General features: G+C 31.3%; 184 protein-coding genes, 1 tRNA gene, 2 other RNA genes, 3 pseudogenes, 1 riboswitch and 4 other annotated features (2 of these 195 only partly in view). Of the genes and pseudogenes, 157 read left to right on the top strand and 33 right to left on the bottom strand.

What is annotated here, in order from left to right; translation table 11 throughout:
- From HYG85_RS01240 to HYG85_RS01135, 22 genes are all read left to right on the top strand, one after another.
- A protein-coding gene (locus tag HYG85_RS01240) for an NAD(P)/FAD-dependent oxidoreductase (RefSeq protein WP_113671041.1) crosses the window boundary here: on the top strand, window positions 1–1175 show its 3' portion. Its footprint begins 91 nt before the window's first position; 1175 of the gene's 1266 nt are visible here — the last part of the coding sequence; its start codon lies beyond the left edge, outside the window; it ends in the stop codon at window positions 1173–1175.
- Between the two features lie 29 nt (window positions 1176–1204).
- A complete protein-coding gene (locus tag HYG85_RS01235; RefSeq protein ID WP_212691953.1) occupies window positions 1205–1573 on the top strand; it encodes a DUF1667 domain-containing protein in 369 nt (122 codons plus the stop codon).
- Window positions 1574–1886: 313 nt separating this feature from the next.
- A complete protein-coding gene (locus HYG85_RS01230) occupies window positions 1887–3857 on the top strand; it encodes a fructose-1,6-bisphosphatase (RefSeq protein ID WP_212691952.1) in 1971 nt (656 codons plus the stop codon).
- Window positions 3858–3875: 18 nt separating this feature from the next.
- Entirely contained in the window at window positions 3876–4343 is a 468-nt protein-coding gene (gene ispF / locus HYG85_RS01225; RefSeq protein WP_113671038.1) for a 2-C-methyl-D-erythritol 2,4-cyclodiphosphate synthase, read from the top strand.
- A gap of 565 nt (window positions 4344–4908) precedes the next feature.
- On the top strand, window positions 4909–7971 hold the full coding sequence (locus HYG85_RS01220) for an immune inhibitor A domain-containing protein (RefSeq protein WP_212691951.1): 3063 nt from the start codon (window positions 4909–4911) through the stop codon (window positions 7969–7971).
- Between the two features lie 326 nt (window positions 7972–8297).
- On the top strand, window positions 8298–8729 hold the full coding sequence (locus HYG85_RS01215) for a PH domain-containing protein (RefSeq protein ID WP_113674578.1): 432 nt from the start codon (window positions 8298–8300) through the stop codon (window positions 8727–8729).
- 308 nt (window positions 8730–9037) lie between these two features.
- A complete protein-coding gene (locus HYG85_RS01210) occupies window positions 9038–12148 on the top strand; it encodes a glycoside hydrolase family 2 TIM barrel-domain containing protein (protein WP_212691950.1) in 3111 nt (1036 codons plus the stop codon).
- 26 nt (window positions 12149–12174) lie between these two features.
- The gene (locus HYG85_RS01205; protein WP_212691949.1) at window positions 12175–12822 is read left to right on the top strand and encodes a TetR/AcrR family transcriptional regulator; all 648 of its coding nucleotides are present in this window, start codon (window positions 12175–12177) and stop codon (window positions 12820–12822) included.
- A 160-nt stretch (window positions 12823–12982) separates the two neighbouring features.
- The gene (locus HYG85_RS01200) at window positions 12983–13792 is read left to right on the top strand and encodes an Mrp/NBP35 family ATP-binding protein (protein ID WP_212691948.1); all 810 of its coding nucleotides are present in this window, start codon (window positions 12983–12985) and stop codon (window positions 13790–13792) included.
- Window positions 13793–13796: 4 nt separating this feature from the next.
- On the top strand, window positions 13797–14225 hold the full coding sequence (locus tag HYG85_RS01195; protein ID WP_113674582.1) for a DUF134 domain-containing protein: 429 nt from the start codon (window positions 13797–13799) through the stop codon (window positions 14223–14225).
- 390 nt (window positions 14226–14615) lie between these two features.
- Window positions 14616–16856: an acetate--CoA ligase family protein gene (locus tag HYG85_RS01190; RefSeq protein WP_212691947.1), complete on the top strand. Its 2241-nt coding sequence runs from the start codon at window positions 14616–14618 to the stop codon at window positions 16854–16856.
- A 143-nt stretch (window positions 16857–16999) separates the two neighbouring features.
- Entirely contained in the window at window positions 17000–18352 is a 1353-nt protein-coding gene (locus HYG85_RS01185; RefSeq protein WP_212691946.1) for a sulfatase-like hydrolase/transferase, read from the top strand.
- Window positions 18353–18415: 63 nt separating this feature from the next.
- Window positions 18416–19150: a helix-turn-helix domain-containing protein gene (locus HYG85_RS01180; protein ID WP_212691945.1), complete on the top strand. Its 735-nt coding sequence runs from the start codon at window positions 18416–18418 to the stop codon at window positions 19148–19150.
- 131 nt (window positions 19151–19281) lie between these two features.
- Window positions 19282–19501 (top strand) — a binding site (T-box leader).
- A 122-nt stretch (window positions 19502–19623) separates the two neighbouring features.
- A complete protein-coding gene (epsC, locus tag HYG85_RS01175; RefSeq protein WP_113674586.1) occupies window positions 19624–20310 on the top strand; it encodes a serine O-acetyltransferase EpsC in 687 nt (228 codons plus the stop codon).
- Window positions 20311–20341: 31 nt separating this feature from the next.
- Window positions 20342–21745: a cysteine--tRNA ligase gene (gene cysS / locus HYG85_RS01170; RefSeq protein ID WP_212691944.1), complete on the top strand. Its 1404-nt coding sequence runs from the start codon at window positions 20342–20344 to the stop codon at window positions 21743–21745.
- A gap of 30 nt (window positions 21746–21775) precedes the next feature.
- The gene (locus HYG85_RS01165) at window positions 21776–22189 is read left to right on the top strand and encodes a Mini-ribonuclease 3 (protein WP_113674588.1); all 414 of its coding nucleotides are present in this window, start codon (window positions 21776–21778) and stop codon (window positions 22187–22189) included.
- Window positions 22189–23790 carry a putative polysaccharide biosynthesis protein gene (locus tag HYG85_RS01160; RefSeq protein WP_212691943.1) on the top strand — a complete coding sequence of 534 codons (1602 nt, stop codon included), beginning with the start codon at window positions 22189–22191 and terminating at the stop codon, window positions 23788–23790. Before HYG85_RS01165 ends, HYG85_RS01160 begins: the two co-directional genes overlap by 1 nt.
- Before the next feature lie 16 nt (window positions 23791–23806).
- A complete protein-coding gene (gene rlmB / locus HYG85_RS01155; protein ID WP_212691942.1) occupies window positions 23807–24550 on the top strand; it encodes a 23S rRNA (guanosine(2251)-2'-O)-methyltransferase RlmB in 744 nt (247 codons plus the stop codon).
- Window positions 24551–24678: 128 nt separating this feature from the next.
- Window positions 24679–27882 carry a discoidin domain-containing protein gene (locus HYG85_RS01150; protein ID WP_212691941.1) on the top strand — a complete coding sequence of 1068 codons (3204 nt, stop codon included), beginning with the start codon at window positions 24679–24681 and terminating at the stop codon, window positions 27880–27882.
- A gap of 93 nt (window positions 27883–27975) precedes the next feature.
- Window positions 27976–28488 carry an NYN domain-containing protein gene (locus HYG85_RS01145; protein ID WP_113674591.1) on the top strand — a complete coding sequence of 171 codons (513 nt, stop codon included), beginning with the start codon at window positions 27976–27978 and terminating at the stop codon, window positions 28486–28488.
- A gap of 17 nt (window positions 28489–28505) precedes the next feature.
- Window positions 28506–29147, top strand: coding sequence for an RNA polymerase sporulation sigma factor SigH (sigH, locus tag HYG85_RS01140; protein ID WP_113674592.1), 642 nt, complete (start codon window positions 28506–28508; stop codon window positions 29145–29147).
- 45 nt (window positions 29148–29192) lie between these two features.
- A tRNA-Thr gene (locus tag HYG85_RS01135) sits at window positions 29193–29265 on the top strand.
- Between the two features lie 133 nt (window positions 29266–29398).
- Here the strand turns inward: HYG85_RS01135 and HYG85_RS01130 are convergent.
- The gene (locus HYG85_RS01130; protein WP_212691940.1) at window positions 29399–30631 is read right to left on the bottom strand and encodes a copper amine oxidase N-terminal domain-containing protein; all 1233 of its coding nucleotides are present in this window, start codon (window positions 30629–30631) and stop codon (window positions 29399–29401) included.
- 251 nt (window positions 30632–30882) lie between these two features.
- On the opposite strand from HYG85_RS01130, the gene HYG85_RS01125 reads away from it, so the two are divergent.
- From HYG85_RS01125 to HYG85_RS01110, 4 genes are all read left to right on the top strand, one after another.
- A complete protein-coding gene (locus tag HYG85_RS01125) occupies window positions 30883–31491 on the top strand; it encodes a DUF4358 domain-containing protein (RefSeq protein WP_212691939.1) in 609 nt (202 codons plus the stop codon).
- A 75-nt stretch (window positions 31492–31566) separates the two neighbouring features.
- Window positions 31567–32979 carry an MBOAT family O-acyltransferase gene (locus HYG85_RS01120; RefSeq protein ID WP_212691938.1) on the top strand — a complete coding sequence of 471 codons (1413 nt, stop codon included), beginning with the start codon at window positions 31567–31569 and terminating at the stop codon, window positions 32977–32979.
- Between the two features lie 24 nt (window positions 32980–33003).
- On the top strand, window positions 33004–34134 hold the full coding sequence (locus HYG85_RS01115) for a DHHW family protein (protein ID WP_212691937.1): 1131 nt from the start codon (window positions 33004–33006) through the stop codon (window positions 34132–34134).
- 369 nt (window positions 34135–34503) lie between these two features.
- A complete protein-coding gene (locus HYG85_RS01110) occupies window positions 34504–35373 on the top strand; it encodes a DUF2225 domain-containing protein (protein WP_212691936.1) in 870 nt (289 codons plus the stop codon).
- 107 nt (window positions 35374–35480) lie between these two features.
- On the opposite strand, the gene HYG85_RS01105 is transcribed toward HYG85_RS01110, so the two are convergent.
- Window positions 35481–36206, bottom strand: a complete 726-nt coding sequence (locus HYG85_RS01105; RefSeq protein ID WP_113674598.1) for a DUF6062 family protein — start codon at window positions 36204–36206, stop codon at window positions 35481–35483.
- Window positions 36207–36421: 215 nt separating this feature from the next.
- On the opposite strand from HYG85_RS01105, the gene HYG85_RS01100 reads away from it, so the two are divergent.
- From HYG85_RS01100 to HYG85_RS01040, 13 genes are all read left to right on the top strand, one after another.
- The gene (locus HYG85_RS01100) at window positions 36422–37300 is read left to right on the top strand and encodes a DNA-3-methyladenine glycosylase family protein (protein ID WP_212691935.1); all 879 of its coding nucleotides are present in this window, start codon (window positions 36422–36424) and stop codon (window positions 37298–37300) included.
- Between the two features lie 347 nt (window positions 37301–37647).
- Window positions 37648–37932: a co-chaperone GroES gene (groES, locus tag HYG85_RS01095; RefSeq protein WP_113674600.1), complete on the top strand. Its 285-nt coding sequence runs from the start codon at window positions 37648–37650 to the stop codon at window positions 37930–37932.
- A gap of 50 nt (window positions 37933–37982) precedes the next feature.
- Window positions 37983–39611: a chaperonin GroEL gene (groL, locus tag HYG85_RS01090; protein WP_212691934.1), complete on the top strand. Its 1629-nt coding sequence runs from the start codon at window positions 37983–37985 to the stop codon at window positions 39609–39611.
- 231 nt (window positions 39612–39842) lie between these two features.
- Window positions 39843–40352, top strand: coding sequence for a DUF6106 family protein (locus HYG85_RS01085; RefSeq protein ID WP_113674602.1), 510 nt, complete (start codon window positions 39843–39845; stop codon window positions 40350–40352).
- 255 nt (window positions 40353–40607) lie between these two features.
- Window positions 40608–42059 carry an IMP dehydrogenase gene (gene guaB, locus HYG85_RS01080; RefSeq protein ID WP_212691933.1) on the top strand — a complete coding sequence of 484 codons (1452 nt, stop codon included), beginning with the start codon at window positions 40608–40610 and terminating at the stop codon, window positions 42057–42059.
- Between the two features lie 258 nt (window positions 42060–42317).
- A complete protein-coding gene (locus HYG85_RS01075) occupies window positions 42318–43253 on the top strand; it encodes a phosphate ABC transporter substrate-binding protein (protein WP_212691932.1) in 936 nt (311 codons plus the stop codon).
- A gap of 108 nt (window positions 43254–43361) precedes the next feature.
- On the top strand, window positions 43362–44330 hold the full coding sequence (gene pstC, locus HYG85_RS01070) for a phosphate ABC transporter permease subunit PstC (RefSeq protein ID WP_330619203.1): 969 nt from the start codon (window positions 43362–43364) through the stop codon (window positions 44328–44330).
- A complete protein-coding gene (pstA, locus tag HYG85_RS24560) occupies window positions 44330–45445 on the top strand; it encodes a phosphate ABC transporter permease PstA (protein ID WP_212691931.1) in 1116 nt (371 codons plus the stop codon). Before pstC ends, pstA begins: the two co-directional genes overlap by 1 nt.
- Window positions 45446–45460: 15 nt before the next feature.
- Window positions 45461–46219, top strand: a complete 759-nt coding sequence (gene pstB / locus HYG85_RS01060; RefSeq protein WP_212691930.1) for a phosphate ABC transporter ATP-binding protein PstB — start codon at window positions 45461–45463, stop codon at window positions 46217–46219.
- A 28-nt stretch (window positions 46220–46247) separates the two neighbouring features.
- A complete protein-coding gene (gene phoU / locus HYG85_RS01055; RefSeq protein ID WP_212691929.1) occupies window positions 46248–46895 on the top strand; it encodes a phosphate signaling complex protein PhoU in 648 nt (215 codons plus the stop codon).
- A 68-nt stretch (window positions 46896–46963) separates the two neighbouring features.
- Window positions 46964–47662 carry a response regulator gene (locus tag HYG85_RS01050; protein WP_113674608.1) on the top strand — a complete coding sequence of 233 codons (699 nt, stop codon included), beginning with the start codon at window positions 46964–46966 and terminating at the stop codon, window positions 47660–47662.
- Between the two features lie 24 nt (window positions 47663–47686).
- Window positions 47687–49435, top strand: coding sequence for a two-component system histidine kinase PnpS (pnpS, locus tag HYG85_RS01045; protein ID WP_212691928.1), 1749 nt, complete (start codon window positions 47687–47689; stop codon window positions 49433–49435).
- Window positions 49436–49610: 175 nt separating this feature from the next.
- Window positions 49611–51914 carry a family 65 glycosyl hydrolase domain-containing protein gene (locus HYG85_RS01040; protein WP_212691927.1) on the top strand — a complete coding sequence of 768 codons (2304 nt, stop codon included), beginning with the start codon at window positions 49611–49613 and terminating at the stop codon, window positions 51912–51914.
- A gap of 116 nt (window positions 51915–52030) precedes the next feature.
- Here HYG85_RS01040 and HYG85_RS01035 read toward each other — a convergent pair whose 3' ends face one another.
- Window positions 52031–53029: a LacI family DNA-binding transcriptional regulator gene (locus tag HYG85_RS01035; protein ID WP_212691926.1), complete on the bottom strand. Its 999-nt coding sequence runs from the start codon at window positions 53027–53029 to the stop codon at window positions 52031–52033.
- A gap of 351 nt (window positions 53030–53380) precedes the next feature.
- On the opposite strand from HYG85_RS01035, the gene HYG85_RS01030 reads away from it, so the two are divergent.
- The 4 genes from HYG85_RS01030 (at window position 53381) to guaA (ending at window position 58439) form a co-directional block, all read left to right on the top strand.
- A complete protein-coding gene (locus HYG85_RS01030; RefSeq protein ID WP_212691925.1) occupies window positions 53381–54682 on the top strand; it encodes an ABC transporter substrate-binding protein in 1302 nt (433 codons plus the stop codon).
- Window positions 54683–54839: 157 nt separating this feature from the next.
- A complete protein-coding gene (locus HYG85_RS01025) occupies window positions 54840–55703 on the top strand; it encodes a carbohydrate ABC transporter permease (RefSeq protein WP_113674613.1) in 864 nt (287 codons plus the stop codon).
- The gene (locus tag HYG85_RS01020) at window positions 55703–56518 is read left to right on the top strand and encodes a carbohydrate ABC transporter permease (RefSeq protein ID WP_212691924.1); all 816 of its coding nucleotides are present in this window, start codon (window positions 55703–55705) and stop codon (window positions 56516–56518) included. Before HYG85_RS01025 ends, HYG85_RS01020 begins: the two co-directional genes overlap by 1 nt.
- A 385-nt stretch (window positions 56519–56903) precedes the next feature.
- Entirely contained in the window at window positions 56904–58439 is a 1536-nt protein-coding gene (gene guaA / locus HYG85_RS01015; RefSeq protein WP_212691923.1) for a glutamine-hydrolyzing GMP synthase, read from the top strand.
- A gap of 212 nt (window positions 58440–58651) precedes the next feature.
- Here guaA and HYG85_RS01010 read toward each other — a convergent pair whose 3' ends face one another.
- The 3 genes from HYG85_RS01010 to HYG85_RS01000 all read right to left on the bottom strand — a co-directional run bounded on the left by HYG85_RS01010 (window position 58652) and on the right by HYG85_RS01000 (window position 61472).
- Window positions 58652–59656, bottom strand: coding sequence for a hypothetical protein (locus HYG85_RS01010; RefSeq protein WP_212691922.1), 1005 nt, complete (start codon window positions 59654–59656; stop codon window positions 58652–58654).
- Window positions 59657–59787: 131 nt separating this feature from the next.
- Window positions 59788–60438 (bottom strand): hypothetical protein, encoded by a 651-nt coding sequence (locus HYG85_RS01005; RefSeq protein ID WP_212691921.1) that lies wholly within the window; start codon window positions 60436–60438, stop codon window positions 59788–59790.
- 512 nt (window positions 60439–60950) lie between these two features.
- A complete protein-coding gene (locus tag HYG85_RS01000) occupies window positions 60951–61472 on the bottom strand; it encodes a helix-turn-helix domain-containing protein (RefSeq protein ID WP_212691920.1) in 522 nt (173 codons plus the stop codon).
- 201 nt (window positions 61473–61673) lie between these two features.
- Between HYG85_RS01000 and HYG85_RS00995 the strand changes: the two genes are divergently transcribed.
- From HYG85_RS00995 to HYG85_RS00915, 17 genes and pseudogenes are all read left to right on the top strand, one after another.
- The gene (locus HYG85_RS00995) at window positions 61674–61859 is read left to right on the top strand and encodes a helix-turn-helix domain-containing protein (protein WP_212691919.1); all 186 of its coding nucleotides are present in this window, start codon (window positions 61674–61676) and stop codon (window positions 61857–61859) included.
- A 9-nt stretch (window positions 61860–61868) separates the two neighbouring features.
- Window positions 61869–62769 (top strand): annotated as a pseudogene (locus HYG85_RS00990) (tyrosine-type recombinase/integrase).
- A gap of 3 nt (window positions 62770–62772) precedes the next feature.
- Window positions 62773–63108, top strand: coding sequence for a plasmid mobilization protein (locus HYG85_RS00985; protein ID WP_212691917.1), 336 nt, complete (start codon window positions 62773–62775; stop codon window positions 63106–63108).
- 101 nt (window positions 63109–63209) lie between these two features.
- Window positions 63210–64187 (top strand): AAA family ATPase, encoded by a 978-nt coding sequence (locus HYG85_RS00980; RefSeq protein WP_330619202.1) that lies wholly within the window; start codon window positions 63210–63212, stop codon window positions 64185–64187.
- 207 nt (window positions 64188–64394) lie between these two features.
- Complete coding sequence (locus HYG85_RS00975) at window positions 64395–65534, top strand: plasmid recombination protein (protein ID WP_244971261.1); 1140 nt, start codon at window positions 64395–64397, stop codon at window positions 65532–65534.
- Between the two features lie 28 nt (window positions 65535–65562).
- On the top strand, window positions 65563–65901 hold the full coding sequence (locus HYG85_RS00970; RefSeq protein WP_212691916.1) for a TnpV protein: 339 nt from the start codon (window positions 65563–65565) through the stop codon (window positions 65899–65901).
- Between the two features lie 573 nt (window positions 65902–66474).
- The gene (locus HYG85_RS00965; RefSeq protein WP_212691915.1) at window positions 66475–66849 is read left to right on the top strand and encodes a Fic/DOC family N-terminal domain-containing protein; all 375 of its coding nucleotides are present in this window, start codon (window positions 66475–66477) and stop codon (window positions 66847–66849) included.
- Window positions 66850–66942: 93 nt separating this feature from the next.
- A pseudogene (locus HYG85_RS24650) lies at window positions 66943–67083 on the top strand (YkvA family protein); the annotation flags it as partial.
- A 61-nt stretch (window positions 67084–67144) separates the two neighbouring features.
- Window positions 67145–69139: an alpha-L-arabinofuranosidase C-terminal domain-containing protein gene (locus HYG85_RS00955; RefSeq protein WP_212691913.1), complete on the top strand. Its 1995-nt coding sequence runs from the start codon at window positions 67145–67147 to the stop codon at window positions 69137–69139.
- Window positions 69140–69850: 711 nt separating this feature from the next.
- Window positions 69851–70471, top strand: a complete 621-nt coding sequence (locus tag HYG85_RS00950) for a P-loop NTPase family protein (RefSeq protein WP_212691912.1) — start codon at window positions 69851–69853, stop codon at window positions 70469–70471.
- Between the two features lie 917 nt (window positions 70472–71388).
- Entirely contained in the window at window positions 71389–72279 is an 891-nt protein-coding gene (locus HYG85_RS00945) for a DUF3307 domain-containing protein (RefSeq protein ID WP_212691911.1), read from the top strand.
- Window positions 72280–72646: 367 nt separating this feature from the next.
- Window positions 72647–73979 (top strand): annotated as a pseudogene (locus HYG85_RS24645) (NCS2 family permease).
- Window positions 73980–73988: 9 nt separating this feature from the next.
- Window positions 73989–74070: riboswitch (ZMP/ZTP riboswitch) on the top strand.
- 96 nt (window positions 74071–74166) lie between these two features.
- Window positions 74167–76389 (top strand): formate C-acetyltransferase, encoded by a 2223-nt coding sequence (gene pflB / locus HYG85_RS00935; protein ID WP_212691910.1) that lies wholly within the window; start codon window positions 74167–74169, stop codon window positions 76387–76389.
- A gap of 45 nt (window positions 76390–76434) precedes the next feature.
- Complete coding sequence (gene purH / locus HYG85_RS00930) at window positions 76435–77988, top strand: bifunctional phosphoribosylaminoimidazolecarboxamide formyltransferase/IMP cyclohydrolase (protein ID WP_212691909.1); 1554 nt, start codon at window positions 76435–76437, stop codon at window positions 77986–77988.
- Window positions 77989–78346: 358 nt separating this feature from the next.
- A complete protein-coding gene (locus HYG85_RS00925) occupies window positions 78347–78514 on the top strand; it encodes a hypothetical protein (protein WP_212693831.1) in 168 nt (55 codons plus the stop codon).
- 102 nt (window positions 78515–78616) lie between these two features.
- Complete coding sequence (locus HYG85_RS00920; RefSeq protein ID WP_212691908.1) at window positions 78617–78784, top strand: hypothetical protein; 168 nt, start codon at window positions 78617–78619, stop codon at window positions 78782–78784.
- A 221-nt stretch (window positions 78785–79005) separates the two neighbouring features.
- Entirely contained in the window at window positions 79006–79206 is a 201-nt protein-coding gene (locus tag HYG85_RS00915; protein ID WP_212691907.1) for a cold-shock protein, read from the top strand.
- A 345-nt stretch (window positions 79207–79551) separates the two neighbouring features.
- On the opposite strand, the gene HYG85_RS00910 is transcribed toward HYG85_RS00915, so the two are convergent.
- Genes HYG85_RS00910 through HYG85_RS00900 form a run of 3 tightly spaced genes read right to left on the bottom strand, consistent with a single transcriptional unit; the run spans window position 79552 to window position 82126 of the window.
- On the bottom strand, window positions 79552–80334 hold the full coding sequence (locus tag HYG85_RS00910; RefSeq protein ID WP_212691906.1) for an ABC transporter permease: 783 nt from the start codon (window positions 80332–80334) through the stop codon (window positions 79552–79554).
- 14 nt (window positions 80335–80348) lie between these two features.
- Window positions 80349–81152: an ABC transporter permease gene (locus HYG85_RS00905; RefSeq protein ID WP_212691905.1), complete on the bottom strand. Its 804-nt coding sequence runs from the start codon at window positions 81150–81152 to the stop codon at window positions 80349–80351.
- On the bottom strand, window positions 81149–82126 hold the full coding sequence (locus tag HYG85_RS00900; RefSeq protein ID WP_212691904.1) for an ABC transporter ATP-binding protein: 978 nt from the start codon (window positions 82124–82126) through the stop codon (window positions 81149–81151). The genes HYG85_RS00905 and HYG85_RS00900 overlap by 4 nt, the downstream gene beginning before the upstream one ends.
- A gap of 300 nt (window positions 82127–82426) precedes the next feature.
- Here HYG85_RS00900 and HYG85_RS00895 point away from each other — a divergent pair, with 300 nt between their 5' ends.
- The 10 genes from HYG85_RS00895 (at window position 82427) to HYG85_RS00850 (ending at window position 94438) form a co-directional block, all read left to right on the top strand.
- Window positions 82427–82921, top strand: a complete 495-nt coding sequence (locus tag HYG85_RS00895) for a GAF domain-containing protein (RefSeq protein WP_212691903.1) — start codon at window positions 82427–82429, stop codon at window positions 82919–82921.
- A 43-nt stretch (window positions 82922–82964) separates the two neighbouring features.
- Window positions 82965–85892, top strand: a complete 2928-nt coding sequence (locus HYG85_RS00890; protein ID WP_212691902.1) for an insulinase family protein — start codon at window positions 82965–82967, stop codon at window positions 85890–85892.
- A gap of 71 nt (window positions 85893–85963) precedes the next feature.
- Entirely contained in the window at window positions 85964–86872 is a 909-nt protein-coding gene (gene era, locus HYG85_RS00885; protein WP_113675661.1) for a GTPase Era, read from the top strand.
- Window positions 86873–87084: 212 nt separating this feature from the next.
- Window positions 87085–87243 (top strand): YqzL family protein, encoded by a 159-nt coding sequence (locus HYG85_RS00880; protein WP_113674629.1) that lies wholly within the window; start codon window positions 87085–87087, stop codon window positions 87241–87243.
- A 199-nt stretch (window positions 87244–87442) separates the two neighbouring features.
- Window positions 87443–88456 carry a LacI family DNA-binding transcriptional regulator gene (locus tag HYG85_RS00875; RefSeq protein ID WP_212691901.1) on the top strand — a complete coding sequence of 338 codons (1014 nt, stop codon included), beginning with the start codon at window positions 87443–87445 and terminating at the stop codon, window positions 88454–88456.
- Window positions 88457–88515: 59 nt separating this feature from the next.
- Entirely contained in the window at window positions 88516–89922 is a 1407-nt protein-coding gene (gene uxaC, locus HYG85_RS00870) for a glucuronate isomerase (protein WP_113674631.1), read from the top strand.
- Window positions 89923–89991: 69 nt separating this feature from the next.
- Window positions 89992–90645 carry a bifunctional 4-hydroxy-2-oxoglutarate aldolase/2-dehydro-3-deoxy-phosphogluconate aldolase gene (locus tag HYG85_RS00865; protein WP_212691900.1) on the top strand — a complete coding sequence of 218 codons (654 nt, stop codon included), beginning with the start codon at window positions 89992–89994 and terminating at the stop codon, window positions 90643–90645.
- Window positions 90646–90674: 29 nt separating this feature from the next.
- Window positions 90675–91703, top strand: a complete 1029-nt coding sequence (locus HYG85_RS00860) for a sugar kinase (protein WP_113674633.1) — start codon at window positions 90675–90677, stop codon at window positions 91701–91703.
- 198 nt (window positions 91704–91901) lie between these two features.
- Window positions 91902–93908: a DUF5050 domain-containing protein gene (locus tag HYG85_RS00855; RefSeq protein ID WP_212691899.1), complete on the top strand. Its 2007-nt coding sequence runs from the start codon at window positions 91902–91904 to the stop codon at window positions 93906–93908.
- A gap of 38 nt (window positions 93909–93946) precedes the next feature.
- Window positions 93947–94438 carry a cupin domain-containing protein gene (locus tag HYG85_RS00850; protein WP_212691898.1) on the top strand — a complete coding sequence of 164 codons (492 nt, stop codon included), beginning with the start codon at window positions 93947–93949 and terminating at the stop codon, window positions 94436–94438.
- 7 nt (window positions 94439–94445) lie between these two features.
- Here the strand turns inward: HYG85_RS00850 and HYG85_RS00845 are convergent, their stop codons facing one another.
- A complete protein-coding gene (locus HYG85_RS00845; protein ID WP_212691897.1) occupies window positions 94446–95057 on the bottom strand; it encodes a flavin reductase family protein in 612 nt (203 codons plus the stop codon).
- Window positions 95058–95292: 235 nt separating this feature from the next.
- Here HYG85_RS00845 and HYG85_RS00840 point away from each other — a divergent pair, with 235 nt between their 5' ends.
- The 5 genes from HYG85_RS00840 (at window position 95293) to HYG85_RS00820 (ending at window position 102328) form a co-directional block, all read left to right on the top strand.
- Window positions 95293–97293: a methyl-accepting chemotaxis protein gene (locus HYG85_RS00840; RefSeq protein WP_212691896.1), complete on the top strand. Its 2001-nt coding sequence runs from the start codon at window positions 95293–95295 to the stop codon at window positions 97291–97293.
- Window positions 97294–97588: 295 nt separating this feature from the next.
- Window positions 97589–99574, top strand: coding sequence for a methyl-accepting chemotaxis protein (locus tag HYG85_RS00835; protein ID WP_212691895.1), 1986 nt, complete (start codon window positions 97589–97591; stop codon window positions 99572–99574).
- A 43-nt stretch (window positions 99575–99617) separates the two neighbouring features.
- Complete coding sequence (locus tag HYG85_RS00830; protein ID WP_212691894.1) at window positions 99618–100118, top strand: gamma carbonic anhydrase family protein; 501 nt, start codon at window positions 99618–99620, stop codon at window positions 100116–100118.
- Window positions 100119–100311: 193 nt separating this feature from the next.
- Window positions 100312–101004, top strand: a complete 693-nt coding sequence (locus HYG85_RS00825) for a response regulator transcription factor (RefSeq protein ID WP_212691893.1) — start codon at window positions 100312–100314, stop codon at window positions 101002–101004.
- Window positions 100994–102328: a sensor histidine kinase gene (locus HYG85_RS00820; RefSeq protein ID WP_212691892.1), complete on the top strand. Its 1335-nt coding sequence runs from the start codon at window positions 100994–100996 to the stop codon at window positions 102326–102328. The genes HYG85_RS00825 and HYG85_RS00820 overlap by 11 nt, the downstream gene beginning before the upstream one ends.
- Before the next feature lie 321 nt (window positions 102329–102649).
- Here the strand turns inward: HYG85_RS00820 and HYG85_RS00815 are convergent, their stop codons facing one another.
- A complete protein-coding gene (locus HYG85_RS00815; protein ID WP_113671495.1) occupies window positions 102650–103822 on the bottom strand; it encodes an IS110 family RNA-guided transposase in 1173 nt (390 codons plus the stop codon).
- A gap of 272 nt (window positions 103823–104094) precedes the next feature.
- On the opposite strand from HYG85_RS00815, the gene HYG85_RS00810 reads away from it, so the two are divergent.
- From HYG85_RS00810 to HYG85_RS00735, 16 genes are all read left to right on the top strand, one after another.
- Window positions 104095–104823: an ABC transporter ATP-binding protein gene (locus HYG85_RS00810; protein ID WP_212691891.1), complete on the top strand. Its 729-nt coding sequence runs from the start codon at window positions 104095–104097 to the stop codon at window positions 104821–104823.
- Window positions 104824–104825: 2 nt separating this feature from the next.
- Window positions 104826–107264, top strand: a complete 2439-nt coding sequence (locus HYG85_RS00805; protein ID WP_212691890.1) for a COG1361 S-layer family protein — start codon at window positions 104826–104828, stop codon at window positions 107262–107264.
- The gene (locus HYG85_RS00800) at window positions 107254–108627 is read left to right on the top strand and encodes an ABC transporter permease (RefSeq protein WP_212691889.1); all 1374 of its coding nucleotides are present in this window, start codon (window positions 107254–107256) and stop codon (window positions 108625–108627) included. The genes HYG85_RS00805 and HYG85_RS00800 overlap by 11 nt, the downstream gene beginning before the upstream one ends.
- A 236-nt stretch (window positions 108628–108863) precedes the next feature.
- The gene (recO, locus tag HYG85_RS00795) at window positions 108864–109604 is read left to right on the top strand and encodes a DNA repair protein RecO (protein WP_212691888.1); all 741 of its coding nucleotides are present in this window, start codon (window positions 108864–108866) and stop codon (window positions 109602–109604) included.
- Window positions 109605–109636: 32 nt separating this feature from the next.
- Complete coding sequence (locus HYG85_RS00790) at window positions 109637–110440, top strand: hypothetical protein (protein ID WP_212691887.1); 804 nt, start codon at window positions 109637–109639, stop codon at window positions 110438–110440.
- A 122-nt stretch (window positions 110441–110562) separates the two neighbouring features.
- Window positions 110563–110740 (top strand) — a binding site (T-box leader).
- Between the two features lie 69 nt (window positions 110741–110809).
- Window positions 110810–112198 (top strand): glycine--tRNA ligase, encoded by a 1389-nt coding sequence (locus tag HYG85_RS00785; RefSeq protein ID WP_113674647.1) that lies wholly within the window; start codon window positions 110810–110812, stop codon window positions 112196–112198.
- Window positions 112199–112549: 351 nt separating this feature from the next.
- Complete coding sequence (ppdK, locus tag HYG85_RS00780) at window positions 112550–115171, top strand: pyruvate, phosphate dikinase (RefSeq protein ID WP_212691886.1); 2622 nt, start codon at window positions 112550–112552, stop codon at window positions 115169–115171.
- 90 nt (window positions 115172–115261) lie between these two features.
- Entirely contained in the window at window positions 115262–116689 is a 1428-nt protein-coding gene (locus HYG85_RS00775) for a DUF445 family protein (RefSeq protein ID WP_212691885.1), read from the top strand.
- A 102-nt stretch (window positions 116690–116791) separates the two neighbouring features.
- Window positions 116792–117055 (top strand): FeoA family protein, encoded by a 264-nt coding sequence (locus HYG85_RS00770; RefSeq protein WP_113674650.1) that lies wholly within the window; start codon window positions 116792–116794, stop codon window positions 117053–117055.
- Window positions 117056–117149: 94 nt separating this feature from the next.
- Window positions 117150–119153 carry a ferrous iron transport protein B gene (gene feoB / locus HYG85_RS00765; RefSeq protein ID WP_244971260.1) on the top strand — a complete coding sequence of 668 codons (2004 nt, stop codon included), beginning with the start codon at window positions 117150–117152 and terminating at the stop codon, window positions 119151–119153.
- Between the two features lie 243 nt (window positions 119154–119396).
- A complete protein-coding gene (locus HYG85_RS00760) occupies window positions 119397–120410 on the top strand; it encodes a deoxyguanosinetriphosphate triphosphohydrolase (protein ID WP_212693672.1) in 1014 nt (337 codons plus the stop codon).
- 175 nt (window positions 120411–120585) lie between these two features.
- On the top strand, window positions 120586–122358 hold the full coding sequence (gene dnaG / locus HYG85_RS00755; RefSeq protein ID WP_212691884.1) for a DNA primase: 1773 nt from the start codon (window positions 120586–120588) through the stop codon (window positions 122356–122358).
- A gap of 35 nt (window positions 122359–122393) precedes the next feature.
- Window positions 122394–123470: an RNA polymerase sigma factor RpoD gene (rpoD, locus tag HYG85_RS00750; RefSeq protein WP_212691883.1), complete on the top strand. Its 1077-nt coding sequence runs from the start codon at window positions 122394–122396 to the stop codon at window positions 123468–123470.
- A gap of 248 nt (window positions 123471–123718) precedes the next feature.
- A complete protein-coding gene (locus HYG85_RS00745) occupies window positions 123719–124408 on the top strand; it encodes a tRNA (adenine(22)-N(1))-methyltransferase (RefSeq protein WP_212691882.1) in 690 nt (229 codons plus the stop codon).
- Complete coding sequence (locus tag HYG85_RS00740) at window positions 124399–125199, top strand: Nif3-like dinuclear metal center hexameric protein (protein ID WP_212691881.1); 801 nt, start codon at window positions 124399–124401, stop codon at window positions 125197–125199. Before HYG85_RS00745 ends, HYG85_RS00740 begins: the two co-directional genes overlap by 10 nt.
- 49 nt (window positions 125200–125248) lie before the next feature.
- Window positions 125249–126913, top strand: a complete 1665-nt coding sequence (locus HYG85_RS00735; protein WP_212691880.1) for a nucleoside kinase — start codon at window positions 125249–125251, stop codon at window positions 126911–126913.
- 55 nt (window positions 126914–126968) lie between these two features.
- Here the strand turns inward: HYG85_RS00735 and HYG85_RS00730 are convergent, their stop codons facing one another.
- The 3 genes from HYG85_RS00730 to HYG85_RS00720 all read right to left on the bottom strand — a co-directional run bounded on the left by HYG85_RS00730 (window position 126969) and on the right by HYG85_RS00720 (window position 129606).
- Window positions 126969–128213: a sensor histidine kinase gene (locus tag HYG85_RS00730; protein ID WP_212691879.1), complete on the bottom strand. Its 1245-nt coding sequence runs from the start codon at window positions 128211–128213 to the stop codon at window positions 126969–126971.
- 202 nt (window positions 128214–128415) lie between these two features.
- Window positions 128416–129102: a response regulator transcription factor gene (locus HYG85_RS00725; RefSeq protein ID WP_113674658.1), complete on the bottom strand. Its 687-nt coding sequence runs from the start codon at window positions 129100–129102 to the stop codon at window positions 128416–128418.
- Between the two features lie 12 nt (window positions 129103–129114).
- Window positions 129115–129606 (bottom strand): hypothetical protein, encoded by a 492-nt coding sequence (locus HYG85_RS00720; protein WP_212691878.1) that lies wholly within the window; start codon window positions 129604–129606, stop codon window positions 129115–129117.
- A gap of 380 nt (window positions 129607–129986) precedes the next feature.
- Between HYG85_RS00720 and rnpB the strand changes: the two genes are divergently transcribed.
- The 10 genes from rnpB (at window position 129987) to HYG85_RS00670 (ending at window position 143465) form a co-directional block, all read left to right on the top strand.
- Window positions 129987–130340: RNase P RNA component class A (rnpB, locus tag HYG85_RS00715), an RNA gene on the top strand.
- Window positions 130341–130477: 137 nt separating this feature from the next.
- Window positions 130478–131971 (top strand): polysaccharide deacetylase family protein, encoded by a 1494-nt coding sequence (locus HYG85_RS00710; protein ID WP_212691877.1) that lies wholly within the window; start codon window positions 130478–130480, stop codon window positions 131969–131971.
- A gap of 121 nt (window positions 131972–132092) precedes the next feature.
- Window positions 132093–133700 carry a spore germination protein gene (locus HYG85_RS00705; protein ID WP_212691876.1) on the top strand — a complete coding sequence of 536 codons (1608 nt, stop codon included), beginning with the start codon at window positions 132093–132095 and terminating at the stop codon, window positions 133698–133700.
- Window positions 133701–133724: 24 nt separating this feature from the next.
- Entirely contained in the window at window positions 133725–134822 is a 1098-nt protein-coding gene (locus HYG85_RS00700) for a GerAB/ArcD/ProY family transporter (protein WP_113674662.1), read from the top strand.
- Window positions 134812–135990 carry a Ger(x)C family spore germination protein gene (locus HYG85_RS00695; protein ID WP_212691875.1) on the top strand — a complete coding sequence of 393 codons (1179 nt, stop codon included), beginning with the start codon at window positions 134812–134814 and terminating at the stop codon, window positions 135988–135990. The genes HYG85_RS00700 and HYG85_RS00695 overlap by 11 nt, the downstream gene beginning before the upstream one ends.
- Window positions 135991–135994: 4 nt before the next feature.
- Window positions 135995–137104, top strand: coding sequence for a GerAB/ArcD/ProY family transporter (locus HYG85_RS00690; protein ID WP_212691874.1), 1110 nt, complete (start codon window positions 135995–135997; stop codon window positions 137102–137104).
- A gap of 632 nt (window positions 137105–137736) precedes the next feature.
- Window positions 137737–138042: a hypothetical protein gene (locus HYG85_RS00685; RefSeq protein WP_212691873.1), complete on the top strand. Its 306-nt coding sequence runs from the start codon at window positions 137737–137739 to the stop codon at window positions 138040–138042.
- A gap of 40 nt (window positions 138043–138082) precedes the next feature.
- Window positions 138083–138577, top strand: a complete 495-nt coding sequence (locus HYG85_RS00680) for an NADH-quinone oxidoreductase subunit NuoE family protein (protein WP_113674666.1) — start codon at window positions 138083–138085, stop codon at window positions 138575–138577.
- A gap of 17 nt (window positions 138578–138594) precedes the next feature.
- Window positions 138595–141681 carry an NADH-quinone oxidoreductase subunit NuoF gene (gene nuoF, locus HYG85_RS00675; protein WP_276515017.1) on the top strand — a complete coding sequence of 1029 codons (3087 nt, stop codon included), beginning with the start codon at window positions 138595–138597 and terminating at the stop codon, window positions 141679–141681.
- A gap of 11 nt (window positions 141682–141692) precedes the next feature.
- Window positions 141693–143465, top strand: a complete 1773-nt coding sequence (locus HYG85_RS00670; protein ID WP_212691872.1) for an NADH-dependent [FeFe] hydrogenase, group A6 — start codon at window positions 141693–141695, stop codon at window positions 143463–143465.
- Window positions 143466–143563: 98 nt separating this feature from the next.
- Here the strand turns inward: HYG85_RS00670 and HYG85_RS00665 are convergent, their stop codons facing one another.
- Both HYG85_RS00665 and HYG85_RS00660 read right to left on the bottom strand, forming a co-directional pair.
- A complete protein-coding gene (locus HYG85_RS00665) occupies window positions 143564–144937 on the bottom strand; it encodes a permease prefix domain 1-containing protein (protein ID WP_212691871.1) in 1374 nt (457 codons plus the stop codon).
- On the bottom strand, window positions 144921–145265 hold the full coding sequence (locus tag HYG85_RS00660; RefSeq protein ID WP_113674670.1) for a PadR family transcriptional regulator: 345 nt from the start codon (window positions 145263–145265) through the stop codon (window positions 144921–144923). The genes HYG85_RS00665 and HYG85_RS00660 overlap by 17 nt, the downstream gene beginning before the upstream one ends.
- Before the next feature lie 188 nt (window positions 145266–145453).
- Here HYG85_RS00660 and HYG85_RS00655 point away from each other — a divergent pair, with 188 nt between their 5' ends.
- Window positions 145454–146413, top strand: a complete 960-nt coding sequence (locus tag HYG85_RS00655) for a D-2-hydroxyacid dehydrogenase (protein ID WP_330619199.1) — start codon at window positions 145454–145456, stop codon at window positions 146411–146413.
- Window positions 146414–146489: 76 nt separating this feature from the next.
- Here HYG85_RS00655 and HYG85_RS00650 read toward each other — a convergent pair whose 3' ends face one another.
- Window positions 146490–147284, bottom strand: coding sequence for a hypothetical protein (locus tag HYG85_RS00650; protein ID WP_212691870.1), 795 nt, complete (start codon window positions 147282–147284; stop codon window positions 146490–146492).
- 564 nt (window positions 147285–147848) lie between these two features.
- Here HYG85_RS00650 and HYG85_RS00645 point away from each other — a divergent pair.
- The 8 genes from HYG85_RS00645 (at window position 147849) to HYG85_RS00610 (ending at window position 159303) form a co-directional block, all read left to right on the top strand.
- A complete protein-coding gene (locus HYG85_RS00645) occupies window positions 147849–148670 on the top strand; it encodes a cell wall hydrolase (RefSeq protein ID WP_193774675.1) in 822 nt (273 codons plus the stop codon).
- Between the two features lie 154 nt (window positions 148671–148824).
- On the top strand, window positions 148825–150315 hold the full coding sequence (gene thrC / locus HYG85_RS00640; RefSeq protein WP_212691869.1) for a threonine synthase: 1491 nt from the start codon (window positions 148825–148827) through the stop codon (window positions 150313–150315).
- 610 nt (window positions 150316–150925) lie between these two features.
- Window positions 150926–151600 carry a hypothetical protein gene (locus tag HYG85_RS00635; RefSeq protein ID WP_113674675.1) on the top strand — a complete coding sequence of 225 codons (675 nt, stop codon included), beginning with the start codon at window positions 150926–150928 and terminating at the stop codon, window positions 151598–151600.
- Window positions 151601–151630: 30 nt separating this feature from the next.
- Entirely contained in the window at window positions 151631–152578 is a 948-nt protein-coding gene (locus tag HYG85_RS24460) for a DnaJ C-terminal domain-containing protein (RefSeq protein WP_212691868.1), read from the top strand.
- Between the two features lie 122 nt (window positions 152579–152700).
- Window positions 152701–155301, top strand: a complete 2601-nt coding sequence (clpB, locus tag HYG85_RS00625; protein WP_212691867.1) for an ATP-dependent chaperone ClpB — start codon at window positions 152701–152703, stop codon at window positions 155299–155301.
- A 177-nt stretch (window positions 155302–155478) separates the two neighbouring features.
- Window positions 155479–156633, top strand: coding sequence for an extracellular solute-binding protein (locus HYG85_RS00620; protein ID WP_212691866.1), 1155 nt, complete (start codon window positions 155479–155481; stop codon window positions 156631–156633).
- Complete coding sequence (locus HYG85_RS00615; protein ID WP_212691865.1) at window positions 156581–158278, top strand: ABC transporter permease; 1698 nt, start codon at window positions 156581–156583, stop codon at window positions 158276–158278. The genes HYG85_RS00620 and HYG85_RS00615 overlap by 53 nt, the downstream gene beginning before the upstream one ends.
- Window positions 158275–159303, top strand: a complete 1029-nt coding sequence (locus tag HYG85_RS00610) for an ABC transporter ATP-binding protein (protein ID WP_212691864.1) — start codon at window positions 158275–158277, stop codon at window positions 159301–159303. The genes HYG85_RS00615 and HYG85_RS00610 overlap by 4 nt, the downstream gene beginning before the upstream one ends.
- A 6-nt stretch (window positions 159304–159309) precedes the next feature.
- Here the strand turns inward: HYG85_RS00610 and HYG85_RS00605 are convergent, their stop codons facing one another.
- A complete protein-coding gene (locus tag HYG85_RS00605) occupies window positions 159310–160188 on the bottom strand; it encodes a cation diffusion facilitator family transporter (protein WP_242986507.1) in 879 nt (292 codons plus the stop codon).
- Between the two features lie 464 nt (window positions 160189–160652).
- On the opposite strand from HYG85_RS00605, the gene HYG85_RS00600 reads away from it, so the two are divergent.
- Entirely contained in the window at window positions 160653–161765 is a 1113-nt protein-coding gene (locus HYG85_RS00600) for an HD-GYP domain-containing protein (protein WP_212691863.1), read from the top strand.
- Window positions 161766–161842: 77 nt separating this feature from the next.
- Here HYG85_RS00600 and HYG85_RS00595 read toward each other — a convergent pair whose 3' ends face one another.
- Window positions 161843–163159, bottom strand: coding sequence for a uracil-xanthine permease family protein (locus tag HYG85_RS00595; protein WP_212691862.1), 1317 nt, complete (start codon window positions 163157–163159; stop codon window positions 161843–161845).
- Window positions 163160–163585: 426 nt separating this feature from the next.
- On the opposite strand from HYG85_RS00595, the gene HYG85_RS00590 reads away from it, so the two are divergent.
- The 6 genes from HYG85_RS00590 (at window position 163586) to HYG85_RS00565 (ending at window position 170651) form a co-directional block, all read left to right on the top strand.
- Window positions 163586–164413, top strand: coding sequence for an ABC transporter permease (locus tag HYG85_RS00590; protein ID WP_113674683.1), 828 nt, complete (start codon window positions 163586–163588; stop codon window positions 164411–164413).
- Window position 164414: 1 nt separating this feature from the next.
- Window positions 164415–165197 carry an ABC transporter permease gene (locus tag HYG85_RS00585; protein ID WP_113674684.1) on the top strand — a complete coding sequence of 261 codons (783 nt, stop codon included), beginning with the start codon at window positions 164415–164417 and terminating at the stop codon, window positions 165195–165197.
- A 15-nt stretch (window positions 165198–165212) separates the two neighbouring features.
- The gene (locus HYG85_RS00580) at window positions 165213–166265 is read left to right on the top strand and encodes an ABC transporter ATP-binding protein (protein ID WP_212691861.1); all 1053 of its coding nucleotides are present in this window, start codon (window positions 165213–165215) and stop codon (window positions 166263–166265) included.
- Window positions 166266–166368: 103 nt separating this feature from the next.
- Window positions 166369–167442, top strand: a complete 1074-nt coding sequence (locus tag HYG85_RS00575; RefSeq protein WP_212691860.1) for an ABC transporter substrate-binding protein — start codon at window positions 166369–166371, stop codon at window positions 167440–167442.
- 137 nt (window positions 167443–167579) lie between these two features.
- Window positions 167580–169292, top strand: a complete 1713-nt coding sequence (locus HYG85_RS00570; RefSeq protein WP_212691859.1) for an adenine deaminase — start codon at window positions 167580–167582, stop codon at window positions 169290–169292.
- A 42-nt stretch (window positions 169293–169334) separates the two neighbouring features.
- Window positions 169335–170651 carry an amidohydrolase gene (locus HYG85_RS00565; RefSeq protein ID WP_212691858.1) on the top strand — a complete coding sequence of 439 codons (1317 nt, stop codon included), beginning with the start codon at window positions 169335–169337 and terminating at the stop codon, window positions 170649–170651.
- Between the two features lie 142 nt (window positions 170652–170793).
- On the opposite strand, the gene HYG85_RS00560 is transcribed toward HYG85_RS00565, so the two are convergent.
- A complete protein-coding gene (locus HYG85_RS00560; protein WP_113674689.1) occupies window positions 170794–172032 on the bottom strand; it encodes a 6-phosphofructokinase in 1239 nt (412 codons plus the stop codon).
- Window positions 172033–172407: 375 nt separating this feature from the next.
- Between HYG85_RS00560 and ssrS the strand changes: the two genes are divergently transcribed.
- Window positions 172408–172588, top strand: a non-coding RNA gene (ssrS, locus tag HYG85_RS00555) — 6S RNA.
- A 47-nt stretch (window positions 172589–172635) separates the two neighbouring features.
- On the opposite strand, the gene HYG85_RS00550 is transcribed toward ssrS, so the two are convergent.
- From HYG85_RS00550 to hisC, 5 genes are all read right to left on the bottom strand, one after another.
- Window positions 172636–173298: an SGNH/GDSL hydrolase family protein gene (locus HYG85_RS00550; RefSeq protein ID WP_212691857.1), complete on the bottom strand. Its 663-nt coding sequence runs from the start codon at window positions 173296–173298 to the stop codon at window positions 172636–172638.
- Between the two features lie 91 nt (window positions 173299–173389).
- Complete coding sequence (gene aroA, locus HYG85_RS00545; protein WP_212691856.1) at window positions 173390–174670, bottom strand: 3-phosphoshikimate 1-carboxyvinyltransferase; 1281 nt, start codon at window positions 174668–174670, stop codon at window positions 173390–173392.
- Between the two features lie 25 nt (window positions 174671–174695).
- A complete protein-coding gene (locus tag HYG85_RS00540) occupies window positions 174696–175790 on the bottom strand; it encodes a prephenate dehydrogenase (protein ID WP_212691855.1) in 1095 nt (364 codons plus the stop codon).
- Entirely contained in the window at window positions 175790–176803 is a 1014-nt protein-coding gene (aroF, locus tag HYG85_RS00535; protein WP_212691854.1) for a 3-deoxy-7-phosphoheptulonate synthase, read from the bottom strand. Before aroF ends, HYG85_RS00540 begins: the two co-directional genes overlap by 1 nt.
- Before the next feature lie 228 nt (window positions 176804–177031).
- Window positions 177032–178114, bottom strand: coding sequence for a histidinol-phosphate transaminase (hisC, locus tag HYG85_RS00530; protein ID WP_212691853.1), 1083 nt, complete (start codon window positions 178112–178114; stop codon window positions 177032–177034).
- A 757-nt stretch (window positions 178115–178871) separates the two neighbouring features.
- Here hisC and fusA point away from each other — a divergent pair.
- The 8 genes from fusA (at window position 178872) to leuS (ending at window position 188309) form a co-directional block, all read left to right on the top strand.
- Window positions 178872–180947 (top strand): elongation factor G, encoded by a 2076-nt coding sequence (fusA, locus tag HYG85_RS00525; protein ID WP_212691852.1) that lies wholly within the window; start codon window positions 178872–178874, stop codon window positions 180945–180947.
- Window positions 180922–181842: a histidinol-phosphatase gene (locus HYG85_RS00520; RefSeq protein ID WP_212691851.1), complete on the top strand. Its 921-nt coding sequence runs from the start codon at window positions 180922–180924 to the stop codon at window positions 181840–181842. Before fusA ends, HYG85_RS00520 begins: the two co-directional genes overlap by 26 nt.
- Before the next feature lie 54 nt (window positions 181843–181896).
- On the top strand, window positions 181897–182349 hold the full coding sequence (locus HYG85_RS00515) for a hypothetical protein (RefSeq protein ID WP_212691850.1): 453 nt from the start codon (window positions 181897–181899) through the stop codon (window positions 182347–182349).
- Window positions 182350–182374: 25 nt separating this feature from the next.
- Entirely contained in the window at window positions 182375–182932 is a 558-nt protein-coding gene (locus tag HYG85_RS00510; RefSeq protein WP_212691849.1) for a hypothetical protein, read from the top strand.
- A gap of 185 nt (window positions 182933–183117) precedes the next feature.
- Window positions 183118–183642 (top strand): hypothetical protein, encoded by a 525-nt coding sequence (locus tag HYG85_RS00505; RefSeq protein WP_212691848.1) that lies wholly within the window; start codon window positions 183118–183120, stop codon window positions 183640–183642.
- 34 nt (window positions 183643–183676) lie between these two features.
- Complete coding sequence (locus tag HYG85_RS00500) at window positions 183677–184462, top strand: GNAT family N-acetyltransferase (protein ID WP_212691847.1); 786 nt, start codon at window positions 183677–183679, stop codon at window positions 184460–184462.
- Window positions 184463–184529: 67 nt separating this feature from the next.
- Window positions 184530–185498 carry a hypothetical protein gene (locus tag HYG85_RS00495; RefSeq protein ID WP_212691846.1) on the top strand — a complete coding sequence of 323 codons (969 nt, stop codon included), beginning with the start codon at window positions 184530–184532 and terminating at the stop codon, window positions 185496–185498.
- A 99-nt stretch (window positions 185499–185597) separates the two neighbouring features.
- Window positions 185598–185822, top strand: a binding site (T-box leader).
- A gap of 75 nt (window positions 185823–185897) precedes the next feature.
- Window positions 185898–188309, top strand: a complete 2412-nt coding sequence (leuS, locus tag HYG85_RS00490; RefSeq protein ID WP_212691845.1) for a leucine--tRNA ligase — start codon at window positions 185898–185900, stop codon at window positions 188307–188309.
- Window positions 188310–188682: 373 nt separating this feature from the next.
- On the opposite strand, the gene HYG85_RS00485 is transcribed toward leuS, so the two are convergent.
- The 3 genes from HYG85_RS00485 to HYG85_RS00475 form a co-directional block, all read right to left on the bottom strand.
- Window positions 188683–189906, bottom strand: coding sequence for an IS256 family transposase (locus HYG85_RS00485; RefSeq protein ID WP_212691844.1), 1224 nt, complete (start codon window positions 189904–189906; stop codon window positions 188683–188685).
- A 95-nt stretch (window positions 189907–190001) separates the two neighbouring features.
- Window positions 190002–190277: a hypothetical protein gene (locus HYG85_RS00480; protein ID WP_113674700.1), complete on the bottom strand. Its 276-nt coding sequence runs from the start codon at window positions 190275–190277 to the stop codon at window positions 190002–190004.
- A 78-nt stretch (window positions 190278–190355) separates the two neighbouring features.
- Window positions 190356–190796 carry a hypothetical protein gene (locus tag HYG85_RS00475; protein ID WP_212691843.1) on the bottom strand — a complete coding sequence of 147 codons (441 nt, stop codon included), beginning with the start codon at window positions 190794–190796 and terminating at the stop codon, window positions 190356–190358.
- Window positions 190797–191003: 207 nt separating this feature from the next.
- On the opposite strand from HYG85_RS00475, the gene HYG85_RS00470 reads away from it, so the two are divergent.
- Complete coding sequence (locus HYG85_RS00470; RefSeq protein WP_212691842.1) at window positions 191004–191504, top strand: hypothetical protein; 501 nt, start codon at window positions 191004–191006, stop codon at window positions 191502–191504.
- Window positions 191505–191586: 82 nt separating this feature from the next.
- Here HYG85_RS00470 and HYG85_RS00465 read toward each other — a convergent pair whose 3' ends face one another.
- The gene (locus HYG85_RS00465) at window positions 191587–191775 is read right to left on the bottom strand and encodes a hypothetical protein (protein WP_113674703.1); all 189 of its coding nucleotides are present in this window, start codon (window positions 191773–191775) and stop codon (window positions 191587–191589) included.
- A gap of 478 nt (window positions 191776–192253) precedes the next feature.
- Between HYG85_RS00465 and HYG85_RS00460 the strand changes: the two genes are divergently transcribed.
- On the top strand, window positions 192254–193186 hold the full coding sequence (locus tag HYG85_RS00460) for a S8 family peptidase (RefSeq protein WP_212693669.1): 933 nt from the start codon (window positions 192254–192256) through the stop codon (window positions 193184–193186).
- Between the two features lie 100 nt (window positions 193187–193286).
- Here HYG85_RS00460 and HYG85_RS00455 read toward each other — a convergent pair whose 3' ends face one another.
- Together HYG85_RS00455 and HYG85_RS00450 are read right to left on the bottom strand one after the other, a co-directional pair.
- Window positions 193287–193430 (bottom strand): hypothetical protein, encoded by a 144-nt coding sequence (locus HYG85_RS00455; RefSeq protein WP_193774677.1) that lies wholly within the window; start codon window positions 193428–193430, stop codon window positions 193287–193289.
- A 118-nt stretch (window positions 193431–193548) separates the two neighbouring features.
- On the bottom strand, window positions 193549–193746 hold the full coding sequence (locus tag HYG85_RS00450) for a hypothetical protein (RefSeq protein ID WP_113674704.1): 198 nt from the start codon (window positions 193744–193746) through the stop codon (window positions 193549–193551).
- A gap of 335 nt (window positions 193747–194081) precedes the next feature.
- Here HYG85_RS00450 and HYG85_RS00445 point away from each other — a divergent pair, with 335 nt between their 5' ends.
- The 3 genes from HYG85_RS00445 to HYG85_RS00435 all read left to right on the top strand — a co-directional run bounded on the left by HYG85_RS00445 (window position 194082) and on the right by HYG85_RS00435 (window position 198041).
- The gene (locus tag HYG85_RS00445) at window positions 194082–196001 is read left to right on the top strand and encodes an aconitate hydratase (RefSeq protein ID WP_212691841.1); all 1920 of its coding nucleotides are present in this window, start codon (window positions 194082–194084) and stop codon (window positions 195999–196001) included.
- A 38-nt stretch (window positions 196002–196039) separates the two neighbouring features.
- Window positions 196040–197182 (top strand): isocitrate/isopropylmalate family dehydrogenase, encoded by a 1143-nt coding sequence (locus HYG85_RS00440; protein ID WP_212691840.1) that lies wholly within the window; start codon window positions 196040–196042, stop codon window positions 197180–197182.
- Between the two features lie 172 nt (window positions 197183–197354).
- Window positions 197355–198041: a GntR family transcriptional regulator gene (locus tag HYG85_RS00435; protein WP_113674707.1), complete on the top strand. Its 687-nt coding sequence runs from the start codon at window positions 197355–197357 to the stop codon at window positions 198039–198041.
- Window positions 198042–198060: 19 nt separating this feature from the next.
- On the opposite strand, the gene HYG85_RS00430 is transcribed toward HYG85_RS00435, so the two are convergent.
- Window positions 198061–199995, bottom strand: a complete 1935-nt coding sequence (locus HYG85_RS00430) for an ABC-F family ATP-binding cassette domain-containing protein (RefSeq protein ID WP_212691839.1) — start codon at window positions 199993–199995, stop codon at window positions 198061–198063.
- A gap of 224 nt (window positions 199996–200219) precedes the next feature.
- Here HYG85_RS00430 and HYG85_RS00425 point away from each other — a divergent pair, with 224 nt between their 5' ends.
- From HYG85_RS00425 to HYG85_RS00330, 20 genes are all read left to right on the top strand, one after another.
- Window positions 200220–200615: a helix-turn-helix domain-containing protein gene (locus HYG85_RS00425; protein WP_212691838.1), complete on the top strand. Its 396-nt coding sequence runs from the start codon at window positions 200220–200222 to the stop codon at window positions 200613–200615.
- A gap of 440 nt (window positions 200616–201055) precedes the next feature.
- Window positions 201056–201688, top strand: a complete 633-nt coding sequence (locus HYG85_RS00420; protein WP_113674710.1) for a redox-sensing transcriptional repressor Rex — start codon at window positions 201056–201058, stop codon at window positions 201686–201688.
- Between the two features lie 199 nt (window positions 201689–201887).
- Window positions 201888–202502 (top strand): coiled-coil domain-containing protein, encoded by a 615-nt coding sequence (locus HYG85_RS00415; RefSeq protein WP_212691837.1) that lies wholly within the window; start codon window positions 201888–201890, stop codon window positions 202500–202502.
- Complete coding sequence (gene acpS, locus HYG85_RS00410) at window positions 202499–202864, top strand: holo-ACP synthase (protein ID WP_212691836.1); 366 nt, start codon at window positions 202499–202501, stop codon at window positions 202862–202864. Before HYG85_RS00415 ends, acpS begins: the two co-directional genes overlap by 4 nt.
- 22 nt (window positions 202865–202886) lie before the next feature.
- Window positions 202887–204431, top strand: coding sequence for an NAD(P)H-hydrate dehydratase (locus HYG85_RS00405; protein ID WP_212691835.1), 1545 nt, complete (start codon window positions 202887–202889; stop codon window positions 204429–204431).
- Between the two features lie 290 nt (window positions 204432–204721).
- Complete coding sequence (gene alr, locus HYG85_RS00400) at window positions 204722–205885, top strand: alanine racemase (RefSeq protein WP_212691834.1); 1164 nt, start codon at window positions 204722–204724, stop codon at window positions 205883–205885.
- Window positions 205886–206150: 265 nt separating this feature from the next.
- Window positions 206151–206498: a type II toxin-antitoxin system PemK/MazF family toxin gene (locus HYG85_RS00395; protein WP_113674715.1), complete on the top strand. Its 348-nt coding sequence runs from the start codon at window positions 206151–206153 to the stop codon at window positions 206496–206498.
- An 81-nt stretch (window positions 206499–206579) separates the two neighbouring features.
- On the top strand, window positions 206580–207551 hold the full coding sequence (locus HYG85_RS00390; protein WP_212691833.1) for an AEC family transporter: 972 nt from the start codon (window positions 206580–206582) through the stop codon (window positions 207549–207551).
- A gap of 33 nt (window positions 207552–207584) precedes the next feature.
- Window positions 207585–208943, top strand: a complete 1359-nt coding sequence (locus HYG85_RS00385) for an MATE family efflux transporter (protein ID WP_212691832.1) — start codon at window positions 207585–207587, stop codon at window positions 208941–208943.
- 77 nt (window positions 208944–209020) lie between these two features.
- Entirely contained in the window at window positions 209021–209749 is a 729-nt protein-coding gene (locus HYG85_RS00380) for a YebC/PmpR family DNA-binding transcriptional regulator (RefSeq protein WP_212691831.1), read from the top strand.
- Window positions 209750–209922: 173 nt separating this feature from the next.
- Entirely contained in the window at window positions 209923–210969 is a 1047-nt protein-coding gene (locus HYG85_RS00375; RefSeq protein ID WP_212691830.1) for a hypothetical protein, read from the top strand.
- Complete coding sequence (locus HYG85_RS00370; RefSeq protein WP_113674720.1) at window positions 210962–211150, top strand: hypothetical protein; 189 nt, start codon at window positions 210962–210964, stop codon at window positions 211148–211150. The genes HYG85_RS00375 and HYG85_RS00370 overlap by 8 nt, the downstream gene beginning before the upstream one ends.
- A gap of 221 nt (window positions 211151–211371) precedes the next feature.
- Window positions 211372–211551: a hypothetical protein gene (locus HYG85_RS00365; RefSeq protein WP_113674721.1), complete on the top strand. Its 180-nt coding sequence runs from the start codon at window positions 211372–211374 to the stop codon at window positions 211549–211551.
- Between the two features lie 142 nt (window positions 211552–211693).
- Window positions 211694–213658 carry an NAD-dependent DNA ligase LigA gene (gene ligA, locus HYG85_RS00360; RefSeq protein ID WP_212691829.1) on the top strand — a complete coding sequence of 655 codons (1965 nt, stop codon included), beginning with the start codon at window positions 211694–211696 and terminating at the stop codon, window positions 213656–213658.
- Between the two features lie 78 nt (window positions 213659–213736).
- Window positions 213737–214024: an Asp-tRNA(Asn)/Glu-tRNA(Gln) amidotransferase subunit GatC gene (gene gatC / locus HYG85_RS00355; RefSeq protein WP_113674723.1), complete on the top strand. Its 288-nt coding sequence runs from the start codon at window positions 213737–213739 to the stop codon at window positions 214022–214024.
- A 24-nt stretch (window positions 214025–214048) separates the two neighbouring features.
- On the top strand, window positions 214049–215509 hold the full coding sequence (gatA, locus tag HYG85_RS00350) for an Asp-tRNA(Asn)/Glu-tRNA(Gln) amidotransferase subunit GatA (protein ID WP_212691828.1): 1461 nt from the start codon (window positions 214049–214051) through the stop codon (window positions 215507–215509).
- Between the two features lie 48 nt (window positions 215510–215557).
- On the top strand, window positions 215558–217003 hold the full coding sequence (gatB, locus tag HYG85_RS00345) for an Asp-tRNA(Asn)/Glu-tRNA(Gln) amidotransferase subunit GatB (protein ID WP_212691827.1): 1446 nt from the start codon (window positions 215558–215560) through the stop codon (window positions 217001–217003).
- A gap of 333 nt (window positions 217004–217336) precedes the next feature.
- On the top strand, window positions 217337–218515 hold the full coding sequence (locus HYG85_RS00340) for an AAC(3) family N-acetyltransferase (protein ID WP_212691826.1): 1179 nt from the start codon (window positions 217337–217339) through the stop codon (window positions 218513–218515).
- Between the two features lie 20 nt (window positions 218516–218535).
- The gene (locus tag HYG85_RS00335) at window positions 218536–219195 is read left to right on the top strand and encodes a DUF4652 domain-containing protein (RefSeq protein ID WP_212691825.1); all 660 of its coding nucleotides are present in this window, start codon (window positions 218536–218538) and stop codon (window positions 219193–219195) included.
- A gap of 103 nt (window positions 219196–219298) precedes the next feature.
- Window positions 219299–219436, top strand: a complete 138-nt coding sequence (locus tag HYG85_RS00330) for a hypothetical protein (protein WP_193774681.1) — start codon at window positions 219299–219301, stop codon at window positions 219434–219436.
- A gap of 84 nt (window positions 219437–219520) precedes the next feature.
- Here HYG85_RS00330 and HYG85_RS00325 read toward each other — a convergent pair whose 3' ends face one another.
- A complete protein-coding gene (locus tag HYG85_RS00325) occupies window positions 219521–221266 on the bottom strand; it encodes an Rqc2 family fibronectin-binding protein (RefSeq protein WP_212691824.1) in 1746 nt (581 codons plus the stop codon).
- 473 nt (window positions 221267–221739) lie between these two features.
- On the opposite strand from HYG85_RS00325, the gene HYG85_RS00320 reads away from it, so the two are divergent.
- The 6 genes from HYG85_RS00320 to HYG85_RS00295 form a co-directional block, all read left to right on the top strand.
- The gene (locus HYG85_RS00320) at window positions 221740–223098 is read left to right on the top strand and encodes a citrate/2-methylcitrate synthase (protein WP_242986508.1); all 1359 of its coding nucleotides are present in this window, start codon (window positions 221740–221742) and stop codon (window positions 223096–223098) included.
- Between the two features lie 169 nt (window positions 223099–223267).
- Window positions 223268–223519, top strand: a binding site (T-box leader).
- Between the two features lie 109 nt (window positions 223520–223628).
- The gene (locus tag HYG85_RS00315) at window positions 223629–225626 is read left to right on the top strand and encodes a methionine--tRNA ligase (RefSeq protein WP_212691823.1); all 1998 of its coding nucleotides are present in this window, start codon (window positions 223629–223631) and stop codon (window positions 225624–225626) included.
- A gap of 351 nt (window positions 225627–225977) precedes the next feature.
- Window positions 225978–227249: an ABC transporter substrate-binding protein gene (locus tag HYG85_RS00310; RefSeq protein ID WP_212691822.1), complete on the top strand. Its 1272-nt coding sequence runs from the start codon at window positions 225978–225980 to the stop codon at window positions 227247–227249.
- A 189-nt stretch (window positions 227250–227438) separates the two neighbouring features.
- Window positions 227439–228323, top strand: coding sequence for a carbohydrate ABC transporter permease (locus HYG85_RS00305; protein ID WP_212691821.1), 885 nt, complete (start codon window positions 227439–227441; stop codon window positions 228321–228323).
- Window positions 228323–229180, top strand: coding sequence for a carbohydrate ABC transporter permease (locus HYG85_RS00300; RefSeq protein ID WP_202975247.1), 858 nt, complete (start codon window positions 228323–228325; stop codon window positions 229178–229180). Before HYG85_RS00305 ends, HYG85_RS00300 begins: the two co-directional genes overlap by 1 nt.
- Window positions 229177–230686, top strand: the 5' portion of a protein-coding gene (locus HYG85_RS00295) for a phosphodiester glycosidase family protein (protein WP_212691820.1). It continues 1007 nt past the right edge of the window; only the first 1510 of its 2517 coding nucleotides appear in the window; its start codon is at window positions 229177–229179; the stop codon falls past the right edge of the window. The genes HYG85_RS00300 and HYG85_RS00295 overlap by 4 nt, the downstream gene beginning before the upstream one ends.

Below are 230686 nucleotides of genomic sequence, written 5' to 3'. Positions count from 1 at the left end.
TAATTATTGAAAGAGATAATGAGTTAGGTGGTATTTTACAACAATGTATTCATAATGGGTTTGGTCTTCATATATTTGGAGAAGAGCTAACTGGACCAGAATATGCAGATAGATTTGCAAAAGAAGTAGGAAAGTTAGGAATTCATTTTAAGCTAAAAACCATGGTATTAAATATTAGTGAAGATAAAGTAGTTACAGTAGTAAATTCTACAGACGGACTTCTTAATATAAAGGCCAAAGCTATTGTACTTGCTATGGGATGTAGAGAAAGAACAAGAGGAGCGCTTAATATACCTGGTTTAAGACCAGCTGGTATATATACAGCAGGAGCTGCACAACGTTTCGTTAATATGGAAGGATACCTTCCTGGAAAAGAAGTAGTAATATTAGGTTCAGGAGATATTGGACTTATTATGGCTAGAAGAATGACTTTAGAGGGTGCCAAAGTCAAGATGGTATGTGAGTTGCTTCCTTATTCAGGAGGTTTGACAAGAAATATTGTACAATGTCTTGATGATTATGACATTCCTCTAAAATTAAGTCATACAGTTGTTAACATTCATGGAAAAGAACGCTTAGAGGGTATAACCATAGCCAAGGTTGATGAAAATAGAAAGCCGATAAAAGAAACATACGAGTACGTATCCTGTGATACTCTATTGTTATCAGTTGGACTAATTCCTGAAAATGAGCTTTCACATGAATTAGGTATAAAAATGGATAGAGTCACATCAGGTCCTGTAGTTACAGAATCCATGGAAACTTCTGTAGAAGGTGTATTTGCTTGTGGCAATGTAGTTCATGTTCATGACTTAGTGGATTTTGTTACAGCTGAAAGTAGATTAGCAGGAAGATGTGCCGCTAGATATATTAGCGATAATAAAAAAGTAAAACAAGAAGATGCAATCAAGACAATTGCTGGTGAGGGTATTAGATATGTAGTTCCACATTTAATTAATAAAGAATTGGTTCAAGATGAGAATAAGCTCTATTTTAGAGTAGTAGATGTTAAGAAGAAAGTAAATATAGTATTAAAATCAAAAGGTAAAGTTATCTATTCTAAGAAAAGACCTAAGGTAGCTCCTGGAGAAATGGAAAGTATAAAATTAACTAATAAAATATTAGACGCCATGGCAGAAGGCGAAGATTTAGTAGTTATGTTGGAAAAACAGTAATTCTTTATTATTGAAATGGAGGTATTAGCATGAGTGAAGAGAGAAAGTTGGTATGTATTGCCTGTCCAATCGGTTGTAATATGACAGTTACATTGGAAGAAGGTAAAGTTATAAATGTTGAAGGGAACACTTGTAAAAGAGGAGAAGCATATGCTATAGCAGAATGTACTCATCCTACTAGAATATTGACAACTACTATGAGAGTACGTAATGGCAAGAATCCTCTTGTGTCAGTAAAGTCTGATAAGCCATTACCAAAAGAATCACTTTTTGATTGTATGAAAGCAATAAATAAAGTTGTTTTAGAGGCTCCTATGAAAGTAGGGGATATAGCTATTAAAGACATAGTAGAAGGAGTCAACATAGTACTGACTAGAGATGCAGATAAAACAAACTAAATAGTTTCAGCTAATAAAAGTGGTAAAACATATTTTATACTTAACTAACGTATAGGATATGTTTTATTTTTTTATTTTAATAAATTGATTCCTATTTTTTGTTCTTTTTTCAATACTTTTACTATATTTATAGATTGAATAATAATTTTATTGTATAATCAGTATGTAACTTGACTTTTCCAACTTCTATTTGATTCGGATGACTGCATGGATTTTATGTAATTTGGAAAGTTCTATATGTAAATTAAATGGACAGAAATATAAAATGGATTATATACATAAAAAATATATTAATTATAAAGAAGGGTGTATTATGAATAACTATTGGGATCAAGAAATCAACAACAACATACAGTACATTAAACAGTTGTCTAAACAGTACCCCACTATTAATTCAGCATGTACGGAAGTTATTAATCTTGAGGCTATACTTAACTTACCAAAAGGAACAGAACATTATCTTTCTGATATACATGGAGAATACGAAGCTTTTATACACGTACTTAACAATGCATCAGGCGTTATAAGAAGAAAAATCGATTATATATTCGACAATACCATTAGAGAGCATGAAAAAAGACGACTGGCAATGTTGATATATTATCCAGAACAGATACTAGAAAAAGTAAAAAACGAAGAAGAGAACTTGTTGGAATGGTATGAGATAACACTTCATAGGCTTGTTCTAGTTTGTAGAGAAATATCTTCAAAATATACTAGGTCTAAGGTAAGAAAAGCTCTTCCAAAAGATTTTGAGTATATCATTGAGGAATTGCTCCATGAACAACAAAGAGAAGTCAATAAACAGGAGTATTATGATGGAATTATCAATACAATAATTGAAATCAACCGGGCAGATAATTTCATGATAGCTATTTGCAGAGTAATACAAAGGTTAGCTATTGATAGACTTCATATAATTGGTGATATATATGATAGAGGACCTGGAGCACATATTATACTTGATAAACTGATGCAGCATCATTCCATAGATATTCAATGGGGTAACCATGATATTCTATGGATGGGAGCGGCAGCAGGGTCATTAGCTTGTATTGCAAGTACAATAAGGATATCTGCTAGATATGGTAACTTGAATACTATTGAAGAAGGGTACGGTATTAATCTATTACCACTAGCTACCTTTGCAATGGAATACTATAAGGATGATAATTGCAACAATTTTGATTTGGTGGTATCTGATAAAAGTGCATACACCTGTAAGGAAATCAATATTATTAAAAAAATCCATAAAGCAATATCTATAATACAATTCAAACTAGAGGGCAAGATAATACAAAGAAATCCTAATTTTATAATGAATGACAGGCTGTTACTTAATATGATAGATTATGAAAAAGGCATAATAAAAATAGCTGAAAAGACTTATAAACTCTCAGATAACTATTTTCCTACTATTAATCCCAAAAATCCATATGAACTGACTATCGAAGAAAAAGATGTTATGGAAAAATTAAGACTATCCTATAAAAATAATGAAAAATTGCAGAAGCATACAAGATTCTTGTTTTCAAAGGGCAGTATGTACCTGACATATAACTCTAATCTACTATTCCATGGTTGTATTCCTATGGATAAAAAAGGAGTATTCAATAAAGTTACCATAGATGGTGAAAGCTATGGTGGCAAAGAACTTATAGATAAGATAGAAATGTTGATCAGAGAGTATTATTTTAATAATAACAATGAACTTAACAATATTGATTATTTCTGGTATCTATGGACTGGACCTGATTCACCATTGTTTGGTAAAAACAAAATGGCTACTTTTGAAAGATATTTCCTTAATGACAAAGCTATCAAAAAAGAGGATAAGAATAGTTATTATAGATATAGGGATAGTGAGGATAAATGTAGAGAGATATTACAGGAATTTGGTATAAGTGAAGATAATTCTCATATCATTAATGGTCATGTTCCTGTGGAAGTAAAAAAAGGTGAAAGTCCAATAAAAGCTAAGGGTAAATTATTAGTTATAGACGGAGGTTTATCAGAAGCTTATCAACATATAACAGGTATAGCAGGATACACACTCATATATAATTCATATGGTCTTCTTATGGTTGCTCATGAGAAATTTGAATCTAAGAAAAAAGCAATTGATAATGAAAAAGATATTGTATCTTCATATCAGATATTAGAGAAGAACAATAAAAGGTTAAGAGTAAAGAATACGGATATAGGTAAAGAATTGAAGAAGGAGATTATAGGATTGAAGATGCTTCTTCAAGCATATCATAAAGGTATAATAAAAGAAAAATAGACAAAAGGAGTGTTACTAATGAAAATTGGCATGGGTTATGATGTACATAGATTAGTCGAAGATAGAAAATTGATTCTCGGAGGTGTTGAAATTCCATACGAGAAAGGTTTACTTGGACATTCTGATGCAGATGTTCTGGTTCATGCGATTATGGACGCTTTGCTGGGAGCAATGGGTAAGGGCGATATAGGTAAGCATTTCCCTGATACAGATAATAAATACAAATCAATATCCAGTCTGAAACTAATGGCACAAGTAAAAGAGTTACTTACTAGTGAAGGGTATAGTATAATAAACATAGATTCAACCATTATTGCTCAACGTCCTAAGATGGCTGGTTATATAGAAGAAATGAGGACCAATATAGCAGATGTTCTAAATATTGAAATAGAAAATATAAATATAAAAGCAACTACAGAAGAAGGCTTAGGATTTACTGGAGAGGGGCTAGGGATAGCTTCACAGGCTATTTGTCTGCTGAAATAAATTTAATGATAAAAGTTTATTGTAGATTAGCTGGTATAAATATTATATCAGCTTTTTTGTGCAAAAAATTAAATTGATACTATATCAAATAATAAAAAAGAATGCTTAATATACCAACGTTTATAAAATAAAATAGAAATATGTACCATAAGTGTATAAATAGGTCATATAAAAATATATAATTTCCTGTTATGATATAATTCAGAAATATATATTGTTTAGATAAATTTGCATATATAACTTCATTAGAACAAATGATTATTTATTGTGAGATAAAACTTAATAATATTAAAAAGAAGATAAGAATTAGATTGATAGTGAATATATTAGTGTATTGATTATTTTGATATTGATAAATTACTCTGTTTGAGGGAACTGCTCTACTATAGATATTGTCTCAAATAGTTTATATATCCTTACACAGATTTTTTATATTAGAGTAGTGCAAGTAATTTATTACTTTTTTGGGAAAGGAGGAATTCATTTAACAGGCTTGATATATGCTGAACAGTTTAGACTTTTTTAATCTACAAAAATTTATAATAATAATTAAAGGAGAAATTTAATGATTAAAAAATTGTTATGTTCTATGTTTACAACTGTTTTATTAGTAGGATTATTTGCATCTCATGTTAATGCTGCACTTTTGGATCAAGGACCAGTCGAGGCAAAACCATTGGTAATTCTTATGGACTTTCCTGATTACAGATATTCAGACTTTCTAGACAGAGAAGTAGAAGGGGACATTTTATCTTACAGTGATAATTATGAGGCAGCATATTATCAGGACATGTTATTTGGACCAGAAACATATGAGGGTAAGGATAATAAATATTTTATGACAATGAATAAGTATTTTAAGCTTGAGTCAAGAGAGCAGTATTCTGTTAATGGAGGTGTAGCTGGATGGTATACAGCTAAAAACAATGCACTTCACTATGGAAACACCCAAAAAGAAGCAAGCTGGTTAGTGGAAGAGGGAGCAGATGCCGTTTCTCAGGATACTAGCATTAAGTTAGCAGATTATGACGTTATTGACAAATCTGATTATGATAATGACGGAAATTATTATGAGCCAGACGGATTAATTGATACAGTTATTCTTGTTCATGCAGGAAAAGGAGAAGAGTGGTACAGTGGTGGATCAATTGGTGCAGAAGCTGCAATATGGCCTTTTCAGTCCAGTTTATCTGGTTATAGAGAAGATAAATCACCATACGAAGTAGTTGATACCAACGGGAACACATATAAATTTGAAGATTTTGTCATGGTTGAGCAGGATGCTCCAGTTGGACTTATAAGTCATGAATATGGGCATTCATTAGGACTTCCAGATTTATATGGTAATTCAGAACCTGTCCAAAACTGGACTACTATGGCTGGAGGGTCATATGCAGGATATCCAATAGGTTCTATGACAGTGGGTTATGGTGCATATTGTAGAGAACAGCTTCAAAAAGATCATGGAGGAGATTGGCAAAGGCAAAATAGAATTCACCTGGAGGATATTGGTTCTGAAGGTATGGATGTAACATTGATAGCAGCCAGTTCACAGAACTCAGGTACAGATGCTGTAAGAATAGACTTACCAGATAAGGTTACCACTATAGTAGAGCCATATAGTGGGGATAATACTTATTATGGTGGAAAAGAAGATGCTGCTTACCATTACATGACAACTAATCTAGACTTTACTGTAGACGCCAATAAGAATATACAATTGAAATTCAAGACCCAATATGATATTGAAGAAGATTGGGATTATGGCTATGTACAGGTTAGAGAAGAAGGTACCGAAGAATGGACAGCAATTGAGGGTAATATAACAACTACTGAGAATCCAAACATAGACGAGGGCGACTTCTTAAGAAATCCTGGTCATGGTATAACAGGAAACTCTGGTGGTAATTGGGTAGATGGAATATTTGATATTAGTGATTATGCAGGAAAGAAAATAGATCTAAGAATAGGCTATGGTACAGACGGAAATACTCAAGGAACTGGATTCTTTGTGGATGATATTAGAATCACAGTGAATGATGAAGAAGTATTCTTTGATGATGCTGAGGGCGAGTTAAGATTTGTACTTGATGGATTTGAAGAGAGTAATGGTGTTTTCATAGCGGAAAATTATTACTTGATTGAATGGCGTAATCAAGATGGGTCAGATGAAGGATTAAAACAATCTTATTATTATTCTGATACAACTCCATACGATCCAGGACTTCTCATATGGTATATTGATAGAACTTACGGTACATTAGACAGACTTTCTCAAGATGGAGAAGCTAACCCAGGGCATGTTTCAGTGGGTATAGTTGATGCTGATCAAGAACCTGTCATATGGAAATATCCAAATAAGCCAGAAATGAATGTTGACAAAGTAGAATATCAGATGCATGATGCAGCATTTAGTTTGAGAAATGGAGCAGAGTATTTTATTCAATGGAATGAAGTTCAAACCATAGATGTAAATACTAATACCATATATCCTATATTTAATGATAGCAGAGATTATTCTAGTCCAGATAATCCTGCAGGTGGTTTGATTCTACCACAACATGGCATTAAAATTCTAGTGACAGAAGAAAATGCTGATAGAAGTGAAGCAAAAATCCATATCATGAATGTTCATAATGTAGTGCCACAAAGAGCTGAACCTAAAGACATAAAAATACAAAATGTACGTATTGCATTAGAACAAGTAACAGATGTGGAGATATTAAATGATTTGGTTATTGTGGAAGCCAGTGGAGATTTAGGTACTAAAGGATATATAGGATACATTGATGAAAATGAAGATGAAAAAGTTGTTCAGTTGGAGCTTCAAGATGGTAAGTATGTAGGAACACTTAGCGATCAAATATTCCCTAATGACCTTGATTGGAGAGTTAACTTTATTGCTCTTGAAGATTCCCAAGGTGGTATGAAGGCAATCTATAATTCAGAAGTACATGACTATGGAGTAGATTTAAGTTCTGGAAACATATCAGGTTCAACATCATATGTTAAAAGCTTAGAAATGATAGCTGTAATTAAAGAAAATACTAGTCTAGGTTTTGGATTGATAGGGACTCTTGATAATGGAAATAATGCTTCAGAAAGTGATTTGAGCAAAGTGGAATGGTCAAGTTCTGATGAGTCTGTTGCAAACGTAGACAGCCAAGGTATAGTAACTGGAATGACAGAAGGCAACGCAACAATTACAGCAAAATTAGGAGGAGTAACTACCAGTTATAAAGTAATGGTAGTATCAAATAGTAGTACTGTCCATATAACTAATGAAACTGAACCCAATAATACTTTTTCTGATGCAAATGGACCAATTGGGAATAATCAAATGGTATCAGCATCATATATTGACGGAGACAATGCAGATTACTACAATTTTGACGTCCTATCTCATGACACAATCAAAATAACTGTAACAGGGGATGGTAATATGGGATTTAATTGGCTTCTTTTTAAAGAATCTGATCAAAGTAATTACGTAGACTATCCTGATACTGGAGGAAATATACTGGAAGGCTCTTACGAAGCCGTGCCTGGTAAATATTATTTGAAAGTATATAAACATACTGGTAACAGTGGAACATATACAGTAAATATAGATGGAGCGTTAAAATAATATAAATCAAAAACACTATAACTGGCAAATGCTGGTTATGGTGTTTTTTCATATAAACCTTATTAATTAAGATATGTATTGTTTGTATAATGCTTTATTTAATAAATGATATTAAATTAAATGAAAAACATAATATAAAATAAAAAAAAATAACAATGATAATATGTATAGTGAAATTACAGTTTATTTTGTGTAAACCAAAGTAAAAATATAGTATAAAATGTAAAATAAAATAATAATATTGTATATAAGGTAATAATACCTTTTAATATCTTTAAATTCATGATATAATATCATAAGCACAATAAAAGCGAGAGGAGAATTTTATGGGACTACTACAAGGTTTAGCAGGTAATCTTACTGAAATGCCAAAAGAAGAATTAGAAAAAAAGTATGGTTTGTATCTAATAGAAGGTGAAGAAATCGAGATTGGTTATAAACTAGTTCGTGATGTAATTATATTTACCAATATTAGAATTTTGGATTTTGATAGCCAAGGTGCTACTGGTAAAAAAACTCGAGCTGAGTCAATACACCTTAATACAATATTTCATGTTACTGCTGAAACAGCGGGATTTGGAATAGACGATAGTGAAATTACAGTTTCTTACATAACATCACCATATTTCAGAGCTAATTCTATAACAACCAACAGCAAAAAATTTGAGTTTCCCAAAAAATATGATATCAGTCCACTTTATAGAAAATTAGAAATGATATCCATCGAAAATATGGATAGAATTAATGGTATAGGTTAACGATTATAATACCTTAAGAATATTAGGGTTATGAATTAATGAAAACATCTTTGTGTAGTAAAACTGCTACTTAAAGATGTTTTTTTTATGTGCAATATATTATATACAATTATAAAAGGTTTTAAAACAATAGCTAGAAATTTACTGATTTCCCTTGACTAGTTTCCTAAATAGTTATACATTTATTATATAAAGGTAACACGTGTTACCCTATCCTAATGATGGTCTTATAGAATAATTGAAATCTAAGCCTTCTTTTTATGGGGAGGTTATAATATCATAGATTATTTCAAAATTAGGAGGTATTTATGAAAGGGAAAATGGAGGTTGAATGGAACAATGTAGAAGTTATTGGGGTTAACAAAGAGCTACCACATATTGTCGCTTTGCCTTACGACAATATTGAGGAAATTATTAATGATAAGGAATCCAGATGGAAACGGTGTTTAAATGGAAGATGGTATTTTAAATGGGTTGCCAAACCGTCTGACCGTGAGGCTGATTTTTACCAAAGAGACTACGATGTACATAAATGGGAACAGATTGAAGTGCCTTCCAATTGGCAATTAAAAGGGTACGGAAAGCCCATGTATCTCAATACAAGATATCCTACTAGTATTAAACTAAAAAATATACCAAATATAAGTACTGAATATAACCCAGTAGGAGCATATAAAAGAAAGTTTAATATTGATGAAGAATGGTTGGAAAGAAATGTTTTCATCAACTTTTCAGGTGTTAACTCAGCTTTTTATCTTTGGGTCAATGGACAGAAGGTAGGTTATTCCCAAGGGTCTTTCACTCCTGCTGAATTTAATATTACCTCATATGTAGAACTTGGGGAAAATGATATAGCTGTAGAGGTTTATAGATGGTGTGATGGGAGCTATCTAGAAGACCAAGACATGTGGCGGTTATCAGGTATATTTAGAGATGTAAATTTGATAAGCAGACCTAAAGAAGAAATAAAAGATTTTTACGTTTATTGTGATTTGGATAATGATTATAAAGATGCAACTTTGACTATTGATGCTAAGGTAGAATGTGAGTATTATAGTCAGCAACGACTGGTTGAAGTTAAAGTTCTTGATAATGAACATAATGAAATATATGGTGATACAAAATATGTCCATGGGGACTTGATTAGATTTACAAGTAAGTTGAGCAATCCTTATAAATGGACGGCAGAAACACCATATCTATATAAGGTTATTGTGGGCTTATTGGATAATGAGAATAACAGAATTGATCTTCGCTATTGCCAATTTGGATTTCGTAAGATTGAAATAAAAAATAATGGGCTATATATAAATGGAAAGTCTGTGCTTATTAAAGGTGTAAACCGCCATGAATTTCATCCGGATCATGGGCACGCAGTACCATATGCTAGGACAGAAGAAGATATTCGACTATTGAAAGCTAATAATGTCAATGCCATTCGTACCTCTCATTACCCTAATAATCAATGGTTCTATGAGTTATGTGATATCTATGGCATGTATGTTATGGACGAATGCAACTTAGAAACTCATGGTATTCGAAATAAAATTCCAGCTAGCAAAAGAGAATGGATTAAGCCCTGTGTTGATAGAATGAAAAGGATGGTTGAACGAGATAAGAATCATCCCTGCATAATTTTTTGGTCTCTTGGAAATGAAGCTGGGACAGGAAGCATCTTCAAAAAGATGAGAGAGGCTGCTTTGAAAATTGATTCTACAAGACCAATACACTATGAAGGAGATCATAAATTAGAATATACTGATGTATTTAGTATGATGTATGCCACCACACAGCAGGTGAATAAAATTGGACAGAATAAGTCTGTACGAGTTGGAATAGGTGAAAACACAGGTCTCCTAGGTCATAAAGTAACACCAGAAAAGTATAAGAGCAAACCATTCTTACTTTGTGAATATGCCCATTGTATGGGTAACAGTCTTGGAAATTTCAAAGATTATATGGAAGCTTTTGAGAAATATGAAAGGTGTATAGGAGGTTTCATTTGGGATTTTTCTGACCAAAGTATACGTAAAAAATCTATAGACGGTAAAGATATATGGACATATGGAGGAGATTTCAGAGACTATCCCAATGATTATAATTTTTGCGGTAATGGTATTGTAGCAGCAGATAGGACTCCTCATCCTGCTCTCTATGAAGTAAAGAAAGTTTACCAAAATATTGATGTAGAAGATGTAGATGTACAAAAAGGTGTAATTAATATAAGAAACAAATATAATTTCATTGATTTATCATTTGTAAAATTAGTCTGGGAAATAATAGAGGATGGTTTTGTAATATTAAAAGGTGAGCTTAATGTAGATGATATTCTACCTAATGAAGTTAAACAAATACAACTAAATTACAATAACTATGAATTCAAAAAACATAAGGAATACTACCTGAATGCTAGATTCCAATTAAAAGATAAAGCTCCTTGGATGGATGCTGAAGAGGTAATTTCATGGTCTCAAATAAGATTCAACAACGTAACCCTTATTAAAAACCATAAAGTCAATAATAGCAGTGATAATATAATCACTAAAAATAATAGCAATGAAATAATTTTATACAATGATAAATTCCATGCAATCATAAATAAGAAAAGTGGTGGAATAAATTCACTTAAGTATAATAATAAAGAATTATTATGTGAAGAATTAAAACCTAATTTTTGGAGAGCACCAATAGATAATGACATGTTCTATACATTAAAAGATATATTTACAATCCTAAAAAGAATGAATATAGGGCAGAGGTGGAAAAAGGCTACTGATAATAGAAAGGTAGAAAATATTGTTATTAATGAGGAAGATGATAATGTAAGAGTTATTGTCAAGTCAAGAGTATTCAGTACTGAAGATGGATTAACAACTACGTATACCTTTTATACTGATGGAGCAGTTAAAGTGGAAAATCATCTTGTTCCAATTAAAAATATGGTAAGATTCGGAATGCAAATGGCTGTCAAAAAAGATTATAATATCATGACTTGGTATGGCAGAGGCTTTCACGAATCATATGTAGATAGGAAAGAAAGTGCAATGGTAGGTGTCTATAGTGCACCTTGCGAGGATTTGGTTCATGACTATTTGGTACCACAAGAAAATGGAAATCGTACTGACATAAGATGGGCTAAGATAACTAACAAAAAACAAGAGGGCATTAAGATTATGGATATAACAGGAGAGTTTATAAATATGAGTATGTGGCCTTATACCATGAAGGATTTGGAGGAAACAACACATAGCTATAAACTACCTAGAAGAGATTTCAATACTATAAATATTGATTATGGTCAAAGAGGGGTTGGAGGAGATCTACCTGCTATGGCATATCTAAAAGAGCCTTATAAATTATTACCATATAAAAAATATTATTATGGTTTTATTATCATTCCAATTAAGCTGATTGAATAGGTTTATAGGGCAGAAAGGATATTTTAATGAGAGTTGATGAGTTATACACCGATGAAAAATTAGATAAAAGAGATATGACAAGAAATAGAATAGTAAATGCATCACTAGAATTATTTTTAAGTGATGGTTTTAGAGATACAACTATGGCTAGGATAGCTAAGGAATCAGGCATAAGCAGAAAAACCTTATATGAGTATTTTAAAAGTAAAGAAGAGATTACAACTATAATTGATATGTGTCTAATTAGAGAGTATAATAGGATAATGGAAGAAGCAATGCCGAAATTATGTGGTAATGGTTATAATAAGTTGAAACAATATTTTAGTATCATAGATAATAACATTGATAATTTTAAAGATACAATTATGTTTACAGGTATATATGACTACAATGTAAAAACTAATGAAATTAATTCATCCCTAAGAGATGAGTTCTATGACACTATTAAACAAGCAACAGGGTATTTAACTGAAATATTGAAACAAGGTATTGAAGACGGGTCAATAAAAGATTATATAGACCCTCATTTGACAGCTAACACCATAGGAGATTCTTGGTTAAGCCTAGCCCAAAGAGTATTCAGAAGACATAAAAGCCTGGACATGTCCGAAGAAGAATGCAGAAAAATGATTACTCTCCAATTATCCTTGTTTTTAGAAGGGTTGAAGGCATAAAATATTTGATTGACAATAGACAAAAAAAGGTGTATATTTTTATTGGCATATGCTATAAAAAGACAGATATTTATAGTTATATAATGCCAAAAAGAGTTCATAAGCAGAACATTTGTAATTTTTAATATAAAAGTAAATAAAATGATAGGAGTGATTTAAAGTGGCATCATGTGATACATGTGCATCAAATGGTAATTGCAGTGATAGCAAGAAAGAAAATTGTATGGTAGAAAATAATCCTATTAATAATGTTAAAAATATTATAGGAGTCATGAGTGGAAAAGGTGGAGTAGGTAAATCTACAGTATCTGTAATGCTTGCTAACGACTTGGTTAGAAAAGGATATAAAGTAGGATTGTTAGATGCAGATATAACTGGACCAAGTATCCCAAGATTATTAGGTCTACAAGATAAAAGAGCAGCAGTACTTGAGACAGGTATTTTACCAGTTATTGCTGAAAATGGATTAAAAGTTATGTCACTCAACTTCTTGATTGATGAAGAAAATACACCTGTTATCTGGAGAGGTCCAATCATCTCTGGAACAGTAAAACAATTTTGGACAGACGTACTATGGGAAGACTTGGATTATCTAGTAGTTGACTTGCCACCAGGAACTGGTGATGTAGCACTTACAGTTATGCAGGTAATGCCTATCACTGGAGTAGTAATGGTTTCTGTACCTCATGATATGGTATCTATGATTGTAGAAAAAGCTATCAACATGACTAAGAAAATGGACGTAGATGTTATTGGCGTCATTGAAAACATGAGCTATATCAAATGTCCAGATTGTGGCAAAACTATTAAAATGTTTGAAGGTAATACAGAGGAATTCTTAGATAAAATGGGTATTAAATTATTAGGTGAACTACCAATGACTAAGGAAATTGCAAGAGATGGTATTAATAAGTCAGATGAAATAGCTAAGATGTTCGAAAAAATAACTGATGGAATAATTAAAGAATAATCGTATGCCAAGACCAAAAAAGTGTAGAAAAGTGGACTTTTTTCCTGAGTATACCTATTTTAAGCCTAGAGGCAGATCTGACCAGCAGTTGGAAGAAGTTATTCTGAATATAGAAGAATTAGAGGCCATGAGACTGAAGGATATCGAGAAATTAAATCAAGAGAAATGTGCAGAAAAAATGCATGTCTCAAGACAAACTTTCCAAAATATTATTGATAGTGCTAGGCAAAAAGTTACTAAAGCTTTGACTAGCGGTATGGCAATAAATATTACAGGAGGCATTTACTGCACTAAAAAATGTAAAGTGATCTGTAAAGATTGTAATCATGAATATGAGTTTGACTTTACAAAATCAGCTCAATGCCCTAAATGTAAATCAACCAACATATATTGTAAAAAGAAGCAACAAATATGTAACAGAATAAACAAATAGTATGCTAGCAATAATTCAACCACCCAAAATATATATTAAGGAGCCGTAATAAGGCTTCTTTTTTTCGCACCAATAATACTGTAATAACTCTAATTTCCGCTTTAACCACTTTAAAAAGTTTATTAATCGCAAAATAATCTTTATAAAATAAAATTAATTTCCCTTTCGCTTTTATTATAAATTGCTTTTTGTTATAATAGCAATGTAATATTTTACCTTACTATGAACATAAATAGAACTTGATATATATGATGGATGATTTTAATAAATCTGTCTTATATAATGGATGCTTACTAAATTATAGTAAAAAACGAATATGGTGCTGTCTTAAAATATATTATAATATCTGTGTTTTAAGACAACCCCATAAATACTATGCGGGGTGGTTAAATGAATATTTCAGTAGAATCAATGAGCATAATCAACAATATATTTGATAATGCTTATGAAAATGGAAGAAAGACTCTATACGAACATGAAGTTTATATGATTTTAAAGAGCATAGGACTTGATGTTCCAAAATTCGTATTCGTAAAGAATTCAGATGAATTGACTGAAAAGATGTTAGAAAAATTCGGTCGTGATATTGTAGTTAAAATTGTTTCATCAGATATTTCCCATAAACAAAAATTAGGTGGGGTAAAAGTAGTAAAGAATCATGAAACATTATATGTAGGTTATGTATTGGATAAAATGCGCAAAGAAGTTCTTTCGCATTTTGAACAAGAACCAAATATCGAAGGCTTCCTAATTGTAGAATTCATTCCTCATACACAAAGTATAGGATATGAAGTACTTATTGGTTCAAAAGACGATTCATCATTCGGTCCAGTAATAACATTTACAAAAGGTGGAGATGATGCAGAATTTTTTGCTAAATATTATGATCCTGCTAATCTATTCCTTCCTCCTTTCAGGTATAATAAAGCCTTAGAACTTGTTAATGATTTGAACATTTGTCATAAATTCAAGGATATCGGTCATGAAGAATATCTTGAGCTAATGGCAAAAGCAGCAAGTTTGATAAGTTCATTCGCTTTTCACTATTCAAATGCTAGCAAAGAGAAGACTAAGTATATTGTGAAAGCTCTTGACATTAATCCATTTGTAATAACAAAAGACAACAGATTCATTGCTGTAGATGGATTTGCACAATTTGAAAAAGTGGAAGACAATAAAGAAGTAATGAAAGAAGCTAATGTGAGAAATATAGAACCATTCTTTAATCCAAAGGGAATAGCTGTTATTGGTGTTTCCGCAAATCCGGATAAACATAGTATGGGAAGAGAGATAGCAAAACTCTTGCATGACCTTGGTAGAGAAGATATATATTTCGTTAATATAAAAGGTGGAAAAACCGTTATTGGTGATAAAGAATATCAGCTATATAAAAGTATAGATGAAATACCAGTTGAAACTGAATTAGCTGTTTATGTAGCTAAAGCAAAATATGTGTTCTCATTCTTTGAAGAAATGAAAACCAATATACCAAAATCAGTAGTACTCATTCCAGGTATTCCTTCTGATATGAAGTATGAGCAGTTCAAGGAAAATTTGTCAAAAGTAATGCCGGAAGATGTGAGGGTCATTGGACCAAACTGTATGGGTGTTTTCTATGGAGATGATGAAAATAATCCAGGAGTGAATACATTATTCATTGATGAAGAAAGATTGGAATTGAATACATGTGAAGATAGTAATACTGTATTCTTGACTCAAAGCGGTGGTATGGCTCTTACCCTTATTGATAAATTCAGTCATTTGAAAATATTCAAATCAGTAGTCAGTTTCGGTAATAAATATGATGTCAAGATTGTTGATCTAATTAAGTATTTTGCTCCAAAAGAAGATATCAGTAATATAGCCCTTTATGTTGAAGGTTTTGACCAAGGGGAAGGTAGAAAATTCTATGAATTAGCAAAAGACATAGATAAACCAATTATCATATATAAATCTGGTAAAACAGATGCAGGAGCTAAGGCAGCAGCTTCCCACACTGCAGCTATGACAGGTGATTATGACGTGTTTAAGGCTGTATGTGAGCAAGCAGGAGTCATTCTCATTGATGATATTAAAACATATTATGATTGTATAAAAGCCTTTTCTCTACTTGCTGACAAAAAGGTAAAAGGAAGAAAAGTAGCAGGTGTGGTTAACGCAGGTTTTGAAGCTACTATAGCAGCTGATGAATTAGGTAACTTGGAGTTAGCAACTCTCAGTGAAGAAACTAATGAAAAATTAAAGCAGCTTAACTATCATGGACTTATAGATACATCTTCTTCAATAATCGATGTAACTCCAATGACTGAAGATGTTCTATATGCTAAATATATAGAGGCTATAATTCAGGATGATGCTGTAGATGCTATGTTCGTAAGTATTGTACCACATGCAAATGATCTGAGAGCTTTACCTAACGCATGTTATGATGATGACAGTTTAGCTAATACGCTTGTAAGGTTAGTTAAAAAATATAATAAACCTATTACAGTCTCTGTTAATGCTGGTAAGTTTTATCGTGAATTCGTATCAATCATGGAAGAAGGTAAAGTAGCTGTATACGATGATATAAGATCATCAGTAAAAGCTTTGGATACTTTTGTATCTTATAATACAGGAATCAAAAAATAATTATGTGTTTAATCTATAAAATTAAGAGGTAGATGTTATACCTCTTTTTTTTATGCTCTTATTGACATTAATCAATAGTATAGTATAATAAAGTTACAAATAAATTATTAATAGTTACATATATGATACTAAGGAGTGATATTATGAAGAGAAAACCAAATATTTTATTCATATTTTCAGATCAACAGAGATGGGATACAGTTGGGTGTTATGGACAGCCGTTAGATATAACCCCTAATCTGGATGATTTAGCTAAGGATGGAGTAAGAATAGAAAATGCCTTTACCTGTCAACCTGTTTGTGGTCCTGCAAGAGCATGTTTGCAAACTGGTAAATATGCTACAGAGACTGGTTGCTATCGTAACGCAATTGCTTTACCATTAGATGCAAATACAGTTCCTAGATACTTATCACAAGCTGGTTATGAAGTGGGATATGTAGGTAAGTGGCATTTGGCTTCCACAGGATATGATTCCAATGAAGACATTGGTGAGGTGTGTAATTATGAAACAACAGCTATCCCTCCAGAAAGAAGAGGGGGATATAAAGACTATTGGGTAGCAGCAGATGTACTAGAATATACTTCCCACGGTTATGACGGCTATATGTTCAAAGATATGGAAAAAGTAGAGTTCAAAGGCTATAGAGTAGATGCTACAACAGATTTTGTACTTGACTATTTGGATGGTTATACTGGAGAAAAACCATTTTTCTTATTTACATCATACATTGAACCACATCATCAGAATGATCGTAACCGATATGAAGGTCCTGATGGGTCAAAAGAAAGATTTAAAGATTATGTACCACCAAAAGACTTGGTTTGTAATACTGAAAAAGGTGATTGGGAAGAAAATTATCCAGATTATCTAGGGTGCTGTGCAAGTCTTGATGAGAATGTAGGAAGAATAAGAAAGAAATTAAGAGAATTAGGATTGGAAGAAGATACTCTTATTATTTATACCAGTGACCATGGTTCACATTTTAGAACAAGAAACAAGGAATATAAACGAAGTTGTCATGAAAGTGCAATAAGGGTTCCAATGATTCTTAATGGACCAGGGTTCAGAGGTGGAAAAGTCGTTAAAGAACTGGTTAGCTTAATTGACCTGCCAGCTACAATCCTTAATAGTGCAGGAGTTGAGCAACCTGAGGATATGCAAGGATACCCAATTCAAGAAGTAGTTGATGGGAAAGAGGTCAAGTGGCAGCAAGAAGTGTTTTTACAGATTAGCGAGAGTCAATTGGGCAGAGCAATAAGGACAGACAAATGGAAATATTGTGTTACTGCACCAGATAAATCAGGAGGAATGGATTCCCATAGTGATACATACGTTGAAACTTTTTTATATGATTTGGAAAAAGACCCATGTGAATTAACCAATCTTGTTAAAGACCCTGCTTATGTTAAAGTCAGAGAAGAATTGGCTAGTAGATTGATTAAGAGGATGAAAGAGGCTAAGGAAGAAGAACCAGTAATTTTATCTGCAAAATAATAAAAATTGTTATATAATAATCCTATATGTACTATTGAAAAAATAATCAGAGGTGACTATATAATGGAACAAAAGAGTGTAGCTCCAGCATTGACAAGAGGTTTAACCATACTTGAAATAGTAGCAAGAGAAGGAGCCATAGGATTTAATGAGCTAAAGGAAAAGATGGATTTACATGCTACTACAGTCAATCGGCTTATAAAAGTCTTGATGGACAAGGAATATCTTGCTAAAGACCAAAATAATAAATATACCCTTGGTATAAAGTTTTTAAATCTATCCAACCAAGAAACTTTTTGGAATAAAATAATACAAAAATTGCATAATAGTATGAAAGAGATAAATGAAAAGTATGGTATAACTGTATTGTTGACATCATTGGACAAAGATAAAGCCACCGTAATCTATAAGATAATTGAGTCCTCCAATCTAGGTATGCTTGAAGTTGGAAATACCCATTATGACTTGATGAATTTTCCATGGGGAATTTTATATATAGCTGAGCAGGATAAAGAAAAACAAGAAGAATTAATTAAAAAGTCATATGCTGATCCATCTCGTAATATGAATGTAGTTGATAGAAAAGATATTGACAAATTAATTGTTGAGGCTGATATAGAAAAACATGTGGATGATAAAGGCTGGTTTTTTAATGGCAGGAGATTTGCTGTCCCTATTTTCTTGTCAAACGGCAAATTGATAGGCGCACTATGCTCTGGTTCAAATAAAGAAAATCTTAAGGATATCTCTATTGAAGATGTAATCAATGATATGAAAAAAGCGGTAGAAGGTTTATAAATTTATTCTTGACTAATTAATAAAGGTAATATATTATTAAGTTAACAAAAATTAAAACACAACATATAATAATAGTAATTAATAGACAACCTAGGTTAATTAATCATAAAAAAGAATATGGAACATATAATTTAGAAGCTTTGATAGGAAGAGTAGTTAAATGAATCTTAAAAGAGATGGAGTGTCACCGGCTGAGAGCATTCCTTAAGTGAAGTTGAATGAAGTGCATCCTTGAGCTTGTCCAGTGAAATAGTAGTAGCTGGGTACGGTGCTGACCGTTATACAGCCTGAAGTTGGAATAAATATATTTATTCAAGAAGAGTGGAACCGCGGAATAACTTCGTCTCTTATTTAATTAGGAGATGGAGTTTTTTTATTACAAATTATTGGAAAACTTTACTTAAGAAGTTTCTTTGATTTCGTTACGTTACTGAGTCATTTGACTTAATATGTACAACAAGGAGTGTGATAATATGGGATTGATAAAATATATCAAAGAAGAGATAAATGTAATTAAAGATAGAGACCCGGCTATAAAATCTACATCAGAAGTATTCCTTTATGGTAGTTTCAAAGCGATAATGAGTTACAGATTAGCTAATTCACTATTTAGAAAAAAACACTATTTCTTAGCTAGATGGGTTTCTCAAAGAGCGGCAAGAAAAACGGGAATAGAAATTCACCCGGGAGCCACAATTGGAAAAAATCTATTCATAGACCATGGACATGGAGTGGTCATAGGTGAAACTTGTGAGATTGGTGATAATGTGACAATATATCAAGGAGTTACACTAGGTGGAACAGGAAAAGAACATGGAAAGAGACATCCAACCATTGGGAACAATGTTATGATAAGTGCTGGGGCTAAGGTATTAGGTTCATTCACAATTGGTGACAACTGTAGAATAGGAGCAGGGTCAGTTGTACTTAATGAAGTGCCGCCTAACTGTACAGTTGTTGGTATACCTGCAAGGGTTGTTCGCAGAAACAATGAAAAAGTATCTCCATGTGATACTCTGGACCAAACACATCTGCCAGACCCTGTTAGAATGGAAATGTGCAAATTGTTAACAAGAATAGAACGATTAGAACAAAAGGTAGCATCAATACCACCTGAAGATTACTTCAAATTATTTAACCGTGAAAAATTTAGCAGATAAAACATATTAAATAGAGAAGGGAAAGGATAAAATGAAATTATATAATACTTTAACTAACAAAAAAGAGACATTTGAATCAATCGAGAAAGGCAAGGTAAGAATGTATGTTTGTGGTCCAACAGTATATAACTATATTCATATAGGAAATGCTAGACCATTGATAGTGTTTGATACGGTCAGAAAATATTTTGAGTATAAAAATTATGATGTTATCTACGTTTCCAATTTTACTGATATAGATGATAAAATAATCAAGAAAGCCAATGAAGAAGGGGTAGATTATAGCGAGATATCAAGTAAGTATATGAAAGAATTCTTAATTGATTCTGAGGGATTGAATGTTAAACCAGCTACTATTTATCCAAAAGCAACTGAAGAAATAGATGACATGGTCAAGATGATTGAGCAGCTAATTGAAAAAGGTTATGCTTACGAGGTTAATGGCAGTGTCTATTTTGAAACAAAAAAATTCAAACCATATGGTAAGCTATCCAATAAGAATCAAGAGGACTTGGAAGCAGGAGCTAGGATTGCTGTTGATACAGAAAAGAGAAATCCAATGGACTTTGTTTTATGGAAGCCAAAGAAAGAAGGAGAGCCTGCATGGAAATCACCTTGGGGTGAAGGTAGACCTGGATGGCACATAGAGTGTTCAGTAATGGCTAAAAAATATCTTGGAGACAGTATAGATATTCATGCTGGTGGAGAAGACCTTGTTTTCCCACACCATGAAAATGAAATAGCACAAAGTGAAGCTGTTAATGATAAGCAATTCTCTAAATACTGGATGCACAACAGATTTGTCAATGTAGATAATAAGAAGATGTCAAAATCTCTAGGTAATTTCTTCACAGTTAGAGAAATAGTTGATGATTTTTCATATGATGTGGTAAGATTCTTTATGCTGAACGTCCATTATAGAAGTCCTATCAATTTCAGTAGGGATCTAATGCAAGCTGCAGCTAACGGACTTGAAAGAATTCAAACAAGTAGAGATAATCTAGAGCATTTATTAAAGAATGCCCAAGCAGACGATTATAATGAAAAAGAATTAATATTTAATGAACAAAAAGAATTGGAAAAATATAAAATAAAATTTGAAACTGCTATGGAGGATGACTTCAATACTGCAGATGCTATATCAGCTATATTCGAATTAGTCAAATTCGCTAATAAGAATACTGATTCAGATTCTTCTAGAAAATTTATTCAAGATATTATTATACTAATTGATGAACTATGTGGTATACTAGGAATAGTAAGTAAGAAAAAGGAAATTTTACTAGATGAGGAAATAAATGATCTAATTGAAAAGAGACAACAAGCACGTAAAGATAGAGATTTCGCATTAGCGGATAAAATAAGAGATGATTTAAAAGACAAAGGTATTATCCTTGAAGACACACGTGAAGGTGTACGTTGGCATAGAGGATAATAGGTTACTTATGAGAAAGGAATGGAATTGATGCAAGATTTTATTGACTACTTTAAAGATAGTCTTGATATAAAAGACGTAAATCCTAAGCAATATTCACCTTTAGTTCTTGCATATATTGGAGATAGTGTATATGATTTGATAATCAAATCAAAAGTTATAGCAGAGGGTAATTCACCTGTTAATAGACTCCATAAAAAAACAAGTAATTATGTAAAAGCGTCAGCTCAAGCAAAAATGTTTAGAGAAATCGAAGACATATTGACTGAGGAAGAATTTAACATATATAAAAGAGGAAGAAATGCTAAGTCGGGTACAGTACCCAAGAATGCTGATTTGATTGACTACAGAGTTGCAACTGGTTTTGAAGCATTGATTGGTTTTCTATATTTAGATAATAGATTCAAAAGAATCATTGAATTGATTGTTAGAGGAGTAAAATAATGACTACACAAACGAAAACATTTGTAAAAGGGGCAATGATTCTTTCACTTGCAGGTTTGATCGCAAAGATATTCAGTGCTCTATATAGAATTCCTTTAGCTTACTTGGTTGGAACAGAAGGGATTGGCTATTATACTACTGTGTATCCATTATATTCATTATTGGTTTCGGCATCTTTAGTAGGAATACCCAATGCCCTATCAAAACTTACGTCAGAGAAAATAGCTAAGGAAGATTATTATAATGCACATTATATTTACAAATATTCAATGATAATAATTAGCATATTCGGTGCATTTATATCATTGTTCATGGTACTTGGTGTAGATCAGATTATTAATATGGGCGATTGGCCAAGTGAATCTAGATACGTAATATTTGGACTAGCTGTATCGCCAATATTTATATCTATCACAGGAGCTTTCAAAGGATATTTTCAAGGTATGCAGATAATGGTACCTACTGCTATGACTCAGATAATAGAAAATATAACAAAAGTGGTATTAGGTATAGGTATTACTTATATGTTAATACAAATGAATCATAGTGTACCATATTCGGTTGGCGGAGCTGCACTTGGAACATCCCTTGGATTTTTAGTATCCACATTATTTATTATCTTGTATTATATTAGGAAAAGAAAAGATATAAATAAACAAGTGATGGCAACAGCAAGGAAGAAGCATATAAGATTTGGTGAAGTTGCCAAAAAGCTCATTGTGATTGCTATACCTATTACAATTGTTTCGGCTGCGTATTCTATAATGAATTTAATAGATTCAAGCACCATATATAAAAGGTTGGGTGCAATATTTATTGACAAGCAACAAGCTGTTGATATGTATGGACAGATGGGTAATGCTTTTACCATAGTCAATGTACCTTTGACAATAAGTTTAGCTCTAATGATTAGTATTGTTCCTGCTGTATCAGTTGCTGTAGCTAAGAATAATACTGCTGATTTAGTAGCTAAGATAAAATTGGCAATCAGATTTGCTCTTTTACTTGCTTTACCAGCAGCAGTGGGTCTTTTTTTACTAGCTGAACCCATTATGGAATTATTATATCCAACTTCTGCAGGATATGAATATCTTATGTTGTATGCTGTCTGCTTAATATTTATAATCTTAGGACAGGCATTAGCAGGTATACTACAAGGAATGGGTAAATATTTTTTCCCATTAGCATCCCTTGCAATAAGTGTAGTTATAAAAATTATTATAAACTATTCTCTAGTAGCAAGTGATCTACAATTAAAAGGAGCAATCATAGGCTCAATATGCTATTATGTGGTATATGTCATATTGAATTATTTGATGATAAAGAGAGAAACTAAACTTAAACTTAATGTTATCAAGATAGTTATTAAACCCATACTATCAGCAGGAATTATGGGATTAGGTGTTTATGTAATTTATCATGGTATGTATAAGCTCATTAACAGTAATACAATATCAACTCTTCTAGCAATTATATCTGGAATGATAATATATGTAATTATGCTTATATTGACTAGAACTTTGCAGGAAGAAGATTTTGCATTTATCCCTAACAATGAAAAAATAATACAAAAACTAAAAAGTATGAAACTTATTAAATGACAAGAGAGGAATAGTAATGGATAATACGGAATTGATTCTAGAAGGAAGAAATGCTGTAACAGAAGCATTAAAAGCTGATAGAAGTATAGATAAGATTTTTATTATAGATGGTAAGCATGATGGACCAATCAAAAAGATTGTCTCTGAGGCTAGAAAAAAGAACATAATCGTAAATTTTGTAAGTAAAGATAAATTAAATGATATTTCGGTAACTAAAAAGCACCAAGGAGTCATAGCTTATGCCGCAGCATATGATTATGTAGATGTAAAAGATATGATAAAATATGCTAACGACAAAGGTGAAGCACCTTTTATATTGATTCTTGATAGCATTGAAGATCCCCATAATCTAGGAGCTATACTAAGAACTGCTAATATTGCGGGAGTTCATGGGGTGATAATACCTAAGAGAAGAGCGGTAGGATTGACAGCTACTGTTGCTAAAACATCAGCTGGTGCTATTGAGCATACGAGGGTAGCTAGAGTAACCAATGTAGCTAGAACCATTGATGATCTAAAGAAAGAGGGTTTCTGGATAGCTTGTGCTGATATGGATGGAGAACTTATGTATAATGTTGATTTGAAGGGTTCTCTTGCCATAGTAATTGGTAACGAAGGCGAAGGAGTATCTAGGAATGTAAAAGAAAAATGTGATTTTATAGTTAAGGTACCAATGAAAGGTGAGATAACTTCTCTTAATGCTTCAGTGGCAGCAGGAATACTAACTTATGAAGCCCTAAGGCAAAGAGATTATAACTAGAATTGACTAAACTATAACCCCTGGGATACTATTACTAACTCTAATAATACTAACTTTCTAATTATTATAGACTAGAATTGACTAAGTGTATAACTAGATTCTATAAAAATAAGAGAGGAAGAATAGGTATGGATAAGTTGAAGAAGCTTTATAAACTTAATGGAGTAGTCTTAGTATCTATAATCTTTTTGACAGTTATTTTCATGTCAAATAACGCATTTGCAGTTGAGAACAATGATGTAGCTCAAGGTAAAACAGCTACAGCAGATAGCTGGCAGCCCATATCAGGAAGAACAGCAGACAAAGGCAATGACGGTGACGAGTCCACTCGCTGGAGTGCCAGTGATGGGAAATGGGGACACTGGTGGAAGGTAGACTTGGGTGCAAGTCATACCCTTGATGGATGCAGTGTCAAATGGGAATTCAATAAAGTCTATAAATACAAGATAGAAGTATCACCTGATGATATTAATTGGTTGATGGTAGCAGATGAAACCAACAATACTATTTCTAAGCAAATTCAAACTAATGATTTTAATATTGATAATATAAGATATGTACGAATAACTATTACTGAAACTGAAAATGGTTGTTGGGCAAGTTTTTATGACTTCAAGGTTTTTGGTACTAAAAAGTTCTCAGAGCCTATAGAACCAACACCATATTCTAATGTAAATTCTAATCGCTCTATTCTCAATTTCAATACAAATTGGTTATATTCCAATCAAGATAATGAAAACTATAAATCCATTACTTGCGATGAATTAAGATTTACCGATGTTTGTCTACCTCATTGTAATAAATTGCTTAATAAACACTTTGATCTAGACATATCACAGGTCCAATTTATTTCTTGGTACAGAAGACATTTTAATGTACCAGAAGAATATAGGGGACGAAGGGTTCTAATAGAATTCCAAGGAGTATCAACAGTAGCTGAAGTCTATGTTAACGGAAGCTTTGTGGGTGAACACAAAGGTGCTTATACTTCTTTTACATATGATATAACAGATTATATTGATTATGGTAATGTGGATAATGTAATTGCTGTAAGAGTAGATTCTACAGAGAGAAAGGATATACCACCAGAAGGACTTATTGATGTGGATTTTTTCTTGTTCGGTGGGATTTATCGTGATGTCAATATGATTATTACAGATCCAGTATATGTTGATTGGACATTTCTTCGAACAGTACCTTTAGAAGATGACAGTATTATGGTTGCAGCAACCACCAAGGTCAATAATAAAAGTATGGTTCCAAAACAATGTAAAGTCATTTCCGATATAGTAGATGCAGATAATAATATAGTAGCTATAGGGGAAAGCAGTCACACAATAGAGGCTGGTTCAACCCATGAATTCAATAATTTTACTACAAGAATCCTAGAACCTGATTTATGGCATCCTGATGACCCTAATCTATATAAGGTATATACTAGGGTTTTGATTAATGATACGGATTATGTAGATAAATATATAACTGATACAGGACTTAGGTGGATAAATTTCAACAAGAATGATGGAAAGTTTTATATTAATGGAGAATATATGAAACTAAGAGGTACTAATAGACACGAGACTTTTCCATATATAGGAAGAGCTGCAGCTAATAGACTTCAAGCTAGAGATGCGGATATCATAAAATATGAAATGGGATGTAATATCGTTAGATGTTCTCATTATCCACAGGACCCTGAATTTTTGGAAAGATGTGATGAAATAGGTCTATTAGTTTTGGAGGAGACTCCAGGCTGGTTCAATATAGGATTATCCAGTTGGAAAGATATTGTTCTTGACAATATTGAAGAGATGATAATAAGGGATAGAAATCATCCAAGTATTATTGCTTGGGCAGTGAGGATTAATGAATCTATTGATGACAATAGTTTTTACAAGAATACTAATGCAAAAGCTCGATCACTAGATCCTACAAGACCAACAACTGGCTCTCGATTCGTTGCTAATTATCTTAGTGCTTTTTATGAAGATTTATTTGGGTATAATGATTTTACAGAAGGGATAAAAGAACCTAGAGTATTACCTTGGCTGGTTACCGAATATGAAGGACACAAGTTTCCAGTTAAGTCTTTTGATAACGAAGACAGATTGTTAGAGAATCTATTAAGACATGCTAAGGTACAGAATGAAGCTCAAATTAGAGAAAATGTATCAGGTGCTTTGGGATGGTGTGCATTTGATTATAATACACCTCTTGCAGATTCCTATAGCAATAATAATATTAGATATCATGGTGCCTTTGACATGTTTAGGATGCCTAAGCATGTAGCCTATTTTTATCTATCTCAGCAGAGTAGAGAACATTATGGTCCTGTAGTATATATAGCTAACTATTGGAAAGAAAATTCACCATCAACAGTAACTGTAGCCAGTAATTGTGATAAAGTAGAATTGTTTGTCAATGGTATTTCCCAGGGAATTAAGCAACCAAATCTATATACCAGCTTGAACCATCCCCTTTTTGAATTTAAGGATATAGACTACGTTGGAGGTGAAATAAGAGCAGAGGGACGAATCAATGGAGAAGTAGTTGCTAGTCATGTTAGACATACTCCAGGTCAACCTGTAAAATTATTATTGAAGGCTGATGATTATACCTTGACAGCAGATGGCAGTGATATGACAAGGATTACAGTTACTGCACTGGATGAATATAATCAAATAGTACCTTTATCTAATAATTCAGTAGAGTTTCAGGTGACAGGAGCAGGAACTTTTCTCGGTGAATCACCTTTTATATTGGAAGATGGCAAAGGGGGATTCTTCGTTAAGACTATTTTAAATGAAACTGGTACAATAACCTGTAAAGCAACTTCTGATGGACTGATAGAATCAAATATAAGTATTTCCGTTGTAGATATGACAGAGCCTGTAGTACCAATAACAGAGAATGGTAATGGGGTTATACCTGAAGAAGGGGAAAATATAGCCTTTAATAGATTTGTCTCTTCTGATAGCGAGCAGTCAGGTAATAGAGTTTATTATATAAATGATGATAGCTTTGACACAAGATGGTGTGCTAATGATTGGGATGCTAATCATTGGTGTACAATTGATTTAGGAGATACCTATAGTATTCAGGGAACAGAGGTAACTTGGGAAAAAAGTGATACTGTTTATAAATATAAGGTTGAAGTATCATCAGATAAGAATAATTGGATTACTGTAGTTGATAAAACAGATAATAACATTAGTGATCAAATACAGAAAGATGATTTTGTAAGTAACGATGTACGTTATGTGAGAATTACTATAACTGGTCTAGAAAAAAATGCTTGGGCCAGTATAAGGGATTTTAAAGTTTTCAAATGATTGCCATTAAATAATATTGTAATTACATTTACAAACTAGAAATTATATAGTATACTTAAATATGCTTTCAAATTAAAGGAAGGCGGATATGTTTTGACACGAGAATTTCTATTAGTAGATGGTTACAATATTATTTATGCTTGGGACAAGCTAAAAAAAGCAGTAGAAGAAGAAAGCTTAGAAATTGCCAGAAAAAAATTACTGGATATAATGTCCAATTATCAGGGATATAAAAAAATTGAAGTCATAGTTGTATTTGACGCACATAGAGTAAAAGGAACTAGGAATATAGAGAAATATAATAATATAGATGTAGTATTTACAAAGGAAGTTGAGACAGCGGATCATTATATTGAAAAAGTTGCTCATTCAATAGGCAGAGATTATCGAGTAAGAGTTGCTACATCAGATGGTCTCGAACAAACTATAATACTAGGAAAAGGTGCAAGTCGTATATCAGCTAGGGAATTACATAATGAAGTTAATATGATAGAAAGTGATATTCGTAAGAATTTCATTGAAAAAGTTCAAATTGATAATAATCGTTTAGAAGGTCACCTAGACCCTAAAGTTTTAGAGTGGATGGAAAAGATGCGTAGAAAATGATAGAGGGGTTGATGTAGTTGGATTATGCTACTTGGTACGACGATTCATATGTTACGTATTCAGATGAACAACTTGTGGAATTAGTGAGAGATGGGGATAATGAAGCACTTGATTATTTAATGAACAAGTACAAGATATTAGTTGAAAAAAAAGCTAAATCATATTTTTTGATAGGTGCTAGTAGAGATGATATTATTCAAGAAGGCATGATTGGACTCTTTAAAGCAATTCGTGATTTTAAAGAAGAAAAAACTGCGTCCTTTTATTCTTTTGCAGATTTATGCGTAACAAGACAGATTATATCAGCTGTAAAAGCATCAACAAGACAGAAACATCTTCCATTGAATTCATATATATCATTGAATAAACCTTCTTATGAAGAAGAGAATGATAAAACGACTTTAATAGATAAGATGCCTTCTAGAAAAATAATCAATCCAGAAGATTTATTGATAGGTCAAGAGAATCTAAGCATTATTGAGCATGAACTCAATGAGAGACTTAGTAAGCTGGAAAAAGAAGTTTTACAAAGTTATATATATGGAAAAAGTTATGTTGAGATTGCTGGGAATCTAAAAAGACCAGTAAAATCAATAGATAATGCATTGCAGAGAATCAAGAAAAAAGTTGAACTTATTTTAGTTGAAAAGGGAGTATAAAAATACTTGACAAAATTTATGACATGTTATAAAATTAGTCAGTATGCTGGAGTAACTCAGTAGGTAGAGTACTTGCATGGTAAGCAAGAAGTCGGCAGTTCAAGTCTGCTCTTCAGCTTTTTTTGCCCTGAATTAGGGCTTTATATTTAGACGTAAGTATAATAAAATAGACTCTGTTCAGTAATTGTACTATCTGAACTGAGTCTATTTTTTATATTGATATGAAAAGCCCCTTTTACCTTATATATCTATTATTTAGTATTATCTGATGAACATATTTCAATTTCAAAAGCAGTTGTTTGAGGAGGTAATGATGCTGTCATGATATGACTATGTTTTACAAGCAATTTATCTCCTTTAGATATATCTTTAATACTTGCTTTTTTTCCAGATGCTTGATCAGTTATTTTTGTTTCTTCGTTTATATGGAAGATGATAGTTTGATCTTTTCCATATCCTACAGTAATCATATGACCATTTTTAGTTTCTTTTATTTCTGATACTTCTCCTTCAACTTTATTCGCCCTTAAAACGCTTATAGTATAAGCATATGTTTGAGGAGGTATAGACATAGTCATTTTAGAGTCATGGATAACAACTAATGCGTCACCTTCTTCAATATCCTTAACAGTCAATTCTTTTTTAGTTAATTGATCTGTAATCTTTGTATCTTTGTCAACATTAAATATTATATTGCCTTTATCATAATCCACAGTAATCATATGACCATTTTTGGTCTCTTTGATTCCAGATACTTTTCCATTGACTTTATTTTCTTCTGCTTGATCAGTTTTCATTACATTGATTTTAAAAGCATATGTTTGAGGAGGTAAGGACCTAGTCATTTTTGAATCATGTAAAACAACTAATCTGTCTCCTTCTTTTATATCTTCAACTTTTACTTCTTCTTCAGTTGATGGGTCAACGATTTTTGTATCTTTGTTAACAAGGAATATTATACTGTTTTCTCCATATTTAACTGTAATCATATGACCATTTTTTGTTTCTAGAATGTTGCTCACATTACCATCTACTTTATTTCTTTCAAAAATATCAAAAGCGTCTTGGTTGAATATTTCTTCAAAGAATTCCACAGGTACATAAGTTGAATCATTTACTATTTCAGGAGCCATGCCTAGTGGAAACGGAGCTACTTTGCCTTTGAAATATGAATCTTTACCTATTGATATAGATGTCCATATATTACCTTTTGAGATATCTATAGAACGTGTCTTTCCATTCCATTTTAATTCATAGCCTAATCTTTCACATGTTAGTCTAAGTGGTAACATTAGAAATCCATCTTTTTGATAGGATAAACCTTCTACTCCTATATTAGTATTAATTAGAACAGGTTTTTCAAGTGTCACCTCATTATTATAGCAAATTATTTTTTGGTCTGTCATAGCTTGTGCAGTCAACCCTGTTCCTAGTGTCAATACTCCTGCCAAAGCCAATGCAACATAATTTTTTTTGTATTTCATATTATAATCTTCCTTTCTTTTCATTTTTAGTTTTAATTGTTTGTACGTTTATTAGACGAACCAAATTCTAAAAAGTTCCATATTTGTAATAAAATATTTAATAAAAATTATTTTAATTTTCTTGGAACATTTTATTTGGTTATTTCGTTTAATAAAGGAATAATAAATAAGGGAGGAATTGATGAAACAAAAAATTATTACTTATTAACTATATAAAAAATGACACAAACAATTAAACGGAGGTAAATAAAATGAAGAAGATAATAGCGATAATAACAATAATAATGGCAATGTCAGTAGTATTTGTAGGATGTAGTAAGGATGAGGGCAAAGATAACGGAAGCAATATTGAAAATCCTGATTCAGGAGATAACAATGGTGATGGTGATAAAGAGGAAGAAGAAGTTAATGTTTCTATAGATGATATTGCTGCTGCAATAAAAGAACAGATAAAGAATGATATGATTGAACAAGGTATGTCAGAAGAAGATTTCACTGAAGAAGGTGTAATACCTGGATATGTTGATGGAGATCTTAAGGCAGAAGAAGAAAATCCTATGGTAGCTCTTGATATTAATAAAGATGATATAGAAGAAGGTAGATTAATTGCACCAATGATTAATCTTAATTCTAATCATATAATTATTTTAAAGGCAGCAGATGATTCAAAAGTAAGTGATTTACAAGCAGTACTAGAATCAGTAAAAGAATCTCAAGTAGGTGTATGGGAACAATACTTACCTGATCAATATGAAAAAGTTAAAAATAATATTATCAAAACTAATGGCAAATACTTATTATATGTAACATATGATAATCCAGAAAAAATAGAAGAAATTTTTGATAACTTATTAAAATAATAGTAAAATAGAAGGGACTGCTTTCAGTTAGGGGTAGTCCCTTAATTTTAATAATAGGCTAACAGGAGAGAGCATATGGTATTCAGCAGTTTAGTATTTTTATTTATATTTTTACCAATAACTTTATTATTGTATTTTTTGGCTCCTAGAAAAATCAGAAATATTATTTTACTAGTAGTGAGTCTTGTATTCTATGCTTGGGGTGAACCTATCTACATTTTACTGATGATATTTTCATCCATAGTGGATTATACTCATGGCATGTTGATTGAGAAGTATAGAGAACAGGATAAGAAAGCAAAATTAGTAGTTCTATCCTCTGTAATTATCAATTTGAGTTTACTAGGGTTTTTTAAATATGCTGATTTTATGATACTGAATATAAATAATATATTTGGTACTACTCTTAGTGAATTGAATCTCCCTCTTCCTATAGGCATTTCTTTTTATACATTCCAGACAATGTCATATACTATAGATGTTTATCGTAGACAAGCTCCTGTGCAGAAGAATCCTATAGCACTTGCAACTTATGTTACATTATTTCCACAGCTTATAGCAGGACCTATTGTAAGGTATCAAACAATTGCGGATCAGATTAATAATCGTAAAGAAACTGTAGATAAGTTTGCAATAGGGTTGGAACGTTTTATATTAGGTCTAGGAAAAAAAGTTCTATTAGCCAATAACATCGGCTTATTGTGGAGCCAAATCCAGAATACTGGTTTTGATAATTTGACTATCTTGACTGCTTGGCTTGGCATAATTGCTTTTGGATTCCAGATATATTTTGATTTCAGTGGGTACTCAGATATGGCAATTGGACTAGGTAAGATGTTTGGTTTTGATTTCCTGGAGAACTTTAATTATCCATATATATCAACTAGTATCACTGAATTCTGGAGAAGGTGGCATATATCTCTAGGCAGTTGGTTCAGGGATTATGTATATATACCTATTGGTGGCAATAGGGTAAGTAAATTGAAAGTATACAGGAATCTATTTGTTGTTTGGTTTTTGACAGGTCTATGGCATGGAGCCAGTTGGAATTTTGTACTATGGGGATTATATTTTGGTCTGATAATTGCTGTAGAAAAAGCATTCCTATTAAAGTTTATCAATAGATTATGGAAGCCTATAAGACATGTATATGCCTTGCTGTTAATATTAATCGGATGGGTTCTATTTTCCTTTGATAATTTGACTGACGGTATAGAATATTTGAAGATAATGTTTGGTTTTAGTAGTGTTCCTATAATGAATAATCAATTTGTATATTATTTGTATACTAATCTGATATTAATTATTATACTAATTATTTTATCTACACCTATCATTAAAAAGAAATATGAAATGCAAGTCAAAGGGCATGTTAATTCAAAATTGCAGACTATAGTAGTACCAAGTATATTATTTTTAATACTTTTCATATCAACTGCTTACTTAGTGGATTCAACATACAATCCATTTTTATACTTTAGATTTTGATGGACTTACAGGAGGTGGACAGTAGTGAATAGAAAATCAAGTATAACTATTATAGCAATGTTTATTGTATTTGTAGTGACAATCAATGTATTGAATCTTGTTACAGAAGATAAACATTTCTCAGAAGCTGAAAACAGAATACTTGCTAAAAAGCCTTCTTTAACATGGAAATCAATTAAAAATGGTCGATTTACTCAAAGATTTGAAGACTATGTTACTGACCAATTCATATTCAGGGATTTCTGGGTGGGATTGAAATCAGATAGTGAAAGGCTGCTTTTGAAGCAAGACAATAATGATGTTTTCTTTGGTAAGGATGATTATCTGTTAGAGAATTTTAATAAACCCAAAGAAGAGATTATAGATAGAAATATCGCTAATATTAATTATTATACAAGTAAATTGAAAGACATGAAAACATATGTATTATTTCCACCAACCTCTATTAAAGTAAATGAAAGTAGATTACCGCCATTTGCTACACCATATGATGAACTATTGACTATCAATAAAATGAAGAACAATCTGTTGAATGTAGATTTTGTAGATGTATATCAAGCACTAAAATATAAAAATGACCAGTATCTATATTTTAGGACTGATCATCATTGGACTATGAGAGGTGCTTATTATGCTTATGAAGTATTAGGGAAAGAGATGGGCATAACACCTATTCCTATGAATGAATTTGATACTAAGATTGTAACGGAAGAATTCTATGGAACATTATATTCTAAGGCTAACAACTATCATATTAAGCCTGATTATATAGAAGTTTTTACACCTGCCAATAAAACGGATGTTCAAGTTGATTATGTAAGTGAGAATAAATCTTCTAATTCTTTATATGAAGAGAAACATTTGGATACTAAAGATAAATATTCATATTTTCTGGATGGTAACCATCCTATAGTTACTATAAAATCAGATGTATCCAATGGTAGAAAGCTTATGATATTCAAGAATTCCTATGCACATTGTTTAATACCTTTCTTGGTAAATCATTATGAAGAGATTCATATTTTGGATCTAAGATTTTATAAAATGAATGTATATGATTACATCAGTGAAAACAATATAACTGAAACACTATTTCTGTACGATATATTGAATTTTTCTAAAGACACCAGTCTAAATATCTTAAACATAAAATAACTTATAAATATACAATTGTAGAACCTCTTATAAAGTGATAATATATTTTTAATCACATTTATAGGAGGTTTTTCACAAGAAGCTAGTATCAGATTGATTGATAGTCCCTATAAATAGACAATATTTTATTTATTTATATTTTTTTTCTAAAATACTATTAAATTATCATGTCTAGGTCTATGAAATTTTTACATATTATGATATTATATACTAATAATAGGAAAAAATAGGTAGAACAATAAATATAATATTACATTTCAAAATGTATTTTTTCTTATGCTTATAATAAAAACATATCTTAATGAAAGATGATAACATAAGAAATACTCAATTGATTCTAATATACCACAATAGAAAAGGTGTAATTTTATGAGTGATATATTTTCTGGACTAGAGAAATTAGGATTTAACAATATTAAAGCAATGGATATATTCGAAGATGAAAAGAAGAAGAGAGCGAAAATGAAAATAAAAAAAACGTCTAAAATTTCAGCAAAAGATTCACTTTATGATAGGAAAGTATTATGTCCGGTTTGTGGTGAAAAATTCATTACTAGAACGGTAAGAGCAGGTAAAGCTAAATTATTGTCTATTGATACTGATCTAAGACCTAAATATGATATTATTACTCCTTATGTGTATGATGTCATTCTTTGTAATTGCTGTGGATATGCAGCTCTAAGTAAATTTTTTAAAAAGATAACGGTCACACAAGCAGATTGGATCAGAAAACAGATATCCAATACCTATAGAGGAAGAGAATATCCAGCTGAATATACGTATGAAGTAGCTATCGAAAGGTACAAATTAGCTTTACTGAACGCCGTAGTGAAAAAAGTGAAAGCAAGTGAAAAAGCTTATATATGTCTTAAGATTGCTTGGCTGTATAGATGTTATTCTGAGGAGTTATTACAAAATGAGAATCCTTCAGATGAATTGATAGAAGAAAATCATAAGTATGAAATGATCTTTATAGAAAAAGCTTATGAAGGGTTTATTAATACATATGAAAATGAAGACTTTCCAGTATGTGGTATGCAGGAAATGACAGTGATGTATTTAATGGGTGATTTAGCTAGAAAATTAGGGAAATTGGATGAATCAACAAAATGGGTTTCAAAAGTGATAGTATCAAGAACAGCTAATGAAAGATTGAAAGATAAAGCTAGAAATATTAAAAATCTTGTTAAACAACAGAAAAGGATAAATGCTAGAAATAATATTGAAGTTGATGATTAGATAGAAAAGGTTAAAAGCTATGAATGGCTAAACCTTGTTCTATCTTCCTAAATTTTATAACCATAATACAAAATGTACTATGGAAAAACATTTTAAACATAGTTGAATCAATTAACATTGAGACTGTTTATTTTTAATATAGTCCTTATTAGAGCGTCTTTAGAATTTTTCCAAGGTTCATCTGCAAATCTATAATCATTTTTTTGAATAAACCAATCCAAGTCTTCTTTTAAACGGTTAAGATTATCTATTTCAACAGATACAATGATATCAATAAATGATTCAAGCTGAGAATCATTTAGATATTTTGGTGCTTCATTATAAAGTAATGCAAAATGGTTTAAGCAGAATCCTTTACTTGATTTGACTAAATCAATAAAAGATTTATCTTTTTTTAATAGATAGAAAAACGTATCAGTATATTTTTGAAAGGTAGATTCAATTCTATCGCATATATAACAACTAGATTCCTTCTCTTTTAGATAGGTAAAAAGTTTTGTGTCATTTTTATCATTTTTTGAGAAAAGCTTTTTCTTTGATTTTGGATTGCCGGATGAAATAAGATTTTCAATTTCATTTTGTAAATTATCGAGATGACTGTTAAGCATAAGAGCAAGACCTAATCTGTTTTTGTTAGTGTACATTTTAGTTAAATGCTCTTTACAGAATCCAAGATTATTAGTTTTTTCCCTTACATCTGTTTCCATATAAGATGGACCTAGTACAAATTGGATTGTATTTTCCTCTAGAGTCTTGTACATATTGCAGAAAGGACATTCACCTTCTTCTTTAAATGAATCGATTACAGGAATTGTATATATTTTTTCTTTCATTTTTACACCCACTTGTTTTATAATATATTCTATGATACAGAAGCATGAAGCTTCTTTATAAGCATATGGAATATATTGAGTATAGCATAGATAAGGGATAAGTGATAGAGTTTATTAGATAGATAAGTTTAATTAAGGAAAAAATATTGAACTTATTGAAAGAGATGTATTGATGTTTAGGTTAAACTATATAGATTATCTTAGGAGGGTAAATAATGGAATATATTGTAGAAAATAATAATATACTATTTAATGATTATCTTGATTTTGATATTGAACATATCTTAGAATGTGGTCAATGTTTTAGATTCTATAAAAAATCTGATAAAGATTATCTATTAATTGCGTATGACAAGATATTAAGAGTAACTCAAGGAGATAATAAAATCATTTTTCATAATACAAACACAAATGATTTTGATACAATATGGACGAATTATTTTGATTTGGGAAGAGATTATGGAGATATCAAGAAAGTACTTAGTGATATAGATGAACATTTACATAAGGCAGTTTCAGAAAAAGGCGGTATAAGAATTTTGCAGCAGGATACATGGGAAACCCTTATATCATTTATCATATCCCAAAATAAAAACATTACCCATATTAAAATATTGATAGAAGAGCTATCAAAAAAATACGGTACTTATATCGGGGAAGAAGATAATGTTAAATACTATTCTTTTCCTACGATAGAACAATTATCAGCTGCAAGTGAACAAGACCTAAGAGACCTGAAAGTTGGTTTTAGAGCACCATATATTGTTGATGCGTGCAGAAAAGTTTTCAACAATGAAGTAGACTTGGTTGGCTTGACTTCCATGGAAATTGAAGAAGCGAAGAATGAATTGATGAAAATTAAAGGGGTGGGACCAAAAGTAGCAGATTGCGTATTGCTCTTTGGAGCTAAGAGATATGAAGTATTTCCTACTGATGTTTGGGTCAAAAGAATAATGGAGCATTATTATTTTAATAAAGATACTAAAATAAAAGCTATACATGAATTTGCGGTAGAACATTATGGAACCTTAGCAGGATTTGCACAGCAATTCCTATTCTATTATGCTAGGGATTTCAAGATTGGCAAAAAATGATAATCAAGTTGTATAAACCTTAGTTTTTATGGCGAAAATATATATTAGCTGTGACATAAATGTAGACTATAATACAGAAAAAATTAAATATATCCTATGCTATTATAATTAAGGGAATATGTATCTTAACTAGAAAAGAATGAAAATAGGAGCAAATTGAAGAAAACACGAGCAAATGGAAGGTAAATTGAGCTAATATTGTATAATAGCTGAAAATGGCTAAAATAAACATTTGCAATTAATTGCCTATTTTAATAATATATACCTTGAGATTAGCACTCGATTGAAGAGAGTGCTAACAACAGAAAAAGAAAATATGAAAGATAATTATAAGGAGGTAAATAAACATGAAATTAGTACCTTTAGGAGACAGAGTAGTTATTAAACAATTAGAGGCAGAACAAGTAACTAAATCAGGTATCGTATTACCTACTGGAGCAAAAGAGAAGCCACAAGAAGCAGAAGTAGTTGCTGTAGGACCAGGTGGAATGGTTGAAGGAAAAGAAGTTAAGATGGAAGTTAAAGTAGGAGATAAGATTATCTATTCAAAATATGCTGGTACAGAAGTTAAACTAGAAGATAATGAGTATATCATCGTTAAGCAAAGTGATATATTAGCAATAGTTGAATAATCATTGAATTGAAATAAAATTAAAACAAAGAAAACAAGGAGGGCTACATAATGGCTAAAGAAATTAAATTTGGTGCAAATGCAAGAACTGCTTTAGAAGCAGGAGTTAACCAATTAGCAGATACAGTAAAAGTAACACTAGGACCAAAAGGAAGAAATGTTGTTTTAGATAAAAAATTCGGTACACCACTTATCACTAATGATGGTGTTACAATAGCAAAAGAAATTGAATTAGAAGATGCTTTTGAAAACATGGGTGCACAACTCGTTAAAGAAGTTGCAACTAAGACTAATGATGTTGCAGGTGACGGAACTACTACTGCTACAGTATTAGCACAATCAATGATTCAAGAAGGAATCAAGAACATAGCAGCAGGAGCTAATCCAATCATTCTTAGAAGAGGTATGAAAGAAGCTACTAAGAAAACAGTAGAAGCTATCCAAGAAATGAGCAGTGCATTAACTGGTAAAGACCAAATTGCAAAAGTTGCTGCAATTTCAGCTGGTGATGAAGAAGTAGGACAATTAATCGCTGATGCAATGGAAAAAGTTTCTAATGATGGAGTTATCACTATTGAAGAATCAAAAACAATGGAAACTGAACTTGAATTAGTTGAAGGTATGCAATTCGATAGAGGTTACTTATCACCATATATGGCAACAGATATGGATAAGATGGTTGCTGATCTAGATAATCCATACATCTTAATTACAGATAAGAAAATCAGTAATATCCAAGAGATATTACCTATTCTTGAGCAAATTATCCAATCAGGATCTAAGTTATTAATTATCGCTGAAGATGTAGAAGGCGAAGCTTTAGCTACATTAGTTCTTAACCGTTTAAGAGGAACATTCAGTGTTGTAGCTGTTAAGGCTCCTGGTTTTGGTGATAGAAGAAAAGCAATGCTTCAAGATATAGCAATCTTAACAGGTGGTACTGTTATTTCAGAAGAAGTAGGTCTTGATCTTAAAGAAACTACTATAGAGATGCTTGGTAAAGCAAAATCTGTTAAAGTTCAAAAAGAAAACACTATAATCGTAGATGGTGCTGGCTCTAAAGAAGATATTGATGCTAGAGTTAGCCAAATCAGAGCTCAAATAGAAGAAACAACTTCTGAATTTGATAAAGAGAAATTACAAGAAAGATTAGCTAAGATGGCTGGTGGAGTTGCTGTAATCAAAGTTGGAGCAGCAACAGAAACAGAAATGCAAGAAAAGAAATTACGTATGGAAGATGCTTTAGCAGCTACAAGAGCAGCAGTAGAAGAAGGTATCGTTTCAGGTGGTGGAACTTCTTATATCCACGCATCAAAAGAAGTTGCTAAATTATTAGATAATGCTGAAGGTGATGAAAAGACAGGTATCAAAATTATCCTTAAAGCATTAGAATCTCCACTTCGCCAAATTGTTACTAATGCAGGACTTGAAGGATCTGTAGTTGTAAATAAACTAAAAGAAGCGGATAATAACATTGGATTCAATGCTTTAACTGAAGAATATGTTGATATGGTTGCAACAGGTATCATTGACCCAACAAAAGTAACTAGAAGTGCTCTTCAAAATGCTACTTCAGTAGCTTCAACTCTACTTACAACAGAATCAGTTGTTGCAGATATAAAAGAAGATGAACCAGCAATGCCTATGGGCGGCGGAGCTCCAGGAATGGGCATGATGTAATTAAATAAATAATTATTTTACGAATGCCATCAGTTAACGCTGATGGCTTTTGTGATTTTATACAATATATGTTTTATATTTAATGAAAAATTCTATATTAGGAATTAAAGGTATTCAGTTTTTATGGTTGTATAGTGAAGAGTATTGTTATATAATGGATGTAATTGTACAATGTATTCATTAATTATTATTTTACAGCGCAGATAGCAATTTAAACATAGGAGGAAAAGTATGGGTGATATATTTAATGAACAATTAGTTGAAAAAAGCAATTCTCTAAAAGATAATCTTATTAGAGTAGCGATAATTATAGGTGCTATAGTATTGATTATGGTCTGTTCAATGGTACCTGTTTTAGTAGGTTTTCTTATACCTATAGCGTTAGTTATCATATTTGGTGCGGTTTTCTTGATGAGAAGACTTAACGTAGAATTCGAGTATATTTTTACAAGTGGTGATTTGGATATCGATAAAATCTTCAACAAGAATAAAAGAAAAAAATTTATATCTATTGATGTAAGGAAAATAGAGATTATGGCACCAGTTAATAGCAAGGACCATGCTAGTGAATTGTCAAATTACGAAAAGGTTATTGATTGCAGTAGTGGTACTAACAACAATAATACTTACGCAGCAATGATAGTCAGAAATGGTAAAAGAGAAAAGCTTATCCTTGAACCTAATGAAAAAATGTTAAAAGCAATAAAAAAATATATTCCAAGAAAAATAATGCAGTACTAAAAAATATTTAACAAAATTAATAATTAATGTTGACAAATAAGAGGATTTTTGTTAAACTCACAAAATATATATTATTAAGTAGTGGGAGTTACTTATAGTTATCATATTATTTCCTGCTATAAAATAAAGAGGTTAGGGATAATGTATTCCTAATCTTTAATAATAAATAATTATATTTCTATTATTACAATATAAAGATTGTCTATAACTAATACTATCAAAAATAAGAGTAAAGAAAAGAAAGAGAGGATTACAATGCATAAGATTGTGAGCGAAGGAATAACTTTTGATGACGTATTATTAATACCAGCACATTCTAAGGTGCTTCCTAATCAGGTAGATGTTTCTACAAATTTGACTAAAAAAATTAAATTGAATATTCCATTTATGAGTGCGGGTATGGATACTGTAACCGAATCAAGAATGGCCATAGCTATGGCTAGACAAGGTGGAATAGGAATAATTCATAAAAACATGTCTATAAGTCAGCAAGCAGAAGAAGTAGATAAAGTAAAAAGATCTGAAAACGGTGTAATAACAGACCCTTTCTTTTTATCCCCAGAACATTATGTATATGAAGCAAACGCATTAATGGCTAAATATAGAATATCAGGAGTTCCTATTACTGAGGGCAAAAAACTTGTAGGAATACTTACAAATAGAGATTTAAGGTTCGAAACTGACTTTAATAAGAAGATCAAAGAAGTTATGACAAGTGAAAACTTGATTACAGCTTCTGTTGGTACAACTCTTAATGAAGCCAAAGAAATAATGGGACGTCATAGAATTGAAAAACTTCCATTAACAGATTCTGAAGGTAATCTATCAGGACTTATTACAATAAAAGATATAGAAAAAGCTATCAAATACCCACAATCAGCAAAAGATAGTCAAGGAAGATTATTAGTAGGTGCAGCAGTGGGTGTTACAAAAGATTATATGGATAGAATAGATGCATTAGTTAAAGCTAGTGTAGACGTAATAGTTGTTGATACAGCTCATGGTCATTCAGAAGGTGTAATCAATACAGTTAAAGGAATAAAAGAAAGATATCCAGAACTTCAACTCATAGCTGGTAATGTTGCTACAGCAGAAGCAACAAAAGCTTTGATTGCAGTTGGTGTAGATGCAGTAAAAGTTGGTATCGGTCCTGGTTCAATATGTACAACACGTGTAGTATCAGGAGTAGGGGTGCCACAGATTACAGCTATCTATGATTGTGCAGAAGCTGCAAAAGAATCAGGAATACCTATTATTGCTGATGGTGGTATAAAATATTCTGGTGACGTAGTTAAAGCTATTGCAGCAGGTGGTAATGTATGTATGATGGGTAGTCTATTCGCTGGTTGTGAAGAAAGCCCTGGAGAAACTGAACTATATCAAGGAAGAAAATATAAGGTATATAGAGGTATGGGATCACTTGGAGCAATGGAAAAAGGTAGCAAGGATAGATATTTCCAAGAAGATGCCAAGAAATTAGTTCCTGAAGGAGTAGAAGGAAGAGTAGCCTATAAAGGTCCTGTAGAAGATACAATCTATCAAATGCTTGGTGGATTAAGAGCTGGAATGGGATACTGTGGTACTGCAACCATTAATGATCTTAGAGAAGATGGTAGATTCACAAAAATAACAAGCGCTTCCTTAAAAGAAAGTCATCCTCATGATATTCAAATAACTAAAGAAGCTCCAAACTATAGTGTTAGCTAATAGAATGTAAATATAAAATAATAACTGCCTTGAATAATTTATATTAAATTATTCAGGGCTTTTTTTTATCTTTTTTTAGTTAATTACTAATTCTAATATGTTGATTACCTGTTTTTATATGGATTCACATGACTTTACATAGATTTAACATAAGCATTATATTGCTTTAACAGATAGGTGTTACATTATATATGTATTAAATAACAAAAAAATAAAACGTGAATTATTATATTAATAATAATTGGGAGGACAAAGTAAATGAAAAAATTTAGAAATGTATTAATGGTAGCACTTATAGTTGTATCTATGTTAGCTTTTGCAGGATGTAAAAGTGATACAGACAGCAAAACAACAGCTGATGACAATAAACCAAGTAGCAGCGTAGATAACAATAAAGACAATAACACGGACTCTAATACTGATACAGACAATAATAAAGATACAGAGCAAGATGATAAATTAAGTGGTTTAGTTTCAGTTTCAGGTTCAACATCTGTTGAAAAAATTGGAATTGCAACAGCTGAAGAATTTATGGCACTTAACCCAGATGTAGAAATTACTTATGAAGGAATTGGTTCATCAAACGGAGTTAAAAATGCAAAAGACGGTGTAACTATTCTTGGTACAGCTTCAAGAAACCTTAAGACAGAAGAAAAGACTTGGGGATTAACAGAAGTTGCTATCGCATATGATGGTGTTGCTGTTATAACTCATCCAAGTAATGGAGTCAGCGAATTGACTAAGGAACAAGTGCAAGCAATCTACAAAGGCGAAATCACTAATTGGAAAGATGTTGGCGGAAAAGATGAAGAAATAGTGGTTGTTTCAAGAGAAGATGGTTCTGGAACAAGAGGAGCTTTTGAAGAAATAGTTGATTTTGAAGATGCATTAACAGAAAAAGCTATAATTGCTAAAGGAAACGGAAATGTTCAGACTACTGTTGCTAAAAATGATAAAGCTATAGGATATGTATCTTTCACTTATATAAACGATACAGTAAAACCTTTCAAAATTGATGGAGTCGAGCCTACTTCAGAAAATGTTGTTAGTGGAGATTACAGTATATCAAGACCATTCTTACTAATATATAAAGAAGAGAATATGACAAAAGAAAGTAAAGCTTTTGTAGATTTCATACTAAGTCCTGAAGGTCAGAATATCGTAGAAGAAAAAGGCGGTATCAAAGTAAATTAATAAATCATATAAGGGGTTGTCCAGTATATGAGACAGCTCCTTTGCTTGATTTAAAATTATTGATTTGTTCTTTCGTTTTATATATCGTTTAGGTTAGGAGAAAGATGTATGGATATAAATTTAAATATGATAGAAGAAAAAAATAAAACAACGGATAATAAAACATTTGATATGAAAATAGATAAAAGACGTGAATTGCTTGAGTCAGTAGCTAGAAAAATGTTTTTACTTAATGCATGTATAGCAGTTATTTGTGTAGCGGCTATAACTTTTTTTGTGTTCTACAAAGGATTACAACCATTTTTCTCTGGTAATGCTGAAGGAACATATAGCTTAGTTGATTTTTTGACAGGTACCCAGTGGAGACCTAATGATGATATTAATAGTGCTTTATATGGCATCTTGTATATGATATGCGGTTCACTTATGGCTACTGTAGGAGCCATAATCATAGGTGTGCCAATAGGAATATTATCAGCTGTTTTCATATCACAGATAGCACCAAAAAATATCAAAAGGATAATAAAACCAGCAGTAGAATTATTAGCTGGTATACCATCAGTTATCTATGGTGTCTTTGGACTTGGGATTATCGTACCTAAGATTATGGAGATCTCTCCGAGAGCTCAAGGACAATCATTATTAGCTGTTATAATGGTATTGACAATCATGATATTACCAACTGTCATAACCATATCAGAAAGTGCAATAAATGCTGTACCACAGGCATATATAGAAGGATCTTATGGTTTGGGAGCGTCCAAGATACAAACTATATTCAAAGTCATACTGCCAGCTGCTAAATCAGGTATTCTAGCAGGGGTAGTACTTGGTATAGGTAGAGCCATAGGAGAAACAATGGCAGTAATGCTTGTAGCTGGTAATCCAATAGCTGGAATTCCAACTAGTATATGGGACCCTATAAGACCGCTTACGACTAATATTGCTATGGAGATGGGTTATGCGTTCGGATTGCATCAAGAGATACTATTTTCCACAGGAGTAGTATTATTCATATTTATTATTATACTTAATCTCATTTTAAATAGAATAACAGCAAAGGCAGGAGAGAAATAATGAACAGAAGTATAAAAGACAAAATAATGTACGGATTCATTGGTCTGGCAACAGCTTTTACTGTGGGAATTTTATTATGGATAATAGGATTTGTTTTTGTCAACGGATTAAAATATGTAAATCTGGATTTCATAACGTCTGATTATGATTCAAAAACTACTTATGTAACTATACCGGTTTCTGAAAATAGTACAAATAATAAGTTAGGGATTGATTTGGAAATAAAAGAATATGAGGATACTAATTATCCTGTTATAACATCTATTGACAAGTCTTCAAAGGCTAAGGAAGCAGTGGATAAAAAAGGTGAACCATTCAAGCTGAGAAAGGGAGATATAATCAAAAAAGTTGGTGGGAAATCAGTAGAGAACTTAACAGCCTTAGAACTGAATGAGGTTATAAATAATGTTGACACAGATACTATCTTAGTCAAAGTAACCAATAAAGGTGAAGGAATATTTCCTATGCTTATAACTACTTTGTTGACAATATTATTATCATTGATAGTTGCATGTCCCATTGGTATCTTTGCTGCTATATATTTAACTGAGTATGCGAAACCTGGTAGATTAGTAAGATTAATACGATTCGCTACAGAAAGTTTGGCAGGTATTCCATCAATCATATTTGGACTATTTGGAATGATTTTCTTTGTGATATTCTTAAAATTCAACTATTCTATCTTGGCTGGTTCGTTAACACTTAGTATTATATTATTGCCAGTCATCATCAGACAGACTGAGGAATCACTTAAGGCTATACCCAATTCCTATAGAGAAGGTTCATTAGGTCTAGGAGCAACTAAGTTACAAACTATCAGAAAGGTAATATTACCAAATGCTGTATCAGGAATAGTTGTGGCAATTATACTTAGTATAGGAAGAATTGTAGGAGAATCAGCAGCATTGTTACTTACTGCAGGTACGGTAGCTAGAGTACCTAATAACCTATTTTCATCTGGAGCGACATTAACAGTTAAAGCTTATGCTGTAGCAGAGGAACAAGGGGACATAGGTATGGCATGTGCCATTGGATCAATCGTAGTAATTCTTATCTTAATACTTAATACACTATCAAAATTAATATCAAGAAAACTTAATAAGTCAAACGCATAATATAGAGGTGAAAAAATGGATAATAATGTTAAATTTATAGTGGAAAATCTTGATTTGTTTTATGGAGATTTCAAGGCATTGAAAAATATAAATATGAACATCAACACAAATGAGATAACTGCTTTGATCGGACCATCAGGTTGTGGTAAATCAACATTTCTTAGAACACTAAATAGAATGAATGATCTAATTGAAGGAGTAAAAGTTGATGGTTCCATAAGAATAGATGGAGAGGATATCTATGGAGATATTGATGTAATAAAATTAAGAACAAGAGTAGGAATGGTATTTCAAAAACCTAATCCATTCCCTATGAGTATTTATGATAATATTGCATATGGACCAAGAGCTCATGGCATCAAGAAGAAGAGTGAGCTTAATGAAATTGTTGAAAAAAGTTTACGCAGAGCTGCAATATGGGATGAAGTAAAAGATAGATTGAAGAGAAATGCAATAAGTCTATCAGGAGGACAACAACAAAGAATATGTATCGCAAGAGCATTAGCCATAGAACCAGAAGTATTATTAATGGATGAGCCAACTTCTGCACTTGATCCAATCTCAACTATGAAGATTGAGGATTTGGCAACTGAACTTAAGAAAGATTATTCAATCATAATGGTTACACATAATATGCAGCAAGCCGCTAGAATTTCTGATAAGACAGCATTCTTTTTGCTAGGAGAATTAATAGAATATGATAAAACTGAAAAAATATTCAGTAATCCTGAGGATAGTAAAACAGAAGAATATATAACAGGAAGATTCGGTTGATAATTATAATATTGAGAGGATTGAAATTATGCCAATTAGATATAATTTTGAAAAGAAAATAAATGAGCTTCATAAAGATTTAATTAAGATGGGTACACTTATAGAGCAGTCACTAGATGATGCTATTACAGCACTTAAGAAACAGGATGTATCTTTAGCTAAAAAAGTCATCAGTAAAGACGATGAGATTGATTATATGGAATTAAGGATTGAGAAAGAATGTCTATTATTGATTGCAACCCAACAGCCTATAGCAGCTGACTTGAGAGATATAGCATCTGTACTCAAAATCATCACTGATCTTGAAAGAATAGGAGACCATTGTACTGATATATCAGAATATACGATTAGACTAGCAGATGAAAAGTACATCAAACCACTTATTCATATACCTCAAATGGCAGAAGAAGTCAAAAAAATGATTAAAGATACTATAGACAGTTGTATCAACAAAGATTTGGAACTTGCCAAAAGTGTATGTAAGAGAGACGATATAATAGATAATTATTTTGATAAAATAGTTAACGAGCTGATGTTTCTCATGATTGACAATAGTAGTGTAGTCAAACAATGTACAGATTTCCTTTTCATAGTTAAATATCTTGAAAGAATGGGAGACCATGCTACTAATATTGCAGAATGGATAATATTTACTGTTACAGGAGAACATATATAAAAGATAGTGCTTTTTTGTGATATAATATATAATAATAACTACTTTTATATATTATAGGAGGTGTAATAGTGGCTACAAATGTTCTTATAGTAGATGACGAAACCCATATACTGGAATTGTTGCGTTATAATCTAGAAAGCAATGGTTATAAGGTCATTCAATCAGAAACTGGTGAAGAAGCACTAGGGAAACTAAGAAATAACCATGTAGATATAATTTTACTTGATCTAATGTTACCAGGGATAGATGGACTGGAAGTATTAAGAAAAATAAGAGGTACAGAAGCTTACAAAGAAATCCCTGTAATAATGTTAACGGCTAAAAATGAGGAATTTGATACTGTTCTCGGATTAGAAATGGGAGCAGATGATTATATAGGGAAGCCATTTGGTATTCACGAATTACTAGCAAGGATGAAAGCTGTTTTTAGGAGAACAAAAGATAATAAGAATAACCGTGAGGAAAAAGAAGAAATATTATATATTGGAGAACTTACCATTAATAAGCTTACCCATGAGGTTACTATCAGAGACAAACAATTGGAATTGCCTTTAAAAGAGTTTGAATTATTATATATACTAGCTAAAAATAGAGGTCGTGTCTTCGATAGACAATATTTATTGGATAAAATATGGGGATACGATTATTATGGTGAAACTAGAACAGTGGATGTCCATATCAGAAGTCTAAGAAAAAAGATTGAAAGAGATGATAAGAATCCAGAACACATAAAGACTGTTAGGGGAGTAGGGTATAAATATAAATAGTGACTATTGTAAAGGTGTGATAGGATGCAAAAAAAATTAATGGCAACTTATATACTAATAATTTCATTGACAATTATCATAGCTGTTTTATTTTCATGGAATAAAGGTAATCAATATTTTAGAGATACTGTTAGAAAAGATACAGAAACCAAAGGACAGTTATTGATAGATATATTAACTAATGAAGCAGAAAATGACAGCTTGGATTTTCAAGCTTTTGCTGATAGATATTCTAGCAAATCGGAAGTTAGAATTACCCTTATTGATATGGAAGGTATAGTTGTAGCTGATTCAGATGAAGATTACCGTATAATGGATAATCATGCCTTTAGAAATGAAGTTTCTCGTGCCATTAAAGGAGAGATTGCATCCAAAATCAGATATAGTGATACATTGGGGACTTATTATTTATATACTGCTTTGCCTATAAGTATAAAAGGATTTCAAGGTGTTCTAAGATTATCTATGCCTTTGATTGAGATACAGAATATAGCAATAGATATGATTAAATATGTTGTGTATGGTATTTTAATCGGTGCTGTAATTGCTGTGATTATTGCTTATATAGTAACTAAGAGGTTTATGGAGCCCCTTGGACAATTGACCCAGGCAGCAATTAAAATATCAGAGGGTAACTATAATGATAAGATATATATAAGAAGTAAAGATGAAACAGGAAAGTTGGCTGAAGCGTTCAATGATATGTCAGTTAAACTTAGCCTCAACATGTGGAAATTGGAAAAAAGGAATCGGGAATTTGAGTCGGTTCTAAGTAGTATGATTAATGGTGTGGTTGCAGTTGATGAAGATTATAAAGTGTTTTTATATAACAGTAAGTTGAACCAGATACTGAACATACAAGAAGATATAGTAGGTAAATCCATCTATGAAGTAATACGTAACACAACTATTTTCAATGTACTAGAAAAATCAATAGAACAGAATGAGTATATTGTGGATGAAACAATTATAAAAAGTAATAAAAAAGATAAAACTGTTAGAGTATATGCGAATCCCATATTTGCACCAAAACGTGCTAGTATAAAAACCATGGGAACTCTACTTGTAATCAGGGATATAACACAAATGAAGAAGTTAGAGACCATGAGAAGCGATTTTGTATCTAATGTAACCCATGAATTGAACACTCCACTGACATCAATCAGGGGTTTTGTTGATACCCTTAAAAATGGAGCTATAAAAGATGAAAAAGTTGCGGCTAGATTCTTGGATATAATTGATATTGAAACAGAAAGACTATCATTATTGATTCAAGATATACTATCACTTTCTGCAATAGAAAATATGGAAGATGAAAAAAACAGCAGTGATAATAATATAGGAGAAATCATAAATGAAGTTACAGAAATACTAAACCCAAAATTAGAAAATAAAGATATTAATATAGATATTAGAGTCAAGAAAAACGTAACTTATAACTGCAACAGAAATAGAATTAAGCAGTTGATAATTAATCTTATGGATAATGCAATAAAATATACTGAAAAAGGTAGTGTCATAATTTCATGTGATGAATCAGAAGAAGATATAATTATAGAAGTGACTGATACAGGCATTGGAATTGAAGAACAGCATATACCTAGATTATTTGAGAGATTCTATAGAGTGGATAAGGGACGCTCAAGAAACATGGGAGGAACAGGTCTTGGTCTTTCTATTGTTAAACATATTGTAGGGCTTTATAAAGGAAAAATAGAAGTTGAGAGTAATATTGGAGTAGGAACAACTTTTACAATCAGGCTTCCAAAATAAGGCTTAATAAATTAATTATAGTTGACATTTTCATAATTATTATAATAATGAATTAATTAATTGCAAAAAATAATTCATTTTATACTTGATTTATTTGTTAAACTATAATATAATTTTAATCATCAACGCAACCGTTTGCACATAAAATAATCTGAAAAGGTAGGTGTAAATATTCGTGAGAGAATATTTTAATAGTGATGATTGGCTTATTATAGAAGAGGGTTTTGAACCTGAATATAATAGGGTATCTGAAAGCGCTATGAGTCTTGGGAATGGCCATATGGGCATACGTGGTAATTTCGAAGAAAAATACTCAGGCGACAGTCTTTCAGGTACTTATTATGCAGGTATCTATTACCCTGACAAAACCAAAGTAGGATGGTGGAAAAACGGTTATCCAGAGTGGTTTGCAAAAGTACTTAATGGTATTAATTTTATTGGAATTGATGTTAAAATTAATGGATTGGAACTAGATATTGCAAAGTGTACTGTAATCGATTTTCAACGTATACTAAATATGAAACATGGTTATTTAGAAAGAAGTTTTGTTGCTGTTGATAAAAACAATAACAAAACTAAAATAATCAGCAAAAGATTTTTAAGTATGGCTGAATCTGAGATAGCTGCTATAAAATATACTGTTATCCCATTGAATTATGATGGTGAAATAACATTGAATCCATATCTTGATGGAAAAGTAGTCAATGAAGATTCTAATTATGATGAATACTTCTGGGAAGAAGTAGATAAAAAGGCAGAAGATAATTTATGTTATCTTAATATGAGAACCAAAAAACTGGACTTCCGTGTTTCATGTGCCATGAAATATGAATTATCAAATAAAAATGATAAGATCCAGCCAAAAGAAATGACTTTAATTTCTGAAGAAGATTATGTAGCTAATCTATTAAGTGTATCTGCTAAAACTGGAGATGAAATTACTCTAACAAAATACATTTCAGCAGTTACTAATAGAGACTATGATAATGAAGACTTAGTTAATAAATCTGTCAGTGCAGTAAATAAAGCTTATGAATCAGGATTTGACAATTTGTTTGAGGCTCACAAAGAAACATGGGACAGCAAATGGGAAGAGAATGATATTACAATAGTAGGGGATAAAAAAGCACAGCAAGGAATCAGATTTAATATATTCCATCTTAATCAGACATATACAGGTGAAGATCAAAGATTGAATATTGGACCAAAAGGATTCACTGGTGAAAAATACGGAGGTAGCACATATTGGGATACAGAGGCATATTGTATACCTTTCTATCTAAGTACTTCACCAAGTAAAATTGCTAAGAATCTATTGATATATCGTTATAATCATCTTGAAAAAGCAAAAGAAAATGCTAGAAAGCTAGGCTTCAAGGGTGCATTATATCCTATGGTTACTATGAATGGTGAAGAGTGCCATAATGAATGGGAAATAACATTCGAAGAAATTCATAGAAATGGTGCCATAGCATACGCTATATACAATTATGTTAATTACACTGGAGACAAGAAACACCTAGCTGATTATGGAATTGAAGTTTTAGTTGAGATAAGCCGTTTCTGGGCTGATAGAGTTAACTATAATAAAGCTAAAGATAAATATATGATTCTAGGGGTTACAGGTCCTAATGAGTATGAAAACAATGTAAACAATAACTGGTATACTAATACAATAGCCAGCTGGACATTAGGATATGCAATGGAAGCTCTTGACTATGTAAAGAGCGAATATAGTGATATCTATGACAGGCTATTGAACAAATTAGAATTAAAAGAACAAGAAGTAGATAAGTGGAAAGATATAATTGATAAAATGTACTATCCATATATTGAAGACGAAAAAGTTTTCTCTCAACAAGATGGATATATGGATAAAGAACAGATATTAGTGAAAGAATTACCTGAAGGTAATCTGCCAATTAATCAAAATTGGTCTTGGGATAGAATATTACGTTCTTGTTTCATAAAACAAGCAGACGTTATGCAAGGTATCTATTTCTTCAATGAGAGATATGATATGGATACTATCAAGCGTAACTTTGATTTCTATGAACCTAGAACAGTTCATGAATCTTCATTATCACCTTGTATCTACTCAATTATCGCTAGTCAGTTAGGTTATGAGAAAAAAGCTTACGAGCTATATCTTAGAACTGCTAGACTGGATCTTGATAATTACAACTGTGATAGTGATGATGGACTTCATATTACAAGTATGGCAGGTACATGGATGTCTGTAGTACATGGTTTTGGAGGTTTGAAAGTTAAAGATAATGAATTATACCTTTCACCATTTTTACCAAAGTCATGGCAAGAATATTCATTCAGGATTCTATTCAGAGACAGTCTTCTTAATGTAAAAGTGGGTAACTCTGTAGTAATAGAATTAATATCAGGCGATGATGTTACTATCAATGTATTTAAACAAAAATACACTGCAACTAAGAATAATAAAATAGAAATAAAGAATAATTAGAATTAGAACTTTGCTATAGCTATATAAATAAAAAGGATGTACTATATTATTGGAGATATTAATACCTAGAACTTATAAATCAAGGTAAATATGCTTTTAATAATATAGTATATCCTTTATTTTGTAGAATCTCTCTCTATTAGTTTTGTATCAATAATATAATTATTGGTTTCCATTGGAATATTTTCTATTTGATTAATAAGAAGTTTAGCAGCAAACATGCCTAATTTTTCGGCGTTGATATCAACGGATGAAATACTTGGCTTTTTATACTGAGATATGACAGTATTATTGAAACCCACTAAAGATACATCTTCGATTCCTTGCTCCAATAGGGCTCTTTGCACTCCAAAAGCAATTAGATCATCTGTTGTAACTATGGCATCAGGTGTTTGGTAATCTATCATTTCCTTGGTAGCTTCGTAGGCTGCTTCTTCAGTATAATCTTTTTCATATATAAGATTAAGGTCTGCTTTTATATTATTGACTTTTAAAGCTTTCAAATAACCAAGCAATCTATATTTGGTTACTTTGAATTCGTGTGAGCCACCAATGAATCCGATGTTCTTATTACCTTTCTTGATTAACAAGTCTACAACATCATACATTGCTTTTATGTTATCATTATCTACCCAATAAGTATTCTTTTCATCATCAGGCTTTCCGATAACTACAAAAGGGTGTTTCCTATATTGGAGAAAAGCGATGCTTCTATCATTATCTTTAACAGTTGTCAAGATGATTCCATCAACCCATTGACTACCAACTAGGTTGGATAGAACCTCAACTTCGTCTTCATCATTATCAGCATGTGTAAAAAGTATATAATATCCTTTTTCTTTTGCATAAGAACTGATACCACGCATTGCTTGAACAAAGAATGGATTTAATAACAAATCAGCTTTGGAACCAGGTAATAGAAGTCCTAAGGTCTTGGTGGATTTGTTGGTAAGACTTCTTGCTATCAAGTTCGGTTGATAATTTAATTCTGCCATTGCAGCTCTCACACGTTCTTTCGTTGCATCACTGATCCTGGAGTTATTGGAGATAACTCTTGATACAGTTGAAGGGGAAACGTTTGCACGATTAGCTACATCTTTGATTGTTACGGACATTGATACACTTCCTTTTTAAGATTTATTATAAAATCATTATATAACAATTAAAAGTTAAAATCAACTAAACAGTATATTATTAGGCAATTTGTTGAGTATTAATAAACTGCTGGTGCAGAATTTTCTTTTTTTTGTTGACAATTTATAAATCACGTGATATACTTCAATTGTAAGGCAAACGGTTGCATTATTAATAACCAAGCAAATATTGGTTATACTAACATAATAAGGAAAAAGATTTATCTAAAAATTATGTAAAAGAATTTATTTACATATTTTTGCCATTAGATAATGATTAGTACCAATAAATGCAAGCGATTGCGAGAAAATCAGAGAAAAGGGGAAATAGAAATGAAAAATAAGATTTTTAAAACTATATCTATTTTACTAGTAGTAGTATTTGCTATAGCAGGATGTAAATCAAATACTAAGACAGATGATAAGGAAAAAGCAACTGTTGATATTTTTCAATTTAAAGTAGAAGCAAAAGAGGCTCTAGAAGCTGCTGCAGATGAATATATGAAGCAAAATGAAAATATAACTATCAATATTGAAACAGTAGGTGGCGGAGACGATTATGGTGCGGCTTTGAAATCAAGATTTGCATCGGGAAAAGAACCTGCAATATTTAATGTTGGTGGTTTACAAGATGTTTATGATTGGAAAGACAACTTAGCAGATTTATCACAAGAACCATGGGTTAAAGCAGCATTTGCTGGAACTTTGGATTCAGTTACAGTTGATGGTAAAGTATACGGATTACCATTCAACCAAGAAGGTTATGGATTAATCTACAACAAAGCAATCTTTGAAAAAGCTGATATTGATCCAGCAACAATTACTTCATTCAAAGCTCTTGAAGAAGCAGTTAAAAAATTAGATTCTATGAAAGATGAATTAGAATTAAAAGCAGTATTTGCATTCCCAGCAAAAGAGACTTGGGTAACAGGATTACATCTTGCAAATATCCAATTCGCTAACGAGTTCAAATCTGTAAATGAAGCTTATGAAGCTAAGACAATTGAAATGCCATATGCTGATGCATGGAAGAAATTACTTGATCTTCAAGCAGATTATGCATATCAACCAGATGGAACAAGAGGTTCATTAAACAGCGTAGACTACTCTACACAAGTTGAAGAAATGTTCTCAATCGGTAGAGTTGCACTTATTCAACAAGGTAACTGGGCATATGGAAGTATAGCTGGTATTGATGAAGAACTTGCTTCAAATATTGGATTATTACCATTACCACTTGAAGGTGTTAATGAAGATTCTATTCCAGTTGGAATTCCTAACTACTGGGCAGTAAACAGCGCTAAGAGCGAAGCTGAAGTAGCTGCTGCAAAAGATTTCTTGAACTGGTTATATACTTCTGAAGAAGGTAAGAAAAGAATCATTAATGATTTCAAATTCATTCCTGCTTTTTCAGGTTATGAATCAGATGAACTTCAACCAAGTGATCCACTTGCTAAAGATATCTTAAGATACAGCAACGAAGGTAAAACAATGCCATGGGTATTCATGGGATATCCAACAGGTTGGGGTATGGACGTATTAGGAGCTGATATACAAGGATATTTATTAGGTGACTTATCATGGGAAGACTTATTAAAAGATGCCAAAGATAAATGGGCTGAAGGAAGAAAATAATAAATTAGCAATATGAAATATAATATAAAGCAGTGAACGGTTAGCAAGTAATAGACTGTTTTCTGCTTTATATATGGATATAAAGTATTAACAGCATAAAAGGCTATGATAAATAGCATAATAATCAAAACAAAAAAACAGTTAAGGAGGTTTGCATATGAGACGAAGTAAAGTAGCTTTTTATGGATTTATTGCACCATGTTTTATAGCATTTACTATTACAGTAATTATTCCATTCATATTTGGAATATACTATTCCTTCACTGACTGGAATGGTATTAAAAGTGATGTAAGCTTTATAGGATTTAGTAATTATGCTGAAATTTTCAGTGATAAGGGCTTTGGCAGTTCCTTTTTATTTACGATCTTATTTGCTGTAGCATCAGTATTATTAATTAATATTATAGGATTTACTTTAGCAATAATAGTAACCAGAAAATTAAAAATCCAGAATGTACTTAGAACTGTATTCTTTATGCCTAATCTTATTGGAGGATTAATTCTAGGATTTATATGGCAATTTATATTTGTTAAAGTATTTGCTATGATTGGTGACGCAACAGGCGCAAAATGGATGCTTGGATGGTTATCCACTACAGAAACAGGATTTTGGGGATTAGTAATCCTTATGTGTTGGCAGATGTCAGGATACATCATGATCATATATATTGCAGCATTGCAAAATATACCTACTGAACTTATAGAGGCATCTAAGATTGACGGAGCTAACTTCAAGGCTAGAATGAAACATATTATATTCCCATTAATAAGACCTGGATTTACAGTATGTCTATTCTTAACTTTATCAAATGCTTTTAAGCTATATGACCAAAACTTGTCATTAACTGGTGGAGCACCAAGAAACTCTACACAGATGCTTGCTCTTAACATTTACAATACAGCATTCAAGTTCAATAAGATGGGTCAGGCACAAGCAAAGGCAATCATTTTCTTTGTAGTTATAGCTTTGATTTCCCTTATTCAAGTGTATTTTTCTAAGAAAGGGGAGGTGGAGATGTAATGAAAGCCAATAAAGTTATTACAGGAATTATAGGTAGTGTACTAGGACTATTGTTTTTAGCACCATTTTATATCATACTTACTAACTCATTCAAGACGAAAAAAGAATTGTTCATGAATACTCTAAGCTTACCAAAAGGTTTGAATTTTGATAACTATATAAAAGCTTGGAAAGAACTGGATTTCATAAAAGTATTCTTTAATTCGTTTTTAATAACACTTATAAGTATTGTAGTAATAATTGTATTCGCTTCTATGGCTGCATGGATGATTCAGAGAACGAATAATAAGATAGCTAATCTTATTCTATATATGTTCATAGCGGCTATGTTGATACCTTTTCAATCTGTTATGCTTCCATTAGTTCGTTTAATGGGTAATTTGCACATGTTGAATATACCAGGGATAATATTTATGTATTTGGGATTTGGTTCCAGTTTGTCCATATTCCTGTACCATGGTTTTATTAAAAGTATACCTCGTAGTTTGGATGAGGCTGCTACTATAGATGGATGTAATAGTTTGCAAACTTATATATATGTTATATTTCCAATATTGAAACCTATATCCATAACAGTTGCACTGTTAAATATGGTTTGGATATGGAATGACTACCTATTACCATCATTGACTATTAATAATGAAGAAACTCATACAATACCTCTTAGGATATTCTATTTCTTCGGTCAATATACTAAACAGTGGCACCTAGCACTTGCAGGTTTAACACTTAGTATAATACCAGTTATTATCTTCTACTTCTTTGCACAGAAGCAGATTATAGAGAGTGTAACAGCAGGTAGTGTAAAAAGTTAATTATTGTATCATAGAAATATATGGGAACTATCTCACAGATACATTAAATATGGTGTATCAGGAGGTAGTCCTTATTTTATTATAAAAAGTCTTAAGAACCGTATACTAGTATCTATTATTTGGATTCTATATAATATAGGAAACAACTGTTTTTTATAAGTTAATTTTACTTTTATACATATAGAATGTAAAATTATTTTATAAAAGTTGAAGAAATAAGTAAAATGAGTTGACAGTATATATATGTCTAAGGTATTATTTTAATATTAATTGATAGATTATAATAGTTAATTTGTGACTGTAACAATAAGTATAATCATTTATTAACTCATTACATTACTATAAATAACATAAATAAATAACAATCTTTAGGAGGATATAATCTATGAAGCATGAATTAGTCATTGTTTTGGATTTTGGTGGACAGTACAAACAATTGATTGCTAGACGTGTTAGAGAAGCTAGCGTTTATTGTGAAGTTATGCCTTTTGATACTCCACTTAGTAAAATAAAGGAGAAAAACCCTGTTGGTATTATATTCACAGGTGGACCAAGCGTTGTCTATGAAGAAAACGCACCTATGTTGGAAAAAGAACTATTCGAACTTGGTATTCCTGTTCTTGGAATCTGTTATGGTTCTCAATTAATGGGATATGTTCTTGGTGGTGAAGTTGAAAAAGCACAGCATAGAGAATATGGTAAAACAGATTTAACAGTCAATACTAATAATCTTATGTTTAAAGATGTAGAAGAAAATACAACATGCTGGATGAGTCATACTTATTATATAAGCAAACCACCAGTAGGTTTTGAAGTTATTGCGACTACAAAAACATGTCCAGTTGCAGCTATGGCAGATGTAGAAAAAAAATTATATGCTGTTCAATTTCATCCAGAAGTAGTTCATACACCAGAAGGAACTAAGATGTTAAGAAACTTCCTATATAATGTATGTGGCTGCAAAGGCGATTGGGTAATGACTGATTTCGCTAAAGAGCAAATTAGATTATTAAAAGAAAAAATAGGCGATAAAAAAGTATTGTGTGCTCTTTCAGGTGGTGTTGATTCATCTGTAGCTGCATTACTTATCCATAAAGCAGTAGGAAAACAATTGACTTGTATATTTGTTGACCACGGTCTTCTTCGTAAAAATGAGGGTGACGATGTAGAACGAATATTCAAGAAAGAATTTGACATGAACATTATTCGTGTTAATGCGGGAGAGCAATTCATATCAGCATTAGAAGGTGTAAGTGATCCAGAGAGAAAACGTAAGATTATCGGTGAAGAATTCATCAGAGTTTTTGAAGCTGAAGCTAAAAAAATAGGAACTGTTGATTTCTTGGTTCAAGGAACTATCTATCCAGATGTTATTGAAAGCGGAACTAAGAACGCAGCAGTTATCAAGAGTCACCATAATGTTGGAGGACTTCCTGACTATGTTGATTTCAAAGAGATTATTGAACCTCTAAGAGATCTATTCAAAGATGAAGTTAGAGATGTAGGACGTGCAATAGGTATTCCTGAATTCTTAGTAAGCCGTCAACCATTCCCAGGTCCAGGACTTGCTATAAGAATCATAGGAGATATCACTAAAGACAAAATTGCAATATTACAAGATGCAGATTATATCTTTAGAGAAGAAGTAAGAAACGCTGGTCTTGATAAAGAGATATGGCAGTATTTCGCAGTTCTTACTAATTCAAAAAGTGTTGGAGTAATGGGTGATGAAAGAACATATCATTATACTATAGCTCTAAGAGGTGTAACTAGTATAGACGGAATGACAGCTGATTGGGCTAGAATACCTTATGATGTACTAGAAAAAATGTCTGTTCGTATTGTTAATGAAGTAGATAATGTTAATAGAATTGTTTATGATATTACTAGTAAGCCACCGGCTACTATTGAGTGGGAGTAGTACCTGCTGGTTCGTGAATAAGCGATTACACACCATATATAGTGTGTAATATGATACATTTATACTATATATGGTGCTTATTCTATCTAAGAATTACTGTGATACTATTTTTGATAACAGATTGATAACAAAAAATGAGTAGAAGATAGTTTGCTCTATTTGAGGAATTCAGATCTTAATGTTTTTATGATGGTTTGTTTCAAGAAAGGAAATCATATGCCATAAAAATCTGTAGGGTCTGAACTTCTATAAATCCTAAATTTCCCATCATCAGTTTTAAGGTATGAGCTGACTAAATCTCCTCCATGATATAATTCATCATATGGTATAGCCCATTTCCTTAAATGATGGTGTAGAAAATGAGCATAAGTTTCTTGGCTCCAACCTTCAAAAGTATTGCCATAAGATTCTGTAGTAATAAAATCCATAGTCTGTAAATTTTCATTTGGCATTCTAATTGTATAATATGGTTCTTTAATTTTAGTATGCTGTTTATAATGTATTTTTGCACATATTTCTCTAAATTGTACTTCATGAATTATTTGATTTGAAAAAATGCCATACACATCATTGAACATATCTATGTTAATCCCACAATCAAGCAGAACTAGTATTAAGCCTATGTTACCTAATTGGAAATATATTAAGTCGCTTTCTAAATAATCACCCATATAATAGGTATTATCATTGTCATGTATATCATAAATAAATAGTGACCATGGTTTAGGTCCTATAAAGTTTGTTGGAAATCTGATTGTTTGTAACAGTGTATGAGTTATATCAAAGGATTTTATAACTTCATCATTTACTATTGTCTTACTGTTGGGATCGGTTCTATCGATTTTTAAAACCAAATTTTTAAATAATAATGCAAATTTAATTTTTACAATCCATTGTACAATCAACAATTCATTTAATTGCCTAATGGCATCAATCCCTGTTTCTACTGCTGATATAAATTGATTCTCAATTTGGCTTAAAATAATATTATTGCAATTTTTACAGCATGGAACAGTCAAATTTTTATACTTAATTGTAGTTTGATTTGGCAATACCATTGTCTGATTCCAAAGACTAAACTTGTTTTGCACCCATTTAGGTATAATATGCTCTTTGGAAACATTTTTATCATTTAGATTTTCTCCGCAAAGAAAGCATTGGAAATGACTGGTTGCCATATCCTCGAACGTATTATAAAAATTATGTTTTTCATCCATATATTGAATCGTATTTAACCTTTCATGTTTTAAAGAGGATAGCTATATATAGTTCCGCATCATTCAGTTTTTAATTATGTATTTTGAAATATATTAGTTCACTCAATATAATCAAAAATAATTGTAAGGTCTTATATATAAGACACTCTCGATAATTGTCTTAGCTCCTTATGTAGTTTATAATTTTGGCTTTTTGAAGTCCCATTTATTGTAGTTATTTCATCGCAAAATTCAGATAGCTTTTTAATGTTATCGTTGTAATTAAAGTAATATTTATATGGAAAACCTCTTTCGCAAACATATTCAATAAGATTAATGTTTCCATGTGTCAATATTTTTGAAAATTCATTAGCAGACAGTATATCCTGTTGACTTGGCTTTGTGCAATCATAATAGTTAGGATTACTATTTGGATGATTGTGAAATTGCAAAACTGTTGTAACATTATTTTTCTTGCAAAATTCTACTATTTCATCATAACCCCAGAATAAGGAAACGGATGAATTGTCATATCCTTTATTGACATAAAGATAAGGGAGCTTTTTATTTGATTCGAGTGCGATAATAACCCACTCGTGTTTCTTGTATTTTAATAAAGCTGCTGCTATAGTTGGAATATCATATAGAGATTCATTGATTGTGTATATTTTTCCTGTTGGCTTTAAGCTAGATTTAAATTTCCTATCTACAGAACACTCTTGTTTATTGTAATCATAGTAACTATTATGAAAGACAACTTGTCGCCCTTTGGCTAATATCTTAACTTCACTGTCGTTTAACATATTACGATGAGTAATCCAAAAGAAAAATTCATATATAATATAGAGCAGAATAATAAATAATAATAAATAAAGTATAATCACAGTTCTATCCTCGTCTTAGAAATACTTGAAAATTAAATTACATTTATGCCAAATTTAGTATATCATATGGCAACACATAAAACCAACATAGATTATTCTTTTTAGCCCAGTACACCCCTAACAAAAATCCACATATTAGGGGTAATATATGAGGAGTTTAACTCTGTAATCAATTTAAAATAATTATGGTTAGACATAGGTACGACCTGCGGACAAATAGCTTAGAAGTTCTCATATGTCTATGTTCACTCTAATTTCATGTATGATGCTGGGTTGATTATTAGTTTTTTTTTTGCTTTGTAATCAATTAATATCTTACCAACAAGTATTATCATCAATACACCTTGCATATAATTTGGCTTAGAGAGCGTTTATATGAATATTACCTGCTGGAAAAGAAAGCAAGACACCATATAGAATAATGTCTGTAATTAATCCTTGCTTAGCTTTTCTTCATTCATCTTTTTCTTCATGACAGCTAGCTTATTTAATTCTTTCTGAGTTTCATCATTACGTTGTTTAGGAAATGTATATCGCCACTCATCATAGTCATAAACGGTTATATCTTCATCTTTATAACTTTTGAAAACATTATACCAATCGCTAAGCTCACTATTCATTTCAATTCCATTTAGGGTAGCAGTAGCAAATCGCAAATAATATTTCCCATCAATCTCCGTAACCCTTAAACCATATTTATCTTCAAGTTCAAAGAAAGTATGCATCAATCCATGATAACTACTTGTATCAGCAGTTAATGCTAAAGGGCTGATATTAAGTGCATAAGCAAGTGCAGGAATAACTTCACCTTTAGGAGTACGTTTTCCACTTTCGTATTGAGCAATTCTAACATCTGCAGAATTTTCTGCAAAACCAGCTTTGATGCCCAGTTCTTTTTGAGTCCATCCCCTGAACTTTCTAAAAAATTTAATTTTTTCGCCTATGTAAGACATATTATCACCTCTGTAAATCATACTAACTGTTAATAAATATACCATGAAATAGTCGATACCGCAAGAAATATTATATAAAACTAACGAAAATGAATATATAATGCTTGACTTGTCTATATTGTTAGTGTATTATATACATACTAACGGAAAGGTTAATATTCGTAAGGCGAAATTAACTATATTGAACTACAAGGAGGTTAGATGAAGAACACATTTATTACAGCAGGTGAAGTAGCAAAGGAACTGGGGGTATCAAAGCCGTATGCTTATAAAGTCGTAAAAAGATTGAATGAGCAATTAAAGCAGGAGGGTTACCTAATAATCGCAGGACGAGTAAGTCGTAAATATTTTGAAGAAAAATTTTATGGCTTAGGAAAGGTGCAGTAGGAGGAGAGTATGTCAGTATATAAGGACAATAAAAAGAATACATGGTATGCAATCACTAGATATACTGATTGGACGGGCAAAGGAGATTATAATCCAGAAAAAGCTATTACCTTATTTCGGCGGAAAAAAAGTAAATCAGATTTTGCCAAAGGATGTAATACACTGGCAAAATGAAATGATTGCATACCGCAATGACAAAGGTGAGCCATATTCGCCCACATATCTGAAAACATTGCACAATCAATTGAGTGCAATATTTAACCATGCAGTTAGATTCTATGAGTTGAAATCTAATCCTGCAGCAAAGGCTGGAAATATGGGCAAAGAAAAGAGCAAAGAGATGCTATTCTGGACAAAGGAGGAATATCTAAAATTTGCAGATTCAATGATGGATAAGCCACTGTCATTCTATGCATTTGAGGTGCTGTATTGGTGTGGTATACGTTCAGGTGAATTACTGGCATTGACAGCTGCAGATTTTGATTTCAGCAAGAAAACAGTGCGCATAAATAAGTCCTTTCAACGCATCAAAGGTGAGGATATTATTACTGAGCCTAAAACTCCAAAGAGCAATCGTACGATTGTTATGCCGGATTTTTTAACAGAAGAAATACAAGAGTATATCAACATGATGTATGGAATCAAACCTGATGACAGGATGTTTCCTATTACAAAAAGCTATCTTCATCATGAGATGACAAGGGGTGCAAAAGAGCAAGGTATCAAGAGGATACGTGTACATGATATCCGTCATTCTCATGTTTCACTGTTAATTGAAATGGGTTTTTCTGCAGTTGCAATAGCTGACAGATTAGGTCATGAAAGTATTGATATTACATACCGTTATGCGCACCTATTTCCATCAAAACAGATGGAGATGGCAAATAGACTGGATATGGAAAGGGGGTAAACCATGCAAAAAAGGAATGACGGTAAAGGCAGATGGAGAAACAAGATTGTTTCATTCAGAATGTCAGAGCAGGAGTGGGATGAACTGAATACAAGGGTTAAATTGTCAGGCTTAAGCAAGCAGGACTATTTAATCATGCGATGTTTCGAAAAGGACATAGTGGTTGTTGGTAATCCTAGAGTGTACAAAGCACTGCGGGATGAAATGAACAGCGTATTAGTGGAACTAAAACGAGTTTCAGATGAAGCTTTATTAAGCGATGAATTGCTAGACCGATTAGAGCTGATAACTGTAACAATGGAAGGGCTGGCAATAAAAAATTCCTATCCGGCAAGATAAGAATTTTTAGCGACATAACAACTCATGGAGCTGTGTATATCTAACATTAAATAACATTATACCACAGCTCCAAATGAAAACTCAATGAAAAGGAGCAAAATTTGAACATAGAAGAACAAAAAAAACCGGAACTAAAAATCATAAACATGAGCGAAATAGAGTCCAAAGAAGTGGATTGGTTATGGTACCCATTTATACCGTATGGGAAAATTACTATAGTGCAGGGAGACCCGGGAGAAGGGAAAACAACCTTTGTCCTGCAGCTTGCAGCATTGCTGAGCAATGGTGCTGCATTACCGTGTACAGAAAATGAAACAGAAGCTATAAATATAGTATATCAAACTGCTGAAGACGGATATGAGGATACTATAAAACCTAGACTTGAAGCAGCAGGAGCAGATTGCTCAAAAATAATGTTTATAGATGAATCAGTTGGTCCGCTGTCCATGTCAGATGAAAGACTGGAGAAGGCTTTAGCTGAAACTGGAGCAAGATTAATTATCCTTGATCCAATACAAGCATACTTGGGCAGCGATGTTGATATGCACAGGGCAAATGAAATACGCCCAGTGCTGAACAGGCTTTCATCTAAAGCTGAAAGCTACAACTGTGCCATTGTTCTTATAGGACATATGAACAAGGCTAAAGGTTCAAAATCCACATACCGTGGGCTTGGGTCTATCGACTTCCAAGCTACAGCCAGAAGTGTACTTATAATTGGACGAGTTAAAGACAACCCACAGATTAGAGTGATAGCCCATGATAAGAGCTCTTTAGCTCCAGAGGGTACATCGGTAGCATTTGAACTGTGTAAGGATAACGGCTTTAAATGGCTGGGGCATTATGACATATCCGTTGATGCCCTGTTATCCGGTGGAACATCCGAGAGCAAGCAGCAGATGGCAGAAGATTTGATTGAGGATATGCTCAAGGATGGCGAAGTCAGACAAAAAGAGATTTGGGATAAGGCATCTGCAATGGGGATATCCAAGCGAGTGCTTGACCAAGCTAAGAAAAATCTGGAGGTGGAATCCAAACGCAGCGGTAATGCATGGTACTGGAAATTACCTGATTTATGATAGAGTGTTTAAGGTTGCAACATTGTAAGTTTTTAAGAACCTGCAACCTTGCAACCTTGATTTTTTTCCCAGCAGGTAAGGAGCGATAGCGACGATTAGGGTTTTGTTACTTTTTGTCAAAAGTAACGCAAAAGTACTTTCGGCATAAATTCCAAAAGTGCTTCGCGGTCGCTGAGGCGACAGGACAAATCGCAATAGGAGGTAACATTGCAAAGAAGTATAAGTGCCATGGTAGGTAAAGGTTCAATATCGCATAACCGCAGAACATTTACTGCGGAAAATGTTGATGCGGTTAGGACGAAAAACAACGTAGTTTTTCGTAGCGATAACATCAAACAAGTTTATAGCGATTTGTTTGGTGCTGCGTTGCAGCAGTATAACGACAAGCAGACACGCAAAGATAGAAGGATACCGGATTATTATGAAAAGATAAGAACAAGCAAACAGGAAAAGCTGTTTCATGAAGTTATATTTCAAATCGGCAATAAAGATGATATGAATATAAGAGATGAAAATGGCACACTGGCAAAAGCAATCTTGACTGAGTTCATGGATAGTTTTCAGGAGCGTAATCCGCAGCTTAGAGTATTCTCAACACATCTCCATATGGACGAGGAAACGCCACATTTGCATATAGATTTTGTACCGTTTACTACAGGTAGTAAGCGTGGTTTGGAGACGAGAGTTTCACTAAAAAAGGCACTAGCACAGCAAGGCTTTGTAGGTGGCTCCAGAAGTGAAACGGAATGGAATAAATGGATACAGGCTGAGAAAAAAGAATTATCGGCTGTCATGGAACGGCATGGAGTTGAGTGGAAACAGCTCGGTACTAATAATCCGCACCTTAGTGTACTGGAGTATAAAAAACAGGAGCGTACAAAAGAGGTTGAAGCTCTTGAAGCTGAGGTAAATCGTATTGAGTCTAAGCTCAAGGATTTACATGATAGTGAGGATTATGTCAGCCTGAATGTAGATAAATACTACACAAGTGCAGAATGGCAGGTACCAACTGTCCTACCGATGATGGGAGCAAAGGGCTATAGGGAACGGCTGGTCATTCCACTTGTAAATAACCTCAAGGCTGTAATTAAAACGGTTGTATCACAATACCTGCATCTCAAAAACAGCTACAAAGAACTGATGCAAAATGTCAGCAATATGAAAAAAGAGATTAAATCACTTAATAGTCATATTAAAAGGGCTATGTTTGAGCGTGGACAATTTGAAGAAAAAGCCGAAGACCTAGACAGGCTGGTTGATGTGATCGGTAAGGACAAAGCTGAAAGCATCTTGAACAAGCCTGTACCGGAAAGAACAAAAACGACCAGAGGGTGGATGGAGCGATAAGCTTTTTCACAAATAAAAGGAGAAAATCATGAAAACAAAAGAATTACCATTATACAATTATTCAGACGAAAACGATCTAATCTATGAACTAGATGATGAGGATATTTATTATCCGATTATCCTTGCCATCAGTGCTGAGAAGAACTGTAGCAGCTCAGTTAAAGCTAGGACAAAGCTGGAGCACATGAAAGAGCATGATCTAGCATATTATGTTGAATTAGTTAAGCAAGATAAACTGAACGATCATATCCTGAAATATTTATCACAGCTTAAAGAACTGACCAATCAAATATTCTCTGGGATGGAAATACAAGATGAGATGGGTAGAATGATGGCAGAGGAAATAGCACGGGATCGCTTGCTGTAAACTAATAACTTTGCCGCTGATGTTGTTTATTAACGGCAAAGTCACTAATTTATGTATATGAATATTATACATTTTCAAAATTTATGATGAGAAATGTGATTTGTACAGCGACAGTGTACAGCAAAATCATGTGACGCTGTACATAGTTGATGTACAGAAATGGATGGATTTTAAGTGGATTTATAGCTGTGATGTACATAATTTTTATGGTGTTATAGAATGAAAGGTGCATATTATTCGGCGCTATAAATTATTATTCTGTTTTTTGAAGGCAATTTAACATTTTAAATGTACATTCAGCATGAATAATGTTAGCTTAAAAAAGATGACACCCACTATGTCAGACATGTAGCTTGGTTGTCACACATAGTGGGTGACAAATATAATGGCAAATATACAATTTTAGGGAATGGCGTCATACACAGTGGGTGTAAAAATAGAGAGCTAATCATGAACATGAGCAAATTTTTCCTATAAAAAATAAACGTGCGCAAAAAATAATGATATTTTCCTACGTTGCTTGCGTATTGGGAAAATATGTTGTATAATAAATTAAATTGACTGGAGACTTATATGAAAGATTTTATTTTAACTCCGTTACCTCCAAGTAAAAACCTTGAATCAAATAGAGTATTAAAGCAATTAGCTTCTTCTCATCGTGCTTTAGCTGAACTTAATGGCTATGCTAATATTATTCCAAACAAGAATATATTAATCAATGCTGTTACTATTAATGAAGCAAAGGATAGTTCAGAAATCGAGAATATTGTAACTACTCATGATGAACTATATAAAGCTATGGCACAAAAAACACTTAATAATAGTGCTGGCAAAGAGGTAGTAAACTATAGGTCAGCATTATGGTATGATAAGAGTAGAACGTATAGTAAAGTAAGTAGTTTATGTATTGTCCAATTTGGGTATAAACATGTTAAATTACAAGGTTAAAAAAATGAGATAAAAATTTGAAAGGTTAAGATGAAACTACAAGAAAATGCGAAAAAACTAAAACAGGAGATCGGGACTCTATTTTATTCTTATAGAGATGTAAGGACCCCGCTATTTGCTAAAGTGTTATCAGTTATCATGGTTGGGTATGCTTTAAGTCCCATTGATTTTATACCAGATTTTATACCAATAATTGGTTACTTAGATGACATTATCTTGTTACCTATTGGAATATAGGAATCATGATAACAAAATATAATTCAAAATAAATTAAAAAAATTATTGGAGGAAGAAAATGGTGGATTTTAATTTGAAAATTGATGCAAACAATACAGTGAGAAAGGTAAGTGATACACTTTTTGGATTATTTCTTGAAGATATCAACTATGCTTGTGATGGTGGATTGAATGCGAATATGGTCAATAACCATAGCTTTGATGCGGTCTATATGGAAAATGAAGGCGTCAGTTCAGTTAGAATGGCCATAGGTTTAGTCAGAAAAGTAAATGCAAAGGTGGATAGACTTCGATATTGGAAATGTATAGGTGGTTCTCTGGAGAGTCTGCATGAAAATCCTGTGTCTAATGATAGTTGGAGTGCCAGAATCAGGAGCCAAGGAAAATGTAGACTGGAAAACAAAGGCTATAATGGAAGTAGAATACATGCAAATAGCAACGCGATGTCAATTGTGGATAGAAAAGAATATGAATTTACATGTTGGATTCGGAAAAAGGATTTTAATGGCAACGTAAAGGTATTTTTAGAAGATGAGCGTGGACAGGTCATAACACAGATTAAAACAATCAAAATTACTGAACAATGGGTATTTGTTAAAGAAATCTTAAAAGGTACCAAAACCGAGTATGGAAAGCTCGTAATTGCATTAGATGGTGAGGGTGTTTTAGATATCGATTGCATAAGCTTAATGGATTGCGACATTTGGGGAAAAGAAAATCCAAAATGGAGTCAAGGTAAGCTTCGAAAAGATTTGGTAGAAGTGCTTAGGGACTTAAATCCAAAGTTCTTGAGATTTCCAGGGGGGTGTATTGTAGAAGGCGCTGAGCTAGGTAACGAGTATCAGTGGAAACACAGTGTTGGCCCAATTTTAGACAGAAAACCAAACTATAATTTATGGGCTGCTGATACACCCGATGGAGGATATAGTCAATCACTCCAAGTTGGATTTTATGAGTACTTTCTTTTATGTGAGGATTTAAATATAGAGCCACTACCCGTTGTATGGGCAGGTTTAAATTGTCAGATACGAAAAAGAGGTAAATTAGAACTTGATGCCCCAGATTTTTATGAGCGGGTTATACAGAATGCCCTTGATTTAATTGATTATGCAACTGGAGATCCTACGACGAATAAATGGGCTAAATTACGTGCAGAAGCAGGACATCCAGAGCCATTTCAATTAAATTATATCGGATTAGGAAATGAAAATTTAGGTGAAGATTACATTCATCGTTTTGGGATGATAAAAAAAGAAATTGATGCGAAATATCCTGGCATCACGTGTATCATGTCTTCAGGCGCATTACCGGATGGAAAAGCTTTCGAGTTGTCATGGAATAAGGCTAAGGAGAAATTCCCTGATATTTACATCGATGAGCATTTTTATAAAAAGCCAGAGTGGGTAGAAAGTAGATATCAGCGCTATGATAATTATGAGCGAGGTACAGCAAAAGTATTTCTTGGAGAGTATGCAGCAAAAGATTTACTTAAGGATGGCATTTTATCAAAAAAATTTATTCCGAATCGCTATAAAACAGCTTTAGCTGAAGCAGCTTTTATTACTGGATTAGAACGTAATTCAGACGTAGTTGCAATGAGTTGTTATGCACCATTGTTCTGTTTAGTTGAAGGGAACCAATGGCGACATAACCTCATTGATTTTAATCCTGCGCATACTTTGAAAACTGCCAATTACTTTGTTCAGCAAATGTTTGCGACAACAGTGGGTAATAAAGTAATCGGTATCGATTCAGATTTACCAAAAGGTATTTATTGCAGTGCTACCAAGAAAGCGAATAAGGTCATCATTAAGCTGGTCAATACAAATAGAAATTCAGTTATAGCTAAAATTGATTTGATAAATGTAAAAGCTACAATAGCCCAAATTACATATTTGAATGCCAATAGTCTGCGTTCTATGAATCAATTAAGCTTTAAGGGTGAACCTGTTTATGAGATAGAGCCTCACTGTAAGGATGTTAATATAAAACTGGATACATTTGCATTAAGTATTGAGAAGTGGGCTTTTTATGTCATTGAGATCGAACAATAATTATGTGTGGAGTAGGCTTATAATCTGCGTAGTTTGTACGGTTTTGGAAACTAATCCTGAATTATTCATGAACCTATGAAATCACCGAAAATCGAGCATATTATGATTTGAATTATGGTTTATTGCCTTAACAGATAAGATTTATTGATTCCTCTTCCAAAAAAAGCGCAGACTTATCCTGTTAGCTCAATTCATACTCGATTTTCAGTTTTCAAGGTTCAACAGTTGCTGTCATTCCAGCTGCGGAAGTTGCCTGATATTCTCTAGGACTTCATAGAATTCATCCTTGTGTGGGCAGCTGCTGCAGAGTCCAGGTCCAGCAGAACTTGTTCTGGCAGATGAAGTCCATAGGCAACGGATATTTGATATATGCAATAATAAACGAGTTATAACAATCAACTCAAAAGAGACATTGCATATATGCTTGAGTAAAATGAAAGAAACTGATTACTGAACTCGATTTCCTGCAAGGTGATCTTTTAGATAAAATAAGCAACTTGAGAAAAGAGCGTATAATAGTATCTAAAGAAATATTCTCAAAAAAACTTGAGATTAAGAAAATTTATGATGATATAAAAGTTCAGATAGATGACACATTAAAAGAGCTTAATGATCAATCAATAGAAATCATTAGTTGTTTTAAATTTGAAGATAGTTTTGAGGCCATATTTTTGAATTTTATATAAAAAGAAAATTGGATCATTTTATGGAATGGAAAATAGTAAAAAAATGCTTTGGGAGAATGTTGTAGAGGACCGAAACTTTGAAAGTAAAGAGGACGTTGAAGAATTCCTAAAACGTGTAGTAGAATATTTAGAAACAGATATGCGGACTGATCAAATGGCTAGTACATATATTGGTGATATTGTGAGTAATAGAAATGAATTTTACTCATATGTTTTCTCAATGGATTTTCTTTCTCCTAAATATGAAATGATGCAAAATGGAAAGAGTCTTGATGAACTATCACCGGGTGAAAAAGGTGCATTGTTGTTGGTGTTTTATCTTGCACTAGATAAAACAGAAATGCCAATTATGATTGATCAACCAGAAGATAACTTAGATAATCATTCTGTAGCAAAGATTCTTGTTCCATATATAAAGTCAGCCAAAGAACACAGACAAATCATCATGGTTACTCACAACCCTAATTTAGCAATTGTTGCAGATGCTGAACAGATAATATATGTTAATATTGACAAATCGAATGGAAACAAATTTGAATGTAGTACTGGTAGTATAGAGAACTCAGAGATTAATGAAAAGATTGTTGATGTTTTGGAAGGAACTATGCCTGCATTTAAAACAAGAAGTAATAAGTACCATGAATAATACGATATAATGGTCTTATAGTAATGTATCTAAAAAAGTTTTAACTAGTAAGATAGGTCTTTATTATGCTAGCCTGTGTTTAATGCATAAAGTATTTTACCAATTTGCTGATATAGGTACTTTTAATTATAATGGATATTAACAAATAATTGATATATGGGTTGCTATAATAATGAAAATTAAAATGGGAAAAAACAGTAAAATCAATTAATATGGTTAAGAAGATATTGGACTAATAATAGTAAACATAGTTTCATATAAAGTTTGATTCTTAGTTATTTATTAAAAATAATTAAAAAGTATTGCATTAAAATTTATACTGATGTATACTATAAGACATATTATTATTTTTTTTGTATACCTATATTGTTGATAGGCAGTTATTATTAAAGATCCTTGTGGGCATATTAGTATTAAGTAGTGTTTAGTGTGCATTTTTTGCATTTTTATAGAATTGAAAATTGAATATATTAGATTATAAAGCACTTAGAGAAGTTTTAACTTTTTTAAGTGCTTTTTTATATTTAATTTTTGCAGAGTAGAAGTACTCTAACTTTGATAGCTTCCAAATATTATACCATGAAAGATGGGTGAGAGGATTTTGTTTATCTTACCAACTATTGTAATACTAGTAATAAATACATGTGATACTCAAATATGAATGATAATAACAGCAAGAATTAATTCTAAGGGTTAATACTTAAAAAAATGTTTAGTGATATGACAAGAGGTTATAAAGATTTAATATCTAATAAATACTTGCTTACCGTTATACGATACTACATTAAGCAAATATAACTGTAAACCTTATGATGAGTGTGTGGAGGCAAAAGAACTGTTAGTACTCATGGGCAGTTACAAAAATATTAGTATAGATAAAATTGTACATAATTGTTATTAGGGGGAAAAGAATAGAAATGAAATTACTGTTATATTTAATATTAGCTCATTTAGTAGCTGACTTTGTTTTACAAAGTGACCAATTAGTCAAATCTAAAAATGATTATTACAAAGAATTTAATAAATATATATCTATTAAGAATCCATTATTAAAACATGGAATTTTAGTATTATTATCAATGCAAATATTACATTTGTTTTATGATAATTCGTTATTAATTATATTAATGACAATAATAATTACAACAGGCCATCTTTTGATTGATCATAAAAAGCTAATAATAACTCAACAATCCTGTAAAAATGGTCTTCTGTATTTTAGTTTAGAGCAATTTTTACATTTATTATGGATATACTTTGCAAGTATATTTTTTAAAGTATCATATACACAGAAGTATATATGGTTGTTTGGTAGTTATAAATCAAAATATAATAATGGCGAAATAGAGATACCAGATATTGATACATATATTCTAGGTAGCATTATAATACTAATACTTTTTTCAATAGTAGCAGGATCTGTAATTTCATTTATACTTGAGAAGCTTAAAATTGTTAATAATGAGGTAGATGTACATGTAATAGAAATATCAAATGTAATGATTGAAGAAGGTGGGGTGAGTGATGTACAAGAAGAAATAGCTGTTAGCAATGAGCCATCATTAGCGATGAGTAAAACCAATCAAAAAATAGGAATTAAAATAGGTATTATTGAACGATTACTTGTAATTATTTTTGTTGCTATGGGACAATATAGTGCTATGGGATTAATACTTGCAGTAAAATCTATAACAAGATTCGAAGAATTAAAAAATAAAAAAAAATCTGAGTACTATTTATTAGGAACTTTGCTAAGTTTTTTATTTGGAATATTAGGGGGCTTATTGATAAAAAGGTTGATAGATTAGGAAAAAGACGTATTTGATTAATAAAAATAATAGGTGATATATATAATTGGACAGTCTATTATTGAATAAATAACAAAGTGATTGAGTAATATATCAGTGGTTATGACCTAGCCCAAACGACGGGTAGTCTAACCACTTTCTCAACCAATGTCTTGCAATTTATTCAATTATCCCTCACATAACCTCACCCACTAATTATCCCTCTAATCTACTAAAATAGACATATAGTAAGAAAATAACTTTCCAACCTACAAAAAACCCGAATATTTATCCTGAAATAACAAAAAATATTCGGATTTATATTGACATGGAAAATTTTCTCTGATAAAATAAAGTTTGTAATAGAATATCGGATGGAGGGTTAAAGATGGAAAGATTCTTTAAACTTAAACAAAACAATACCAATGTAAAGACTGAAATATTTGCTGGTATTACTACTTTCATGACAATGGCATACATATTAATTGTTAATCCAAGTATATTATCTGGATTACAAACAGCTGATGGATTCATACCTACTGGTATGGATAAAGGTGCAATATTTACTGCAACAGCATTAGCGGCAGTTATCGGTACATTGATAATGGCTTTAGTAGCTAATTATCCATTTGCACTTGCTCCAGGTATGGGACTTAACGCATTCTTTGCTTTTACTGTAGTTCTTAAGATGGGATACAGTTGGCAAGTAGCTCTAACAGCAGTATTTGTAGAAGGTATCATTTTCATAGTTTTAACATTTGTTAATGTCAGAGAGGCATTATTCAATGCTATACCAATGAACCTTAAATATGCAGTTAGTGCAGGTATCGGTTTATTCATTGCTTTTATTGGTTTACAAAATGCAGGTATAGTAGTTGCTGACCCTGCAACATTGGTTACACTTGGTGATATGACTTCAGGAGCAGTTATACTTGCTGTTATTGGTGTTTTAGTCACTGCAATATTAGTTGTATTAAAAGTTAAAGGATCAATATTATTAGGTATCTTGATTACTTGGAATGATATCTGAAGGAATTGGAATATTCCATCCACAGTTCAGTGTAATTCCAACAAGTATTTTCTCAGCACCTCCTAGCATAGCTCCAATAGCATTCCAATTTGATTTTAGTGCATTGGCTTTAGCTAACTTCTGGGTTGTTGTTTTCTCATTCCTATTTGTTGACTTATTTGATACATTAGGAACTTTGATAGGTGTTTCTAGTAAAGCTGGATACCTTGACAAAGATGGTAAACTACCAAAGATCAAACATGCATTATTTGCAGACTCAGTTGCTACAGTAGCTGGAGCATGTTTAGGTACTTCAACAACAACAACATATGTTGAGAGTGCATCAGGAGTAGCTGATGGTGGTAGAACTGGATTAACATCTTTAACAACAGCAGTATTTTTTGTACTTGCATTATTCTTCTCACCAATATTACTTTCAGTTCCAGCATTTGCAACTGCACCAGCATTAATAATTGTTGGATTCTATATGATAGAATCTATTGCTAAAGTAGATTTCAGTGATTTCACAGAAGCTATACCAGCATTCTTAACAATTTTAGTTATGCCTTTATCATATAGTATTTCAGAAGGTATTGTGTTTGGAGTAGTTTCATATGTAGTTATTAACTTATGTGTGAAGAAGGGTAAAAAAGTTCACCCAATAATGTATATACTTTCAATACTATTTGTGTTAAAATACATATTATTATAAAATTAAATATTTCTTCTGTATGACTGGCGGAAGTGGGAGTACCCACAGGGAGTACAGAATTATAATTATGCCGACCGCCTGGGCAATAGACCGTTATGGAGTCTATGTGCTCAGGCGGTCTTTTATTATCTTAGTGATAAGCATTCTGCTTTTCATGTCTTATTAATTAATAGAGAGGATAGATAAAATGAAACAATGGCATAATTTTAAAGATGGAATATGGAAACAAGAAATCAATGTAAGAGATTTTATTCAAAAGAATTATAACCCTTATGAAGGGGATAACAGTTTTTTGCAAGGACCTACTAAGAGGACAAATGAACTTAATGAATACTTCAAGAAATTGAAAAAAGAAGAACTTGATAGAGGAGTTCTTGATATTGATACAAGAACGGTATCCTCCTTATTGACTTTTGAACCAGGCTATATTGACAAAGATAAAGAGATCATAAAAGGCTTACAGACTGACAAACCATTGAAAAGATCAATCAATCCTTTTGGTGGAATTCGTATGACTAGAAATGCTTGTCAGGCATATGGATATGAAGTTGATGAAAAAGTCGAGGAAGAATTCAAATATAGAACAACACATAATGACGGTGTTTATCGAGTTTACTCTGATGAAATGAAATTGGTAAGAAAGACAGGCGTTATTACAGGATTACCTGATGCATATGGCAGAGGTAGAATAATAGGAGACTATCGTAGAGTTGCTCTCTATGGTATAGATCATTTAATACAGGAAAAAGAATTAGATAAGAAAAAATATAGCAATGAGATGATGTCAGATGAAAATATTAAGTTGCTTGAAGAGTTATATAGACAAATAGATTTCTTGAATAAGCTGAAAGAAATGGCAAGATTATATGGAGATGATATCTCACTTCCAGCTGAAAATGCAAGAGAAGCAATACAATGGATATATTATGCATATCTTGGAGCTATAAAAGAACAAAATGGTGCAGCTATGTCGCTAGGTCGTATCAGCACATTTATAGATATTTATATTGAAAGAGATATAGCAAGTGGATTAATCACAGAAGCCAGAGCACAAGAATTAATTGATGATCTAGTATTAAAATTACGTATGGCAAGACAACTAAGGACTCCTGAATATAATGAACTTTTTGCAGGAGATCCAATGTGGATTACAGAAGCAATAGGTGGTATGGGTGAAGATGGAAGAACATTAGTTACTAAGAGCTCCTATAGATTCATTAACACCTTATATACTTTAGGTTCAGCACCAGAACCTAATATAACAATTTTATGGTCAAAAGAATTACCAGCTGATTTTAAGAAATTCTGTGCAAAAGTATCAATTGACACAGATTCCATACAATATGAAAATGACGATTTGATGCGTTCATTATATGGAGATGATTATGGTATAGCATGTTGTGTATCAGCTATGAAAATAGGAAAACAAATGCAGTTCTTTGGAGCAAGATGTAATATGCCAAAAGTTTTATTGATGGCATTGAATGGCGGTAAGGATGAAATAAAAGGGATTCAGGTAGGACCAGAAATGAAACCATTGGAAGGAGAAGTTCTTGTTTATGAAGAAGTACTTGAACGCTTCAAAAAGTATCAGCAATGGTTATGTAAGTTGTATGTAAATACCATGAATGTAATACATTATATGCATGATAAATACGCTTATGAAAAGCTTCAAATGGCTCTTCACGATACTGAGGTTGAACGTACTATGGCTTTTGGTATGGCAGGACTTTCAGTAATGGCAGATTCCTTTAGTGCTATAAAATATGCAAAAGTTATTCCAATACGTAATGAAGTTGGATTGATTATAGATTTTAACATCATAGGCGACTATCCCAAATACGGTAATGATGATGACAGGGTGGATATAATAGCTAGTGATTTAACAACTGGTTTTATTGATGAATTAAAGAAGCATAAGACTTACAGAAATTCGACTCCATCATTATCTATACTAACAATAACATCTAATGTTGTCTATGGTAAGAAAACAGGTTCTACACCTGATGGCAGGAAACAGGGACACCCTTTTGCGCCAGGAGCCAATCCTATGCACAATCGTGACCACAAAGGAGCATTGGCATCACTTAACTCTGTGGCAAAGATTCCTTATGATAGCTGTTTAGACGGAATATCATGTACTTTTTCTATTCAGCCTAAGACTTTAGGGAAGAGTGATGATGAACAAGTAAAAAATCTTGTCAGCATTTTAGATGGTTATTTCTATCAAACTGGACATCATATAAATGTCAACGTATTAGATAGAGAAAAGTTGATAGATGCTATGGAACATCCAGAAAAATATCCTAACTTGACTATAAGGGTATCAGGGTATGCAGTTAATTTCAATAGATTAAGTAGAGAACAACAGGAAGAAGTTATTAATAGAACTTTTCATGGTAAATATTAAGACTTGCCTTCCATAAAATATAAAAATAAAAAGGAGATCACAAATATGAAAAGAGCGTTAATCAGTGTTTCAGATAAAGCTGGTATAGTAGAATTTGCTAAGAAGTTAGTAGAGCTTGGAGTTGAGATCATATCAACTGGTGGAACTGCTAAGAAACTTATTGAGAATGGTGTAAAAGTAATTGGTATTTCAGATGTTACAGGATTTCCAGAGTGCCTAGATGGAAGAGTTAAGACACTTCATCCGAATATCCATGCTGGATTGCTTGCAATGAGAAGCAGCGAAGAACATATGAAACAATTAGAAGAATTAAACGTTACCCCAATAGATTTAGTAGTAGTTAATCTTTATCCTTTTAAACAAACTATCTTAAAAGATGGAGTAACCAGAGAAGAAGCTATTGAAAACATTGATATAGGTGGTCCAACAATGCTTCGTTCAGCAGCTAAGAATTTCCAGGATGTTGCTGTAGTGGTAGACCCAGAAGATTATGATACAGTATTAAAAGAAGTTGAAGATAAAGGCGAAGTATCCTATGAAACAAAATTTTATTTGTGTTCTAAGGTGTTTGAGCATACATCACACTATGATACTTTAATAGCTAATTATATGAGAAAGCAAAGAAATGCTAATGATTTCCCAGAAACAATTAGTATGACATTCGAAAAAGTGCAAGATATGAGATATGGTGAGAACCCACATCAAAAAGCTGCTTTCTATAGAGAAGTAGGCAATACAAAAGGATGCCTTACTAACGCTAAACAGTTACATGGTAAAGCATTATCTTTTAACAATATAAATGATACAAATGGAGCTCTTGAACTCTTGAAAGAATATGATGAGCCTACAGTTGTTGCTTGTAAACATGCTAATCCTTGTGGAGTAGGTAGTGCAGACAATATCTGTGATGCATATGTAAAAGCTTACAAAGCTGACCCTGTTTCAATATTTGGTGGTATTATTGTAGCCAATAGAGAAATTGATAAAAATACAGCAGAGGAAATTAATAAGATATTTGTTGAGATTGTAGTTGCTCCAAGTTATAGTGAAGAAGCAATTGAAGTTCTTACTCAGAAAAAGAATATTAGAGTACTTACATTAGAAAATATATTACAGAAACAACCTGATACAGCATACGACCTTAAAAAAGTAAGTGGTGGATTACTTATTCAAACAATAGATAATGAGTTATTACCTAATGATCTTGAAGTTGTAACAAAAACTAAGCCATCAAAAGAACAAATGGAAGACTTGAAATTCGCTTGGAAAGTTGTTAAGTTCGCAAAATCTAATGGTATAGCTATAGGAAAAGATAAGATGTCTCTTGGTGTTGGACCTGGACAGGTTAATCGTATATGGGCATGTAAGCAGGCTATAAGACACGCTGTAGAGCATCTAGGAGCTGATTCATTAAAAGGGGCAAGCCTTGCATCAGATGCTTTCTTCCCATTCCCAGACTGTGTTGAAGAAGCTGCAAAAGCGGGAATTACTTGTATTATACAACCAGGTGGTTCAATAAGGGATAAGTTATCTATAGAAGCTTGTGATAAATATGGTATTGCTATGGTGTTTACTGGAATGAGACATTTTAGACATTAATATTAATAATTAAATTAAAGCATTTAAGAGGGGCGTATATCTTAAATGCTTTTTTAACATAATAAAATATTGGTTAGTACAAGTAAGTCAGAAAAAGTATTTTGTTCAGCCTTGGTTATTGCAAAATAGTATATGTATATGTTTCGCCAGCTACTTGCTCGTCCTGAGCAAAAAGCTGGGTTCGGCGTCCTGCCTCACTACTTCACATATACATATACTATTTTGCTTTTAAGGTAGAGGTTGTTAATCACAAAAAACTTTTTCTTCTTTGTAAAATATTTATGGCTACAGTGGTTTTAAAACATAAAGTAAGTAAATGAATTTTGTAACCGAAAGTATAATAAAAGGAGAATGAATAATGGCTAAGAAAAAAATTGGGAGACCTACTGATGATCCAAAAACTATTAAAATTACAGCTCGTATAAATGAGCAGACATTAGAGATTCTAAAAGATTATTGTGAAAGGAATAACATAAACAAAGCGCAAGGTATTAGAGATGGACTGAACTACCTCAAAAATAAATAAAAGTAGAGAAGTTTTAATTATAAGGAATATTAACTATACCTTCACTTGACTTTTGTAACCAAAAGTCATATAATAATATTGGACACAAAAAGGAGGTGTGGAATGTCTAAGAAAAAAATGGGCAGACCTACTACAGACCCAAAACCTCATAGCTTACATGTGAGAGTTAACGACAAAGAGCTTAAGACTCTAGATAATTATTGCGAAAAAAATAATAAGACAAGGGCTCAAGGGGTTAGAGATGGTATTAATGCCCTAGAAAATAAATAATAGAACGATATTGGTGGCATTTTGAGATTACACAACAAGTATATGAAGTATCTTGTGCAAATGATTGTTTATATCTGCAGGGATATAAGGATTGTGTTAAATTACTTGATAAATTAGGGGTGATTTGATTAAATTCAACCTATAAATATTTATAAGTTGACAATTTTCAGTGTTTGTGCTAGTGTAAAAATGTAATTTTATATATTTAGGAGGATTTAAAAATGAATCAAGGTACAGTTAAATGGTTTGATGCAAAAAAAGGTTTTGGGTTTATTTCAGTTGAAGATGGCGACGATATATTTGTACATTTTTCAGCTATTCAAGATGAAGGTTTTAAAAACTTAGAAGAGGGCGACGCTGTTCAATTTGAAGTTGTTGATGGTGCAAAAGGACCTCAAGCAGCTAACGTGAGCAAATTATAATATGATATTATAGATTAACGTAAGTAAGCTGTTTAATTATGGTATACAAAAAGAGGGTTATCTTATCCAACAAGATAACCCTTTTAGATTGTCTTAAAATCTATTAATAGATTTTTACCATATAGCAGGCTAAAGTCACATCTTTTAACTGGCTCAAGAGTGGTAAGTACAGAGAAAATCATATATAGTGATAATAACGAACTTTTACGGCTTGTTGCCATACCTTATAAACAGATAGAAGCAACAAACGTAACGAGAGTATTATCACTATATATGATTTCAATACACAACCGTTGTCATTTCTTCACTTCATACTTTAACGACAATCTGGTTTACCAATAATTATCATGACCCCGTTGATTTGTAATGTCCAACACCTATTCTCCACACTAATAGACAAGGTATAATAAATAAAATCCCCAATATAGGTGAAATAATGTATAATATATTATTTGAGTTATTCTTGTCTAGCAAGTACATAAGTGGATAATAATTAACACAGCCAAAAGGTACCACAAATGTAAAAAAGTTCTTTACCCATTTCTTATAGATGCCCAGAGGATATTGAAACATTTCTCTACCACCATCTGTTAGGATTTTAGCGATTTCTAGACTTTGGATAGTCCAAAAACATAAGGTAGCTGCCAAAATGAATATCCCAGAGAAAATAAAAATCCCACTAATAATCATTAATATGAGAATAATAATCTTTGGTAAATCAAAATCGATAGAAATATTGGTTAATGCCCATATCAAAACTATAATACTTTGCAACAGACGTCCTATCCTAGTAAATTCAAATCTGGAGCCTATTACTTGGACGATAGTTCCACGAGGTCTTACAAGTATTCTATCAAAATTACCAGTTCGGATAAGATTAGAGAAACTATCAAATCCTCTAGCGAAACATTCACTTAACGAAAAAGATATATGTATTATACCAAAGCACAACATGACTTCATAGAAGTTCCAACCAGCAATGTTATTAAATCTCTGGAACATAAAATACATGCCGGCAAAAACGAAAAAGGGTATAAAAAATTGACCAAGGCATAACAGTATAAATGAAGTCCGATACTGCAGTTGGGATTTCAATAATATTTTTAGGTATTTCAAGAATAATTTCATAACAACCTCCAATCTTAACCACCTTGTACTATTACTTTTTTTAATACTTTTTTCATGCTGACTTGCCCTAGTATTATAAGGATTGCCAGCCATATTATTTGTACTAGAATTCCTATGAGAGCATCATTTAGGGGTATATGTCCAGAATATATTCTAAAAGGCATATCGCAAGTTAGATGAAAGGGGAAGACATATACGATTTTCTGCACCCATACTGGCATAAATGGTATAGGAATAACCAAACCAGCAAAAAATTCTCCAAGAACTGCAAATATCAAAGTTGACCCTACAGGTGACATAGTAACGAAAACGGAAATATATATAAACATGGATATAGCGACAACAACAAACAATCCTAGTATAATGGAAATTATAAATATAAATAATGTTGTTATATCTGGTGGTAATGAAATCCTATAAGGTTTTGGAAGAATGAAAGCAATTATAATTATTGGTACGCTTCTAAGAATTGCTCCTGATACTCTTTGGGCTATAAGCTTGGAAAACCAAAAACCATACAGATTAATGGGTCTGCATAATTCATAAGCTATGTTACCACTAGTGATTAGTTCAAATAGTTCACCATCTCTATACCAAAGCATTATAAAAACTAAAAAAGATTGCTTCAGCCAAATATAAGAAACTGTTTGGCTAAAAGAGATAGGTTGAATAGTAGTACTGCTGGAGTAGAATGCTTCAAAAATCATTAGATACATGAATCCCCAGAAAAACTGTGTAGCGACACCTGCATACGCAGCAACTCTATACTGCATACTATTCATCAATCTCAATCTAAAAACAGATAGATAAGCTTTCATATTGCATACTCCTTATATAATTTTACAATGATTTCATCTACTGGCTGTGATTCTACTGTAACATCAGTAATTTCATATGAATTCACTAAAGATGATATAACTTCTGATACGGAGAATATTTTGGTATTTATAGAGAGTACAGCACGTTCTTCTATTTGGGATAGAACAGTAACACCTGGTATGTTGATTGATTTATTTGATCTAGCATATTCTATAGTAATGATTTTATCATTGGAATATTTGTTTCTTAGTGATGTAAGGTTTCCATCGTATAGAATAGTTCCTTTTCCTATTAATAAAATTCTGTCAGCCAGAGCTTCTATATCACTCATATCATGAGTTGTCAATATAATGGTTACATTTTTTTCTTTGTTTATTTCTTTAATGAATTTTCGAACTGCAATTTTGGAAATAGCATCAAGACCAATAGTAGGTTCATCTAAAAATAAGATTTTGGGTGAATGTAATAAGGATGCGGCTATCTCACATCTCATACGTTGTCCAAGACTTAGCTGTCTAACGGGAATATTGATGAAATCATCTAGTTGTAAGGTTTCTGTCAGCATGTCTAGATTGTTGGCATATTCTTTTGGGGGTATTTTATATATGTCTTTCAACAATTCAAAAGAGTCGATAACAGGAACATCCCACCACAGCTGTGACCGTTGACCAAAAACTACACCAATATTTTTTACATGATTAACTCTTTCTTGCCAAGGGGTATGACCTAAAATACTGCAAGTACCAGAATCAGGAACCAATATGCCGCTCATGATTTTGATTGTGGTAGATTTTCCTGCTCCATTAGGTCCTATGTACCCAACAATCTCACCAGTGTCTATTGTAAAAGAAACATCTTTTATAGCGTTAACTATGTCATATTCCCGATGGAAAAGTGATTTAAAAGATGCTTTTACACCTGCTGTACGTTTGGCTACTTTGAAAGATTTGCATAATCCATTTACTTCAATCATAATGAACCTCCTAACGTAATCTAATATATTCAATTTTTTTGCAAGGAAAAATAGTATACTCCTATAACTTAACTAAGTCAAGTTGTATTTAATTAAATTAATATTATATTATTGTTACAATAACCGATAATTAAAGAAAGATATATTATTCTATTGTAGAGAGATAATATATCAATACAATAGAAAATGATAATTACATGAGATGAAAGTTGTTAGCAAAATTAGGAAAAAAGCTTGTAATATAGCGTTAGAAAGTATATATTATTAGTATTAAGGCAAAATAAGGAAAGGATTAGTGAAATGTTTCAGATTGATGATTTTTCATTTAATACAAAAAAGGAATTTTACGATAATATAATTTGTAACGCAAAAGGACTTATGTATGAAGAAAGAGACAAAATTGCAAATTTGGCTAATATATCTGCATTATTATTTTATACAATGGAGAAAATAAATTGGGTAGGATTTTATTTGTATAAAAATGATGAGCTAGTTCTTGGACCTTTTCAAGGAAAACCTGCTTGTATAAGAATAAAAATTGGAAAAGGTGTTTGTGGTACTGCTGCAAAATCAAGAAAAACACAAATAGTACCTGATGTACACGAATTCCAAGGACATATTCCTTGTGACGGCGACACTAATTCAGAGATAGTAATTCCAATAGTAGTAGATAATAAGCTTATAGGTGTTCTAGATATTGATAGTCCTATTACTAATAGATTTGATGTTACTGATAGTGAATACTTAAATAAGTTGGTTTCACTTATTACTGATAGTTGTGATTGGAATGAATAATAAATAAGTTACAATAATTTTTTTGATAAGGAGATGTTACTAAGTGGTTTTTGAAGTAGGTAAGTTATACCATGGTTTCAAATTAGTTGATGAACAAAATATAGGAGAAATCGGTTCTATTGGAAGATTGTTTCAGCATGAGAAAAGCGGGGCAAGACTTGTATCCATAAATAACGATGACAACAACAAAGTATTCTCAGTGAATTTTAGAACTCCACCTGTTGATGATACAGGATTACCTCATATACTAGAACATTCGGTTCTATGTGGATCAAGGAAATTCCCTTTGAAGGATCCTTTTGTTGAATTGGTAAAAGGTTCTTTGAACACATTTCTTAATGCTATGACATTTTCAGATAAGACTATGTATCCTGTAGCAAGCCTTAATGACAAAGATTTCCTTAATCTAGTGGATGTCTATATGGATGCAGTTTTTTATCCTAATATTTATGACAGACCTGAGATTCTAAGACAAGAGGGCTGGCATTATGATCTAGCCAATGTAGAGGAAGATATCACTATAAAAGGTGTAGTATACAATGAGATGAAGGGAGCTTTTTCTTCTCCTGAGCAAGTATTGTTTAGAAAAATTCAGCAATCCCTATTACCTGATACTCCATATGCTTATGAATCTGGTGGAGACCCAGACTATATACCTGAGCTTACAAATGAACAATTCTTGGATTTCCACAAGAAATATTATCATCCATCTAACAGTTATCTATATTTATATGGAGACAGTGATGTTGATAAGATGTTAGAATGGCTGGATGACAATTATTTGAAAGAGTTTGATAGTATAGACATAGATTCTAGTATCAACTTGCAAAAACCTTTCAGTGAGTTTATTGAGAAGGTTGAGTACTATCCAATTTCTTCTAATGAGAGTGAAGAAGGTAAGACTTATCTTAGTTATAATGTTGTTGTTGGTAATGCAACTAACAAAATAGATTATAGATCATTTGAAATACTTGAATATGTACTCCTAGAAGCACCAGGGGCGCCACTTAAGAAAGCTTTAATTGATGCTGGAATAGGAAAAGATGTATTTGGTTCATATGACAATACTTTGTTACAGCCAACATTAAGTATAGTGGCTAAGAATTCAGATACAAGTAAAAAGGAAGAGTTCATTTCAATTATAAGAAATACCTTACAGGAAATAGTTGAAAAAGGTATTGATAAAAGAACAATAGAAGCAGCAATTAATTATTTTGAATTCAAAGTAAGAGAAGCTGATTATGGAAGATATCCAAAAGGAATCATCTATGCTATGATGTGTATGGACAGCTGGTTATACGATAATGATCCTTTTATGCATTTATCATATGATGAAACTTTTGAAGCCTTGAAAGAAGGAATTAAGACTGATTTCTACGAAAAATTGATTGAAGAAAATCTGTTAAACAATACTCACGGAAGTTTACTTATGGTAGAACCTAAAAAAGGTATATTAGCGAAACGTGAGAAAGAGTTAGAAGATAAACTTAAGGCTTTTAAAGACTCTTTATCAGATGATGAACTTAATAAGTTAGTAAAAGATACTATTCATCTTGAAGAATATCAAAGTGAACCAGAAGCCAAGGAAACACTGTTGAAGATACCTTTATTAAGCTTGGATGATATTAGTAAAGAACCTGAACATCTTTTATTGGAAGAAGGGGAAATAGAAAACATCAAGGTATTATTACATCCTGCATTCACTAATAATATTGCTTATATCAAGTTGTTGTTTGATACTAAAAAGATACCAGAGGATCTTATTCCTTATATTGGTCTGATAACAAAAGTATTAGGCAATATGGATACTGAGAATTATAGTTATGGTGAATTATCCAATGTCATTAATATAAATACTGGTGGTATTTCCTTCAATATTAATATATATGGACAGAATAATGAGCCAGATGTATTCTTACCAAAATTTGAAGTATACGGTAAATGTTTTTATGAAAAGATTCCACAGTTATTTGAGTTATTTGGTGAAATCATGTTTAATACTGATTTCTCAGATACAAATAGATTATTGCAAGTAATATCAGAAGCAAAATCACGTATACAAATGATGTTGACAAGTAGTGGGCACATAGCTGCTGCTACAAGAGCTGAAAGCTATTTTGCTAATACTGCATTATACAAAGAATTAACAAGTGGAATATCCTTCTATCGTTTCTTGGATAAACTAGAAAGCAACTTTGAAGAGATGTCAGAAGAAATAATAAGCGACATTAAGAAAACTCTAAGTTATATGTTTAAACCTGAGAATCTAGTTATAACTATGACTTCTGAGAAAGATGCTTATGGATTATTTAATGGGGAAGCTAAACATTTTATTGAAAAATTGGATGATTCATTATTGGAACTGGATGATGTGAAATTCGACTTAAATAAAACGAATGAAGGATTATTGACATCAGATAAAATCCAATATGTAGCAAAAGCAGGAAACTTCATTAAAAAAGGATATCATTATTCTGGTACTCTCAAGGTATTGCAGACTATAACCAGTTTAGATTATTTATGGAATAATGTAAGAGTCAAAGGTGGAGCTTATGGATGCATGAACGCATTTTCAAGAAATGGTAATGTATATTTCACATCCTACAGAGATCCTAATCTTAAAAAGACTCTAGACACTTATGATAAGATAGATGGTTTTATCTCTACCTTTGATACAGATGATAGAGAAATGACTAAGTACATCATTGGTACTATCAGTAATCTTGATAGACCATTGACACCAGCTTTAAAAGGAGACAGAGCTATTGGTTCATATATCAGTAATGTCTCTTATGAAGATATATTAAATGAAAGAAAAGAAGTTTTAAGTACTACCAAAGAAGATATTAGAGGTACGGCTGATCTAGTTAAATCAGTATTGAAACAAGATAATATCTGTGTAGTGGGTAATGAAAACAAGTTAGAGAAAAACAAAGAAATATTTAATGAATTAGTTCATTTATTCAATTAATTAAAGATTAATATTATACTAATGCTGACGGTCACTTGTTGACCGTTAAGCATTTTACTTACAGGAGGAAGATTTTGAATAATTTTAAATCAGGATTTGTTACAATTATAGGTAGACCTAATGTAGGAAAATCTACATTGATGAATCAAATAATAGGGCAAAAAATTGCTATTATGTCGGACAAACCTCAGACAACAAGAAATAAGATCAGGACATTTATTACAACTGAGGAAGGTCAAATCATTTTTATTGATACACCAGGTATTCATAAACCAAAGCATAAGTTGGGTGAATTCATGAATAAGACAGCTCTTGATACTTTTAGAGAAGTTGACGTTGTCTTATGGCTGGTTGAACCTGATATGAAAGTTGGTAAAGGTGATGAATATATAATCGAGCAACTGCAAAGGGTTAAAACACCAGTTATCCTAGTAATCAATAAAATAGATAAGATATCAAAAGATGAGATTTTACAAGTAATAGCTGCTTATAAGGATGCTTATGATTTTGCTGAAATTATCCCTATTTCCGCATTGAAAGGTGAAAATACTGAAGATATCACCAAAATATTGTTTCAATATCTAGAAGAGGGTCCTCAATTTTTTGATGGTGATATGATAACTGACCAACCAGAACGTCAGATTGTTGCTGAGTTAATCAGAGAAAAAGCACTTCATCTATTACAACAGGAAATACCTCACGGAATAGCTGTTGTCATTGACAGGATGAAAGACAGGTCCAATAAAGATATTGTGGATATTGATGCGACAATTATATGTGAAAGAGATTCTCATAAAGGTATTATAATTGGTAAACAAGGTGCAATGCTCAAGAAAATAGGAACTAGGGCAAGAATAGACATAGAAAATCTTCTAGGTTCAAAAGTTAATTTGAAAATATGGGTAAAAATCAAGAAAAATTGGAGAGATAGTGATTTCTTACTTAAAAATTATGGATTCAATAAAAAGGATATGGATTAAAACTTTTGGATTATAAAAAATATACATTGCATAGGACTATAGTCCTAGGGTTGTAGGAATTAAAATCCCGATTTTATGCTATGTTGAATGGCACACTAATTTTGTCAAGGGTAAAAAATCAGTTTATTCATGGGAATATTTGAGCAGTATATAAAATTCTTAACAGGTAAACCTATAGATATAATAAAATATATTTTTAGGGGGTAACAAAAATGTTTAAGAATATATTATGGAATTTGTTTGAAAATACTGGTAGAATTGATGTTTATTTAATCTATAAACAATATGAACCCAGAGGTAGTACTTATTCATCTAAAGAAATAAATAGAACATATGAAAACAAGAAATGTGCCAATAGTGATATAGTGTAATGATACACATTTATGTATTGCTAATCATGAAGAGCTGTTATTAAGATGTTTTTTCTATATAACTATAGAAAAATATATCTGGTAATAGCTTTTTTTAGTTTAATATGCTAACTGATAATTGAACAAAAATAAATTCTGCAAGAAAATAGTTGCACACGTGTACATAATGTGATAGAATGTTTTTGAAAGGAAGATTGTAATGAGTATTACTATTAAAGATATAGCTAAGTTAGCAGGTGTTTCTCATGCTACAGTTTCAAGAGCTCTTAATGATAGTCCCTTGATTAGTGATAAGACCAAGGACAGAATCAAGAAAATAGCTAAAGACAATAATTATATTCCTAATTATAGTGCAAAAAGTCTAAAACTTGATAAGTCATATAATATTGGAGTATTTCTATCAGCCCTTGAAGGTACCAGCCCATCTTTCTTCTATAGTTCAATCAAAGGTGTAAATAGATTGATGAAGGAAAGAAATTATAACTTGGTAGTTAAAGCAATAGATGATCTAAACGGAGATTACAGCATTGTAAATAGTAAACATTACGATGGAATTTTGGTTGTCAGTCAGAAAATACAAGATGATGAATTTATAAAATATATAGGTGCATTGAATATACCTGTAGTAGTTCTTAATAGAAAAATAAACATAGAAGGAACAACTTGTGTTTATTCCGAAGATAGAGACGGAGCATACCAAGCCGTAAAGTACTTGACTAATCAAGGTCACAAGAGAATTGGATTAATAAAAGGTAAAGAAGGATTCTTGAACAGTAGTGAAAGATTAGAGGGATACAAACTAGCTATGAATGAAGCTTCACTTACAGTTGACAAGAAATTGATAGCAAGTGGTAAGTTTGACGTAATCAGTGGTTACAAAGGAATGAACAAGATATTGGATAACAATACTGAATTACCTACAGCTATGTTTTGTTCCAATGATGAAATGGCATTTGGTGCTATAAAAGCAATAATAGAAAAAGGACTTAGAGTTCCAGAAGATATATCTGTTGTAGGATTTGATGATATTGAGATGTGTAAGTATATTACACCTGAACTTACAACAGTAAGAAGAGAAATATCAAAAATAGCATATAGTGGTACAGAAATTCTGTTCGATATGCTTGATAATAATAGTAACAAAGAGTTCTATCACACAAAAGTTGACTGTAAATTAAAGATAAGACAGTCAGTGCATAGGTTAAATCAATAAACGTAATATATTATTTTGATAATATTGCACACGTGTACATTATGTAGGAGGATGATATTTTGAAAGAGTTTTTATGCGAAGATTTTATGCTTAACAATGAAGTTGGGAAGAAATTATATCATGAATATGCGGCTGATATGCCTATTTATGATTATCATTGTCACTTAAGTCCAAAGGAAATTGCAGAAGATAAACGATATAAGAATATTACTGAACTTTGGCTAGGTGGAGACCATTATAAGTGGAGAGCTATGAGAAGTCATGGTATAGAAGAAAAATACATAACAGGTGATGCTTCAGATAAAGATAAATTCTTTAAATGGGCAGAAACCATATCTTATTGTATTGGCAATCCTCTTCATCATTGGACACATCTAGAGCTTCGTAGATATTTTGATATAACCGAACCATTGAGCCTAGATACAGCTGAAGAGATCTGGAATGCATGTAACGAAAAGTTAAAAGAAGATGGTTTCAGTGCAAAAGGCTTGATAAAAAGGTCCAATGTAAAAGTTATAGGTACTACTGATGACCCCATAGATGACTTGAATTATCATAAGATAATACAAGAGGATAAAGATTTTGATACAAAAGTATTGCCAGCATTCAGACCTGATAAGTGTGTCAATATCAATAAAGATACTTTTTTACCTTGGATGGGTGAATTGGAAGAAGTAGTTGGTTATCCAATTAATGATGTTGATAGTTTATTAAAAGCCATGGAGGAAAGAGTACTATTTTTCCAAAACTCTGGTTGTAGAATAGCCGATCATGGTCTTGAAGGAGTTAAATACATAAAAGCCGGTAAAGATGAGATTAACGATATATTACTTAAGAAATTATCAAAGACTAATATTGATGAAGAAGAAACAATAAAATATCAAGGCTTCATGCTTGTGTTTTTTGGAAGATTATATAAGAAATACAATTGGGCTATGCAGTTGCATATGGGTTGTATCAGAAATAATAATTCAAGAATGATGAAGCTGTTAGGTCCAGATACAGGATTTGATGCAGTTGGTGATTATAGTATTGCTGAGGGATTAGCAGGAATTCTTAATGCATTGGATGAAACTGATGAATTGCCAAAAACTATTTTATATAACCTTAATCCTTCTGATAATTATGTATTAGGAACTCTTATAGGATGTTTCCAAAACTCAGATGCAAGAGGTAAAATACAATTTGGTGCAGGTTGGTGGTTCAATGACCATAAAGACGGAATGGTTAAACAAATGATTGATCTGGCTAATCTGGGATTACTAAGTAATTTCGTTGGTATGTTGACGGATTCAAGAAGTTTCTTATCATATACGAGACATGAATATTTTAGAAGGATTCTATGTAACCTTATTGGTAAATGGGTTGAAGATGGTGAATTCCCATACGATATGAATCTCCTTGGTAATATAGTCAAGAATATCAGTTTTAACAATGCAAAAGAATATTTTGATATAGAATTATAGAAAATAGTTTAATACGTTATTAAAGACGATATTATAAAAATACATCATAAGAGAGGAATGAGCATTAACATGAAAAGAATGGAAACAATTAAAAAAATCGTAGATAGCGGTGTTGTTGCAGTTATCCGTGCAGAGTCAAAAGAAGATGGTATGAAAATTATTGAAGCTGTAAAAGCTGGTGGAATCAAGGCACTTGAAATTACAATGACAGTACCAGGTGCAGTTGATATTATAAAAGAATTAACTGATTTATACAAAGATGAAGATGTAATCATTGGAGCAGGAACAGTTCTTGATCCAGAAACTGCTAGAGCATGTATTCTTGCAGGAGCAGAATATATCGTAAGTTCAAGTTTTAATCCAGAAACTGTAAAATTATGTAATCGTTATAGAGTACCTGTTATGCCAGGTATCATGACACCTGCTGAGGCTCTAACTGCTCTTGAATCAGGTGTAGAAATCTTGAAAGTATTCCCAGGAAATGCATTTGGTCCTTCTATCATCAAAGCATTCAAAGGTCCTATGCCTCAAGGTAATTACATGCCAACAGGTGGTGTAAGTCTTGATAATGTTCATGAATGGATTGAAGCTGGTGCGGTAGCTGTAGGAACAGGAAGCGTTCTTACTAAAGGAGCTAAAACTGGCAATTATGAACTAGTAACTGAAACTGCTAAGAAATTTGTTGATGCTGTAAAAGAAGCTAGAAAAAACTTAAATAAATAAATCTGATTATAAGAAAGGATTGAATATAGATGAGTAAAAAAGTAGTTACTATGGGAGAAATTATGCTTAGACTCTCAACTAAAGGATATGAAAGATTTACACAAGCTGAGTCTTTTGATGTAGTATATGGTGGTGGAGAAGCTAACGTAGCTGTTTCACTTGCTAATTATGGTTTTGATGCTCATTTCGTGACTAAACTTCCAGAAAATCCAATTGGACAAAGTGCTGTTAATCACTTAAGAAGATTTGGAGTTAATACTGACTATATTGCTAGAGGTGGAGATAGAGTAGGTATATACTACTTAGAGACAGGTGCTTCAATGAGACCTTCAAAAGTAGTTTATGATCGTGCTGATTCTGCAATTGCTGAAGCTGATATTGAAGATTTTGATTTTGATGAAATATTTAAGGATGCAGAGTGGTTCCATTTCTCAGGAATTACACCTGCAATCAGTAAAAAAGCAGCAGTTCTTACTGAAAAAGCATTAATAGCTGCTAAAAAACATGGAGTGACAGTTAGTGTAGACCTTAACTATAGAAAGAAATTATGGACACCAGAAGAAGCAAAAGAAGTAATGACCAATCTAATGCAATATGTTGATGTATGTATTGGTAATGAAGAAGATGCAGAGAAGGTATTAGGATTCAAACCTGGTGAAACAGATGTTACTTCAGGAAATCTTGAACTTGATGGATATAAAACAATATTTAAACAAATGAAAGAAAAATTCGGTTTCAAATATGTTGTTACAACCTTAAGAGAAAGCTATTCAGCATCAGACAATGGATGGTCAGCTCTTATATATGATGGTAATGAATTCTACCGTTCCAAAAAATATGATATAAGAATAGTTGATAGAGTAGGTGGAGGAGACTCATTTGCTGGTGGACTCATTTATGGTTTACTATCAAGCAATGATGACTTCAAATATGCTCTAGAATTTGCTGTTGGTGCTTCTGCACTGAAACATACTATAAAAGGAGATTTTAACTTAGTTACTGTAGATGAAGTAGAAACACTTATTAATGGTGATGCTTCAGGTAGAGTACAAAGATAATTTCTTATTAAAATTGCTAAACATATAAACATTAAATATACACGTGATGGGGACAGTTCTTTAGAAGGACTGTCCCTATTGCATTTGAATTGAAGTCATAGAAATGTAATACTAATAAGACTATAAATACTTGCAATAATTGCTTATAAGGTATATTATGGAAGTGTTTAATACATAATTACGTACGGGGGATGATAAATGGATTCTAGATACATAAGATATACTATAATGATAGGTTTAATAGTCTTGTTAGTTGGTTGTAATAAAGCTCAGAGTCAGAAAAAAAGTTATAAGATATCACCTATTGAAACTATAAGTAAAAATGAAAACACCAAGATAAGAGATAATGATAATAAACAGAAACAAAAACAGTTAAATAATACGTCTATAACTAAGAAATATGCAAATCTATCAGATGATAACATGAATTATGAAGATTGGTATTTATACACTGAATATGGAAAAGAAAATAAACCTTATATATATAGGTTCAATATAAAGACTGGTAATAAAGTAAGGGTGTGTCAAGGTAAAATGGTAGAGAAAACCCTTATGAGTGATACAATACATTATATTAATGAAACAGGTATTAAGTTGCTCCATAACAATCAAAATATTAATTTGCTCAACAGAAATATAGACAAGTATGAAAAAATAGAAAATGGTTATGTCTATATATCAGCTGATTCCATCTATTATTTTAACACTACTACCAATACTGAAAGTATTCTTACTACATTTAAGGATTCCATTGCTGATGGAATAATATCAGCTGCTTCTAACAACAATTATATCATGTACTCTATAAAGACAGATGACAGGGTTCAATTAAATATCTATAATATTGGAAATAATGAAAACAAACCTATATTACAAGACCAAGTTTGTAGTAATATAATGAGTATTAAAGGTGAATTTTTTCTATACAACGATTCAAATAAAGAAATAATGGTTTATGATAATGACGAGTTGAAAGAATTAGTTACAGCTTATCCAAGTCAAAATAAAATATCATATTATAATAATAAGATATATTACGTAAGTGATAATTTATATATTCTTGATACCAATGATTACTCAATAAAAACAGTTAATACATATTCCAGTGAAAACACTTTATTGGAAATCAAAGATGATAAAGTTTACCTTTATGGTAACCAGCTAATGATTTATTACATAGAACAAGATAGAATAAAAAATAAAAATATATATCTAGAAACAAGTAATGAAATAGATATCGTAGAAGATATGATATATCAGATTAACCGTAACGAGGGTTATATAATTAAAAGTGATCTTGAAGGTAGAAGAGTCTATAATTATAGTCTAGAATATTTCATAGATTATTTTATGGGAGACAACTGTATCTATTTATTGGATGACAAGGGAATAATAAGTAAGATAGATAAAGATACTCTTGCTGGTATTGAAACTACTAGAAAATATGATAATTCCTATATATATCAAGTTAAAAGTAAAAGAGATAATAATGTATTCAGAGTAGAGAATTATAATGCATTGGTTCATCTTAATGAAAATACTTATTATCCAAGCAGTTCACATAGATTAATAAGTCTGGAGTCCAATAAGAGGGCATTAGAAGAACTTAACTTAAGTAATAGTGACTGGTATGATTATAATGATAAATTTATAGTATATGTTGATGGAAGTGGAATTCTACACTATTACAATAGGTACACAAAAGAGAAAAAGAGTCTAAAAGCTAGCAATATCAATGATTTAAGAATTATAAATAATAGTATATTCTATTACTCAATAGACGATAGAGCATTATACTGCTATAAAAATAATAGACATAAAAAAATAGTTGAAGGTAATATAAAAGAATATGAAGTAGTAGGTAATAAAATATATTACGTGGACAAGTATTTATATAGAGTTAATATTGATGGTACCGAAAAAGAGAAACTCAATGATTATTCTACTGAATTATTAATTGGTATTGATAATGAAATATTCTATATGGATAATGAAGATAGGAATGCTTTATATAGAATTAATAATAATGAAGGTACTGGTGAATTGATGGATAGAATTTTAACTGGCGATATAAAGGATTATTTTACTGATGGAGAAAAATTATATCTCTATTATAATGATAAATATAATCATGTTATACAATCACTTAATATAAATAGTCTAGAGTTCGAGAGACTATATGTTAAAGGAAGTAGAAGAAAATAGGAACGTATAATATTACTGATGGGAAGGAGTAGTAGGTTATGTATACCCCTGAGTATTTTATAGAAAAATTACAATTGGCTCCACATATAGAAGGTGGATATTACCGAGAGATATATAATGATACATCTCATAAAATAGGAATTGAGGATTATGATGGTAAAAGGTCTTTAACAACAACTATTTATTATCTCATAAAACTAGGACAAGTTTCAAAATTTCATAAATTAAAATCTGATGAGATATGGTTCTATCATTATGGTTCACCCCTAACGATACATATGATTGATACAGAAGGAAAATATAGTAAAGTTGTATTGGGATTAAATATAGAAAAAGGAGAATTACCACAGCTGATTGTACCTGCAAATACTATTTTTGGTGCTGAAGTTGTTGAAGGGGGGACTTTTACATTAGTTAGCTGTATGGTTTCTCCAGGATTCGACTTCAAAGACTTTCAAATGTATTCCAGTAATGAATTGATTAATGAATATCCAGACCATAAAGAAATAATACATAAACTCAATGGATAATTGAAACCTACTTTTTAGTAGGTTTCCTCATTTTCTTTGACTTTTTGTTTTTAGTGGATTTCTTTGCTACAGAATATCCGAAAGTACCTAATTTTTTACCTAGTCCAAAGTAAGTACCATGTGAATAGCATATGGGATTAGATTTATCTAGATGGAATTTGTTGTTATTGTCTAGATATTTTTCATCAGCATTAACTGCAACCACTTCTGCCATAAACATATCATGAGAACCAAGTTTTATTATCTCTTTGACTTTACATTCAATGTTCACAGGACTTTCTGCTATTAAAGGAGCTTCAACTTCTCTAGCTTTCTCAATGGTCAGATTCATTTCCTTAAATTTATCAATATCTCTACCTGATTTAACTCCACAATAGTCAACAGCCCTTACTAATTTTTCATTACTTAAATTAATAACGAATTCTTTTGTTTCTTCTATTATTTTATATGAATGTCTACTAGGACGAACAGAGATATATGTCATCGGTGGGTTTGTACAGATCGTTCCTGTCCATGCAATAGTAATTATATTGTAATTATCTTTACAATTTCCACATGTGACTAATACAGCTGGTAAAGGATATATCATATTACCAGGCTTCCAATTTATCTTTGACATTATTACCCTCCTTGCATTATTTTGTCGAAATGTAAGTTTTATAAATAAACTACTTAATATTATTATATATATATATTAAAAAAAATCAATTACTAATAATAATTATATATAGTAATAAGCTAAAACAACTATATTATATAATTGATATATATTAATTAATTAAATAGAAATCATTGACAATTTTTACAAAAAAGTGTAATATTAATTGTATTTACTAGAAAGGGGCTGATTTATTATGAAGAGTATCAAGTCAAAATTGATATTGATTTTGTGCGTAATAATTGTGATTTCATGTAGTGGGTTAGGGTTGATCTCTTATAATTTTAGTAAGCAGGCGTTGGTAGATTCTGTAGAACATAATCTAATAACTATTGCTGAAAAATCATCACAATTAATAGAAGAAAGAGTTAATAAGGAATTAGGAAAATTAGAGGTCATTGCTGGTAGAACTAGAATAACAGATCCAGATAATACTACTGAAGATAAGTTAGATGCTCTAAGAGAAGAAATCAGTAGAAATGGATATCAGTTGATGGATTTAATTGATACTCATGGACAGGCTGTGTCTACAGGTAATAAAAAATATGATCTAAGTCATAGAGAATATTTTAAAAGGGCAATGAATGGACAATCTACTATTTCTGATTTGTTGGTTAGTGCAGAAGATGGATCACTGATTGTTGTATATGCTACACCTATAAAATCTAATGGAGATATAACAGGAGTTCTAGTAGCAATAAAAGAAGCAATTTCATTCAGTGATGTCATAAAGGATATAACAGTTGGAGAAACTGGTTATGCATACGTAGTAAATGATGAAGGTATGATTGTTGCAGATAAAGACGTTAAAAGAGTTAACAATGTAAACCTATTGAAAGAAGTAGAAAATGACAAGAAATCTAAAAAATTGAAAGAACTACTAGACAAAATGATTGCAAAAGAACAGGGTAGTGGTTCATATACATATAATGGGTCAGAGCATATGATCGGATATTCACCAATTAATAATACAAACTGGTCAATTGGAATAACAGCTCCTTTGGATGAAGTTTTATCAGAATTAGATGGATTAAGAAGTAGTACGTTAATGATATCAGGAGTAATATTAATCATATCATTATTCTTTATATATCTAGTGGGAGCATTCATCACTAAGCCTCTTGTTGATCTATCTAAAAATATAGATATTATGGCTCAATTTGACTTAAGAGAAAACAATGACAACAAGATTCTTAAGCATAAAAAGAGAAAAGATGAGATAGGATTTATTTTCAACTCAATATCTGTTATGCAGAATAATTTTATTAGCTTGATCAAGAAAATAACTGAAACGGTAAATAGTATAACAGAATCATCAGCTAGTATGAGTTTGACAACTCAGCAATCAGCACAAGCTGCTGAGGAAGTTGCTACTACTATAAGTGAGATTGCCAAAGGAGCAACGGACCAAGCAAAAGATACCGAAAAAGGTTCTGAGACTGTTTATGAATTAGGTGATCTTATAGAAAAAGAACATGAATGTATGGAGGAAGTAAGTACTAATTCAGATAAAGTAATAAAGCTGGCTGATGAAGGACTTATTGAAATTAATGAATTAAAAGAAAAGACTGACCTTAGCAAGGAAGCAACTATAGAGATCTTTGAAGTAATCAAAAAAACCAATGAAAGTTCTAAAAAAATATCAAAGGCAAGTACTATGATTGCATCTATTGCGGAACAGACCAACCTACTAGCACTTAACGCTGCTATAGAGGCTGCAAGAGCAGGTGATGCGGGTAAGGGATTTGCAGTTGTAGCAGATGAGATTAGAACTTTGGCTGAACAATCTACTGAATCTACTAAAGAAATTGATCTAGTAGTAAATGAATTGATTACTAATGCAGGTCAGACAGTTAAACGGATGGAAGAAGTATATACTATAGTCAATCATCAAATAAATAGTGTGGATGTTACAGAAGGCAAGTATAAACAGATTGTCGAAGCTATAAGCAGCACAGATGATAGTATAGATAGATTAAATAGCATAGGTGTAGAATTACAGAAGAAAAAAGAAAATATACTTGATGTTATACAGAATCTATCAGCAATTGCTGAAGAAAATGCAGCTAGTACAGAAGAAGCAGCAGCTTCAACTGAAGAGCAATCTGCATCCTTACAGCAAATTGCAAGTACCAGTGAAAGTCTCGCAGAATTAGCAGCAGAATTAAATCAGGAAGCTTCTAAATTCCAGCTATAGATATAAAGGCTATCTTAATAATACATAAGAGATTATGTATTATGAGATAGCCTTTTTTTTATACTATTTCATTGAATATTGTATTAATAATATTAAATATTTCTACGGTATCCTTTTTTGAATTGTATTAAGTAATTTGTGTAATAATAGACTTGTTTTTGTTATGATATCACAAGTGTTTTCTTTAATTAATAAAGAAAAAGACATTACTTACAAATTATTTGAATTGTACAATTTGACATTTTTTGGTGAAAGAGTTAGAATTATCACATGATAAATGGGGGAGGATACAGCAGTGAAAAGTATAAAAACAAAGTTGATTTTAGCAATATCAGTCATTGTATTAATATCATGTGTTGGAGTATCAATAATATCTTATACATATGGAAGCAAAGTATTATTAAACAAGACAGAAGATAATCTGGTTGTTATATCTGAAAAGTCATCTCAAGTAATTTCCGAAAGAATTAATATTGAAAAAGAAGTACTCAAATCTGTTGCATCCAAAGAAAAAATAGTTGAAAATTATGTAACTAAACGAGAAAAAATGATAGCACTTAATAACGAAATAAGAAAATACGGGTATTCTAAGATGTTGATAGCTAATATTGATGGACAAGCTTATTCCAACGACAACAAAGAATATGATGTATCCCAAAGAGAATATTTCAAGAAAGCTATGGATGGAGAAACTATAATTTCAGATGTTATTGTAATTGAAGATTCTCTAGTGGTAACATATGCAACTCCAATCTGGAGAGGTGGAGGAGTATGTGGTGTATTGATTGGTGTCAGAGATATTAATACATTCATTAATATGATTTCTGATATAACTATTGGAGAAAGTGGATATGCTTTCATAGTTAATAGGGAAGGTCAATTAGTAGCAGATAAAAGTATTGAAAGAGTTGTTGATAATGTCAATCTATTAGAAGAATCCAAGAACTCTAGTAAATACAATGAAATCGTCAATAAAATGATAGAAGGGCAAAGTGGTAGCGGAAAATATAGCTTCAATAATGCTAATAACATTATGGGATATGCTCCAATATTAAATACCAATTGGTCACTAGGAGTTGTGGCACCAGTAAATGAAGTATTAAGTGAACTGGATAAGATGAAATCAACTAGTTTCAAAACTATACTCGTAACTTTAGTAATAACTTTAATAATAGTCTATATATTGGGAGCAATGATTGCTAAACCTCTAAGAAAATTAGCAAAAGTATTGAATAAATTATCTAGATATGATTTAAGTAGGAATGATGAGAATATAAGCCGATATTTTAAAAGAAGAGATGAAATTGGAATCATATCCAATTCTTTATCAAAGATGCAAGATAATTTTATAGAACTTATTAAAAAGATTTCTGATGCATCCAAAGAAGTAAGGGATTCTTCTCTTTCTATGACAGATATTACTGGACAATGTGCAAACGCTGCTAATAGTGTAGCAGTAACTGTGGGAGAAATTGCAAAAAGTGCTTCTGATCAGGCGCATAATACAGAAGTGGGTTCAGATGCAATATATCAGCTAGGTAATTTGATAGAAGACGAGAAAAATGTTATGGAAGAACTTAATGATAATTCTGATAAAGTAGGTGAACTAATAGAATCAGGTCTGATTGAGATAGATGAGTTGATTAATAAAACAGAAGAGAGTGGTAAATCAGCAAAAGATATTTTTGGTGTTGTTGCTGAGACAAACAAAAGCACACAAAAAATCAGCAAAGCAAGTACTATGATTGCGGCTATTGCAGAACAAACTAATCTATTAGCTTTAAATGCAGCGATAGAAGCGGCTAGAGCAGGAGATGCAGGAAAAGGATTTGCAGTAGTTGCAGATGAAATAAGGAAACTTGCTGAACAATCTACTCATTCAACAAAAGAAATTGATAATATAGTTAACGAATTAATTAATAATGCTCAAGAGGCTGTAGTCAAGATAAAAGAGGTTTCTGACATTGTTGAAGAGCAAGTTACAAGTGTCAAAGTAACAGAAAATAAATATAAAGATATTTCTCATGCTATAAACGATTCAAGTAGAAGTGTTGACAAACTGAATAATTTGGGGGAAGAACTCCAAATAAAAAAAGCTAGTATACTAGATGTTATAGGTAATCTATCTACCATTGCAGAAGAAAATGCAGCTAGTACCCAAGAAGTTGCTGCATCTACCCAAGAACAATCTGCATCATTGCAATTGATAGCAACCACTAGTGAGAAATTATCCAATCTAGCAAATGAATTGGATGAAACTACATCCCAATTCAAATTATAATATTGTTGATGTTAATTTAATAATAAATGAGGTGGCTAATAATATGACATATAAAGGATATAAACCAGAAATTGATGAAAGTGCATATATTGCTCCAAGTGCTGATATTATAGGACAAGTTAAGGTAAAAGAAAATGCAAGTATATGGTTTGGTGCTGTACTTAGAGGAGATATAAATAAAATAACAGTAGGTAAATGTTCTAATGTACAAGACAATAGTACAGTACATGTATCAGAGGATACTGGTACGGAGATAGGGGATTATGTTACTATTGGTCATAATTGTATTATACATGGCTGTAAAATAAATGATTACACTCTTATAGGGATGGGGAGCATAATATTAGATGGTGCAGTTATAAGTGAAAATTCTATAGTCGGAGCAGGAAGTCTAGTGACAGGTAATAAGATATTTCCCCCTGGTGTGCTTATATTAGGTTCACCAGCAAAAGTTAGAAGAAAACTCACTGAGGAAGAAATAAAAGGATTAAAAGAATCAGCAAACCATTATGTTGATACTGCAAATGAATATAAAATTCAATAATAAGCAAGAGGAACTGTTACATAGCAGCAATAGTTCCTCTTGCTTTATTCATTGATAACTTGGTATAATATTAAGAAAAAATTAAGGTATAAGTCATTATAAAATAAGGTGTTTGAAATATAATGTTTTTGATGGTAATATAACTTGTTTTACCAGTTATATTTGTTTGAGTATAGAATTGGGAGGTCGACACATGGAAAAGATTATTGTTGCTGATGATGAATTAGAGATACGAGAATTAATAAAAGTATGTTTGGAGAATGAAGGTTACGAGGTTGTAACTGTCAAGAATGGAAAAGAAGCTGTTGAAGCTGTTGATTCTAGTGTTGGACTTATTATACTGGATGTGATGATGCCTATTATGAATGGTATAATGGCGTGTAATGAAATCAGAAAGAAGAGTAGTGTACCAATTATTTTTCTTACTGCAAAGACACAGGATTCTGATATGATATTTGGTCTATCAGCAGGAGCAGATGATTACATAAAAAAACCTTTTACACCACCTATTTTAATTGCAAAAATAAAAGCTGTATTGAGGAGATATAGAATTTTAGGTGCAGATGCTTATGAAGATAAAAGCGATAAAAAGATATATGTAAAAGATTTAGTTATAGATATAGAATCTCATAATGTCATTCGTGAAAATAAAGAGATTCATTTAACAAAGACGGAATTTGATATTTTATTGCTTCTTGCAAATCATAAGGGACAAGTTTTTAGCATTGAACGTATATATGAAAGTGTATGGAATGAAGCTTACATAGATGTTTCGGCTAATACGGTTATGGTACATATTAAGAAGTTAAGAAATAAAATTAAGAATACCGAGCAAAATGAATATATCAAAACAGTATGGGGAGTGGGTTACAAAATTGAAAAATAAAAATATACCTAGGCGTTATCGGTTGAAGGTAGAATTTATTATAGCTATACTTATCAGTGTTATTATAGCGACCTTTAGTGTAGTAATTATCATGGAATTATGGGATACATATATTGATAATAGTTTTAATAGTCACTATGATAAATATAGAAATGAATTAAAAGGTGTTTTTGACAATCTTGAGGAATTAATAACTGATAATAATCTAGGGAAAAATGATTTGGATAAGCTGCAAAAGGAAGTTGAAAAATACCCAAAATACAATTTTTACCTAGATGTTTTTGATAAAGATGATATATGGGTTATATTGGATGAGGATACTAATGCTATTGGATGGCCTATCTTACTTACTGATTATGTTCAAACTCATAAAAATGTTTTTGCTTTGAGTGGAAGTGTAAAATCACTAGATGACTTTTTTGGTATTATATCTATAGTCATGCCTTTAATGTTTATTATCATTTTTATTGTGGCATTGAGTTTTTTTATAGGAAGAAAGCAAAAGTATTTAATAAATATTGCTAATAGTTTAGATATATTGGAGGGTGGGGACTTGAACCATCAAGTTGCTATAAAAGGAAATGATGAGATTACATATGTAGCAAGACATATTAATCAAATGAGTAGTACTCTCAAGACGAGAATTGAAAAAGAAAAACTCATAGAGCAATCCAAGAATGAATTAATTGCTAATATATCTCACGATTTAAGAACTCCACTAACTTCTATTACAGGGTATTTGACTTTATTGAAAGACGATTATGAAAAAAATGAATATGTAAAACAGAAATATCTGGACATCTGTTTGAATAAATCAACTTCCCTATCTAACTTGATTGAACAACTATTTGAATATGTTATGCTGTCAAATGGACAAATGAAACTTAACTTAGCCAAGATTAACATAGCTACATATATCAGACAATCTATATATGAGTGGGAAACCTTATTAGAAGAACATAACATGGAGATCTATTTCAATATTAAAGAAAGTGATAAAGAGATTGCTATAGATATTGATAAATTCAATAGAGTCATTGAGAACTTGTTCAAGAATATTTTGAAGTATGCAGATAAGGGTAAAAAAGTTGAATTAACAGCTATATGGATAGATGATAAATATCATATACAGTTAACCAATGGTATAAAAGAAGGGATGAATATATCTGAAACAGATGTATTTAATAGATTTTTCACTTCAGATAGAACTATGGAGAGTGGAGGAATAGGTTTAGCCATATGCAAAGAAATTATAACAATGCATAAAGGTGAAATTGATGCAGTTATTGAACAAGACAGATTTACAATAAAAATTATATTGTAGTATTTTTTACTGAGAGCAGTCATAGGGACTGCTTTTTTTATGTTGCAGAAAAGTTCTAGTCTCTTTTGTTTATTTGTTATATTAAGAAAAAGTTAAGAAAAAAATCATTTTATGGAAAGTTATATGGTTTAACATATTTGGTAACAATAACCTATTAAAAAATATAGTTTATCATACTAGCTATAGACATTAACATAAGAGAATGGAGCCAGCTATACAAAAGTCAAGTAAAAAATGAAATAAAAGAAGAAAATATTGAATAGATAAAAAAGAACATCATAAATAAAGGTACTGCTAAGAATACCTAAATTATATTGTGAGTTATGTAATGTATATAAAATCCTCTTTACTGTTAAGCATAGCGAAAATGGTATTTATCATGTTTTTGGACACATTACAAAGTGCAGAATTATGATGCTTGCCTTGAAGTTTTTTCTTATGATATTTCTGACGGAATTGATTGTTCTTGCCTTTTCCTACACACGCAACACGTGTAGCTGTAAAAATGGAAGTTCTGAGGTATTTAGAGCCACGTTTAGATATGCGACACCGTTTACCTTTGAACTCTCCTGATTCATAGATGGAGGGATCAAGACCGGCAAATGCTAATAGTTGAGAAGGTGAATTAAAGCGTGAGATATCACCGATTTCACCAATGATAGAAGCACCAATAACGTTACCAACACCTGGTATTGTTGTTATAAAATCAAAATCAGCCATCAGAGCATCAAGATGTTTATCGATAATAGCAATCTGTTTGTTGTAGTGATTGATGTCATCGATGATAGACTCTATAAGAAGTGAGTTGGTAATAGAAGTATCACCAATTGTTTTTTTAGCAAGATTTTTGATTAATTGAGCAGCAGAAACACGATCCCCCTTGATTTTGATAATGCTTACAAGTGTGTCAAGATGCATACGAGCAATCTTAGCAGGAGCTGGATAAGAAGAGAAAAGATTCATAGCCCACTGAGAATGCTGTTTGAAGTGTTTGATAAACTCAGGGAAAGTAATCTGGAGCAATCGAGTGAACTCCATTTTGGCCTTTGCAAGGGTATGAAGTTTATCTAGACGTAATCTAGATAATGACTTAAGTTCAGAAGTCGTGTATAGTGTAGATATATAGGGTTTGAGATGCGTGAAATTATGCATGATATATCTACAGATTGCAAGGCAGTCAAGTTTATCAGTTTTTGTGTTTCTTAGTGAATATGCCATTCTACTGTGGTGGGTTAGAACGGGGTTAATCATATACACGTTGAAACCGGCAGAGTGCAAGAAGTCACGGATGTTACTGGAGTAAATACCAGTTTCTTCAAGCCCTATATGGACGTTATCAAAAAGCTCCGTATGGGAAGAAATTTCCGTATGGAGTTTTTTAAATCCAGCAGAAGAGTTTTCGATAGTAAAAGACTCTGAAAGGATTTCACCGTACTCTGAAATAATAATTACATCATGTTTTTTTGAAGCGACATCAATGCCAATAAAAAGCATGTTAAGACCTCCTAGATATATTTAAACATTGTGCGACCACAAACTAAAATTCGGATGACCTTGTAAATGAAACGTCAAGCGTTAACCAGCTAATTTATCCTTTGAATAATAGTTGTGGGTATACCCTCCATTCAACGGTCGAGCCGTAGGTAAAACATGGAATACTCCACAACGTTTATCTAAATATTATATAGGAAAATAATATAAAGCAGAAATAAGAAAGGAGAGTATACTGATGTATCAATCTGATATATTTAGTATACAAGGAATATATGAGCGATATTATTGAGATAAAAGAATTAAAAAAAATATATAAAATGGGAAATGAACGGGTTGAAGCTTTAAAAGGTATAAGTCTTAATATTAAAAAAGGTGAGTGTTGTTGTATCCTTGGAACCTCTGGTTCTGGTAAATCTACGCTACTTAATATGATAGCAGGACTTGAAAAACCTACAAAAGGACAAATAATCATAAAAGGGCAGTCAATTGAAAAAATGAATGAAAAACAGGTTACCAAGTTTCGTCAGAAGCATGTAGGATTCGTTTTTCAATCATATAACTTATTACCCAATCTTACAGCTCTCGAAAATGTAGCAATGCCTATGATTTTTGGTGGTATATCCAAAAGAAAAAGGGAGAAAGAGGCAAAACAAATGTTACAGGCTGTTGGATTAGGGGATAGACTTCATCACAAACCTTCTCAAATGAGTGGAGGACAACAGCAGCGTGTAAGTATAGCAAGAGCTTTTGTTGGAACACCTGAGATTGTATTTGCTGATGAGGCGACAGGTAATCTTGATACGAAAACGACTATGGAAGTAATGGAACTCATTACTAATATGGCAAATGAGAACAATCAGACATTGATTATGGTAACTCATGATACAGAAACGGCAGTCTATGCTGACAGAGTAATTCATGTACGTGATGGTCTTATTGAAAGAATTGATGAAACAAAAGATGATATTTTAAAAGGAATTAATTATAAACAGGAGGCTTAATTATGAAAAAAACAAAATTACTAATTTATCTATGTGCTCTTATTATGGTTTTCAATGTAGCAGGTATAAAAGTGGCTGCAACAACAGAAACAAATGATATTATAGTGGACTTTTATTCTGTGAGTAAAAGCACCATCTATGAAGGAACAGAATTCACTTTAACAGTTAATTTGAAAAAGATAGGCTCAGGAACTATAACTGGAACTCCTACTTTAGCTATTAATCCAGGAAGCTTCATATTAAAAGATAAAGGTTCAGTTATATCTATCAATCCAGCTAATCTGAATGCTGGTGGTAAAGAAACAATAACACTTCCATTAAAATGTTCTGGCACCGATAATGTCATTGAACTGATATTCAATTATGTAGATGGCGGAGATTCAAAAAAAGCTGTCAACAAGATTACTATCGATATGGTGAAAGCCAGCAACAATTCTAATGAAAATACCACAACTAATACTAAAAAATATAATCCTGAGTTACAAGTTACTAATCAAGATATACCAACTGCTAGAGCAGGTTCTGTTTTGAATCTATCCTTGGAATTACAGAATATCAGCAGTCATACAGCTAAGGATATTACTGTAGAATTTATACCGTCCAAGGAAGATGGTTTTTTATATGAGACCAATAAAATGAGTATGGTACATAAAATTAAACAATTAAAGGCTAAAGAAAAAACAAATCTGGATTATTCCTTGACTATATTGAATGATTCAAAAGCTAAGACTTATACAGGGCAATTGAAGTATACATATTATAACTTATATGGTGACCTTAAGGAAAAGACACAGGACATATATATTAAGGTTAAAAAAGGTTTTCCAGACGTTAATCTAGAAATTGATAAAATTGAAACTCTACCTAAGATTATATATTCTGGTTCAGAAGCTCAGCTAAGTTTTCTAGTAAATAATAATGCGGGATTATCAAGTGTAAAAGATATAGAGGTTTCTTTACAAGGTTTATCAGGAGAAGGATTTACTATTGCAAATGGTGTTAATAGTAATAAGATAAGCATACTACCACCAGATAGCCCAGGTAAAAAGGTGACATTTAATCTATATGCAGCAGATAAAATGACTAAAGGAAGTTACCCAATCAAAGTAAAATTAAAATACCAAGATAATCTTAATAATGAACAAATAGTAGAAAAAGAGATTTATCTCAAAGTAGAACAGAAGAAGTCCAATATTGCAATAGAGAATATCAAAGCACCTTCAGGAACTATAACTGGAACTAATAAATTTAAAGTATCCTTTGATTTAGTTAACACCAGTGATATTGATACAAAAGACCTTACTGTGACAGTAAAGCCGGAGGAAGGTATTGTACCTGTTTCTCAAAGTGTGCAAGTACTTAAGTTGCTGAAAACAGGAACAACCAAAAAACTTGAGTTTGAATTTCAACCTACTGCAGAGGCAAAGACTAAGAACCATTTGATAAATATTGAAGTAAAAGGAAGTAATGAAGAAGCTTTAACTACTATTAATCAATATGTAGGTGTCTATGTCAAGGAAAATGACAAGGCTACTAATAGTAAACCAAATATTATCATAGACAGCTATGCAACAGAACCTACTATTGTAAAGGCAGGAGAAAATTTCAAGCTGAATATTTCTTTTAATAACACACACAAGAACAAGAAAGTGCAGAATGTAAAGGTATATTTAACAGCAGAAGAAAATACAAGTAACAATAGCAGCAATAATAGTAATGACAAATCAGGTAGTGTGTTTACACCAGTTAACAGCAGTAATACCTTTTTCATCGATGAGATATCACCTAAGCAATCAGTCAACAAACAATTGACCCTATATACTATACCATACGCAGCAGCAAAAACTCATACGATAAAGGTTAATCTTGAATATGAGGATGATAAAGCTAATCAATACAAGGCTACTGAACTAGTCAGTGTACCTGTCATTCAATCTTCAAGTTTCATAACAAGTGACATCAATATGCCAGAAGCTATGTCAGTGAATCAACCACATACTGTATCTTTGGAGATAAGTAATACTGGAAAAACAACCCTTGATAATTTTACTGTTGCCATTGAAGGCTTTGGTTCAAAAAACAGTAAAGGATACTTAGGAAATCTTCAATCAGGTAAAACAACTTATCACGATATTGAATTATGGCCTACCCAGGAGGGAGAAGTAAAAGGTAATCTTATATTTTCATATACAAAACCAGATGGAAAAACAGAAGAAGTGAAGAAAGAAATACATACTATGGCTACAGCAGATTTAATGCCTGAAGAAGGCGAATTTGTAGATGAGAACGGAAAACCAATAAATATAGAAAATGAAATCAATGCCCCTAAAAGTAATATGAATATCATAATGATAGTTGGTGTAATCAGTGTTTTACTTATTGTTCTTATAATCATATTAAGAGTGATTAAAAAGAAAAAGGATATGAAAGATGATGAATAATATAGATCTAATATCCATGGGGCTAAAAAATTTATTTCGTAGAAAACTTAGGACATTTTTAACTACATTAGGTATTATCATAGGGACTATTTCAATAGTAGTAATGATTTCTATTGGTATTGGTATGCAAAAACAAATGGATAAATCTTTTAATCAAATGGGCGATATGAATATTATTACTGTATCTCCTGCTGATAAAAGCAAAACCAATACTATTGGTGCAAAAAAGAAGAAGACTAGTGTTACAGACAAGGATATTCAATATTTAAAGAATATAGAAGGTGTTGATGCGGTTTCACCGGTTATTAATTATAGTGTTACTATGATAACATCAAAAAGATTGACAGCCCAAACATCAATCAAAGGTATGACTCTAGAATTCATGGAGAAATATGGGCTAGGAAAGATGAAAAAAGGTAGTGTCCTGACAGAGGATGATAGGGCAGGTGTGTTATTTGGAAAAATGACTCTATATGGATTTGTTAAGGCTAATGCCACTAACAATTATTATGATCCTTTTGAAGAGATGTATGATGAAGAAACAGGAAAGATGAAGGAACCAAAATTTAATCCTCTTGTTAATAGAATCTACATGTCATTTGGTTCAGAGAACACAGGTGATAACGAAAACACTATTAAACCAATATTAATTAAGCCAGTAGGTATATTAGCTACAACTAATTATCAAAAATCAGCATATATGTATATGGAATTAAGTCAACTACAAAATCTAAAAGATAAATATGATAAGATGACTGGTTATAGTGAGTATGGAGGTAAGAAGCCTAGCAAGAATGGGTATACTGAAGTTATGGTACACGTTCCTGACAGAAAGAATCTGGAAAGAATACAGAAAGAAATCCAAAAATATGGTTTTAGAGCTGATAGTGATGCAGATATGTTAAGAGAGACCAAGAAAATGACACAAATTATTAATCTGGTTTTCGGAGGTATCGGTGGAATCTCTTTATTGGTTGCTGCTATAGGTATTACCAATACTATGGTTATGGCAATCTATGAACGAAGAAAAGAGATTGGTGTCATGAAGGTCATAGGTTCTTCTATACGGGACATCAAGAGATTATTTTTATTTGAATCAGCTTCAATTGGATTATTAGGAGGTATATTAGGTGTAATACTCAGTTTTGGTATTTCATCCATAGTAAATGTTATTGCAGGTGGAGCAGGGTCATTTATGGGAGATATGAGTATGGAACAAACTAAAACATCAATTTCTATAATTCCTATATGGCTTTCGTTATTGGCTCTAGTATTTACTGCTTTTATTGGGCTGGTATCAGGGTATCTACCTGCTCGTAAAGCAATGAAATTAAGTGCTCTTGAAGCTATAAAAACAGAATAGTTTTCAATATTAGGGTTATCTCAATTAGAAGGGGATAACCCTAAATTGTTTAATGCACCTTTGGAATAAAGATATGGATATTCAAGTCTTGGAGTTGTAACATATTGGAAAATATATTATAATATAGTCATATTTTATTAAACTCTTTTATGGCATCAACTTTATAGTAATTTACTTGATACAGATGGAGTGTTATAATATCATAGAATAAATAGATGTATTATAGGAGTTATAAAATGAATGAGATAAAGACAAAAGGCATTGTTGTAAGTGAAATGCCTATAGGAGAAAATGATAAACGCATAGTTATTATTACCAAAGACAAAGGTAAGATAACAGTTTTTGCCAGAGGTGCTAGAAAAACAAATAGTATGTTTCTTGCTGGTTCTCAATTATTTTGTTATGGAGAATACATATTATATAAAGGAAAATCCTCATCCTATAATGTTAAGCAAATACAAATAATAGAATCTTTTCATGGTATACGTAAAGATATTGATTTATTAGCTTATGGGCTATATGTATTGGAGTTTGCAACATTCATTACTCAAGAGAATGTACCTAACAAACCACTTATGAAACTTATGTTGAAAACTTTGCAGATATTAGTTAGGAAAGTCATTGATTATGATCTGACAATGAGAATATTTGAATTGAAAGCCATGAGTTATATAGGTTATACCCCTAATGTAATAAACTGCGTCAACTGTGGTAAACAGTATGATAAGTATTCTTTTAGCATCAAGTTAGGAGGAATTGTTTGCAAAAATTGCTCTGATGAACAAAAATATGTGATTAGAATAAATAACAGTACTATTTATACTATGAGATATATTCTCGCTACATCCGTTGAAAAATTATTTAGTTTTCAGGTTAATGAAACCATCAAATACGAATTGACTTTAATAATGAAAAAATATATTGAATATCACCTTAACCATAAATTTAAGTCTTTAGATTTTTTATTGAAATTATAGTATGATAAAAAATTATTTTAAGGAGAATTATTATGAAAGTATTAAAATATTTTATATGCATATTTAGTATTTTTATCTGTATTTTTTTGTCTGGATGCACATCTAAGAAAATAGATTTTATTGCTGGTGAATTCCTTTATGAAATAAATGATGATAATGTAGAAGTTACATTCATCAAGAAAAATGATAAAAATTATGATAAGCAAAAATATAAAAATTTTGTAGAGAACAAATTAAAGAAACATAAAGAGATAGATGTTAAGATCAAGAACATAGAATTGTATGGAGACAATATAAGAATTACTTTTGGTTTTGATGATTTAGATGATCTGGATAGAGTTCTTGAAACAAATATTTTTCATGATTCTCTACAAGATTATCTAGATGATAATAATATCGATTATGACCAATTTGAAGATAAGGATATATTATATAATGTATTAAGTGGTGAAGAGATAACAGAAGAACAACTAGAAGATAATAAAAAATATAGTCTAATCAGACTAGACTGTAATAATTCTAAAATAAAAGTTAATGGAGATATAATATATGCTAGCAAGCAAGGTGAAATCATAAAGAAAGACACCATTTATTTTAAAGACTATGGCACTTATTATGTATTATATAAGCCTTCAACAGGAATAAGCAAATGGGTTTTATGGGCGTTGTTGCTATTAATAGTTAGTTACGCTGTCTATTTAAGTATTAAATGGCAATCTAGCAAAAAAAGTTCTGTTGACTGTTATTACTGTGGTCAGAAGAATGATTATGATGCAATATATTGTAAAATATGTGGAAATAAGATAATTTCAGATATAAAAGACGATAAAAAATAAATTATTGATATTGAAGAATTATCCTTGACATAGAATGACTGTTTTGATATACTTTTCCACAGATATATACAATTTTGTAAGATATATTTTGACTGAAATATTACTATATAGAATTACATAAGGTCTCTGTAATGATGAAGAGAAGTAATTAATTAAATAAATTCTTATAGCGAGTTCAGGAAGGTGGAAGCTGAACAGAATGTAATTAATGAATGGCGCTTTTGAACAGATAAGTAAGTGGATGTGATATTATCACATCAATTAGGGTGGAACCGCGGAAGGTATTCTTTCGTCCCTTTCTGGGATAGAAGAATGTCTTTTTTTGTGAAAAAATATAAATATAGATATATATATGAAAGGATGTTTAATATGGAAAAGACTATGGAAAAAGTAGTTGCCCTTGCAAAGGCTAGAGGTTTTATTTATCCAGGATCAGACATATATGGAGGATTAGCTAATACATGGGATTATGGTCCTCTTGGAGTTGAACTTAAGAACAATGTAAAAAAAGCTTGGTGGCAAAAATTTATTAAGGAAAGTCCTTACAACGTAGGTATTGATTGTGCTATATTGATGAATCCACAAGTATGGGTTGCTTCAGGTCATGTAGGCGGTTTCAATGATCCATTGATGGATTGTAAAAGTTGTAAAGAAAGATTTAGGGCTGACCAATTAATTGAAAACTACATGAAAGAAAATGATCTTGAAATTGAAGATGCTGTTGATTCATGGTCCAATGAAAAAATGAAAGAGTATATTGAAGAAAATGGTATTGCCTGTCCTTCTTGTGGAGAGAAGAACTTTACAGATATCAGACAGTTCAATTTGATGTTCAAAACTTTCCAAGGTGTAACAGAAGATGCAAAAAATACTGTTTATCTACGTCCAGAAACAGCACAAGGTATCTTTGTTAACTTCAAGAATGTACAACGTACTTCAAGAAAGAAAATTCCATTTGGTATTGGTCAAATAGGTAAATCTTTCAGAAATGAAATTACACCAGGAAACTTTACATTCAGAACTAGAGAATTTGAGCAAATGGAATTAGAATTTTTCTGTGAGCCAGGAACAGACCTTGAATGGTTTGAGTATTGGAAAAAATATTGTGTCAATTGGATACTATCTCTTGGTATAAAAGAAGAAAATATGAGACTTAGAGATCATAGCCAGGAAGAATTATCTCATTACAGTAATGCAACATCTGATATAGAATACCTTTTCCCATTCGGTTGGGGTGAATTATGGGGTATTGCTGATAGAACAGATTTTGACTTAAGAAAACATCAAGAAACGTCAGGTGCTGATTTAACATATTTTGATGATATGAAAAAAGAAAAATATATTCCATATTGTATTGAACCTTCACTAGGTGCAGATAGAGTAACACTTGCATTCTTATGTGAGGCATATGATGAAGAAGAGTTAGAGAATGGTGATGTAAGGAAAGTACTACGTTTCCATCCAGCGATAGCTCCAGTACAAATTGCTGTTCTTCCATTATCAAAAAAACTATCTGAAGAAGCTGAAAAGATATATGCTATGTTAGGTAAACATTATAATGTTGAATACGACGACAGAGGTAGTATTGGTAAAAGATACCGTAGACAAGACGAAATAGGAACACCTTATTGCTTAACATTTGATTTCGATTCTTTGGAAGATGGAGCTGTAACTATTAGAAATAGAGATTCAATGGAACAAGAAAGAGTTAAAATTGATGACCTGCTAAATTATTTAGGACAAAGGATAACATTTTAGCATAAAATTACACAAAAAAAAATATTAAACAGTTACTTTATTAGTCAATTGGTTAAAATCTATATATTAGTAGAAAAAAACAAAAAAAAGTCTACTTATTTTAAGTTTTTGTGTTATAATATATGTCGGACTGACATATAAGTAAAATTTTAGCAAATAGCGTCAAATAAATAATTTACAGATATATTGATGAAATGATTGTTAGAATTATACAATTTGGTCATAATTTATTATAAGGTCATTAATAACTATTTGTATTTATCAAGTACTAATGACATAAAAACTAAGAGGTTCAAGCCTTAAGTTTTTAATATAAATAATTAAAGAAAAGATTATCAGGAGGTATATTTAATGAGCAAGAAATATGTTTATATGTTTAGTGAAGCTGATGCATCAATGAAAAACCTTCTTGGTGGAAAAGGAGCTAACTTAGCAGAAATGACTAAGCTTGGTTTACCAATTCCTCAAGGATTTACTGTTTCAACTGAAGCTTGTATTAATTATTATGATAATGGTGAAAGTATTTCTGATGAAATTAAACAACAAATCGAAGAAGCTTTAGTGAAAGTTGAAGAAATTAATGATAAAAAATTTGGTGATAATAGTCAACCATTATTAGTATCTGTTCGTTCAGGTGCTAGAGTATCTATGCCTGGTATGATGGATACAGTTCTTAACTTAGGACTTAATGATGTATCTGTTGAAGGATTCGCAAAAGCTACAGAAAATGCAAGATTCGCATACGATTCTTATAGAAGATTTATTCAAATGTTCTCAGACGTTGTTAAAGGTCTTCCAAAATCAAAATTCGAAAGAGTATTAGACGATATCAAAGAAGCAAAAGGATACGCAAGTGACTTAGATTTAACAGCTGATGACTTAAAAGACGTAATCGCTGCTTTCAAAAATTTATATAAAGAACAATTAGGTGATGATTTCCCACAAAATCCAAAAGAGCAATTAATGGCAGCTGTAGAAGCAGTATTCGGTTCATGGAACAACGAACGTGCTATCATCTACAGAAGAATGAATGATATTCCAGGTAACTGGGGAACAGCTGTTAATGTTCAAACAATGGTATTTGGTAACATGGGTGAAAGTTCAGGAACAGGTGTTGCTTTCACAAGAAACCCTGCAACTGGTGAAAAAGGAATTTATGGAGAATACTTATTAAATGCACAAGGTGAAGACGTTGTTGCTGGTATTAGAACTCCAGAACCTATAACAAGACTTGAAGAGGATATGCCAGAAGTATACAAACAATTCATGGAAATCGCTTCTAACTTAGAGAACCACTACAAAGATATGCAAGATATGGAGTTTACTATTGAAAAAGGTAAATTATATTTCTTACAAACACGTAATGGTAAAAGAACAGCAGCTGCTGCATTAAAAATAGCTGTTGATCTAGTAGAAGAAGGATTATTAACTTCAAAAGAAGCTTTAATGAAAGTTGAGCCAAAACAACTTGATCAATTACTTCACCCTAACTTTGACGTTGCTGCATTAAAAGCTGGAACTGTAGTAGCTAAAGGTTTACCTGCATCTCCAGGAGCTGCTGCTGGTAAGGTATACTTTACTGCAGAAGATGCTGCTGAAGCTGCTAAGAGAAACGAAAGAGTTATATTAGTTAGATTAGAGACTTCACCAGAAGATATCGAAGGTATGTACGCTTCAGAAGGTATCTTAACAGTACGTGGAGGTATGACATCACACGCAGCCGTTGTAGCTCGTGGAATGGGTACTTGTTGTGTATCTGGTTGTGGAGACATTGCTATTGATGAAGAAAACAAAGTATTTACTGTTGCTGGACAAACTGTTAAAGAAGGAGATTATATCTCATTAGACGGTTCAACAGGAAATATTTACATTGCAGATATTAAAACAGTTGATCCTGAAATTTCAGGTGATTTCGAGAAGTTCATGTCTTGGGCTGACGAAATTAGAACATTAAAAGTAAGAACTAATGCTGATACTCCAAGAGATGCTAGGAAAGCTGTTGAGTTTGGTGCTGAAGGTATCGGACTTTGCCGTACAGAGCATATGTTCTTTGAAGAAGATAGAATTGCAAAAATGAGAAAAATGATTGTTGCTAAAGAAGTAGAAGAAAGAAAAGCTGCTCTTAGCGAATTATTACCAATTCAAAAAGGTGACTTCAAAGGTATGTACGAAGCATTAAAAGGAATGCCAATGACTGTACGTCTTCTTGACCCACCACTACATGAGTTCTTACCTCATGATGAAGAAGATATCGTTGCTTTAGCAAAAGATATGGGTATCACTTTTGAAGAATTAAAAGCTACTGTTGATTCATTACATGAATTCAACCCAATGCTTGGTCATAGAGGTTGTCGTTTAGCTGTAACATATCCAGAAATAGCTGAAATGCAAGCAACAGCTATTATTGAAGCAGCAATCGAAGTTAAGAAAGAACAAGGATACGATATCGTTCCTGAAATTATGATTCCATTAGTTGGAGAAATCAAAGAATTAGCATATGTTAAAGATGTAGTAGTTAAAGCTGTTGACGCTGCAATAGCTGAAGCTGGTGTTGAGATGGAATACAAAGTTGGTACTATGATTGAAATTCCACGTGCTGCATTAACTGCTGATGCAATTGCAAAAGAAGCTGAATTCTTCTCATTTGGTACAAATGACTTAACTCAAATGACATTTGGATTCTCTCGTGATGATGCTGGTGCTTTCTTAGAAGATTACTACAATAAGGGAGTATTTGAATCAGATCCATTTGCTAGATTAGATCAAACTGGCGTTGGTCAATTAGTTAAGATGGCAGCTGAAAAAGGTAAAGCTACAAGACCTGATATTAAATTAGGAATCTGTGGAGAACATGGTGGAGACCCTGCTTCAATTGAATTCTGTCATAAAGTAGGATTAAACTATGTATCTTGTTCACCATTTAGAGTACCTATCGCTCGTTTAGCTGCGGCTCAAGCTGCTTTAAATAATTAATAAATAGGAATCTATATTCCGTTAAAAAGCCGTCAGTTTGACTGACGGTTTTTTGTTATATTATAGAATTAAGAATGAAGGTGTGTTTCTATGGATATGAAATTAATAGTTGCCCCTATTATAGGTGCAGGAATAGGGTATTCTACTAATTGGCTTGCAATCAAGATGTTGTTTAGACCTTACACTGAAAAAAGGGTCATGGGTATCAGACTGCCCTTTACACCAGGATTAATACCAAAAGAGAGAGAAAGAGTAGCTAAATCCATTGGTGAGGTTATTCAAGATTATTTATTGACAGATAAAATTATTGTAAACGAACTACTAGAAGATTCAACAAAAAATCATGTGCTTAGTTTAGTAAACCATAACTTATATAATCAAGAAGGAAATATTGATTTAGAACAATTACTATCATCTAATGATAATAAACCAGTAATTGATAAGTTGAAGGATATCTTGGTTAGAAGATTATATGAACTTATACAAGATAAAAGCACCAAAGAACAATTGCAAAAGGCAATAAGTGAAAAAGTAAGTACAAGTCTAAAAAAAGTGAAATTGACAGATATAGTAAGTGAAGAAGAGCTTAATCATAAATATGAAGATTTCTTATACAATCAAAAGACCAGGGTAATGTTAACTGATTTCTTATCTGGCATAATCAAGGAAGAGGCCACTATCAATGAGATAATTGATGAAGAGATGATTAATAATGTAAAAAAATTCTTCATTGATTATATTGATACATTAACAAGTGACTTGAAAATATTTGAAAATGAAAAGTTGAAAGAAAGAGTAGTAGGTCTGATTGATGCAACTATAAAAGAAAAAGTTGGAGCTTTAGGTGCTATGTTTGTTAATGGAGAGAGCATTTATCAAACCATAGCGGAAAAATCAAAAGAAAAACTGCAAGAACAAGAAGTAAAAGATGAAATATATACATTTGTAATAGAAAAAATAGATGAAGTAACTAATAGACCTTTAAAAGAGATTTTATCTAATGATAAAAGAGAGAGTTTGATTGCATGGTTAGCTTATTACATACCAAAAAATCTTTCGAAATTAGATATTACCAGTGCTATTGACTTGAAAGATACTGATCTATACTCATTCATTAATAACTTGGTAAATGATAGTCTAGAAGATAAAATCAACCATATGGTTAATGACAATTATGAAGAAATGCTGAGAGACAAAGACATTATTGAAAGTATTGAAAACATTGTAGATACCATGTTTAATAGAGTTATATTGACTAATATTAAGGTTACAGATGAAGATAAGAAGGCCATAGATACTTTTATTCTTGACAAATATAATTCATTTGTTAATAAGCACATGACTAAACTGATAAAAGATGTAAAATTAAGTTCTATCATAGAAAAGCAGCTTAACATGTTTGATATCAAAATGCTGGAAGATATCATATTATCCATTGCCAGAAAAGAGCTCAATGCCATAACTTTACTAGGAGGATTATTAGGTTTTATTATTTCTTTTCTAGCAGTTTTGTTCTAGATTTTTGGTAGATATCTATTTATTATTTATATTGACTTTTGAGTATATGTAAGATATAATTGATACAAGTGATAATCATTATCACTAGATGGAGTTGATTATATGACATTAGATAAGGCTGAGAATAAACAAATGTTTATTGTAAATGATATTGTGCAAGAACAAAGAATGAAAAAACGTCTACAAGACATGGGATTGACTAAAGGAACTAGAATAAAGGTTCTATCTAATAATACAGGCGGTTCTTTTATTCTTAATATTAGAGGTTCAAGAGTTGTAATTGGTAAAACAGTTGCAGAAAAGATACATGTTCAACCTAGTGAACATGAAGCTTATGATATAAAAGCTGTTGGTAATGCCTGTTAGAATTATTGAATCATAAAGCAAAGCTTACCATAAAATGAGTTAGTGAAAGATAACTTGATAGTCTATAAAGATACTTTTATAAGTGTCTTTTTGTATGTTTACAGAAAGGGATATGACAATGAATGGTAATATAAGAGTTGCTTTTGTAGGAAATCCTAACTGTGGGAAAACTACATTGTTTAACGCATATACAGGGGCTAAGCACAAAGTAGGAAATTGGCCTGGAGTTACTGTAGAAAAAAAAGAAGGAACAATTACATATGATGACAATAAGATAACACTTGTTGATTTACCTGGGATATATAGCATATCTCCTTATACAATGGAAGAAATCCTTACAAGAGAATATATATTGGAAAATGATCCAGATGTAGTTATAAATATTGTTGATGCCTCTAATCTAGAGAGAAATCTATATTTAACTCTTCAATTGATAGAACTTGGTAAGCCAGTTATCATAGCTCTTAATATGATGGATGTTGCTAGAAACAGGGGATTTATAATTGATATCTCCAAATTATCTAAACAGCTGAATGTACCTGTTGTAGAAGTTGTAGCTACTAAAAAGACAGGTCTAGATGATTTATTGAAAATGATTATCCATACAGCTGGTAATAAAAAAGATTATGAACCAATTAAATTAGATTATGGTAATAAGATTGAAGAAGATATAGATAAAGTAGAGAAAAAACTATCAGGACAAGACATTGACCATAATACTGTAAGATGGTATGGATTGAAAGTTGTTGAGGATGACAGGGAAATATGCAATAAGCTAAATATAAAGAATGAATTTAATTATGAAGAAGAGATTGCAAAAAGGAAATATGATTATATTACTGATTTCATTAATAATATTTTGACTAACCCTTATGAAGAAGATGAGACATTTTCTGATAGAGTTGATAAAATTGTTACTAATAAATGGGCGGGACTTCCTATTTTCATTTCTATGATGTTACTTGTGTTCGCTTTCACATTTAAAGTAGGAAACTTTTTAGCTGAATTGCTTAATATAGGATTCCAAGGCTTTAGTAACGTGATTACGAGTTTATTGACATCCATAGATGCAGCAGACTGGTTAATATCACTAATAGTTGATGGTATTATAGGAGGAGTAGGGGGAATACTTATCTTCCTTCCTAACATTGCTTGTCTGTTTTTAGCCATATCCATATTAGAGGATAGTGGATATATGTCAAGAGTTGCCTTAATAATGGATAAATTCATGAGAAAATTAGGACTTAGTGGAAAGGCATTCATACCAATGATTCTTGGTTTTGGATGTTCAGTTCCTGCAATTATGACAGCTAGGACGCTAGAAGATGAAAGAGATAGATTGACAACTATACTGATAACACCTTTTATGTCTTGTAGTGCAAGATTACCCATTTATATATTATTTTCGAATATATTTTTCCCAGGAAATGAAATATTAATTGCATTTTCATTATATTTACTTGGTGTAGTAGTAGCGGTATTGATTGCTTTAATATTCAAGAAAACCCTATCAAAAGGAGAAACTGCTCCATTAATATTAGAACTGCCAGCTTATAAGAAACCTTCGCCAGGTACTATTCTCATATTTGTATGGGAAAAGGTAAAAGGATATATAATTAAGGCTGGAACAATAATATTTGTTGCGTCCATAGTAATATGGTTTTTACTAGAATTCAATTTATCAGGAAAGACGGATATAACAACAAGTATGGGAGCGTCTATTGGACAAGTTATTGCACCAGTGTTCAAACCTTTGGGATTTGGTAATTGGCAAGGGGCTTTATCATTGATTGCAGGAATAATGGGCAAAGAGATTGTTGTGAGTACTATGACGGTTATTTATGGGCTAGGAGATGTAGCCTCTGATGGTAACATGTTGCAGATGTCAACTAAGTTGATAGCAGCTGGTTTTACTAGTCTTAGTGCATATTCATTTATGGTTTTCTCATTGTTGTATACACCATGTGTTGCTACATTAGGTGTAATAAAGAAGGAAACCAATAGCTGGAAATGGACAATATTCTCGTTTGTATATCAATTGGTAGTAGCTTGGATAGTGGCAATGATTGTATATCAAATCGGAAGTATGTTTATATAAAAAGAGAACAATGTTATAAAAATAGGCTGTTTCATAATATGCATTTTATGTTTATCTTTTGGATATTGGCATAAAAGATATTATGAGACAGCCTAATTTGCTGTATGTGCTACAAAATTGTACCAAAAAGAAAAAACACATAAATAAGAGGATTTTAATAAAAAATGCAGTATATAATAATTATAATGATTTTTTAGAGACTTAATTATAATATACGTTATACAAAAGAAGGGGGCGTTTTATATAGATTGTCTAAGAATTGAACAAGAAAAGCGGGAAGACATTATTTTAGATAAATACGCAATGAAGAGTAAAAATACTCGAGGGAGAGAAATAAAAGAAGAACCATGTGATATTAGAACGGAATTTCAAAGAGATAGAGATAGAATAATACATTCAAAAGCATTCAGAAGGTTAAAACATAAAACTCAAGTTTTTATATCCCCAGAGGGAGATCATTATAGAACCAGATTGACCCATACTTTGGAAGTAGCCCAAATCTCAAGGACTATAGCAAGGGCACTTAGACTTAATGAAGATCTCACAGAAGCAATTGCATTGGGACATGATCTTGGTCATACACCTTTTGGACATGCTGGAGAATTTGCCTTGAACAAAGTGTGTATCTATGGGTTTAAACACAATGAACAGAGTATCAGAGTTGTAGAGAAATTAGAACGCAAAGGTAAAGGACTCAATCTAACATGGGAAGTAAGGGATGGAATAATTAATCATCCAACAGTAGGGAAGCCAAGTACTCTAGAAGGCAAGGTAGTAAGGTTGTCAGATAAGATAGCGTATATAAATCATGATATTGATGATGCTATAAGAGCTAGAATTCTATCTGAAAAGGATCTGCCATCAGAATATACTAAGGTTCTAGGAGCAACGTCTAGAGCTAGAATCAATAATATGATACATGATATTGTGAAAAATAGTATGAACAAAAATGATATTATTATGAGTAAAGACATGGAAAAGTCAATGAACAGTCTACGAAAATTTATGTTTGAAAATGTATACGTGGGTTCAAAAGCAAAAGAGCATGAATTGAAAGCCCATAATATGTTAAGACAGTTATATGAATATTTTATAATCAATAAGGAACTGTTACCTATGGAGTATCAAGATATGATTGATATTAATAATGAACCTATTGAAAGAGTTGTATGTGATTATATAGCTGGAATGACGGATAGATATTCTATTAACATCTTCTCAAAGTTATTTATACCTGCTTCTTGGAAAGAAATGTAGCTTTGTGTAGTTTGTCAATGATTCAATAAAAATTTGCAAATAATTAAACATTTTTAACAAAAATAAAATTAATTAAAGGAATCTTAAAAAGTATGTCGAAAAATAATAGGGTGTGCAAAATACAATACAATATTAATAAGATATTACAATTAAGGAAATGGAGTTTTAATTCTATATGTATTATCCAGAAGAATTAATTGAAGAAATAAGAATACAAAATGATATTGTAGATGTCATATCATCGTATGTACAATTAAATAAAAAGGGTAGTACCTTTTTTGGGTTATGTCCGTTTCATAATGAAAAGACTCCATCATTTTCTGTTAGCAGTGATAAACAGATGTATTATTGTTTTGGCTGCGGCGTTGGAGGCAATGTTTATACATTTGTCATGGAATATGAGAATTTTTCATTTGTAGAAGCTGTAAAATTTTTAGCTGATAGAGTTCATATTACTTTACCAACAGTGGAAGTTTCTGATGAAGTTAAGAAACGGATGGATTTTAAACATCAACTAGTAGAGGTTAATAAAACAGCTGCTAGATATTTTTACTATCAATTAAAATCCGAAAAAGGTAAACATGCTTTGGAATACCTGCAAAAAAGAGGAATCAGTGAAGAAACACTTAAAAAATTTGGATTAGGTTATTCTAATATTTATAGAAATGATTTATATAGATATCTTAGTGAAAAATATGATGAAAGAGTGCTTAATGAATCAGGTTTGGTTATTCCAGAGAAAAAATCTCCAGGAGAATATTTTGATCGTTTTTGGAATCGTGTTATGTTTCCTATATTTGATGTACATAATAGAATTATAGGGTTCGGAGGTCGTGTATTAGGTGACTTCAATCCAAAATATCTTAATTCTCCCGAAACAAAGTTGTTTGATAAAAGACGTAATCTATATGGTCTTAATTTAGCTCGTTCTTCCAGGAAAGAAAATATCATTATTGTTGAAGGATATATGGATGTTATTTCATTATATCAAGCTGGTATCACTAATGTAGTAGCTTCCTTGGGAACGGCGTTTACTATTGAACAAGCTGCATTGATTAAGAGGTATACAGATAATGTTGTAATATCCTATGATAGTGATACTGCTGGAATAAAAGCTGCACTTCGAGCTATTCCAATACTAAAATCAAAAGGGTTATCAGTAAGGGTACTGAGAATAAAAGATTATAAAGATCCTGATGAATTCATAAAAAATAAGGGAAGTGAAGCATTTATAGATTTAATTAATAATGCTACATCAGGCTTTATGTTTGAAATTGAAGAATTAGGGAATAAATTCAATTTAGAAGACCCGGATAACAGAACAAAGTTTCATAAACAAGTTGCTACAAAACTTTTAGAATTAGATAGTGAAATAGAAAGAGATAATTATCTAGAAGCAATAGCCAAAAAATATAATACCAAAAAACAACTATTAGAAAAATTAGTTGTAGAGACTGGTAAAAATACGGGGATTGTATCTTCTAGGCAAGAAATTAAAAAAATAAATAGCCAAAAAAACAAGAATTCAGAAGATGGTATAATATTGGCACAAAAGAGTATATTAACATTAGTTGCTAATAATTATGATATCTATAAAATAGTAAAAAAATATTTAAAGGTGACAGAGTTTCTTGATGAGTTTTATAGAAAGGTTGCCAAGGAAGTTTACGAAGCCTATGAAAATAGCAAAAAAGTAGAATATGCAGTTATTATTAATAAGTTTATGGAATTAGAAGAACAAAAAAAAGTGGCTGGAATCTTCAATAAGAAGATATTGTTTGAGAATAAGTTGCAATTAGAAAAAATAGTAAATGAAAATGTCAAACTAATAAAAGCTGCTAATATTGATGCTAATTCCCGTATTATCAATAACACAAGTGAATTACAAAAACTTATTTTAGCAAAAAGAGAATTACAAGGATTGCATATTTCTCTTAAGGATGGTTAGACTAGTAAACACAAGGAAAGGATGGATCCTGCGTTATGGCGAATGAAGGAAATTTAAGTAAGTTTGAGGAAAAAATGAAAGCCTTAATTGATTTGGCCAAAAAAAAGAAGAATGTTCTTGAATATAAAGAGATAGAAGCCCATTTTGGAGAATTAGTGAATGATGCTGATAAAATTGAAATAGTATATGATATCTTAGAAAAAGCAGGTATTGATGTATTAGGATTAATCGAAGAGGATGATGAACCAGTCAAAGAATTGGATTTATCTTTACCTGAGGGACTTAATATTGATGACCCTGTAAGAATGTATCTAAAAGAAATCGGTAAGGTACCATTATTATCAGCAGAAGAAGAAGTAGACTTGGCCATGAGAATGGAAAATGGAGACCAAGAAGCTAAGAAAAAATTAGCTGAAGCTAACTTAAGGCTGGTTGTAAGTATTGCTAAACGTTATGTTGGACGTGGTATGTTATTCCTTGATCTTATTCAAGAAGGTAATCTTGGACTTATAAAAGCTGTTGAGAAATTTGATTATAGAAAAGGTTATAAATTTAGTACTTATGCGACATGGTGGATCAGACAAGCTATAACAAGAGCTATAGCTGACCAGGCAAGAACAATAAGAATTCCTGTGCATATGGTAGAAACCATTAATAAGTTAATAAGAGTATCAAGACAATTATTGCAAGAATTAGGAAGAGAACCTGCTCCAGAGGAAATTGCTGAAGAATTAGATATGCCTGTAGATAAGGTAAGAGAAATACTAAAAATATCTCAAGAGCCAGTTTCCTTGGAAACACCTATCGGTGAAGAAGAAGATAGTCATCTTGGTGACTTCATTCAAGATGAAAATGTTCCAATACCAGCAGATGCAGCTGCATTTACTCTTTTAAAAGAGCAGTTAGTAGATGTACTTGATACACTAACGGATAGAGAACAAAGAGTTCTAAGACTAAGATTCGGTCTTGATGATGGAAGAGCAAGAACTCTTGAAGAAGTAGGAAAAGTATTCAACGTTACAAGAGAGAGAATAAGACAGATAGAAGCAAAAGCACTAAGAAAACTAAGACATCCAAGCAGAAGCCGAAAATTAAAAGATTATCTAGAGTAATTCCATTCACCACATAAAGTACAATATATTTGTACTCTAAGTGGTGATTTTTAGTACTAAAGGAAAAACTAGATTATTAAATTTAAAAGGTAGATGATATTAACGAGTGTAGATAGTATAGGGGGAATATGGAGTAGTGAGCCATGGACGGCGAACTCAGCCTTTTAAACAGGACGTTTAATTGGCTGACGGAATATTCCTCCTATACTATCGGAACGACCGTTAAGTACTATTATTTAGGAGGCACTATGGAAATATCAAATAGACTAAAAGCTATTAGTGATATGGTAGATAATAATTCAGTCATTGGAGATGTAGGCACAGACCATGGATACATACCAATTTATTTGGCAAAACAACACAGAATAAAGCATGCCATAGCACTAGATATCAATAAAGGACCCTTAGAAAAGGCTAAAAAGAATATTAAAGAATATAATGTAGAAAACTATGTTGAGACTAGATTATCTGATGGATTAAAAGAAATGAAAGAAAATGAAGTGGATACTATCATAATTGCAGGTATGGGTGGAACACTTATAGAAAGAATTCTAGATGATGGTTCTAATATAGTATGTAGTGTTCATAAATTAATATTGTCACCACATTCCGATACCCAGTGTATCAGAAAAAAAATACATGAACTCTGTTTCACAATAACTAAAGAAAAATTAATCAAAGATGAAGGAAAATATTATAACATAATATGCGCTGAAAGAGGAAAAGAAAAAAAATATGATACTATAGGCTATAAATATGGTAAAATATTAATAGAAGAAAAAGAACCTTTACTTAAGGAAAAGCTACAAGTAGAGAAAAATAAGTATACACAAGTGTTAGAAATTCTTGATAGACAAAATACAGAGAATGCAATAGCAAGAAAAAAAGAGATACTATCAGAATTGAACATTTTAGAAGAGGTGTTAGGATGTCTGTAAAATGTATAGAAATAATTAATAAAATGAAAGAATTAGCACCACCCAAATTAGCTGAAAGCTGGGATAATGTTGGCTTGTTAGTTGGTGACAGTAATATGAGGGTTGAAAAAATATTGATATCTCTTGATGCAACGAAAGATGTTGTCGATGAAGCAATTTCAAATGAAGTAGATATGATATTAACCCATCATCCAATTATTTTTAAAGGTGTTAAACATATAAACACTTCAACTGTCATTGGTAGAAAGCTTATCAAATTGATTAAGAATGACATCTGTGTATATTCAGCTCACACTAATCTTGATTCAGCTAGTGAGGGACTATCAGTTTTATTAGCTGACAAATTAAAATTGAATGATAGTGATATTCTAGAACCTAACAATAACTTTGATGTCCTAGATTTATGTGGTACTGGTAGAATTGGTTACCTGGAGGAAATGACTTTAGAAGAATTGAGTCATTATGTAAAAGACAAACTTAATCTGGAGAGGGTTAGAGTAATAGGCGATTTGGATAAGAGAATCAGGAAAGTGGCTGTGAGTCCTGGCAGTTCTATGGAATTTGCAGAGACTGCATATAGAAACGGTGCAGATGTTTATATAACAGGAGATATCAAGTATCATGATGCAATGGATTATCAAGAAAAAGGAATGGCTCTAATAGATGCTGGACACTTTGGTACTGAAAACATTGTGCTGCCTATGTTTGAGGAGTACATTAAGAAATGTTTTGGTGAACAACTGCAAATCATTACCAGCAAGGTTAATAAAGATCCTTTTATCATTAGATAGTAATAACTAAAATGAGGCAAATAATTAAAATTACGAAGGGGGTACTAACATGAGAAACTTAGTGGAAATCATATTACCAGACGGCAGAAAAAGACATGTAGAAAAAGGTATTTCATTACTAGAGCTCAGTAAAAAGTATCAAAAAGATTTTAAGGCACCTATTGTATTAGCATTGACAAATAACAAATTAAAAGAATTGCGTAGTCATGTAAATGAAGATTGCAAATTGGAATTCTTGGATTTAACAAGTAGAGATGGTTACAGGACATATCTTAGAAGCGTATCATTTTTGATGATAAAATCAATTTATGACATCTTAGGAAGAGGTCCATCTACAAAAGTAATAATACATCATTCCTTAAGTCGAGGATTCTATTGTGAATTAAAAGGTCATGAAGTGACAGAAGAATTTTTGAATGAAGTTAAGAATAGAATGGATGAATTGGTTAAAAAAGATGTTCCTTTCTTAAAGAGGACGGTCAGCCTTAATAAGGCAATAAAAACATTTGATGAAAATTTTATGGAGGATAAAGTAAGATTATTCAACTATAGACGAGTATCAAATGTTAATTTATATAAAATAGAAGATTTTGAAGATTATTTTTATGGATATATGGTTCCAAGTACTGGATATCTTAATAATTATGATTTATTAAAATATGAAGATGGTTTTATCCTACAATTCCAAAGTAGAAATAAGCCTACGGATATTGCACCATTCCATAATCAGCAAAAATTATTCAAAACCTTGAAAGAATCCTCTGACTGGGGAGAAATAATGGATGTAGAAACAGTTGGAGCACTCAATAATAAGATATCAGAAGGCAAGATTAATGAACTTATTCTAATAGCAGAAGCATTACAAGAGAAGAAGATAGCAGCTATTGCTGATACGATTATGAAAGATATAGACAACAAGAAAATAATATTCATAGCTGGACCATCATCATCTGGTAAAACAACATTCGCTCATAGATTATCAATTCAATTGAGAGCTAATGGATTAAAACCTCATCCAATATCAGTAGATAATTATTTTGTTAATAGAGAAGATACTCCTAGAGACAAAAATGGTAATTATGATTTTGAGTGTTTGGAAGCCTTAGACATAAAACAGTTCAATACAGATATGATGAACCTGCTTAATGGTCAACCAGTTGAAATGCCAGAATTTAATTTTAAAGTTGGTAAAAGAGAGTATAATGGGAGAGTTCTTCAATTGGAGAAGAATGATTTGCTAGTAGTTGAAGGTATTCACTGTCTTAATGATAAATTATCAGTAGGGATTCCAAGAGATAATATGTTCAAAATATATATTAGTGCTCTTACTCAACTGAATATTGATAATCATAATAGGATACCTACTACAGATGCAAGATTGTTAAGAAGGATTATTAGAGATAATACTTATAGAGGTACCAACGCAGAAAAAACCATTGCTATGTGGCCATCAGTTAGAAAAGGTGAGGAGTTATATATCTTCCCATATCAAGAAAAAGCTGATGTGATGTTTAACTCTGCTTTAGTTTATGAGCTGGCAGTATTAAAACAGTATGCGGAGCCATTGCTGTTCAGTATATCAAAAGATAAACCAGAATATATTGAAGCAAAAAGGCTAATCAAGTTCTTGGATTATTTCTTAGGTGTTAGTAGTGAAAAAATCCCTAGAAATTCTTTGATCAGGGAATTTGTTGGTGGAAGTTGTTTTAGATAGAAATCAGGGGTTGTCGAATATCTTATCCGACAACCCCTTAAATTTATTGGTTAATCTAATTTGGAATGGATGTTGGTATTGTAATAATTATTTCAGTTCCGATTCCAAGCTTGCTTCGTACTTTTATCTTACCTTTGTGTCCTAAAACAATGATTTTAGCAATGGACAATCCTAGACCATGACCACCTGTCTGTCTGGTCCTTGATTTATCTGAACGATAAAAACGGTTAAAAATATTACCTAAATCTTCACGGCTGATTCCTATACCTGTGTCTTTAATACTAACACTTATACCTGTATCTGTTTTATATGATTTTATAATGATTTTTCCGGATGGTGGAGTATATTTGATTGCATTATCCACAAAAATCCTAATAGCTTGTTTTAATCTGTTTTTATCACCGCTAATTAATACATTTGGAGTTATTGTATGTTCAATTATGTGTTTTTTGTCAATAATTCCAGTTTCTTTTATGACTTCATTCAATAACTCATCTATATAGAAATTTTCCATATTGTATTCTAGAGTCTGATTATCATGTCTTGCTAGAAACAGTAAATTTTCAACTAGGTCTTTCATGTTTTCTGCTTCGTTCTTAATAGCTTCAATTGATTCATTAAGAACTTCTTCATCTTTTTTACCCCATCTTTGCAACATGCTGGCATAACCATCAATTATTGAAATGGGAGTTCTTAATTCATGGGATACATCAGAAACGAATCTTTTTTGCTTAGTATAATCTGTTTTGAGGCTATCAAGCATCTTGTTCAACGTATAAGCCAAATCTTTTAGTTCATATTTGGCTTCGCTGATATTTAATCTGGCATCCATATTATATATAGTTATATCCTTAGCCATTGTTGTCATGGTATATATGGGTTTTAAGACTTTTTTGCTTTTATGAGAACCAAATAACCAAATGATGAATAGACCGAACAGTTCACCTGCACCTACTAGAAGGGCTAGTATTTTTGCTCTATTAGTAAATGAGCTGACATTGAAATAATAAAATATCTTATGGAACTTATTATTCAAGGAAATAATTTCTTTGTATGGTAACTTCTTATTTTCTTTTATGAATTCAAAAAACTGGATTTTTGTCTCAGGATAAGGTATACCAAATAAGTTATCATCACTTGCATAGACTATACTATCATCAAGTTCTGCAATAATAATATCTGAATCTCTATAAACAGCTATTTTCCTGATTGTATCTTTTATTTCCAGGTCAGTAGTACATTCTTTTAATAAGCTTTCGTCAACATTTATTTTCTTAGGTATAAAAAGCTCATGTTCCAAATAAAAATATCCACTAATCACAATTATTAAGGTGAAAATACAACTAATGAAATACAACATAGTATAATTGAAAGTTATTTTCCTTTTTATGGAGAACTTAACTTTTCTAATATTATTATTAAATATATTATTTATAAATTTCAATATGGTATAAGGTAGAATCAATATATTAATCAGTAGCTTTTTTAAGAAAACTAGAAATTTATTCATCATCTTTTATCAAATATCCTACCCCTCTTACCGTATGAATCATGTCCATACTATATTTTTGGTCAATCTTACCCCTAAGATATCGTATATATACGTCAATGATATTTGTATCGCCATAGTATTCAAAACCCCAAACTTTCTCTAGAATATTTTCTCGACTAAGAACTATATTACGGTTTTCTAATAGATAAACAAGTAGTTCAAATTCTTTTTTAGTGAGAATGACTTCATCATCATTTACTTTCACTTGACGTTGTCTTTTATTAAGAGTGAGATTCTTGAATATGAGAACAGAATCATCTGTCATTTTATTTATTACTTTTCTTTTAAGTGCCACACGCATTCGTGCCAAAAGTTCTTCAATAGCGAATGGTTTTGTTATATAATCATCAGCACCCATATCAAGTCCCATTACTTTATCAGAAACATCATCTTTTGCTGTAAGCATGATGATAGGGACATTAGAGGTTTGTCTTATTCTTCTGCAAACTTCTATTCCGCTTAATACTGGTAACATCAAATCTAGTATAATAAGGTCTACGTCAGATTTTAAACCTTTTTCAAGACCTTCTCTTCCGTTACATGCTATATCTACTTCATAACCTTCATATTTTAATTCAAGTTCTAGGAATCTAGCTATCTTAGCTTCATCTTCAACTATTAAGATCTTATTAGCCATTTATACCACCTCTTAATTTTCTATATTTACTTCGTTATAATCATCATCTTCAGTTACTTCCAATGTAGAAATTATATCATCTGTTTCTTTTGGAGTATTAGTTGGTTTTATTAAATTATCAGCTTGGGAGTATTCATTTTTCTTTTGAATGACAACTTTACAATCAGTTAAAATAATAATTAATAATACAAATAAAAAGTCAACTAAAGTTAGATAAATATATCTCATGCGTAAAAAGAATAAAACAAATAATACCAATGCAACAGGCAAATTAATTAAAGTTTCATTTTTTCTAGTGATAATTAATTTATATTTGAAGATATCTAGAATAATATCTTTTATCTTACTGGATGTTCTTCGGCAAAATGAGTTTTTCTTCTTATTCAAATATTTCAAAGCCTTGTTCAAATCACCCTTAGATTTTATAAGAGCTTTTTCTGCGTCAGCATAACTTATATTCATCTTTTTCAGAATATATTCAATATCATTATCTCTAATAACCATGCTATACCTCCTTTTTTATACTATAGGAAAGTTCTATTTTCAGCACAGGAATATCTTCGCTTTTCCTTGTTTCAGGAAAAATAGATTTCCTTAAAATGACATGATATTTGATTTTAATAATATTATAAAAAAACATTATTATTATTAGTTTAATATGTAATTAAAATTTAATTAATTTTAATTGGTATTAAATACTATTCATATTATAAATCAATCAAAGAGAAAATGAAACCTGTTTAACGTTTATTTTTTCGATAAAACGCTGATAATTAGTTATTAACAACATATTACGAAAAAATTAAGCAATTATGGAATATAATACATTTATAAAAAATGCCATTTGACAAACAAAATAGATAAGGATATAATAATTTACTGAGTGAGTAAGCCAAATGGTCGCGCATACTAATGCCGAAAGGCTGTATGTGAGGAAAGTCCGAGCTCCATAGGGTAGGATGCCAGATAACGTCTGGTGGAGGCGACTCCAAGGATAGTGCAACAGAAATAAACCGCCAAGTTTTACTTGGTAAGGATGGAAAGGTAAGGTAAGAGCTTACCGCCCTTTTGGCGACAAAAGGGGCATATGTAAACCCCATCTGGAGCAAAACCGCATAGAAGAGCATATAGTGGTGACCCGTCACGCTCTTGGGTAGGTTGCTAGAGCTTACTGGTGACAGTAAGTCGAGATAGATGACCATTCATGACAGAACTCGGCTCATCGGCTTGCTCATACAATTATTAAGGCTTATTGATCTAATCAAGTAAGTCTTTTATAATGAGCTTTAATAAGAAAAATGAATTAATCGGGAGTATTTAGTGTCATCAAGTAATATTTTATAAGGACTTTGATCCTTATTCTGGAGGGAAGTATATGAAGAAACAGTTTTTTTTAGTTAGTTTAGTTATTCTAATTGTGGGTATTAGTGTGTCCTGTAAGAATAATAAAGTAGAAGCAATAAACTATGATGTAGAGTACAAGTCGTTAGTTGAAGCATTCAGCAAGGGTGAATCATCCTACAAAGATTGTAATGATTTCTACCAAAATATTAAAGAAGATAAAATAACCGAAGCTATAAGTGAATTATCAGGTAGGATGAACAGTATTAATGATTCCAAGAATAATTTTGCTTTAGGTAAAGAAAAGTATCTACAAGAACAGTGGGTGGAAAGTTACAAATTCTTAAGTAATGTAATTGCAGAAGATGAGGAAAATTATAACGAAGCAGTAGAGAAGAAAAATGAGATTATGAGTACATATATTAATGAAGCCGAAGTATTAGCACTAGGGTATTATTATGATGAAGCTATTGCTAAACTAGAAGAGATTGCACCTTATTCAAAAGATGATTCATCAGTGAATGAAAAATTAAATGAATACAATACAAAAAAAGGTGAACTTGTTCTGTATGAAGGTGAAGTAAGGAATATATTCTTTCACTCACTCATAGTATTTCCTGAATTAGCATTTGATGGAGATTTTATGCAGAGAGGTTATAACTATTGGATGACTACAGTTTCTGAGTACAAGAAAATGTTAGAACAGATGTATGAAAGAGACTATATATTAATAGATATAAATATGGTATATGAAACAGAATATGTTGATGATAAACCAGTTATCAAGAAAAAAGATTTATATTTGCCAAAAGGGAAAAAACCAATTATTTTGTCATTGGATGATTTGAATTATTATAAATACATGGAAAAGGATGGGTTTGCAGATAGACTAGTATTAGATGAAGATGGTAATGTTGCAACTTTCACTAAGTTACCAGATGGTGGAGAGCTTGTAGCTAGGGATAATGACTGTGTTCCAATAACAGATGTCTTTGTTGAAGAACATCCTGATTTTTCTTTTAGAGGAGCAAAGGGTGTTATAGGATTTACTGGATATGAAGGAATCATGGGTTACAGGACAGATTTGTTTGATTCACCAACTTTTGAAGAGGATTTCAAAACTACTAAGGCTATCGCAGATAAATTGAAAGAAACAGGATGGAGATTAGGTTCCCACAGTTATGGACATATTGATTTTCAGAAAAAAGGTATTACCAGAGTCAAAAAGGATACGAAACAATGGAATGATGAAGTCATACCAATTATAGGAAAGACTAATCTGTTTATTTATCCATATGGATCATCTGTTAAAAAAGACGATGAACGTTTTAAAGAACTACAGAAATATGGATTTGAGGTATTTTGGTGTGTAGGGGGAAGAGGTGCTACTCTAAGATACTATGATGATTTTATTTTTATGGATAGATGTAATTTGGATGGTTTTAAGATGAATCGTGGACCTAAACAGTTAGAAGACCTATTTGATATAGATTATGTGTATGATAAAAGCAGACCAAAATTTGAATAATTGATATATAGGGAACCTTGGGTTTTAATTAACTCAAGGTTTTTTTAGTGCTTTGATATTTAAAGAATATTTATCATGGTTTTCCAAATAATAGATATATAAAATGATAAGGATGAAAGTCATGAATAAGTATATAAAAAAACTAATTGATAAAAGTGTAGATAAAAGTAAGAATAATAGCAATAATAATAAAAACAATGACAATAATGATAATAACAACAATAATAATAGTAATAATAGCAGTAATACTGATAAAAAGATTTCGACAGATTTGAAAATTAATCTTAACTATATCAAAAAACAGTTTGGTAATAGCCATGATATTATATTTCGTGAGATAAATGTAGGCAGCAAAATATGTATTCCAGCTGTAGTTATATCAATAAATGGTTTGGTGAATCAAAATCTGATAGACTATGACTTGCTAAAAAGGGTAATGCATATAGATATCAAATTAAAAGATGATTTTATGGAATATATAAAGAAAAGCATAATAACTATGGTGGATATCAATGATATCAATAATATGGATGAGGTTTTTGATGGAATTCTATCTGGTGAGTCAGTCATGTTAATTGATGGATATAGTAGTGGATTCAGATTAGATACCAGAGAATGGAAAGACAGAGGTGTCAGCCAACCTATAATTGGCTCTGTTGTAAGAGGTCCAAGGGAAGGTTTTTCAGAAACTCTATTAACAAATACTGCACTTCTAAGAAGGCGGATTAAAACACCACAACTTATTTTCGATAAAGTAAATTGTGGGCAGTATACAAAAACAGATATAGTTATTGCTTATATTAAGGGAATCGCTAATGACAAAATAGTTAAAGAAGTCAAGAAAAGAATCAGCAAGATAGATATAGATGGTATATTGGATTCAGGTTATATAGAGCAATTGATTGAAGATGAACCTTTTAGTTTATTTCCTACCATAGGCAATACAGAAAAACCAGATCAAGCAGCAGGTAAATTATTAGAAGGGCGTATAGCCATATTAGTAGATGGTTCTCCTATTGCGTTAACGATACCATTCTTATTCATTGAGAATATACAGACAAGTGAAGATTATTATACGAGACCTTGGTATGCAACCTTTACAAGAATCATAAGAGTTCTTTCACTTATTATTGTAATATTTCTGCCTGGTTTTTATATATCTGCTCAGACATACAATCAGGAGATGCTTCCTACCCATCTTTTTATAACGATGGCAGCATCCAAGGAAGGAGTTCCTTTTCCAGCTTTTATAGAAATATTAATTATGTCAATATTGTTTGAAGTATTAAAAGAAGCTGGAGTCAGGATGCCTAAGCATATAGGAGAAGCGTTAAGTATAGTAGGCGCTCTTGTTTTAGGAGAAGCAGCTGTTGGAGCAGGGTTTGTAAGTAATCCAGCAGTTATGATTACAGCCTTAACAGGTATTGCTACTTTTGTTATATATTCTCTTAATGATTCTATCACCATATTGAGATTTGCTTTTATGATTTTGGGTGCAGCAGGAGGATTATTTGGAATGTTGATAGGTACTATTTTCTTGTTGCTTCATCTGGTTAGTATAAGATCGTTTGGTGCTCCTTATATGTCACCTATGGGACCTAGAAACAACAAAGATATGAAAGATACTTTGATACGTGTACCATTATGGATGATGAGTTCAAGGTCAGAAGTTATTAGCAAGAATACAAAAAAATCTTCAACTAATAGATTTGTTAATAAAAGTAAGTAAAAATATTTTTGTTAGGAGTATAAAATGATTGAGCAAGGAAAGATTTCATATAAGCAACTGATTAGTATGATTGTTATGACTATATCACCTACAGCTATTTTATATCTTCCTACAATAACATACAAAGAAGCTAAACAAGATGGATGGATTAGTATTTTAATAGTAACCATATATGCTTTTTTGGTAGCTTATATTATTATTAATCTTAATAAAATGTTTGAAGGAAAAACAATTATTCAATACAGTGGAAAAATAGTTGGTAAATATTTTGGTAAGGTGATTGGCTTTTTATATTGTGTTTTATATATTCATCTTAATGCAACAGTTATTAGAGAATTTTCTGAAGTGCTTGCTGGTCCATTCATGCCAGAAACCCCGTTATTATTTTTTACAATAGGTATAATGTTGCCATCAATGTATGGAGTCTATAAAGGTATAGAAGTAATAGCTAGAACGGCTCAAATTATTTTTCCAATATTTTTAGGGGCAGTTATAATAATTATTTTATTGGGTATAAGCGACATGGATTTTAGTAGATTACAACCGATTTTAGCAGAAGGGTATGAGCCTGTTTTAAAAGGTGCTTCTAGACAAATAAGCTGGTTTAGTCAGACAATCATATTGACAATTATTACTCCCTTCACTAACCTTCCAAAGAAAATTGGTAAGATGACATATATAGCAGTAATACTTGTAAGCATAATGATTATATTAGTTAATATTAGTATTGTAGCTACTTTTGGTGGTGAAGTGGAGTTAATGAATTATCCATTTCTATCTTTTGCAAGATATATAAGTGCTATAGGGTCCTTAGAGAGATTAGATTCGATAATCATGTTTTTGTGGATAGGTGGAGTATTTATAAAGATAGTTATATTACATTATTGTGGAGTTATTGCCATAAGTCAATTATTCAGTGTCAAAGACTATCGTATTTTTTCTATTCCTGTAGGGATAATATTAATTATACTATCTAATATTTTATGGGGAAGTTTAACTGAATTAAAAGAAAGTATTAAAATGATAAATGTTCCTTATAATACTATGGTTCAAGCCGGTATTCCTACTGTTTTGATTATTATAGAAAAGATTAAGAGGAGATTCGTTCATAATGAGAAATAAAGTTATTTTGAGCTTATGTATAATATTGCAAATATCGTTATTATGTGGTTGTTGGAGTAAAAAAGAATTAGATGAAATATCTATTTTATCAGGCATTGGTATTGATAATACTGATGATGATAAATTATTGTTGACAATGCAGGTTATACTTCACAGAGAAATGAAAATTGAATCTCAATCTGGAAAAAGAGGAGAAGAAAGACCTACCCAAAATGTAGAGGTCATAGGTGATTCTCTTATTGATGCTAATAGAAATTTTATCCTTCAGACAGGCAGAAGAGGGTATTGGTCACATGTAAGTGTTATTGTAATTGGAGAAGAATTAGCAAAGAAAGGGATATCACCTATTTTAGATGTATTAGAAAGAGATAATGAGATTAGACAAAGAACTCTTGTGCTTGTTGCAAAAGGTGAGGCAAAAGAGATCCTGATGGGTGAAACAATTGATTTAGAAGTTATACAGGCATATAACATTAAAGATATGATTAAAATTGCTCATAATGACGGGAAAAGTGTAAAAGTGGATTTGCGTAATTATTATTTAATGAGCTCAAAGAAGAGTCACAGTTCTTTTATTCCAGGTATCAATATTATTCAGACAAATGGAAGTAGGAATGGCAATATAGAATTAAAGGATACAGGTATATTCAAAGAAAACAAACTTGTAGGATGGTTTAATGAGACTGAAACCAGAGGATTGCTTTGGATATTAGATGATATTCAAAGCTGTATAACTGAGGTTAATTATCCAAAAGAGAAATGTAATTCTGTTTTTATAGAAGTTTTGCGTTCTAGAACAAAAGTAGAGCCAGTTATTAAAAATAATACTTTGGAAAAAATAGTTTTGAATGTATCTGCTTCGGGTAAAATAGCACAGTCAAACGAGTACGTAGATATAACTAAAACTAAAGTAATAAGTGAAATAGGGAAAGCTACTGAAGAAGTCATTACAAAAAAAATGATAGGTACCATTAAAAAAGGTAAAAGCCTTAATGTTGATATTTTTGGATTTGGAGAGGCTATTTATAAAAAGAATCCTAAGTTATGGAAAGAGATGGAAGGATATTGGGAAGATATATTTTTATCCATACCTGTTGAAGTAAATGTAAATATGGAAATAAAAAGAACGGGACTTATATCAAAAAGTAAAAAAGATAAAGGAATGTAATCTGATGCTGGAAGACGGAAAAATACCATATAGATGTGTGATTGGAATAATAATTACTACTATTGCACCTACAGCAATATTGTATTTACCTACAATAACTTATAAAGAAGCTAGACAAGATGGTTGGATTTCAGTGTTTATAACAACATTTGTCGGTTTATTAGTTGTATATGTAATTACAGGGTTAGGTACTATGTATAAAGATAAAACAATTATTGAATATAGTGCAGATATTATTGGCAAAGTTCCTGGTAAGATATTAGGGTTTCTTTATTGCGTCCATTTTATATATATCAATGCATTCATTTTAAGAGAATTTGCTGAGTTATTAGCAGGTGCATTTATGGTAGAAACACCGATGCTGTTTTTTATCATTGGTATTATTTTGCCATCTATATATGGAGTCTATAAAGGGTTGGAAGTTATTATAAGGGTAAATCAGATGATATTTCCTATTTTTATGATATCAATTTTAGCTATATTATTATATTCCATAAAAGATATGGATTTTACTAATATATTACCTATTATGGAAAATGGTATTGAACCTATTTTATTAGGTGGATATAGAAACTTATTATGGTTTACAGAAGTTATTGTTCTTGCAATGTTCATACCGTATATTAATCGACCTGATAAGGTGAGAAAATTATCAATGATAGCCATAATAATAATTGGGTTGCTAGGTATGTTGATCAATGCAACCATTGTTGCTACTTTTGGAGTCAATACAGAATATTTGACATACCCTTATTTGTCATTAGCCAGATACGTCAGTGTAGGCTTTATTGAAAGACTGGATTCAATTATTATGTTCATGTGGATTGGAGGTGTATTCATAAAGATTGCTGTATTTCATTATTGCGCAACTTTAGCTATTGGTCAGTGGCTTGAAATTAAAAAATTCAAATTTTTATCAATCCCCATTGGGATATTATTGGTGATTTTATCATATGTTTTGTGGGATAATTTAACTATGGTGAAATATGAAATAACATATGTCGCTATTGTTCCTTTTGTTATAATGCAAGGTGTTATTCCTGTTTTACTATTTATATTAACAAAAATAAAGAAAATTTTATTTAAAAAAACTAAAAAACCAAAAAATATATAAATAATATTCACAATTGCAAAATAATTGCTTGGAAAATTATATGAATTGTATTATACTATTAGTATCACTATAATTTCATAAGGGAAAAATTGTAAATAATTTTCAATTGCATAGTTATATTACATTGGTACATCACTATGCTAAAGCTAATTAATTTAGTCCTTAATATAATTAGTTTATATGGTCGTATTATCTTAAAACTGTTAGTAGATTAATATAATATATTATATATGTAATTAATAGTTCTTATAATCTTAGATAAACTTGTATTAGCATAATTCTTTCTGAATGAACGCGCAAAATCTTCTAGTATTAACTTTAATAATGCTTAAAGTCATTTCACATAATTATTAAACAATAATATTTCTGTTAAAATCCAATTATTATAATTAATTTTTAGTCTATATATATAGATAAAGTAAAATATTTAATTCTATTATACTTAAAATCCGTAATATCTACATCTGGCAAGCCTCAAGTGATATTCATAATTATTTGATGATTAGAATACCATTAATATATGAAGCTTTTATTTATTAAGGTATTCATTCATATATAAGCAATTATTTCAAACTTTATAAATTCCATAAGGTTTATTTATGATTGCAAAAAAAAACTTAGGGGTGTGATTTATGGAGGAAGTAATTAGTTATTTAAAGAAAAAGAGTCAACTAATTTATGACATCAATTGCATCAAAAAATACATTGAAGGAGGGGATTATGATAAGAATTTGAAAGCCACTTGGGAACGTTACAAGAAAGAACTCATAGAAATTAATAAAAAGATTGAAAACTTAAAAATACCGCAGCTTCAAGAATTTGATAATGAAAAGCAGATTATCATGAGTTCAATTAAAGAGCATGAAGAAAAAATTAGACTATTAAAGAAACAGTTGAAAGATATTGATAAGTTAATAATCAAATTGCAAATAGACTAAATACGACTGTTTCAAGTAAACGATAGTAAGGAGAGTAGATATGGATAAGTTAAAAAAATGTCAATGCGAAGATATGAGCGAAGAAGAAAAAATAGCCATGATAGGAGAATTCATTGAAGAATATAAAAATAAAGAAGGATCTTTGATACAAGTCCTGCATATTGCTCAAACAATTTACGGTCATCTACCTATTAACATCCAAAAAATAATTGCAGATGGATTAGACAAGCCTCTATCAGAAGTTTCTGGTGTTGTAAGCTTCTATTCTTTTTTCTCCACTGTCCCAAGAGGAAAGTATACTATAAGAGTCTGTCTTGGAACAGCTTGTTATGTTAGAGGTGGCAAGAAAATCCTCGATAAGTTACAAGAAATATTGGGCATTGGTATAGGAGAAACTACAGAAGATAAAAAATTCACTCTTGAAGTAATGAGATGTATAGGAGCTTGTGGCTTAGCTCCAGCAATATCAATTAACGATACTGTGTATAAACAAGTAAATCCAGATAAACTCAGTGAAATACTAGAGAAATATTAGTTGAAGGAGATGAAGTCATGGCAAAGATAATGAATATTAGTGATTTAAAGCGAGTAAAAAATGAATTTGATGAAATGACAAAAAAATATCAATATAATTTACATGTATGTTTTGGCGCTGGATGTATTTCTTCGAATTGTAAAGATGTAAAGGATGCTCTTGTAGAAGCTTTGAAGAAATATAATTATGAAGATAAGGTATTGATTACTGAGACTGGATGTATAGGAGCCTGCCATCTTGGCCCATCACTTCTTGTAGAGCCTGGAAATATCTACTATATTAAATTACAACCTGAAGAAATGGAAGAAATAGTAATTAAGCATATTCTTGGAGGAGAAATCGTAGAACAAAAGTGTTATTACGATGATATCTCAGGTAAACATATACATAAATTAAATGATATACCTTTTTTCGAAAAGCAAAAAAAGATTGTACTGAATAATTGTGGGCAGATTGATTTCAGTTCCATTGATGAGTACATTGCCAATGATGGTTATTTGGCGATAGGAAGCATATTTAAAAACAAATGTCCAGAGGAAGTTGTTAGAGTTGTTAAGGATTCTGGACTAAGAGGTAGAGGTGGCGGTGGATTTCCAACTGGACTTAAATGGGAATTCGCTGCAAAGAGTGAGTCAGAACAAAAATATGTTATTTGTAATGCTGATGAAGGTGATCCAGGCGCATTTATGGATAGAAGTCTCTTAGAAGGAGATCCTCATGCTGTAATTGAAGGTATGACAATTGCTGGTTATGCAATAGGTGCTAACAAAGGGTATGTATATGTACGAGCGGAATATCCTTTAGCAGTAGAGAGACTCAATGTTGCCATTGAGAAAGCTAGAGAATATGGATTGTTATCAAATAATATCATGAATAGCGGTTTTTCTTTTGATATTGAAATTAGAATTGGAGCAGGAGCTTTTGTTTGCGGTGAAGAGACTGCACTTATGAATTCAATAGAAGGAAAAAGAGGAGAACCTAGACAAAAACCACCATTTCCTTCTGATAAAGGTTTATTTGATAAGCCATCAATCATTAATAATGTAGAGACATTCGGGAGTGTACCTTATATCATCCTATATGGTGCCGACTGGTTCAAAACATTTGGAACCGAGAAAAGCAGTGGTACAAAAGTTTTTGCATTAGCCGGTGCTATACATAATACAGGTATTGTTGAAGTTCCTATGGGAGTTACACTCGGCGATATTGTATATGATATAGGCGGTGGTATTAAAGATGGGAAAAAATTTAAGGCAGCTCAGACTGGTGGGCCATCAGGTGGTTGTTTAACTAGTAATTGCCTTAATACACCTATAGATTATGATTCATTGAAGTCAAAAGGAGCTATTATGGGTTCTGGTGGACTTATTGTCATGGATGAAGATAATTGTATGGTTGATGTAGCAAGATTTTTTATGGAATTTGTTCAGGAAGAGTCCTGTGGTAAATGTGTTCCTTGTAGACTTGGTACTAAGAGAATGCTGGAAATTCTTGAAAGAATAACTCAGGGTAAAGGTGAAGAAGGAGACATAGAGAAATTAATAGAGCTTGGAGAAACTATTAAAGAAACAGCTCTATGTGGTCTTGGACAAACTGCACCGAATCCTGTTTTAAGTACTATCAAAGAATTTAGAGAAGAATATGAAGAACATATAAGAGATAAAAAATGCCGAGCAGGTGTGTGTACTGATCTTTTTATTTCACCTTGTCAAAATGCCTGTCCTGCGGGAGTCAATGTTCCAGGTTACATAAGTCTGATAGGTGCTAATAGGTTAAGGGATGCATATAATCTAATTAGAAAAGATAATCCTTTTCCAGCTGTTTGTGGTAGAGTATGTACCCATCCTTGTGAAAGTAAATGTCGGCGTGAGCAATTAGATGAGGCTCTTGCTATTAGAGACTTGAAAAGGTATATAGCTGATACAATTCTTGAATCTGATGAACCTTTTGATGATTTGAAATTCCCGCCAAAGGGTAAATCTATTGGAATTATAGGGGCAGGTCCATCTGGTCTTACCTGTGGTTATTATCTTTCAAGACTTGGTTATGATGTAACAGTATACGAATCTCATGATACGGCTGGAGGTATTTTAAGATATGGTATTCCAGAATATCGTTTACCAAGAGATATATTACAAAAAGAGATAAAAACTATTGAACAAGCTGGTGTTAAGATAGAGCTTAATACTGAAGTTGGTATAGATGTGGACTTTGAAAGACTCAGAAAAGAGCATGAGGCTGTTTACGTGGCTACTGGTACCCAATATTCCAATAAGATTAATGTAAAAGGTGAAAACTTAAAGGGAGTATATCATGGACTTGATTTCCTAAAAGATGTCAATAAAGGTAAAGATGTCAAGGTTGGAAAAAAAGTTGCAATAATCGGAGGTGGAAACACTGCTATTGATGCAGCAAGAGTAGCCCTTAGATTAGGTGCAAAAGAAATACATATTCTATATAGAAGAAATATAGAAGATATGCCGGCAGAAAGAAGAGAAGTAGAAGAAGCTCTCGAAGAAGGAATCATCATTCATACTCTTGTATCTCCTATAGAGATTATTGGAGAAGATCATGTGGAGAAAATCAAGTTAGTTAAGCTTGAACAAGGTAATTTTGATGTTACAGGTAGAAGACGTCCTACTGTAATTGAAGGTTCAGCTTTTGAAATGGAGTTTGATATGATTATTCCTGCGGTTAGTCAACATTCAGACCTTCCATTCATAAACAAAGATGAAGTAGAGATGACTAAATGGGGTACATTTGTTGTAGATGATAAGAGTAAGATGACTAATATAGATGGTGTATTTGCCGGTGGTGACGTAGTAAGAGGACCAGATACAGTTATTTGGGCTATTACAGATGGTAAAGAGGCTGCAATTTCCATAGACAAATTCCTAGGAGGAGATGGAGTTCTTAATACTGGAAAAGATATTGAAATTCCAAAACCAGAAGCCGATGTGAGGGTATCTGAGCATATGAGATTTGAAATGGATAATGCATCACCAGAAGAGAGAAAAAATAACTTTAAAGAAATATCAAAAGGATTCCATAGGCTTAACGCTATAGCTGAATCCATGAGATGTTTAAGATGTGACAAAAGATAGGAGGAGTAGTAATGGTAAGAATAACAATAAATAATAAAGAATTTGAAGTACCTGAGGATATTACAATTTTAGAAGCTGCCAAGATGAATGGTATTCTAATTCCTAATTTTTGTTACCTTGAAGATGTTCACAAGAATGGTTCCTGTAGAATATGTTCCGTTGAAGTAGAAGGAGCAAAAACTCTTCAAGCGGCATGTATGACAAAAGTTACAGATTGTATGGTAATCCATACTAATACAAAGAAGGTTAGACAGGCAAGAAAAATAATATATGAATTAATGCTGTCAGACCATCCGAAAGACTGCCTAAGCTGTGATAGGAACAGAAATTGTGAATTCCAAGAGTTAGGTGAGTTATTAGGTATAACAGATAATAGTTATGAAGGCGAAATGTCAAGATGTTATATAGACGACAATAATCCTTGTATAGTAAGAGATTTATCAAAATGTGTTTTGTGTAGACGGTGTGTAACTATATGTAACGAAGTTCAAGGTGTAGGAATTCTCAATAACCAGAACAGAGGCTTTAGCACATTTGTTGGTCCTACTGAAGGATTGAATCTTGATGATATCAACTGTTCCTACTGTGGGCAGTGTACAACAGTCTGTCCAGTAGATGCTCTTAGTGAAAGAGATTCTATCAAAGATGTATGGAAAATGTTAAATGAAGAAGGTAAGAGAGTTATTGTTCAGACGGCACCTGCTGTTAGGGCAGCTCTTGGTGAAGAGTTCGGTTATGAACCTGGTACATTGGTAACTGGAAAAATGGCTTCTGCTCTTCGAGAACTAGGATTTGATGATATATTTGATACTAATTTTGCTGCTGACCTTACTATAATAGAAGAAGGTAATGAATTATTGCAAAGACTGGGCAAATTCGTTAACAGTGAGGAAGTAGCTCTTCCTATGATTACAAGCTGTAGTCCAGGTTGGATCAAATATATTGAAAACAGGTTCCCTGAACAATTAGCTCATCTATCATCTTGTAAATCACCTCATATGATGTTAGGAGCTCTAGCAAAGTCATATTATGCTGAAAAGATAAACGTTGATCCAGAGGATATCTATGTTGTATCAATAATGCCTTGCACAGCTAAGAAATATGAGATAACAAGAAAAGAGATGGAGAAGGATGTTGATGCTGTACTAACAACAAGGGAATGTGCAAAAATGATAAAAAGTGCAGGTATAGATTTTGTTAATCTTCCCGATGGAAAGTTTGATAATCCATTTGGTATTTCTACTGGTGCAGCTGATATATTTGGTACTACTGGTGGTGTTATGGAAGCTGCTATAAGAACAGTTTTTGAGATTCTAACAGGTAACGAATTACCATTTGACAATCTACATGTAAAAGATGTTATGGGTCTTTCATCTATAAAAGAAGGAGAATTATTTATTGAGGAAGCTACAAAAGAGTATAAAGCATTTGAAGGTCAGACAGTAAAAGTAGCTGTTGCAAGTGGATTAGCGGCTGCTAGAACTCTTCTTAAGCAGATTGAAGATGGAGTATCTCCTTACCATTTCATTGAGATCATGGCATGTCCTGGTGGATGCCTAAGTGGTGGAGGTCAGCCTAGACTAACAACTAAGGATGTTAGAGAAAAAAGGATGGAAGCAATCTATAGGGAAGATGAAGGAAAAGACCTTAGAAAGTCTCATGAGAATCCTTTCATTGTTAAGCTATATGAAGATTATCTTGGAGAACCACTTGGACATAAGTCCCATGAATTATTACATACACATTATGTTAAACGTGGTTTATATAATGAGTTAGTGAAATAAAGTTAAAAGAACAGGCACTTATGACCTTGAAGTGCCTGTTCTTTTACAAAGATTTATTATTCACTTAAAAAATAGATTACTATGTATGTAAAATCTTCTTATAGATTCTTGTAATATTTTAGATCAAAGATTAATTTACCATTTTTATAATATATATATGAACTATCATTATAGAGTTTATCATCAATTATATTACTTCTTCTATATATAGATAAAATCAGCCCAAGAAGCATCATATTGACAATAAAATTATCTGCACCATAAGATATTAATGGAAAAGGACTAATTCGACATATATTTAATCCAATATTATAAAATATAGATATAATAATCTGAAGACTTATAACTGATACACATCCTAGAGATAGTAAAGTCCCAAAGTGATTCTGTTGCTTTTTATGTATTCTAATTAATTTGTATACTAAACTTAATAATAACGTAGTTATTACTAGTGCTGGTACATAACCATACTTAGAATTAATATATATAAGAGTTTTATATCTGCTCCAATTACCAACCATAGAATCAATGGGTTGAAGACTAGAATCATAATTTATCATTGTTTCACCAAAAGGCTTAGCGTTGACTATAGATTCTTTTATGACATAAGTCTCAAAACCTTTACCATCTATTTCTTCAATTTCTTTAGTCAATGTGATTACCTTTGTAAAGAGATTACAAATAACCACTAAGAATATAATAGAAATAATAATAATGGTACTTATTTTAATAATCTTATTGCAATTAAAATACCCTTTTAAAATAGCGCATGTTAATAATGCTAGACAAGAGAATAGAACAATTATGTACGGATAATCAAAGCTAATAATTTTAGATATAATAATTGCAGGAATAAAAGCTATAATGGCTACAATAACACCTATAAATTTAGTATTTCGTAAGCTATATACAACACTTGCATAAACAGGTACAAACAATAAAAAGGGATAGATTGCTAGATATTTACCACCCATTGATTCAGAAGTTGTTACATTAATTATTGTTATTAATATTATAAAAGTCATATAACATATAATTGGGTGTTTCTTTAACCATGTATAATCAAAGTAATAAGTAGCTATGAAAAATAAAATTCCTGCTAATGAATATTTAATGAAATTCATTGAGGTAGGTAAGTGAATTTCTATTGAGTATAATGAATATGAAAATAAATACTGAATCCAGCCACCTACTGCGATAAACATCAGTATAATAATTATTGTTGAGTGACTGATAAGAGGTTTGTGTGTATTATTCAGTTGATTCCCGATTTCTAGTGGATTACCCATCTCTTTTATTGCCATTTCCGAAGCCTGCTCTTTGGTGATACCTTTTTCAATATAAGCGTCAATTTGATCATTTAAATGATCAAGAAGTTCTTTCCTTATTTTTGTATGCATACATTTACTTTTGATTTGTTTGCAAACAATATCCAAATATTTTTCTAATGTTTCATTATACTGATTCACCATGAACACCCCCTAAAACTTTATTGACTGATGAAGTGTAATGATTCCATTCATTTTGTTTTTGGCTAAAAGCTTTTTTGCCAATGTCTGTTATATGATAGTATTTTCTGGTTCTTCCATTGCTTGACTTTTGTTCATAGGAAGAGATGATATTCTGCTGTTGTAATGTATGAAGTAAGGGATAGAGTGTACCTGCTTTTAATGTAAATACATTTTCTGATCTTTTCTCTAGTTCTTCAATCATTTGATAACCATACATATCTTCAATACTTAAAAGCTTGAGAATAAGCATGGTTGTACTACCTGTAATAAGACTTTTATCGATTTTCATGTTTTTCACCTCATATATAGATTATCTACATATGATTATATATAGATAATCTATATATGTCAATGGATATTTTAAATCAATATTTGTTAGTAAAATTTATATTTAATAATTATTGATTTATAGAATTTTAAATAGTATTATGATAAGTATAATAATGTAATTAAAAAAACTATGAAAAGGAGCCTATTATGAAAATAGTTATTTTGGATGCTAATACTCTTGGTGACGATTTGGACTTGACAGTATTTAATGATTTAGGTGAAGTAGATATTTATGGATTCACTTCCAAGGATCAAGTTATAGATAGAATAAAAGATGTAAATGTCATCATAGCCAATAAAGTAGTACTTAATGAAAGTAATCTTCAATATGCTAATAATCTACAGTTGATCTGTTTGACCGCAACAGGGACAAATAATGTTGATAAGACTTATACTAATGCTCATAATATTGTAGTGTCAAATGTGGTAGGTTATTCTACTGATAGCGTGGCACAACATACATTTGCATTATTATTTTATCTATATGAAAAGTTATCTTATTATGATAAGTATGTAAAATCAGGTGCTTACGTTGGTGATAAGATTTTTACTCATTTTGATAAAAAATATAATGAACTTGTTGGAAAAACATGGGGAATCATTGGTCTAGGAACTATTGGTAAAAAAGTTGCAACTATAGCTAAGTGTTTTGGTTGTAAAATTATCTATTATTCAACATCTGGTAAAAATGATAATGGAGAATACGAAAGAGTAGAATTGGATAATTTACTAAGTTCCTCTGATATTATTTCTATACATGCGCCTCTTAATGAAAATACTGATAATCTTATTGGATATGATGAGTTTGTTAAGATGAAAGATTCAGCAGTAATTCTCAATCTGGGAAGAGGAAGAATCATCAACGAAGCAGATCTTACCAGAGCTCTTAATGAAGATTTAATTTCTGGTGCAGGTCTAGATGTGTTAGAACATGAACCTATTAATAAGGATAATCCGTTATTAAGTATACAGGACAGTATAAAATTATTGATTACTCCACATATTGCCTGGGCTAGTGTGGAAGCAAGGAAAAGGGTAGTTGTTGAAGTAAAAGAAAATATTAAATCATTTCAAAAAGGAATTACAAGAAATGTTGTAACAAAGTAATTATTGAAGTGGCTTATTTAACATTGGTGGTAGTTCCAACTATCCATAATGTATAATAGCCACTTTTTTGTTGAATTTATTTAATTAAGGAAAGAATGTTCCTAGATATTTTTATGGAATCATATAGTTTAAGGTAATTCTCCTTGGAATCTATGTCCGATATATAATTCTTGGTATAATTTCTTGAGGATATATTATTGGCAATAACAAAATCAACAGCTTTATTATAAGCAATGGCTGCTTCTATATCAGTCTTGTATGTACCTATTTTAGTATATCCGTTTATATGTATCTTGGATAGGTATACTGGAGTGTTATTTTTTGTTATCTTCTCTACGCCATAATATTTATTGGTAACTATAATGTTGTGATATCTTAGATTGTTGCTATCACCATCTTTAAAATGATAATCTTTTCCATTAACTGCGAAATTCTTAATACCATATCTGGAGAGTATGTTTACCTGCATACCATAGTCATTAACGAACATATAACCATTCTTCTTGAAAATTTTATGATTGGAATAATAGAATAAATCATCTACATCAAAAGTCAACTCTGTTGATTGGTCAAGAAAATAAGAAAAATAATACTTATGAAGATAGATAGGGTTTTTGATATAGTATTTATTATCTCTGAAATTAATTAGTACAACGAATTTATGGAATGTCAAAGTATTGGACTTAGCATAATCATATAAACTTATATCACTGCTAATGATATCTTTTGCTTCCAAATAGGCATTGTGGGCAGATATATAGGAAGAAAAACTTCCTAGACTTATATGCTTGTTTGAAAAAGTTATAGAAGCTCTATAATAAATAGTCCCGTTTTTTCTAGTTGTTTTATAAACTCCCGTTGATGATGACATATATTTTAGTCCTTTCTTATATTAAAGATATATATTTATTTGAAAATTAATGTATATAATAATAAATAATGGAAATAATACAAATAATAAGATGTTTTGCATGTAAAAATCCATATATAATTAATCAACTTATTAAAATATATATCGGATAAAGATTGTTATTATATTATATTAATAAAATACAAAATAATACAATAATGAATTAGCTAAATTAAGTAGAAAAATATGGAAGTCATAAAAATATACATATAATTAGTAACAAAATTGAATTTGATATTTTACACAAAAAAAAATTTAGTTGTGTTAAATTATACAAAAAAATAATTGGAAAAAATAGTAAATAAAGAAAAAGTGCATGAAATCAATAATTGAATATTCTGAACAAATATAAAAAGTACCAAATTATTTAGATGTTAGTTGACACATTATGTAAGTTTTACTATAATCGCTATGACAAGCAAAATGTTAAGAAATTATTACGAGCTTGTTAAAAAATTCAATTTCATATGCATGCAAGACGGTCTTAAATTTATGAAATTGTCTATAGTTAAAAGGAGAAAAATTATGTTTAAAGTAAAGAATCTTCTTAAGGACATATTTTCCTCAATAAAGCATATTCCAAAGAAAGCATACACTAATGGATTAATTATAATTACAAGTTGTATTATGATAACTGTATTATATCTAGGTGTTAATGGATTTTTTGGTTCCCATACCAATGTGGTATCTGCTTTAGAAGGAAATGTCGAAGAGACGGATGTTTCGGATGATAAGTCTATTGAAGATGAAGAAACTGTTGTTGAGCTTGACTTAGGAATTGATCAGTATACCAAAAAGCTTGGCGAACTGTTGAAAGAGCAACAAGAGAAAGCTGACAAAGAAAAACTTGAAAGTGATAAACAAAAAGTTGTACCTATGAAGGAGCCAGAGGAAAGTAGCGACAAGAAAGTGCTGCATACGGCAACCTACAAACCAAAAGAACAAGAAAGTCAATTAGTGAATATTTCTGCTAAAGATTATGAAGCTTTAACAAGGATTGTTGAAGCAGAAGCTACAGGCGAGGATCTAATTGGGCGAATACTAATAGTAAATGTTGTAATGAATCGAGTGAAAAGTTCGCAGTTCCCAAATAACATTTATGATGTTGTTCATCAAGGCAGTAATGGTAGAGCACAGTTTTCACCTATTACTGATGGTAGATACTATTCAGTGACAGTCTCTGACAAATCAAAAAAAGCTGTTGAGAGTGCTTTTAATGGTGAGGACTATTCAAAAGGGGCATTATACTTTGCTGCAAGATGTCATGCTTCTAAAAAAGCTATGAGTTGGTTTGATAATAATCTTACCAAAGTGTACCAGCATGGGGTTCACGAATTTTTTAAGTAGATAAATATTAATATATATATATTATAGGCAATCAGATGATTGCCTATTTTTTGAGTTATTGGAAAGAGAGGCATAGCCTCTTTTGTTCTAGTATTGTGTTAAAGTGAATAGTATGATATAATCTTAAAAAACATCAAAAAAAGGAATGAAACTAATGAATACATTATATAAAAGCACACGTGGTGGTGAAAGTGATATACAAGCATCATTAGCTATTATTAAAGGATTAGCATGTGACGGAGGGCTATTCGTACCTAATGAGATTCCTAAATTAGATAAACCTTTAGAAGATTTGTTAGGCCTTGAGTATAAGGATTTAGCTTATGAAATAATGAAGTTATATCTTACTGACTTTACTGAAGAAGAGTTGAGATATTGTATAAATAATGCTTATGATGATAAATTTGATACAGAAGAGATTGCTCCAGTTGTTAAAAAAAATAGAGCACATTATTTAGAGTTGTTCCATGGGTCAACCATTGCATTCAAAGATATGGCATTATCTATTTTACCTTATCTAATGAAGGTTTCTGCTAAGAAGCAAAATATAGATAAAGAAATAGTTATCCTTACAGCAACATCAGGAGATACTGGTAAAGCTGCTTTAGCTGGATTTGCTGATGTGGAAGGAATTAAAATCATTGTATTCTATCCAAAAGATGGGGTAAGTCCTATTCAAAAACAACAGATGGTTACTCAAAAAGGAGATAATACATATGTTGTTGGTATAGAAGGAAATTTTGATGATGCTCAAAATGGAGTTAAGGAAATATTTAATAATGATGAGTTTGTCCAATTGATGGATAATAATGGTTATAGGTTCTCATCAGCCAATTCAATCAATATAGGTAGATTGATACCTCAGATAGTTTATTATTTCTATGCATATACTAAGATGGTGGCAAGTGGAGACATCAAGATGGGTGAGGACATTAATGTTGTTGTTCCAACTGGTAATTTTGGGAATATATTAGCTGCATATTATGCTAAGAATATGGGATTGCCAATTCATCAATTGATATGTGCATCTAACGATAATAAAGTATTGTATGATTTTATGAATACAGGTGTATATAATAGGAAAAGAGAATTTGTATTGACTATATCACCTTCTATGGATATTTTGATATCCAGTAATTTGGAGAGATTGTTGTATAAGATATCTGATAATAAGGAAAGTGTTATCAATGATCTTATGAGTTCGTTATCAAGTAAAGGTGAATATGAGATATCTGAGGATATGAAAAAAGGATTAAAGGATTTTTATGGTAATTATGCTTCCATTGATGAAACTTATGATGCCATTAAGGAAGTTTTTGATAAGTCAGGGTACTTGATTGACTCACATACTGCTGTTGGTAGTTCCGTTTATAAAAAGTATAAGAAGGATACTGGTGATAATAGGAAGACTGTTATTGCTTCAACAGCTAGCCCATATAAATTTACTCGTAGTGTTATGAAGGCTATTGATGAGAGTTATGAGAAGTATGATGATTTTGAGTTGATAAAGAAAATGAATGAGTTGACGGGAGTAGACGTTCCGGAGGCTATTAAGGATATTATAGGTGCCGAGATAAGGCATAAGATGATATGTGATAAAGATAAGATGAAAGAGACTGTTAAAGAGATATTGAGTTTGAGCTAGCGGGTGCTAGCTTTTTTTGTTTTTTTTGGGGGATGTGGGGGTCAGGGTATAAGTGTTAATAATCACTTGCCTTACCCTGAGAAGCGGTCGGTCTGCGTGATTATTAACACTTATACCCTTCGATGGCACATGAAGGTAATAAAAGATGATAAGCTACAAAAGTAAGAACATGATAGACGTATTCATTTATTTGCTATGTTTTAGGTTTTATAGTATTGATATGAATAGGTCTATTTTAGTATACTAATCTTAATAACATAATAAAAGAAGGTAAATACGGTACAATCCATGAATAATAATACAGAGTGGAAATAGTATAGGGGAATATGGAGCAGTGAGCCATGGACGGCGAACTCAGCCTTTAACCTGACAGCCCTACTGGACTGTCAGAAATAATAATGGACTCGATGTCCATTGTTATTTATCAAACATGGACGTTTAACTGGCTGACGGAATATTCCCCTATACTATTGTAGCGACTGTTAACCAAATCAATTCTTTTTTATAAACTTGTTAGGTAATTTATATAAAGTTATTGACAAATTATTTAACATGGTATACTATAAAAACATGATAACATATTATGGTGTTATTGGAAGGGTTGATAAATATGAAGAAGAGTATTTATAGCATAGTTTTATTTGATGAGATTGTTGAAGCTATTGATAGATTGGCATATATTAAGAATACTAATAGGTCACAATTGATTAATGATATGCTGGCTGAGAAAATTGGTTTGCTGACGCCCCAGCAAAAAGTTACTAATATAATGAATAGGATATCTCAGTTGGTGGAAACGGATAGTATTCAAGTGAAGTCCAAGAATGATTATGGGAGTCTACAATTTGGGACTTTTATAAAATATAAATATAAACCTAGTATCAGATATAGTTTTGAGTTTTATGTAGGTAATAATGAGGAAAGATATGCTGTTCTAAAGATTAATTCCAGATCTAAGTCAGAAGACCTTAATGAACATTTGGAAAGGTTTTTTAATGGTATTTGCTATATTGATAAAAAGAGGTTTCCAGAGATTTATCAGAGAGAGATAATCAATAAGACTTATACTAATTCAAATAATAGATTTGTGAGAGAGTTTTTGAGAGGGATTCCTTTGGAAAAGATGGATGATGATTCTATAGCAGAGTACTTAAGTTGTTATTTATTGATGATTGATGATTCGCTTAACTATTATTTCAATCATTATAATCAAGAGGATGTATTTAATAAGATTGATAAGATATATTGTCAGCATTTGAATAATCTTAATTTATTTTTAAAATGAGTATGGTTAATAAAATAGGAGGTGCAGATTATGCCAAATAACGTTGAGGATTATTATAAAACACTGGGTGTTTCCAGAGAGGCTAATGATAAAGAGATACAGAAAGCGTATAGGAAGTTAGCTCATAAATATCATCCGGATTCAAATAAAACAAAAGAGGCAGAAGACAAATTTAAGAAGATTAATGAAGCTTATAATGTGTTGAAGGACCCTGAAAAGAGAAAAGCGTATGATCAGTTTGGAAGTCAGTGGGAAAATGGTGGAGGATATTATTCTGGTGATACAAGCTCATGGACAGGTGATGAAGATATATTAAGGTCTGTATTCGACTCTATATTCAGAGCTAACAGTTTTGGTAAGAGTGGAAGAGGAGCTTTTAAAGGATTTAGTAATTTTGGTGGTTTTTCATCAGGTATGGGTGGATTTAGACAACAACAAACTAGGTCGGTTAAGGGGCAGAATGCTGAGGCTGAACTTGATATATCTATATCAGACAGCTATAATGGTTCAACTAAAAAGATTACAATAGGGGATGATATGGGGAATAGACATCAATTAGATGTTACAATTCCAAAGGGTATAATTGAAGGACAGAAAATAAGGTTGAAAGGGCAAGGAAGTAGAGGGTATAACGGTGGTCCAAGTGGTGACTTATTGATTAAGGTTCATATAGTTGATGATGCTGATTATAAGCTTAATGGTTATGATATTTATAAAGACTTGAATATTGCTCCTTGGGAGTCTGCTTTTGGAGCAGAGATAGAAGCTAGTACTATGGACAAAAAGTTCAAGATAAAGATACCTAAGGGAACTCAATCAGGAAAGAAATTCAGATTGAAGAACAAAGGGTTGAAAAGTAAGAAAAAAACTGGAGATTTTTATTTTGTGGCTAGGATAGTTGTACCTGAAGAGCTTAGCAAGGAAGAAATCAAATTACTTAAAAAATGGAAGGAAATATCTAGTGGGAAGATTAGATAAGGGTTAGTGTAAAGTGTTATAATTACTTGCCTTACCCTGAGAAGCGGTCGGTCTGCGCGATTAGAACACTTTCATTTGGTACGTATTATAAAAAATAATAATTATAGTTAGAGGTGAAAAGTATGGATTTGAATAAATTCACTCAGAAGAGTTTGGAAGCTGTCAAGAATGCTGAAACAATTGCGGTTGGTAATGGTAATATTGAAATAGCACCTGAGCATTTGCTGTTATCGTTATTAAAACAAGAAAATGGTTTGATACCTAGGATCTTAGATAAGATGGGTAAAGATATTAATGGTATGACTATAGAACTTGATGATTATGTCAATAAGATGCCTAAAGTATCTGGTCCAGGTAGAGAAGCTGGTAAAATATATATTAGTACATCAACGGATAAGATTTTTGTTGCTGCATTAAAAGAAGCTGAGAAGCTTGGAGATCAATTTGTATCTGTTGAACATTTGTTTGTATCTTTTTTTGTGCTTAGTAAAAAGGATTATGTGGTAACTTTACTTAACAAGTATGATATAACTAAGAACGCAGTATTAAATGTACTTAAGGCAATAAGAGGTAATCAGAGAGTGGTATCTGATAATCCAGAGAATACTTATGAGGCTTTAACAAGATATGGACATGATTTGGTTGAAGAAGCAAGACAAAACAAGTTGGACCCTGTAATAGGTAGAGATGGTGAGATTCGTCATGCCATAAGGATTCTATCTAGGAAGACAAAGAATAACCCTGTTTTAATAGGGGAACCTGGTGTTGGGAAAACAGCAATTGCCGAAGGATTGGCTCATAGGATTGTAAAGGGAGATGTGCCTGAAGGAATCAAAGATAAAAAGATCATATCACTAGATTTAGGGGCATTAGTAGCAGGGGCTAAATATAGAGGTGAGTTTGAAGAAAGATTCAAGGCAGTTTTAAAGGAAGTAAAAGATAGTGATGGCAAGGTAATATTATTTATTGATGAACTTCATACAATTGTTGGTGCTGGTAAGACAGAAGGAGCAATGGATGCAGGGAATATGTTGAAACCTATGTTAGCTAGAGGTGAATTGCATTGTATAGGTGCTACCACCTTGGATGAATATAGAAAGTATATAGAAAAAGATTCTGCTCTAGAGAGAAGATTCCAGCCAGTTATGGTAGATGAACCTACTGTTGAAGATACTATATCTATCTTAAGAGGATTAAGTGAAAGGTATGAAGTATTTCATGGTGTGAAGATACAAGATACTGCTTTGGTATCTGCAGCTGTGTTATCTAATAGATATATAACAGACCGTTTTCTTCCTGATAAAGCTATTGACTTAGTTGATGAAGCATGTGCTATGATAAGAACAGAAATGGATTCAATGCCAACAGAACTCGATGAAGTATCTAGGAAAATAATACAACTGGAAATAGAAGAAGCCGCATTGATTAAAGAAAAAGACGACATGAGTAAAAGCAGATTGTCAAGGATACAAAAAGAATTGGCAGAACATAAAGACATATACAATACTATGAAAGTTCAGTGGGAAAATGAGAAACAGAATATTGAGAAAGTGCAAAACCTAAAAGAAGAGTTAGAAAAAGTAGGAAGAGAAATTGAAAAAGCTGAGAGAGAATATGATCTTAATAAAGCTGCAATGTTGAAATATGGACGTTTGCCAGAACTGAAAGCCAAGCTAGAGGAAGAACAAAGAAATATAGAAACTAATAAAAATGATAATTCTTTGTTAAGACAAAAAGTTTCCGAAGAAGAAATAGCTGAGATAATATCTCGATGGACAGGTATACCACTTAGTAAATTGGTTTCAGGTGAAAGAGAAAAATTGTTGAAGCTTAGTGATATTCTTCATAGAAGAGTTATTGGGCAGGATGAAGCCATACAAAGAGTTACAGATGCTATTATCAGATCCAGAGCAGGGATAAAAGACCCTAAGAGACCAATAGGTTCTTTTATATTCCTTGGACCAACTGGTGTAGGAAAAACAGAGCTGGCAAAAGCTGTAGCTGAGGTACTATTTGATACTGAAGATAACATTGTTAGAATAGATATGAGTGAGTATATGGAAAAATTCTCAGTATCAAGACTTATTGGAGCACCACCAGGTTATGTAGGTTATGAAGAAGGTGGACAGTTGACGGAAGCTGTTCGTAGGAAACCTTATTCTGTAGTACTATTAGATGAGATTGAGAAGGCTCATCCAGATGTATTCAACATTCTTCTTCAAATACTTGATGATGGACGAATTACTGATTCGCAAGGTAGGACAGTAGATTTTAAGAATACAATTATCATCATGACCTCCAATATAGGTTCAGAGTATTTATTGGAAGGTATCAATTCTATAGGTGAGATAAGTGAACAAGCAAGAAATAATGTTACTAGTTCACTCAATAAATATTTTAGACCTGAATTTTTGAATAGAGTAGATGAAATAGTATTATACAAACCCCTTACCAAGGAAGACTTGATAGCTATAGTCGATCTGTTGATTGATGAGATTGGAAAAAGACTTGCTGATAGAAGACTAGGGATTGAGATAACGGATAAAGCAAAGAGACATATCGTTGAAGAAGGTTATGACCCTATATATGGAGCCAGACCTTTGAAAAGATACCTGCAAAGGAATGTGGAAACAATGATTGGCAGGGCAATTATATCAGGAAATGTTTCCGAAGGCAGTAATATAGTCATTGATTACATTGATGGAAAACTACAGATTATATAATAGAATTGGCACTCGTAAGAGTGCTTTTTCTATGTGATAGAAAATCTTATTAATGACAAATCCCTCTTAAATATAGAAATAAATTCCAAGTTTGTCTTGACATATATATGTAGTTGTACTATACTTTAATCGAAATTGATAGTCATTATCAGATTAAAATTTAGGAGGGTAATTAAGGTGAAAAATAAAATTACTATTATTATGAGTTGCATTTTGATAATATCATTAATGCTTGTAGGGTGTTCAAAAGACAATGAAGAAAATGTTGTCTCACAAAATCCAGAAGCAGGAAATGCACAGGAAGATGGAACTAAGGCAAAAGATGAAAGTAAAGAAACAGAGGACAGTAATAATGAGAATGAAGAGGATAAAGGTAAATATCATGGCAAAGAAGGTAAGATAACTGTATATTTATCTGGTCCAGAACAAATGTTAAACAAGATAGAAAGTGAATTCGAGACTGTAAATGGTGACGTTTTGGATTTAGTAATATTAGGTTGTGGTCCTCTTAGACAGAAAGTATGGACTGAGAAACAGGCTGGGCAAATTCAAGCAGATGTTGTATGGGGTTCTGATCCACTGTTATACTATGCTCTTCAAGACGAAGGTAATTTAGCACAATATAGTCCTAAGGAGTATGATAATTTAAAAGAAGAATACAAAGTAGGGGATAATTACTACACAATAGTTAATGAAAGATATGCTGTTATAGCCTATAACAAAGATAATTTAAAAGGCGATAAAATACCAAAATCCTTTGAAGACCTTAAGAAGGAAGAATATGCTGGTAGCGTTGTAATGGCTAATGCCAATTATTCTTCAACTGCACTAGCAATTACTTCAGGTCTGTATCAAATGAGCGGCAATAATTGGGATTACATAAAAGCGTTGAAGGATAATAAACTATTCTTTGCAAAATCTAATGGTCAAGTTCCTTCTAAGATTCAAGAAGGGGAATTTGATACAGGAATAGCTCCACATGATTCTGTTCTAAGATTGAAGAAAAAAGCAAAGAAAGAGGAGTATAAGACTCCAATAGAGATCAGCTGGCCATCTGAAGGAGCTTTAAGAATTCAAAGACCAGTAGCAATTATTAAGGATGAATCAAGACCAAGTAAGAATCAAGAAATAGCTGAAAAATTTGTTGATTTCCTAGTATCTAAAAAAGTTCAAAACATTACTGTAGGAATGGGATTTGTAAGTGTAAGAGAAGATGTTTCATTACCACAAGGAATTCCTGCTGAGTTAGTAACTAAGGAGATTGACTGGAGGTTCGCTTATGAAAACGAAAGTACACTTAGAGATGGAGTCAAAGAAATCATGGGCAACTAATGGTATGAAGAATACATCACAGTTTTTAAAAGAAACTGTGATGTATGTAATGTTATGTATAATAATATTTATTATCATAATATATCCATTGCTGAATCTATTGATAAAGAGTTTTGACATAAGTGTTTTTATTTCTTTGTTTAAAGATAAATCAACATATATAAGTTTATTCAATACATTGATCATAGGTATTGGCGTTACTTTTTTTTCTATACTATTTGGTGGAAGCTTAGCTTGGTTAGTTGTAAGAACTGATTTTCGGCACAAGAAATTCGTTAAGTTATTTGCTCTAATAGGTTTTATGATTCCTTCATATATTCTCAGTATTTCATGGATAGAGATTTTTTCTAAGAATGGTTACTTGAGCAGATTGCTGAAATTTTTATTCGACTATGATTATAATTTTTTCCCATATTCAATTATATCTGTTATCTTTGTTTTATCAATCCATTTGTATCCTTTGGCTTTTATGTCTATTTCTAATGCTTTAGAAGCGTATTCAATGGATTATGAAGATGCAGCTTTTGTCTGTGGGGCAGATAGAAGAAGGATAATGAGAACTATAACATTTCCTATGATAATCCCTAGCATCTTATCTATAGGAATTTTAATATTCAGTCGTTCAATGGCTAACTTTGGAGTTCCGGCTGCTCTATGTTTACCTATAGGAAAAGATGTAGTCACTACTAAAATATTCAGTTACCTATCTCATCTAGAGTTAGTAAATGCTACAGTATTATCTGTAATACTAATAATAATATCAGCTTGTATATACATCATTAACTCAAAGATTATAAGTAAAAGGAAATATGCAAGCAGTACCAATAAGAAATTCAGGAATCCTAAGCTGATAAAATTAGGAAAGCGTAGTAGAATAGTTAATTTCTTTGCAATAGCATTTTGTATTTGTGTAACAGGCATACCTTTGGCAAGTATTGTTATAACATCTTTTCTCAAACGATGGGGCTTGAAAATACAATTGAAGAATTTGACTATCAACAATTATGTTACTTTGTTTACTAATCCCTATACTAATAAATCATTCATAAATAGTATGGTATATGGGATAGTAGGTGCAACAGCTGCGGTTATAATTGGATGCCTTGTATTATATTTGTTCTATATCAATAAAAACAAATTGACCAGTTCATTCATGATTATTGTTACATGGCCCATAGCTTTCCCAAATATCGTATTAGCAGTAGCAGCTACGTTAAGCTTTATAAATAAGCCATTAAAATTATATGGAACAAAATGGATTATAATTATTACATATATTGCATTATTCATACCAATTGCAGTTAAAAATATGAGCGGTATAATTGAAAACATAGATAAGAGCTTGATAAAAGCCTCTAGAATGTCTGGGGCAAGTATACTTAGTACATTAAAAAATATAATAATACCATTGATAGCACCCGGAATGACTTCAGCTTGGATATTATGTTTTTTGATAGCATTAAGAGAAATTCCAATCTCTCTATTATTATATAGTAGTGGAACTGAAACTTTGGGTGTCATGCTGTTTACATTACAATCCAATTCTTACGGACTTGAGATGACATCTACTCTAGCAGTAGTAATCATAATCATGAGTTTAATTGGAAATCTAATAATTAAAAAGGTTAGGAGACGAAGTAAATGATAACTGCAAAACTTAATGATATCAGTAAAAAATATGGTGAGATCAATGCTCTAAAAGAGGTAAGTCTAGATATTCATACAGGAGAATTATTAAGTATTCTAGGTTCTAGTGGTTGCGGAAAGAGTACATTACTGTATTCTATCGCTGGACTAGAAAAACCTGATAGCGGGGATATCAGTCTCAATGGTAGAACTATATTTTCTGCCTCTGAAAGAACATTTATACCACCTGAAAAAAGAAATATAGGTTTAGTTTTTCAGAATTATGCACTTTGGCCACATATGAATATCTATAAAAATGTGGCTTATCCTTTACAAATAAGGAAAGTAAAGAAATCTATTATAAAAAAAGAGGTATTAGAAAAACTTGAATTAGTGGGTCTGAGTGGAAAAGAAAAGAAGTATCCTCATGAATTAAGTGGGGGAGAACAGCAAAGAGCTGCTGTGGCTAGAGGATTGATTATGAAACCTGATATATTATTACTGGATGAACCATTTTCAAACTTAGATGCAAAGTTAAGAGAAAAAATGCAAGATGAATTAAAACGGATTCAGAAACTTACTAAACTCACTATGGTTCATGTAACCCATGACCAAGAAGAAGCAATGAGAATCTCGGATAGGATTGCTATAATGAATAAGGGTAGATTACTTCAAATAGGTGAGCCTAGTGAAATATATGATAGACCAAAAGATGTTTTTGTTGCAGGGTTTGTTGGTAAATCCAATTTAATTTCATATGATACAATTAAAAATTATCTACCAAGAAAAGTTAAAAATGATTTAGAGGAAAAATCACTAAATAAAACTAAAACCATTCTGGTTAGACCTGAAGATATAACCATTACAGATACAGAAAATAATACTATAAGTGGTGTTATCACTAATAAATTCAACAAAGGAAGCGTTTATATGTATAATATAAAAACGGGCTTTCATGATTTTGTTATTCAAACAGACAATAGATGTAACTATGATATTAATTCAAATGTTAATATTATGATAAAAAAAGGATGCGTCATATAGGAGATTTTATCTGTGATATTGAGCAGGATTCACGTGTACAACAACATCTTCTATATGATCAAATTCCATAAGTGATTTTTTTATCTGTGCTGATATGGAGTGTCCTTCGTATACTGTCATATTAGCATCAACAGATATTTTTACAATCAGTATAAAATTAAGACCTATTGGTTTGGAATTGATATTATCTACATGGTCAAGTCCTTCTATTGACATTATCTGTTTTTCCATTTCTTGTTTTACTTTTGAATCAATGTTAGTATCCATCAAAACGGAATATGATTGATTGAAAATAGATACTCCCGTATATGCTATCCATAAGGAAATCAATATACCTACAACTCCATCAACAAAATAAATATTGTAATGACCAAGAATAACACTAAGTAAGGTCAGAGATGATAAGAAAATATCATTTCTATGATCTTGGGCATTAGCTATAGCCAATAGACTGTTATATTTTCTACCGATGTTGATTGAGTAGATGAATAGAACTAATTTAATTACTATAGAAGCTAGAGCTATATATATGAGCCAAGGTGAATATTCAAATTCTTGTTTGTTGATTAAAGAATCAATGGACATCTTGAAGATTGAAAATGAAACAAAGAACAATGAAAAACTAATTATCATTGAAAAAATATATTCAGCTTTTCCATGACCATATGGGTGTTCATCATCTCCAGGTGTAGAAGAGATTTTATTACCTACAAATGTTATGGTAGAAGCAAAAACATCTCCTGCGCTGTTAAGTCCGTCTGCAATCATAGCTTGACTCTTAGATATAAAGCCAATTATGAGTTTGATTACCAATAGAAATATATTACCTAGAATACCAGATAAAGCAACATTTTTTATTTTTTTATATTTATTTATATCATTCACCAATATTACCCCATTTTTTATAATTATTATATTTATATAGCAGTTTGTTTCCTTAGATTACCATTATATATTATTTTAAATCATTTGCGCAAGTGAAATATATATATAATTTATAAGTCATATAATAACTATTATTAATAGATAAAAGGAATATATGAAGTGGTTGAATATAAGGTAAGAATATTATAAAATCATTCCTTTTAAACAATTCTTAAGTTATTGAATTATTAAATAAAAATGCTAGTCGTAAAAAAATTTATTACCATATATAATTAAAAAATTACTAAATTGACTATTGGATAAAACAATATTGTGTTATAATCTATATAGTCCATTTTAACTATTCAAATTATTTGAGTTTATGCAATAATAGATATTATGGATATAAATAGATATAAATAAACTAAAGTTGATACAATTTATAAGCTAAGGGTGTATACTTCAAAGTAGGGGTGACATAATAAATGAGATTTGTACCTGTTAATGGTTTAATGGAAGGTATGTATGTAGGTAAGAGTTTATTTGATAGAAATAATCAATTATTACTAAGCAAAGGCAGTGTTGTTCAGAAGTCATATATCGATAAAATATATAAAATGGGGTATCAAGGAATCTATGTTGAAGATTATATTTCTTCTGATATAGAAGTCAAAGATATAATTAGTGATGAATTAAGAAGGAATACAGTCAACACCATAAAGAATGTATTTATAGAGGCTGAAAATGACAAAAAATCCAGTAAAAAAATGAATAACATAAATGAGACAAAGTCTCTAGTTACTGATATAGTGGATCAGATACTTGAGAACCAAGACACAATAGTTAATCTTATCGACCTGAAGATGTTTGATGACTATACATTTTATCACTGCGTTAATGTTGCTGTGTTATCCATAGTGCTCGGGACTTCTATTGGACTGAACAAAGAAAAACTATATAATCTTGGACTTGGGGCTATATTACATGATATTGGAAAAATGTTTGTTGACAGTAAAATTCTTAATAAAAATGGAAAATTGACTAAAGAAGAATATAAGCATATACAAAAACATTCGGAATATGGATATAATTATTTGAAAGAGACATTTGAGATACCTCTTTCTTCATATATTGGTGTTTTACAACATCATGAAAAATATGATGGAACTGGATATCCTTCTAATAGAGCAAAAGACGATATTTCATTATTTGGTAGGATTATTGGTATAGCTGATGTATATGATGCTTTAACGTCAACTAGACCATATAGGAAAGCTTTACTGCCTTCTGAAGCTATAGAGTATATAATGGCTAATGGAGGTATTATGTTTGATGTTAATCTGATTCAGAATTTTGTTAAGAAAGTAGCACCTTTTCCAGTTGGGACTTGTGTGGAGCTTAGTAATAGATACAAAGGTATCGTAGTAGAAAATTATGAAGAAGCATGTTGTAGACCTAAAATCAAAATAGTTTTAGATGATAACAACAATGAAGTAGACTCTTTCTATTATAATCTTAAAGATCAAAAAGAGTTAAGAAATGTAACTATCACTTCCATAAGTGATTTATCAATTGGTAATTTAGAAAAGTGTAATTAATTTTATGGTTTTGCATTTTAAAAAGGCTGTTGTATCAGTAAAATCTTACTGGTACAACAGCTTTTTTAAATCTTAAGTTAACGATCTTTAGCGTTATCCTGTGGAAGTAAAAGGTTTAAAAGTATAGCAACTAGTGTAGTTACAACAACAGAGGATTTACCAAATATTGAAATAAACCATGATGGAAATAGAGCAAGTGAATTAGGAACTTGTACGATTCCCATACCTAAAGCAACAGAAAGTCCAACAACTGCAGAATTCCTCTTGTTGAGATTGCCAGCAGCTATCATTTTGATTCCTGTCATTGTTATTATAGCAAAAACTGATATAGTAGCGCCACCAAGAACACATTGAGGAATTGTCGTAAGTATAGAAGCAAATTTTGGAATAAGTCCTGTTAAAATAACAATAAAAGATGCAAAAATAAATATCCATTTATTTATAACTTTGGTTATAGTGACTATACCAACATTTTGACTATAGGTTGCAGTTGGCATACATCCAAAGAAAGCAGATATGATTCCAGTAAAACCAAAACCTATAATTCCGTGAGATAGTTCTTTATCAGTAGGAAGTCTGTCCATACCACCACCTGTTGTAGCAGATAAGTCACCGATAGCTTGAACAGAGTTCACAACATACATAATAACCATAGATACGATTGCTGTAGTATTGAAATTGATACCAAAATGCATAAACCTAGGAGCTTGAAATAGGCTTGCTTCCCGAACAGCATCAAAAGATACTATTCCCAGGAATATAGAAATTACATATCCCACAATCATACCTATTAGAATAGAGGCAAGTTTTAAAGTTCCTTTAGTGAAATGATTAAAATATATTACAACACCAAGAGTTATCATTGCAACTATCCAGTTCTGAGGAGAACCAAAATCAGGTGAACCAGCACCACCAGCTATATATTTGATAGCAACAGGGTAAAGAGATAAACCTATTGAGAGTATAACTGTACCTGTAACAATAGGCGGAAACAGATAGGATAGTTTTTTAAGAAAAATACCGAATAATATTGCAACTAAACCACCTGCTATTTGTGAACCAAATAATGTAGCTATATTAAATTCACCAGCTATAGCTGTTAATGTAGGTACATATGCAAAACTTACTCCCATAATTATAGGTAGTCTTGAGCCGATAACCCCACCTATAGGGAAAATTTGAATTAATGTAGCTATTCCAGAAAAAAATAATGAAGCTTGAACTAATAAAACTTTATCACTAGGATTAAGTTGTGCAACACTTGCGACAATAAGGGCTGGGGTAACGCAGCCTACGATCATTGCAACAACATGCTGTAGTCCTAATGGTGCAACATCTTTTAAAGATGGTTTACCATCAAAACTGAATAGCGTTGATTTTTTGTTAGTTTTCATAATAATACCCTCCCAAATTAAAAAAAGATAAATAAATAACCTCAAGAACCTTATTTGTGTATAAAATTTTGTTTGTTATAAAAATTATACAATAAATAAAATGGAATTTAAACAATTTTAAATTATTATTTTGAATTTTTATAGAAAAAATTGAGGAAAATTGAAAAAAGTATACTTGAAAAATAATGCTGATATGTAAAATTAGTAGTATTAATAATTGACTTACATAATTCTACATGATATACTGTATTTCGTCGTAGCGAACTTTAATCCTGTTTTTGGAATAAATGTTCGGAGAAGTACAAAAAACGAATATCATTTTAGAATATACTATTATTCCTATCTGAATATATAACGATATAATTAAGCATAATAAAAATATCTTTTATAGTATATTACTTTATTAAGACTAGAAAGGAAGATTTCATGAAGAAGAAGTGGTTTTATACTTTATTAATACCAGGGTTAACTTTAATAATTGTATTTCTATTTATTCCATTAATATATACAATAGGATCTACATTTATTGGCGAAGAAGGTTATAGTTTTGCAAGGTATATTGAATTTTTGAAGGATGGGTATTATATAAAGATATTTAATAGAACACTTAGAATCGCACTTATTACATCATTGGTGTGTATGATTCTAGGAATGCCTGTGGCATATTACATATCAAGAACCAAGAAAAGTGTTAGGGGTATATTTATTGCTTGTACAGTTTTCCCCCTTCTAACTAATTCGGTTGTTCGTTCTTTTGCTTGGATGACTATTTTAGGTTCAAACGGAGTTATCAATAAGCTATTGATGAATCTTAATATCATAGATAAGCCATTAAAACTTTTATATACAGAATCTGCAATCATAATTGGTACGGTTTACTTGTTTCTGCCATTGATGGTTGTATCATTAGTGGGTGTTATGGAAAATATTGAAAACGATTTATTAGAAGCTGCAGAGAGCTTAGGAGCCAATAGGATTAAAGCATTTTTCAAAGTTATTTTCCCACTTAGTGTACCTGGACTTATAGTAGGTTGTGTACTTGTATTTACTGGTGCATTCACTGCGTATACAACACCTCAACTTTTAGGAGGGAATACTAATATAGTATTATCAACCCTTGTTTATCAGAGAGCTATGACTCTTGGAGATTGGACTGGAGCATCTGTGGTAGCTACTGTTATGATTGTTACTACTTTGACCGTTATAGGAGTAATAAATAAACTGGCTAGCAGATTAAATGAAAGGGGTGTTTAATATGAAGCACAATAAAGGGCTAACATTTTTCACTGTTTGTGTATATTTATTTATATTCGCACCAGTAGTTATTATAATAATGACAGCTTTTGGACCGGATGAAGTTATTGCGTTCCCGCCAAAAGGATTTAGTTTAAAATGGTTCGTGAATATCTTTACATCAGATATGTTCATGAAGACTTTTTCCATTAGTATTCAGGTAGCAGTTATAGCAACAATAATTGCACTGATTATAGGCGTTCCTGCTGCATATGCAATGAGTAGATTTGATTTTAAAGGGAAAGGACTTATTAAAAATATATTTTTCTCTTCAATTATTGTTCCAGGAATAGTTTTTGGTTTTTCAATCTTTAATTTTATTATTATAAAATGGAAATTACCTATTTATACAAGCTTATTGATAGGTCACATCATAATAATATTACCGTACATCATTAGGGTGGTTGCTTCTAGTTTAGAAGGTTTTGATTATTCCATAGAAGAAGCTGCAGTCAGCTTGGGAGCAAGTAGACTGAAAACATTCTTTTTGGTTGTATTTCCTAATATAACATCAGGGGTTATTGCAGCTTTTATGCTGGCATTCATAAATTCATTTAATAATGTACCTATATCAATATTTTTAACAGGTCCAGGTGTAAGTACATTACCAATAAAAATGATGAGTTATGTAGAATACTATTATGATCCAACAATCTCAGCATTATCTGTTACATTGATGATTATGACCATTGGGATTATGTTTATTGTTGAGAGAACCTTAGGACTAAGCTATTTTTCTAAATAAGAATGGAGGTACAATATGTCATTTATTAATTTAAAAGATATTACTGTTTCATACGATGGTAAAGTAGATATATTAAAAAAATTGAATATTGATATTGAAGAAGGTAAATTAGTTTCATTATTAGGACCAAGTGGCTGTGGTAAAACTACTACTTTAAGAGTGGTTGCAGGTTTTATTCAACCTAAGAATGGTCAGTTTATATGTGAAAAAGAGGATTATACATATATACCTGTTCATAAAAGAAATTTTGGATTAGTATTTCAGAGCTATGCATTGTTTCCTCATCTCACAGTATTTGATAATGTGGCTTTTGGATTGAAAATGCAAAAAGTAGATAAGAAGGATATAAAAAAGGCTGTAGAAGAGATCTTGGAAGTTGTTGATTTAAAAGGGTATAATTCAAGATATCCCAAGGAATTGTCAGGTGGACAGAGACAAAGGGTGGCATTAGCTAGAGCTTTGGTGATTAAACCAAAATTATTATTATTGGATGAACCTCTTAGTAATCTGGACGCAAAATTAAGATTAAAGATGAGAGCAGAAATCAGAAAACTCCAGCAGAAGTTAGGAATCACTACAATTTTTGTAACCCATGACCAAGAAGAATGTTTCTCAATTTCAGATAAGGTTGCGGTTATGAATGGTGGACTTATAGAACAATATGATACACCTGAAGAAATATATACAAACCCATCAAGCGAATTTGTAGCAAGATTTGTAGGATTTGAAAATTTCATAGAGTTAGATAAAATTGGAGATAATATATATCAATCAAAATCTGGCGCAAAGTTCATTACCGATATTAATGATAAGGATACTAAAATAAAGGAAAAGCTGGTTGGGACAATCAGACCAGATAATATTAAGATAATAGACAATGAGAGTGAAGCAGAAAACAATATATTAGAGGGTATTGTTGATGTTAGAACATATCTTGGAAAAGAGTATCAGTATTCCATTAATACTGAAGTAGGAACTATACTGGTTAATGCCAATAATGAAAAAATATATAATCAAGGTAATGAAATCAAACTATACTTACCTGCAAATAAATTGGTATTAGTATAGAATGATTGAAAAGTGTGCAATACTGTAGATAATTAAACTCTACATATTAAATAAATACTCTTTGATTTAGAGAGTAAAAAAATAAAAATTATGGAGGTCAACAATGAAAAAGATATCAATTATTTTAGCATTAATGATATTATTAGTAAGTGTTACAGGATGTGGAGCAACTGATAAAGCAAAAGATGGAGATAGTCAACCAAAAGATGAGAGCCCAACTGAATTAGTAATCTCTACATGGGGTTATAGTGAAGATTTACTTTGGGAAAATGTATTTACTCCTTTTGAAGAAGCAAATAATGTAAAGATAGTTTTGGAAACAGGTAATAATTCAGAGAGATTAACAAAATTAAAAACTAATCCAGATAGCAACATAGATATTATATATCTTGCAGAAGCTTTCGCACAAGAAGGTATTGAAGCAGGTTTATTTGATGAACTTGATTATAGTAAAATTGACAATGCAAAAAAGATTGATGAAAAAGCAAAATATCTAGTTGAAGCAGGATATGGTCCAGCTTATACTTTAAATCGTGCAGCTATAGCATATGATCCTAATAAGGTTGGATTTGAAATAAAATCATGGAATGATTTATGGAAGAGTGAGTTAAAAGGAAAAATTTCTATTCCTGAGATAACAACTACATTCGGACCTGCAACAATGTATATAGCATCAAATAGTAAAGGTGTGGATATTACTTCTGATAATGGAGAAGAAGCATTTAAAGCATTGGAAGAATTAAAACCTAATTTAGTTAAAACTTATACTAAGTCATCTGATTTAGCCAATATGTTTGCTAACAATGAAATAGAAGTTGCAATTACTGCTGATTTTGCATATCCAAGAGTAAAAGCAGGAGCACCAGATGTAGTATTTGTTGATCCAGAAGAAGGTGCATTCATAAACTTTAATACTATCAATATTGTTAAAAGTTCTAAGAATAAAGAGTTAGCTATTAAGTTTATCAACTATGCATTAAGCACTGAAGTTCAAACTAGAACTGCAAAAGCATTAGGTGAATCACCAGTAAACACTGAAGTAGAATTAACAGATGAAGAAGCAGCAAACTTGACTTATGGAGAAATTGTAGGAAACTCCAATACAGTAGATCATAAATTTGTTAATCAAATGAAAACACAATGGATTGATAAGTGGAATAGAACATTAAATCAATAATAGATTCTAAGTTGTTGGTATAAGTTATTATGAGCGTAATATATACTTAAGTTGATAGAAGATATCAACATATGTATGTATTGCGCTATTGTATTATAGGTAACTTTACATGATTAGAAAAAGATAGGAGTATAACTATGGAAATAGATTTATTAATTAAAAACGTACAAGTATATAATGCATATATTAAAAAAATTATACATGGAGATGTAGCAGTACTTAATCAAAAGTTTTTATACATTAGTAAAACAGGAGAAGACCATAATCAGGATTTCATTCCAAAAGAAGTCATTGATGGTAATGGCAAGTATATGATTCCAGGTTTGATTGATATTCATATGCATATAGAAAGTTCTATGACTACACCTTTTCAATTTTCTCAGGCGGTTATTCCCCATGGAGTTACCACAGTAGTTGCTGACCCTCATGAGATAGCTAATGTTTTTGGTATTGAAGGAATATTAGCCATGTTAAAAAGTACAAAAAATAATGTTGTAGATATATTATATTCTATCCCAAGTTCAGTTCCTTCAACAACTAAACTATTTGAAACAACAGGAGGAAGTATAGAGGTTGAAGATGTATCAGAGCTAATTAAGATAAGAGAAATCTGCTGCTTAGGAGAAGTAATGAATTTTAAAGGTCTGATTAATGATGATGAATCATTGATTAATAGAATAATCAAAAAGATCAAAGATGAAAGACCTAATCTGAAGATAGAAGGTCACTGCCCTAAAATAACAGGTCTAGATTTAGCAAAATTCATTTATCAAGGAGTAGATGCAGACCATACCCAGCAAACGCCTTCTTCAATAAAAGAAAAAATAGAAAATGGAATGTTCTTGGAAATTCAACACAAATCAATGACACAAGAAAATATTAAGTATCTGGTAGAGAATAATCTTTATGAACATTTTTGTTTGGTTACAGATGATGTCATGGCTGATAGGCTAATGGATGGACATTTGAACTTATTAGTAAGAAAGGCAATTCAGATGGGTATGCCTATAGAAATGGCAATATATGTTAGTACTTATACTCCTGCAAGAAGAATGCTTTTACATGACAGAGGTAGTATTGCCCCAGGAAAGATAGCAGATTTTATCTTGCTCAGTGATATTAATAATTTTGAAATAGATAAGGTATATAAAAATGGGAAGCTTGAATATGATGGAGAACAACAATATAAAGAAAGTGAAATAGGATTTCCGCCAGAGTTTTATAAAAGTGTAAAATTGGACTATGTATCCCAATCAGATTTTCAGGTGTCAGCACCAATAGAGAAGGGTAGAATTGACTGTAGAACAATGAAGGTAACACCTCATACTACTTTTACAATAGAAGAAAAAAACACACTGGAAGTAAAGGATGGAAAACTGCAGTGGCAATCTTCACCATATTGCTTAATTACTGTTTTTGAAAGATATGGCAAGAATAATAATAAAGCTTATGGATTAGTTGGTGGGAGTGTAATAAAAGAAGGGGCGATAGCTACTACTTACGCACATGATCACCATAATCTAATGGTAATGGGAAAAAATCCAGAAGATATGACTATAGCAGTAAATTGGATAATCGAAAACGGAGGAGGATATTGTGTTGTCAAAGATGGAAAAGTCCTTGCAGGTGTAGAGCTTTCAGTAGGTGGTATTATATCAGAGGAAAGAATAGATATATTAGCAGGGAAAGTTAAGAGCGTAAGTGAAAAGATGGGAATTTTAGGTTATGAACATGATAATAGAATTATGTCTTTCAGTACATTATCTCTTCCAGTTAGTCCAAGCTTAAAAATATCAGATAGAGGATTGATAGATGTTGTTAAACAAGAAATAGTAGATTTATTTTATTAACTTAAATTATATGTAACAAGCAAATGAAGGGAGTATGATAATATGGCAGAATCAATTATAAAAAATGTTAATATTCTTACCATGAATGCTGATAAAGACATTATTGAGAAGGGTGTAGTAGTATTAAAAGATAATCTGATTCATGATATGGGTAATGAGGATTTGTTATCCAAATATCCATCTGATAACATTATAGACGGGAAAAATGGCATTCTAATACCAGGTATGATAAATACACATACACATGCCTCTATGGTGGTATTTAGAAGTCTTGGAGATGATGTGCCTGATAGATTGAAAAGATATATATTTCCATTGGAGAAAAAACTGGTTAATAAAGAATTGGTTTATCTGGGAGCTAAGTATGGCATAATAGAAATGCTACTAGGGGGTGTAACTACATTCACTGATATGTATTTCTTTGAGGATGAAGTTGCAAGAGCAGCTAAAGAACTTGGTGTCAGAGGGGTATTAGGAGAGACTATTATTAATTTTAGTTCGCCGGATTCAGAAGAGCCTTATGGTGGTCTTGATTATTGTGAATGGTTTATAGAGAAATGGAAAGATGATAATCTGATAATTCCAGCTGTAGCACCTCATGCGCCATATACCAATGATAAACACCACTTACAGTTGGCTAATAAATTATCAGAAAAATATGATGTTCCACTAATGATGCATGTGGCAGAGATGGGCTATGAGTATGATCAATGTTTAGAAGAATATGATATGACACCAGTACAATATTTAGACAGTATTGGTATTCTTAGTGAAAGGTTCATATCTGCACATTCAATCTTGGTATCGGACAAAGATATAGATATATTAGAAAAAAGAAAAGTAGGTATTAGTCATAATGTAGGCGCTAATTCCAAAGGAGCAAAAGGAGTCGCTCCAATCACAAAAATGTATCAAAAAGGTATGAAGCTTGGACTTGGGACAGATGGACCAATGAGTGGAAACACGTTGGATATTGTAACACAGATGTCATTAGTAGGAAAGATACATAAACTACATAATAAAGACAGAAGTTTATTTCCTGCCAGTGAGATCTTGGAAATGGCTACAATCGGTGGGGCAAGAGTCCTTAATATGGATAATGAAATAGGTTCTATTGAAATCGGTAAAAAAGCTGATTTAGTACTTTTTGAGACTGATTCCATAAATATGCAGCCATTATATGATTATTATTCTGTTTTAGTGTATTCTTCTAATCCAAGTAATGTAGATACTGTGATAGTTGATGGAAAGATTCTGGTCAAGAACAAGAAGCTGGTTGAATCTAATATCATGGATAAGGTCAAAGAACAATTAAAAATGATTAAAAACAATATATTAGAAGTATCAAAAGAGTTATAATATACTATCTATAATATTAGCAAATAGAAAAGCTGTCCCAACATATTTAAGGTTATTGGGACAGCTTTTTGTATATATTAGAAAAGTTCCTACGGAAGAAGCGTTACTTCTTTTCTTGTATTGTAGATATTAATTGTTGCTTTTAATTATTGGATATTAAATGTCTGATATCCAAATACACAGGAAGTCCGTTCTTATATTGTATATTTGGTTGACCGAATGTCAATGGTGATATATATTCTATAAGTTCATTTGTAATGTCACCATTCTCAGCATGTATCCATTCAGTAGGGATTAATTTCTCCTTGTTGGCAACTTTTTCTATATCCACACAATCAATCTGATATTTATATGGATTATGACTTGTTCTAATTATGGATACCATTTGTCCAGTATAACCATCTACAGCGTATTCAACAGCCTTATTTCCAACCTCACAAGCTTCATTGATGTCTTGTAATGATGCACTGTGCATTGCACTTCTTTGCAATACGTTAAGTTCTATTGATCTAACCTTGCAGCCCAAAGATTTACTTACTATGTGTTCCAGAGTTTTTCCTGTACCGCTTAACTTGGCATGTCCAAAAGAATCATCAAGTGCATTTTCAGATGCTGAAATATAATTTCCATCTTTATCCTTGATACCTTCTGAAACTGCAACAATTATATTCTTTTTAGTCTTTTGAATACGTTTTAGATTACTTAAGAAATCATAGATAGAAAAAGGTACTTCAGGTAGATAGATCAAATCTGGAGATGAATTATATTCATTTCTAGCAAGTGCAGCAGATGCCGTCAGCCAACCAGCATTTCGTCCCATTATTTCAACGATAGTGACACTAGGGATATCATAGATGTATGTATCATAAGATATTTCAAGCATTGTAGTAGCTACAAACTTAGCTGCTGAACCAAAGCCAGGAGTATGGTCAGTTCCAAATAAATCGTTATCTATAGTTTTTGGTATTCCAATAATCTTAACATTCTTATTTTTGATTTTAGCGTATTTTGATAATTTTAGGACAGTATCCATAGAATCATTACCGCCAATATAAAAGAAATATTCAATTTTTTTGCGTTCAAATATATCGAAGATCAATTTATATTCTGTTTCATCTTCAGTAAAATCAGGTAGCTTATATCTACATGAACCCAAAAACATTGAAGGAGTAGTCTTCAATACTTCCAATTTGCTTTTTGAGGGTGCAAATATGGATGTTAAATTGATTATATTATGATTTAAAACTCCTTGAATACCATTTATAGCGCCATATACAGTATGTATATTAGGGCTTTCTATGGCTGAATCTATAACACCGCTTAAAGAGGCGTTTATTACGGACGTTGGACCACCCGATTGAGCAATAAGACAATTAGACATATGTAAATCTCCTTTTATAATTTTAAAAAATTAAATGAAAAATTTTCCTCACAGTTTAATATAATACAATATTTAATTCTGAAAAGCAATTACAAATTGACTTGAAAAGCATAATTAATGCCCTTTTAATAAATAGGATATTAAAATATATTAATAGGTAAAATTTGATTGTATTTGTATAAGCAACAATGCATATAATAATATCGTGACAAAGAAATGGTTATTATAATGTACTTGTATTATATAAGAAACAAAAAAATAAAATTTACCCTATCATTTATAGACAAAATAAACAAAAAAAACCATAATTATTTACACTAATTATCTTGCAAAATTTCTTGATATATAGTATAATGAGTTCACAGCAAAGTTAGATATTTCCTGGGATGTACGATAATCCTGCTATTTTGAACCTACATTAGCAATTCGGGAGTTCTATATTTCAAAGTGGATGTCAAGCCCTCATTATGGCGGGGAAGACAAAAGCTCTGGTGCGGACACCCACCTAACGTGAGTTAGGGATCAAAATTCAGGAAACGGCATATCCGGGTATACATATTTAATTTAAAAAATAAGTTACTATTTTCATAGTAACTTTTTTATTTAATCTATTTTACCGATAGTTCTTTCTTTTAAAACTCCTTGAAAATTGATATATTTAGTAAATTCTGCAAAAACCGTATCAAATAATAAATCATATCCAGTTTCATTCAAATGTACTCCATCATCTGAAATGAATCTCTCATAATTATCTTGACTAAGTAATTTATTGTAAAAATCAATAAGCGGACAATTATAATCTTTGGATAAGGTTTTAATTATATGTACGTATTGATTCATACGTGAATTATTACGTAATGGTTTTGAAATTTCTTCATTAACTGGAGGGGGAGTAATCATAATAGGAATGGGCATACAATTATTTAAACCGGTCCTATTGTTATGTTCAATGATTCTATTAATTATATTAGTTAAATTATTTTCAAATTCTTCTAGTGGTCTATATTTATTGTTATTAGCACAATCATTAGTGCCGAATTGTACGAAAACCATATTTGGTTGATGAACCAATACAGAAGTTTCAATAGTTTGAGATGCTTCTCTAGTGGTAACACCGTTCTTACTAGAATTAACAATATTCCAATATATTGAAGGATAGTAGCTAGGTATATACTTTTCAAGCCTATTAATGAAACTATGGGCTTTATTGACGCCATAACCATTTGAAATACTATCACCAAATCCAACAATTGTTGTCTTAATCATAAGATTACCTCCAGTTTGAAATTAACATATTAGCTTTACATTATATAATAATACAAAATAAGAGTAATTCCAATAGTTTTTTAAAAAAAACTTATAAATCACTTATATTTTGTAATGAATTGTAAAATCCGGGGAAGGATATATCAATACATTCACTTTCATTTATATCTGTTTTTCCTTCTGCAACAAGACCTGCAATAGCTAAAGACATAGCTACCCGGTGGTCATTATAGCTTTTAACTGTTGCACCTCTAAGATTAGGGGAATGAGATATTATCATACCATCATCAGTCCCTATGATATCAGCACCCATCTTACTTAATTCAGTTACCATAGTCTCTATACGATTAGATTCTTTTACTTTCAATTCTTGAGCATCCTTTATGATTGTTTTACCTTCAGCAAAACAAGCAGCTACTGCAATTACTGGGATTTCATCAATCAGAGCAGGGATGATATCTTTATCAATCACTGTTCCAGACAGTTTACTGGATTTCACCTTGATATCAGCAACCAGCTCACCGTTAATCTCTCTTTCATTAAGTAAAGATATATCTCCATTCATTGCTTTCAGTACTGTGATAATCCCATCTCTTGTAGGATTAATCCCAACATTTTTAATCACCAGCTGAGAGTTTTTAGTAATCAAACAAGCTACCATGAAAAATGCAGCTGAAGAAATGTCTCCAGGTATATTTATATCTTTTGCATATAGTTCCTTTACAGGTGTACTTGTTATTGTAGAACCTTCAGTAGTTATATTGCCTCCAAAATAATTAAGCATTATTTCAGTATGATTTCTAGATAGAACAGGTTCTATTATTTTAGTATCATTTTCTGTATATAAACTTGCTAGAATTATACATGATTTTACTTGTGCACTAGCAACAAAGGAGTTGTGGGTTATATTATGCAATTTACTGCCAATGATTTTTAATGGCGCTTTATTATTACTTTCAATAGATACAATGTTAGCTCCCATTTTGGTTAATGGATCTATTATTCTTTTCATAGGTCTGCTTTTAATGGAATCATCTCCAGTTATGATACAATCAAAATCTTGTGGAGCAAGGATTCCAGACATCAACCTAAGTGTAGTACCACTGTTACCTACATATAATTCGTTTTCAGGCTTTTTGAGACCATGTAATCCTCGACCATTAACAGTGACTAGGGAATCATTTATTTCTATATCAATTCCCATATCCCTAAAGCAGCGAATAGTACTTAAGCAATCTTCACCCATTAAAAATCCTTTTATATTTGTAATACCTTTTGATAGAGCGCCTAACATTATTGCTCTATGGGAAATGGATTTATCCCCAGGTACATTAATTTCACCTTGTATACTTTTCACAGGATGTATTATCATATTTGCCTCCAGTAGTTATTGTATTTTAGACATAAACTCTATAATTCATGCCAACCAGTATTTCTATACTTCTGTTTTGACTGTCCAAGTCATAAAAAACTATTTCCAATACACCTTCTTGGTGCTCTCTATTATTATTAATTCCTATATTCTTGATATTTATGTTGTTATTACTTAATAAAGTTGCTATTTCTGCTATAATACCAGGTTTGTCTATTACATCCACTGTAATTTTATATGATTTCATGATAAAACCTGTATTCTTATCTGAAAATGTATTTCTAAAATCTCTGGATGAAGAGAAAAATGAGTATATATTTTCATTGTTGCATTTAGCAATACTTTCTTTTATTAGTGAAAGTTCTTGCTGGAATCTATCTATAACTTTAGTTATTTGCTTATTATTGGTTGAACATATTTGCTCCCACATATCTGGAGAGGAAGATGCTATTCTAGTTATATCTTTGAATCCTCCTGCCGCTAGTGTATGCATATGTTTATCAGGGGTATCTAGTTCAGATACCAGATTGACAAGTGTAGAAGCAATGATATGTGGTACATGGCTGATTGTAGCTGTAATAAAATCATGTTTTGAAGGTTCTATTACTATAGGTAATGCACCAATATCAGTAATAATTGTCTGTAACAGGTCTATTTTGTCCTCTGATGCAGCAGGTAGGGGAGTCAATATATAATAGGCATTTTCAAAAAGATGACTATCAGCAGCTGTTATCCCGCTTTTTTCAGATCCAGCCATAGGGTGACCACCAATAAAACGATTATCACAGTTCATGCTTATTGCAGCATCAATTATTTTTTCTTTTGTACTTCCAACATCTGTTATAATACAATCTTTATTTATTATTGGTAACAGTTTGTTCAAAGCTTCTATATTATTTTCCACAGGTGCACATAAAAAGATAATTTGACAATCCTGAAAATTATTATCTATAACAGTAGTATAATCGTCAATAATCTTTTCATTCAAAGCTGTTTCAAGTGAAGTAGTATCAATGTCAAAAGCAATTATTTTACATGTTTTATATTGAACTTTGATAGCTTTAGCTAAAGAACCACCTATTAATCCAAGTCCGATAAAGCCAATCTTATCTAGATTCATTACAAAGTCTTCCCAACAAGATTAGAGAAAGGTTTTAACTCATTGCATAATAATTCAAATTCATCAGGTGGCAATGATTGAGGACCGTCGGATAAAGCCACAGCAGGGTTAGGGTGTACTTCAACCATAATACCATCTGCACCTACAGCAACTGAGGCCTTGGATAGAGGATTAACATAAGCTCTTTTACCAGTAGCATGACAAGGGTCTACTATTATTGGTAAGTGGCTTTTATGTTTTATAATAGGTATAGCACTAATGTCTAGCGTGTTTCTTGTAGCTGTCTCAAATGTTCTGATACCTCTTTCACATAAAACGACATTTTTATTTCCTTCACTCATTATATATTCAGCAGCATTCAACCATTCATCTATAGTTGCAGATAAACCTCTTTTCAAAAGAACAGGGGTATTGGTTTTTCCGATTTCTTTCAGTAAGTAGAAATTCTGCATATTCCTTGCACCTATTTGGAACATATCAACATATTTATAAGCAGTTTCAACAGATTTTAGACTGGTGACCTCACATACAATTGGAAGCCCTGTTTCTTCACGAGCTTTTGCCATATATTTTAATCCTTCTTCTTCTAATCCTTGGAATGAGTAAGGGGATGTACGAGGTTTGTAAGCACCTCCTCTAAGAATTGATGCACCAGATTTTTTAATCGCATGAGCAGTTTCGATGATTTGTTTCTCATTTTCAATAGCACAAGGTCCAGCCATAATTACAAATTTGTTACCGCCTATTTCAACATCTCTTACCTTGATGATGGAAGAGTTCATGTTGAATTTTTTATTTGCCAGTTTATAGGATTCAGTAACAGGGACAATCTTTTCAACGCCGCCCATTAATTCAATATTACATTTGGATAATTTGGATTTATCACCAACAACACCTATTATGGTTATTTGATCTCCTGTTGATAGATGTGTTTTAAGTCCATGGTCTTCAACTAAGTTTATTACGTTTTTTATATCTTGTTCAATAACATTTGGTTTCATTACAATAATCATTGTTATACCTCCTTTAATATGTATATGATATAGTATTAAATAAAACAGACTCTGTTTAGCAGTAAGCCAAGAAGGCATAGTATAGACCCTTTTACAATATTTAAGGGTCTGCATAGCTAAACAGAGTCTATAATGATAGTCGAAAGCTAATCAATAATATACTATAAGACAGCCCTTTAATATTTATAGTATACCATAATCAGCTATAAACTAAAATAAATATTAGGGTTAAATCAATTGTTCTACTGCTTCAAAGAATGTATCCATTTCTTCTTTTGTACCTAAGGTTACACGTTGATATGTATCCATTCCAAAGAAGAAACCAGGTCTTACAATAACGCCTTTTTTCTGTAGCTCTACAAATAAATCCATACTTGGTTTTTTGAAATCAATCATTAGGAAGTTACCATGACCTTCAATATAATCGATTCCCAATTCATCAAGTTTTTTATAAGTATATTCTTTAACAGCCTTATTAGCTTCAAAAGTATTCTTAACGAATTCTTCATCAGAAAGAGCAGCCAAAGCACCTTCTTGAGCACCAGTAGTTACATTGAATGGTCCACGTACTCTATTAATATAATCTATAATTTGTGGATGAGCTATTCCATAGCCAACACGTAAAGATGCTAAACCATACATTTTAGAGAAGGTTCTTAGTATGATTAAGTTATCGTATTCTTTTAATAGAGGTAATGACTCTGGATAGTTATCATCGTAGACATATTCATAATATGCTTCATCAAGTACTATTAGAATATTACTTGGTATTTTTTTGATGAATTCTAATTGTTCCTTTTCAGTTATAATTGTACCTGTAGGGTTATTAGGATTAGCTATGAAAATAACCTTAGTACGATCTGTCACTTTATCAACGATTCCATCCAGATCATAAGTATGGTTGATTAGAGGTACTTCTATTAATTTACCCCCCATAGTTTTTACTGATGCACTATATTGAGCAAAACTAGGTGTACATGTTATAGCTTCATCTGATGGACCGATAAAAGTACGACCTATTATAGATAAAAGTTCATCTGATCCAGCACCAAAAACAAGCTGATTAGTCTCTACATTCATTTTTTCTGCTATAGCATTTCTTAATTTTGTACAGTTGCCATCAGGATATAGTGATGGTGTTTTTAATGTTTCAATGATTGCTTCTTTCGCTTTTTCTGAACAACCATATGGGTTTTCATTAGAAGCAAGTTTAGTAACTTTGTCAAGATTAAATTCTTTTTTTACATCGTCTATTGGCTTGCCTGGTACGTAAGCTCTTAGAGATTCAACTTCTTTTCTACAATTAACCATTTTAATATTCTCCTTCACAATTATATTTCAATTAATATATGTAGCCTATATACTACGTTACTAATTAGATACATACATTCTATCATATATATTATATTTGTGTTGATAAACTATATATTTTTTTGATTATACCATTAAATAAACTTAATTATTAAAGTTAATTCCTTAACATATTAATAAGATTAATCCACTGGAGGGGAATAACCGTTTATAAATATAGAAAATACTAAATGTATTTTATTTACATATTTACACATAATATACAGGACAGGTTTTAGTAATAATATAGTTTTATATATTTTACGCTTAATAGCTTTTTATGTCAACACTTTAAAGCCGCAAAGTGAAATAAAATTTATTTTAAAAATTCGGGTTTTATATAAGCTTTTTTAGATATTATATATAGTCCTTGATGTAATTAATTAAAAATTATTTTATTATAGAACTATATTCCTATATTAAGCTTAATATACTTAATAGTTAATTTAATTAAGTTTCGGATTGATGAAATATGCACATAAACTTTTATAAGGTGAACTGTAAAAAATGTTGTGCAAAATTAATAAAATAAATAAATGTTTTTTGAAATTATTGAAGGAAATCAATGATTATAGTAGAATATTAAATATATCACATATTTAGTGTTATAAGTTCAATAATTTAATAACAACTTTATTTTTTTAATAAAAGATTGAAAAAATATTACGTTGTATTTACTAATTTTGTAAAAAATATTCCAATGATTGGGGGAAAATCCATGAAAATCTACTCATCTGAACAAATTCGTAACGTTGCACTCTTAGGTCATGGTGGTAGTGGTAAGACAACTTTAGCAGAAGCTATGGCAAACGTTGCAGGAATAACTAAGAGACAAGGAAAGATTGAAGAAGGGAATACAATAAGTGATTTCGACAAAGAAGAAATTAGAAGAGGTTTTTCAATTAACACGTCCAGTATTCCTATCGAATGGCAAGATTGCAAGATTAACTTACTAGATACACCAGGATATTTTGATTTTATGGGAGAAGCAAAAGAGGCTACAAGAGTTGCTGATAGTGCAATTATTATTGTATCCGGAAAATCAGGTGTTGAAGTAGGAACTGAAAAAGCTTGGGAATATGCAGAAGAGATGGAAATACCTAAAATGGTATTTGTTACTGATATGGATGACGATCAAGCAAGTCTTAAAAATGTTCTAGACCAATTAAAAGATATTTTTGGAAAAAGTATTGCTCCTTTCCAAGTTCCAATCAAAGAAGGAGAACACTTTGTTGGTTTTGTCAATGTAGTTAAGATGCAAGGAAGAAAATTTATTAAAGACCATGTAGAACAATGTGATATACCAGAAGGAATGGCTAGCGAATTAGAACCAGTAAGAGAAATGATTCTCGAAGCAGTTGCAGAGAGTGATGAAGAGTTGATGGAGAAATACTTTGAGGGTGAGGAGTTTACACTTGAAGAGATTCAATCAGCACTTCATAATGGAGTTATAGAAGGAACTATTGTTCCTGTACTATGTGGTTCAGGTATTTTAAATACAGGAGTCCAAGTATTGCTAAATTCCATAGTTAAATATCTGCCAGCTCCAAAAGAAGAGCATACAGTAGTTAAGGGACTGAATCCTGATACAGAAGAAGAGATTGAAGTTACATGTGATAAAGATGAGCCAATGAGTGCCTTGGTATTTAAGACAATTGTAGACCCATATATTGGAAGATTATCATTATTTAGAGTTTACTCTGGAATTTTAAAAGCTGATTCCAGTTATTTGAATGTTAACAAAGAGGATAGTGAAAGAATTTCACATATCTATGTTTTAAGAGGTAAAGAACAGATTGAAGTTAAAGAGATCAGAGCTGGTGATATCGGGGCTGTTGCCAAGTTATCCAATACTAGCACAGGAGATACATTATGTGATAAGAAAAGACCTGTTAAATTAAAAGGTATAGCTTTCCCTGAATCTCTTGCATGTAGAGCTGTATTTCCAAAAACAAAAGGTGATGAGGAAAAAATCTCGTCTGGTCTTCATAAGTTAATGGAAGAAGACCCAACAATCAAAGTTGTTTTGGATTCTGAAAACCATCAAGAATTATTATATGGTATTGGTGGTCAACATTTGGATGTTATAACTAGCAAATTAGAGGCTAAGTTTAAAGTAGGTGTGGATCTTAAAAAACCTAAAGTGCCTTATAGAGAAACAATCAAGAAAAAGGTTAAAGTTCAAGGTAAACATAAGAAACAATCTGGTGGTCATGGACAATATGGTGATGTTCATATTGAATTTGAACCTTCAGGCGATAGGGAAACACCTTATATATTTGAAGAAAAAATATTTGGAGGATCAGTTCCAAAGAATTATTTCCCAGCAGTTGATAAAGGCTTACAAGAATCAGTTCATCATGGTGTGATTGCTGGCTATCCAGTTGTAGGAGTAAAAGCTACATTGGTAGATGGTTCTTATCATCCAGTAGATTCATCAGAAATGGCATTCAAGATTGCTACAACACAAGCGTTTAAAAAAGGAATGGTAGAAGCAACACCAATTTTGTTAGAGCCAATTGTAAGTGTTAAAGTAATTGTGCCAGATGCTTATATGGGAGATATTATTGGAGACCTTAATAAAAGAAGAGGTCGTGTGTTAGGTATGAACCCTGCAAAAGGTAAACAAGAAATTATCGCAGAGGTTCCACAATCAGAAATGTATGGATATTCAACAGACCTTCGTTCTATGACACAGAGTAGAGGATTATTTACTCAGAAATTCGAGCGTTATGATGAAGCTCCTATGGATGTTCAAGAGAAAGTAATTGAAGCTAAGAAAAACGAAGAATAAAAGGAAAAATGGCTGTCCATTATATGGATGGCCTTTTTTAAGTTGGTATGTTAATATTAAAAAGAGAAAATGGGGGAGTGATATGATAGATGCACATGTACATATAGAACGTGGACCTTATACAAAGGAATGGATTATGGAATTTATATCATATGCTGAAAAGCGAGATATTGATAGATTATATCTGCTAGAACACTCTCATCGTTTTAGTGATTTTGTAAATATTTACGATTCTATATTAGAGAATAAAGATTGTGGTGAATATCAACGAGAATGGTTGTCTAGAAAGTCAGAATTAAGATTATCTGATTATAAAGATTTCATTAATGAAATGAGAAAATATAAATTTCCAATAGAAATTAGTTTTGGACTTGAAATATGCTATTTCCCTGAAAAAGAAGAGGAAATAAAAGAATGTGTTTCTAATTTTGATTGGGATTTTTTAACAGGTTCAATTCATTGGATTGATGGCTGGGGGTTTGATCACCCTAAAACAAAAGATAGTTGGAATGAACGTGATATAGATAACGTCTATAAGAGATATTATGAGTTAATGATACAATTAGTACAATCTAATATATTTGATATTCTAGCACATCCTGATTCCATCAAATGTTTTGGACATTATCCGTCTTCAGATTTCACTAATATCTATGAATCATTAGCAACAGCACTAAAAGAGAGTGAAATGAAAGCGGAGTTTAGTAATGGACTATATATCAATTATGGACATAAAGAGTTAGGGCTGAATACTGATTTGTTGAAGATTTTACTTGATAATAATGTGCAGATAGTTACTGCTTCAGATGCTCATAGACCAGAAGATGTAGGAAAGTACATCATGGAAGCTAGGGAGTTAATATATAAACTAATTTTAAATAGAAGTACAACCTAATTAAGATAGTGTATTGAAATTAAAATTATATAATCGGAAATGGTAAGGTGAATTATGAAAAAGATTGTTAAAATTATAATAGTACTTAATCTGATTTTTATAATATTAGTTATAATTGGAAATATAATGATAGATAATAAAAAGGTTAAAAAGATTGGAATTATATCTGTTTGGTCAGATTTTGAGAATAAACAATATGCTAAAAAAGAAGAAATAATAGTGGATGATAAAAAAACTATTAGAAAAATACTTGATTTGATAAGGTCGGGAAATATTAATAAAAATATTTGCCTAGATAGGTTACCTGCTGAATACGAGTTGAAAATATATTATAATAAATATGTTATTGATGGTTATTATTGGTATAATGAACCCAATTATAATTTGCATTTAGATAATACTGATGGAGAAATATCAATTAATGGAGAAGAGATGGATAAACTCATACTTAGTATTACAGGAGAAAGAAACAGAGAAAAGATAGTAAGTCCCTATGGAAATCAATAATCAAAATTAATATGGAGTGAGAATAATGCATAAAAACGTTATACTAAGAAGAATAATTATAGGGTTATTAATAGCTGTATTATTTATTATAGCAAGTATTTCTGTGTATTCAATGCATAGGAACAAATGTATGCAAAAAAATGATCTATTAGTTTCTTTTGAATCTTTAACACCAATTGAAGAAGAAAACTATACTTTAGGAGATGTAGCATATAAAGATTGCGTATATAGTGAGAAAATAGGTAGAGTGATATTTAGCTTTTATAAAGATGGTAGTAAAAGAATGGTAGTAAAGGATAGCAAGAATGGATATATAAGAGAATACATAGGTAATGTACTGTTGAACGAATTTGATTACAGAAAAGAAGATTTTTTTGCTGAAATAAAATCCTATTTAAATCCTAGAGTATGGTTTGGGGGTTGTAGAAATATTGTCACAGAATTCAATCAAAAACAAGTACGTAGTGAGCAAGAATGCATAACCATTAATGAATTGATAGAAAAAGGAGAAATAGATCTTATTAAACAAAATAAAAAGAATAAAATAGTGATTAGTAATAGTGGGAAATACTATGTGAATTAATTTTGATATAATCAAGAAGCTTCAAAATAGCTATAATTGAATTAATTTGATAATAAAATATAAACTAATAGTATAAATTTATATTAATTATGATATTGATATTGCTAATTTATTAGATATAATAGTTATAAGGAACTAAAAAATAATTTTATAGTAATACTAATAAATGGAGGGAGTATCTACAAATGAGGAAATTAGGTAAATTATTAATTAGGGTTTTATCACTGTATTATTTTATTAAGGCTATTATCCTATTCAAAGAAGTCGTTATTTTCTGTGTACCTGGGATAAAAGGAGCTAATAGTGCTTTGCAGACTTTAGGAGTAAACACTTTAGCATATTTTATAATTAATTTCATTGTAATCTTAGGAATAGCTGTCTTATTATGGATTTATACAGACAAGATTGTTTCAGCTATCATAGGAAATGATAGTGATGACAGCTTAAATATCAATGTAGAGTATAGGGAGTTATTAAGTATTGTATTATTAGTTTTAGGAATTATAATTATAATAAAAACATTACCAGCTTTCTTAGCTCAAATACCATATTATTTTTCTAGTAATTTTCAAGAGTATGATTTTAATATTAGATTGATAAGGTTCTTTGAGATATTTGGTCCAGTGTTAAAATTAGCAATCGGTATTTATTTGATTGTTAAAAACAGAAGATATAAAAATAAGCAAAATAATAATAAGTTGATTGATTAGTATAATCAACACTTTTAGTAAGGAGAAATAAAATATGAAATCATTAATCAGTAAGGGAAAAACATACAAATACAATTGCTTTGAATATGTTGATGAAGAAGATTTGGAGAATTCATTAATATATAAAGAAAATAATGAGTGTTTAATAGCATATAAAGTTTTGATAGATAAAATTCAGTTGTACTGGGCATGTAATTCTAGAGATAATATTATAAAAGAACTTAACAATTTCATAACCGAAATGAAAGGAAATAAAATATATGTAGAGTTTATACCAGAAGATTTTATAGAAGTGATGAATACAATAGGATTTAATATAGAAAGTGAATTTATAGATTTATGGTATAAGGATTTAACTAAATACATATGTAATAGCAGTACTAGTGTAGAGATAAGAGAATTAAAAGAATCCGAAACACAAAAAGCTAGTTTACTCACTAAGTCTTGCAAAGGATTATCTAGAGGTTTTAATGGAGAAGATGAAGAAATAATAAAAGAGTGGTATCAAACAGAAAACTCCAAAATATTCGTTGTAGAAAAAGATGATGAAATCATTGGGGTTGCATTAGTGAATCTGTATGGATTTGATAGTGAAAAAGGAACTGTGGTATGGATTAGATTATTGGCGGTAGACCCTAAGTATCAACATCAAGGTATAGGTAAATCTATGTTGAATTATTGCATTGAATGGGGTATAGAAAAGGGTGCTGTAAGGAGCTTTATAGCAACTGATGTGGAAAATTATAACGCTCTAAAATTATATGAAGGTATAGGATATGAAAGAAACGAGGGCAGAGGACAAATAAATATGGAAAACTAGTATTGTCATGATAAATCTATTTCCATAATTTGTTACTTAGTTAATTTCAATAAAGAGGGAGAGAAAAATGAAATATAGGAGAGTATTAAGTGTATCTATAGTATTAATGATATTATTAGTAATCAATACAGGATGCAATAATCAAAAACAAGTAAATGAGGGACAAACTGTAATTAATAATAATGAGAATCAGAAAACACAGAAAAAAATGATTGATGATCTTAAACAGCAGGTAGTAAAGTTTGAAGAAGAAAATAAAAAACTTAATGAACAAATTGATGCCATAGATAATGATAGTGTTAATCAGGATAAAGCTGAAAATAAAGATGGAGACCTCATATACAGGGAAGATAAATATCAAGATATTGTAGGGGTAAAATCTTATGAAAGTGATTGTTCATTAATGATGTTCCCATATTCTGATTCAGAAATCATTGGAACTAGTCCTAAAGAGGTCAGGGTTATATCAACTGGAACAAATAATTTAGATGAAAAATGGGCTCTTGTTGAAGATTTAGGTTCTATCACATGGAATAGATATGGTTATATTAAAATAGAAGGTTTATCTGACCAAGTAGAAGGTAAATTTGACTATGATTCTCTTGATGTAGAGATGAAAATTGGAGATATAAAAATCGGTGATATGAAAGAAAAAGTCATTTCACAATATGGAACTGATTATGCTGTCATAAAAGATGGTAATGGCTTTTTAATTGCCTATAATGATGAAGAAGGAAATGGTTTGGACATCACTTTGGACAGTAGACTATCAAGAGTAATGGGTGTAAGGACGAATAAAGAAGGATACCTTACTCAAGATGGTTTTGGTGTAGGGGATAATGCTCTAAAGGTTTGTAATCATTATAAAGCTATATATAAATATGATTTTACAGAAGCTTTATATTTTGACCTTGGTAATATGTACATGATGATGATTCAAATTGATACTGAAGAACTTAATGAGGCTAGTAAGATTACAAAAATTGATATTTTTCCAGATTGGAATGGAATATTCAATACAGATAATCAAGAATAATATTGTAATAAATGACTTATGGTAAAATTGATTTTCTTTCTATATTATGTCTTGATTTTCACCATTCAATATGTTATGATACGGTTAATTATATAATTATAATATACGATGAAGAGGATTAGTAGATATTTTATTGATTATAGAGAGCTGTTGGATGGTGTAAAACAGTATCAATATATATTGAACTCGCCTTGGAGTATCCTATCTGAAAATAAGTAAGTTAGGACGGTTACTTATCGTTACAAAGACAAAGGGTATTTCATAAGAATGTTAATACTTATGAGATAAAGTAGAGTGGTACCGCGAGAATATATCGTCTCTATGCATAATTGCATAGAGATTTTTTAATCTAAAAATGAAGTATTCTTGTTATGAGAGGTAATAAAGGAGGAAAAAGAAATGAGCGCTGTTTATAATCATAAACAAATAGAAACAAAATGGCGTAATATCTGGAAAGATAATCCAATCAATAAAGATGAAGAAGGCAAAGAAAAATATTATTGCCTAGACATGTTCCCATATCCATCAGGTAGTGGATTACATGTAGGACACTGGAGAGGTTATGTACTTAGTGATGTTTGGAGTAGATACAAAGTACTTCAAAATTATTATGTACTTCATCCAATGGGTTGGGATGCATTCGGTCTTCCAGCTGAAAACTATGCCATAAAGATGGGAATTCATCCATCAAAGGCTACAGCTACCAATGTAGAGAATTTCAAGAGACAATTAAAAGAAATCAGTGCAATCTATGATTGGACTAAAGAAGTTAATACAACAGACCCAAAATATTATAAATGGACTCAATGGATATTTGTAAAAATGTTCAAAGAAGGTTTAGCTTATGAAAAGCAAATGCCAATAAACTGGTGTCCAGACTGTAAAACAGGTCTTGCCAATGAAGAAGTAGTAAATGGTACTTGCGAAAGATGTGGTGCTGAAGTTACTAAGAAAAATCTACGTCAATGGATGCTTAAGATAACTGCATACGCTGAGAGATTACTTGATGACTTACAAAAGCTTGAATGGCCTGCTAAAGTTATCAAAATGCAAAGTGATTGGATTGGTAAATCCTACGGAGCAGAAATTGACTTTAAAGTTAATGGTATAGATGAGAGAATCAAGGTATTTACTACTAGACCTGATACATTATATGGTTCTACATTCATGGTTCTTGCTCCTGAACATGAAATGGTTAGTAAATTAGCTACTGAGGAACAAAAAGAAGAAGTAGAAAAATATGTGTTCAATACTTCTATGAAATCATCAGTTGATAGATTACAGGACAAAGAAAAAACTGGCGTATTTACTGGAAGTTATGCTGTTAATCCATTAAATGGTGCCAAGATTCCTATTTGGATTTCAGATTATGTATTGGCTGATTATGGTACAGGAGCGATAATGTGTGTTCCTGCACATGATGATAGAGACTTTGCTTTTGCTAAGAAATTTGATTTACCTATAATTCAAGTTATTGCAGAAGATGGAAAAGAGATAGAAGATCTACAAGAAGCTTATATTGGCGAAGGTGAAATGATTAATTCTGATGTATTCAATGGAATGAAATCATCCCAGTCAAAAGAAGCTATAGCTAATTATCTAGAAGAACATGAGATAGGTAAGAAAACAGTTAATTATAAATTAAGAGACTGGGTATTCTCAAGACAAAGATATTGGGGAGAACCAATCCCAATTATACATTGTGAAAAATGTGGAGCTGTTCCAGTTCCAGAGGATCAATTACCAGTAACTCTTCCTAATGTTGAATCATATGAGCCAACAGGAACTGGCGAATCACCACTTGCTGCAATAGACGAATGGGTTAATACTACTTGTCCAGTATGTGGCGGAAAAGCAAAAAGAGAAACTAATACAATGCCACAATGGGCAGGTTCATCATGGTATTTCTTAAGATACATTGATGTTAATAATGATAATGAATTAGTTTCTAAAGAAAAAGCAAAAGAATGGTTACCAGTTGATATGTATGTTGGTGGAATAGAGCATGCGGTACTTCACTTGTTATATGCAAGATTCTATACTAAATTCTTATATGATATAGGTGTAGTTGATTTTGAAGAACCATTCAAACGTCTTTTCAACCAAGGTATGATATGTAAAAATGGTGCTAAGATGAGTAAATCCAAAGGTAATGTAGTTTCACCAGATGATCTTGTAGAAAAATATGGTTGTGACTCATTAAGATTGTATGAACTATTTGTTGGACCACCAGAACTTGATTCTGAGTGGGATGATAGAGGAATTGATGGAGTTTATCGTTATATTAACAAAGTATGGAACTTGGTTAATGATAACAAGGATAGAGATGTAAAAGTTACTGGTGAGTTAGAAAAAGTCAGAAATCAATTGATTTATGAAGTAACTAATCGTCTTGATAGTTTCCACCTTAATACTGTAGTTAGTGCTTTTATGGAATATACTAATAAATTAGTTAGTATATCTAAAAAAGATGGTGGAGTAGATAAAGAAACATTAGAAAATCTAATAATCCTACTTGCTCCTTTTGTACCTCATATATCAGAAGAATTGTGGCAAATGCTTGGTCATGAGGAAAGTGTATTCACTAAAGGATGGCCAACATACGATGAAGACAAAATGAAAGACGACCAAGTTGAAATGCCAGTCCAAGTAAATGGAAAGGTAAGAGCTACAATCACTATTGATGTTGATGAAGCAAAAGACAGTGTACTTGAAAAAGCTAGAAATGCTATAGAAAGCAAGCTTGATGGTAAGAACATCGTTAAAGAAATCTATGTACCTAAAAAGATTATTAATATAGTAGTTAAATAATATAAAATCCATATATCCTATTAACCATTAATTATGGTAGGATATATGGATTTATTGGTAGTGTCACACTAAGTGTGTAAAAATCCATCCTAGCTATGTACGGCTGGGGTGGTTATTTTTATATTTATTAATAATATTCCCATAATTTAGCTGTATTATGACAATACTATAATAGTATCATTTTTGGGGTGCAAAATCTCTAGAATTAACACTGTTTAGTGAACGTTTTTACATGCTAAACTCTTTATATGATGGGAAATTAATATATTCTGTTTCATTTTTGGGTCCCATCAGCACTTACTAAATGCATGTAAAATTTACGAAGTAAAGGTGGAGATTTATACTACCTTTACTTCGTAAAAGTGAACGGTAGTTAGCCAATATAAGGTGTTATACGTTCATTATATAAAATGGTTAATTGATTGAGTATTTTATCCCAACCTCGATACCTTTGTGTCCATTTTTTGGTAGCTTTATCTGTAGCTAAAAAAAGCATTTTTTGTAAGGATGTATCTGTTGGAAAAATACATTTGCTCTTTGTTACTTTACGATATTGCCTATTAAGATTTTCAATAACATTTGTTGTATACATAATACGCCTGATGTCATCTGGGAATTTAAAAAATGGACACAATACATCCCAATTTTTTCTCCAACTCGTTAACGCATGAGGATATTTAGCTCCCCATTTATCTTCTAATTCATCAAGCTTTAATAAAGCTAAATCTTCTGATGAAGCACGATAAACCTCTTTGAAATCTCTTGTAAATTCTTTGTAATCTTTATAGGATACAAACTTGAATGAATTTCTTAATTGATGTATGATACAACGCTGTATTTCTGCTCGTGGATAAACTGTTTGGATAGCTTCTTTCATACCAGAAAGCCCATCTACAGAGAAGATAAGGACATCTTTAACTCCTCGTGAAGATAATTGATTAAGAATGTTTAACCAGAATTTAGAGCTCTCGTTTTCACCTATCCAGATACCTAATACATCCTTCATACCATCTAGGTTAACACCAATGATCACATAAGCTGCTCGATTGATAACGCGTCCTTCGGTTCTTACTTTAAAGTGAATTGCATCCATAAAAACAAAAGGGTATATAGGTTCTAAGGGTCTTCCTTGCCATTCTTTAATTGTTGGTATTAGCTTATCCGTTATTCTACTTACCATATCTGCCGAAACATTTATTCCATAGAGTTCATTCATTTGTTCATGAATATCTCTTGTGGACATACCACGAGCATAGAGACTTATGATTTGTTTCTCAATATCTGAAATATCTTTTTTCCGTTTAGGAACAATCTTAGGTTCAAAATCAGCATTTCGGTCTCTAGGCACATCAATATCTATTTCACCTAGAGAAGAACGAACTTTCTTTTGAGAATAACCATTTCGATAGTTGGATTTAGGTTGGTCATGATCGTAACGTTCGTAGCCTAGAGTTTCATCCATCTCGTTTTCAAGCATTTCTTGAATAACATCCCTAAACATATTTTTTAGAGCACCCATAATATCTTGTGGAGTTTTGATATCATTGTTTTCAATTATTGATTGTGCTTGTTCTTTAGTAATAAGATTATTTGCCATAATAAAATCTCCTTCCTGGCATTTTTATTTAGATTTTAGCCAGGTTGGAGATATTTTACACACTTTTTAGGACATTCTCGATTTATTTTTGATATTTACATCATTTCCATCATTGTTACAACCATATCCAGTTTATTTCTATCAGTAGGAGATAAATTACTTTTCATGGAGTCGATAATCAGTGAGGATTCCTGTTTTGTGAATTGTAACCCTTTTTGTTTCATTTTTACTCCATAACTAAATAAGACCCTAACCTTTTGTTCCATAGGTTTTCCAGTCATATCATTAAGCATGTCAACCATTATTTTTAGTTTTTGTGGACTTATATCTTTGAAAGCTTCGTCATTTAAGATGTGAGAACTATCGCTCATATAATACACCCTTTCTATCAATAAAATTATTTATAATATATTAAAAGATAATATGTTAATTAACTTATGTATATTGACCTATTCCTGCATTAAATGCTTTAATTTTTTTATTAATTCCTCTTGATTAAGATTTTCATTAGTTTCATTAGGAACTTTGTCATTAACATTGTTGAAATTATTAATTTCAGGCTGGTGGGAAGGTTTATCGTTCATGGAAGTCATCATTGATTGTATGTTTTTGATATTCAACATAATGTCAATAATTTGTTTGTTTTTATCTGAGCACCTTGAACGTAGAGCATATAGCATATCTCTTTTGGTTATATTTGGCCTATTCAATTCTTGGATTTCATTGATTGCAGGGTTATTATATAATTTTACAGTTTTCATTAATTCTATGAATTTAATAAGTACTGCCAAATTCCTTTGATTTTCTAAGCTCATGTAGGGTATGGCAGCTTTCACAACATTCATCTCATTACTATTCACAATAGTATCAATCTCTGTGTTGGAATCCAAATCTCTTTGCCTCCTAAATCTATTATCTATAATATTGTATGTGAGTTATAGTTATTAATTTACAATAACTTTAAATTAATGTTTTAAAATTGCTAATACAGCAATCATCTAATTAGACTTATATAGATTAACTTATATATAAAATGTTACCATTAAATATGATATTACATATATTAAATTAAGGAAGTATAGGAGAACTTTAGTTAAATGGATAATTATGAGAATAATAATTCAATAAGTATTTATAATCAAACCTATATAGAAGATTATATTAATAGCATAAAACAAGCGATTAAAGAAATCACTAGAGAGCAATTAGTCAATAACCTTTCTCTTACAATAAATGAATGCAAAGAAAAATCTAAGGAAAATAATAAAAACAGCTTACAATTGCTTGAAGCCATAAAACCATTCATGGATGATAAAGCAATTGAAAACATAGATAGATTATCGACGGTATTTAATGATATTGATGCTCTGAGAATGTTATTAAACAGTTTCATAAGTAATAGCCATAAACATAAAGAAAATATTATACCAGATAATAAGGAAAAAAAAATATTGGATCAACAAGGGGATCTGATTTTTGAAGATAATACAGTATATGAGATAGATAAAGAATGCAAGCCTACAATAAAATCCCAGAGTACATTAAAAGGTAATAAAAGTAGTGTTGTTGCTTTATTTTTGTATATGCTGAGCAAATAATAGTTCAGGATAAAGAAACAAGTGGTAAGAGAGTAACTCATACCACTTGTTTCTTTATCTTGTTCTCTTTTGCTGATAAGTACTATAATCCGCCATCGTTGCATAACATAAGCATAAGGATTATTAATAACATACTATTGTCTCCTAGGCCTCCCATACCGCCAGAGCCACATCCACAACCATTATTGCCAGACATCATAAGGAATAACATAAGTAACATCATATTATTGTTGCTTCCACCTAAATAACCGTTAGGAGCTACATCACTCATAAGTTGCCTCCATATATACTTTCTTAATATTTTATGTCAAAAGGCTTGTTTTCTATGAATGATTTAAGGAAAGTTAATAAATAAATCATATAGTCAGCCAGTTAAGAATAAAATATATTAATCCAAATTAGGTAGGTATAATATGAAAAAATTAGGAATATTTCTTTTGCCTTTTATATTCAGACAAGGATTAAAAAGAAAAGAAGATAATGCTGATAAAAACATTGAAATAAAGAAATCCAATAATAACGATATAAAAGTTGATGATGATACTTTACAAGATAAAAAGGTTCAAGTCATTGTTAATTGTAGTCTAAATGAAAAAAATGAAAATGAATTAAGGAAGTTAGGGACAGTTAAGTACAAACTTCCAATGATAGATTCATATGTATTAGAGCTGCCTGAAAAATATGTAGGTGAGTTAAAGGGAATACAAGGTGTTGAAACAGTTGAGAATGATGCTCAAATTACAGCACAGATGGATATAGCAAGACAAACAATAAATACCATATGGGCAGATGATAGAGGTGTATCAGGTAAAGGTATAGGTATAGCAGTTGTTGATACTGGTGTATACCCTCACAATGACTTGGTTAAAAAAAAGAATAAAATAGTGGGGTTCAAAGATTTTGTAGGAAAAAAAGAATTTCCATACGATGATAATGGACATGGAACACATGTGGCTGGAATCATTTGTGGAGATGGTTATGAGAGTAATGGCAAATATAAGGGTGTGGCTGTAGAGAGCAATATCATTGGGGTAAAAGTATTGAATAAAAAAGGTTCTGGTAATATATCTGATGTTTTAGCTGGTATCCAATGGATTCTAGATAACAAAAAAAGATTTAATATAAGAATAGTCAATTTATCAGTAGGTATGAAAGATATAGAAGGAGAAAAGTCAGCGTTGGTAAGAGGTGTGAATGCTGCTTGGGACAGTGGATTGATTGTTGTTACGGCTGCTGGTAATAATGGACCAGAAGAAGGGACAATTACTACACCTGGAATAAGTCGAAAAGTTATTACTGTAGGTTCTTCAGATGATGCAGAAACTGTAAAGATAATGGAAGATCTAATCTCCGACTATTCTGGAAGGGGTCCTACAAAAGAATGTATAAAAAAACCTGATGTAGTAGCTCCAGGTTCTAATATAATAGCATGTAGTACAGATAAGGCTTATTCACCAAAAGATAAATATTATCCAACCAAGGATATAGGATACACTAAGAAAAGTGGTACTTCAATGGCAACACCTATGGTAAGTGGATGCATAGCTCTACTATTGTCTAAGTATCCCGAACTTACAGGTAAGGACATAAAACTAAGATTAAAAGAATCTACTATAGATCTAGGATTTTCTCAAGCTCATCAGGGATGGGGACTCATTGACGTAAAAAAATTATTGGAATAGGGCTTAAGGGAAGCGACTATGTCGCATTTCTATAAAAAAAGCCCTAAATGAATTTATTCATTTAGGACAAGATTTCTTTCTATGAAGAGGACAAATTGGGTTAGTAATTACCACCCATTCCGCCACCCATAAGCATAAGCATTAACATGTAAAGCATCATATTATTATCCATATATGAGCCTTTTCCACCATCATTTAGCATTGATAAAAGTAATAACATCATCATCATATTATTATTTTGCATAGTAGCCCTCCTTTCAGAATTAAACTTTTCTTACAATTTCCTCAGTTTGTCGTAAGTATAATATATTTTATGAAGGAGTATTTAAATGTGTGTTTGTATACATTTTATTGCAGGGCTACTAATTTAGAAATATTTCCATTAGACTAGTTAAAATGTTGTTATCAAGTATTGATTTATCATTGTCCATGATAAGCAATACTAAAATAAGCAAGAATATATCATTTATATCATCTTTATTCTTATTATTAATATTAGATTTTAAGAATCCATTTGGAATATCGTTTAAAGAATAGTAAGTATTAATACTTTCTATCATATAAATTTTCCTTTCTAACGATAGTATCTATAACAATTAATCTTTATTATCTATTAAATAGTTATGAAATAAATTAACAGTATATTCATTTATATAATATTTTATTAGAAATATCTACCAAAAAAATATATCAATAAGTCAGATTAGGACTAAAGTATTAATAGAAGTTGCTTACAGCCTATGAAACTATTGACATTCTACGTACAATCGTATACAATAATACCATAATTGAATATATATAAAATTTTTTGCATATATAGTAAAAAGTTTGTTAAGAAGATCATTCTTACTTTTGTAGATTAATCTACTTAAAAAATAGATAAGGAGGAAATACAATGGGTTTAAATTTAACACAAAAGATTATAAAAGATCATTTACTTGAAGGTGAAATGATTCCAGGTAGTGAAATCGGTATTAAAATAGATCAAACCTTAACTCAAGATTCTACAGGTACAATGGCTTATTTGCAATTGGAAGCAATGGAAATTGATAAAGTAAAGACTAAGAGATCAGTTGCTTATATTGATCATAATATGTTGCAACAAGGATTTGAGAATGCTGATGATCATAAGTACATACAAACTGTAGCTCATAAACATGGAGTATATTTTTCAAGACCAGGAAATGGTATATGTCACCAAGTACATTTAGAAAGATTTGGTGTGCCAGGTGAAACTTTATTAGGTTCAGATAGCCATACACCAACTGGTGGAGGAATCGGTATGCTTGCTATTGGTGCAGGTGGTCTTGATGTAGCGGTTGCTATGGGAGGCGGTACATACTATATTACAATGCCAAAAGTAGTTAATGTTAAATTAACAGGAAAGCTTAAACCATTTGTTACTGCAAAGGATATTATTCTTGAAGTATTAAGAGTCATGACTGTTAAAGGTGGAGTTGGCAAAGTGATCGAATATACTGGAGAAGGAGTTAGTACTCTTAGCGTTCCAGAAAGAGCAACTATAACTAATATGGGTGCTGAACTTGGGGCTACTACTTCAGTATTCCAAAGTGATGATGTAACTCTATCATTCTTAAAAGCTCAAGATAGAGAAGAACTATGGAAAGAATTAAAAGCTGATGAAGATGCTGCTTATGATGAGACTATAAATATCAATTTAGATGAACTAGAACCTCTTGTAGCAATGCCTCATAGTCCAGATAACGTAGAAAAAATATCCAATATCAAGGATTTAAAAGTTAATCAAGTATGTATCGGAAGCTGTACCAACAGTTCATATCTTGATATGATGAAAGTATCTAAGATATTAAAAGGTAAAACAGTTCATCCAGATGTAAGCTTGGTTATTGCACCAGGTTCAAAACAAGTACTTAATATGTTGGCTGCCAACGGTGCATTAGCTGATATGATAGCTGCAGGAGCAAGAATATTAGAATCAGGATGTGGACCTTGTATAGGTATGGGTCAGGCTCCAGCAACAGACGCGGTTACACTTAGAACTTTCAACAGAAACTTTAAAGGACGTTGTGGAACAGTTTCAGCAGGAGCTTATTTACTTAGTCCAGAGGCTGCAGCGGTTAGTGCATTATCTGGAGAATTGACAGATCCAACTACTTGTACTACTGATATAAATGTTGCTATGCCAGATAAATTCTATATTAATGACAATATGGTAGTACCACCTGCAGAGGATGGCAGTAAAGTAGAAGTTGTAAAAGGACCGAATATCAAACCATTCCCACTTAATGAAGAACTTAAGGATGATGTTGAAGGAAAAGTTTTGATTATTGTAGAAGACAATATAACAACAGACCATATTATGCCTTCTAATGCTAAGTTATTGCCATTTAGATCTAATATACCTCACTTGGCTAACTATTGTTTGACACCATGTGACGAAGAGTTTCCTAAGAGAGCAAAAGCTAATGGTGGAGGAATGATTGTTGGTGGAGACAACTATGGACAAGGATCCAGTAGAGAACATGCTGCACTAGTTCCATTGTATCTAGGTATAAAAGCAGTTCTAGCTAAGAGTTTTGCAAGAATTCACAAAGCTAACCTAATCAATTCAGGTATTTTACCACTTACATTTATTAATATGGCAGATTATGATACTATCAGTCTTGATGATGATTTATCAATGGATAATGTACTAGAGAGCGTAAAGACAGGAAAAGTAATTGTTCATAATAAGACTAAAAAACTTGATTATGAAATGAATATAGAACTATCAGATAAAGAATTAAAAATGATTATTGCTGGCGGTAAAATCAATTTTATTAAAAATATGTAAGATAAACGACATTTTATTAAGAAAGGGATGGAATAGGCATGGATTATATGAATAAATTTGAAGAACTTATCAAAGAACAAAAAGCTAGGGTCAAAATGATGAAGGAACAAGGGGATTTTGTCAATTATGATGAATTAGATACTATAGTAATTGGTGTAGTTGGAGGAGATGGAATAGGTCCAGCTATAACTGATCAAGCACATAGATTATTAGAGTATTTATTAGCAGATGAAATCAAGAGTAAGAAAGTGACTTTTAAAATTATCGATGGATTAACAATCGAAAATAGAGCAAAAGCTAATAAAGCTATACCAGATGATGTTCTAGAAGAACTAAAACAATGTCATGTAATACTAAAAGGACCAACAACTACACCAAGAAAAGGTGACGAATGGCCAAATATCGAAAGTGCTAATGTTGCAATGAGAAAAGAACTTGATCTATTCGCTAATGTTCGTCCTGTTAAAGTTCCTGATAAAGGAATCGATTGGACTTTCTTCAGAGAAAACACAGAAGGTGCATATGTTCTTGGTAGCAAGGGTATTAATATTGATGAAGATATTGCTATAGATTTCAAGGTTATCACTACTGGTGGAGCAGAACGTATTGCAAGAGCAGCATTTGAATTCGCTAAGAAAAATGGTAAAAACAAAGTTACAGTAGTAACAAAAGCCAATGTTGTAAAAACTACAGATGGTAAGTTCTTGGAAATCTGTAAAGAAATAGGTGAAGAATACGAAGGTATTGAAGTTGATGACTGGTATATTGATATCATGACTGCTAAACTAGTAGATGAAAAAAGAAGAACACAATTCCAAGTAATGATTCTTCCTAATCTATATGGAGATATTTTAACTGATGAAGCAGCTGAATTCCAAGGTGGAGTTGGTACAGCTGGAAGTTCAAATATCGGTAAGAAATATGCTATGTTTGAAGCTATTCATGGTTCTGCACCTAGAATGGTAGACGAAGGTAGAGATATCTATGCTGATCCTTCAAGTATTATTAGAGCTGCGGGTATGTTATTAAATCATATTGGTTATACAAGTAAGGCAGATAAACTATATAAAGCTCTTGAAATCTGTAATACAGAGAAAAAATATGTTATAACAGGAAGAGATACTGGAGCGACAAATGAAGAATTTACAAATTATTTAATGAAAACAATTGAAAAATTATAGATTATGTGTATAATATATATGTTGCATAGGAATTTTTATTTATACTTTACATAAGGTTAATATTGTAATATTATTTAAAAGAGAATTAGTGTAATATATATAGCATGCACAATTAATATTTGGAAGATTTTATATTAATAAGTGTATCCTATAAATAAGAGGAGGCACACCAGTGAGCGAGTATAATCTTCACGAAGAAGTAACTGATAAATACTCTTTAAGAGGCAGAGTTTTTAACAAAATACGAGAAGATATATTAAAGGGTAGATATAAGAATAGTGAACCTTTAAAAGAAACACAGATATCTAGAGAATTAGGAGTTAGTAGAACTCCCGTAAGAGAAGCCATAAGGCAGCTTGAATTAGAAGGTCTCGTAACAATTATACCAAACAAAGGTGCAGTAGTTTCTGGTATTGATGCTAAGGATATACAAGATATATATGAAATAAGGTCATTGATAGAAGGACTATCTGCTAGATGGGCTACTACTAACATAAATGAAGAACAACTTGAATTACTAGAAGAAATTGTTTATTTATCTGAATTTCATTATAAAAAAGGACATTTGGATCAGCTTTATGAATTAGATACCAAATTTCATGAAGTGTTATACCAAGCTTCACACAGTAAAATATTAAAACATGTTTTATCAGATTTCCACCATTATGTTCAAAGAATAAGGAGAGCTTCAATTTCATCTGAGGCAAGAGCCAAAAAATCAGTTGAAGAACATAAAGCCATTGTTGAAGCCATAAAATTGGGTGATGAGAGTAAAGTAGAAGAGTTAACTAATCTACATGTAAAAAACACCTTAAAGAACGTTGTGGACCATAAATTAATGGATATAATAGGAAAATAATATAAAAGGGAGAATTACTCTAACCGAGTAATTCCTCCCATTTTTCATATAAATTCTCTAATTCATTTTCGTAATGAGTTTTTTCATTAAGAAGCGTTTCTGCTTTTTCAGCATTAGTATATATTTCTTCTAGACATAACTTTTCATCAATCGTCTTAATGTTATTTTCAATTTCATGAATATCAGTTTCTATTTTTTTGATTTGATTATTAAGTTTACGCTTATTGGCTTGTTCATCCTTGCTTTTCAGCCAGTCTTGTTTGTTGGAAGTAGCAATTGGTGTATCCTCTTGTTTTTTATTGTTGATACTATTTTCTAGCTCCAACAATCGTTGTTTTTCTTCTTCTTGTTTTTTTTCAATGACATAACTATAGTTTCCTAAGTAGTTGTTTAATTTATTAGGAGTAAGTTCTAATACCCTTGTTGCTATTTTATTTATAAAATAACGGTCATGAGAAATAAATAGAACAGTACCAGTATAATTTTTTATAGCTGATTCAAGAATTTCTTTTGATATGATATCAAGATGATTAGTAGGCTCATCCAACAGCAAGAAATTAGCATTCGACAGCATCAATTTTGCCAGTATCAATCTACCTTTTTCACCACCACTCAGACTAGATATCTTTTTGAATACATCATCACCAGTGAATAAAAAAGCAGCTAATGTATTACGTATATGACCTGTATTCATATTGGGATAAGCATCTGATATCTCTTCAATTAAATCATTATCCCCATTTAGGGTGGTATGTTCTTGGTCATAATAACCAGTATTCACTTTGGCTCCTAGAGAAATAGTACCTGTATCTCCTGTTAGCCCATTGCTTATTATACGAAATAAGGTTGTTTTGCCTGTTCCGTTATCTCCTATGAGTGCTACTTTTTCACCTCTTTTAATCTGAAAATTAAGATTGGAAAATAGGTGTTTATTATCAAAGGATTTGGATACATCTGTAGCAGTAAGTACATCATTACCACTTATGACCCTTGGTGATAGCTTAAGATTCATTTTATCATTAATCAGTGTAGGTTTATCTATCATATTGATTTTTTGCAGTTGTTTCTCACGGCTCTGGGCTCTTTTTATAAGTTTATCTCTACCGTGGGATCTAAGTTCACGAATTACTTCTTCCTGCCTTTTTATCTCTTTTTGTTGTTCTACATAATGTTTGATTTCAATATCCTGATTCATGGCTTTGTGCTTTATATAAAAGCTGTAATTACCGTTGTATATATGTGATTGGGTGTTTTCTATCTCTATAACCTTATTTACTATTTTATCAAGGAAATAACGGTCATGTGAGATGATTATAACAGTACCTTGATAATTGCATAAGAAACCCTCCAACCATTCACATGCTTTGATATCCAGATGGTTGGTTGGCTCGTCCAATAGTAATATATCAGGTTTTTCTAGAAGTATTTTTGCTAGGGCTACCCTTGTTTTTTGTCCTCCTGATAAGGTGGATATATTAGCGGTGAAATCTTCTTCATTGAATCCTAGACCTTTTAACACACCTTTAATATTACTTTTATAGCTATACCCATTATTAAGTTCAAAAGTATGCTGTAGATTTGAGTAGGATTTCATAAGTGAATCAAGGGCTTCGCTATCATTATCTAGTTTAGACATTTTTACTTCGTATTCTCTTAAAGTATTTTCCATTTGAATTATTTCTTTGCATGTTAACAGCATTTCATCATAAATAGTTTTTTCGGATGATAGAGTACTATTTTGGGATAGGTAACCAAGTTTTGTTAAACTATTAATTATAACTTGTCCTGAATCTGCTTCTAATTCATTGGTAATGATCTTGAACAGCGTTGATTTACCGGCTCCATTAATACCTACTATAGCTGCTTTATCTCCTTTTTCCAGCCAGAAGTTTACATTGTCCAGTACTGTATGTGTTACAAATGCTTTGCATATATTTTTACATGATAAAATCATAGTTGCCTCCTATAAATATTAAAATTACCATACTATGATACCATTAATCACTGGTTTTGAAAAGTTTAAGGGTTTAAAATTAGAGGTTTTTGGTAAATATATAAATATCTATTGTGATAGTTCTTTGCCTAACGAGAAGTAACATATTTTGTTCATACATAAGAATAAATTTCTTTGGGACAACATATATATGATAAAAGAACTTTTCTAAAGGGGATGATGACTTGAGTCGTAATGCAGGTTATATGAAAAAATTGAGAAAAGCTCGTGTGGAGAGAAAACAATGTATAAGGTGTGGTAAACCTCTATCACAAGAATCACTTATTAGAGGTGTCAAGCAATGTGAAAAATGCCTTGATTATCAACGTAAAAGAAAATTGGGACAAATAAGTTCTAAGGTCAATACTACTTATTTTTACAATAGACAATACAAAAAAGATGAGATAAAGAGAAAAGAACTAGGAAATTATATGGTTGAGAATAAAATAACTATCAAGGATCTGGCGAAAGAATCCAACTTATCTCAAAGAACCATACAAAGAATATTATACACTGATGCAAACTATACAAAAAAAACTAAAGATGCTATTAATAAATATTTGGGAAAAGAACTTTTATAGGTAATAATATTAAGTTGATAATAATATTGAGTTAAGTAAATTAAAGAATATATAATTGAACTTAACAATTAAAAAGGGTATAGAATTAATTTTTTATATCCATTTTATATGTTAGAAGTAAACATACAGGGTTTATGAAACCTAAATATGTATAAAATTTAGGATATTAAAATTTTTTATAAGTATAATTTTCTAGAAAAAGCTGTAAAATATCAGGGTTTTATGGTATAATTTATAAAATATAGATTGTATACAATAAACAATTGATTGTTTTTAACTATATTTACTAAATATAGGATTTGTGTTAATGATTTATACTGTGATAATACATAAACGATAAGGGTTTATCAGCATTTGATTATTTGACATAGATTTAACAACCATATATAATTATTTGTATAAAAGTTCCAAAATAGTATCAAGGATTGGGGATTGATTATATGATACAAAAGAAAATATCAACAGCGGTAATTAAAAGATTACCAAAATACTACAGATACTTAGGAGACTTATTGGAAAACGATGTTGTAAGGATTTCCTCTAAAGAATTGAGTAACAGAATGGGTGTAACAGCTTCTCAAATAAGACAAGATTTAAATAATTTTGGCGGTTTTGGTCAACAAGGTTACGGCTATAATGTTGAATATTTATATAACGCTATAGGCAAGATACTTGGTCTTGAAAATAAATATAATACAATTATTGTTGGAGCAGGAAACTTGGGTCAAGCACTTGCTAATTATACTAATTTTGATAAAAGAGGTTTTGAAGTTAAAGGATTATTTGATGTTAACCCGAGACTTATAGGTATAACTGTAAGAGGTATTGAGATTAAGGATTTAGATGAAATGGGAAGTTTCATAAAAGAAAATAGTATTGACTTGGCAATTCTAACATTACCTAAGCAAAAAGCACCAAAAGTTGCTAATGACTTAGTTAGTTATGGTATAAAAGGAATATGGAATTTTGCCCCTATAGACCTGAAATTATCCAATAAAAATGTTATAGTCGAAAATGTACATTTGTTGGATAGTCTAATGACTCTATCATATAATATCAAAGAGAGAATATAAATAAGCGTCTGTAATTTATGTTTTTAAGAATGAATAACTATTCTTAGAAGTATTAGGTACTCATATATATGGGTACCTTTTAATTATATTGTGCTATAGAATATAATAATTTGTTACGATATAATTAATATAGAAAATTTTTATTATATTACTAAGTAGGTATAAATTAAGTATATATAAATAATGAGGACGTGAAAGCATGTTTTTTTCAAAACAAAAGATAGAGAAACCAATTAATATAGAAAAAAAGGTACATATATTGACATTGGATAATAGATGGCATGAACTATTCAAAAATAATAAAAAACCAAAAAAAATAGTGGAACTTGAAAAAAGACTTAATAAGCTTCTTGGTGAACAAGGACAACTTACTAATGATTTGAAAGAATATACTTTGCTTAAAAAGAAAATGATGGTTGATATAATGGATAACATGAAAGAAGCCATTGAAGATGAAGATGATGAAGCCATTGGAGAAATGGAAAAAAGCAAGAAATATATCAATGACATAAAGGTCAAGATAGATAAGATGGAATCAAGAATGGAAAATATGCCAAAAGAAATTCAAACGACCAACAAAGAATTATTAGAATATACAATGCAAGATTGTTATATGAGAATGTTTGATACCAAGAATGAATTAGATGAATTAAATGAATGGATTGAAAAAGTTAGGGCAGAATTAAAAGAAAAAGCTGTGAGACAGACGGAAGCGAAAGAAGAATATGATAAGATGTATTCTTATATGCATGATCTGGTAGGATATGAAGTCATTGAATTATATGATAAAAAATATCTGGGAGGAAGTAAATGATAAAAGGAATAGGTAATGATATCATTGAAATCAGTAGAATAGAAAAGGTTATTCTAAATAAAAGATTCCTAGAAAAATATTTTACACCCAACGAAAATAAATTATTTGAAACTAAAAATTATAGAGGTGAAACAATAGCTGGTAATTTTGCTGTCAAAGAAGCAGTCTCCAAGGTTCTTGGAACAGGGTTTGTAAATTTTACTCCTATTGATGTTGAGGTTTTACGTGATGATAAAGGCAAGCCCTATGTAGTTTTATATAATGGTGCTAAGGATTTGGCGAGACAACTTGATATTTCTACGATACATGTATCAATATCACATTCCAGGGATAATGTGACAGCTATTGCAGTAGGGGAGTAATTAGTTAAAAGGAGAGATTCAGTTGAAGGTTGTCAAAAGTTATGAAATGAAGGAAATTGATAGGTATACTATTGAAGAGATAGGTATACCAGGTATTGTTTTGATGGAGAATGCAGCCATGTCTGTAGTGAGTGAAACTATACAGTTGCTGAAAGAGAGCAATAAAGTTGTTATTTGCTGCGGTACAGGTAATAATGGTGGGGACGGATTTGCAATAGGTAGAATACTTAGCTGTAATAACATAAAGGTCTCTATAATCATAATAGGTGATTCTGGCAAGATAAAAGGTGATGCTAAAATAAATTATGATATAGCTAGACAATTAAATATTGATATACATGAATTCAATGATGAAAGACAGATGGATGAGTTGAAAAATATAGTTAGTGATTGCGATGTAATCTATGATGCTATTTTTGGAACTGGTCTATGTAGAGAGGTAACAGGAAAATACTTGGAAGCTATTAAGATCATAAATAGAGCTAATGCTTATAGAATAGCTATTGATATACCTTCTGGAGTTAATGCTGATGATGGTCAGATTCTGGGGAATTCAGTGTGTGCTGATAAGACAGTTACATTCTGTCTGCCTAAGGTGGGCTTGCTTTTATATCCTGGAGCTAACTATGTTGGCGATCTGGTTGTTGCAGATATAGGTATACCTAATATATCTATAGATAGAATTAATTCTCATACCACAATAATGGATGATAATCTAGCAAGATATTTTATGCCTAACAGAGTGAAGATGTCTCATAAGGGTTCTTATGGAAAAGTCTTAGTTATTGCAGGTACCAGTAAAATGACAGGAGCAGCCGTTTTGACTTCTTTATCGGCTTATCGTACAGGAGCAGGATTAGTCAAGACATTTATCGAAGAGTCTGTGTCCAGTGTGGTTACGACAAAAGTGCCAGAAGCAGTTGTAGAGACTTATAGCAGGGCTAACAATAATATATCCAATGAAGATAAAGAAAAACTATTAGAAATGCTTGGGTGGGCTGATACCATTGCTATAGGACCAGGACTTGGGAATGACAATATCACAAGAAAGATACTTGAAATTGTAATTAGTAATTTCAATAAGACAGTAGTTGTTGATGCTGACGGAATTAACGCATTATCAAAAGATAAAGAGATATTGAATAATCGAAAATGTGAGATAATAGTTACACCACATCTAGGTGAGATGTCAAGGCTTACGGATTATGATATTGGAGAGATTACAAATAATACAATAAAAGTAGCGGTAGAACTTAGTAGGACCTATAAGATTACATGTGTCCTGAAAAGTGCTAGAACCATAATTTCTTCTCCTAATGGGATGGTTAATATTAATATATATGGTAATTCAGGAATGGCGACAGCTGGTTCAGGTGATGTTCTAACAGGTATTATAGTATCATTGTTAGGGCAAGGATTAAATGCTTCAGATGCAGCAATATTAGGTGTCTATATCCATAGTAAAGCTGGTGATAAGGCAAAAGATGATAAAGGAGAGCATGGACTTATCGCTAATGATATAATATGTAATATACCTTATGTAATTAAATCAAGTCTTAATGAATAATAATATAATATATAAGTTTTATAATAAGTTAGGAAAGTTATTATACTATCCTAACTATATTTTTATAATCAATAACTGTAAAATATTTATTTGTAAACCCATAAAGGTATACTATTATAAGTTTATGGTCTATAATACTATCTAAGTTTAATTAATAAAGCTAAGGACAACATTACTGGCGTTAAATAACAATAAGTAGTATAATATTAGTGTTTTAATGTATTGAACTTATAGAAATAGGATTGATGTTTAAGTTCAATATATATAATGTTTAACATATGGAGGAAAGTGTGAAAATGTACGAAAGAGTATATGCCCGTATAGACTTGGATGCAATAATACATAATATAACTAATTTCAAAAATAGAATATCATCACAGAGTACATTAATGCCTGTTGTAAAGGCAGATGGTTATGGTCATGGTGCGGTTCCTATATCAAAAGAATTAATTAATTGTGGAATTGACAGATTTGCTGTTGCCACTATAGAAGAAGGTATCAGTCTAAGGAAAAATGGCATTGATAAAAAAATACTGATTCTAGGATATACGCCAGTTGATATAGCTGATAAACTGGTTGAATACGATTTGATTCAGACTGTATATAATTATACAGCAGCCAAAAATATATCAGATACAGCTTGTAAATCTGGTAAAATAGGTAAGATACATATAAAATTGGATACTGGAATGGGTAGAATAGGTTTTGTACCTAATGATGAATCTGTTAGTATAATTAAAGATATATATAATTTGCCTAATATTGAAATAGAAGGTATCTATACTCATTTATCTAAAGCAGATGAATTGGATAAGACTTTTACCAATAATCAATTAAAGATGTATAATGATTTTATTGGAAAATTAGAGAGCAATGGTATTTGTATACCCATCAAACATGTAGCTAATAGTGCAGGAATAATTGACTTGGATAGTACTCATTTGGATTTGGTGAGACTTGGGATATCATTATATGGATTATATCCATCGGATGAGGTGATTAAGGATAATGTGAAATTACAGCCCGTTTTATCACTAATCAGTCATATTATACATATAAAAGAAGTTGAGGAAGGTACTCCAATAGGTTATGGAGGAACATATATCACAAAGAGGAAATCAAAAATAGCAACTATTCCAGTTGGCTATGGAGATGGATATGATAGGCTGTTATCCTCAAAAGGTAGAGTATTGATAGGTGGGCAATTTGCCAATATATTGGGTAGAATATGTATGGATCAATTTATGGTTGATATTACAGATATACCTGATGTGAAAGATTTTGATGAAGTGGTTTTAATCGGTAAGCAGGGGCATAATGAAATTACTGCAGATGATATTGCTAAGATAAAAGGTACAATAAATTATGAAGTTGTATGTCAGTTAGGTAAAAGAATACCAAGAGTGTATTATAAAAATAATAAATATTTGTCTTCTATTGATTATTTTGATTAAATACTTCGCTTTTAATTATATTCCATTAAATAACAGTAAAATTTTCTTATTAATGTATATTAATAAAAATATTGGTGATAATGGTAATATAAGAAAATAGGAGTTGAACTTTTACATAAAGTACGATCTATATAATTGTGAAATATATATTAAGAACGTATCCTGAACTGCAAAAATACACATAAAGATAAATTATTATAAAGATGTGTTGTTATTTGAAGGTGAGGTTAAGAAGTTCAGCAAGATTTAGCGGAGAGTGAGTAATGTGGTAGTAAAACGTGGGGATGTATTTTATGCAGATTTAAGACCAGTAATTGGTTCTGAACAAGGCGGTATACGTCCAGTACTTATCGTTCAAAATGATGTAGGAAATAAATATAGTCCAACAGTAATATGTTCAGCAATAACATCGCAAATAAATAAAGCTAAGCTTCCAACTCATGTTGAAATAGAGGCAAAGAAGTATGATTTAGTAAAAGACTCGGTTGTTTTGTTAGAACAGATTAGAACTATTGACAAAAAAAGATTGAAAGAAAAAGTGTGTCATTTAGAAGATAAGGTGATGGAAAAAGTAGATAAAGCTTTAGTAGTTAGTTTTGGCGTTGATACATAGTTAAGAGACTTCCGAAAGGAAGTCTTAATTATTTGCAATTCTATTGAAATATCTCTTGCCTTTTTTGGGGATTTGTATATAATGATAGGTAATGAATATAGCAAATATATTTTGATGAAAGGGCACATCATGGATTTTAATGCAATTATCAATCAAATATTAGTACTGTTTATTGTGCTTTTTTTAGGTTTTTTTATAAGAAAGATCAATATAATTGATGAACATGCAAGTAAGAAAATTGCTAGTCTTGTTGTTAAGGTAACAGCACCGTGTCTTATCATCAATTCCATGATGAAGAAGACTGAACTTGGTAATAGAGAGATACTTCAGATGCTTGGTTTATCCATTGCGGTGTACATATGTATGTTTATCATGACTTTTATAATACCTAAGTTGTTGAGGATAGAAAAAAATAATATTGGTGTTTATAGATTTATGATTATGTTTTCGAATGTGGGATTTATGGGATTTCCGGTTATTGAATCCATTTTTGGTAAAGAAGCCGTGTTCTATGGAGCAATATATAATTTACCGTTTTATGCACTTGTATATACTTTGGGTATATATTTGATTTCTATGGATAATAAAAAGAATATTAAGTTTAAGATAAAGGATATTTTTAACCCAGGAGTATGTGCTGTAATAATTGGGTTGATTATTTTTTCGTTTAAATTGAACTTGCCTTATGTTGCTACAAAGACCATTGATATGATTTCCAGTCTTACAACACCGTTATCAATGATTGTAATAGGAGCATCATTAGCTGGTATTAAGATAAAAAATATATTTTCAAACACTAAACTATATATTTACAGTTTCCTAAAACTATTGGTTTTTCCCATTATCATCCTAATTATTATAAGACAATTAGGTTTTAATGAGATTATGACTGGTGTACCGGTTATAATTACAGGAATGCCTGTTGCGGCGAATGCTGTAATCTTGAGTAAGGAATATGATGGTAATGATATACTTGCATCGGAAGGTGTGTTTATAAGTACTATGCTATCAATAATAACTATCCCGGTATTAGTGTTTTTATTAAGCAATTAATCTGAAATTGATATTATAGAGGTGATTAGTGAAATGGTTAACAGTATTATAAAAAATGATAAGAAGTTTTATTCGAAATTATTTGCAATAGGTCTTCCTATTGCTTTTCAAAACTTGATAACATCGGCACTCAATATGATTGATGTATTTATGATAAGTTCTTTAGGGGTTACTGCTGTTGCGGCAGTTGGTGGTGCCAACAAGCTATACTTTTTACTGAATCTATTCCTATTTGGAACCAGTAGTGGTACTGGTATTTTTTCTGCCCAATATTGGGGGAAAAAGGATGTTAAGAACATTAAGAGGATATTGGGGATATGTTTAATAATAAGTGTTTCAGGTGGAGCATTATTTTCTATAGCAGCAATATTCTTTCCTAATTTCATTATGCACATATTTTCTACAGATAGAGAAGTCATTATTGAAGGTGTTAAATATTTAAGGATTATTGGTTTCAGTTATTGTTTTACAGCTATATCCTTTGCATATATATTTGTGCTAAGAGGAATGAATCAAGTAAAAATTCCTATGATGATTACTGTTATAAGTATTTGCATCAATACATTTTTGAACTGGGTATTAATATATGGTAATCTAGGGGTTGAACCTCTAGGAGTAAAAGGTGCTGCTATTGCAACATTAATTGCAAGGACAGTAGAATGTTCACTATTAATCACTAGTGTTTATGTATTGAAATTGCCTATTGCTGGTAAAGTTAAAGAGCTGTTTGATATCAGCAAAAGTTTTGTTTCAAAATATTTATATACAGTTGCACCAGTTATGTGTAATGAAATCATGTGGTCTCTTGGAGTTGCTACTTATTCTTTTGTGTATGGAAGAATGGGTGAGGATGTCATGGCGACTATGACTCTGAATCAAACTATTGAGCAACTGTTCATGGTCTTGTTCTTTGGGATGTCTAGTGCTTGTGCTGTGATATTAGGTAACGAAATAGGTAATAATAAGATAGAAAGAGCTTTTAAGTATAGTAAGAAATTCATTAAGATAACTGTCATAACAGCTGTTTGCATAAGTCTACTTATAATTGGTACTTCTGGTTTTGTTGTTAGTCTTTTTGACGATCTTACAGATGTAGTTAGGTATAACTCAAGATTATGTTTAATCGTATTTGGGTTATTTGTACCATTTAAATCATTGAATCTAATACTGGTTGTTGGTGTTCTCAGAAGTGGTGGAGATACTAGATTTACTATGCTTTTAGATATGGGTGGTGTATGGTTGATAGGTGTACCGTTAGCTTTCATAAGCGGATTGGCTTTGAAATTGGACATCCAATTTGTTTATGCATGTATATTATCAGAGGAATTTTTCAAGATGACATTTGCATTAAAACGTATGTATTCTAAGAAATGGTTGAACAATCTTGTTTAACAGTCAACCTGTATTTGTAATATATTAGAAAACGTGATAAAATATTTGTGATATTATTTTAAGGAGTGAATATTTTTATGTCAGGACATTCAAAGTTTGCGAACATAAAACATAGAAAAGAAAGACAAGATGCCAAAAAAGGTAAGGTTTTTACTAAAATTGGTAGAGAAATTGCAGTTGCAGTCAAAGAGGGCGGTTCTGATCCATCTCTTAACTCTAAGCTTCGAGATGTAGTTGCAAAAGCAAAAGCCAATAATATGCCTAATGATACTATTTCAAGAAGTATCAAAAAAGCTTCTGGTGAACTTGGTAATATTAACTATGAGCATATTACATACGAAGGTTATGGACCAAGTGGAGTAGCTGTGATTGTAGATTGCTTAACTGAAAATAAAAATAGAACAGCTGCTAATATAAGACATGCTTTTTCTAAAAATAGTGGGAATCTAGGTACAACTGGTTGTGTTTCATTTATGTTTGACAAGAAAGGTCAAATAATTATAGAGCGTACAGAAGATATAGATGAAGATGAACTTATGATGGTTGCTCTTGACAGTGGAGCTGAAGATTTTGTTGCAGGAATAGATTTTTATGAAATCATTACTACTCCAGAAGATTTTAGTACTGTTAATGCTGCTGTTGAGGAAGCTGGAATCAAATCAGTATCAGCTGAGATTACAATGGTGCCTCAAACAACTACCAAACTTACAAGTGAAGACGATATTAAGAAAATGGATGGTCTTATAGATCAACTCGAAGAAGATGATGACGTACAAAATGTATGGCATAATTTTGACGAAAATTAAAAAAATAATAAAATAAGAAGAGTTAGCCTTTATATCTTTTGAAGATATGAGGGCTTTTTCTATTTTGTGCAATAATTAGACATCAGTCCATGGAAAATGTATTAATAAAAAATTAATTTAATATTTAAAATTTTATAATAATATGTTATAATAAAACTGGGGAGGGGTAGTATATGAAAATTTGTATGGTTTTTGTATTATGTGGGTTAATTTATGGTGTATTTGTAGCGATTCTCTTCTGCCAGATAAGTAATAAAAAGAGAAGTATTGCATCTTTTGGAATTGGGTGTATAGTAAGTGCATTTTTGGCTATCTACGAAGTTTTTACAGAGGAGCTTGCTATAAATAAAGCAGATGTATTCATTTGGTTCGTATTATTTTTTATTATTGGGTTTATACTGTGTTTTGGAATATACATATATTGTTTGAACATACAGGAAGATAGAAAGTACAAAGTAAAACCTATAGATATTCTTATGAACAACTACAATATATTAGAAGCACAGTACAAGGATATGGAATCAGAGATTGAGAGCAGGAATAAGCTTAAGATAAAAGAGTTATTAGAAAAAGAAACCGAGATTCAATCAGCTAAACAGGAATTAAGTACTTTAGAAAGAAAGATAAGGGATCAAATAAATCGAGGAATTTATATAAATATAGATAAACAAATTCCTATAACTCAATACTTCATTGACAGGCTTCCTGAATACGTAGAGAATGTTGCTAATTATACTATTGAGTTATATGAAAAAACAAATATGTTCATAAAAAATTATTATAATCATAAAAACAATAAAGACCAGTTTGTACAAGGTTTTATATATGCAGTAGCTGTTATTACATGTAAAGTATTGTTTGATACTAATAAAGATGTGAATGTCTGCATCAAATATTTTACTAAAGAATACAACAACAAAGTATCTACTGATGTTAGCAAAACCGATAATATATTCAGAGTGACAGGAGATAAAGCAGTATTCGCAAAAGGAGACGAAAATATTAGTGCTAATTCGGGTAATTTCGAAGATATTATGGTCATAGAATTCAATAAAGTGCATATAATTAAAATGGAGATAATGATTAGGAATAATTCGAAATATAAAGAGTTCACATGCTTCCTAAAGTATTGTAAGATCGACCAAATCATACAATTCTTCTTACTAGAGTTTATTGACGCATGTGATATTATAAATATAAGGGAGGCTAATAATGGCTAAGATTAACACAGTAGAGGCATTTATAAAGGCTTCAAAAATAATAAGCGAGACAAATGACCCTGTTATACTACAGAGAATAAATAATATCTTGTATCGTTCATTGAAGCATAATGATGTATCCGATAATGCAGATTATATTTATTTGACTAGAGAAGAAAAGAAAATATTCAGTACTAGGTAAAGCTATTATGCAATAATTATTATTACTAAAAAGTTATAACTAGCTAACATATTTTACTAGATATGTAAAAATATAGATAAAATACTTGTATTTTTATAGGTAATTAGTACTATTTGGCTAATTGCTTGACATATTTTTCTAATAATTGTGTATAATTAATATATAATAATATATAAATGATAAGTACAGAGAAAGAAATAATTGGGATGGGTGTGGTCGTGATGTATGTAAATGACTTCGAAGTTAAAACTTTGGTTGAACTTACAGAACATTTTATTGACTTCTTGGACGTGCTATATAAAAAAGGAACCATAACAGAAAATCAATTTTTAGAAATGACCGAAAAGAAAATTGAATTTATTAATAAGATGAAGAATAATAATATTTCCTTAAAAGCATAGTCGTAATATACGACTATTTTTTTGTACAAAATAATGGTAATATATAATAAGAAAATGTTGAAAGATATTATTATTGCATGGTATAGTGTTTATCATTATAATTACTAAGTAGTAATCAATATATAACAAGGAGATTAATTTGATGAATGAATTAAATAGAATGAAAGAATTGGTTCAGCTGTTAAATAGAGCAGGTGAAGAATATTATCAAAAAAATAATGAAATCATGAGTAATTATGAGTATGATAATCTGTATGATGAATTGATTGAGCTAGAAAAAGAGACAGGAATAACAATGAGTGATAGTCCTACTAATAAGGTTGGATATACTCTTTTAAGCTCCTTGCCAAAAGAAAAGCATAAAACCAGAATGTTATCCCTAGACAAGACAAAGGAAATATCAGCATTGAAAGAATGGATAGGCGATAAAAAAGGGATGCTATCATGGAAATTAGATGGTTTGACAATTGTCTTGACATATAACGAAGGTAAGTTGGTTAAAGCGGTCACAAGAGGAAATGGTGAGGTTGGAGAGGTTATTACTAATAACGCTAAAGTTTTTAAAAACATTCCTCTCCATATTTCATACAAAGATGAACTAATTATTAGAGGAGAAGCGGTAATCAAGTATTCAGATTTCAAAATCATTAATGAACGTATTGTTGATAAAGACAAATATAAGAATCCTAGAAATCTATGTAGTGGTACGGTAAGACAGCTTAATAATGAAATAACAGCTAAGAGAAATGTACATTTTTTTGCTTTTACTTTGGTTCAAGCAGATGATGTTGATTTTAGTGATTCAAAAATCAATCAGTTGGAATGGTTACAATCTCTTGGTTTCGATACAGTAGAGTATAGTATTGTTTATAAAGATAATATTGAGGATGAAATCAAAAATTTTGAAGATAAAATACAGCACAATGATTTTGGTTCAGATGGTTTGGTACTAACTTTTGATTCTATTTCTTATTCTAGGAGTCTAGGACAAACAGCAAAATTCCCTAGACATTCAATAGCATTCAAGTGGAGTGACGAAGTAAAAGATACTAAGCTATTATATATAGAATGGAGTGCTTCTAGAACTGGAGCTATTAATCCTATTGCTGTCTTTGAACCTATAGAGCTTGAGGGAACCACTGTGAAAAGGGCGAGCCTTCATAATCTAAGTATACTAGAGCAGCTTCAGTTAATTAAAGGTGATACCATTGAAGTATACAAAGCCAATATGATTATACCACAAGTTGCTAATAATCTGTCCAAAGAAAATACTGATGACCAAACCTCAAGAGAAGTTTTGATTCCTAGCAAATGTCCAGTCTGTGGTGGCGAAGTTGAAGTAAAACAAGTTAATGATGTCAAAGTTCTATATTGTATTAATGAGGAGTGTCAAGCCAAGAAAATAAAAGCATTTACACATTTTGTTGCTAGAGATGCTATGAATATTGAAGGTTTATCAGAATCTACAATACAAAAATTCATTGATAAAGGTTTTATTAAAACTTTTGCAGATATCTACAGGATTGAAAAATATAAAGATGAGATAATAGCGTTGGAAGGATTTGGAGAGAAGTCTTATATTAATCTCATCAAATCCATAGAAAAAAGTAAAGAGGTATTACTTCCTAATTTCATTTATGCACTAGGAATAATTAATGTAGGATTAAGTAATGCAAAGTTGATTTGTAAACATTATGATTATGATCTTGATAAAATATTATCAGCATCAGAAGAAGAGTTAACACTTATTGAAGGGTACGGAAGTATTATTGCCAAGTCTTTTGTCATGTATTTCAGTGATGAAAAGAATATGGAAGCAATTAATGATTTGCTTGATTATGTTATCATTCAAAAAATAGAAAGTACCAATAATAACATTTTGGAAGGAAAGACTTTTGTTATTACTGGAAGTTTAACTATATATGCAAATAGAAAAGAATTAAAGGAATTGATTGAGAGCTTAGGTGGAAAAGTAACAGGAAGTGTTACTGGCAATACAGATTATCTTATCAATAATAACGTGGAATCATCATCTTCAAAAAATAAGAAAGCAAAAGAGTTGGGTGTACCAATTATAGATGAAGAAACCTTTCAATCCCTATTATAAACTCAAAGAGTAATAAAGTATTGTGTTAAAGCATGCCTTATGGTAGAATGTTATAAATCCAAAAAGGGAGGAATTAATGTGAAGATTACAAAAGAACAAGTTGAACATGTTGCTAATCTTGCCCGTTTAAATCTTACGGAAGAAGAAAAAGAACAGATGACTACAGATATGGAAGTTATTATTGAATTTGCAAACAGGATTAATGAGATAAATATAGATAATATAAATCCTACAGCTCATATTATACCTATTAATAATGTATTTAGAGAAGATACAGTTAATCCTTCTTTTTCTAGAGATGAATTATTGAGTAATGCACCGAATAAAGAAAATGGATGTTTCAGTGTTCCAAGAATCGTTGAGTAAATTTAATAGCAGGGAGGCAAGACAATGGATTTAATTAAAATGACAGCCCATGAACTTAAAGATAAATTAGAATCAAAGGAAATAAGTAGTGTAGATATCACTAAATCCTATATAGATAGAATTGATAAAGTTGAAAGTAGTGTAAATGCTTATATTACATTAACTACGACACAGGCTTTAGCTAGGGCAGAAGAGATTGATGACAAAAGAGCTAAAGGTGAGACTTTAGGTTCACTGGCAGGAATTCCTATAGGAATTAAGGACAATATGTGTACCAAGGGTATAAAGACGACTTGTGCATCTAAGATGCTTGAGGATTTTGTACCTCCTTATAATGCGACTGTTATAGAGAAGTTAAATAATGAAGGTGCAGTATTATTAGGAAAACTTAACATGGATGAATTTGCTATGGGTTCATCTAATGAAAATTCATATTTTCATAAGACTATGAATCCTTGGGATCTAACTAGAGTTCCAGGAGGTAGTTCAGGTGGTTCTGCAGCAGCTGTTGCAGCTAATGAAGCCGTATTTACTTTAGGTTCTGATACAGGAGGCTCCATTAGACAACCAGCTCATTACTGTGGAGTGGTAGGAATGAAACCTACTTATGGAACAGTATCACGTTATGGTTTAGTCGCATTTGCTTCATCACTTGATCAAATAGGACCTTTGACAAAAGATGTTGAAGATATGGCTCTTGTACTGAACGCAATTACAGGATATGATAAATTAGATTCAAGTTCTTATAATAAAAAATACGAAGATTTCGGTGAAAATCTTAAAAAAGATATAAAAGGTAAAAAGGTTGCACTACCAAAAGAGTATTTTTCTGATGGAATCCAACCTGAAATAAAAGAAAAAGTTATTGATGTTGCTAAGAAATTAGAAGAATTAGGTGCAATTGTTGAAGAAGTAAGTATGAACATGACTGACTTGGCTTTGCCAGCATACTATTTAATATCTTCAGCTGAAGCATCTTCCAACTTAGCTAGATATGATGGCGTAAAATATGGATATAGAGCTAACAACTATGATAATCTAGTGGATTTGTACAAGCAGACTAGAGATGAAGGTTTTGGAAAAGAAGTTAAAAGACGAATTATGCTTGGAACATATGCATTAAGTTCAGGATACTATGATGCTTATTATAAAAAAGCTCAACAGGTAAGAACATTGATTAAAAATGAATTTGATAAGGTATTTGAAAAATACGATATAATATTAACACCAACAGGACCATCTACAGCATTCAAAATAGGTGAAAAAATAAATAATCCTATAGAAATGTATATGAATGATATATGTACAGTACCTATAAATATTGCTGGAGTACCAGCATTATCAATGAATTGTGGATTTGATAGCAACAACATGCCAATAGGTGTACAATTTATTTCAAAAGCATTTAATGAAAGTACAATATTACAAATGGCATATGCTTATGAACAAAATAGAGAATTACCTAATATAACACCACAGATTTAAATTATACGATAAGCTATAAACAATAGATTCTAAACAGAGGTGAAGAGATTGAGCTATTCAGATTATGAAGTAGTTATTGGATTGGAAGTACATTCCGAGCTAAAAACGAAAACAAAAATATTTTGCAGCTGTACAACAGAATTCGGAGGGGAACCTAATACTCATTGTTGCCCTATTTGTACAGGTATGCCAGGTACATTACCAAAACTAAATGAAAAAGTTGTAGAATATGCTATTAAAGCAGGATTAGCAATGGATTGTAATATAAATGAATTCAGTAAACAAGATAGAAAAAATTATTTTTATCCAGATCTTCCAAAAGCTTACCAAGTATCACAATATGATCTTCCGTTATGTTATGAAGGTGAGATAGAAATAGAAGTAAATGGAGAAATGAAAAAAATCCGAATTAATAGGATACATATAGAAGAAGATGCTGGTAAATTGATTCATGAATCCGGCGAAGGCTCTATAGTTGATTACAATAGATGTGGCGTTCCGCTAATTGAAATTGTTACTGAACCTGATTTCAGGTCTTCAGAAGATGTTAGAGTTTTCTTGGAGAAGCTTAGGACAATACTTCTATATGCAGATGTATCTGACTGTAAAATGAATGAAGGTTCCCTAAGATGTGATGTAAACTTATCCATCAGAAAAAAAGGTAATACCGAATTAGGTACACGTACTGAAATGAAAAACATGAACTCCTTCAATTATGCAGTTAAGGCTATTCAGTATGAAGCAAAAAGACAAATAAAAGTTATAGAAAATGGCGATAAAGTCATTCAAGAAACAAGAAGATGGGATGAATCAAAAGGTATAACAGTATCTATGAGAAGTAAGGAAGAAGCTCATGATTATCGTTACTTCCCAGAACCTGACCTTATGCCTATAATAACATCAAAAGAAAGAATTGAAGAAATTAGAAGTTCATTACCTGTAATGCCTGATAGCAGAGTTAGAAGGTATGTTGATGAATATAAGATAACAGAGTACGATGCCAGATTAATTGCTGCTTCTAGAAATATGGCTGATTACTTTGAAAAAGCAGTGATAGATGTTAAGAATAAAAAAGCAGTAGCAAATTGGATTATAACTGAAATCTATAGTAGATTAGATGAAGAACAAAAGGAACAGGCAAAGATACCTTTTGAACCTGCTGTTCTAACAGAACTTGTTAATCTAATTGAAGATGGTACAATTAGTAACAGTATAGGTAAAAAGGTTTTTGCTGAATGTTGGGAAACTGGAAAACGTCCTGGTGAAATTGTTGAAGAAAAAGGACTTAAACAAATTAGTGACGACGGTCAGTTACAAAGCTTAGTAAAAGAAGTTATAGATGCTAATCCAAAAGCAGTTAATGATTATTTGAGTGGAAAGCAAGCTGCAATAGGAGCGTTGGTCGGTCAAATGATGAAAGCAACTAAGGGTAAAGCTAATCCTAAGATGGTTAATGAATTATTAAGAGAGGCAATTGGTAAGTTGAATAATTAATAAAACTTAAAAAGGTGCTGTTTCATAATTACAAACAGTACCTTTTCTAGTGTTTTTAAGGTTAAGTACTTATAGAAGATTCTTCATTAATATCTTCTTTTTTCGAGATGTAATAAGGACAGTCAATATCGACGTTTTTATTATTACTTATGTTGTTAAGAGTTACAGAGACAGATAAATTGCATTTTCCTTCTTTTTGATAAATGCAGTCGTGTGTGCAATTAATATCCATATGATAAATGCACCTCCTGTTATGGTATTTTATCCATAATTACTGAAAATAAACCAAAATTTACAGTTAAATGTTTGTAAAAATTATAAAAGGTGATAAATATGTTAATATTTGGATGGGGATATAAAACAATTAAGAAATACGGGATTATCGGTAAAAGTAAATGTAATATTTGTAAATTAGTAACAAATTGGCAATTGGTCAAAGTAACTACTTGGTTTACATTATTTTTTATACCTATTATTCCTGTTAGTGTAAAAAGGATGATTATATGTACTAATTGTAATGGGGGACATATAGTTGATAAGCAAACTTTTGATAAATTATTTAATATCATAAAATCTAATAAAGGTAATATTAATTTACAAGAGATGCAATATTATAACAAAACAGAAACACAAAAAAATTATTTAAAAGAAATGGAAGAGTTTAGAAGAAGCAAAGATAATAAAGATAAGCAAAACGTTGATACAAAACTTACTGAAAAAGATATTATAGATGGAACTAGTACACCTAATACAAGGAACTCACTTAGAAAACAACTTGAAGAAATGGGATTAAAGAAGGGTATGACTGTAATCATACATTCTTCCATGAGTAATATTGGGTGGATAAGTGGAGGATCAGTTGCAGTGGTTCAAGCTTTAATGGATGTGATTACTGATGAAGGGACCATTATTATGCCAGCACATACTACTGATTATTCAGATCCTGCAGATTGGGAAAATCCACCAGTACCAAAAGATTGGGTTTCCATAATAAAAGAGAATATGCCTGCTTTTGATAAAAATATTACGCCAACTAATAAAATGGGGCGTATAGCAGAAACTTTTAGGACTTACCCAGGAGTATTACGTAGTGATCATCCACATGTTTCTTTTACTGCTTGGGGCAAGAATGCAGAAGACATTACTAAGAATCACTCATTGGATTATAGCCTAGGATGTGAATCACCACTAAAAAAAATATACGATCTGGACGGAATGGTTTTATTATTGGGTGTAGGGTATGAAAATAATACTTCTTTTCATCTAGCTGAATATTTGATTAGTAAGAAGAAAGAAGAAAATATGGGAGCACCTATACTGTTAGAGGGTAAAAGAAAATGGGTTGAGTATAAAGATATAGAACTTGATGTAGATGATTTTGATAAGATAGGATCAGAATATGAAGAAATCAAAGAAGTCATCAAACATAAGATAGGTCAAGCTGAGTCTCGATTGTTTAGTCAAAGACAAGCAGTAGATTTTGCTAAAGGATGGATGGAAAAAAATAGATAATAATTAAGGAGTTATGTAGAATGAAGTATATTAAGATCTCAATATTTCTTATGACACTTATTGTGGCCACAGGTTGTTCAAAAGAAGTAATTAAGATTGAAGAAGATGTTTACAAGAAATCACAACAGATTCTTCCTGATGATACGTATAAAATGTCTGATATAAATGAAGATATCTCTCTTGTATATGGTGAAAGTAAGACTATCTACATAAAAGAGGATAATGAATATATAGAAGTAGGCAAAACACTCTGTTCATATCCTAAAATTGCACCTAATGAATCGTCAATAGTCTTTGTTACAGGTGAACCAGACTATCCAGGTGAATTATATTTATATAATTTGAAAGATCATGAAAAGACAATGCTGTTAGGTAATGATGAAGGTAGTAATACACCAAAAGATGTAGAATGGTTAGACAATAAAAGATTATTGGTAATTAGAGGATTTGGACATGGAACAGTAAGGTTAGGCGGAGAAATATGTATTTATAACATTGAAACCAAAGAGGTTACCCCTCTATTGTTACCTGATGAATTATCCGAATATAGATCTGTCAATAAGAAGGATGATACATATGAAATTGAATATGCTACATGGGAAGATGAAACACTTAATAAAACAAATTCAAAAATCATGATATATAAAATCTCAGAAATCGAAAAATTAGCTGATAAGTAATAAGAAATAATTATAAAACTTAATAAAAATAATTAATATACATATAATAATGTTAATAGTATGGAATAAATTAACTAGAATTTTTTGCAGAGAGGTAGATATCATGAAAAAATTTATTATGTTACTATTAATACTTAGTACTATGATTATATGTATAGGATGCAACGGTAATAAAGTAGATAATGATACTTACAATAGAACTAGAGATGTATTTCTTGAAGAAATACATCCAAGACTATAAGATAGTTAAAGCAAATAAAAATATAGTTGGTTTTCTACCCATGAACTCTTAAGAGTGAGGTAAGAAAACCAACTATATTACTTTTTATATTAACGTAACTTTTTCATCGCTAGGATTTACGTACATGGAATAGTTAGTATGATAAATAACATAACCAGGTACGGAGCCAGCCGGTTTTTTGATATGCTTTCTCAATGTATAATCAACTGCCACTTTAGTTGAATTATTAGCTTTGCTATAATAAGCGGCTAGGGCAGCAGCTTCTTCATAAGCTGTATCACTTAATTCTCTGCCATTGGTTTTCACAATTACATGTGAACCAGGAACTTCTTTTGTATGAAACCACCAATCATTGGCAGTGGCGGTTTTCATGGTCAATTCATCATTTTGTAAGTTGTTTTTACCAACATAGATGTCAAAACCATCGGAAGATTTATAATGGAAAGGCTTTGATTTTTGTAGTGCCTTTTTATTCTTGTTTTTCCTGAACCTAAGATAACCATATTCCATTAATTCTGTACGTATCAATTGCAGATCTTCTTCTGCCTCAACAAAATTAAGAGAATTTTGTATAGATTCAAGATGGCTAATTTCACTTTTGGTATCTTTTATATGTTCAGTCAAAGCATGAAAAGTTCTTTTAAGTTTATTATATCTATTATAATATTTTGCAGCATTCTCAGAAGGTGACAAATTAGGTTTTAGGCTAATAGTGGTATCTTCGTTAGTGTAATAATTGAACGCTTTCAGCTCTTTATCTCCTTCTTTTATTGCATATATGTTAGCTGTAATTAATTCTCCTTTAATCTTATATTTATCTCTTGATTCCGTATCTTTTATCTGCTTTAACTGTAAATCTAATTTTTTATAACATCTCTCAAGATTTGTTGCTATTACTTTCTTGATATCACTGGATTTTTGGCTTATCCTTGAGGTATTAGAACTTTTGGCATAATAACTATCCAGTACATGAGAAATTGACTCATAATCTATAGATTCATAATCTCCCCCATAACTACTTAACTCAATTGACGAAAACTCTTTATATGTTCCTTCTTCATCAGTAATTATATTAGGAGTATAATCGCCTTTCTCTATTAAATTCATCAATGATTCAAAAGTGGTATATATATTAGTGAAATCACTATCAGTCAATTCACTGGTTGGTGTAGAACTATTAATACCAGCCCTATAACATATTTCCTCGGAAATCACAGGACTTATACCATTAAAAGTAAAGTAGAGAGCTTTGTGAATAATGGTATTCTTATCATTTAGTATAGCAATAAAATCCTCCGAAGTAATATTATCCAAAGGGTTTATTTTATTCTTAGCTGGAGGATAAGTATATATTCTATTAGGTAATACTTCTCTCACAGAACTAACATTAAGGGATACATGTTTTATACTATCTAAGATTCTATCATTTTCTTCACAGAAGATTATATTACTATGTCTACCCATTATTTCAATAATTAGCTTTTTGACGCATAGGTCTCCTAATTCGTTAAGGTGTTCTAGATGAATTTCTACTATTCTTTCAAAATTAGGTTGAATAACCTTAAGAATCTTACCTCCGATAATATGTTTTCTTAATAACATACAAAAATTAGGAGGATTCAATGGATTCTTTTTAGGTACTTCTGTCAGGTGAATACGTGGCATATTAGCTAAAGCTGATAATAATAATTTATATGAATTTTTATTATTTCTTATTGATATAATTAATTCGTCATTTTCAGGTTGATAAATCTTATCAATTCTACCACCAGTTATTAATTGATTAAGTTCATAAACAATATTAGAAATTACAATTCCGTCTAGTGCCATATATCAATCATTCCTTTCTAAGTATTCTTGCTAAGTAATTATAATCACAAGTATAACACTAAGTAAATTAAAAAGGAAGTAATAGCCTTAAATATATGGTATAAAAGGGTGTTTTTAAATAATTTATTGGGGGGGAGTATAAATATGCTCATTACTATTTATACATATAACAGAATATTATGACTAATAAATTACCTTAAATTATTTCATTCATTTTAATTATTAAAGCTTGCAAAGTGAATCATTTTATATTACAATAGTATACAAGTATAAATTTTATTGTGGTTGTAATTTACGGGGATTGATGGCTTTGATAATAATTTGTATGATTGTATACAATCTATAAATGTGTAAAATAAACAAGATACATTTGGTCATTTCTAATGGAACAAAAACCAATTACTTCTGGAAATCTGATTTACTTTATTAATATTTATGAATACGGAATTATAATAATACAAGGAGTTGATAGTTTGAGTAATAAAGAGATATATAGGAGAATATTGAAGTTCGCTAATTTAGCAGAAAACAATAACAAAATTGATTTTGAACTGTATGACAAATTCGGAGTAAAAAGAGGTTTAAGAAATAAGAATGGAACAGGTGTTTTAGCAGGTTTAACAGAAATTGGAGATGTAATTGGTTATAGATTAGATGATGGTGAAAAAATCCCTACACAAGGTTCTTTGCTTTATAGAGGTATTGATGTCAAAGATATAGTTGATGGATTTCAGTCAGAAGAAAGATTCGGTTTCGAAGAAGTATGTTATCTTTTACTATTCGGTTCACTTCCTACTAGTAGTGAACTTAAGGAGTTCAATGAAATATTAGGAGAGAGCAGAGAAATTCCAGAAGGTTTTACTGAAGATATGATATTAAAAGCTCCAAGCCCTAATATTATGAACAAATTAGCTAGAAGTGTTTTGGCGACTTATTCTTATGATGATAATCCAGATGATACAAGTATAGAGAATATGTTAAGACAATGTATAGAATTAATAGCCAGATTTCCAATTTTGGTTGCTTATGCATTCCAAGCGAAATCTCATTATTATGATAACAATAGTCTTTATATTCATAATACCACAAGAAATTTAAGTACTGCAGAAAACTTTTTACATATGCTACGTGTAGATAATAAATTCACTAAATCAGAAGCTGAATTACTTGATCTTTGTCTTGTACTACACGCTGAGCATGGTGGTGGTAATAACTCAGCCTTTACAGCAAGAGTAGTTTCATCTTCAGGTACAGATACTTATTCTGCTATAGCAGCTGCAATAGGATCATTAAAAGGACCTAAGCATGGTGGAGCCAACAACAAAGTTAGACAGATGATGGACGATATCAAGGCTCATATAAAAGATTGGGAAGATAAAAAGGAAATAGAAAATTATCTTACTAAAATATTAAAAAAAGAAGCAAACGATGGATCAGGACTCATCTATGGTATGGGTCATGCAATCTATACATTATCTGACCCGAGAGCTGTCATGCTTAAGAAAAAAGCTCATCAATTAGCTATTGAGAAGGATATGATGAAAGAATATAACCTATACCAATCTATAGAAAATCTAGCACCAGAAGTTTTTGCGAAAGTAAAAGGATCCTCAAAAGAGATATGTGCAAATGTAGATTTCTATTCAGGATTTGTTTATAATATGCTTCAAATTCCACCTGAATTATTTACTCCTATATTTGCTATTGCAAGAATTGGAGGATGGTGTGCACATAGAATAGAAGAATTCTATGGAGCTAACAGAATAATAAGACCTGCCTATAAGAATATTACGGAACCTAGAGATTATAAAAACATAAATAATAGGTATTAATATAATATAATGAAATAATTATTAGTCATGCTAATTATAAGAAAAGTGTTTTGCTGGTCAAAACACTTTTTCTACTTTGCAGGAGGATAAATTAATTCTAATAGATCCAAGATTTAATAATAAAAATAGTCCTTGACAAAACTCTTATCTTTTAATATACTTTTAGAAAATAAAGGCAATGAAGAGAAGAGTAATTAATTTAGAAGCTTACAGAGAGTTCCCTTGTGCTGAGATGGAACAGTGGATATTTAATGAACCAAGACTCTGAGCTGCATACGGATCTTATTAGTTGTAGGAAGTAATAAGTGATGCTATGACGTTTGTTCACGTTACAGAACTAAAGTATAATAAGTACTTGATGAGATTAGTATGGTGACATATTAATGAATTAGGGTGGTACCGCGAATAAATCGCCCCTACGAATATTTGTAGGAGGTGTTTTTTTATGAGCTTTTTTCCATGAAATCAACTTGGAATAATCCTAAATAATAAGTATGAATACAATAAAAATTATTAGAAGGAGTTTGCTTATGAAAGACAATAGAAGACAAAGACCAAGACCAGAATTTCCTAAAAAAGCTGTTGTTACAGCAGGAATGCCTTATGGTAATAAAGAATTACATTTTGGACATGTAGGAGGAGTATTTGTTCACGCTGATACTTATGCAAGATTCTTAAGAGATAGAATAGGTAAAGAAAATGTTATATTCGTATCAGGAACAGATTGTTATGGTTCTCCAATATTAGCTAGTTATAGACAACTTGTAGATGAAAATAAATTTGAAGGAACTATAGAAGATTATGTAAGACAAAACCATAATAAGCAAAGTGAAGTCTTAGAAAAGTATGAGATGAGTCTTAACTTATATGGTGCTTCTGGTTTGGACAAACCTGGAGAATTTCACAAAGAAGTTTCAGAAGATATATTCAATAAATTATATGAAAATGGTTATTTAACCAAGTTATCCACACCACAATTCTATGACCCTGAACATAAAGTATTATTGAATGGTAGACAGGTAGTTGGTAAATGCCCTATAGAAGGATGTAATTCTGACAAAGCATATGCAGATGAATGTTCAATGGGTCATATGTACATGCCTAATGAATTAATAGATCCTAAAAGCATTCTATCAGGTAAAACACCAGAACTTACAGATGTGACTAACTGGTATTTCAAATTAGATGAATATAATGATGTCTTGAAAGACAGAATCAAGGATCTAAAAGAGAATTCTAATTCTCGTAAATATCTATTGAATACTATTGAAGAATTCTTGAAGCCACCAATTATATATGTTAAGAGGAAACAGTTAGAAGATGATTTAGCTGATATACAAGATAAATTACCTAAGCATACAATAATTGATGAACCTAAAAAGCCTTCAATAACTTTTATATTCGATAATTTGGAAGATAGGGATACAGCTAGAGATGTATTTGACAAGCTTGGAATAAGATTCAGAACTGGAAAGACATTAGTTCCTTTTAGATTATCAGGAAATATTGATTGGGGAATTAAAGTGCCTGAAAAAGAAGATTTAGAAGATTTGACATTCTGGGTATGGCCGGAATCATTATGGGCACCAATTTCTTTTACTAAGACTTATTTAGATTCAATTGGTGAAGATCCAGAGAATTGGAAGGATTGGTGGCAATCAAAAGATTCAAAAGTATATCAATTCATTGGTGAAGATAATATTTATTTTTACGGTATTGCTGAAATGGGTATGTTCTTAGCATTACTTGGCATTAATAAGGATAGTTCATTAGATTGGGAAAACATTAATCTACCTCATCTGATACCTAATAATCATGTGCTATTCATGGATAAGAAAGCAAGTAGTAGTAGTGATATCAAACCACCTATGGCAGAGGAATTATTAGACTATTATACAGCAGAGCAATTAAGAATGCATTTCTTGAGCCTTGGTTTAGCTAAGAAGAGTGTAAGTTTCACACCTCAGGTATTTATGAAAGAAGAAGACAGGCAAGGACCGGATACTGTTCTAAAAGATGGTAACTTACTTACTAATGTATTCAATAGACTCATTAGATCTTGTTTCTATACATCTCAAAAGTATTTTGATTCCAAAATCCCTATGGGAGAAGTAGATGAAAAAATATTGGAGGAATCTAAAGAGGCAATACTGAATTATGAAAGACATATGTATAATCATGATTTCCATAGGATTGTCTACGTACTTGACAGCTATATAAGAAAAATGAACAAGTACTGGGTTAATAATATGAAGAAAGCTGAAGCTGACGAAGATAATGAACTTAGAGAAAAAGTTTTAATAACAGCTTTTCATGGTGTGCGTACTGCTATTACATTGATACACCCAATTGCTCCAGACAGTTGTAAAATGGTCAGAGAATATCTTAATGTTAATGAAAACATCTGGAATTGGGAGTATATATTTGATAACATATATTCCTTTATTGAAGATTATGATAACCATAAGATTAAATATCTAGAACCTAGAATAGACTTTTTTGAAAAACATGAAAGTCAATATAAATAATTAGTTCATTTCTATTGCAGAATAAAGATTGTACAACTAGATCTTTATTCTGCAATATTTTTATTTACAGCTAGTTTAAAAAAGGGTATTGACACAGCTAAGAAAAAGGAGTAATATTATTCCATAATAAGTTCTGCCAATGATGGCAGAAAAGTAAAGTTTTTTTATTTTAAGTCTAATGCCAACGATGGCAGAAGTAAAATTATTTTTTTGTCCTAAAACTGCCATCGTTGGCAAAAGAGACATATTAGTGTATAATCATAGACAGGAGGTGCGTATAACAATAGCTGCATGTAAGTGATTGACTTATCTAGAAGATATACTACAAATTATATTAAGGAGAAATTAAAAATGAAAAGAAAAATAATAAGTGTACTTTTAATAATGTGTTTAGTTGTTATATCAGCAGGATGCAAGGCTGAGAATAGTGATGAAGAAAAAGAGGTAACTTTAAACTATTATTCTCATGTTGATGAAAATGGAACACTTACCAATATTATAAATAGATTTCACGAAGAAAATCCTAATATTAAAGTTAATGTTGTTGAATTACCAGCTGATACTAATAAAAAGTTACAGATGATTAGTACAGCATTGCAGGCAGAGGATGATTCGTTGGATATGTTTGATGCGGATGTAACATGGCCTCCAATTTTTGCTTCAGCTGGCTGGGTAACAGATTTAACTGACCAATTGACACAAGATGAAAAAGATAAATATCTGCCTGGTGCAATAAATGCAAATATATATAAGGATAAATTATGGGGACTACCTTACAGAATTGATGCAGGTATGCTTTATTACAGAAAAGACTTATTGAAAAAATATAATAAGCCTGTTCCAGAAACTTGGGAAGAGTTAGTTGAAACAGCTACATATATAATGGAAAAAGAACCAGAAATGAAAGGTTTGGCAGGGTCATGGAAACAATATGAAGGTTTGACATGTAATTTAATGGAATATGTTTGGAGTTATGGTGGGGATGTTTTCGATGAAGACGGAAAAGTGATCTACAATTCCCCTGAAACTGTTAAAGCCACAAAGATGATGGTTGATATGATTAATACTTCAAAAATTACTCCAGAAGGAATTATCAACTTTGGTAGCGGTGATGCTAGAGCTCCATTTTTTGCTGGAAAATTAGTTTTTCTAAGAGACTGGCCAAGTGGATGGAACAAATCACAAGATGCAGATAAATCACAAGTAGTAGGAAAAGTTGGGATAGCACAATTACCAAAAGCAGATAAAGATGGTAACAGTTATTCTACTCTTGGTGGATGGCAAATCATGGTATCAAAATTTTCAAAGAACCAAGAAGAGGCAATAAAATTTGCTAAATTCATGGCTGGTGAAGAAGCTGAGAAAATGGAAGCTCTTGGACTAAGTCATTTACCATCTATCAAGTCATTATATGAAGATAAAGAGATTCTTGAAAAAATGCCTTTTGTTGAGAATATGTTACCAGTATTCATGAATGCTAATCCAAGACCAAAATCACCATATTATTCAGAAATCTCCAATGTACTTCAACTACAGACACAATTAGCTTTTGTAGGAGAAAAAACAGTTGAAGATGCAGTTAAAGATGCTGATAACGAGATTAAGAAGATAATCGGACAATAATATATTGAATTAATTTCAGTTAGTGATATGAAACGAGAGATTAGAGAGAACGTTGGATGGAATAATTTTCTATCGGCGTTCTAATCTTTATAGAACAAAAACTCCACTTGGATTAAATATATATAACATGTGGTGGAAGCACAATATATTAATATAACTAGAATGAATAAAAATTAGGAGTGACCGAATATGCAAAAACAGAAGGCCAAAATGGGTTATATATTCATAATACCTTCAATTGTATTAGTATTGGTTTTTATAGTATATCCTGTTATTAATACAATTAACATGAGTCTTTATGATCTTCGTATTCAGACTTTGGCAGAGGGCAAGAAATTTGTTGGGTTTGATAATTATATCAAATTATTCAGTGATAAGACTTTTATAGAGAGTTTGAAGTTTACATTGATGTTTACAGTTGTTGCTGTAACCTTGGAAACTTTGATAGGTATGATTTTTGCCTTAATCATGAATAAAGCTATTCCAGGACAAGGTATAATTAGAACTGCTGTACTAGTGCCTTGGGCTATACCTACTATAGTTTCAGGTTTGATGTGGCAGTTCATGTATAGTGATCAATATGGAATCATCAATCTTATACTAAGCAAACTTCATCTTATTCAAGATTATATACCTTGGCTTATTGAGAAAAATACAGCCATAATAGCAGTTATTATTGCGGATGTATGGAAAACTACACCTTACATGTCACTGCTTATTCTATCAGGGCTTCAAACAGTTCCTGAAAGTCTATATGAAGCGGCTTCCCTTGATGGAGCTAACAAGATACAGAGATTTTTTAGAATTACACTGCCAATAATTAAACCGGTTGTTGTTGTAGCTATATTATTTAGAGTGCTTGCTACATTCCGTATATATGATTTGGTAGTCGCACTAACAAGCGGTGGGCCAGCTGACGGAACTCAAAGTTTATCTCTATATACAATCAAGACTTATTTCAATTTTGGTAATCTTGGATATGGTGCAACATTAGCCGTAGTAACCTTTATAATTTCCCTATTGATAAGCTTTTTGTTTATGGATGCGTTGAAGACCAAGATGGAGAAGGTGTAATGATGAAAAAAAATACTAAATCAATAAAACTAAAAAAATATATTAAAGGAGTTTTGTTTGCCTTATTCTTCATATTTTTTGTTGGTGGAATCATATTTCCGTTTATATGGCAATTTTTAAATTCATTTAAGAATCAGAAAGATCTATTTAGCATTCCTCCCACATTTTGGCCATCAGAATGGACATTACAGAATTACATAGATGTCTTTGAAAGACAACCCTTTTTACTATATTTGAAAAACAGCACAGTTATTTCATTGGTAAGTACAGCATTGTCAGTGTCAATAGGATGTTTAGCAAGCTATGCTGTTTCAAGAACTGATATAAAAGGGAAAAAGGTATTCATGTTAGTGCTGCTGAGCATAACTTTACTACCACCAATAACAATTATTAATCCTATATATAAAATGATGAAGAATCTTAGATTGCTTAACACTTATTGGGGGCTGGCACTAGCTATCACAACCACACAATTACCAATGGCAGTATGGTTCTTATCAACATTTTTCAAATCAGTACCTAATACTTTAGAAGAGAGCGCAATGATTGATGGAGCATCTATTTTCAAATGCTTCTATAAAATTATCATGCCTCTTGTTGCACCGGGATTATTTACTGTAAGTATACTTGTATTCATAACTGCATGGAATCAATATCTATTTGCGCAAGTATTGAATCCATTAAAGATTAGACGTACGGTTACAGTAGGAATCACTCTTTATCAAACAGATTATACTGTTCCTTGGGGAACCATGTGTGCAGCTTCTATTGTAATCACAGTACCACTGATAATTGTTGTTCTATTACTCCAAAGAAAGATTATATCAGGTATACTTGATGGAGGAGTAAAAGAATGATGATTTATAAACATAATTATGTTGCAGGAGCCTATAAAAGAAAATTGACAAAAGGCTATTTTCAATACTTAAGGTATAATTATGGTTCTGTAAAGGTAGATAAAGCAAAAGGTAATGAAGTAATAATTGATTATGCTCTGGATCTTGCCTATAGTAAAGATAAAGTGGATAAATACCGTTACCAACATTATTATAATAAGCTTAAAGATTATTTTATGGATTTTACTCTTTTAGAAGATTATACAGATGAGGAGATATACGGTGATATACATAAAATCAGACAAGAAACATTTGATAAAGACATGAAAGATATTTATAGTAGCTATAGTTTAGATGAAGAATATATTTCAACGAATAAATTGGAAAAATTGAATTTTGATAATGCCATTATTAATTTAATTTATAGTGGTATACCAAAGAAAATAAGATACAATACTAGTGTAATCAATAAGTTGGAAATTTTGAAAACTAAGATGATGATTGCAGAAGAACTTATATTTTTAGCAGGTGACAATAAACAATTATTAACTCTTTTGCAGATAATCGTCAACAATGAGTTATTAGAGTTTAGAGATAAAAAAATAGTTATCTATGTAAAAAAAAGTAGCATTCATGATGAAGCAACAATTGATGATTATTATGATATTATGGATAATCAAGCTACTATAGAATCTAATGACTTAATTAAAAAGAATACACAAATAAAAATCTATGACAATACTTCTGTAGGAATGGATTTCAGTAAACTGGAGAAAGAAGATGCCATATTATTTGGTAAAGCCTCCAGTAATAAAACACTTGTTATAGGTCTAGGTGAGAAACATATATTTTCATTGAAAAATGTTTCTTTTGATTACTTTATATTGTCTACTGTTCAAAATGTAGTAGTTTCAAGATATACTAACATTTATAGAAACGGCAGCAGTGATATTCCATATATAATAGGTTATGTCATAAAAGAGTTTGATTGTGATTATGACTTTACTGGTAATGAAAGAATAACTATGAGCTTATTTCATTATAATTGTTTACTTAATGAATATGGTATAAAAAGATGTAGAGAGGTATTTAAATCAGGTGAAGATATTAACAACTTGCTGCCCATTAAATACATGAATTTTTATTCAACAAGTATAAAGAGGAATGATTTTCCAGAGTTTCTAATGGATAAACAACAAAGTGAAGCAGATTATAAAGTTGCAGAAAGAGAAATCTTATATGAATTTATCAATAATCATTTTAGAGGTAAATATATCTCATGTTATTATAATGCAGATAATATAGAAAAGACAACAGATGATGTTTATAATCATGAACACAATAATAATGTACTTGTAACAGGGTTGTTATTTGATGATAATGTTTCATTAAAACCTGTAGAAGCAGAAAAATTAAATAAAAGTTTGATTTCACCTAGGGAGTATTTTAAGAATGATATAGAACGAGATCTAAGATATTGCTGTAACTTTTTATATTTTGCCACGGATAATATTGTTGAAGCTTATA

The sequence above is a fragment of the Vallitalea guaymasensis genome (assembly GCF_018141425.1).
GTDB lineage: Bacteria > Bacillota > Clostridia > Lachnospirales > Vallitaleaceae > Vallitalea > Vallitalea guaymasensis.
Note: the sequence above shows the minus strand (reverse complement) of the source record. Positions and strands in the feature narration are given on the sequence as shown.

Bases quoted from the DNA above. Each gene is read 5' to 3' on its own strand.
- HYG85_RS01235 (WP_212691953.1), top strand. From the start codon at position 1,205: ATGAGTGAAGAGAGAAAGTTGGTATGTATTGCCTGTCCAATCGGTTGT.
- HYG85_RS01230 (WP_212691952.1), top strand. From the start codon at position 1,887: ATGAATAACTATTGGGATCAAGAAATCAACAACAACATACAGTACATT.
- ispF (WP_113671038.1), top strand. From the start codon at position 3,876: ATGAAAATTGGCATGGGTTATGATGTACATAGATTAGTCGAAGATAGA.
- HYG85_RS01220 (WP_212691951.1), top strand. From the start codon at position 4,909: ATGATTAAAAAATTGTTATGTTCTATGTTTACAACTGTTTTATTAGTA.
- HYG85_RS01215 (WP_113674578.1), top strand. From the start codon at position 8,298: ATGGGACTACTACAAGGTTTAGCAGGTAATCTTACTGAAATGCCAAAA.
- HYG85_RS01210 (WP_212691950.1), top strand. From the start codon at position 9,038: ATGAAAGGGAAAATGGAGGTTGAATGGAACAATGTAGAAGTTATTGGG.
- HYG85_RS01205 (WP_212691949.1), top strand. From the start codon at position 12,175: ATGAGAGTTGATGAGTTATACACCGATGAAAAATTAGATAAAAGAGAT.
- HYG85_RS01195 (WP_113674582.1), top strand. From the start codon at position 13,797: ATGCCAAGACCAAAAAAGTGTAGAAAAGTGGACTTTTTTCCTGAGTAT.
- HYG85_RS01190 (WP_212691947.1), top strand. From the start codon at position 14,616: ATGAATATTTCAGTAGAATCAATGAGCATAATCAACAATATATTTGAT.
- HYG85_RS01185 (WP_212691946.1), top strand. From the start codon at position 17,000: ATGAAGAGAAAACCAAATATTTTATTCATATTTTCAGATCAACAGAGA.
- HYG85_RS01180 (WP_212691945.1), top strand. From the start codon at position 18,416: ATGGAACAAAAGAGTGTAGCTCCAGCATTGACAAGAGGTTTAACCATA.
- epsC (WP_113674586.1), top strand. From the start codon at position 19,624: ATGGGATTGATAAAATATATCAAAGAAGAGATAAATGTAATTAAAGAT.
- cysS (WP_212691944.1), top strand. From the start codon at position 20,342: ATGAAATTATATAATACTTTAACTAACAAAAAAGAGACATTTGAATCA.
- HYG85_RS01165 (WP_113674588.1), top strand. From the start codon at position 21,776: ATGCAAGATTTTATTGACTACTTTAAAGATAGTCTTGATATAAAAGAC.
- HYG85_RS01160 (WP_212691943.1), top strand. From the start codon at position 22,189: ATGACTACACAAACGAAAACATTTGTAAAAGGGGCAATGATTCTTTCA.
- rlmB (WP_212691942.1), top strand. From the start codon at position 23,807: ATGGATAATACGGAATTGATTCTAGAAGGAAGAAATGCTGTAACAGAA.
- HYG85_RS01150 (WP_212691941.1), top strand. From the start codon at position 24,679: ATGGATAAGTTGAAGAAGCTTTATAAACTTAATGGAGTAGTCTTAGTA.
- HYG85_RS01130 (WP_212691940.1), bottom strand. From the start codon at position 30,631: ATGAAATACAAAAAAAATTATGTTGCATTGGCTTTGGCAGGAGTATTG.
- HYG85_RS01125 (WP_212691939.1), top strand. From the start codon at position 30,883: ATGAAGAAGATAATAGCGATAATAACAATAATAATGGCAATGTCAGTA.
- HYG85_RS01120 (WP_212691938.1), top strand. From the start codon at position 31,567: ATGGTATTCAGCAGTTTAGTATTTTTATTTATATTTTTACCAATAACT.
- HYG85_RS01110 (WP_212691936.1), top strand. From the start codon at position 34,504: ATGAGTGATATATTTTCTGGACTAGAGAAATTAGGATTTAACAATATT.
- HYG85_RS01105 (WP_113674598.1), bottom strand. From the start codon at position 36,206: ATGAAAGAAAAAATATATACAATTCCTGTAATCGATTCATTTAAAGAA.
- HYG85_RS01100 (WP_212691935.1), top strand. From the start codon at position 36,422: ATGGAATATATTGTAGAAAATAATAATATACTATTTAATGATTATCTT.
- groES (WP_113674600.1), top strand. From the start codon at position 37,648: ATGAAATTAGTACCTTTAGGAGACAGAGTAGTTATTAAACAATTAGAG.
- groL (WP_212691934.1), top strand. From the start codon at position 37,983: ATGGCTAAAGAAATTAAATTTGGTGCAAATGCAAGAACTGCTTTAGAA.
- HYG85_RS01085 (WP_113674602.1), top strand. From the start codon at position 39,843: ATGGGTGATATATTTAATGAACAATTAGTTGAAAAAAGCAATTCTCTA.
- guaB (WP_212691933.1), top strand. From the start codon at position 40,608: ATGCATAAGATTGTGAGCGAAGGAATAACTTTTGATGACGTATTATTA.
- HYG85_RS01075 (WP_212691932.1), top strand. From the start codon at position 42,318: ATGAAAAAATTTAGAAATGTATTAATGGTAGCACTTATAGTTGTATCT.
- pstC (WP_330619203.1), top strand. From the start codon at position 43,362: ATGGATATAAATTTAAATATGATAGAAGAAAAAAATAAAACAACGGAT.
- pstA (WP_212691931.1), top strand. From the start codon at position 44,330: ATGAACAGAAGTATAAAAGACAAAATAATGTACGGATTCATTGGTCTG.
- pstB (WP_212691930.1), top strand. From the start codon at position 45,461: ATGGATAATAATGTTAAATTTATAGTGGAAAATCTTGATTTGTTTTAT.
- phoU (WP_212691929.1), top strand. From the start codon at position 46,248: ATGCCAATTAGATATAATTTTGAAAAGAAAATAAATGAGCTTCATAAA.
- pnpS (WP_212691928.1), top strand. From the start codon at position 47,687: ATGCAAAAAAAATTAATGGCAACTTATATACTAATAATTTCATTGACA.
- HYG85_RS01035 (WP_212691926.1), bottom strand. From the start codon at position 53,029: ATGTCCGTAACAATCAAAGATGTAGCTAATCGTGCAAACGTTTCCCCT.
- HYG85_RS01030 (WP_212691925.1), top strand. From the start codon at position 53,381: ATGAAAAATAAGATTTTTAAAACTATATCTATTTTACTAGTAGTAGTA.
- HYG85_RS01025 (WP_113674613.1), top strand. From the start codon at position 54,840: ATGAGACGAAGTAAAGTAGCTTTTTATGGATTTATTGCACCATGTTTT.
- HYG85_RS01020 (WP_212691924.1), top strand. From the start codon at position 55,703: ATGAAAGCCAATAAAGTTATTACAGGAATTATAGGTAGTGTACTAGGA.
- guaA (WP_212691923.1), top strand. From the start codon at position 56,904: ATGAAGCATGAATTAGTCATTGTTTTGGATTTTGGTGGACAGTACAAA.
- HYG85_RS01010 (WP_212691922.1), bottom strand. From the start codon at position 59,656: ATGGATGAAAAACATAATTTTTATAATACGTTCGAGGATATGGCAACC.
- HYG85_RS01005 (WP_212691921.1), bottom strand. From the start codon at position 60,438: ATGTTAAACGACAGTGAAGTTAAGATATTAGCCAAAGGGCGACAAGTT.
- HYG85_RS01000 (WP_212691920.1), bottom strand. From the start codon at position 61,472: ATGTCTTACATAGGCGAAAAAATTAAATTTTTTAGAAAGTTCAGGGGA.
- HYG85_RS00995 (WP_212691919.1), top strand. From the start codon at position 61,674: ATGAAGAACACATTTATTACAGCAGGTGAAGTAGCAAAGGAACTGGGG.
- HYG85_RS00985 (WP_212691917.1), top strand. From the start codon at position 62,773: ATGCAAAAAAGGAATGACGGTAAAGGCAGATGGAGAAACAAGATTGTT.
- HYG85_RS00970 (WP_212691916.1), top strand. From the start codon at position 65,563: ATGAAAACAAAAGAATTACCATTATACAATTATTCAGACGAAAACGAT.
- HYG85_RS00965 (WP_212691915.1), top strand. From the start codon at position 66,475: ATGAAAGATTTTATTTTAACTCCGTTACCTCCAAGTAAAAACCTTGAA.
- HYG85_RS00955 (WP_212691913.1), top strand. From the start codon at position 67,145: ATGGTGGATTTTAATTTGAAAATTGATGCAAACAATACAGTGAGAAAG.
- HYG85_RS00950 (WP_212691912.1), top strand. From the start codon at position 69,851: ATGGAAAATAGTAAAAAAATGCTTTGGGAGAATGTTGTAGAGGACCGA.
- HYG85_RS00945 (WP_212691911.1), top strand. From the start codon at position 71,389: ATGAAATTACTGTTATATTTAATATTAGCTCATTTAGTAGCTGACTTT.
- pflB (WP_212691910.1), top strand. From the start codon at position 74,167: ATGAAACAATGGCATAATTTTAAAGATGGAATATGGAAACAAGAAATC.
- purH (WP_212691909.1), top strand. From the start codon at position 76,435: ATGAAAAGAGCGTTAATCAGTGTTTCAGATAAAGCTGGTATAGTAGAA.
- HYG85_RS00925 (WP_212693831.1), top strand. From the start codon at position 78,347: ATGGCTAAGAAAAAAATTGGGAGACCTACTGATGATCCAAAAACTATT.
- HYG85_RS00920 (WP_212691908.1), top strand. From the start codon at position 78,617: ATGTCTAAGAAAAAAATGGGCAGACCTACTACAGACCCAAAACCTCAT.
- HYG85_RS00915 (WP_212691907.1), top strand. From the start codon at position 79,006: ATGAATCAAGGTACAGTTAAATGGTTTGATGCAAAAAAAGGTTTTGGG.
- HYG85_RS00910 (WP_212691906.1), bottom strand. From the start codon at position 80,334: ATGAAATTATTCTTGAAATACCTAAAAATATTATTGAAATCCCAACTG.
- HYG85_RS00905 (WP_212691905.1), bottom strand. From the start codon at position 81,152: ATGAAAGCTTATCTATCTGTTTTTAGATTGAGATTGATGAATAGTATG.
- HYG85_RS00900 (WP_212691904.1), bottom strand. From the start codon at position 82,126: ATGATTGAAGTAAATGGATTATGCAAATCTTTCAAAGTAGCCAAACGT.
- HYG85_RS00895 (WP_212691903.1), top strand. From the start codon at position 82,427: ATGTTTCAGATTGATGATTTTTCATTTAATACAAAAAAGGAATTTTAC.
- HYG85_RS00880 (WP_113674629.1), top strand. From the start codon at position 87,085: ATGTTTAAGAATATATTATGGAATTTGTTTGAAAATACTGGTAGAATT.
- HYG85_RS00875 (WP_212691901.1), top strand. From the start codon at position 87,443: ATGAGTATTACTATTAAAGATATAGCTAAGTTAGCAGGTGTTTCTCAT.
- HYG85_RS00865 (WP_212691900.1), top strand. From the start codon at position 89,992: ATGAAAAGAATGGAAACAATTAAAAAAATCGTAGATAGCGGTGTTGTT.
- HYG85_RS00860 (WP_113674633.1), top strand. From the start codon at position 90,675: ATGAGTAAAAAAGTAGTTACTATGGGAGAAATTATGCTTAGACTCTCA.
- HYG85_RS00855 (WP_212691899.1), top strand. From the start codon at position 91,902: ATGGATTCTAGATACATAAGATATACTATAATGATAGGTTTAATAGTC.
- HYG85_RS00850 (WP_212691898.1), top strand. From the start codon at position 93,947: ATGTATACCCCTGAGTATTTTATAGAAAAATTACAATTGGCTCCACAT.
- HYG85_RS00845 (WP_212691897.1), bottom strand. From the start codon at position 95,057: ATGTCAAAGATAAATTGGAAGCCTGGTAATATGATATATCCTTTACCA.
- HYG85_RS00840 (WP_212691896.1), top strand. From the start codon at position 95,293: ATGAAGAGTATCAAGTCAAAATTGATATTGATTTTGTGCGTAATAATT.
- HYG85_RS00830 (WP_212691894.1), top strand. From the start codon at position 99,618: ATGACATATAAAGGATATAAACCAGAAATTGATGAAAGTGCATATATT.
- HYG85_RS00825 (WP_212691893.1), top strand. From the start codon at position 100,312: ATGGAAAAGATTATTGTTGCTGATGATGAATTAGAGATACGAGAATTA.
- HYG85_RS00815 (WP_113671495.1), bottom strand. From the start codon at position 103,822: ATGCTTTTTATTGGCATTGATGTCGCTTCAAAAAAACATGATGTAATT.
- HYG85_RS00810 (WP_212691891.1), top strand. From the start codon at position 104,095: ATGAGCGATATTATTGAGATAAAAGAATTAAAAAAAATATATAAAATG.
- HYG85_RS00805 (WP_212691890.1), top strand. From the start codon at position 104,826: ATGAAAAAAACAAAATTACTAATTTATCTATGTGCTCTTATTATGGTT.
- HYG85_RS00800 (WP_212691889.1), top strand. From the start codon at position 107,254: ATGATGAATAATATAGATCTAATATCCATGGGGCTAAAAAATTTATTT.
- recO (WP_212691888.1), top strand. From the start codon at position 108,864: ATGAATGAGATAAAGACAAAAGGCATTGTTGTAAGTGAAATGCCTATA.
- HYG85_RS00790 (WP_212691887.1), top strand. From the start codon at position 109,637: ATGAAAGTATTAAAATATTTTATATGCATATTTAGTATTTTTATCTGT.
- HYG85_RS00785 (WP_113674647.1), top strand. From the start codon at position 110,810: ATGGAAAAGACTATGGAAAAAGTAGTTGCCCTTGCAAAGGCTAGAGGT.
- ppdK (WP_212691886.1), top strand. From the start codon at position 112,550: ATGAGCAAGAAATATGTTTATATGTTTAGTGAAGCTGATGCATCAATG.
- HYG85_RS00775 (WP_212691885.1), top strand. From the start codon at position 115,262: ATGGATATGAAATTAATAGTTGCCCCTATTATAGGTGCAGGAATAGGG.
- HYG85_RS00770 (WP_113674650.1), top strand. From the start codon at position 116,792: ATGACATTAGATAAGGCTGAGAATAAACAAATGTTTATTGTAAATGAT.
- feoB (WP_244971260.1), top strand. From the start codon at position 117,150: ATGTTTACAGAAAGGGATATGACAATGAATGGTAATATAAGAGTTGCT.
- dnaG (WP_212691884.1), top strand. From the start codon at position 120,586: ATGTATTATCCAGAAGAATTAATTGAAGAAATAAGAATACAAAATGAT.
- rpoD (WP_212691883.1), top strand. From the start codon at position 122,394: ATGGCGAATGAAGGAAATTTAAGTAAGTTTGAGGAAAAAATGAAAGCC.
- HYG85_RS00745 (WP_212691882.1), top strand. From the start codon at position 123,719: ATGGAAATATCAAATAGACTAAAAGCTATTAGTGATATGGTAGATAAT.
- HYG85_RS00740 (WP_212691881.1), top strand. From the start codon at position 124,399: ATGTCTGTAAAATGTATAGAAATAATTAATAAAATGAAAGAATTAGCA.
- HYG85_RS00735 (WP_212691880.1), top strand. From the start codon at position 125,249: ATGAGAAACTTAGTGGAAATCATATTACCAGACGGCAGAAAAAGACAT.
- HYG85_RS00725 (WP_113674658.1), bottom strand. From the start codon at position 129,102: ATGGCTAATAAGATCTTAATAGTTGAAGATGAAGCTAAGATAGCTAGA.
- HYG85_RS00720 (WP_212691878.1), bottom strand. From the start codon at position 129,606: ATGGTTATTAGAGATAATGATATTGAATATATTCTGAAAAAGATGAAT.
- HYG85_RS00710 (WP_212691877.1), top strand. From the start codon at position 130,478: ATGAAGAAACAGTTTTTTTTAGTTAGTTTAGTTATTCTAATTGTGGGT.
- HYG85_RS00705 (WP_212691876.1), top strand. From the start codon at position 132,093: ATGAATAAGTATATAAAAAAACTAATTGATAAAAGTGTAGATAAAAGT.
- HYG85_RS00700 (WP_113674662.1), top strand. From the start codon at position 133,725: ATGATTGAGCAAGGAAAGATTTCATATAAGCAACTGATTAGTATGATT.
- HYG85_RS00695 (WP_212691875.1), top strand. From the start codon at position 134,812: ATGAGAAATAAAGTTATTTTGAGCTTATGTATAATATTGCAAATATCG.
- HYG85_RS00690 (WP_212691874.1), top strand. From the start codon at position 135,995: ATGCTGGAAGACGGAAAAATACCATATAGATGTGTGATTGGAATAATA.
- HYG85_RS00685 (WP_212691873.1), top strand. From the start codon at position 137,737: ATGGAGGAAGTAATTAGTTATTTAAAGAAAAAGAGTCAACTAATTTAT.
- HYG85_RS00680 (WP_113674666.1), top strand. From the start codon at position 138,083: ATGGATAAGTTAAAAAAATGTCAATGCGAAGATATGAGCGAAGAAGAA.
- nuoF (WP_276515017.1), top strand. From the start codon at position 138,595: ATGGCAAAGATAATGAATATTAGTGATTTAAAGCGAGTAAAAAATGAA.
- HYG85_RS00670 (WP_212691872.1), top strand. From the start codon at position 141,693: ATGGTAAGAATAACAATAAATAATAAAGAATTTGAAGTACCTGAGGAT.
- HYG85_RS00665 (WP_212691871.1), bottom strand. From the start codon at position 144,937: ATGGTGAATCAGTATAATGAAACATTAGAAAAATATTTGGATATTGTT.
- HYG85_RS00660 (WP_113674670.1), bottom strand. From the start codon at position 145,265: ATGAAAATCGATAAAAGTCTTATTACAGGTAGTACAACCATGCTTATT.
- HYG85_RS00655 (WP_330619199.1), top strand. From the start codon at position 145,454: ATGAAAATAGTTATTTTGGATGCTAATACTCTTGGTGACGATTTGGAC.
- HYG85_RS00650 (WP_212691870.1), bottom strand. From the start codon at position 147,284: ATGTCATCATCAACGGGAGTTTATAAAACAACTAGAAAAAACGGGACT.
- HYG85_RS00645 (WP_193774675.1), top strand. From the start codon at position 147,849: ATGTTTAAAGTAAAGAATCTTCTTAAGGACATATTTTCCTCAATAAAG.
- thrC (WP_212691869.1), top strand. From the start codon at position 148,825: ATGAATACATTATATAAAAGCACACGTGGTGGTGAAAGTGATATACAA.
- HYG85_RS00635 (WP_113674675.1), top strand. From the start codon at position 150,926: ATGAAGAAGAGTATTTATAGCATAGTTTTATTTGATGAGATTGTTGAA.
- HYG85_RS24460 (WP_212691868.1), top strand. From the start codon at position 151,631: ATGCCAAATAACGTTGAGGATTATTATAAAACACTGGGTGTTTCCAGA.
- clpB (WP_212691867.1), top strand. From the start codon at position 152,701: ATGGATTTGAATAAATTCACTCAGAAGAGTTTGGAAGCTGTCAAGAAT.
- HYG85_RS00615 (WP_212691865.1), top strand. From the start codon at position 156,581: ATGAAAACGAAAGTACACTTAGAGATGGAGTCAAAGAAATCATGGGCA.
- HYG85_RS00610 (WP_212691864.1), top strand. From the start codon at position 158,275: ATGATAACTGCAAAACTTAATGATATCAGTAAAAAATATGGTGAGATC.
- HYG85_RS00600 (WP_212691863.1), top strand. From the start codon at position 160,653: ATGAGATTTGTACCTGTTAATGGTTTAATGGAAGGTATGTATGTAGGT.
- HYG85_RS00595 (WP_212691862.1), bottom strand. From the start codon at position 163,159: ATGAAAACTAACAAAAAATCAACGCTATTCAGTTTTGATGGTAAACCA.
- HYG85_RS00590 (WP_113674683.1), top strand. From the start codon at position 163,586: ATGAAGAAGAAGTGGTTTTATACTTTATTAATACCAGGGTTAACTTTA.
- HYG85_RS00585 (WP_113674684.1), top strand. From the start codon at position 164,415: ATGAAGCACAATAAAGGGCTAACATTTTTCACTGTTTGTGTATATTTA.
- HYG85_RS00580 (WP_212691861.1), top strand. From the start codon at position 165,213: ATGTCATTTATTAATTTAAAAGATATTACTGTTTCATACGATGGTAAA.
- HYG85_RS00575 (WP_212691860.1), top strand. From the start codon at position 166,369: ATGAAAAAGATATCAATTATTTTAGCATTAATGATATTATTAGTAAGT.
- HYG85_RS00570 (WP_212691859.1), top strand. From the start codon at position 167,580: ATGGAAATAGATTTATTAATTAAAAACGTACAAGTATATAATGCATAT.
- HYG85_RS00565 (WP_212691858.1), top strand. From the start codon at position 169,335: ATGGCAGAATCAATTATAAAAAATGTTAATATTCTTACCATGAATGCT.
- HYG85_RS00560 (WP_113674689.1), bottom strand. From the start codon at position 172,032: ATGTCTAATTGTCTTATTGCTCAATCGGGTGGTCCAACGTCCGTAATA.
- HYG85_RS00550 (WP_212691857.1), bottom strand. From the start codon at position 173,298: ATGATTAAGACAACAATTGTTGGATTTGGTGATAGTATTTCAAATGGT.
- aroA (WP_212691856.1), bottom strand. From the start codon at position 174,670: ATGATAATACATCCTGTGAAAAGTATACAAGGTGAAATTAATGTACCT.
- HYG85_RS00540 (WP_212691855.1), bottom strand. From the start codon at position 175,790: ATGAATCTAGATAAGATTGGCTTTATCGGACTTGGATTAATAGGTGGT.
- aroF (WP_212691854.1), bottom strand. From the start codon at position 176,803: ATGATTATTGTAATGAAACCAAATGTTATTGAACAAGATATAAAAAAC.
- hisC (WP_212691853.1), bottom strand. From the start codon at position 178,114: ATGGTTAATTGTAGAAAAGAAGTTGAATCTCTAAGAGCTTACGTACCA.
- fusA (WP_212691852.1), top strand. From the start codon at position 178,872: ATGAAAATCTACTCATCTGAACAAATTCGTAACGTTGCACTCTTAGGT.
- HYG85_RS00515 (WP_212691850.1), top strand. From the start codon at position 181,897: ATGAAAAAGATTGTTAAAATTATAATAGTACTTAATCTGATTTTTATA.
- HYG85_RS00510 (WP_212691849.1), top strand. From the start codon at position 182,375: ATGCATAAAAACGTTATACTAAGAAGAATAATTATAGGGTTATTAATA.
- HYG85_RS00505 (WP_212691848.1), top strand. From the start codon at position 183,118: ATGAGGAAATTAGGTAAATTATTAATTAGGGTTTTATCACTGTATTAT.
- HYG85_RS00500 (WP_212691847.1), top strand. From the start codon at position 183,677: ATGAAATCATTAATCAGTAAGGGAAAAACATACAAATACAATTGCTTT.
- HYG85_RS00495 (WP_212691846.1), top strand. From the start codon at position 184,530: ATGAAATATAGGAGAGTATTAAGTGTATCTATAGTATTAATGATATTA.
- leuS (WP_212691845.1), top strand. From the start codon at position 185,898: ATGAGCGCTGTTTATAATCATAAACAAATAGAAACAAAATGGCGTAAT.
- HYG85_RS00485 (WP_212691844.1), bottom strand. From the start codon at position 189,906: ATGGCAAATAATCTTATTACTAAAGAACAAGCACAATCAATAATTGAA.
- HYG85_RS00480 (WP_113674700.1), bottom strand. From the start codon at position 190,277: ATGAGCGATAGTTCTCACATCTTAAATGACGAAGCTTTCAAAGATATA.
- HYG85_RS00470 (WP_212691842.1), top strand. From the start codon at position 191,004: ATGGATAATTATGAGAATAATAATTCAATAAGTATTTATAATCAAACC.
- HYG85_RS00465 (WP_113674703.1), bottom strand. From the start codon at position 191,775: ATGAGTGATGTAGCTCCTAACGGTTATTTAGGTGGAAGCAACAATAAT.
- HYG85_RS00460 (WP_212693669.1), top strand. From the start codon at position 192,254: ATGGATATAGCAAGACAAACAATAAATACCATATGGGCAGATGATAGA.
- HYG85_RS00455 (WP_193774677.1), bottom strand. From the start codon at position 193,430: ATGCAAAATAATAATATGATGATGATGTTATTACTTTTATCAATGCTA.
- HYG85_RS00450 (WP_113674704.1), bottom strand. From the start codon at position 193,746: ATGATAGAAAGTATTAATACTTACTATTCTTTAAACGATATTCCAAAT.
- HYG85_RS00445 (WP_212691841.1), top strand. From the start codon at position 194,082: ATGGGTTTAAATTTAACACAAAAGATTATAAAAGATCATTTACTTGAA.
- HYG85_RS00440 (WP_212691840.1), top strand. From the start codon at position 196,040: ATGGATTATATGAATAAATTTGAAGAACTTATCAAAGAACAAAAAGCT.
- HYG85_RS00430 (WP_212691839.1), bottom strand. From the start codon at position 199,995: ATGATTTTATCATGTAAAAATATATGCAAAGCATTTGTAACACATACA.
- HYG85_RS00420 (WP_113674710.1), top strand. From the start codon at position 201,056: ATGATACAAAAGAAAATATCAACAGCGGTAATTAAAAGATTACCAAAA.
- HYG85_RS00415 (WP_212691837.1), top strand. From the start codon at position 201,888: ATGTTTTTTTCAAAACAAAAGATAGAGAAACCAATTAATATAGAAAAA.
- acpS (WP_212691836.1), top strand. From the start codon at position 202,499: ATGATAAAAGGAATAGGTAATGATATCATTGAAATCAGTAGAATAGAA.
- HYG85_RS00390 (WP_212691833.1), top strand. From the start codon at position 206,580: ATGATAGGTAATGAATATAGCAAATATATTTTGATGAAAGGGCACATC.
- HYG85_RS00385 (WP_212691832.1), top strand. From the start codon at position 207,585: ATGGTTAACAGTATTATAAAAAATGATAAGAAGTTTTATTCGAAATTA.
- HYG85_RS00380 (WP_212691831.1), top strand. From the start codon at position 209,021: ATGTCAGGACATTCAAAGTTTGCGAACATAAAACATAGAAAAGAAAGA.
- HYG85_RS00375 (WP_212691830.1), top strand. From the start codon at position 209,923: ATGAAAATTTGTATGGTTTTTGTATTATGTGGGTTAATTTATGGTGTA.
- HYG85_RS00370 (WP_113674720.1), top strand. From the start codon at position 210,962: ATGGCTAAGATTAACACAGTAGAGGCATTTATAAAGGCTTCAAAAATA.
- HYG85_RS00365 (WP_113674721.1), top strand. From the start codon at position 211,372: ATGTATGTAAATGACTTCGAAGTTAAAACTTTGGTTGAACTTACAGAA.
- ligA (WP_212691829.1), top strand. From the start codon at position 211,694: ATGAATGAATTAAATAGAATGAAAGAATTGGTTCAGCTGTTAAATAGA.
- gatA (WP_212691828.1), top strand. From the start codon at position 214,049: ATGGATTTAATTAAAATGACAGCCCATGAACTTAAAGATAAATTAGAA.
- HYG85_RS00340 (WP_212691826.1), top strand. From the start codon at position 217,337: ATGTTAATATTTGGATGGGGATATAAAACAATTAAGAAATACGGGATT.
- HYG85_RS00335 (WP_212691825.1), top strand. From the start codon at position 218,536: ATGAAGTATATTAAGATCTCAATATTTCTTATGACACTTATTGTGGCC.
- HYG85_RS00330 (WP_193774681.1), top strand. From the start codon at position 219,299: ATGAAAAAATTTATTATGTTACTATTAATACTTAGTACTATGATTATA.
- HYG85_RS00325 (WP_212691824.1), bottom strand. From the start codon at position 221,266: ATGGCACTAGACGGAATTGTAATTTCTAATATTGTTTATGAACTTAAT.
- HYG85_RS00315 (WP_212691823.1), top strand. From the start codon at position 223,629: ATGAAAGACAATAGAAGACAAAGACCAAGACCAGAATTTCCTAAAAAA.
- HYG85_RS00310 (WP_212691822.1), top strand. From the start codon at position 225,978: ATGAAAAGAAAAATAATAAGTGTACTTTTAATAATGTGTTTAGTTGTT.
- HYG85_RS00305 (WP_212691821.1), top strand. From the start codon at position 227,439: ATGCAAAAACAGAAGGCCAAAATGGGTTATATATTCATAATACCTTCA.
- HYG85_RS00300 (WP_202975247.1), top strand. From the start codon at position 228,323: ATGATGAAAAAAAATACTAAATCAATAAAACTAAAAAAATATATTAAA.